General features: G+C 68.8%; 138 protein-coding genes and 3 pseudogenes (1 of these 141 only partly in view). 43 read left to right on the top strand and 98 right to left on the bottom strand.

Translation table 11 applies throughout. The features are described from left to right. The first annotated feature begins 115 nt into the window (after positions 1 to 115). Positions 116 to 676 (top strand): hypothetical protein, encoded by a 561-nt coding sequence (locus ACWF99_RS25775; protein WP_452537599.1) that lies wholly within the window; start codon positions 116 to 118, stop codon positions 674 to 676. Between the two features lie 72 nt (positions 677 to 748). Here ACWF99_RS25775 and ACWF99_RS25770 read toward each other — a convergent pair whose 3' ends face one another. The 8 genes from ACWF99_RS25770 to ACWF99_RS25735 all read right to left on the bottom strand — a co-directional run bounded on the left by ACWF99_RS25770 (position 749) and on the right by ACWF99_RS25735 (position 24,269). Further along, positions 749 to 961, bottom strand: coding sequence for a tautomerase family protein (locus tag ACWF99_RS25770; RefSeq protein ID WP_378626646.1), 213 nt, complete (start codon positions 959 to 961; stop codon positions 749 to 751). A gap of 96 nt (positions 962 to 1,057) precedes the next feature. Then, a complete protein-coding gene (locus ACWF99_RS25765) occupies positions 1,058 to 1,798 on the bottom strand; it encodes an SDR family NAD(P)-dependent oxidoreductase (RefSeq protein WP_378655453.1) in 741 nt (246 codons plus the stop codon). 115 nt (positions 1,799 to 1,913) lie between these two features. After that, positions 1,914 to 2,504, bottom strand: a complete 591-nt coding sequence (locus ACWF99_RS25760; RefSeq protein WP_378626644.1) for a TetR/AcrR family transcriptional regulator — start codon at positions 2,502 to 2,504, stop codon at positions 1,914 to 1,916. A 44-nt stretch (positions 2,505 to 2,548) separates the two neighbouring features. After that, positions 2,549 to 3,151: an energy-coupling factor transporter transmembrane component T family protein gene (locus ACWF99_RS25755; protein WP_378655448.1), complete on the bottom strand. Its 603-nt coding sequence runs from the start codon at positions 3,149 to 3,151 to the stop codon at positions 2,549 to 2,551. Beyond that, the gene (locus tag ACWF99_RS25750) at positions 3,148 to 3,828 is read right to left on the bottom strand and encodes an energy-coupling factor ABC transporter ATP-binding protein (RefSeq protein WP_378626642.1); all 681 of its coding nucleotides are present in this window, start codon (positions 3,826 to 3,828) and stop codon (positions 3,148 to 3,150) included. Before ACWF99_RS25750 ends, ACWF99_RS25755 begins: the two co-directional genes overlap by 4 nt. A gap of 12 nt (positions 3,829 to 3,840) precedes the next feature. Continuing rightward, positions 3,841 to 4,371 (bottom strand): biotin transporter BioY, encoded by a 531-nt coding sequence (locus tag ACWF99_RS25745; RefSeq protein ID WP_378628276.1) that lies wholly within the window; start codon positions 4,369 to 4,371, stop codon positions 3,841 to 3,843. A gap of 219 nt (positions 4,372 to 4,590) precedes the next feature. Next, complete coding sequence (locus ACWF99_RS25740; protein WP_452537611.1) at positions 4,591 to 22,737, bottom strand: amino acid adenylation domain-containing protein; 18,147 nt, start codon at positions 22,735 to 22,737, stop codon at positions 4,591 to 4,593. Positions 22,738 to 23,360: 623 nt separating this feature from the next. Next, positions 23,361 to 24,269, bottom strand: coding sequence for a hydrogen peroxide-inducible genes activator (locus ACWF99_RS25735; RefSeq protein ID WP_378626641.1), 909 nt, complete (start codon positions 24,267 to 24,269; stop codon positions 23,361 to 23,363). Between the two features lie 80 nt (positions 24,270 to 24,349). Between ACWF99_RS25735 and ACWF99_RS25730 the strand changes: the two genes are divergently transcribed. The 3 genes from ACWF99_RS25730 to ACWF99_RS25720 all read left to right on the top strand — a co-directional run bounded on the left by ACWF99_RS25730 (position 24,350) and on the right by ACWF99_RS25720 (position 26,363). Beyond that, positions 24,350 to 24,937: a peroxiredoxin gene (locus tag ACWF99_RS25730; RefSeq protein ID WP_056811330.1), complete on the top strand. Its 588-nt coding sequence runs from the start codon at positions 24,350 to 24,352 to the stop codon at positions 24,935 to 24,937. A gap of 41 nt (positions 24,938 to 24,978) precedes the next feature. Beyond that, positions 24,979 to 25,518 (top strand): carboxymuconolactone decarboxylase family protein, encoded by a 540-nt coding sequence (locus ACWF99_RS25725; protein ID WP_378626640.1) that lies wholly within the window; start codon positions 24,979 to 24,981, stop codon positions 25,516 to 25,518. Positions 25,519 to 25,661: 143 nt separating this feature from the next. Beyond that, the gene (locus ACWF99_RS25720) at positions 25,662 to 26,363 is read left to right on the top strand and encodes a PhzF family phenazine biosynthesis protein (protein WP_452537598.1); all 702 of its coding nucleotides are present in this window, start codon (positions 25,662 to 25,664) and stop codon (positions 26,361 to 26,363) included. On the opposite strand, the gene ACWF99_RS25715 is transcribed toward ACWF99_RS25720, so the two are convergent. After that, a complete protein-coding gene (locus ACWF99_RS25715; RefSeq protein ID WP_378626637.1) occupies positions 26,360 to 27,697 on the bottom strand; it encodes an RskA family anti-sigma factor in 1,338 nt (445 codons plus the stop codon). The two genes, ACWF99_RS25720 and ACWF99_RS25715, sit on opposite strands and share 4 nt — an antisense overlap. Positions 27,698 to 27,755: 58 nt before the next feature. After that, complete coding sequence (locus ACWF99_RS25710; RefSeq protein WP_452537597.1) at positions 27,756 to 28,364, bottom strand: DUF5134 domain-containing protein; 609 nt, start codon at positions 28,362 to 28,364, stop codon at positions 27,756 to 27,758. Positions 28,365 to 28,477: 113 nt separating this feature from the next. Between ACWF99_RS25710 and ACWF99_RS25705 the strand changes: the two genes are divergently transcribed. After that, positions 28,478 to 28,975, top strand: coding sequence for a GNAT family N-acetyltransferase (locus tag ACWF99_RS25705; protein ID WP_378626633.1), 498 nt, complete (start codon positions 28,478 to 28,480; stop codon positions 28,973 to 28,975). Positions 28,976 to 29,010: 35 nt separating this feature from the next. Here ACWF99_RS25705 and ACWF99_RS25700 read toward each other — a convergent pair whose 3' ends face one another. The 6 genes from ACWF99_RS25700 to ACWF99_RS25675 form a co-directional block, all read right to left on the bottom strand. Next, the gene (locus ACWF99_RS25700) at positions 29,011 to 29,634 is read right to left on the bottom strand and encodes a hypothetical protein (RefSeq protein ID WP_452537596.1); all 624 of its coding nucleotides are present in this window, start codon (positions 29,632 to 29,634) and stop codon (positions 29,011 to 29,013) included. A 195-nt stretch (positions 29,635 to 29,829) separates the two neighbouring features. Next, positions 29,830 to 30,396 (bottom strand): DUF2201 family putative metallopeptidase, encoded by a 567-nt coding sequence (locus ACWF99_RS25695; protein WP_452537595.1) that lies wholly within the window; start codon positions 30,394 to 30,396, stop codon positions 29,830 to 29,832. Positions 30,397 to 30,838: 442 nt separating this feature from the next. Next, positions 30,839 to 31,174, bottom strand: coding sequence for a hypothetical protein (locus ACWF99_RS25690; protein ID WP_452537594.1), 336 nt, complete (start codon positions 31,172 to 31,174; stop codon positions 30,839 to 30,841). Next, positions 31,107 to 31,898 carry an AAA family ATPase gene (locus ACWF99_RS25685; protein WP_452537593.1) on the bottom strand — a complete coding sequence of 264 codons (792 nt, stop codon included), beginning with the start codon at positions 31,896 to 31,898 and terminating at the stop codon, positions 31,107 to 31,109. The genes ACWF99_RS25690 and ACWF99_RS25685 overlap by 68 nt, the downstream gene beginning before the upstream one ends. A gap of 103 nt (positions 31,899 to 32,001) precedes the next feature. Beyond that, the gene (locus tag ACWF99_RS25680; RefSeq protein WP_378626629.1) at positions 32,002 to 33,225 is read right to left on the bottom strand and encodes an aminotransferase family protein; all 1,224 of its coding nucleotides are present in this window, start codon (positions 33,223 to 33,225) and stop codon (positions 32,002 to 32,004) included. Positions 33,226 to 33,278: 53 nt separating this feature from the next. Next, positions 33,279 to 33,920: a Pr6Pr family membrane protein gene (locus ACWF99_RS25675; RefSeq protein WP_452537592.1), complete on the bottom strand. Its 642-nt coding sequence runs from the start codon at positions 33,918 to 33,920 to the stop codon at positions 33,279 to 33,281. A 257-nt stretch (positions 33,921 to 34,177) separates the two neighbouring features. On the opposite strand from ACWF99_RS25675, the gene hrpA reads away from it, so the two are divergent. After that, positions 34,178 to 38,404 (top strand): ATP-dependent RNA helicase HrpA, encoded by a 4,227-nt coding sequence (hrpA, locus tag ACWF99_RS25670; RefSeq protein WP_452537591.1) that lies wholly within the window; start codon positions 34,178 to 34,180, stop codon positions 38,402 to 38,404. Positions 38,405 to 38,438: 34 nt separating this feature from the next. Here the strand turns inward: hrpA and nrdR are convergent, their stop codons facing one another. The 3 genes from nrdR to ACWF99_RS25655 all read right to left on the bottom strand — a co-directional run bounded on the left by nrdR (position 38,439) and on the right by ACWF99_RS25655 (position 41,065). Beyond that, positions 38,439 to 38,903: a transcriptional regulator NrdR gene (nrdR, locus tag ACWF99_RS25665; protein ID WP_378626625.1), complete on the bottom strand. Its 465-nt coding sequence runs from the start codon at positions 38,901 to 38,903 to the stop codon at positions 38,439 to 38,441. Positions 38,904 to 38,960: 57 nt separating this feature from the next. Further along, entirely contained in the window at positions 38,961 to 40,187 is a 1,227-nt protein-coding gene (locus ACWF99_RS25660) for a hypothetical protein (protein ID WP_452537590.1), read from the bottom strand. Positions 40,188 to 40,348: 161 nt separating this feature from the next. After that, the gene (locus tag ACWF99_RS25655; RefSeq protein WP_452537589.1) at positions 40,349 to 41,065 is read right to left on the bottom strand and encodes a hypothetical protein; all 717 of its coding nucleotides are present in this window, start codon (positions 41,063 to 41,065) and stop codon (positions 40,349 to 40,351) included. A gap of 306 nt (positions 41,066 to 41,371) precedes the next feature. Here ACWF99_RS25655 and lexA point away from each other — a divergent pair, with 306 nt between their 5' ends. Beyond that, positions 41,372 to 42,010: a transcriptional repressor LexA gene (lexA, locus tag ACWF99_RS25650; RefSeq protein ID WP_266295581.1), complete on the top strand. Its 639-nt coding sequence runs from the start codon at positions 41,372 to 41,374 to the stop codon at positions 42,008 to 42,010. Here lexA and ACWF99_RS25645 read toward each other — a convergent pair. The 7 genes from ACWF99_RS25645 to ACWF99_RS25615 all read right to left on the bottom strand — a co-directional run bounded on the left by ACWF99_RS25645 (position 42,007) and on the right by ACWF99_RS25615 (position 48,946). Continuing rightward, positions 42,007 to 42,753: a pirin family protein gene (locus tag ACWF99_RS25645; protein WP_378655423.1), complete on the bottom strand. Its 747-nt coding sequence runs from the start codon at positions 42,751 to 42,753 to the stop codon at positions 42,007 to 42,009. The genes lexA and ACWF99_RS25645 overlap by 4 nt on opposite strands. 128 nt (positions 42,754 to 42,881) lie before the next feature. Further along, positions 42,882 to 43,724 carry a lysophospholipid acyltransferase family protein gene (locus ACWF99_RS25640; protein ID WP_378626620.1) on the bottom strand — a complete coding sequence of 281 codons (843 nt, stop codon included), beginning with the start codon at positions 43,722 to 43,724 and terminating at the stop codon, positions 42,882 to 42,884. Positions 43,725 to 43,872: 148 nt separating this feature from the next. Next, positions 43,873 to 45,306 (bottom strand): GTPase HflX, encoded by a 1,434-nt coding sequence (hflX, locus tag ACWF99_RS25635; protein WP_378628273.1) that lies wholly within the window; start codon positions 45,304 to 45,306, stop codon positions 43,873 to 43,875. 172 nt (positions 45,307 to 45,478) lie between these two features. Then, a complete protein-coding gene (gene dapF / locus ACWF99_RS25630; protein WP_452537610.1) occupies positions 45,479 to 46,360 on the bottom strand; it encodes a diaminopimelate epimerase in 882 nt (293 codons plus the stop codon). Positions 46,361 to 46,404: 44 nt separating this feature from the next. Further along, complete coding sequence (locus ACWF99_RS25625) at positions 46,405 to 47,241, bottom strand: TrmH family RNA methyltransferase (protein WP_378626618.1); 837 nt, start codon at positions 47,239 to 47,241, stop codon at positions 46,405 to 46,407. Continuing rightward, on the bottom strand, positions 47,238 to 48,176 hold the full coding sequence (miaA, locus tag ACWF99_RS25620; protein ID WP_452537588.1) for a tRNA (adenosine(37)-N6)-dimethylallyltransferase MiaA: 939 nt from the start codon (positions 48,174 to 48,176) through the stop codon (positions 47,238 to 47,240). The genes ACWF99_RS25625 and miaA overlap by 4 nt, the downstream gene beginning before the upstream one ends. Beyond that, positions 48,173 to 48,946, bottom strand: coding sequence for a hypothetical protein (locus tag ACWF99_RS25615; protein ID WP_452537587.1), 774 nt, complete (start codon positions 48,944 to 48,946; stop codon positions 48,173 to 48,175). Before ACWF99_RS25615 ends, miaA begins: the two co-directional genes overlap by 4 nt. A 263-nt stretch (positions 48,947 to 49,209) precedes the next feature. Here ACWF99_RS25615 and ACWF99_RS25610 point away from each other — a divergent pair, with 263 nt between their 5' ends. Next, positions 49,210 to 50,589, top strand: coding sequence for a DUF349 domain-containing protein (locus ACWF99_RS25610; protein ID WP_378626615.1), 1,380 nt, complete (start codon positions 49,210 to 49,212; stop codon positions 50,587 to 50,589). Between the two features lie 57 nt (positions 50,590 to 50,646). Here ACWF99_RS25610 and ACWF99_RS25605 read toward each other — a convergent pair whose 3' ends face one another. Beyond that, a complete protein-coding gene (locus ACWF99_RS25605; protein WP_452537609.1) occupies positions 50,647 to 51,225 on the bottom strand; it encodes an Rv2732c family membrane protein in 579 nt (192 codons plus the stop codon). Between the two features lie 110 nt (positions 51,226 to 51,335). Continuing rightward, positions 51,336 to 52,892, bottom strand: a complete 1,557-nt coding sequence (miaB, locus tag ACWF99_RS25600) for a tRNA (N6-isopentenyl adenosine(37)-C2)-methylthiotransferase MiaB (protein WP_452537586.1) — start codon at positions 52,890 to 52,892, stop codon at positions 51,336 to 51,338. A 241-nt stretch (positions 52,893 to 53,133) separates the two neighbouring features. Between miaB and ACWF99_RS25595 the strand changes: the two genes are divergently transcribed. The 4 genes from ACWF99_RS25595 to ACWF99_RS25580 all read left to right on the top strand — a co-directional run bounded on the left by ACWF99_RS25595 (position 53,134) and on the right by ACWF99_RS25580 (position 56,385). Continuing rightward, positions 53,134 to 53,862: an amino acid ABC transporter ATP-binding protein gene (locus tag ACWF99_RS25595; RefSeq protein ID WP_378628270.1), complete on the top strand. Its 729-nt coding sequence runs from the start codon at positions 53,134 to 53,136 to the stop codon at positions 53,860 to 53,862. Between the two features lie 35 nt (positions 53,863 to 53,897). Further along, positions 53,898 to 54,734: a glutamate ABC transporter substrate-binding protein gene (locus ACWF99_RS25590; protein ID WP_378626610.1), complete on the top strand. Its 837-nt coding sequence runs from the start codon at positions 53,898 to 53,900 to the stop codon at positions 54,732 to 54,734. 92 nt (positions 54,735 to 54,826) lie between these two features. Next, complete coding sequence (locus ACWF99_RS25585; protein ID WP_378626608.1) at positions 54,827 to 55,498, top strand: amino acid ABC transporter permease; 672 nt, start codon at positions 54,827 to 54,829, stop codon at positions 55,496 to 55,498. Continuing rightward, on the top strand, positions 55,495 to 56,385 hold the full coding sequence (locus tag ACWF99_RS25580) for an amino acid ABC transporter permease (protein WP_378626607.1): 891 nt from the start codon (positions 55,495 to 55,497) through the stop codon (positions 56,383 to 56,385). The genes ACWF99_RS25585 and ACWF99_RS25580 overlap by 4 nt, the downstream gene beginning before the upstream one ends. Before the next feature lie 57 nt (positions 56,386 to 56,442). On the opposite strand, the pseudogene ACWF99_RS25575 reads toward ACWF99_RS25580, so the two are convergent. The 12 genes and pseudogenes from ACWF99_RS25575 to ACWF99_RS25520 all read right to left on the bottom strand — a co-directional run. After that, positions 56,443 to 57,333: pseudogene (locus ACWF99_RS25575) on the bottom strand (oleate hydratase); the annotation flags it as partial. Positions 57,334 to 57,369: 36 nt separating this feature from the next. Further along, positions 57,370 to 58,230 (bottom strand): 3-hydroxyacyl-CoA dehydrogenase, encoded by an 861-nt coding sequence (locus tag ACWF99_RS25570; RefSeq protein ID WP_452537585.1) that lies wholly within the window; start codon positions 58,228 to 58,230, stop codon positions 57,370 to 57,372. Positions 58,231 to 58,404: 174 nt separating this feature from the next. Further along, positions 58,405 to 59,385 (bottom strand): glycine betaine ABC transporter substrate-binding protein, encoded by a 981-nt coding sequence (locus ACWF99_RS25565; protein ID WP_452537584.1) that lies wholly within the window; start codon positions 59,383 to 59,385, stop codon positions 58,405 to 58,407. After that, positions 59,382 to 60,155, bottom strand: coding sequence for an ABC transporter permease (locus tag ACWF99_RS25560; RefSeq protein WP_378655483.1), 774 nt, complete (start codon positions 60,153 to 60,155; stop codon positions 59,382 to 59,384). Before ACWF99_RS25560 ends, ACWF99_RS25565 begins: the two co-directional genes overlap by 4 nt. A 247-nt stretch (positions 60,156 to 60,402) precedes the next feature. Further along, the gene (locus ACWF99_RS25555) at positions 60,403 to 61,572 is read right to left on the bottom strand and encodes an ABC transporter ATP-binding protein (protein WP_452537583.1); all 1,170 of its coding nucleotides are present in this window, start codon (positions 61,570 to 61,572) and stop codon (positions 60,403 to 60,405) included. Further along, a complete protein-coding gene (locus ACWF99_RS25550; RefSeq protein WP_378628265.1) occupies positions 61,565 to 62,215 on the bottom strand; it encodes an ABC transporter permease in 651 nt (216 codons plus the stop codon). Before ACWF99_RS25550 ends, ACWF99_RS25555 begins: the two co-directional genes overlap by 8 nt. A 290-nt stretch (positions 62,216 to 62,505) precedes the next feature. After that, positions 62,506 to 62,664: pseudogene (locus tag ACWF99_RS25545) on the bottom strand (recombination regulator RecX); the annotation flags it as partial. Between the two features lie 198 nt (positions 62,665 to 62,862). Then, positions 62,863 to 63,411, bottom strand: a pseudogene (locus ACWF99_RS25540) (regulatory protein RecX); the annotation flags it as partial. Positions 63,412 to 63,835: 424 nt separating this feature from the next. Further along, on the bottom strand, positions 63,836 to 64,873 hold the full coding sequence (gene recA, locus ACWF99_RS25535) for a recombinase RecA (RefSeq protein ID WP_378626599.1): 1,038 nt from the start codon (positions 64,871 to 64,873) through the stop codon (positions 63,836 to 63,838). Between the two features lie 172 nt (positions 64,874 to 65,045). Beyond that, positions 65,046 to 65,495, bottom strand: coding sequence for a nuclear transport factor 2 family protein (locus tag ACWF99_RS25530; protein WP_378626598.1), 450 nt, complete (start codon positions 65,493 to 65,495; stop codon positions 65,046 to 65,048). Positions 65,496 to 65,514: 19 nt separating this feature from the next. Continuing rightward, the gene (locus tag ACWF99_RS25525) at positions 65,515 to 66,396 is read right to left on the bottom strand and encodes a pyridoxamine 5'-phosphate oxidase family protein (protein WP_452537582.1); all 882 of its coding nucleotides are present in this window, start codon (positions 66,394 to 66,396) and stop codon (positions 65,515 to 65,517) included. A 38-nt stretch (positions 66,397 to 66,434) separates the two neighbouring features. Continuing rightward, positions 66,435 to 66,896: a VOC family protein gene (locus tag ACWF99_RS25520; RefSeq protein ID WP_452537581.1), complete on the bottom strand. Its 462-nt coding sequence runs from the start codon at positions 66,894 to 66,896 to the stop codon at positions 66,435 to 66,437. A gap of 128 nt (positions 66,897 to 67,024) precedes the next feature. Between ACWF99_RS25520 and ACWF99_RS25515 the strand changes: the two genes are divergently transcribed. Further along, positions 67,025 to 67,540, top strand: a complete 516-nt coding sequence (locus tag ACWF99_RS25515; RefSeq protein ID WP_378628264.1) for a CGNR zinc finger domain-containing protein — start codon at positions 67,025 to 67,027, stop codon at positions 67,538 to 67,540. A gap of 11 nt (positions 67,541 to 67,551) precedes the next feature. On the opposite strand, the gene ACWF99_RS25510 is transcribed toward ACWF99_RS25515, so the two are convergent. The 3 genes from ACWF99_RS25510 to ACWF99_RS25500 all read right to left on the bottom strand — a co-directional run bounded on the left by ACWF99_RS25510 (position 67,552) and on the right by ACWF99_RS25500 (position 70,217). Continuing rightward, on the bottom strand, positions 67,552 to 68,772 hold the full coding sequence (locus tag ACWF99_RS25510) for a phosphotransferase (protein WP_452537580.1): 1,221 nt from the start codon (positions 68,770 to 68,772) through the stop codon (positions 67,552 to 67,554). A gap of 7 nt (positions 68,773 to 68,779) precedes the next feature. After that, positions 68,780 to 68,971, bottom strand: a complete 192-nt coding sequence (locus tag ACWF99_RS25505; protein WP_062988054.1) for a DUF3046 domain-containing protein — start codon at positions 68,969 to 68,971, stop codon at positions 68,780 to 68,782. 94 nt (positions 68,972 to 69,065) lie between these two features. Beyond that, a complete protein-coding gene (locus tag ACWF99_RS25500; protein WP_452537579.1) occupies positions 69,066 to 70,217 on the bottom strand; it encodes a glycosyltransferase in 1,152 nt (383 codons plus the stop codon). A gap of 119 nt (positions 70,218 to 70,336) precedes the next feature. Between ACWF99_RS25500 and ACWF99_RS25495 the strand changes: the two genes are divergently transcribed. Further along, positions 70,337 to 70,894, top strand: a complete 558-nt coding sequence (locus tag ACWF99_RS25495; protein ID WP_378626592.1) for an HD domain-containing protein — start codon at positions 70,337 to 70,339, stop codon at positions 70,892 to 70,894. A 54-nt stretch (positions 70,895 to 70,948) separates the two neighbouring features. Here the strand turns inward: ACWF99_RS25495 and ACWF99_RS25490 are convergent, their stop codons facing one another. Continuing rightward, positions 70,949 to 71,659: a PIG-L deacetylase family protein gene (locus ACWF99_RS25490; protein WP_378626591.1), complete on the bottom strand. Its 711-nt coding sequence runs from the start codon at positions 71,657 to 71,659 to the stop codon at positions 70,949 to 70,951. Between the two features lie 23 nt (positions 71,660 to 71,682). After that, the gene (locus ACWF99_RS25485) at positions 71,683 to 71,850 is read right to left on the bottom strand and encodes a hypothetical protein (protein ID WP_378626590.1); all 168 of its coding nucleotides are present in this window, start codon (positions 71,848 to 71,850) and stop codon (positions 71,683 to 71,685) included. A gap of 155 nt (positions 71,851 to 72,005) precedes the next feature. On the opposite strand from ACWF99_RS25485, the gene ACWF99_RS25480 reads away from it, so the two are divergent. Both ACWF99_RS25480 and ACWF99_RS25475 read left to right on the top strand, forming a co-directional pair. Beyond that, a complete protein-coding gene (locus ACWF99_RS25480) occupies positions 72,006 to 72,701 on the top strand; it encodes a maleylpyruvate isomerase family mycothiol-dependent enzyme (RefSeq protein ID WP_378626580.1) in 696 nt (231 codons plus the stop codon). A gap of 68 nt (positions 72,702 to 72,769) precedes the next feature. Continuing rightward, a complete protein-coding gene (locus tag ACWF99_RS25475; protein WP_452537578.1) occupies positions 72,770 to 74,263 on the top strand; it encodes a carboxylesterase/lipase family protein in 1,494 nt (497 codons plus the stop codon). A gap of 67 nt (positions 74,264 to 74,330) precedes the next feature. Here the strand turns inward: ACWF99_RS25475 and pspM are convergent, their stop codons facing one another. The 5 genes from pspM to pgsA form a co-directional block, all read right to left on the bottom strand. After that, positions 74,331 to 75,206, bottom strand: coding sequence for a phage shock envelope stress response protein PspM (pspM, locus tag ACWF99_RS25470; RefSeq protein WP_378626576.1), 876 nt, complete (start codon positions 75,204 to 75,206; stop codon positions 74,331 to 74,333). A gap of 97 nt (positions 75,207 to 75,303) precedes the next feature. Next, complete coding sequence (gene pspA, locus ACWF99_RS25465) at positions 75,304 to 76,116, bottom strand: phage shock protein PspA (RefSeq protein WP_378626574.1); 813 nt, start codon at positions 76,114 to 76,116, stop codon at positions 75,304 to 75,306. A 196-nt stretch (positions 76,117 to 76,312) separates the two neighbouring features. Further along, positions 76,313 to 76,765, bottom strand: coding sequence for a helix-turn-helix domain-containing protein (locus ACWF99_RS25460; protein ID WP_378626573.1), 453 nt, complete (start codon positions 76,763 to 76,765; stop codon positions 76,313 to 76,315). 91 nt (positions 76,766 to 76,856) lie between these two features. Beyond that, positions 76,857 to 77,348 (bottom strand): CinA family protein, encoded by a 492-nt coding sequence (locus tag ACWF99_RS25455; RefSeq protein ID WP_378626571.1) that lies wholly within the window; start codon positions 77,346 to 77,348, stop codon positions 76,857 to 76,859. Further along, positions 77,345 to 77,980: a CDP-diacylglycerol--glycerol-3-phosphate 3-phosphatidyltransferase gene (gene pgsA / locus ACWF99_RS25450; RefSeq protein ID WP_378626570.1), complete on the bottom strand. Its 636-nt coding sequence runs from the start codon at positions 77,978 to 77,980 to the stop codon at positions 77,345 to 77,347. Before pgsA ends, ACWF99_RS25455 begins: the two co-directional genes overlap by 4 nt. 255 nt (positions 77,981 to 78,235) lie before the next feature. On the opposite strand from pgsA, the gene ACWF99_RS25445 reads away from it, so the two are divergent. Beyond that, positions 78,236 to 78,802 (top strand): amino-acid N-acetyltransferase, encoded by a 567-nt coding sequence (locus ACWF99_RS25445; RefSeq protein WP_378626568.1) that lies wholly within the window; start codon positions 78,236 to 78,238, stop codon positions 78,800 to 78,802. 28 nt (positions 78,803 to 78,830) lie between these two features. Continuing rightward, a complete protein-coding gene (locus ACWF99_RS25440; protein ID WP_378626567.1) occupies positions 78,831 to 79,115 on the top strand; it encodes a YciI family protein in 285 nt (94 codons plus the stop codon). Between the two features lie 66 nt (positions 79,116 to 79,181). Here ACWF99_RS25440 and ACWF99_RS25435 read toward each other — a convergent pair whose 3' ends face one another. Together ACWF99_RS25435 and ACWF99_RS25430 are read right to left on the bottom strand one after the other, a co-directional pair. Further along, positions 79,182 to 80,159, bottom strand: a complete 978-nt coding sequence (locus ACWF99_RS25435; protein WP_378626566.1) for a TerC family protein — start codon at positions 80,157 to 80,159, stop codon at positions 79,182 to 79,184. A gap of 425 nt (positions 80,160 to 80,584) precedes the next feature. Beyond that, positions 80,585 to 83,131 (bottom strand): DNA translocase FtsK, encoded by a 2,547-nt coding sequence (locus tag ACWF99_RS25430; protein WP_452537577.1) that lies wholly within the window; start codon positions 83,129 to 83,131, stop codon positions 80,585 to 80,587. Between the two features lie 297 nt (positions 83,132 to 83,428). On the opposite strand from ACWF99_RS25430, the gene ACWF99_RS25425 reads away from it, so the two are divergent. Next, on the top strand, positions 83,429 to 83,812 hold the full coding sequence (locus ACWF99_RS25425; protein ID WP_378628262.1) for a DUF4189 domain-containing protein: 384 nt from the start codon (positions 83,429 to 83,431) through the stop codon (positions 83,810 to 83,812). A 34-nt stretch (positions 83,813 to 83,846) separates the two neighbouring features. Further along, on the top strand, positions 83,847 to 84,404 hold the full coding sequence (locus tag ACWF99_RS25420) for a hypothetical protein (RefSeq protein ID WP_452537576.1): 558 nt from the start codon (positions 83,847 to 83,849) through the stop codon (positions 84,402 to 84,404). 88 nt (positions 84,405 to 84,492) lie between these two features. On the opposite strand, the gene ACWF99_RS25415 is transcribed toward ACWF99_RS25420, so the two are convergent. Together ACWF99_RS25415 and dapA are read right to left on the bottom strand one after the other, a co-directional pair. Further along, positions 84,493 to 86,595, bottom strand: coding sequence for a ribonuclease J (locus ACWF99_RS25415; RefSeq protein ID WP_378626560.1), 2,103 nt, complete (start codon positions 86,593 to 86,595; stop codon positions 84,493 to 84,495). Continuing rightward, positions 86,592 to 87,500, bottom strand: coding sequence for a 4-hydroxy-tetrahydrodipicolinate synthase (gene dapA, locus ACWF99_RS25410; protein WP_358062402.1), 909 nt, complete (start codon positions 87,498 to 87,500; stop codon positions 86,592 to 86,594). Before dapA ends, ACWF99_RS25415 begins: the two co-directional genes overlap by 4 nt. 114 nt (positions 87,501 to 87,614) lie before the next feature. Here dapA and ACWF99_RS25405 point away from each other — a divergent pair, with 114 nt between their 5' ends. Then, positions 87,615 to 88,061, top strand: coding sequence for a hypothetical protein (locus ACWF99_RS25405; RefSeq protein WP_378626558.1), 447 nt, complete (start codon positions 87,615 to 87,617; stop codon positions 88,059 to 88,061). 13 nt (positions 88,062 to 88,074) lie between these two features. Here the strand turns inward: ACWF99_RS25405 and ACWF99_RS25400 are convergent, their stop codons facing one another. From ACWF99_RS25400 to ACWF99_RS25365, 8 genes are all read right to left on the bottom strand, one after another. Beyond that, complete coding sequence (locus ACWF99_RS25400) at positions 88,075 to 89,274, bottom strand: winged helix-turn-helix domain-containing protein (RefSeq protein ID WP_452537575.1); 1,200 nt, start codon at positions 89,272 to 89,274, stop codon at positions 88,075 to 88,077. Positions 89,275 to 89,314: 40 nt separating this feature from the next. Then, the gene (locus tag ACWF99_RS25395) at positions 89,315 to 90,340 is read right to left on the bottom strand and encodes a hypothetical protein (RefSeq protein WP_378626555.1); all 1,026 of its coding nucleotides are present in this window, start codon (positions 90,338 to 90,340) and stop codon (positions 89,315 to 89,317) included. After that, positions 90,340 to 91,554: a sensor histidine kinase gene (locus ACWF99_RS25390; protein WP_378626554.1), complete on the bottom strand. Its 1,215-nt coding sequence runs from the start codon at positions 91,552 to 91,554 to the stop codon at positions 90,340 to 90,342. The genes ACWF99_RS25395 and ACWF99_RS25390 overlap by 1 nt, the downstream gene beginning before the upstream one ends. After that, complete coding sequence (locus tag ACWF99_RS25385) at positions 91,551 to 92,240, bottom strand: response regulator (RefSeq protein WP_378626553.1); 690 nt, start codon at positions 92,238 to 92,240, stop codon at positions 91,551 to 91,553. Before ACWF99_RS25385 ends, ACWF99_RS25390 begins: the two co-directional genes overlap by 4 nt. 110 nt (positions 92,241 to 92,350) lie before the next feature. Further along, positions 92,351 to 92,803, bottom strand: a complete 453-nt coding sequence (locus ACWF99_RS25380) for a flavodoxin family protein (RefSeq protein WP_378655351.1) — start codon at positions 92,801 to 92,803, stop codon at positions 92,351 to 92,353. Between the two features lie 7 nt (positions 92,804 to 92,810). Beyond that, positions 92,811 to 93,308, bottom strand: a complete 498-nt coding sequence (locus ACWF99_RS25375; RefSeq protein ID WP_378655348.1) for a hypothetical protein — start codon at positions 93,306 to 93,308, stop codon at positions 92,811 to 92,813. After that, entirely contained in the window at positions 93,305 to 94,051 is a 747-nt protein-coding gene (gene dapB / locus ACWF99_RS25370) for a 4-hydroxy-tetrahydrodipicolinate reductase (protein WP_452537574.1), read from the bottom strand. Before dapB ends, ACWF99_RS25375 begins: the two co-directional genes overlap by 4 nt. Positions 94,052 to 94,149: 98 nt before the next feature. Continuing rightward, the gene (locus tag ACWF99_RS25365) at positions 94,150 to 95,256 is read right to left on the bottom strand and encodes an alcohol dehydrogenase catalytic domain-containing protein (protein WP_452537573.1); all 1,107 of its coding nucleotides are present in this window, start codon (positions 95,254 to 95,256) and stop codon (positions 94,150 to 94,152) included. 134 nt (positions 95,257 to 95,390) lie between these two features. Between ACWF99_RS25365 and ACWF99_RS25360 the strand changes: the two genes are divergently transcribed. After that, a complete protein-coding gene (locus tag ACWF99_RS25360; RefSeq protein WP_364411883.1) occupies positions 95,391 to 95,786 on the top strand; it encodes a VOC family protein in 396 nt (131 codons plus the stop codon). A 42-nt stretch (positions 95,787 to 95,828) separates the two neighbouring features. Here ACWF99_RS25360 and ACWF99_RS25355 read toward each other — a convergent pair whose 3' ends face one another. Further along, positions 95,829 to 97,022 carry an MFS transporter gene (locus ACWF99_RS25355; RefSeq protein WP_378628261.1) on the bottom strand — a complete coding sequence of 398 codons (1,194 nt, stop codon included), beginning with the start codon at positions 97,020 to 97,022 and terminating at the stop codon, positions 95,829 to 95,831. Positions 97,023 to 97,129: 107 nt separating this feature from the next. Between ACWF99_RS25355 and ACWF99_RS25350 the strand changes: the two genes are divergently transcribed. Next, the gene (locus ACWF99_RS25350) at positions 97,130 to 97,492 is read left to right on the top strand and encodes an ArsR/SmtB family transcription factor (protein ID WP_378626545.1); all 363 of its coding nucleotides are present in this window, start codon (positions 97,130 to 97,132) and stop codon (positions 97,490 to 97,492) included. A 27-nt stretch (positions 97,493 to 97,519) separates the two neighbouring features. Here ACWF99_RS25350 and ACWF99_RS25345 read toward each other — a convergent pair whose 3' ends face one another. The 5 genes from ACWF99_RS25345 to ACWF99_RS25325 all read right to left on the bottom strand — a co-directional run bounded on the left by ACWF99_RS25345 (position 97,520) and on the right by ACWF99_RS25325 (position 126,775). Next, positions 97,520 to 98,863 carry a M16 family metallopeptidase gene (locus ACWF99_RS25345; protein WP_452537572.1) on the bottom strand — a complete coding sequence of 448 codons (1,344 nt, stop codon included), beginning with the start codon at positions 98,861 to 98,863 and terminating at the stop codon, positions 97,520 to 97,522. A 117-nt stretch (positions 98,864 to 98,980) separates the two neighbouring features. Next, positions 98,981 to 122,128 carry a non-ribosomal peptide synthase/polyketide synthase gene (locus ACWF99_RS25340; RefSeq protein ID WP_452537571.1) on the bottom strand — a complete coding sequence of 7,716 codons (23,148 nt, stop codon included), beginning with the start codon at positions 122,126 to 122,128 and terminating at the stop codon, positions 98,981 to 98,983. Positions 122,129 to 122,721: 593 nt separating this feature from the next. Beyond that, on the bottom strand, positions 122,722 to 124,995 hold the full coding sequence (locus tag ACWF99_RS25335; protein WP_378626541.1) for a polyribonucleotide nucleotidyltransferase: 2,274 nt from the start codon (positions 124,993 to 124,995) through the stop codon (positions 122,722 to 122,724). A gap of 414 nt (positions 124,996 to 125,409) precedes the next feature. Next, positions 125,410 to 125,679: a 30S ribosomal protein S15 gene (gene rpsO, locus ACWF99_RS25330; protein WP_056811493.1), complete on the bottom strand. Its 270-nt coding sequence runs from the start codon at positions 125,677 to 125,679 to the stop codon at positions 125,410 to 125,412. 127 nt (positions 125,680 to 125,806) lie between these two features. Then, positions 125,807 to 126,775 (bottom strand): bifunctional riboflavin kinase/FAD synthetase, encoded by a 969-nt coding sequence (locus tag ACWF99_RS25325; RefSeq protein WP_378655333.1) that lies wholly within the window; start codon positions 126,773 to 126,775, stop codon positions 125,807 to 125,809. A gap of 102 nt (positions 126,776 to 126,877) precedes the next feature. Between ACWF99_RS25325 and ACWF99_RS25320 the strand changes: the two genes are divergently transcribed. After that, the gene (locus ACWF99_RS25320) at positions 126,878 to 127,639 is read left to right on the top strand and encodes a metal-dependent transcriptional regulator (RefSeq protein WP_378626537.1); all 762 of its coding nucleotides are present in this window, start codon (positions 126,878 to 126,880) and stop codon (positions 127,637 to 127,639) included. 19 nt (positions 127,640 to 127,658) lie between these two features. On the opposite strand, the gene ACWF99_RS25315 is transcribed toward ACWF99_RS25320, so the two are convergent. From ACWF99_RS25315 to ACWF99_RS25305, 3 genes are all read right to left on the bottom strand, one after another. After that, the gene (locus ACWF99_RS25315; RefSeq protein ID WP_452537570.1) at positions 127,659 to 128,501 is read right to left on the bottom strand and encodes a hypothetical protein; all 843 of its coding nucleotides are present in this window, start codon (positions 128,499 to 128,501) and stop codon (positions 127,659 to 127,661) included. 115 nt (positions 128,502 to 128,616) lie between these two features. Next, positions 128,617 to 129,039 (bottom strand): EF-hand domain-containing protein, encoded by a 423-nt coding sequence (locus ACWF99_RS25310; protein WP_378626535.1) that lies wholly within the window; start codon positions 129,037 to 129,039, stop codon positions 128,617 to 128,619. Positions 129,040 to 129,132: 93 nt separating this feature from the next. Beyond that, positions 129,133 to 130,248 (bottom strand): LuxR C-terminal-related transcriptional regulator, encoded by a 1,116-nt coding sequence (locus ACWF99_RS25305; protein WP_452537569.1) that lies wholly within the window; start codon positions 130,246 to 130,248, stop codon positions 129,133 to 129,135. Between the two features lie 159 nt (positions 130,249 to 130,407). Between ACWF99_RS25305 and ACWF99_RS25300 the strand changes: the two genes are divergently transcribed. Next, positions 130,408 to 131,892: an FAD/NAD(P)-binding protein gene (locus tag ACWF99_RS25300; RefSeq protein ID WP_452537568.1), complete on the top strand. Its 1,485-nt coding sequence runs from the start codon at positions 130,408 to 130,410 to the stop codon at positions 131,890 to 131,892. 82 nt (positions 131,893 to 131,974) lie between these two features. Here the strand turns inward: ACWF99_RS25300 and truB are convergent, their stop codons facing one another. The 4 genes from truB to ACWF99_RS25280 all read right to left on the bottom strand — a co-directional run bounded on the left by truB (position 131,975) and on the right by ACWF99_RS25280 (position 135,036). Next, on the bottom strand, positions 131,975 to 132,907 hold the full coding sequence (gene truB / locus ACWF99_RS25295) for a tRNA pseudouridine(55) synthase TruB (RefSeq protein WP_452537567.1): 933 nt from the start codon (positions 132,905 to 132,907) through the stop codon (positions 131,975 to 131,977). Then, the gene (gene npt / locus ACWF99_RS25290) at positions 132,907 to 133,578 is read right to left on the bottom strand and encodes a 4'-phosphopantetheinyl transferase Npt (RefSeq protein WP_378626529.1); all 672 of its coding nucleotides are present in this window, start codon (positions 133,576 to 133,578) and stop codon (positions 132,907 to 132,909) included. Before npt ends, truB begins: the two co-directional genes overlap by 1 nt. A gap of 156 nt (positions 133,579 to 133,734) precedes the next feature. Next, positions 133,735 to 134,691, bottom strand: coding sequence for a metallophosphoesterase family protein (locus ACWF99_RS25285; RefSeq protein WP_358062466.1), 957 nt, complete (start codon positions 134,689 to 134,691; stop codon positions 133,735 to 133,737). Between the two features lie 42 nt (positions 134,692 to 134,733). Then, entirely contained in the window at positions 134,734 to 135,036 is a 303-nt protein-coding gene (locus ACWF99_RS25280) for an ArsR/SmtB family transcription factor (protein ID WP_378626527.1), read from the bottom strand. Positions 135,037 to 135,125: 89 nt separating this feature from the next. On the opposite strand from ACWF99_RS25280, the gene ACWF99_RS25275 reads away from it, so the two are divergent. Further along, positions 135,126 to 135,434 (top strand): putative quinol monooxygenase, encoded by a 309-nt coding sequence (locus ACWF99_RS25275; RefSeq protein WP_452537566.1) that lies wholly within the window; start codon positions 135,126 to 135,128, stop codon positions 135,432 to 135,434. A 17-nt stretch (positions 135,435 to 135,451) separates the two neighbouring features. On the opposite strand, the gene ACWF99_RS25270 is transcribed toward ACWF99_RS25275, so the two are convergent. Both ACWF99_RS25270 and ACWF99_RS25265 read right to left on the bottom strand, forming a co-directional pair. After that, complete coding sequence (locus tag ACWF99_RS25270; protein ID WP_452537565.1) at positions 135,452 to 136,597, bottom strand: lipase family protein; 1,146 nt, start codon at positions 136,595 to 136,597, stop codon at positions 135,452 to 135,454. Between the two features lie 152 nt (positions 136,598 to 136,749). Continuing rightward, positions 136,750 to 138,090: an MATE family efflux transporter gene (locus tag ACWF99_RS25265; protein ID WP_452537564.1), complete on the bottom strand. Its 1,341-nt coding sequence runs from the start codon at positions 138,088 to 138,090 to the stop codon at positions 136,750 to 136,752. 348 nt (positions 138,091 to 138,438) lie between these two features. Between ACWF99_RS25265 and ACWF99_RS25260 the strand changes: the two genes are divergently transcribed. Then, the gene (locus ACWF99_RS25260; RefSeq protein WP_378655310.1) at positions 138,439 to 139,605 is read left to right on the top strand and encodes an MFS transporter; all 1,167 of its coding nucleotides are present in this window, start codon (positions 138,439 to 138,441) and stop codon (positions 139,603 to 139,605) included. 1 nt (position 139,606) lies between these two features. Here ACWF99_RS25260 and ACWF99_RS25255 read toward each other — a convergent pair whose 3' ends face one another. From ACWF99_RS25255 to rimP, 7 genes are all read right to left on the bottom strand, one after another. Further along, positions 139,607 to 140,602, bottom strand: a complete 996-nt coding sequence (locus tag ACWF99_RS25255) for a DHH family phosphoesterase (protein ID WP_452537563.1) — start codon at positions 140,600 to 140,602, stop codon at positions 139,607 to 139,609. A 119-nt stretch (positions 140,603 to 140,721) separates the two neighbouring features. Continuing rightward, positions 140,722 to 141,168: a 30S ribosome-binding factor RbfA gene (gene rbfA, locus ACWF99_RS25250; protein WP_378626520.1), complete on the bottom strand. Its 447-nt coding sequence runs from the start codon at positions 141,166 to 141,168 to the stop codon at positions 140,722 to 140,724. Positions 141,169 to 141,181: 13 nt separating this feature from the next. Continuing rightward, positions 141,182 to 141,475 carry a DUF503 domain-containing protein gene (locus ACWF99_RS25245; protein WP_378628258.1) on the bottom strand — a complete coding sequence of 98 codons (294 nt, stop codon included), beginning with the start codon at positions 141,473 to 141,475 and terminating at the stop codon, positions 141,182 to 141,184. Between the two features lie 92 nt (positions 141,476 to 141,567). Then, positions 141,568 to 144,585 (bottom strand): translation initiation factor IF-2, encoded by a 3,018-nt coding sequence (infB, locus tag ACWF99_RS25240; RefSeq protein ID WP_378626518.1) that lies wholly within the window; start codon positions 144,583 to 144,585, stop codon positions 141,568 to 141,570. Positions 144,586 to 144,693: 108 nt separating this feature from the next. Beyond that, positions 144,694 to 145,005 (bottom strand): YlxR family protein, encoded by a 312-nt coding sequence (locus tag ACWF99_RS25235; RefSeq protein ID WP_101468594.1) that lies wholly within the window; start codon positions 145,003 to 145,005, stop codon positions 144,694 to 144,696. Positions 145,006 to 145,074: 69 nt separating this feature from the next. After that, the gene (gene nusA, locus ACWF99_RS25230) at positions 145,075 to 146,103 is read right to left on the bottom strand and encodes a transcription termination factor NusA (protein ID WP_358187413.1); all 1,029 of its coding nucleotides are present in this window, start codon (positions 146,101 to 146,103) and stop codon (positions 145,075 to 145,077) included. Then, on the bottom strand, positions 146,100 to 146,729 hold the full coding sequence (rimP, locus tag ACWF99_RS25225; protein ID WP_378626515.1) for a ribosome maturation factor RimP: 630 nt from the start codon (positions 146,727 to 146,729) through the stop codon (positions 146,100 to 146,102). Before rimP ends, nusA begins: the two co-directional genes overlap by 4 nt. Positions 146,730 to 146,960: 231 nt before the next feature. Between rimP and ACWF99_RS25220 the strand changes: the two genes are divergently transcribed. Together ACWF99_RS25220 and ACWF99_RS25215 are read left to right on the top strand one after the other, a co-directional pair. Then, positions 146,961 to 147,668: a hypothetical protein gene (locus ACWF99_RS25220; RefSeq protein WP_452537562.1), complete on the top strand. Its 708-nt coding sequence runs from the start codon at positions 146,961 to 146,963 to the stop codon at positions 147,666 to 147,668. Then, on the top strand, positions 147,665 to 148,096 hold the full coding sequence (locus tag ACWF99_RS25215) for a ferritin-like domain-containing protein (RefSeq protein WP_378626513.1): 432 nt from the start codon (positions 147,665 to 147,667) through the stop codon (positions 148,094 to 148,096). The genes ACWF99_RS25220 and ACWF99_RS25215 overlap by 4 nt, the downstream gene beginning before the upstream one ends. 21 nt (positions 148,097 to 148,117) lie before the next feature. On the opposite strand, the gene ACWF99_RS25210 is transcribed toward ACWF99_RS25215, so the two are convergent. From ACWF99_RS25210 to ACWF99_RS25200, 3 genes are all read right to left on the bottom strand, one after another. Further along, positions 148,118 to 149,869 (bottom strand): acyl-CoA dehydrogenase family protein, encoded by a 1,752-nt coding sequence (locus ACWF99_RS25210; protein ID WP_378655301.1) that lies wholly within the window; start codon positions 149,867 to 149,869, stop codon positions 148,118 to 148,120. 121 nt (positions 149,870 to 149,990) lie between these two features. Next, positions 149,991 to 152,036 carry an NACHT domain-containing protein gene (locus ACWF99_RS25205; protein WP_452537561.1) on the bottom strand — a complete coding sequence of 682 codons (2,046 nt, stop codon included), beginning with the start codon at positions 152,034 to 152,036 and terminating at the stop codon, positions 149,991 to 149,993. Positions 152,037 to 152,366: 330 nt separating this feature from the next. Beyond that, positions 152,367 to 154,115: a proline--tRNA ligase gene (locus ACWF99_RS25200; protein ID WP_378626509.1), complete on the bottom strand. Its 1,749-nt coding sequence runs from the start codon at positions 154,113 to 154,115 to the stop codon at positions 152,367 to 152,369. A gap of 276 nt (positions 154,116 to 154,391) precedes the next feature. On the opposite strand from ACWF99_RS25200, the gene ehuB reads away from it, so the two are divergent. The 5 genes from ehuB (at position 154,392) to yaaA (ending at position 158,248) form a co-directional block, all read left to right on the top strand. Beyond that, positions 154,392 to 155,261, top strand: coding sequence for an ectoine/hydroxyectoine ABC transporter substrate-binding protein EhuB (gene ehuB / locus ACWF99_RS25195; RefSeq protein WP_378628257.1), 870 nt, complete (start codon positions 154,392 to 154,394; stop codon positions 155,259 to 155,261). A gap of 7 nt (positions 155,262 to 155,268) precedes the next feature. After that, positions 155,269 to 155,985 carry an ectoine/hydroxyectoine ABC transporter permease subunit EhuC gene (gene ehuC / locus ACWF99_RS25190; protein ID WP_378626508.1) on the top strand — a complete coding sequence of 239 codons (717 nt, stop codon included), beginning with the start codon at positions 155,269 to 155,271 and terminating at the stop codon, positions 155,983 to 155,985. Beyond that, the gene (gene ehuD, locus ACWF99_RS25185) at positions 155,982 to 156,629 is read left to right on the top strand and encodes an ectoine/hydroxyectoine ABC transporter permease subunit EhuD (protein WP_378626507.1); all 648 of its coding nucleotides are present in this window, start codon (positions 155,982 to 155,984) and stop codon (positions 156,627 to 156,629) included. The genes ehuC and ehuD overlap by 4 nt, the downstream gene beginning before the upstream one ends. A 4-nt stretch (positions 156,630 to 156,633) precedes the next feature. After that, positions 156,634 to 157,389 (top strand): ectoine/hydroxyectoine ABC transporter ATP-binding protein EhuA, encoded by a 756-nt coding sequence (gene ehuA / locus ACWF99_RS25180; RefSeq protein ID WP_378626505.1) that lies wholly within the window; start codon positions 156,634 to 156,636, stop codon positions 157,387 to 157,389. A gap of 112 nt (positions 157,390 to 157,501) precedes the next feature. Further along, positions 157,502 to 158,248 carry a peroxide stress protein YaaA gene (gene yaaA / locus ACWF99_RS25175; protein WP_452537608.1) on the top strand — a complete coding sequence of 249 codons (747 nt, stop codon included), beginning with the start codon at positions 157,502 to 157,504 and terminating at the stop codon, positions 158,246 to 158,248. Here yaaA and ACWF99_RS25170 read toward each other — a convergent pair. The 3 genes from ACWF99_RS25170 to ACWF99_RS25160 form a co-directional block, all read right to left on the bottom strand. Then, positions 158,238 to 158,630, bottom strand: a complete 393-nt coding sequence (locus ACWF99_RS25170; RefSeq protein ID WP_452537607.1) for a VOC family protein — start codon at positions 158,628 to 158,630, stop codon at positions 158,238 to 158,240. The two genes, yaaA and ACWF99_RS25170, sit on opposite strands and share 11 nt — an antisense overlap. Then, positions 158,630 to 158,911: an ArsR/SmtB family transcription factor gene (locus ACWF99_RS25165; RefSeq protein ID WP_378626502.1), complete on the bottom strand. Its 282-nt coding sequence runs from the start codon at positions 158,909 to 158,911 to the stop codon at positions 158,630 to 158,632. The genes ACWF99_RS25170 and ACWF99_RS25165 overlap by 1 nt, the downstream gene beginning before the upstream one ends. 76 nt (positions 158,912 to 158,987) lie before the next feature. After that, positions 158,988 to 159,932 carry a LysR family transcriptional regulator gene (locus ACWF99_RS25160; protein WP_378626500.1) on the bottom strand — a complete coding sequence of 315 codons (945 nt, stop codon included), beginning with the start codon at positions 159,930 to 159,932 and terminating at the stop codon, positions 158,988 to 158,990. 50 nt (positions 159,933 to 159,982) lie between these two features. On the opposite strand from ACWF99_RS25160, the gene ACWF99_RS25155 reads away from it, so the two are divergent. Continuing rightward, complete coding sequence (locus ACWF99_RS25155) at positions 159,983 to 160,672, top strand: type 1 glutamine amidotransferase domain-containing protein (RefSeq protein WP_452537560.1); 690 nt, start codon at positions 159,983 to 159,985, stop codon at positions 160,670 to 160,672. A 25-nt stretch (positions 160,673 to 160,697) separates the two neighbouring features. Here ACWF99_RS25155 and ACWF99_RS25150 read toward each other — a convergent pair whose 3' ends face one another. Next, a complete protein-coding gene (locus ACWF99_RS25150) occupies positions 160,698 to 161,330 on the bottom strand; it encodes an HD domain-containing protein (RefSeq protein WP_378626497.1) in 633 nt (210 codons plus the stop codon). A 68-nt stretch (positions 161,331 to 161,398) separates the two neighbouring features. Then, positions 161,399 to 162,082: an NADPH-dependent F420 reductase gene (locus ACWF99_RS25145; protein ID WP_378628252.1), complete on the bottom strand. Its 684-nt coding sequence runs from the start codon at positions 162,080 to 162,082 to the stop codon at positions 161,399 to 161,401. Between the two features lie 76 nt (positions 162,083 to 162,158). On the opposite strand from ACWF99_RS25145, the gene ACWF99_RS25140 reads away from it, so the two are divergent. Together ACWF99_RS25140 and ACWF99_RS25135 are read left to right on the top strand one after the other, a co-directional pair. Further along, positions 162,159 to 162,803 carry a LysE family translocator gene (locus ACWF99_RS25140; RefSeq protein WP_378626496.1) on the top strand — a complete coding sequence of 215 codons (645 nt, stop codon included), beginning with the start codon at positions 162,159 to 162,161 and terminating at the stop codon, positions 162,801 to 162,803. Between the two features lie 22 nt (positions 162,804 to 162,825). Next, complete coding sequence (locus ACWF99_RS25135; protein WP_452537559.1) at positions 162,826 to 163,674, top strand: SGNH/GDSL hydrolase family protein; 849 nt, start codon at positions 162,826 to 162,828, stop codon at positions 163,672 to 163,674. Positions 163,675 to 163,684: 10 nt separating this feature from the next. Here the strand turns inward: ACWF99_RS25135 and ACWF99_RS25130 are convergent, their stop codons facing one another. Beyond that, entirely contained in the window at positions 163,685 to 165,307 is a 1,623-nt protein-coding gene (locus ACWF99_RS25130) for a PucR family transcriptional regulator (protein WP_378626493.1), read from the bottom strand. 108 nt (positions 165,308 to 165,415) lie between these two features. Here ACWF99_RS25130 and ACWF99_RS25125 point away from each other — a divergent pair, with 108 nt between their 5' ends. Both ACWF99_RS25125 and ACWF99_RS25120 read left to right on the top strand, forming a co-directional pair. Next, entirely contained in the window at positions 165,416 to 166,906 is a 1,491-nt protein-coding gene (locus tag ACWF99_RS25125) for a CoA-acylating methylmalonate-semialdehyde dehydrogenase (protein WP_452537558.1), read from the top strand. A 17-nt stretch (positions 166,907 to 166,923) separates the two neighbouring features. Further along, the gene (locus tag ACWF99_RS25120; protein ID WP_452537557.1) at positions 166,924 to 168,270 is read left to right on the top strand and encodes an aminotransferase class III-fold pyridoxal phosphate-dependent enzyme; all 1,347 of its coding nucleotides are present in this window, start codon (positions 166,924 to 166,926) and stop codon (positions 168,268 to 168,270) included. On the opposite strand, the gene ACWF99_RS25115 is transcribed toward ACWF99_RS25120, so the two are convergent. Next, entirely contained in the window at positions 168,260 to 168,844 is a 585-nt protein-coding gene (locus ACWF99_RS25115) for a DUF1345 domain-containing protein (protein ID WP_378626489.1), read from the bottom strand. The two genes, ACWF99_RS25120 and ACWF99_RS25115, sit on opposite strands and share 11 nt — an antisense overlap. Between ACWF99_RS25115 and ACWF99_RS25110 the strand changes: the two genes are divergently transcribed. Then, complete coding sequence (locus ACWF99_RS25110) at positions 168,843 to 169,418, top strand: PPOX class F420-dependent oxidoreductase (RefSeq protein WP_378626487.1); 576 nt, start codon at positions 168,843 to 168,845, stop codon at positions 169,416 to 169,418. The genes ACWF99_RS25115 and ACWF99_RS25110 overlap by 2 nt on opposite strands. A gap of 18 nt (positions 169,419 to 169,436) precedes the next feature. Here ACWF99_RS25110 and ACWF99_RS25105 read toward each other — a convergent pair whose 3' ends face one another. Together ACWF99_RS25105 and cobA are read right to left on the bottom strand one after the other, a co-directional pair. Beyond that, positions 169,437 to 170,897: an MFS transporter gene (locus ACWF99_RS25105; protein ID WP_378628251.1), complete on the bottom strand. Its 1,461-nt coding sequence runs from the start codon at positions 170,895 to 170,897 to the stop codon at positions 169,437 to 169,439. Positions 170,898 to 170,975: 78 nt separating this feature from the next. Beyond that, complete coding sequence (gene cobA / locus ACWF99_RS25100) at positions 170,976 to 172,217, bottom strand: uroporphyrinogen-III C-methyltransferase (protein ID WP_378626486.1); 1,242 nt, start codon at positions 172,215 to 172,217, stop codon at positions 170,976 to 170,978. A 148-nt stretch (positions 172,218 to 172,365) separates the two neighbouring features. Here cobA and ACWF99_RS25095 point away from each other — a divergent pair, with 148 nt between their 5' ends. Beyond that, entirely contained in the window at positions 172,366 to 173,763 is a 1,398-nt protein-coding gene (locus ACWF99_RS25095) for a purine-cytosine permease family protein (protein ID WP_452537556.1), read from the top strand. Here ACWF99_RS25095 and ACWF99_RS25090 read toward each other — a convergent pair. Further along, a complete protein-coding gene (locus ACWF99_RS25090; protein WP_452537555.1) occupies positions 173,738 to 175,270 on the bottom strand; it encodes a PucR family transcriptional regulator in 1,533 nt (510 codons plus the stop codon). The genes ACWF99_RS25095 and ACWF99_RS25090 overlap by 26 nt on opposite strands. Before the next feature lie 85 nt (positions 175,271 to 175,355). Between ACWF99_RS25090 and ACWF99_RS25085 the strand changes: the two genes are divergently transcribed. Next, positions 175,356 to 175,823 carry a nucleoside deaminase gene (locus ACWF99_RS25085; RefSeq protein ID WP_378626483.1) on the top strand — a complete coding sequence of 156 codons (468 nt, stop codon included), beginning with the start codon at positions 175,356 to 175,358 and terminating at the stop codon, positions 175,821 to 175,823. Beyond that, positions 175,820 to 176,779 (top strand): isopenicillin N synthase family dioxygenase, encoded by a 960-nt coding sequence (locus ACWF99_RS25080; protein WP_378626482.1) that lies wholly within the window; start codon positions 175,820 to 175,822, stop codon positions 176,777 to 176,779. The genes ACWF99_RS25085 and ACWF99_RS25080 overlap by 4 nt, the downstream gene beginning before the upstream one ends. A 16-nt stretch (positions 176,780 to 176,795) precedes the next feature. Here the strand turns inward: ACWF99_RS25080 and ACWF99_RS25075 are convergent, their stop codons facing one another. Continuing rightward, positions 176,796 to 176,849, bottom strand: the 3' portion of a protein-coding gene (locus ACWF99_RS25075; protein ID WP_452537606.1) for a DoxX family protein. The gene runs 1,287 nt beyond the window's last position; the window shows 54 of its 1,341 coding nt (coding positions 1,288-1,341); its start codon lies beyond the right edge, outside the window; the stop codon is at positions 176,796 to 176,798.

Below are 176,849 nucleotides of genomic sequence, written 5' to 3'. Positions count from 1 at the left end.
CCGCGACGCAGTATGCGTCGCGGCCCGCTGTCGTCGCCTCCGGCGAAAACGGCACAGGTGGCGCCGCCACTTGGCACGATGCGAGGACCGAGTTCCGACAGAATCGAGTCCGCCCATGAAGCCGACACCGTTGTCCGCGAACGGTCAGATGCCGGTCCACCGACCATCTGACCGACGTCCGCGCCTCGATGCCCTGTCCGCAGCGGGTATCGCCGCGTTCACGCAGCTGTTCACCGCGGCGCCGGAAACGACAGCGTCAGATTTCGGCCGGCTGACCGGCGATCTGGTGATGCGGTCCTTTCCCGCGACCGGCTCCCGGTTGCTCGGACCGCTGATGGACCGTCCCACCTACTTCTGGGTGGGCAAGTCCTTTCGTCACGTGGACGGCGGGATGGCATTCGGGCACAACATCTTCCGCCTGCTCGGCGGTATGCGGGCACTGAACTTCGTGGCAACGGTCGGCGCGTCCTCGGTCGACGGACGTGCGGCCGTGCGATTGGACTACGACGATCTCCGGGCCGGAAGGCCCGGTCCCGCCCACCGGATCTACGACGAGTTGCGCGAGATAGAACCGGGTCTGTGGCTGGGACCCAGCTACTTCAAGCGCGGTGCGAAACTGACGTCCATGGGCTGGTTCGCCCTGGACGCCTCGATCGAGTTCGACGGCCCACTGTGAGTCGGCCCCGCGCTCTCGCCCGGTGACGGTGCCCGAGCCGGGGCACTGAGCCGACGGCCCGGTACCGATAACTCACTCCGTGGCGGCGCGACGGGCGCGATACTCGGCGACGTTCACTCCACCGACACCCCAATCCGTCAGCGGCACTTCGTCGATCACGACATAAGTACTGTCGGGCGCCTTGCCGAGCACGTCGAAGAGCAGGTCGGTGACGCCTTTGATGAGCTGCGATTTCTGTTCCGGGGTGACGTTCTCGTCGGTGACCTTGATGTTCACGTACGGCATGAGCGTATCCTTTCGATGGGTGCAGCTCTCACAGGATGACCGGAGGTCGGGGCGCTGCGCACCCGAATCCGTTGCGTAGTAGCTCTTTTCGCTGATTCAGGCGGCTCGGCCGGAAACGAAGCCGCCGTCGACGGGCAGGATGTGGCCGGTGACGAACTGGGCGTCGGTGAGATACAGCACGGCCGCGGTGGTGTCGGCGACCTCGCCGATCCGGTTCAGCAGTGCCAGCGCGCCCGACGCGCGCTCGTCGCCGTCGCCGAACAGCGGCGTGCGGATGATGCCGGGGGCTACCGCGTTCACCCGGATTCCGGCGGAGGCGAGTTCGGCCGCCAGGCTGGTGGTGAGCGCGTGCACACCGCCTTTGCTGATGAGCGCGGCCGAGGCGGGCAGGCCGGCGAGGGCGTGGTCGATCAGAACCGTGCCGATGTTGACGATGCTGCCACCTTCGCCCTGGGCGAGCAGCTGTCGAACGACGGCCTGGGTGGTGAAGTAGGTGCCCTTGAGATTGCCGCCGAGGTAGCGATCGAGTTCGGCCTCGGTGACGTCGACGAACGGCGTGGCCCCGAAGACGCCCGCGCTGTTGATCAGCGCGTCGACTCGGCCGAACCGATCGAGCGCGGTGCGCACATACGCTGAACCCGTTGCGGGCGAGGCGATGTCACCGACCACGGCAGCCACCTGTTCGGGCGCGGCCAGCTCGGCGGCAACCTCTGCGAGCTTGTCCGCGTCGCGCCCGCCGAGAACGACGTTGTCGCCGCGGGCGACGAGAGCACGCGCGACATCACGCCCGATGCCGCTGGAACCACCGGTCACTATGACCGTCTTCGATGTGGACATGAACTGATCCTTTCAATAGATATACGACCGGTCGTCTTTTAATGGCGACCACAGGGGGCCGCCCCGAAGGCCGACGATGCTGATCAGATCGGCGCCGGATCGGCGCCGACGGGAGTTACGGCCGGAAGTAGTCGTCGAGCAGCCGGCGCAGACACTTGTCGAGCGGCTCGACGGTGCGGTCGATCTTCATCCGGATCACCGCACCCTCCCAGGATTCGAGCAGGAGATCGGCCAGATCCACGGCATCGATGTCGGCGCGCACGGTGCCCTGCGCCTGCGCCTCACCCAAGGCGCCGGCGATGCCGTCGCGCCAGACCGCCCAGGCATCCGACAGCGACTTCCGCAGCAGCTCACTGCCTTCCAGTTCCCCACCGAGGTTGGCGATCAGGCAGCCGCCGGTGTACTCGGAGGCGACGAAATCGTCGGTCAGGGTGGCGAAGAAGGCGCGGACACCGCTGAGCGGGTCCGGCGCCACGGCGAACGCGGCGGCGAGATTGCGCTGCACGCACTGCGAGTGATGCTCGATGACCGCCTGGGCGAAGCTCTCCTTGCTGTCGAAGTAGTTGTAGAACGAACCCTTCGGCACCCCGACCTTGTCGAGCACCTGCTTGATGCCGGTGCCGTGGTAGCCGTTGGACAGCAGGCCGACCGCGCCCTCCTCGATGAGTTGCGCTCTCGTGTCGTCGCTGCGCCGTGGTCGTGCCATGCGAGAACTATACGACCGGTCGTCTAGGAATGGCAAGGCCGACCTCAGTCGTCGTCGACCCCGCGTGCGGCCAGGGCTTCCCCCATCGCGTCGGCGGTCCGCAATGCCCGCACCAGCACGGGTGTGACCAGTGCGGTCGCCGACCACGACACCCCGCGCGCACGCCGTGCCTCGCCGACATCGTGGACGATCTGCGCCAGCAGCGGAACACACCGAATGGCCAGCGCCAGAAGCAGACCCACCCGCTCCGGGTTCACTCCGGCGCGACGCAGCGGGCCGAGCGCGCGAGTCAGCGCATCGAGCATGGCGCTCACCCGCGTGGTCACCGTGACCAGGGCCGCGAGAGCCACCGATACGAGCAACACCCCGCACACCACCACCGCCCGCGTCGGCGAGGTGGTGAGCAGCTGGAACACCCCGATGATCGCGGTCATCCACAGCACCGGGCGTACCTGGGCGAAGGCCACCCGCCAGGAGACGCGGGCGAGCGCGAACAAACCGGCCACCAGCGCCACGGCGACCAGCACACCGAGCGGCCCGCGAACGAACACCGTCATCGCCAGGATCGAACCGAGCAACAGCGCCAGCTTCACCCCCGCGGGCATCCGGTGCAGCGGCGAGTCGCCGGGGCAGTACAGGCCGATCATTCGATCAGGTGCCGATACGCGTCGATCGCCGCCACCGGCGCGCCGTCGAAAACGACGCAACCGTTGTCCAGCACCACGACTCGATCGAACCCGTCGAGCAGTCCGAGCTGGTGGGTCACCACGATCACCTGCTGATCGAGGGAGTTCAGCGCCTGCGAGACCCGCCGCGCGTTGCGCAGATCGAGCAGCGTGGTCGGTTCGTCGGCGACGATCACCTCGGGCTCACGGATCAGCGCCGAACCGATGGCCAGCAGCTGTTTCTGTCCGCCGGAGAGCAGGTGCGCCGGATGGTCGGTGTGCGCGGCGAGGCCGAAGCGGTCGAGCATCCGCTGGACCCGTGCGGCGATATCGGACTTGCTCAGACCGCTGCGGCGCAGCGAGAACGCGAGGTCCTCGGCGACCGTCGGCATCACGATCTGGGTATCGGGGTCGGTGAACACGAAGCCGACCTTGCGCCGCACCTGCGCGCCCTTACGGGCGACGTCGAGCCCGTCGACGGTGACGGTGCCGGTGGTCGGCTTCAGCAGTCCGTTGAGCATGCGGGCCAGCGTCGATTTGCCCGACCCGTTGGCGCCGATGAAGCCGACGCGGCGTTCGGTGATCCGCAGATCGATGTCGCGCAGCACGGTCCGGTCACCGAAACGGTGACCCACCGCCTCGACGACGATCTCGCTCACGACGCGCTGCGATCAGCCACGGATCAGCCCGGGATACGCGCGATGCACGCCCTTGGCGACGACCGTGGCGATCACGACCTTGGCGAGGTCACCCGGTACGAACGCGAAGTTGGTCGACACCGCCGCCCACGGGTCGAGATCGGTGCGTACCAGCAGTCCCGCGGTGCCGAACAGGTAGATGATCACGATGCCGCCGAGTGCGTTGATCAGCAGACCGAACACGATCGGATACTTCGGCAGGATCATCGCGGTCAACAACCCGATGACCAGCGTCGCCGGAATCCAGCCGATCAGGTACCCGGCGGTCGGCGAGGCCAGCGCGGTGAGTCCGGTGCGGCCACCGGACAGCAGCGGCAGCCCGATCATCGTCAACGCGATGAACACCGCCACCGCGGCCGTGCCCTTGCGCGCGCCCAGGATCGCACCGGTGAGGATCACCCCGAGCGTCTGCAGCGTGATCGGCACTCCGCTGAATCCGACGGTGATCGCGCCGGGGAGGCCGAGCGCGGCGATCAGGGCCGCGAACACCGCGATCTGCGCCATGTCCCGTGCGGTGAACGCGGTTGCCCACTTCGGGGACTTCTCGACTTCGGGCACGCAGACATCCTTCGCTACAGAATTGAACAACGTTCAAAATAGCAGGCGACCAGGTCGGCGCCGCAACCGGAACGACGCCGCCGCGGGCCGGCACCAGCTGAAGCCGCGGGGTGGGAGCACCCCCGGCGCGGACGGCTGACCGTGTCCTCGCGCGGGGCTATCCGGTCATCGATCCAGTCGCGCGTTGAGAATCCGGGCGATCTGGGCGATCGCATCCGGTTGGGTCATTTCGAGGTGGGCCGCGTCGATGTCGAAAATCGATATCTGGCCGCGGACCACCCGCGCCCATCCCTCGTGGCCCGCGGCATCGGATCGTCTGTCGCGTGTCGCGGTGAAATAGAGCATGTCGCTGTCCAAGACCGCGGGACGCCAGGCACCGGCTGCCCGGATCGCCAGGTTGTAGGCATCGGTCAGGCGCTGGATCCGGGCGGCGTCGATCCCGAGGCTGCTCCCCAGATGCCGTTCGATCAAGTCGGCGGCCTCCTCGGCAGTCGCATCGGGGTCGACGAAATCAAGGCCCATGACCGGGCCGAGATTGCTGATCAGCTCACCGGCCGTGACGGCGCGCAGCGTCGACGCGTCGACACCGCCCACTTCGGCGTCCAGCAGCGCCAGCAGCGCGACCTGTTCACCGGCGGCGCGCATCTCGACGGCGATGGCATGGGCGATCGCGCCACCCAGTGACCAGCCGAGAAGGTGATAGGGACCGTGTGGCTGGACCGCGCGAATCTCGTCGAAGTAGCGGGCGGCCATTTCCTCGATCGATGTCGGACCGGGGATCTCGCCGGCGATCTGTGGCGCCTGGATGCCGTAGATCGGTCGACCGTCGGAGAGGTAGTGGTCGAGGGTGCGATAACACCACGACAGGCCGACGGCCGGGTGGATGCAGAACAGTGGGGCTCGCTCACCACCGGTGCGGATCGGCAGCAGGGTGTCGAAGCCGGCATCGGCCCCGTCGGCGGCGGGACCGGAGCGGATTCTGGATTCGATCCGCTTCGCCAGGTCGGCCGGGCACGGGTCGGACAGCATCCAGCTGATCGGAACCTCGTAGTCGAGTTCCTTGCGCAACTCGCTCACCACCTGCACCGACTTCAGCGAGTTGCCGCCCAATGCGTAGAAGTCGTCGTCGGCGCCCACCCGATCCACGCCCAGTACCGTTCCGAAGGCCCGTGCGACCTCACCTTCCAGCCACGACGAGGGCTCCCGGAACTCCGCTACCGCGAGCACCGGCTCCGGTAGCCGCAGACGGTCCAGCTTGCCCGACGAGTGGAAGGCCACCGTGTCGAGCACCATCATCGTGGCGGGCACCATGTAGTCGGGCAGTTTGGTCGCCGCGTGCGCCGCCACCGCCGCGGTATCGACCGTGGCGCCCGCGGCAGGCACCAGGTAGCCGACGAGGTGCTCCATCGTGCCGATGGGGCGCACCACAGCGATCGCCCGCGCGACGCTGGGGTGCTCGGCGAGTACTGCCTCGATTTCGCCGAGTTCGATACGGAGGCCGCGCAGCTTCACCTGGAAATCGGTGCGGCCCAGGTAATCCAATTCGCCGTTGCGGCGCCAGCGCACCAGGTCGCCGGTGCGGTACAGGCGCCGGCCGTCACCGTACGGGTCGGGCACGAACCGTTCCGCGGTGAGGCCCGGACGTGACTGGTAGCCGCGCGCGAGCTGGGTGCCCGCCAGGTACAGCTCCCCGGCGACGCCGGGCGGTACCGGATGTAGCCGGTCGTCGAGTACGTACGCCCGCGTGTTCCACACCGGTGAGCCGATCGGCATGTTCGCGCTCTCGGCTTCGGTCAGCCGATGCGCGGTCGCGCACACAGTGCATTCGGTCGGCCCGTACAGATTGTGCAACGCGACCCCGGGCATTGTTCGCCGTGCCGCCGCCACCGTCTCGGGGTCGAATGCCTCACCGCCCACCAGGAGCGTGCGCACCGACTCGAGCGACCGCGCGGGCGCCATGTCCGCCAGTACCGCCAGCATCGACGGCACGAGCGCGGCGACCGTGACCCGCTGAGCGGCAATGGTTTCGGCGAGATAGGCCGGGTCGGTATGCCCGTACGCCCGCGCGATCACCAGCCGCGCGCCCACCGCCAGCGGCGCGAACAACTCCCACACCGACATGTCGAACGTAGCCGGGGACTTCAGCATCGCGACGTCGTTCGGCGTCAGCGCGTAGGTCTCGTTGACCCACCGCACCTGGTTGACCACCGAACAGTGCGATACCGCAACACCTTTCGGTCGACCGGTCGACCCCGAAGTGAAGATCACGTACGCGACATTGTGCGAGCGCAGCGGTGCGAGCCGATCGGCGTCGGTGACCGGCCCGTCATCGAATCCCGACAGCTCCAGCCCGTCGAGGGACGACAACTCCAGCACCGGTGCGGCGATGGACAGCATGTAGTCGATGCGGTCCGCCGGCAGGTCCGGATCAACCGGCACGTATCCGCCCCCGGCGGCGTGCACCGCGTAGACGGCGACGACCTGGTCCAGTGAACGCCGCATCCGCAGCGCCACCAACGACTCCGGCCCCACTCCGCAGGAGATCAACCACCGCGCCAACCGATTGACGCGGGACGCGAATTCCGCATAGGTCAATGTCTGCTCTCCGGCTGTCACCGCGGGCTGGTCCGCTCGCGCCTGCACGGAGTGGGCGAAGACGGAGGGCAGCGTCTCCTCCGGCTGGAGGCGGTGATCGGTCGAATTCCACTGCGTCAGGATGGTTTCCCGCTCATCGGCGCCGAGCAGATCCACCTCGCGCACCGGCTGTGTCGCATCGGTCACCAGTTCGCCGAGCAATCGCAGCAGGCGATCGACGATCGCTGTCGCTGTCGTGGCGTCGAACAGGTCGCTCGCGTAGATCACCCCGCCGCTGATGCCGGCCGGGTCACCGGCGGAGTCATAGGAATCCGACATCGTGATCAGCAGATCGAACAGTGCGAGGTCGGTGTCGGCCGTCGCGGCGGACGCCGAGAGCCCCGGAAGTTCGAACTGGGCCCCGCCGACGTTCTGGAACGCCAGCATCACCTGGAACAGCGGATGGTGGGCGTGCGACCGTACCGGATTCAGCTCCTGCACCAGGCGCTCGAACGGAACATCGGCATGCCCGAACGCGGCCAGATCGGTCCCCCGCTGGTGTTCGAGTAGCTCGGTGAACGTCATCCCCGGCGTCAACCGGGTCCGCAGCACCAGGGTGTTGACGAACATCCCGACCAGATCGTCGAGTTCGGGCTCGCCGCGTCCCGCGAACGGCGTGCCGATCGCTATATCGTCGGTATCGGCCAGCCGGGCCAGCGTGGCCGCCAGCGCAGCATGGAAGACCATGAACAGCGTCGTGTTGTGTGCTCGCGCGACCTGCTGCAATCCCGCATGCAGATCGGCGCCGACGGTGATCGGTACGCTCGCGCCCGCATGGGACTGCACGGGCGGACGCGGGCGGTCGGTCGGCAGCCCCAGCACCACCGGGAGCTCGGCCAACTCGCGCGTCCAGTAGTCGATCTGGGCACGGAGCAGCGACTCCGGATCGTCTTCGCCCCCCAGTACCGTCCGCTGCCAGATCGCGTAGTCGGCGTACTGCACCGGCAACGGCGGCCAACTCGGCGACTGCCCGAGCAGGCGAGCTGTGTACGCGGTCATCATGTCCCGTGCCAGCGGGCCCAGCGACGACCCGTCGCAGGCAATGTGATGCACCACCACGGCCAAGACCCACTCGTCCCGGCCGAGCTCGAACAACCGTGCCCGCACCGGCGCCTCGACCGTCACATCGAACACCGTCGAGACGAACGCCGACAACGATTCGGCCAGTTCCGGTTCCGCGACCGCGGTCACGGTGATCGGCGCAGAGGCGTCAGCGGCGGAAAGGACCACCTGCGACGGCTCGCCCTCGGCGTACGGGTATACGGTCCGCAGTACTTCGTGCCGATTCAGTACATCCTCGATCGCCGCACGCAACGCGTCGACATTCAGCTGACCGGACAGCCGTAGCACCATCGGAATGCTGTAGGCGGCAGAGCCGGGCTCGAGCCGGTTCAGGAACCACATCCGCTGCTGTGCGTACGACAGGGGAATTCGCTGCGGCCGCGGCTGCGCGGTCAGGGCTACCCGACCGGTATCGGCGTGCGATTCGGCGCGCGCGGCCAACCTCTCGACCGTCGGCGCTTCGAAGATCATCGACACCGGGATGGTCACATCGAGCGCGGCACCGATCCGCGCGGCTACCCGGGTGGCCACCAGGCTGTTGCCGCCGAGGTCGAAGAAGTCGTCGTCGGCGCCTACGGGACCATCGTTACCGAGGACGTCGGCGAATACGCCCGCCACTATTTCCTCCGCCGGTGACACCGGTGCCCGGAATCGCTTGACCTGGACGACGGGTGCGGGCAGGGCCGCGCGGTCGAGCTTTCCATTCGGCGACAGCGGGATCGCGTCGAGGATCATCACCGCGGCGGGCACCAGGTACGACGGCAGCGCCTCGACCAACGCCGCGCGCAACTGTTCGCCCGAGACGTTCGCGCCGGTTTCGGGCACCGCATAGGACACCAACTGTGCCGGACCGGTGCCCGCACGCCACGGCACCGTGACCGCGTAGGCCACCTCCGCCCGCGCGCTCAGCACCGCGTCGATCTCACCCAGCTCCACCCGGTAACCGCGGATCTTCACCTGGAAATCGTTGCGCCCCAAGAACTCAAGGTCGCCGCCGGTATTCCAGCGCACCACATCACCGGTCCGGTACATGCGGCTTCCCGGTTCCCCGAACGGATGCGCCACGAACCGCACCGCGTCGAGAGCCGCCCTGTTCAGGTATCCGCGCGCCAGCGCCGGACCCGCGAGATACAACTCTCCGGCCACCCCCACCGGCACCGGGCGCAGCCGGTCGTCCAGGACCAGCGCCTGTATTCCCGGCAGTGGAGCACCGATCGTCGGCCGATCATCCGGTCGCAGCGCGCGCGTCGCCGTGGCGAGCATCGTGGCCTCGGTCGGCCCGTACAGCACCTGGAACTTCCGGGCGCCCGCCACGTCGGTGCCCGCCCATCGGCTCACCAGATCCGCCGGGACCTCCTCACCACCGGACATCACCATCCGCAAGTCGTCGAGTCCGGCCGGATCCACCGACGCGAGCGCGGCCGGGGTGATGAAGGCGTGGGTGACCCGCTGCACGCGCAAGAACTCGGCCAGTTCGTCGCCGCCGTAGATCCCCGTCGGCGCCACGATCAGCGCGCCGGCTCGACTGGCCGCGATCAGGATCTCCATCACCGCGGCGTCGAACGACGGCGACGCGAAATGCAACACCCTGGACGTGTGCTGTAGCTCGCGGTCGGCGCGCCGCCCCGCGACGAAGCCGGCGATGCCGGAATGTGTGATGGCCACGCCCTTGGGCACTCCGGTGGATCCGGAGGTGAAGACGACGTAGGCGACATCCGAGGCCCGCAGCGGCCGCGTACGCTCGTCGTCGCCGATCGGGCCGCTCGCCGCCGCGTCGATCCGCGCGGCGACGGCCGGGTCGTCGAGCACGATCCAGTCCACCGAATCGGGCAGCTGGGCGCGCACCGACGACACCGTAACCCCCAGCGTCGCACCAGAATCCGACACCATCTGCTCGATCCGGCTATCGGGATAGCTCGGGTCGACCGGCACGTAAGGCGCACCCGACCGCACCACCGCCCACCACGCGACGACGGACTCCGTCGACCGCGCCGCTGCCACCAGCACCGGATTCTCCGGTCCGGCGCCACGGCGGATCAGCACCCTCGCCAGCCGGCTCGATCGTTCGTCCAGCTGCGCATACGACAGTGTGGCATCCCCCGCGACGACGGCGATACCGTCGCCGTTGTCCCGCACGGCCGAGGTGAACACCTCCGGCAGCAGTCCGGACGGCTCCAGCGCCGCCACGGTGTGCGCCCCGACCCGCGAGGTGAGCGCTGAGCACTCGCCGGCTTCCAGCCAGTCGATATCGCCGACTACCACGGCCGGATCGTCGGCGACGGCTTCCAGTACCCGCACCAGCCGCCGGACGATCGCCGCCGCGGTCGCCTCGTCGAACAGATCCCGGGCAAAGGTCAGCATCCCCGACATACCCTGCGCCACAGCGGCATTGCCGGATGAATCGGCCAGCACCAGTTGCAGATCGAACTGGATCGCCTCGGTATCCACCTCCGCCCGGGCAACCCGGACCTCGGGCAGCACCACTTCGATCGTCGACACGTTCTGGAACGCCAAGGCCACCTGGAACAACGGATGTCGTGCCGCCGATCGCTCCGGGTTCAACTCCTCCACGACCCGCTCGAACGGCACGTCCGCGTGCTCGAACGCCAGCAGGTCCGTCTGCCGGGTGCGCATCAGCAACTCGGCGAACGGCTCGCCCGTATCCACCCGGGTCCGCAATGCCAGCGTGTTCACGAACATCCCCACCAGGTCGTCCAGACCAGGCTCGCCCCGTCCCGCGACCGGGGTGCCGATCACCACGTCATCGCTGCTGCTGAGCCGCCCCAGCACCGCTGCCAGCGCCGCGTGCATCACCATGAACAGCGACGACCCTCTCGACCGTGCCAGCGCGACCAGCCGCTCGTGCAGCCTCGCATCGATCTCCACCGGTACCCGGCCTCCCGACAGCGATGCGACGGCCGGGCGTGGGCGGTCGGCCGGAAGTTCCAGCCGGTCCGGTGCGCCCGCGAGTGTCGAGCGCCAGAACTCCAGCTGCTCCGACATCAACGACGCCTGATCGTCCGCGGCCCCCAGCATCTGCCGTTGCCACCACGCGAAATCCGCGTACTGCACTGCGAGCGGCTCCCACAGCGGTGCCTGCCCGGCCAGTCGCGCGGCATACGCCACCATCACGTCACGGGCCAGTGGCCCCATCGACTGACCATCGCCCGCGATGTGATGGACCACGAGCACCAGCAGGAATTCTCCTGTGTCACTGTCGCGCTCGGTGCCGAGTTCGAACAATCCCACTCGTATCGGCACCCGGACGGTCACATCGAATCCACGCCGCACGAACTCGCCCACCACCTCCGGGACGGAATCCGCGGGCACTCGTACCGCCCGCACCGGCACCGCGGTCTCGTCGAGAACGACCTGGCGCGGCTCACCGGCGACTTCTGGATATATCGTCCGCAATACTTCGTGGCGCGCGACCACATCGGCGAGCGCGGCAGCCAGCGCTTCGGTGTCCAGCCGTCCCGACAGCCGCAGCATCACCGGAATGTTGTGCACCGCCGAATCCGGCTCCAACCGGTTCAGGAACCACATCCGCTGCTGTGCCAGCGACAGCGGCACGGAGTCGGGGTGCGCTCCCGGCAGCAGAGGCAACCGGCCCCCACCGCTGAGCGCCGCGACGAGACCGGCCAATCCGCCGACGGTCGGCTCCTCGAAAACCGACCGCACCGGTACCCGCGTATCCAGGGCAGCGCCCAGGCGCGCCACCACCATCGAGGCGCTCAGGGAGTCGCCGCCCAGCGCGAAGAAGTCGTCGTCGACTCCCACCCGGTCCACGTCGAGCACCTGCTCGAATGTCCGCGCGACCAGCTCTTCCACCCCTGGCGATGGCGCCCGGAATTCTCGCGTGACGGAAACCGGCTCGGGTAACCGATCGCGATCCAGCTTCCCGTTGACGGTCAGCGGCACCTCGTCCAGCACCATCACCGCGGACGGCACCATGTACCGGGGCAACACCTCGGCCAGTGCCGCACGCAACTGCTCGCCCGATACCTCCGCCTCCGGCGCAGCCACGACATAGGACACCAGCAGCACCGCTCGCCCGCCGTCGCGGCGCGGCACCGTGACCGCATACGCCACATCCGCCCGCGCGTCGAGCACCGCGTCGATCTCCCCCAGCTCGATCCTGGTGCCGTGCACCTTCACCTGAAAATCGTTGCGTCCCACGAACTCCAGGTCGCCATCGACGCCACGGCGCACCACGTCGCCGGTGCGGTACATGCGCTGACCCGGCTCCGCGAACGGGCAGGCGACGAACCGCGACGCGGTCAACCCCGTCCTGGCGGCGTACCCATCGGCCAGGCCGGGACCGAACAGATACAGCTCGCCCTCGACACCGTGTGGCACGGGCCGCAACCAGGTATCGAGAACGACGACCGCGACGGGGCCGACCGGCCTGCCGATCGTGATCGCGGCATCGGGCGCCAGTGCGTCGCTGGCGGTAGCCCAGATCGTGCTTTCGCTGGGCCCATAGAGATTGACCATGGTGCGATGCGGCGCCCACCGGTCGACCAGTTCCGGCCCGACCGCCTCACCGGCTGTTGCCAGCACACGCAGCCCCTCGAGACCGTCGCACGAGAGTGTCGCCAGCGCGGAGGGAGTGATCACCACGTGCGAGATATGTTCGCGCCCGATCAGATCCGCCAGCTCGGGTCCGGCGTAGACATCGGGAGGCGAGACGACCAGTCGGCCGCCTGAGCCGTGGGCCATCAACAACTCGAACACCGAGGCGTCGAAGCTGGGCGAGGCCACCTGCAGCACTACCGAGCTCGGGTCGACGCCCAGAATCCGCCGCTGCGCCGCGACGATGTCGGCCAGGCCGCGATGGCTGACGAGCACGCCCTTGGGCATACCGGTCGACCCGGAGGTGTAGCTCACGTACACGGTCTGATCCCGCCGAATCGGTCCGCCGCGTTCGGCATCGATGATCGGCACAGCGGGAACCGAATCCGCGTCGCCGAGCATCTGCTCCTGGTCGAGGAACAGCCAGTCGACGCCGTCGGGACGGTGAGTCCGGGCGGATGAGTCGGTCAGCCCGAGCACGGCTGCCGAATCCGACAGCAGAAAGTCGATCCGCTCCGATGGCAGGGTCGGATCTATCGGCAGGACCGCGGCACCGGTCTTCGCCACGGCCCACAGGGTCACCGTTGCCGCGAGGGATCGCGGAAGCACCGAGGCGACGACCTGTCCCCGACGGACGCCGTGCCGCAACAGGATCCGGGCCAGACGGGTGGATCGCTCGTCGAGTTGCCGGTACGTCATGGCGGTCGCACCGCATCGCACGGCGATCGCGGCGGGTTCGGCGGCAGCGCGAGCGGCGAGGATCCGGTCCAGCGTGTCCGGGATCGCCGGTCGCGCACCCGAAACCGGCCACGACGGCCCCGGTTCCTCGTCGAGCGGCAGCTCACCCAGCCGTACGTCGGCGTCGACGGCGACCCGGCCGAGCAACGCGACGAAGCGGTCGAGGATCCGGCGCGCCGCCGCGGCGCCGAACGCGTGGTCGTGGAAACGGAGGGTGATCCGCAGTGCCTGTGCTTGGCCGTGCGCGGACTGTTTCGGTGCCACGACCAGGCTCAACGGGTACGGCGTAGCGTCGACACCGCTGAGTTCGTCCACTCGCAGGCCCGCCGACTCGATGAGTTGCTGCAGTGCCGTCCGGTCGACGGGAAACGATTGGAAGGTGACGGCGGTGTCGAAGAGTTCGGGCAGACCGACGCTGCGGTGAATCTCGGGGAGGCCGATGTGGTGATGATCCAGCATGCGAGCGTGCCGCTCTTGTATGCCGGTCAGCAACTCGCGCACCGTCATGGTGGGGTCGAGCGGGACTCGCACGGGAATCGTGGTCAGGAACATGCCGAGCGTCTGATCGACCCGCGGCAACTCCGGTGGCCGTCCCGACACCGCGGATCCGAAGATCACATCGGTCTCACCGGTCAGTACCCGCAGATTCAGAGCCCAGGCCGCGGCGACCGCCGTATTGATGGTGACGGCCGACTCGGCCACCACTCGACGGAGTTCTCCGAAACGATCTGCCGTCAGCTCGGCCTCGATTTCGGCGGCGGACACCGAACCCGTCGCGAGCACGTCGCGGGACACCCGGGTGGGTGCGTCGACATCCGAAAAGGCCTGTGCCCATGCCGCCTTGGATGCGGCAGTGTCCTGCCGCCCCAGCCAGGACAGATAGTCGCGGTAGGAGGGTGCGGGTCCGGCGAAGTCGATATGGGCGGGAGACCCGTAGTAGTCGAGTAGTTCGCGCATCAGCAGCGGCATCGACCAGCCGTCCAGGATCACATGGTGATTCGTGACGAGCAGCCGGAAGGACCCCGCGTCGAGACGGATCAGCGTCAAGCGCAGCAGCGGCGGAGCCGACAGGTCGAATCCCGCCGCCGCGTCCGCTGCGGCGATCGTCGCGGCATCGGCCGGGAGTTCCGCGCCGCCGTCACCGGCGAGATCGATCTCCCGGAAGCCGATCTCGGCATGGTCGAGCACGATCTGGCGCGGCCCGCCCACGGTCTCCACGAAGGCGGCCCGCAGAATATCGTGCCGGTCGACCACGGCCTGCGCGGCACGGCGCAGGCGTTCACCGTCGACCTCGCCGGAAAATCCGATCATCGTCTGGACGGTGTAGTTGTCCCCGGCATCCGGATCGAACGTCGAGTGGAAATGCAGACCGGATTGCATGGGCGACAACGGCCAGACGTCGGACAGGCCGTGGTACTGCTGCTCGAGCCGATCGAGGTCGGATTGGGTGAGAGCGACGAGCGGAGAGTCCGAAACGCGTTCCACCGGCGGAGCCACATCGCCGCCGGCCATCGCGGCGAGGGCGGCAACTGTCTTGCCTTCGAAGACATCTCGCGGCGTGAGCGTGAGCCCGGCCGATCGCGCCAGCGCCACCAGTCGCATCGAGACGATACTGTCACCGCCGAGCGCGAAGAAATTGCTGTCGGCGGACACGGTGTCGAGATGGAGCACGTCGGCGAAGAGTCTCGCCATGACCTGTTCGGCATGCGTGGACGGCATTCTGCCGTCCGTGGCGTGGGAATCGAAAGCCCGCTGCCGCAGTGCTTTCCGATCGAGTTTTCCCGTGGGTGTGCGCGGCATCTCCTCCAGCTGCACGATCGCCGCGGGATTCATATAGCGAGGTAGTGTGCGCGAGAGATCGTCGCCGAGTGCCGCCACGTCTACCGCGGCGCCCGAGGGGGAGACGAAATAGGACACCAGAACCGGTTCGTCGGCAGGCCCCTTCACCACGACGGTCGCGACGCTCGCCACCTCCGGGTGCAGAGCCAGGTGAGCATCGATTTCCCCTGGCTCGATCCGCAGGCCGTGGATCTTGACCTGCTGATCGCCTCGGCCCAGATACTCCAGCGCCAGTCCGGCGCGACCGCGCACCCAGCGCACGGAATCACCGGTGCGGTAGATCCGTTCGCCGCGAACCGATCGCGGATCCGCGACGAAGCGCGACGCGGTCACGTCCGGTCGATCGACGTATCCGCGGGCAAGTCCGGGCCCACCGATATAGAGTTCGCCCACGACACCGACCGGCACCGGTCGCAGCCACCTGTCGAGAACCATCGCGGACGCGCCCCGGATCGGGCCGCCGATCGTCACCGGTTCGCCGGGCACCAGGGCGTCCGACCCCGTCGCCCAGATCGTGCACTCGGTCGGTCCGTAATGATTCATCAGCCGTCGACCGTGCCCCCACCGGTTCACGGTGTCCGGCTCGGTGGCTTCGCCGACGACCGCGAGCGATGTCAACGACGGCGTCCGCGTCGGATCCATGGTCTTCAGCACCGACGGGGTGATGATCGCGTGCGAAACCTGCTGCGATCGAAGCAATTCCTCGAGATCGGCGCCGGCGTACACCTCCGGCGGCGACACCACGAGACCGGCGCCACTACCGTGCGCCAACAGCAACTCCGACAAGCAGGCGTCGAAACCCGGCGACGCGACCTGCAGCACCACCGAACCCGGACCGACACCGAAGGCGTCGACCTGCGCCGAGACGAGGTCGGCCAGGCCGCGATGGCTGAGGTGGACCGCCTTCGGTTTACCGGTCGATCCGGACGTGTAGATCACGTATGCCGCGTTGTCGGCCGACAGCCGATCGCCCCCGGCCGAGATGTCGGACAGACGTGGTAGATCCTCGTCAGCATCCGAAGCCGTAGCGTCCAGTATCAACCAGTCGACAGTATCCGGAAGACTCGGCGCGACATCGCTGGTCGTCACGCCGAGACCGGTCCGGGAGTCGGACAGCAACTCCGCGATCCGCGCGGCGGGATTGCCGGGATCCAAGGGCAGGAAGGCGGCGCCTGCCTTCGCCACCGCCCAGATCGCGACCACCAGTTCAGCCGAACGGGGAACGGCCAACGCGACGATCGACTCGGCGCGAGCACCATGGCGGGCCAGCAGATGAGCGAACCGGTCGGCGCGGCGCTCGAGCTCACGATAGGTCCACGTGGTGTCACCGCTGCGCAGGGCCACAGCATCCGGATACCTGCGCGCGGTCCCCCACAGGATGTCGCGCAGCACGAGTTCCGCGGCGGGCGGCGCCTCGCTGCCGACCGAAAGCAGTTCCGCGCATTCGGAATCCCAGCAGGAGGAGATCGCGGCGACGTTGCGGGCGGGATACCTGACGATCTGCGTGAGAAGGAGTTCGAAGCGTTCGAGCAGCGTGCGGACCTCGTCCGAATCGAATCGATCGGTGGCGAACTTCAGCGTCACTGTGTAGGTGCTCGGCTCGTCGGCGGCATCCGATCGCCGGTCGCGACTCGACCGCGGCGGGGACACCTGCAAACTCAGTGGATACGGCGTGGCATCGTGTGCGTCGATCTCGACGAACCGCAAGCCCGCGTCGGACAGATCGCGCGCCAGCAGGTCCCGGTCGAGCGGATAGGACTCGAGCACCGTCGCGGTGTCGAACATATCGGTGATGCCGGTGGCCCGTTGCAGCTCCGCCAAGCCGACGTACTGGTGGTCCAGCATGGCGGCCTGCTCGGATTGCACGCGGACGAGCAGGTCTCCGACGGTTTCGCCGGGTTCGAGGCGGACTCGGACAGGCAGGGTGTTGACGAGAAGCCCGACCATGCGCTCGACATCCGGAATCTGCGGCGGGCGGTGCGCGATCGTATTGCCGAAGACCACGTCCGACCGTCCGGTCTGCGCCGCGACCAGCAGTGCCCACGCCACCTGCAGGGCCGTGTTGGCAGTGACGCCGTGTGAGCGGCCCAGATCGAGAAGCGCGGCGGTGGTCGCCGCGTCCAGGTTCAGGTCGACCTCACCGACGTGCGCGGCGACGGACCGATCCGGCCTGCCCGTGACCCGTGTCGGGCTGTCGATTCCGGCGAGCGCCTCCCGCCACGCGGCGGTTGCGGCATCACGATCCTGTGCCTGCAGCCACCGCAGATACTCTCGGTACGAACGTGGGGGCGCGAGCTCGGCGGTGTCGCCATCGGAGGTGTACAACGAGAGCAGTTCGTGGATCAGCAGCGGCATCGACCAGCCGTCGAGCACGAGGTGGTGGTTGGTGACCAGCAACTGGAAAGTGTCGACGCCGGTGCGCACGAGGTGGAAACGCACCAGCGGTGGACGGGCCGGGTCGAACGGAGCCACGGCCGCCGTCGCGAGTCGCCGAAGTGCTCGCGCCCGCCTGCCCGCATCGCTGATGCCGGCGAGATTCGACTCGCCCCACTCGACTTCGGTGTCGCGCAGGACGATCTGCCGTGGTCCGTCGACACTCTCGACGAACGCGGTCCGCAGGCTGTCGTGCCGGTCGATGAGCACCTGCGCGGCGCGGCGCATCCGCGCACCGTCCACCTGCCCGGCGAATGTCAGCGCCACCTGCACGATGTAGCCATCGTCGCCGTCGCGGTCGTAGATGGTGTGGAACAGCAGCCCGGTCTGCAAGGCGGTGAGCGGCCATACATCGATCATCGACGGGTATTTCCCCAGCCAGTGGTCGACATCGTCCTGCGAGACGGCGGTGAGCGGGAAGTCGGAGGGAGTGAAGCCGTAGCCGGTGTCGGATCGGACGTGATCGGCGAGTGCCCCCAGCGCGCGAGCCCACAGCCCGGTGAGCTCGTCGACCTCCTCGCCACCCACTACCTGCGAGGCGAACTCCCAGGTCACGTCGAGTTCGAGCCCGTCGCTTCCTTCCTCGGCGATCGCATTGACATCGAGCACGGCCGGCAGCGCCATCCCCGGATCGTTCGTCGCGGTCAGCGCGGTGAACTCGGTGGTGGGCGCCCAGGGCATCGATCGTTCACCGACACTCACCCGCCCGAGGTAGTTGAAGCTGATCTGAGGTTCGGGCAGGTCCGCGAGCTCGGCACTGCCCTGGGGATCGAGATGACGCAGCACCTGGTAGCCGATGCCGTTGCCCGGCACCGCCCGCAACTTCTCCTTCACCTGTTTGATCGCCAGCCCAGCACTCACGCCGCCGGCCAGCGCGTCATCGAGATCGACACCGTCCCAGTCGATCCGGACCGGGAAGCGTGTGGTGAACCAGCCCACGGTGCCGCTGAGATCGGCGCCCGGCACGGCCCGCTCCTCGCGGCCGTGTCCCTCCAGCGAGATCAACTCGCCCGCGGCCGCCGCGGTACCGCGCCTGCGCCGCCACTCACCGAGTGCCAATGCCAGCGCCGCGAGCAGCGGATCGTTGGCGCTGCAGTGGAAGCGATCCGGAATGGTGGTGAGAACCGCCTCGGTGACCGCTGCCGGGATGCGCTGATGGACCCGGCCCGCCGTGGCGCCGACGTCACAATCGGGAACCAGACGGCGCGATCCGAGTAGCTGATCACCCGGCGCGAGGACGTCCTTCCACCTGTCGAGTTCCGCCGACCGTCTGGCCGGTGCCCGCTCGACCAGGCCGTGCGCCCACCGCCGGAACGAGGTGGTGACCGGGCCGAAATCCGGTTCGCCGCCGGCGGAGATCTGCGACCAGGCCCGCGCGAGGTCGGCGAGGATGATGCGCCACGACACCACGTCGACGGCGAGATGGTGAATCACCAGCCACATCAGGTCCGGTCCCGAGCCGTCGCGATCCTGCATCCAGACGGCTTGAACGAGCACCCCCCGGCCCGGGTCCAATCGATCGGCGGCCTCCTGCAGGTGCCGGTCGACCTCGGCGGCGTCACGTCGATCGAGGCGAACATCGACGAGCGCGGCGTCCGGGTCGACCGCGTTCCGCTCGAGCACCTCGACGTAGCGATCAGCCGAATCGCCGCGCAATACCGCGCGCAGCATGTCGTGGCGGTCCAGCAGGGATCCCACTGCGCGCACGAGGCCCGCACGGTCGACCCCTTCGGGCAGTTGCACGAGCGCGGCCTGTGCGAATCGGTCGTAGTGACCCCGATCCAGCATTGCGCACATGATCGGCGACAACGGCATCGGTCCTTCGCCGCCTCCGGGCAACTCCGCCAACTCGGGCGTATCGCTCGCTGTCGTCGCCGTGGCCGCCAAGCCCGCAACGGTCTTGTGCACGAACACATCCTGGGTGGAGAAACTCAGGCCATCGGCTTTGGCCCGCGCCACCAGCTGGATCGACAGAATGCTGTCGCCGCCCAGGGCGAAGAAGCTGTCGTCCGCCCCGACGAGAGGCACGCCGAGCACCTCGGTGAACAGCCGTGCGACCGCCTTCTCCCGGGCGGTGGCCGGCGACCGGCCGACTGGCGCGGTCCCGAATTCCGGCTTCGGCAGAGCGCTGCGATCGAGCTTGCCGAACGCGTTCACCGGGAGGCTGTCCAACGCGATGATCACCGCCGGAACCATCTGCGGCGGCAGCGAATCACGGGCGAAGCGCTGGAGTTCGAGCGGTTCGATCCGACGGCCGCTGACCGGGACCACATACGACGCCAGCACGGTCGTGCCCGCGTTGTTGGGCACCGGCACCGTCACGGACAGATCCACGTCCTCGTGTGTGGTCAGCGCGGCGTCGATCTCACCCGGTTCGATCCGGTAGCCACGGATCTTGACCTGGAAGTCGCTGCGTCCCATCAATTCCAGCGTCATCTCGGCGTTGTCGCCGGTCCAGCGTGCGAGGTCGCCGGTGCGGTACATCCGCTCGCCGGCGCCGCCGTACGGATCCGCGACGAACCGGGCGGCGGTTTCGACGGACAGATGGCTGTATCCGCGGGCCAATCCCGGCCCGGCGAGATACAGCTCGCCCGCGGTGCCGTTCGGCACCGGTTGCAGCATTCGGTCCAGCACCATCGCCGCGACGCCACGAATGGGGCCACCGACCAGGTGGGCGTGGCCGGGTCTCAGCATGGCGCCGGCGGCGGTCACGGTGGCTTCGGTGGGACCGTATTCGTTGTACATGGACAGCGACGGCGCCCACCGCTCGATGACGTGCGGTGGACATACGTCGCCGCCGACCACGAGCACGCGCACGTCGGTCGCCGGATCCGGGTCCACGGTTGCCAGCATCGTGGGCGTGAGCGTCAGGTGGGTCACGTGCTCGTCGGCCAGCAGTCGCGTGAGCGGCTCGCCGCCGGTCACCTCGGGCGGCACGATCACCAGCGTGGATCCGCTCGCGAAGCAGGTCAGAAACTGTTCCATGGAGGCGTCGAAGCTGGGCGAGAGCGCATACGACACCCGAGCGGTCGTGTCGATTCCGTAGGTGGCGGCCCGGTCGGCAATCAGATTCGCGAGGCCGGTGTGCGTGACCTGGACGCCTTTCGGCGTTCCGGTGGATCCCGAGGTATAGGTGATGTAGGCGATATTGGACGGGCGCAGTGGCCGGATCCGGTCGTAGTCGGAGATCGGCCCGCTGCCGGCGCCGTCTTCCCCCAGGGTCGCGGGATCATCGAGAACCACACAACGCGTCGCCGGTGGGAGTTGGTCGCGCAGCTCGTCGATCGTGATCGCCACGGCCGCGCCGCTGTCGGCGACCATGTGTTCTACCCGCTTGCGCGGGTACTCGGGGGCCAGCTGGACGACCGCGGCCCCACATTTCGCGACCGCCCAGGTCGCCACGACGGATTCGACCGAGCGTCGCAGCATGATCGCCACCGCTGTGTCCGGGCCACAACCCAGCGCTGTCAGATGCCGGGCCAGCTGGGAGGATCTGTCGTCCAGCTCGCCGTAGGTCATCGTCTGTCCGGCCGAGGTGATCGCGCACGCACTGCGATTGCGGCGCGCGCTCTCGGTCAGAATCTCGGGAAGCAGCCGTGTTTCGACTCCGCTCGGCCCCCGCACTCGCGGCAGCGTGGACCGTTCGTGCACGTCGAGCAGTGACAATCCGCTGACCGGATATTCCGCTCCCCCGGCGAGGAACTCGTGCAGGAACATGCGGAATCGCCGGTGGTGACCAGCGAGCTCGTCCGGGGTGTAGGCATTCGGATTTCCCTGGAAGTCGATATGCGTACTGTCTTTGCCCGCACCCGGATAGATATTGACGAAAAGGTCGGCGGTAGGGCCCGAGGTGAGGACGTTCAGTCGGCCTGTCGTGTTGCCGAGCACCACCTCGTTCTCGATCAGCATCAGGTTCACAGCAGGCCCGAAGGACGCCGCCTCGTCGCGCGCGATCCCCATATCGTGGAATATGTCCTCCTGGCGGTAGCGCTGCCGCCGAAGTGCACTCGTCAACTCACTTTGCACCGCGGCGATCAGTTCACCGACGTTGCGGCCGGCCACCCGCACCCGCAGCGGGACCACGTTCGCCACCATCCCCCCGGAACGGCGCAGCACGGCGGAGTGCCGACCCGAAACCGGCAGGCTCAGCATTACTTCGTCGCTTCCGGTCATTCGCGCGAGATAGGCGGCGAATGCCGCGACGATGGTCGGAGCCACGCTCTGACCGTGTTCGAGCGCGACACTGTCGAGCAGCCGCGCGGTGGCGTCGGGCAGCTCTGTGCTGACCAGCGCCGGATGAATGGTGGGCTTGCCGACGCGACCGGCCAGGCTGACAGCGGGCGGCGCGCCTGCCAGATGCTCCAGCCAGTATCTGCGGTCGTTGTCGAAACGCGTCGAACCCCGGTACGCCAGATCCTGCTCGACGATGACCCCCAGGTCCTGCGCCGCGCACGATGCCGGTTCCTCGGACTTCACCCAAGCGTTGTACAACTCGGTCATCCGGTGCAGCATCGTTACCGCGGCGAATCCGTCGAGCGCGATGTGGTGCGCGCGCTGGTACCACAGGAAATGGTCCTCGCCGACCCGGAACACGATGCTCGTCACGAGGTCGTCGTTCAGCATGTCCAGCGGCGCGGAATAGTCCTGAGTCATCATCGCGCGGGCGGTCGCCACCGGATCGGTGTGATGGCGCAAGTCCATGACCGATACCGGACCTCCACGGTCCTCGTCGACGAACTGACAGGGCTCTCCGTCGACCTCGATCAGTCGCGTGTGTCCGGATCCGAACTCACGACTGGCGGTTCGGCAGGCCTCGGCAAGCAGCTCGGCGTCCACCTCGCCCGCGATCTCGACGTATTGGGCCACAGAAATCGGTGACGATTCCGTGAGATGCTGGGCAAACCAGATCCCCCGCTGCGCCGCCGTCAGCGGGAAGATTTCGAATGACGGGTGTCCACTGCCGTTGGAATCAGTGCCGGAACCGTTACCGGAATTCTTTTTTCGGGAATAACGGAATGAGCCGATTTCCAACCGCTTCGACCGGTCCTGACTGCCATCGACGCGACTCTTTCGGCCCATATCGACCTCCGTTCATACCGCTCACTTCAAGAGGTCGATTATATAGCCGCAAAGTTGCCGAATCAGATTTCCGGAACCTTTCAACATGGTCACGAACACAGGGAACGACGTTTAGGACACCGCCGTTGTGGCGATCGGCACCCCGACCAGGCCGACCCCTGGTCGACATCCTCTCCGATGGGCGGTCCCGGCCGTCCGCCCATAGTCGGATCGCCCGCGGAACATGCATCGGGTACCGAATTCAGCACGATTCGGAATCGATCCACAAAGGTCGCACAGACCCTTGCCGCACCGCTCCGATCGCTATACCGTGTCGTGGGGGCTGTGGACCGAACTCCCCGGCTACAGCATTCCCGAACACGTGAATGCCAATAGTTAACTGCGATGATTCGCGAGCCGGTCGAAGCAACTGATGCATCGCTGGATCGCCGAATAGTTATTTGATTTGCGCTGTTAAATATCCGCTCGCCCTCCGGTGTCGAGCGGAGAAAAGTCCATTTTGCGAAATTTATTCCACAACGACGACAATTCGCAGGCTCTACACCGAGCTCACTGTCACACCAGCATTGCGCAGATCAGAAAGGGCGCTTGGATCTGATGACCGCCGCGAGGTATTCGTAATCCGCGGCCCGCGCGGAAGACCCTCGATAAGCGAGCCCGATCGTGCGGCCGGGAGCGGGGGCCGCGAAGCGCGCGGTGTCCAGATTCGCGCGCGCGGTCTCGGCGGCCACCGCCATCTCCGGGATGAGCGTCACCCCGAGCCCGCCGGCCACACACTGCACGACCGTGGTCAGCGAGGCGGCACGGGTATCTCCGACCGTCCCGGGTTGCACATCGGCCGAGCGGCACAGGTCCAGAGTCTGATCACGCAGGCAGTGACCCTCGTCGAGCAGCAACAACGGCAGGTCGGCGAGAGCGGGCGCGGCCAGGTCGGTGCGGCCGGCGAGGTCGTGTCCGCGGGGCGTGACCAGCACGAATTCCTCGCTGTAGAGCGGGATCTCGACCAAGCCGTTGGCTTCGGTCGGTAAGGCGAGCACCGCCACGTCGAGCACACCGGTGCGCAACCCGTCCAGCAGCCGCGCGGTCTGGTCTTCCACCACCTGGGGCAGCACCCCGGGCAGTTTGCGGCGCAACTCGGGCAGCAGTCCGGGCAGCACATACGGGGCGACGGTCGGAATGATGCCCACACGCAGTGTGCCGCCGAGGGTGTCGCCGGTCGCCGAAGCCACGAATCGATCGGCGGCTTCCAGGGTCGCCATGGCCTGCGGCAGCAGTCGCATTCCGGCGGCGGTCACCAGCACGCGGCGGGTGCTGCGCTCGATCAGCTGGAGCCCGAGTCCGTTTTCCAGTGATGCCAGTGCCTGCGATAACGTGGGTTGACTCACAGTCAAACGCGCTGCGGCGGTGCCGAAATGCCGGTATTCGGCGACGGCCACGAACGCACGCAGCTGCGACAGGGTTGGCTGATAAGTCTGATCACTCACACCTATCAGTGTACGACCAGCAATCGGCTTTACCTTTCAGTAGGCTGACATCAACCACACCACGAATGAGGAGACGAAGCATGGCTCTGCTGACCATCGGCGACCAGTTCCCGGCATACAACCTCAAGGCCGTCATCGGAGGCGACCTCTCCAAGGTCGACGCGCAGCAGCCCGACGATTACTTCACCCAGATCACCAGCGACGACCACGCCGGCAAGTGGCGCATCGTGTTCTTCTGGCCCAAGGACTTCACCTTCGTGTGCCCGACCGAGATCGCCGCGTTCGGCAAGCTGAACGAGGAGTTCGCCGATCGTGACGCGCAGGTGCTCGGCGCCTCGGTCGACAACGAGTTCGTGCACTTCCAGTGGCGCGCACAGCACGAGGATCTCAAGACCCTCCCCTTCCCGATCCTGTCGGACCTCAAGCGTGAACTGGCCACCGCCGCCGGCGTTCTCAACGCCGACGGTGTCGCCGACCGCGCCACCTTCATCGTCGACCCGAACAACGAGGTGCAGTTCGTCTCGGTGACCGCCGGTTCGGTCGGCCGCAACGTCGACGAGGTGCTGCGCGTGCTCGACGCCCTGCAGTCCGACGAGCTGTGCGCCTGCAACTGGAAGAAGGGCGACCCGACCATCAACGCGGGCGAGTTGCTCACCGCCAGCGTCTGACCCACTTCCCCACCGAAACACCCTGAAGGAGCCCCACTGTCATGAGCATCGAGAACCTGAAGAACTCTCTTCCCGAGTACGCCAAGGACCTCAAGCTCAATCTGTCCTCGCTGGCCCGCACCACGGTGCTCAACGAGCAGCAGCTGTGGGGCACCCTGCTCGCTTCGGCCGCCGCCACGCGCTCGGCCACCACCCTGCGTGAGGTCGCCGAAGAAGCCGCCGACGTGCTCTCGGCCGAGGCGTACGACGCCGCGCTGGGCGCCGCGTCGATCATGGGCATGAACAACGTGTTCTACCGCGGTAAGGCGTTCCTGGACGGTCGCTACGACGATCTGCGCGCGGGTCTGCGGATGAACATCATCGGCAACCCCGGCGTCGACAAGGCCGACTTCGAGCTGTGGTCGTTCGCGGTGTCCTCGATCAACGGCTGCGCGCACTGCCTCGAGGCGCACGAGAAGACGCTGCGCGAGGCCGGTGTGTCGCGTGAGGTGATCTTCGAGTCGCTGCGCGCGGCGGCGATCGTCGCCGGTGTCGGCCAGGCGGTCGCGTCCACCGAAGCGCTGGCTTCGGCGGCCGTCTGATTCGTCGGTTTCGCGCCTGCTTTTCGAGGCCCGGCGGCCCCGATCCGGATTCCGGATCGGGGCCGTTGCCGTGCTGGGAGCGGACGTGTCCGGGGGCTCGCGGGTCGGTGGGCCCCGCGCGGCGGCCCGGTAGGCTCGCGATCATGAACGCACATGATGTGCCCGATGCCCCGGACATCCAGGTCGAGGTCGTCCGAGTGTTCACCGATCCGGCCGGAAATCTCGGCAACGCGCTCGGCATCGCCCGCGCGGGCGATGTCGTCGCCCTCGACAAGCAGGAACTGGCGGCCCGGCTGGGGTTCAGCGAAACCACGGTCGTCTCCGATCCGGTCGACGGCGTCGCCGACGTCCGCATCTACACCCCGGCCGTCGAGTTGCCCTTCGCCGGGCATCCCACCGTCGGCACCGCGTGGTGGCTGGCTGTACAACACACACCTGTGCACACCTTGCGGGTGCCCGCGGGGCCGGTGGCCGTCAACCAGACCGACGGCTTGACCTGGATCACCGCGCGCGCCGAGTGGGCACCGAAGTTCGCCTTCCAGCAACTGGATTCGGTGCAGACGCTGGCGGCCTTGGCACCCGTCGACTTCACCGACGGCCAGCATTTCTTCTGGGCCTGGACCGACGAGTCACGTGGCGCGCTGCGCGCCAGGATGTTCGCGCCCGCCATGGGCATCGCCGAGGACGAGGCGACCGGGGCGGCGGCGGTCGCACTCACCGCCCAGTTGCGCCGCGGGCTGATCATCACCCAGGGGCAGGGCTCGCAGCTCTACACCGAGTGGGACTCCGACGGATGGGTTCGCCTCGGCGGACGGGTCGCCGAAGACCACGTGGTGGTGCTCTAACTCTCCGGTTGACCCCCGAAGCGGCGCAGCCAGGGCGGTCTGGCCGCCCAGTGGCCGCGTCGCTGTGGCGCGGCGCCCAGGTCGGCGAGGATGCGGGTTTCGAGCGCGCGGGGCGGGGTGTGCTGGTCGTCGGCGGCCAGCAGCGCGAGCACGTCGTGCACACCGCGCACGCGGGTGGCGAACTGCGACAGACTGTTCGGGGTGGTGGCGGTGAGCTTGTTCTCGATGTGGTGGTGTTCGAGTTCGGCGACCGCGTCGAGCGCGTAGGCGTCGGCCAGGGACAGGACCGAGCCGGGCGGGCACCACGACTGCCTGGCCGTCCACCGGGGGATCCGCTGTTCGGCGAGCCGTTCGATGCCCTCGGCCAGCAGCCTCGTCACCATCGGGACCCGCAGGCCCAGTTCACGGCCGATGGTGCGGTAGGTGCGGCCCCCGTAGTAGGCGAGGACGAAGACCTCGCAGTGGCTGTCGAGGGGGTCGTCGAAACCGAGTCTGGCCGCGGCCGCCAGCCACGGCATGTCGTCGCCGCCGCGGCGGTCCAGACGCAGGCGCTGGACCGCGAGTCGATGGATCTGGGCCAGCAGCCAGGATTGATCGGGGGTGAATGCCGGGCTGTCGCGGGCGATCCCGGAACGATCCGTCCCGAGACGTTCGGTGTCGATGCCGACCGCGCTCGATCGTTCGACATCGACGTGGCCGAAAGCCCGTTGGTCGGCGTCTACACGCTCGGTACCGATATTTCCCGAGCCGATGACCTCGGCTGGGTGGTCCGCGCGGGAGCCGGGGAGACCGTGGACTGCGTCTTCAGCGCCCGCGTGGCGTCGGTCCGGGTGGTCCGTGCCGAGGTGATCCGGATCCTCGGTGCTCGCGCCGTCGGGCAGGCGGGCACCGTCGTGGGAGTAGACGACGCCGCGACCGAAGGCGACATCCATCCCACCGTAGGTGCGGGGGGTCAGATCGGATCGCTGTTCGGTCGCGACGAACGCCGAACGCCCCCACGGTGTCCCGAGGTCCGGCCCGGGACGCGACAGCGGGGCCGGCTCGGTGTGGTCGTCCCCGGATTCCGCGGAGGGGAAACCGGGTTCCCGGCCGGTGTCGTCCTCGTCGACGATCCACTGTGCCGATCTCGCCCGTCGATAGCCTTCGCGGACCACGTCTTCGGCGGCACCGCGACGGTGCAGCACCCGCAGGGCCAGCCCGAACGCGGCGGCGCCGGTGGCGCGGTAGAGCGCGCGCATCTCCTCGCGATCGTCGGCACCGGCCACGATCGGGGGTATCCGCGGACCGGCGCCGCGCGACCCCGGCGGCGGTTGGGGACCGCGCTGCCCACTCATCGTCGAATTCCTGCCCGCACTAAGGCAATTCGCAGCGCGAGCGGTTGTGGATCGGTATTCACCGGCCGATCGCGGCGATCAGCATGAACGCGGTCCCGATGTCCATCACCACATGGGGCACCAGCGCCGAGGTCAGCGGGTGGGAGCCGGCGGGATGAACGAAGCGGTGCCAGCGTGACCGGTGACCGGCCGTACCGAGGACGAGCAGCGCGTCGAGGCCGAACAGCACCGCCAGCACGACGGCGGGCCAGCCCGCCGCACCGGTGCCGTGCACGGCCCCGTGCCCGGCCATCGCGTACAGCATCGCCGCGGCGGCGACGGTGTGATAGCCCAGCGCCGGCACACCGTCGGGCACCGAACCGGTGCGCCATCCCATGACGCGTTCGGCGAGCAGGATCGCGAACGCCACGGTGAGGGCGGTGAGCAGTCCGCGCATCGCGTGCGGGTCGGTCGCGGCGGGGAACACCAGCATCGCCAGCATCACCAGGCACATGAGCAGGTGCGCGCTGTCGGAGGCGGTATCGATCCGGTGCTCCGACGGGGTTCGCCTGGTCAACCGGGTGGCCACGATCAGCGATGCCAGGACGAACGCGGCGACCACCGGCCACCGCACGAACGCATACTGCTGCACGAAATCGGCCACACCCCACCACTTTCGAGTCGACACCCGCGTCACCATGCTCGCACCCGTACTGGTCGCCCCGGGGCGTTTTCCGCGGTCGGGTGGTCCCTGGGAGACCCGGATCGACGGGCTCCGGTATCGATCTGCAAACTGGACTTATGACCGATAACCCGACTGCTGCGGTCGACCAGCTTCGCGTGGTGGCCGATGACCTCACCGGCGCGGAAATCCGGACTCTGCTGGCCGCCCACCACGCGGAAATGGCGGACACCACCCCTGCCTGCAGCATGCACGCCCTCGACCTCACCGCCCTGCGCGATCCCGCGGTCACGGTGTGGAGCGCGTGGTCCGGCGACGACCTCGTCGGGTGCGGCGCGCTGAAGGAGCTCGACGCCGAGCACGCCGAGATCAAGTCCATGCGCACCGCCGACGGGCATACCGGCCGTGGCGTGGCCGCGGCCGTGCTCGCCCACCTGGTCGCGGTAGCCCGGGAGCGCGGGTACCGGCGGCTGAGCCTGGAAACCGGCGCCGAGGACTTCTTCGCCCCCGCCCGCCGCCTGTACCTGCGCCACGGGTTCGCCGAATGCGGCCCGTTCGGCAGCTACTCCATCGACCCGCTGAGCCGCTTCTTCACCCTGCGGCTCGATCCTCGCTGATCCCGGATCGGCGTCCGCCCCGCCATGCTTTCGGCTCAGCGCAGACGGAAGACCGGGCCCTTGGGGGCGAACGGTAGGCACGCCCCCGCGGGGACGAGAAACGCGTGTTCGCGACGGATCCGTACCGCGTCACACTGCCCGTCGGTGATCACCAGAATCGGGCCGTCGACCGGGAAGTCCTCGGCTCGTTCGAGCAGGCGGATGCCGGGCTGCAGGAACGTGGCGCCGCGCCCGCGGACCCGCACGCCGGCGGCGATTTCCTCCACCGGCAGGTAGCCCGCGTCGTAGGCGGCCGCGTCGCAGTAGACGACTCTGGCTCGTGGCACGTCTCGGGCCAGCGCGTAGGACGCGATCGCGCCGAGCCCTTTGCCGAGCAGGGTTACGTCCATCGAACCCGAGGTATCGAGGACTACCCCGAAGGTCGGTAACCGCACGTTCTGCTCGGGGCGCACCCACGCCGGTCGCGGGATGTCGGGTGTCGAGGCCTGTCGGCGGGAGGCGCGAGCATAACTGCGCCGTGTGTCGATGGTGGGAACGTGTTCGTCGAACCACTGGGCCAGCTGCGCGTCCCACGGCGGCGGTGGCTGGTCGAGCGCGCGGATCGCCTGTTCCAGTGCGGCCGGGACATATCCGCGGCCGCTGTCGGTGTGGTACGCCAACCCTGTCGTCAGCGCGCTGCGGTAGTACTCGTCGAGGTCGACGTAGCGGCCCGCGCTACCGGGGTGGGCCAGCGGTTCACCCAGGACATCGCCGAGGCCGCGTCCGCGCAGGGTGGCGAGTTTGCGGAGCCGGCGCAGGTCGACGGCGATCCGGTCGTAGATCTCCTCGGCGGAACAGCCTTTCAGCGACGGGTCCTAGAGCAGGCCCTCCGGCATCTGACCGACCTTCATCTCGACCAGCCAGCCGTTGACCACATAGTCGCAGGCGATATTGAACAGGTAGTGGTCGCGCCAGTCGGCGCGTTCGCCGTGACGCAGTGCGGCGTGCAGCATTTCGTGGGCGAGCACGAACCGCCACCGCTCCTCACCGAATCCGATCAGCGGGTTGACGTAGATCTCGGCGGCTTCGGCATTCACCGCGGCGATCGAAATATTCCAGCTGCGTGCCAGTTCCGCGTCGGCGACGACGGTCATGCCCGCGGCGAGGGCCCCGAGCAACGGAAACGACGATACGAACCAGCCGAGCGCGCTGTCCCACGGGGTGCGGTGGCGCAGTACACCGTCGGCGGTGCGTTCTCCGCCCGCGGTGGCCAGCGCCGCACGGGCGGCGGCCGCGATACCCCTGGCGAACCGGGCGGGGTTGTCGACACGTTTCGCGGTCTCGGCCGAGGTGAGCAGGAAGTCGGCGAACCCGGTGCGTGCGAAGGCATCCGGCACGGCCGTATCGCGCCAGCGGGCAGCGGCAGCGTGCTCGTCGGCCAATTCGGGTGTCGGCGGATGCCGGTGGGGCGGGTGCCGATCTTCATCGTCGTCAGGTAGGTGTCGACGGCGGCGCAGCAGGCCGCACGATAGGCCGGATGCGGTGCGCGCACGTCTCGCCGCCCCTCGGGGTCGCCTGGATCGAGGCCGGTGATGTTGGCGGGCACCGTGTTTCGCGGATCGAGGTGACCGAATCCGGCGTGGAGCAGGCAATGCGCGAACACCCACGACCATTCCTGTGCGGTGGCACGGCGTTTCGGGTGATAGCCCACGTAACTGCCGCTCAGCCGCGCCCACACCGCACGAGGAGTCCGCTCGTCGAGGCGGTACAGCTGGGTGGCCAGCGGCCGCAACGCCGGGTGAGCGCACGCCGCCTTCCAGCCGTCGTCGACCGCCTGCTGCCACGGATCCGCGACCGTGCGCCGCTTGCGTGCGGTGGCCATGCTCAACGCCGCGCGGCCAGGCGCGGCAGATCCCGCGACACCTCGATAAGGAACCACGACGGCAGTACCGGCATCCCCTCGGCATCGGAGGCGATCACCAGTTGCGCGCACTCCACCGAGATCTCGGCGAGTTCCACCAGCAGCGACTTGGCGCGCATCACGAAGCGCTGCACCGTCGGCGAGGTGTGCGCGCGGTCGCCGGGGAGATCTTTGATCAACCGGACGCGCATCGTCTCGGACAGGAAATAGAGCAGGTCACGGTCGGCCGGGTCACGCGGCCATCCGGCGTCGCCCTTGAGTACCGCGTCCAGGTCGTAGGCGTGGCGGATCGTTGTCACGAAGGCGCGGAAGCCGGAACTGTGGCCGAGGGTGAGCGTGCCCGCGGCGAGGACCTGCAGGGTCGATGTCGTCGATGTCGTCGCCGCAGGAGTGCAGGGCGTCGGAGAGCATGTGCCAGCCGCGCGGCGTGGAGAAAGGTGCCTCGGTTTTGGGCGGCGCCGACCACAGGTGATCGGGGCGCTGGGTGAGGTAGCGGACGATCCAGGGGTGAATGTCGTGGGTAGCGGCCCACTTCAGCCAGTCGTCGACATCGGCGCGCAGGTGCAGGTGCACCATCCGGTTGACCAGTGCCGACGCCATCGGCCGGGCGAGCGCGTTGTCGGTGGCGCGATTGCCCGCGCCGATCACCACCGAACCGGCGGGCAATTCGTAGGTCCCGATCCGGCGGTCCAGGATCAGCGAGTAGAACGACTTCTGCACTTCCGGTGAGGCGGCGTTGAGTTCGTCGAGGAACAGGCAGTAGGGCTCCGGTCGCGCGATCAGCTCCGGCGGTGCGAAGCGGCTGCGATCATCGACGATCTGCGGGACACCGATCAGGTCTTCGGGGGCGAGCTGGGTGCCGAGGAGCGTGACGCACTCCAGGCCGAGCGAATCGGCGAAGGTCCGCACGAGCGAGCTCTTACCGATTCCCGGCGCACCCCACAGGAATACCGGCCGCACCACCGCGACATGCAGCAGCAGTTCCGGTAGTTGGTCCGGTGTCACGGTCACCGATGCTTGCACGCAGGTCCTCCCCTGTTCGATCAGAACAGAGCAGGCTAGCCCGCACGACTCCGGGCCCGCCAGCGAGTTTCGCCGACGGGCCCGGTATCGATCGACTCCCGAATCAGCCCAGGGCGCGGGCGAATCCGGCGGCGAGCTCGGCGACCTGGGCGTCGGTCATGACGAACGACGGCGAGATCTGCATGGCGCCCGCACCGGCGGCCCGGCCCGAGATGCCGTGTTCACGCAGGGTTTTCACCAGGGCGGGGCCCTCGGACGGGTCGGCGAGCTGCACCGCCGCCACTGCGCCGAGTCCGCTGCGAACCTCAGCGACGCGGGGGTGGTCGGCCAACGGCGCCAACGCGGTGTGGAGGGTGGATTCGAGGCGGGCGGCTTCCTCCAAGAGACCCTCGCGTTCGACGATGGCGAGGTTGGCCAGGGCCGCGGCGGCCGCGCCGGCGTGGCCGCCGTAGGTGTAGCCGTGGCGGAACCAGGTGCCGCCGGCGAAGAAGGGCTCGGCCAGGTGGGGGGCGATGAAGACCGCGCCCATCGGGAGGTAGCCGGAGGTGAGGCCCTTGGCGGTGGTCATCAGGTCGGGCTGCAGGTCGAAGCGGGTGGAAGCGAACCAGGAACCGCCGATGCGGCCGAAACCGGTGACGACCTCGTCGGCGACGAACAGGATGTCGTGGTCACGACAGATCTGGCGGACCTCGGCCAGGTAGCCCTCGGGCGGCAGGTACACCCCGCCCGCGCCGATGATCGGTTCGCAGAAGAACGCGGCGATCCGCTCGGCGCCGACCTCTTCGATCAGGGCGAGCAGGGACTTGGCGTCGTTCCATTCGACGGTGCGGGTGTCGTCCACCAGCACGCCGTAGCCCTCCTTGTTCGGCGCCAGACCGCCGAGCGCGGTGCTCGCGTAATGCATGCCGTGATAGGCCAGACGTCGCCCGACCAGGATCTTCTTGTCGGTGCGGCCCTGCTCGTGCCAGTAGCGGCGGGCCAGTTTCGCCGCGGTCTCCACCGAGTCGGAACCGCCGGAGGTGAAGAAGATCTTGCTGCCGGGCACGGGGGCGATCGACGAGAGTTTCTCGGCGAGTTCCTGGGTGGGCGCTTCGGTGATGTCGCCGAAGTTGGAGTAGTGCGCGATGGTGCGCAACTGATCGGCGACGGCGTCGGCGATCTCGCCACGGCCGTGCCCGACATTGGCGAACCACAGCCCGGCGGTGGCGTCGAGGTACCGCTTGCCCGCGGTGTCGAAGACGTAGGCGCCCTCACCGCGAGCGACAACGAACGCACCGTCACGATCGACGGCACCCATATCGGCGAATCCATGCCAGAGCGCATTCATGGCTCCACATCTACCCCACTGTGCCGACCGGCGCGCACCTGGCCCGCCGCCGGTCAGCCTTCTGACTTGCGTTCCCGCCACCGAGCGGGCAGATCTCCCAGGCCCGCCATCGCGACCGCGAGCACGACGAACACCACCAGCAACACGACCAACCCGATCGTCAGCGACACGTATCCCTGGGTCCGTGGGTCGATGAACGGGTAGGGGTACCAGTCGACGATCGGGCCGCGGATCAGGCTGTAGACGCCGTAGGCGACCGGGAAGATCAGCCACAGGCCGATCAGTTCGAGGCTGGGTCGCAGGCGTTGCGCCATCGCGACGAACAGCCAGTCCAGCAGCATGACCAGCGGCACGATGCGATGCAGGACATCGTTGATCCACTTGTCGGTGAGCATCACGTCGACATTGGCCAGCAGGACCGCGTAGACGACCATCGTGATGAGCATGTACAGGGTGACCGCGCCACGAAACGTCTGCCAGCGCGGGCTCTGCGGCGCTGTCAGGCCACCGACGAGCAGCACGATCACGGCCAAGATGTTGGACTCGATGGTGAAGTAGCTCAGATAGTTCGTGAGCGAGAACGTCGCCGAGTCGACGTTTCGCAGCGGGATCCAGACCAGGGCGAGGATCCCGAGCAACCCGAAACCGAGCCGATAGGCCCTGATCCACCACGCCGTTCGCACCGAAGCGCTCATGCTGTGTCCCTTCCGCATGGTCGGGCGGCCTGCCTGGCGACGCGAGGTGCCCGCTGACCGCTCATGCCCGGATCCTCGCACGACGGACCCCGGCTGACCGGGAGTTCGTGTGCGCACGGTCGTCGCGTCGCGCGGTACGGACCGGACGCGCGGACCGTGACGGGCGGGTGTCGTGGTGTGTCGTTGGTCTCCGCGACAGCGCGAGCGGGCGACGCGGGGGAAAACCGGTGGCGGGCTTCGCTAGGCTGGTAGGCGCAATGACCAGGACAGCTAGCACCGGAACCCGCGCGCTGCGCACCCGCCTGGCGGAGGTCTCGCTGCGCGACGAACATCGGCTCCGGCGCAAGCTCGACCGTGCGCGCCCCGACGACCTGCCCGCCGTCGAGGCCGAGATCGCCATCGCCGAGACCCGCGTGGCCAATCGCCGCGCGGCGCTTCCGCAGATCACCTACCCCGAACAACTGCCGGTTTCCGCGCGCCGCGACGACATCGCCGCGGCCATCGCCGCCAACCAGGTCGTGATCGTGGCCGGTGAGACGGGCTCGGGCAAGACCACCCAGATCCCGAAGATCTGCCTCGAACTCGGGCGCGGAATCCGCGGCACCATCGGTCACACCCAGCCGCGCAGGCTCGCCGCCCGCACCGTGGCCGAACGCATCGCCGAGGAACTGGGCACCGAACTCGGCGACGTGGTCGGCTACACCGTCCGCTTCACCGATCAGGCCTCCGATCGCACCCTGGTCAAACTCATGACCGACGGCATCCTGCTCGCCGAGATCCAGCGCGACCGGATGCTGCGCCGCTACGACACGATCATCATCGACGAGGCCCACGAACGCAGCCTCAATATCGACTTCCTGCTCGGGTATCTGAAGCAGTTGCTGCCGCAGCGGCCAGATCTCAAGGTGATCATCACCTCGGCGACGATCGATCCCGAACTGTTCGCCCGCCATTTCGCCGACGCGCACGGCACGCCCGCGCCGATCGTCGAAGTGTCGGGCAGGTCCTATCCGGTGGAATTGCGGTATCGGCCGCTGTCGCTGGAACTGCCCGGATCCGACGACGACGAGGACACCCGGGTCGTCGATCGCGACCCCACCGACGCCATCGCCGACGGGGTCGTCGAACTGTTCGCCGAGGGCGACGGTGATGTGCTGGTGTTCCTGTCGGGCGAACGCGAGATCCGCGACACCGCCGATGCTTTGCGCGACCTGAAACTCCCCCGCACCGAGATCGTGCCGCTGTACGCGCGACTGTCGGCCGCCGAGCAGCACAAGGTGTTCGCCCCGCACACCGGTCGCCGGGTGGTGCTGGCCACCAATGTCGCCGAGACCTCGCTGACCGTGCCCGGTATCCGCTACGTGATCGACCCCGGCACCGCGCGCATCTCGCGCTATTCGATGCGGACGAAGGTGCAGCGCCTGCCGATCGAAGAGGTCTCGCAGGCCTCGGCGCGGCAGCGATCGGGTCGCTGTGGGCGCGTGGCGGACGGTATCTGTATCCGGCTGTATTCCGAGGACGATTTCGAGGCGCGGCCCGCGTTCACCGAGCCGGAGATCCTGCGCACCAACCTCGCCGCGGTCATCCTGCAGATGACGGCGCTGGGTCTGGGCGATATCGAGAGTTTCCCGTTCGTGGAGGCCCCCGACCGCCGGGCCATCCGCGACGGTATCGCCCTGCTCGAAGAGCTGGGCGCGCTGGCGCACGGCAGCACGAAATCTGTTGACGGCGAAGCTGATTCGGGTAAACATCTCACGCTCACGCCGATCGGGCGGGAGATGGCGCAGCTGCCGGTGGATCCTCGGATGGCGCGCATGCTCGTCGAGGCCCAGCGCAACGGGTGCCTCGACGAGGTGCTGATCATCGTCGCGGCGCTGTCGATCCAGGATGTGCGCGAACGGCCCGTCGAGCACCAGCAGGCGGCCGACACCCAGCACGCGCGCTTCGTCGTCGAGGGCTCGGACTTCCTGGCCTACCTGCGGCTGTGGGACTACCTCACCGAACAGCGGAAGTCGCTGTCGTCCAACCAGTTCCGGCGGATGTGCCGCGACGAGTTCCTGCACTACCTGCGCATCAGGGAGTGGCAGGACCTGCACGGTCAGTTGCGCACCATCGCCCGCGGGATGGGCTGGAACGACGCGGGCGCGAGCCGGGGACAGACGGACGCCCTCACCACCGAGGACGGTGCCGTCGGCGCAGGGGGCAATCGCGGACGGCGTGGCCGCGGACGCGGGAACTCCCCACGCGCGGTGGCGGAGCCGACCGCCGGAGCGAACACCACCTCCGGCCGGGCCGAGACCAAGGGCACAGACCCACGCCGGGCAGGTGGACGGTCTCGACGCGGTGGTGAGGCAGCGACAGGTGGGCAGCACCCAGCAGCCGCCACACCCGTTGGCGGGTCCTCGGATTCGGCAGACGACCATGCGATGCCGTGGCCGAGCGCACAGATCCATCAGTCGCTGCTGGCGGGCATGCTCTCGCATATCGGCGTGCGTGAGGCGGAATCGCGCGAGTTCCTCGGGGCCCGCAATGCGAAATTCATGATCTTCCCCGGGTCGTCGCTGGCCAAGAAGGCGCCGCGCTGGGTGATGGCGGCCGAACTGGTGGAGACCTCGCGGCTGTGGGGGCGGATCGCGGCGAAGGTGGAGCCGGAGTGGGCCGAACGGCTCGCCGGTGATCTGGTGAAACGCACCTACTCCGAACCGCATTGGTCGGCCAAGCGTGGATCGGCGCGTGCCTACGAGCGGGCGTCGCTGTACGGGGTGCCGCTGGTGACCGGGCGCCCGGTCGACTTCGGGCGCATCGACCCGGAGCTGTCGCGCGAGCTGTTCCTGCGCCATGCGCTGGTACAGGGCGAATGGCAGACGCGGCACGGGTTCTTCGCCCGCAATCGCGCCCTGATCGACGATGTGGCCGACCTCGAACATCGGGCACGGCGCCGCGACATCCTCGTCGACGACGAAGTGCTGTTCGAGTTCTACGACAAGCGCATCCCCGCCGATATCGTGTCGGTGCGCCATTTCGACAGCTGGTGGCGCAAGACCGAGCGCGATGACCCCGCGCTGCTGGACTTCTCGACCGACACCGTGGTCAATGCCGGTGTCGCCACCCTGGACCCGACCGATTTCCCCGACGCCTGGCGCCAGGGTGAACTCAGCTTCCCGCTGACCTACCAGTTCGAGCCGGGCCAGGACGACGACGGCGTCACCGCGCGGATCCCGGTGGAACAGCTCGCGCACGTGCGGGCGGTCGGCTTCGACTGGCTGGTGCCCGGCATGCGTGAGGAACTGGCCGCCGCGTTCATCAAAACGCTGCCGAAAACGTTGCGCCGCGCGGTCGTTCCCGCGCCGGACTTCGCGTCGGCGGCCCTGCGGGGGCTGACTCCGCGCGCCGAGCCGCTGCGCACCGGGCTCGCACGGGAGCTGTCCCGGCTGGGTGCGGTCACCATCACCACCGACGACCTCTCCCCCACCGCCCTGCCCGATCACCTGCGGATGACGTTCGCCGCAGTCGATCAGAGCGGCAAGGTACTGGCCAAGAACAAGAGCCTGCAACAGCTCAAATCGGCACTGGCCGATCAGGTTTCGGCATCGGTCGCGCGGGCGACCGCCGGCGCCGAACGCGCGCCGGCGACAGTGTGGACCTCCGAGTCGCTCGGTTCGGTCGCGCCGACCGTGAGCCGCGAAGTCGCCGGCCAGACCGTGACCGGGTACCCGGCACTCGTGCCCGAGGGCGAGGGCGTCGCGGTGCGTGTCCTGAGCTCGCCCGGCGAACAGGCGGCCGCGATGCGAGCGGGTGTGCGCACCCTGCTGCTCACCGCGATCCCCACCTCGACGCGGGCCGTCACCGCCGGACTGCCCGCCCGCGATCGGCTGGCACTGAGTCAGAACCCCGACGGTTCCCTGGACAAGCTGGTCGAGGACTGCCGGATCGCCGCCGCCGACGAACTGATCGCCAAGGCAGGCGGCCCGGTGCGCTCGCCGGAGGAGTTCGACAAGCTGGTGGCCGCCGTCCGCCCGCAACTGTCCACGGCGGTCGTCGCGCTGATCCGTACCGTCGTGCCCATACTGGCCGCTGCCCAGCAGGCGCGTGCCGCACTGGCCGACACCCTCGAATCCGATATCGCCGACGACGTGCGTCAGCAGCTCGACGACCTCCTGTTCTCCGGCTTCGTCGCCGAATGGGGCCGGGTGCGGCTACGCGAACTCCCGCGCTACCTCCTCGCGGCGGCCCAGCGCCTGGAATCACTTCCGGGTTCGGCGGTGCGCGACCGGCAGGCGATGGTCGAGGTGGACCGGATGCTCGCCGCCTACGACAAGCTCGTCGGCGCGCTGCCCCCGGCGCGCAAGAACGCCCGCGACGTCACCGAGATCTGGTGGATGATCGAGGAATTGCGAGTCAGCCTGTTCGCCCAGAAGCTGGGTACGCCGTATCCGGTGTCGGCCAAGCGCATCGAGAAGGCGATCAGCTCGATCCGGCGCTGAGACATCCGCCGCCGAAGCGACGCCGGGGCGTGGATCAGTCGGTCGCGGCGACCGCGCGAGCAGCCCGCATCTCGGTGATCTCGCGTTCGAAATCGGCTGCGCTGGTGAAGGATCGGTACACCGAGGCGAAGCGCAGGTAGGCCACCTCGTCGAGGTCGCGCAGGGGGCCGAGGATGGCGAGGCCGACCTCGTGGCTCGGCACTTCGGGAGATCCCTTGGCGCGCACCGCGTCTTCGACCTGCTGGGCGAGCAGGTTCAGGGCGTCGTCATCGACTTCACGACCCTGGCAGGCCCGGCGCACACCGACGATGACCTTCTCGCGACTGAACGGCTCGGTGACGCCACTGCGCTTGACCACCGACAGGATCGCGGTCTCGACGGTGGTGAATCGACGCGCGCAGCTCGGGCAGGAACGACGGCGGCGGATCGCGGTGCCCTCCTCGACTTCCCGCGAGTCGACGACGCGCGAGTCGGGGTGTCGGCAATACGGGCAATGCATCCGAGGGTTCCTTCGTCGATGCGCATTTCTATTCCATGGCTCTTGACAGGATACCGGTCAGGATGGCACAACCTGCCACTGCGTGGCCAGGTCCGCGATGATGTCGGGTAGCCGGGCGAGCATCCGGCCCCGGTCGAGCTTGACGGTGAACGGTTCGCGATACACCGTCACCGCGCGTGCCGCGTCGGTCGCGAGGTCGAGATGGCGCGGCAGCAGATCGGCGGTGATGTAGTCCCAGCGGGTCTCCCGGTCGGCCCAGTTGAACGCGGGCAGTGGCGTCCGCAGACCCATCGGCCGCCCCGCGGCGATCGGCGACCACACCGTGACCGGGGCGTACACGCCGGGAGCGCGGGTGCCGGGGACGGCGGGCTTGCCCGCGACCGTGGTGACGTAGGTGAGCACCCGGCCCATTCCGGCACGACCGCGTGCTGTCACATCCCACTGGTCGGCGATGATCTGGTTCTGTTCCCGATCGGCCATCGCGACCAGCGCGTCGCCGCGACCCGCTTCGGTGCCGCCGTCGATCCCGGTCCAGGCCACCCGCATGCCGTCGTCGAGCAGGCCGGCCGCGGACATCTCCTCGATGCCCGCCATCCCGTCGGCGAGATAGGCCTCGTGCATCGGGACCAGGTCGATGAAGATGTGCTTCTGCATGATCATCAGCCGGGTCTGATACCAGGCGAGGTCGGCGGCGGTCAGCCGGGGGCCGAGGGCGGCCAGGCCGCTGATATCGGCCGGGACGCCGGTGAGCAATTCGGGCGGGGTGGCACGCAACAGGTCGGCGACAGCGTTGCCGAGTTCGTGGATTCCGCCCACGGACACACCGGCGGCGACGTCACCGACGTCGAAGAAGCCGGCGGCGAAGGACGCGCCCGCGATGCCCGCCATGCCCGCCCAGTAGAGATCGGAGCGGGTGGCGGCGAGGCGGAAGTAGTTCACGTACACCTGGCTGAAGGTGGCGGAATTGGCCGCGACGCCACGCTCGGGCGCCCAGGCTTCGAGGTCGATCCCGGCGTTGTCGGTGGCGACGACGAGCCAGTACTGGTGCAGCAGCGTCGCGTACCGCGCCGGGTCGATGCCGTCCTCGCGCGCCTGGGCCAGTGCGTCCCGCAGGGGTTGCTGTGCCGAGGGCAGCGCCGGGTGCAGCCCGCCACCGTATTCGCCCACACCGTTGAGCGCGGGGAGGTCGAGATACTCGGTGTAGACGGGTACCGCGTGCGCGGCGGGTGCCAGTAGGGCACCGAGCACCACACCGAGCAGTAGAGCGATCGAGCAGCGGCGCACCGAGACCTCGCATCCGGGTTCGACCGGGGCCCCCGCCCCGATTCAGGATGCTCGTCACCGTAGCAACGTGTTCTAGTTTCAGGGTGTGATTCGTCGATACAGATGATCTCGGACAGTGTCGGAACCCGCTCCGAAAATGCTTCCGCGCAGCGATTTTCGACTCATCGCCCCGGCTCGGACCGCGCTCCGGACCCGAACCCGGCCTGCTCCGAGATTCCGGGCGTCGTCGAGTCGACGTGGTCGGCGAAACTACCCGCGCGCACGTGGGCGAGCCCGAGAAAGGCGACGACGATCAGCGCGGTCACCAGCGCCGTCACGGCGAGCGCGGCGAACCCGGCCTTGGCCTGCTCGACGCGATGCAGCGGATGGATGCCCCGCGCGTGGCCGGTACGCACGGGACCGCGGGCATAGAGCGAGAGGTCGCTGCGCGGCGCGCGGTGCCGCGGGCCGCGATCCGCCGTCGGCGGGCGAACGACCTCACGGGAACGGCGCACCGGCGCGCTGCGGGGCACGGTGGCGAAGGCGAGATCGAGTTCGGCGTCGGTGAGGTCGATCCGCCGGGGGACGCGGACGATGTCGGCGGGTTCGGCCGCGGGCAGGCCGTTGGCGGGCGGGCTCAACACGCCGGAGCGGACGATACTGCGTGCCACGCTCGCGGGCGCGGGCGCGGTCGCGACCCGGCGAGGCGAGGCGGAGCCTGCGATGGGCGCGGCCGACGATGCTTCGACGGCCTGGCGTTCGATGCCCGCCGGGCGCGACATCGCCGATCGAACCAAGGCGAAAGGTCGTGGGGCGCGGGCGGACCGGCGCCGGCGGAGCACGGGCTCCGGGGCGGCGGTGGGGTCTGTGGAACGCAGGGCGCTGGTTGCTGTGCTCATCGGAAGAACCTCCGGGGTGGTGTGCTCCGCTGCTGCGAGAAAGTACTGGTGAGGCGGCAATGCCTCCCGCTATTCGAACACCTGTGCGACGAACTGATGTTCGATTTCTACCAGATCCCCGCGCCGCTGTCAGCACGAAACGCCCGACATGCTCGAACAGATGTTTGATAGTTCGGCGTGGCACGACTAGCCTCGAGATGGCGAATTCGACAACTGGAAGGGCGGGACACGGTGACCCACACAGACGACACGGGTGACGAAAGCGGCACCGGCACCGTCACATCGGGATCCGGGACGGATCTCACCGTGCGTCAACGCACGGTCCTCGATGTCATCCGCTCCTCGGTGACCGAACGGGGCTACCCGCCCAGCATCCGTGAGATCGGCGACGCGGTCGGCCTCACCTCCACCTCCTCGGTGGCTCATCAACTGCGCGCCCTCGAACGCAAGGGCTACCTACGTCGCGACCCGAACCGACCGCGCGCGGTGAACGTCCGCGGACTCGACGAGGCGGTCCGCTCGGTCACCACGCTGCCCCAGCAGACCGACGAGGTCGACCCGAGCCGCCCGACCCCGACCTTCGTCCCGGTCCTCGGCCGGATCGCCGCCGGTGGCCCGATCCTGGCCGAGCAGGCCGTGGAAGACGTGTTCCCGCTGCCGCGCGAACTCGTCGGCGAGGGATCATTGTTCCTGCTCAAGGTCGTCGGCCAGTCGATGGTCGACGCGGCCATCTGCGACGGCGACTTCGTGGTGGTACGTCAGCAGAATGTCGCCGAGGGTGGCGACATCGTCGCGGCGATGATCGACGGCGAGGCCACCGTGAAGACTTTCAAACGCAGCGGTAAGGACGTGTGGCTGATGCCGCACAACCCGCATTTCGAGCCGATCCCCGGCAACGACGCGCAAATTCTGGGCAAGGTCGTCACCGTCATCCGCAAGGTCTAGCGGCGCGCGGTCGCGGTCATTTCCCAGATCAGCAGCTCGGCCGCGGTCACCGCGGTCACGCGGTGGCCGCCGGTCGCTGTCAGGCGGACGGCGTCGCCCTGCTCCAGGGTGCCGTAGCCCTCATAGTCGGCGGTGCCGCGAGCGAGGAAGACGTGACCGTAGGGCGCATCGGGGACCGTGACGGCCTGGCCGGGGTCCAGCCGCGCGACGTGGAAGGCGGCGTGGCGGTTGCCGATGCCGATCGCCGCCTCGCCGCGATGGCGCGCCATACCGGACGCCACCGGCACCAGGGCGTTGCGGGCGAGGTCACCCTCGATATCGAGTTCCTGGTAGCTCGGGGCGACGCCCGTCGCGTCCGGCGGGATCCACATCTGCACGACGTGCAGGCGCTCCTTCTCCCGGTAGCCTGCCCCGTTGCGCTCCGAATGCAGGATGCCCGCGCCCGCGCTCATCCGCTGCGCGAGGCCGGGGCGGATCAAGCCCGAGTGTCCGGTCGAATCCTGGTGCACCACGGTGCCTTCCAGCACCCAGGTGAGGATCTCGGTGTCGCGGTGCTGATGGGTGTCGAAGCCCTCGCCCGGGTCGACGATGTCCTCGTTGTGCACGAGCAGCAGCCCGTGCGCGTAGTCCTCGAGCACGAAGTTGCCGGTGGCCGGGAACGACTGCCGCGAGTCGAGCCATTCGTTGCGCCAGCGCCTGCGGTCGGCGCCGGGCACGACCTGGACCTGTTCTGTCACGATCATCGCCACCCTCTCATTATCCGGACCTCGGTCCGCATAACTGGGGTAACCAGATCGGCGCCGCGGGCATTCCACACCCCCGTGGGCGCGTCTGCCCCGGGGCGCCGATCCAGCCGCTCAGGCGGTCGCGGTCACCAGGGCAATGCGTTGCGCAGGCGGCCGACCAGCGTGCGACCGCTGTCACGCTCACGCTCGTTGAACAGGAACTGCAGTTCTTCCTCGAGGCCCTTGCGCACCACATCACGCAGATCGGCGGACGCACCGTCGATATCGTCGGCGTCCATCCACGGTGCGGGGTCGATCGGCGCGCCCGCCGAGAAGTAGAACCGTTCCGGGCGGGGCAGCGGCGTCGGGCCGACTCCCTTGACCAGCGGCGGGCTCAGCTCGGGATTGATCCCGAGCAGGCGGCAGGTCCAGCGCAGCGGCGACATCACCGGGTGCTGACCGTCGAAGACGATGTCGTAGGCATCGTCGATGCCGATCATCGCCAGCGGCACGATCGGCACCCCCGCCTGGATCGCCATCCGCGCGAAACCGGTGCGGCCCTCCCACTTCAGCTCGTACTTCTCGCCGCTGCGGCGAATCGCCTCCCGGCCACCACCGGGGAACACCACCACCGCCTCCCCGCGCTCGAGCAGCGCCAGGCAGTTCGAGCGGGTACCGCGCACCGCGCCGAAATGATGCAGGAAATCCCGCACGCCGGGCACCATCAGCACATGCTCGGCCAGACCGCGCACCAGCCTGCCGCGCACGCGCAGAATCTCCGGCATGATCAGCGGTGCGTCGATCCCGCCGAGCAGATTGTGGTTGGCCACGATCAGCACCGGCCCTTCGGCCGGAATATTGTCCAGACCGTAGAACTTCGGGCTGGTCCACGCCCGCAGCGGCGCGAGCACCGCTTCGAACGCGCGGATGTCCCATTCACTCGGCGCCGGGTTCAGCGGCGCTCCATCCGAGAGAACAGGGTCGCCCACCGCAACCCTGTCCTTCGTCACATTTTCCGTACCTTGATGGTCGTTCGACATAACACCCTCCTGCTGTCGATATTCGACCATAGCGTTCGAAAATACCTGTGTCGCATCGACATTTGTCCGCAACCGGCGGGCAAATCAGCGAAAAAGATCAGCTGAGCACCGGTTCCGCGGGACCGGAGTGCGCGTACTCGGACAGGGCGGCGGCCAACGCGTGCGGCACGCGCGCGCGAACCCGGGTACCGCCCTCCTCGTGCTCGGCGGTGACGATCCGGCCGTCCGCGTGGATGCGGGCGAGCAGGTCGCCACGGCTGTAGGGCAGCAGCACACTGACGTCGACGTCGAGTCCGCCGAGCACCTCCGAGAGCCGCTCACGCAACTCTTCCACGCCCGCGCCGGTCTGGGCGGAGACGAACGCCGCCTGCGGCAGCATGCCGCGCAACCGGGTGAGCTCGTTCGGGTCGGCGGCGTCGATCTTGTTGACCACCAGCAGTTCCGGCGGCGCGGGCGTGCCCTGCTCCCTGATCACATCGGTGATCACCTCGCGGACCGCCTTGATCTGTTCGAGCGGCAGCGGGTCGGCGCCGTCGACGACGTGCAGCAGCAGATCGGCGCCGGTGACCTCTTCCAGGGTCGAGCGGAAGGCCTCGACCAGCTGGGTCGGCAGGTGACGGACGAAACCGACGGTGTCGGTGAACACCATCTCGCGGCCGTCGTCGAGCGCGGCCCGGCGGGTGGTCGGGTCCAGGGTGGCGAACAGCGCGTCCTGCACGAGCAGGCCCGCGCCGGTGAGCGCGTTCATCAGACTGGACTTGCCCGCGTTGGTGTAGCCGACGATCGCGATCGAGGGCACCCCGCTCTCGGTGCGGCGCGCGCGCATGGTGTCACGGGCGGTCTTCATCTCCCGGATCTCGCGGCGCAGTTTGGCCATCCGTTCGCGGATGCGGCGACGATCGGTTTCGATCTTCGTCTCACCGGGACCACGGGTGCCTACGCCACCGCCGGCGCCGCCCGCCCGGCCACCGGCCTGACGAGACATCGACTCACCCCAGCCGCGCAGGCGCGGCAGCATGTACTCCATTTGCGCCAGCGCGACCTGGGCCTTGCCCTCGCGAGAGGTGGCGTGCTGGGCGAAGATGTCGAGGATCAGCGCGGTGCGGTCGATGACCTTCACCTTGACGACCTTCTCCAGCGCGGTGAGCTGCGCGGGCGTGAGTTCACCGTCGCAGATCACCGTGTCGGCGCCGGTGTCGAGAACGACCGTGCGCAGCTCTTCGGCCTTGCCGGAGCCGATGTAGGTGGCCGGGTCGGGCTTGTCGCGGCGCTGGATCAGCCCCTCGAGCACCTCCGAGCCCGCCGTCTCGGCGAGCGCGGCCAGTTCCACCATGCTCCCCTCGGCCTGGACCGAACTACCGCTGGTCCAGACACCGACCAGCACCACGCGCTCGAGGCGTAGCTGGCGGTACTCGACCTCGGTGATGTCGGTGAGCTCGGTGGACAGCCCGGCGACGCGTCGCAGCGACGTGCGCTCGTCGAGCTGCATCTCGCCGACGGTCGGATCGGCCGCCCAACCGGGCTGTTTCATGCGGGCCGCGTGGCGGGCCAGCGCATCATCGACGTCACCGCGATCGGCGGCCACGTCGGGATCGGCCGCGGTGGTGTGCTCGGCCGATGTGGATTCTGTGGGTTCTACTGGTTTCGTCATACGCTCTCTATGCTGCCACGTCCGGGTGACAGCGTGCACGCGGTTATCGGTGCTACTGCGCGTCCCACCAGGACTGCGACAGACTTCCCGAGGCCACCAGTACCGAGGGACCGCGCAACCAGGCACGCCCGTCGGCGATCCCGACACGCACCTGCCCGCCCGGCACACGCACGGTGACCTCGCCGGATTCGGTGCCGATCGACACACCGGCGGCGGTCAGCGCGGCAGCCGCGGCGGCCACGGTGCCGGTGCCACAGGAACGGGTTTCGCCGACGCCGCGTTCGTACACGCGCATGTCGACGGTGTTGTCCGCGTCGAGCGCGGTGAGGATCTCGACGTTCACCCCGTGCGGGAACAGGTCGGGGTCGAAGCCCGGGGAAACGCTCAGGTCGAGTTTGGCGAGCGCGTCGACGGTCAGACTGTCGTCGACGCAGGCCAGATGCGGATTGCCGACATCGATGCCGATGCCGGCCAGTGCCCAGCCCGCCAGGGTCGCGGTGGACGGGCCGAGTTCGCGGACGACGCCCATGTCCACCGTCACCTCACCGTCGGTCCGGCCGGCGGCGTGCACCACGACCGGACGGGCGCCCGCACGGCTGCCGACGACGTACTCGGCGCGCTGTTCGAGCCCGGTGGCATTGAGGTAGTGCGCGAAGACCCGCACTCCGTTGCCACACATCTCGGCGATCGACCCGTCACCGTTGCGGTAGTCCATGAACCAGTCGTCGGCGCCGACGCCCTCCGGCAGCGCTTCCAGCACACCGGCGGCGAGCAACGCACCGGCCTTCGCCACGCGCAACACGCCGTCGGCGCCGAGGCCACGCTGCCGGTCGCACAGTGCGGCGACGCGGTCGGCTGTCAGGTCGAGGCGCACCTCGAGGTCGGGCAGCACCACGAAGTCGTTCTGGGTGCCGTGGCCCTTGCTGAATTCGATGTCGGACACGTCCGTCATTCTCCTCTGCGCCGTCGACGGTTTCACTACCGGGCGAAGGTACGCCGCTGCCGGGCGATCTCGTAGAGGCTGATCGCCCCCGCCGACGGCGCGCCGAGTGAACTGGCGGTGCCGCCCATCGGGATGGTGACCAGGTCGTCGCACGCGTCGGCCCAGGCCGAGCTCATGCCGGTGGTCTCGTTGCCGACGACCAGGATCGTCGCCTCGGTGAAGTCGTGGTCGTAGATCGTGCCCGGCGCGTGTTCATCGGTGCCGACGATGCGGGTGGGGATGCCGCGCGCCGCCTGGCGGTCCCGGAATTCGAGCACCTGCCCGGGGCCCGCCGCGCGCAGCACCGGCACGGCGAACAGCGAGCCGGTCGAGGCGCGCACGGCCTGCGGGTCGAACTGGTCGGCGCCGTGGCCGGTCACGATCACCCCGGACGCGCCGAACGCATCGGCCGAGCGGATCAGGGTGCCGAGGTTGCCGGGCGAGTTCGGGCGATCGAACACGACGACCACCGGAGCGTCCTCCCCCGGCTCACCGGGTGCGTAGTCGGCCAGGTCAGGGTGTCGCGACACCGCGACCGCCACGATCTCCGGTGCGCTCGCCGCCTTCTCCCCCAACTCCGCCATGAGCTCGGGCACGAGGCCCACCTGCGGCACGTCGGCGGTGTCGAGGATCTCGCGCGCCCAGCTCGACAGCTCGGGGCCACCGAGCCGGTAGAGCATGGTTTCCAGCGGCCAGTCATTGGCCAGCGCCTGCGTGATCGGGCGCACGCCTTGCACGAGAAACCGGCCGTCACGATGACGTTTTGTCCGGTTGTTGAGGTATGCCTGCCACACCTGCACCGAGGCGTTGCGGGTACTCACTCGTCGCGTCACTGCGCTGTCCGTCCTATCGGGTCGGTGTTCGCTGGGGAGAGCAGGGCCAGCGCGGTCGCGGCGAGCTCGGGATCGGCACCGTCTACCCAGGAGACCCTGGGGTCACGGCGAAACCACGACCGCTGCCGTCGCACGTAGCGGCGGGTGCCGATCAGGGTGCGTTCGCGGGCGTGGTCGAGGTCGTATTCGTCGTCGAGGTAGGCCAGCACCTGGGCGTAGCCGATCGCGCGGCGGGCGGTCTGGCCTTCGCGCAGGCCCCGGTCGATCAGTCCGCGGACCTCGTCGACCAGACCGTGTTCGAACATCAGGGCGGTGCGGGTCTCGATGCGGGCATCGAGGGCGGCGGTCTCCCGGTCGACGCCGAGAATCGCGGCGTTCCAGCGCGGGGCGCCGATTGTCGGGGCCGAGGCGGCGAACGGGCGACCGGTCAGCTCGACCACCTCGAGCGCGCGCACCATGCGCCGGCCGTCGGTGGGCAGAATGGTCGCCGCGGCGACCGGGTCGGCCTCCCGCAACGCCGCGTGCAGCGCCTGCACCCCGCCCTCCGCCAGGAGCGCTTCCCAGCGGGCGCGGACCTCGGGGTCGGTGGCCGGAAAATCCCACTCGTCGAGCAGCGCCTGCACGTACATCATCGAACCGCCGACGATGACCGGGGTCTTTCCGCGCGCCATGATGTCCTCGACGACGGCGCGGGCCGCGCTCTGGTAGGCGGCGACGGTCGCGGTCTCGGTGACGTCGAGCACGTCGAGCAGGTGGTGCGGGACGCCACGCCGCTGGTCGGGCGGCAGTTTCGCGGTGCCGACGTCCATTCCGCGATAGAGCTGCATCGCGTCGATGTTGACGATCTCGCCGCCGAGTTCGGTGGCGAGATCGAGGGCGAGGTCGGATTTCCCGGTGGCGGTGGGGCCGACGACCGCGATCGGTCTGCTCGTCACTCGTCGATCCCTTCCCGTCCACCCGGTTGCCACACGCTCACGTCGTAGCCGACGCCATAGGGTGCGCCCTGGTACAGGGTACGGACCCGCGGATCGGCCGAATCGGCGGCGAACAGACCGCCGAGGACCTGGTAGGCGGCGCGTCCCTCGACGAGCAGCGCCGCACACAGTTCCGGGTCGAGCGCGGCCAAACCGGCCCGCGAACCCGTGCGCAGCGCCGCGTCGAGGTCGTGCTGAACAGCGGTGGCCCGCTCGTCGAGATAGCCGGGCGACTTGACCGTCAACGTCGCGGCACCGTCCGCGACGACGAGCACCGCGCACGGGTCCTGCTCGCTGTCCAGCTCGGCGCGCAACGCGGCGCCCGCCGCGGCGCACTCGGTGGCCGACGTGCCCGCGGCGAACAGCCGGGCCCGCACCGAGATCCGGGGCGCGGCCTGCTCCCGCAACCATCCGGCGACCAGTACCGGAAGGGGAAGCTGAGCGTCTGCTGGACCGGTGCCCTCGCCCGCCGGACCGAGCCCGACGACGACATCGGCGCCGAACCCACGGAAGGTCCCCCGGGTCGCCGAACCGTAGGTCAGGTCATGGCTACCGACCCCGACGACGACCCACCGGCCCGCGGCCTCGGCGAGGGCCGCGGCGGCGTCGAGGGCAGCCGCGCGCAGCACCACGGTCGGATCGTCGGGATCGCTGCCGGACACCGGGACTCGCCCACACAGTTCGGGCACCAGCATCGGCGGCGACGGGACCAGGGCCGCTATCGAGAACACGCGGTAACCGTAGCCGCAGCGCGCACCGGGGCCCACATCCGGCGCGGCGCGGGCGCGCGGCGGTCTGCGAGTGTCCGGCGTAGTGATGCCCGCCGAGATTGCTAGTGTTTTCAGGTGCGACTACCCACGTCGTCCGGGACGAAATCCCAGGAAATCCGCTATTCGATCCTCCGGATCGATGGTTTCCGCGGCTCGAACCGGGTTCAATGGGATGTGCTAGGGCGTAACCAGGCAGCCGTGACGCGCGGCAGGGACGGAGAGCAATGACCGACAGCAACGGAACCGCGAAGCCCACCCCAGGTCCGGCCCCGCGACCGTCCGGTACCCCCAAGCCCGGCGGGAATGCTCCGCGTCCGCCGAAACCCCATGCCGTGAAACCGGCGCCGGGCCCCGATCAACCGCATCCGCACGCCGTGATCGTGCCGAGTGCCACCGACCCGAGCAAGTGGGGCCGGGTCGACGAAGACGGCACCGCGTGGGTGCGGACCGCGGAGGGCGAACGGATCGTCGGCTCCTGGCAGGCGGGCGACGTCGCCGAGGGCTTGGCGCACTTCGGCCGCCGCTTCGACGATCTGGCGACCGAGGTCGCGCTGCTCGAGGCCAGGCTGGCCGCGGGGGCCGACGCCCGCAAGACCAAGGCCGCCGCGCTGGCACTGGCCGAGACGCTGCCGACGGCGGCCGTCATCGGCGATATCGACGGCCTCGCCGCCCGGCTACAGGTCATCACCGAACACTCCGAGGAAGCCGCCGCGCACGCCAAGGAGGAGAAGGACCGCGCCCGCCACGAGCACACCGAGCGCAAGGAAGCCCTCGCCGCCGAGGCCGAGCAGATCGCCGCCGAATCCACCCAGTGGAAGGCCGCGGGCGACCGGCTGCGCGAGATCCTCGACGAGTGGAAGTCGATCCGCGGGGTCGACCGCAAGGTCGACGACGCGCTGTGGAAGCGCTATTCCAAGGCCCGTGAGGCGTTCAACCGCCGGCGCGGCGCCCACTTCGCCGACCTCGACCGCGAACGCGCCACCGCCAAGACGCGCAAGGAAGAGCTGTGCGTGCGCGCCGAGGAGCTGGCCGACTCCACCGACTGGACCGGCACCGCCGCGGTGTTCCGCGACCTGCTCACCGAGTGGAAGGCCGCGGGCCGGGCACCGCGCGAGGCAGACGAGTCGCTGTGGCGACGGTTCAAGAGCGCCCAGGATGTGTTCTTCGCCGCCCGCAACGCGGCGGTCAGCGAGCGCGACGCCGAGTTCGATCACAACGCCGCCGCCAAGCTGGAACTGCTGGCGGCCTACGAGCACATCGACCCGGCCAACGGTGTGGACGCCGCCCGCAACGCGCTGCGCGAGCTGCAGGACAAGTGGGACGCCATCGGCAAGGTCCCCCGCGAGCGCATGCAGGAGCTCGAAGCCAAGCTGCGCGCCATCGAGAAGCGGGTTCGCGACGCGGCCGATCAGCAGTGGCGTCGTTCCGATCCCGAGGCCGTCGCGCGGGCCGCACAGTTCCGTGAGCGGGTGGCCCAGTTCGAGGAGCAGGCCGCCAAGGCCACCGCGGCGGGCAAGAAGCGCGATGCGGAGAAGGCGCTCGAGCAGGCACAGCAGTGGCGCGAATGGGCCGAAGCAGCAGAGGGTGCGGTCAGCAATCTCTGAGTGAGACAGAAAGAAACCCCCGACCGATCCGGTCGGGGGTTTTCTTGTCTCGCAGGACTATTCGCCGCTGAGTCGCTTGCGGTCGCGATCTTCGGCTTCGCGGGCCGCCGTGCGGCGCTGTTCCTCCGCGGCGAGTTGCACGGCGGTGCGACTCCACACCACACGAACCCAGTGGAAGGTGAGCACCATGATCGCGAGGGTGCCCAGGATCAGGCCGATCCCCGGACCCGCGCCCTGATAGTTGCCGAGACCGGGGGTCTGGCGGTGCCAGATCGAGAGCACACCGAACACCGAGCCGACGGCCGACCCCGCGCAGGCGACCCAGGCCAGTATCCAGCGACGGGTGGTCAGCGCCAGCAGCGAGAAGCCGACACCGAAGACGATGACCAGCCACACGAAGATCCGCGACGGCAAGCCGATGTGTTCGACCCCCGCCGCGTCGGTGTCGAGCAGCACGTCGAAGCCGCGCGCCGTACCCGCGGTCGGTAGGACCAGCGAGATCAGCAGCGCGAAGACCGCGCCCGCCACTACCAGCGCTCGCGCGCCGGGGTCGATCTCACCGGCGATGCGGCGCTCGACCGCGTCGAGTTCACCGCGGAATTGTTCGAAATCCTCGTCGTTGCGCGCCGGGTTCACCGCGTGTCCGCTCCTGTCCACAGGCTGGTCGTTGGCGGGTCCCACTGTGCCATCACCGGACGCGCCGTTCGCATCCGACCCACTACGACCGGTAGTAGATTCGTCGTCGCTCACGACGAGCACCCCGTCGAACAGCCGCTCTCGACCGTCTCGATGACCGGTGCGCCGATCCGGGGCAACCCGAGCCCGACACCGATCGGCGCCGTTTTGGGCGTGATTCCACGTTCGTGCGCGTCACCGGCGGCAGTGCGCCGATGCGACTTCACCGCGCTGTCGGCGATGAGATGGTGCGGCGCCGCCTCGGTGATGTCGACGGTGACGACGTCGCCCGGCCGGATGCCGGTCACGTCGCCGGGCCGGAAGTGCACCAGCCTGCCGTCGCGCGCACGACCGCTCATCCGTGCGGTCACCGCGTTCTTCTTGCCCGCGCCCTCGGCGACGAGCAGTTCCACCTCGGTGCCGATGAGCGCCTGGTTGTTCTCCCAGGAGACCTGGTCCTGCAAGGCGATCAGGCGTTCGAAGCGTTCCTGCACGACCTGCTTGGGCAGCTGGTCGGGCAGGTCGGCGGCCGGAGTTCCGGGACGCTTGGAGTACTGGAAGGTGTAGGCGCTGGTGAAGCGGGCCCGGCGGACCACGTCGAGGGTCTCGAGGAAGTCCTCCTCGGTCTCGCCGGGGAAGCCCACGATGATGTCGGTGGTGATCGACGCGTGCGGCATCGCGGCGCGCACCTTGTCGATGATGCCGAGGAAACGCTCCTTGCGGTAGGAACGGCGCATCGCTTTCAGCACCCGATCCGAACCCGATTGCAGCGGCATGTGCAGCTGCGGGCAGACGTTCGGGGTGGCTGCCATCGCCTCGATGACATCGTCGGTGAACTCCGCGGGATGCGGGGAGGTGAACCGCACGCGTTCGAGGCCCTCGATCTGTCCGGTCGCACGCAGCAGCTGCGCGAACGCGCCGCGGTCGCGCGGCTGCTCGGGATCGACGAAGTTCACGCCATAGGAATTGACGTTCTGTCCGAGCAGGGTCACTTCCAGCACGCCCTGGTCGACCAGCGCCCGCACCTCGGCGAGCACGTCTCCCGGACGGCGATCCACTTCCTTGCCGCGCAGCGAGGGCACGATGCAGAACGTGCAGGTGTTGTTGCAGCCCACCGAGATCGACACCCAGCCCGCGTACGCCGACTCCCGCTTGGCGGGCAGCGTCGAGGGGAACGCCTCGAGCGATTCGAGGATCTCCACCTGCGCCTGCTCGTTGTGGCGGGCCCGCTCGAGCAGCACCGGCAGCGAACCGATGTTGTGGGTGCCGAACACCACGTCGACCCACGGCGCCTTGCGCACCACGGTCTCGCGGTCCTTCTGCGCCAGGCAGCCGCCGACGGCGATCTGCATGCCGGGGCGCCCCTGCTTGACCGGGACCAGCTGACCGAGGGTGCCGTAGAGCTTGTTGTCGGCGTTCTCGCGCACCGCACAGGTGTTGAACACCATCAGATCGGGCGTCTCGCCGGTGGCGGCCTTGATATAGCCCGCGTCCTCGAGCAGCCCGGACAGGCGTTCGGAGTCGTGCACGTTCATCTGGCAGCCGAATGTGCGAACCTCATAGCTGCGCTGCGCCACAGAGCTGTGCTGCGTCGCGCCCTCAGTCGCGTCCTGAACCGTCGAATCCACCTGTCCAGGGTACGGGCAGCCCCGAGTGTGATGCGCGTCACGGTTGCGTTCGCACGATAATACGCAAAGGTAACGGGCAGCCGCCGGGTTACCAGCAGGTGTCGTTTCGGCGTGCCGTCACGGCATGTCTTCGAAAGCCGGGCAATTCTCCAGAATGGACATAAGGTTTCTGACCATGACCGACGACGCCGCACCCGCGAACGGGAACGCCGACGCCGCAGCCACCACCGCTGCTCCGCCGATGATCTCGATGCGCAACGTGGACAAACACTTCGGTGAGCTCCATGTCCTGCGCGATATCCACCTCGAAGTGCCCCGTGGGCAGGTCGTGATCGTCCTGGGCCCGTCGGGTTCGGGGAAATCCACCCTGTGCCGCACGATCAATCGCCTCGAACCGATCGACTCCGGTGACATCGCCATCGACGGCGTCGCACTGCCCGACGAGGGCAAAGCTCTCGCCGCGCTGCGCGCCGAGGTGGGCATGGTGTTCCAGTCGTTCAACCTGTTCGCGCACAAGACCATCCTCGAGAACGTGATGCTGGCGCCGACGAAGGTCCGTGGGAAGAAGAAGGAAGAGGCGCGCAAGCACGCCCTCGCCCTGCTCGAGCGGGTCGGCATCGCCAACCAGGCCGACAAGTACCCGGCCCAGCTCTCGGGCGGCCAGCAGCAGCGCGTGGCGATCGCCCGCTCACTGGCCATGGATCCCAAGGTCATGCTGTTCGACGAGCCGACCTCGGCGCTGGACCCCGAGATGGTCAACGAGGTGCTGGACGTGATGGTGGCCCTCGCCAAGGAAGGCATGACCATGCTCGTGGTCACCCACGAGATGGGCTTCGCGCGCCGAGCGGGCGACCGCGTGCTGTTCATGGCCGACGGTGAGATCGTCGAAGACGCCGCGCCCGAAACATTCTTCACCGCACCGAAATCCGAACGCGCCAGGGACTTCCTGGGCAAGATTCTCAGCCACTGACTCGCAGCACCATTGTCACAAGGAGAAGGAAACTCATGAGGATCAATCGTGCGATGCGCGTCGGAATCGGCGCAGCGGCACTGGCATTGGCAGCCACCGTCACCGCGGGTTGTGGTGGCGGTAGCGACAAGTCCGCCCTCGAGAACGCCCAGGACGGCAAGCTGACCATCGGCATCAAGTTCGATCAGCCGGGTCTGGGACTGCGCAACACCGACGGCACCTACAGCGGCTTCGACGTCGACGTCGCCAAGTACGTCGCCGACAAGCTCGGGGTGAAGCCGGAGAACGTCACCTTCAAGGAATCGCCGTCGGCGCAGCGCGAGACGCTGATCGAGAACGGCCAGGTCGACCTCGTCGTGGCCACCTACTCGATCAACGACAAGCGCAAGGAGAAGGTCGATTTCGGCGGCCCGTACTACATCGCGGGCCAGGACCTGCTGGTGCCCGCCGCCAACACCGACATCACCGGCCCCGACTCCCTCGCGGGCAAGAAGGTCTGCTCGGTGAAGGGCTCCACCCCGGCCCAGAACATCGAGAAGAACTACCCGCAGGCGCAGCTGCAGACCTACGACACCTATTCGCTGTGCATCGAGGCGATGCGTAGCGGCGCGATCGACGCGGTCACCACCGACAACGTCATCCTCGCCGGTTACGCGGCGCAGTCGCCGGGCACCTTCAAGCTGGTGAACAAGACCTTCACCACCGAGAAGTACGGCATCGGCCTGAAGAAGGGCGATTCGGAGCTGCGCGGCAAGGTCAACGACGCCATCCAGGCGATGATCGATGACGGTTCGTGGAAGGCCGCGCAGGAGAAGAACTTCGCGGGTACCGGTATCGCGGTGCCCGCACCGCCGACCATCGACCGCTACTGATCAACCACTGACCATCGGTGGCCCGGGGTTTCCCGGGTCACCGATGCGGTGTTGTCCTGCTGGCTTTCACACCGATCGGAGGACGCGCGTCCGTGTTCGACCTGATCTCGAGGTATGACAACCAAATCCTCGATGCGTTCTGGGTAACCATCAAACTCACCTTCTTCTCGGCGATCGGTGCGCTCGTCATCGGTACCGTCGTCGCCGGCATGCGCGTATCCCCGATTCCGGTCGCGCGCTGGGTCGGCGCGGCGTATGTGGCGGTCTTCCGCAACACTCCGCTCACCCTGATCCTGGTATTCACCTCGCTCGGCCTGTACAGCACCCTCGGGTGGAAACTCGGCAGTGACGAGATCAAGGTCATCAACTACCGCTGGGCGATCATCGGGCTGAGCGTCTACACCGCCGCCTTCGTCTGCGAATCGCTGCGTTCGGGCATCAACACCGTCGCGCTCGGCCAGTCCGAAGCGGGCCGGTCACTGGGCTTCGGATTCGCCCAGAACCTGCGGTTGATCGTGCTGCCCCAAGCCTTCCGGGCCGTCATCGCACCCCTGGGCAGTGTGCTGATCGCGCTGACCAAGAATTCGACGGTCGCCTCCGTCATCGGCGTCGCCGAAGCCGCGTACCTGATGGGCGCGATGATCGAGAACGAAGCCGCCATTCTCACCATCGGTGCGATCTTCGCGCTCGGCTTCGTCGTCCTCACCCTGCCGACCGGGCTGTTGTTCGGCTGGCTGGCCAAGCGATACGAGGTGGCACGATGAGCGGCGCTTCGGTTCTGTTCGACGCTCCGGGGCCCCGCGCGCGGCTGCGTCACAACCTGTACTCGGTTCTGGTCGTCGTCGTGCTGGTGGGCGCGGGCTGGTGGCTCTACGACGCGTTCGCCGACAAGGGCCAGTTCACCGCGGCCAAATGGAAGCCGTTCCTCGAGTCCGAGATCTGGGAAACCTATCTCCTGCCCGGTCTGGAAGGCACCCTCACCGCCGCCGTGATCTCGATCATCGGCTCGGTGTTGTTCGGCATGATCTTCGGGATCCTGCGCCTGTCGGACCACGCGTGGGTGCGCTGGGTCGCGGGCACGATCGTCGAGCTCGCCAGGGCGATCCCGGTGCTGATCCTGATGATCTTCCTGTTCGCGGTGTTCGGCGACTACGACCTGTTCCCGTCCGATCAGCTGGCGCTGGCCGCGGTGGTCATCGCGCTGATCATCTACAACTCCGCGGTCATCGCCGAGATCGTGCGCGCGGGCATCAAGTCCCTGCCCAAGGGACAAACCGAAGCCGCCGTGGCGCTGGGTCTGCGCAAGAACCAGCTCATGCGGCTGATCCTGCTGCCGCAGGCCATCACGGCCATGCTGCCCGCACTGGTCTCGCAGATGGTCGTTGTCCTCAAGGACACCGCGCTGGGCTACCAGATCACCTACGTGGAGCTGGTGCGGTCGGGTCAGCAAGAAGGCGCGTCGTTGCAGAACACGATCCCCGCGCTGATCGTCATCGCGCTGATCATGATCTCGCTCAACATGGCGCTGAGCTTCCTGGCCACCACACTGGAAAAGCGGTTGCGGTCGCGGAAGAAGAGCGGTGGCGCGGTGCTGGCCGCCGACTCGATCCTCGCCGACGCCGCACCCGGCGTGGACATCACCAAGAAGTAGTCCCACACACGACAATCGGGGCCCGATCCGTCCGGATCGGGCCCCGATTGTCGTTTCCTAGTCCTCGCCGATGAGGCCGAATTCGCGCAGCAGTGGCCCGATCTCGGTGTCGTCGAGCTTCTTCAGCAGTCGATTGCGGACGAACTCCGGTCCGGGCAGGCTCATCTCCTCGCCGTCGCGCAACTTGCTGGTCGCCGCCAGGAGCGAGCGGATGTCGTAGGTGGAGCCGAAGACCTCCGGCACGCCCCGCTCGACACCGAGCAGCGTGTAGGCCGCCTCCATACCGGTGCGCACCGAGTACTCGGTGGTGAAGATGCAGTCTCGGGTGGTCTCCGCGAACTGCCCGATGAAGGCGAAGTTCACCGCACCCGCCGGCACCACATCGGGGCGGTCACCGGCCTGGCGCGGCATGAAGAACGCGGTGACATACGGCATCATCACCGGGACGCACGTCGCGGCGTCCGCGGCCATCTCCGGGATCTCGGCTTCGGGAACACCCAGGTGGTACAGCCATTCCTGGGTGATCTCCGCGCCCGTGCAGTCCTGCATCGACTTCTTCACGAAATCGCCGGGACGGTCGACGAACAGCGCGTAGACCCACACCACGATCTGGTCGGCGGGCTGCTGCTTGAAGTGCGGCTGCCGGTTCACCGTCCAGCTCATCAGCCAGGACGAGTCCTTCGCCGTCACGATGCCGCCGGTGACCACGTTGCCGCTGAACGGGTCTCGCTTGCAGATCTTCTGGATATAGCGGGGAATGCGTTCGTCGAGGGTGGTGACCGTGGCCGACTCCCACTTGGTCTCCGGGATGTGGCCGCCGAAGACCTCCGGATGGCCGAACGCGGGGTCCTTGGCGGCGATGCGCCGCCACAGATCCCAGGCCGGGGCAGGTCCCTCGTCCAGCTGTGCGGGAGTGTGCTGATCGCCCTCGTTCGAGTTCTCGGTGAGCCGTCTCCTCTGTCCGTTCCGGAAAGTCGAGCGGGACTACTCGCTGTAGCGGTAGAACCCCTCTCCTGTGGCGGCACCGAGCTTGCCCTTGTCGATGTAGTTCTCCTTGAGCCAGGCCGCGAGCTTCTTGTGGGCGTCGCTGCCGTTGATCAGGATGTTGTACGGAGTGGTCAGGCCGACGATGTCGAGGATCTGGAACGGGCCCATGGGCGCGCCGGTGGCGATGCGCCAGGTCTCGTCGACCGCGGCGGGTTCGGCGTATCCGCCCGCAGCGAGCTCGATTCCGGAATTCAGGAACGGCACCAGCAGCGAGTTGAGAACGTAACCCGCCTTCTCCTTGTGCAATTCGATCGGCACCATGCCGATGGCCTTCGCGAACTCGACCACGGCGGCGAACACCGCCGGATCGGTCCGTTCGGTGCCCATCACCTCGGCGGTGTTGAACTTCCAGACGTGGTTGGCGAAGTGCAGCGCCAGGAACCGATCGGGGCGCCCGGTGTAGTCGACGATGTCGCTGGGCAGCAGCGTCGAGGAATTCGTCGCGAACACGGTGCGTTCGGGCGCGAGCGCACCGAGCTTGCCGTACAGGTCGCGCTTGATCTCGAGTACCTCCGGCACCGCCTCGATGATGAGGTCCGCCTCGACCGCCGCGGTGGCCAGGTCGGTGGTCAGGGTGATGCGCGCCGCGGTCGCCGCGGTGTTGCTCGCATCGGCGCCTGCCACGTCCTGCTGATACACCGCGGCGAGTCCATCGAATCGGGTGCGTGCGGCGGTGAGCGCCGCGTCGTCGATGTCGTAGGCGGTGACGTCGAACCCGTGGAAGGCGGTCTGGAACGCGATCTGGGATCCGAGCACCCCCGTCCCGAGGACTGTCACCTTGCGGAATTCGATGGTCATGCGTCAGCCTCCCAGTCTGGACGCGGGCACCCCCACCGCTGCGCGTCCTGGTTTCCGGTGTCTCTACCGCCGTCCATCATGGACCGAGAAGCTGAGGCGTTGGTGTGAGCGACCCACGCGTTCCGGACATGTCGGGCAGATGCTGGTAACAGTTCGGCAAACCGGCACAGCGGGTCAGCCGGCGGTGACGAGGCCCTCGGCGACCATCCAGTCACGGGCGACATCGGCGGGTTCGCGACCGTCGATGTCGACCTGACGGTTGAGTTCGGTGATCACCTCGTTGGTGAGGCGGGCAGAGATCGGTGCCATCACCTGTACGACCTGGGGGTGCGTGTCGGCGAAATCGCGGTGCATGACCAGCGATGCGTTGTACTTCGGGAAGAAGGCCTTGTCGTCTTCGAGGAGCACCAGTTCGAGCGCGGGGATGCGGCCGTCGGTGGCCGCGACCGAGCCGAAGCGGCACTGCTTCGCGTCGGCGGTGGCCTGGTAGACGAGCGCGTCCTGGACGATCTGGCGCTGGGCCTTGCCCTGGTCGATCCCATAGGCGGCGGCCAGACCGGGATAGCCGTCCGGGCGGACGTTGAACTCGGTGCCGACACAGGTGGCCGCCGCGCCTGGATCTTTCGCGAGGAGTTTCGCGTAGTCCGAGAGCGTGCGCACGCCGGTTTCCTCGGCGGTGCCCTTGCTCGTGACGAGGGCGTAGGTGTTGTTCATCGGCGCCATCGCCGCCCAGACCATGTTGTGTTCGGCCAGGTCGGCGTCACGGACCGCGTCGAACTGCGCCGCCTCGGTCGGGATCGGCTTCTCCTTGCCGAGGTAGTTGATCCAGCCGGTGCCGGTGTAGTCGTAGGCGATGTCGATCTGGCCGTTCAGTTGCGCGTCGCGCAGGCTGTTGGAGCCTTGGATATTGGTCAGGTCACGCACATTCGCGCCCGCGGCCGTCAAGGCGAATTCGATCATGAAGCCGAGGATGTTGGCCTCGGTGAAGTCCTTGGAGCCCACCGTCACCGCGACACCGTCGAGTTCTGGCACCGGCTCGATACTGCCCGGTCCCACGGGCAGCGGCACCGAACCGCCCGACTGCAGACCGCAGCTCGCGAGCACCAGCACGCTCAGGACCGGGGCCAGCCCGCGCAACAATCCGGTGAATCTCACCGCAACCCCCTCGGACCGAGGAACTGTTCGGCCAGTGCGCCCAGCCAGTCGACGAACAGCGCCAGCGCGACGGCGAGCACCGCGCCGAGCGTCAGGGTCACGGTGTCGCGCAGTTTGTAGCCGGTGTCGATGAGAATGCCGAGTCCACCCGCGCTCACCATGAACGACAGGGTGGCGGTGCCGACGGCCAGCACCAACGACGTCCGCAGGCCCGCCAGGATGTAGGGCACCGCGAGCGGGAACTCGATGCGGCGCAACACGAGTCCCGCCGACATGCCCTGCCCCCGGCCCGCATCGATCAGGGCGGGGTCGACCTCCTGGTAGCCCAGGATCGTATTGCGCAGCACCGGCAGCAGCGAGCAGAACGCGATCGGCGCGACACCCACCCAGAACCCGGTGGTGCGGGTGACCAGGTAGCACAGCACGATCAGCCCGATCGCCGGAGCCGATGCGCCGATATTGGCGATGCCGACGAAAATTGGTGCCAGACGGCGGAATCGGGACCTGGTGAGCACTGTCCCGAGCGGCACGGCCAGCACCACGACGATGAGCACGACCGCCGCCGTGATCAAGATGTGCTGCCAGGTCACCTGGGCGACATTGCTCACGCTGATGCTGGCCTGCTGGGTGACGGTGAGATCGCGCCGGAACGCCCAGACCAGCACCCCCACGGTGAGGATCAGCACGAGCACGGGCTGAGCCAGCAGGCGGAGGTATTCCGCGCGCCGCTGGGTAGCGGGGGCAGCGGTCGCGGCGGGGACGTCGACGATCGAACGTGAAGAGGTGGCAACAGAATTCGTCACGATATCGATCTCCTCACCCGGTCCGATTCGACCAGTGACCGTAGCGCTGACCGCTGTGCTCCGACACCACGGACACCCGGGATCGGGTTGGTTCGGCTCGCCGACACCGAACCAGCGAGAACCAGGCACACCCTGTGTGGACCACGATCATGCGCGGCACAGCCCGCGGGCACCGCAGGTTCGTAGGAGGCCGGCCATCGATGCGATGCGGTCGTCATGCCGGCGCCGATTCGGTGGCGGCGAGGTGGTTGATAAGGGTGTCGACGGTGACTGTTCCGGCGTAGGTCCCGGTGTTGTCGACGACGACGGCGGAGGCGGTGCGTTCGGTGAGCAGCGCGGCCAGCGCGTCTTGCAGAGTGGCGTCGGCGGGGAGGGTGGTGCCGATCGGGGTGCCGAGGTCGCGCGGCGAATCCGCGTGGGCGAGTTCGCCGGTCGTCACGCGCCGGAGCGGGCGGCGCTGGGCGTCGAGGACGATGCCCCAGGTGCGGTCCGCGTCACGCAGGGCAGCGGTGAAGACCGCGGGGGTGGTGTCGTCGGTGGCGGTGATGCCCTGGTCCAGGTCGAGGTCGGCGAGGACGGTGAGGCCGAGGCGGTCGATGGTGGCGGTCGCGCCGACGAACCCGGCGACCGTCTCGTCGGCGGGGGCCGCCAGGATCGCGGCGGGGGTGTCGTATTGCAGGATGCGGGATCGGTCGCCGAGGACGGCGATGCGATCGCCCAGCTTCACCGCTTCCCCGAAGTCGTGGGTGACGAAGACGATGGACTTGCCGAGTTCGCTTTGCAGACGAAGCAATTCGTCCTGCAGCAGCCCCCGGGTGATCGGATCGACCGCGCCGAAGGGTTCGTCCATGAGCAGCACGGGCGGGTCGGCCGCCAGCGCTCTGGCCACGCCGACGCGCTGCTGCTGTCCACCGGAGAGCTGGCGGGGGTAGCGGTTGCGGTAGGTGTCGGGGTCGAGGCCGACGAGGGTGAGCATCTCGTCGGTGCGCTCGGCGGTGCGGCGGCGGTCCCAGCCGAGCAGGCCGGGCACCGTGGCGATGTTCTTGGCGACGGTCATGTGCGGGAACAGCCCGGCCTGCTGGATCGAATAGCCGATGCCGCGGCGCAATTCGTCGGCGTCGATCGCGCCCGCGTCGCGGCCACCGATGGTGACGGTGCCCGAGGTGGGTTCGATCAGCCGGTTGATCATCCGCATGGTGGTGGTCTTGCCGCAGCCGGACGGGCCGACCAGCACCACGATCTCCCCGGCCGGGATGGTCATGGAGACCTCCTCGACCGCGGGTTCGGGCTGTTCGGGATAGCGTTTGGTGACCCGGTCGAGGACGATCTCGACCCCGGAGACCGCGGAAGCGCTTGTCGCCTTGGTGGTTTCGATGTCAGTCACGAATTCCCCTCGGAATAGTGAGCCGTCCGAGCAGAACCAGGACGCCGTCGAGTGCGAGTGCGAGCACGACGATGAGGACGGTGCCGGTGAGTGCCTGCGGCACCGCGTTCGGGCTGCCGAGGCGGGAGAGTCCGGAGAAGATCACGTTGCCGAGGCCGGGCCCCTTCGCGTAGGCCGCCAGCGCCAGGATGCCCATGATCATCTGGGTGCTGACCCGCATTCCGGTGAGAATGGACGGCCAGGCCAGCGGCAGTTCGATCTTGGTCAGCAGGCGCAACCGGTTCATCCCGACACCGCGCGCGGCATCGGTCACCGCCGGATCCACCGACGACAACCCGAGCACCGTGTTCCGCAGGATCGGCAACAGCGCGTAGAGCACCAGGGCCACGATCGTCGGCCCGACACCGAGCCCGAGAAACGGAATCAGCAACCCGAGCAACGCGAACGAGGGCACCGTCAGAATCGCCCCCGCCATCGCGGTAGCGGCAGCTGACCCGAGCGGACTTCGATACACGAGTATCCCGAGTGCCACGGCGATCACGGTCGCCAGCACCAGCGACTGCACCACCGCCGACACATGCAGATAGGAATCGACCAGCAATTGCTCCCGCCGGTTCACCACGAACGACCACAACGCGTCCAGGGTCCACCTCCCCGTCGTTCGGCGGCCGCCTACGGCCCTGCTCCCCGGATTTCCCACCCCGAACCGGGTGAAACATCCCGTCCCCACATCCGCATCGTCACCGATGCGGCGAATCAGCCTGCGCTGAACCAGGTTTCGCCAAGCGTGATCATCTTACGCGCCGCGTACAGCCCTCGCGGCAGTTCGGCGCTTGTCTCCGCAGTCGAAAACCTTGTCGCACCACGGCCTGCTCCGAGCCCCCGCGATACTTTTGGAACGGGTCGGCGCGTAGTGCCGCGTCCATGCGGACCTCACTGATCCGCCTGCGACAGTTCCGCTTTCACCACCGCGAAGGCCGTCGACGCGCTGTAGCCGCGGCGGGCGAGCATGTCGACCAGGCGTCGCGTCGCCTTGGTGCGGTCCAGATCGGCGGGCATGGAACGGAGTTTGCGCCGAACCAGGTCGATCGCGGCCTGTTCGTCGCCGGGAGTCGGGCGCGAAGGGCGGGCGCTGTCCGCTTCGTCCGTCTCATCGACGGTTTCGTCGGCACCCGAAAGACCAGCACCGCGCGGCAGCGAACGGCGTGTCTGCCACGAGCCACCTGCCGCGTCGGCAGGCGGCGCCTGCTCGCCCGCGCCGGCAGCACGGGTGGGCGGGGGCGCGGTGCGTTCGAACCCTGCTTCGTCCAACTCGGCGGTGACGACGGCGAAGGCGGTGGATTGGTCGTAGCCGCGGCGGGCGAGCACGCCGACGAGGCGGCGGACCGCCTTGTCGCGTTCTATCTCCCGGGGAAGAGTGCGCAGTTTTCGGCGGACCAGGTCGGCGGCGCGAGCGTTTTCGGCGTCGTCGGTGACCATCGACAACGCCTCTTCCGCGTCGCCCGGGGCGACGCCCTTCTCGCGCAGCTCACGTTGGAGAGCCTTCTTACCCCGGCCGGAGTAGGTGTGCCGTTCGTGGACCCACTGTTCAGCGAACGAGGCGTCGTTGATCAGGCCGATTTCGGTGAACCGTTCGAGTGCGGCCTCGGTCACCTCGACGCGGAACCCCTTCTCGCCGAGCCGTTTCTCCAGTTCGGCGCGGCTGCGAGCACGCACCGAGAGCAATCGCAGGCACACGTCCTTGGCCTGTTCCAGGGTCGCATCGGGACGGTCGCCCGGGGCGAGCCGGCGTGCGCCGGCCCGCCTGTCGGGCTCTCCCGGCTGGGATCCGGCCGCCACCGGATCCGCCTGCCGTCCGTCGTCACCACCGACGACGGTCGACAGGGAGACTTCGTCGCGCCGCGCGGACTTGCGTTCGCGTCGTGCGCCGCGGGGTCGTCGCCGACCCGCACTCCCCCACTCTTCATGATCATCACCAACCCGCGCAGCGAAATGCGGTGGTTTGTCACCATCGGTGAATCCGGTCGGGTGCGCGCGCTGCGGATCGCCCGCACCCGACCGAATCCTCTCCGCGTCCAGGTCGGCCCGTGTGTCACGAGCCGACCGGACGAGTCCATCGGCCGTGCCCCTGCCGCGCCCTACCGCGGGCGCTGTGACCGGCTCCGGCTCGACCTCGATTCCGAGGCGAGCCAGCTGCCTGCGCATCTGTTCGACCGGGTCGGCCGAATCGCGGTGGCCGCCGGGGCTCGGCGTGGTCATCGGCTCAGAAGTCGGCGGGCGCGTCGGCCTCGGCGGTCAGGACGGCGCCGATGCCCAGCTTCTCCTTGATCTTCTTCTCGACCTCGTCGCGCACGTCGGTGTTCTCCAGCAGGAACTTGCGGGCGTTCTCCTTGCCCTGACCCAGCTGGTCGCCCTCGTAGGTGTACCAGGAGCCGGACTTGCGGATGAAGCCGTGCTCGACACCCATGTCGATGAGCGAGCCCTCCTTGGAGATGCCGTGGCCGTAGAGGATGTCGAACTCGGCCTGCTTGAACGGCGGGGCGACCTTGTTCTTGACCACCTTCACGCGGGTGCGGTTGCCGACCGCGTCGCTGCCGTCCTTGAGGGTCTCGATGCGGCGCACGTCCAGGCGGACCGAGGCGTAGAACTTCAGCGCCTTACCACCGGTGGTGGTCTCCGGGGAGCCGAACATGACGCCGATCTTCTCGCGCAGCTGGTTGATGAAGATGGCGGTGGTGCCGGAGTTGCTGAGCGCACCGGTCATCTTGCGCAGCGCCTGGCTCATGAGGCGGGCCTGCAGGCCGACGTGGCTGTCGCCCATCTCGCCTTCGATTTCCGCGCGCGGCACCAGGGCGGCGACGGAGTCGATGACGAGGATGTCGATGGCGCCGGAGCGCACCAGCATGTCGGCGATCTCCAGGGCCTGCTCACCGGTATCCGGCTGGGAGACCAGCAGCGCGTCGGTGTCGACGCCCAGCTTGCGGGCGTAGTCGGGGTCGAGGGCGTGCTCGGCGTCGATGAAGGCGGCGACACCGCCCGCGGCCTGGGCGTTGGCGACGGCGTGCAGCGCGACGGTGGTCTTACCCGAGGATTCCGGGCCGTAGATCTCCACGACGCGACCGCGCGGCAACCCGCCGATCCCGAGCGCGACGTCGAGCGCGATGGAGCCGGTCGGGATGACCGCGATCGGCTGGCGGGTCTCCTCGCCCAGGCGCATGACCGCGCCCTTACCGAAGCTCTTCTCCACCTGCGCCAGTGCCAGTTCCAGCGCTTTGTCGCGATCGTAGGCCTGCGGTGCCATGATGTGTGCCCCTTCTCGAGGTGAGTGTCTCTCTGGTTGGCGCCCACAGTAGAGGCCGGCACCGACAAGTTCTGGCGCCCAGGTTAGTCGAACACCCATTCGAGTCAAGCGACGCGCCCACCAACACGCGAAGCAGCCGCTCCGACCAGCAATCCGGGAGCGAAACCGGTCCTCAGTGCTGCGGTAGCACCGAGTCGTCGCCCTCGGCGCGTGGCCCGAAGATCCGCCGCTGCGACTGTTCGATGCGCACGTCGTTGATGCTGGCCTCACGCCGCGCCATCCGCCCGTCCGCCGCGAACTCCCACTGCTCGTTGCCGTAGCTGCGCCACCACTGCCCCGACTCGTCGTGCCACTCGTACTGGAAGCGCACGGCGATGTGGTTGTCGTGGAAAGCCCACAGATCCTTGCGCAGCGCGTAGCCGTTCTCGGCCGACCACTTGCGGGTGAGGAAGTCGACGATCGCGGCACGGCCGGTGAAGAACTCGTCGCGGTTACGCCAGCTCGAATCCTCGGTGTACGCGGCGGCGACGCGTTCGGGATCCCGGGTGTTCCAGGCATTTTCGGCGGCGAGCACCTTCGCGCGCGCGGAGTCGAGGTCGAAGGGTGGCAATGGTGGACGCATGGAAGGCCTTTCGGTGTGATCAGGGGTTGTTCGGGGAGAGCTCGGGCGGCCCCCAGCGCACAGCAAGCGCACCGGGCCGTTCGATCGCCTCCTCGACGGTGAAGTCGACGGCGCACTGCGCACCGATTGTGAATGCCGCGCTGTCCCAGATCAATTCGGCGCGGCCGGTGAGCTGGAGCAGCGCGCCGGTCGACCAATCGGCGACGAGCAGCCCGCAGCGCGGTTGTACGGCGAGGTTGCCCAGCGTCATGAACATCGAGTTGCCGCGATAGTCCGGCCAGCGCAGCCGCGCCGGCGACAGCACCTGCAGGAAACCGGGATTGCCGCCGCGGTGCGAGGCGTCGGCGTGCCCGTCACCATCGGCGGTGGCGACGAAGAAGGTGTCGGCGGCGCCCACCATCTCGACCGCGGCGGGCGTGAGCGCCGTGCCGCGCCACACCGGGCCGGGCTCTCCGGCGGCGGACACCTCCCGGATCTGCCTGCGCGAGATGTACTTCGGGCAGTTCGCGTAGACCTGCTCGGTGGTGATCCGCATTCCGCCGTCGCGTACCGCCGACGTGCCGTTGACGCGCATTCGCCTGCGGCGCTGCGGCTGCAGGGCGATCAGCCCGACCTCGACGTCGCCCGCCAGTGCCGCCGAGAGCGGATCAGCCGTCTCGGGCAGCGTGTCGATGTCGATGGTCACGTCATCGATCGCGTGCACGAACCCGGCGGGACCGGTGAGCGGGCTCGCCCACAGCCGCCCCGCCGGATCGGCGGCGCCGAGCACCACCATCGACTGCTCGGCCAGGAAGGACGCGGCGACCGCCGGAATCCCGGTTCGGATCGAACGGCCGACGCGAGCAGCCGCGTCGGACTGCCCCATGCGTCGCTGCACGGCCAGCTCTCCGGAGTGAAACATCCTCGCCCTTCCTGTCTACGACGTGAATTGCCAGGGGGTCAGAAGAATCCGCACGTCGGGGTAGGCCCGGCCGGCGCGGGAGCGGTGTCGGCACCCAGCGGCGCGTACACCTCGAGCCGAATGCCGTCGGGATCGGCGAAGAAGATGCCACCGGAGGACGCGCCCTCACCGTGAGCGACCACCCCGTCGTGGAAGAACTCGGCATCGACTTCGCGCAGCGCCGACTCCACGACACGCACCGTGTCGACATCGTCGACCTGGAACGACAGGTGATGCAGGCCCGGTGTGCTGGTGGAGAATGCGCCGGTGCTCTGCTGCCACAGCGTGAGCACCAGCGCACCGCCCCGACCGAGGAAGGCCCAGCGCTGCTCGCCGTCGGCGCCGGTGCCGAGCTGTTCGAAGCCGAGGCCACGGCGGTAGAAGTCGACGGAACGGTCGAGATCGGCGACGTTGAGTCCGATATGACCGGTGGTGAGCACAGGTGCGGCGACGGTGGTCATGGTTTCCTCCCGGAATGATTAACTGCCTATCGGTTGTTGAACAGTTAGAACATAGAATGAGCTCACCGCTTCGTCAACCCTTGAAAGACTTTTAGACAGTTAGGAGGGGCGTGTTGATAACCTCGGGCATGCGCGATCCCCGTCCGCACACCGGCGAACCCCCTGCTCTCGACCTGCTCAACACCCGGTGGGCCGGCGCCGAACCCGGCGATCTGCTCGCCGATCTCGACGGGCTGCGCACCTGGCTGGAGCTCATCGGGCTCGCCGATCGCGTACCCGCCGACGACCACTCCCTGACCGCGCTGCACACCGCACGCGCAGCCGTCCACGACGCCGTCACTCGCGCCGACCACACCGCACTGAACAAGGTCCTCGACCACGGGCGGATCCGCCGTGAGCTGACCGACGAGGGGCCACGAGACATCCCCGAGGTCGACGACCCGGCGTGGCTACCCGGCTGGCTCGCCGCCGACAATCTGCTGCACCTGATCGCGCAGGCACCGCAGCGGATCCGCCAATGCGCGCACCCCGACTGTGTGTTGTTCTTCTACGACACGTCCAAGAACGGCACCCGCCGCTGGCATTCGATGGCGACCTGCGGCAACCGCACCAAGGCCGCGCGCCACTACGCCAAGACCAGCTGAGCAGCGCCTCGTCAGAACAGCTCGTCGAGCAGCCGGTAGTAGTCGAGCTTGGCGCGATCGGGTTCGCTCAGGCCGTAGGCGGCGTAGAACGCCGTGACCGCCGCGACGCCGAAGTCCCCGGCCAGGTCGCGCTCGGCCAGCGCCAGATCGCGATAGCGGTCGCCGGCGCCCAGCGTCGCGACATCGATGAGCAGGCCGCCGGTGAGCACATTGCCCGGCGTGAAATCACCGTGCGTGACGACCAGATCGTCGGTGGCCGGGCGCCGCTCCCGCAGACGCTCGAGTATCGCGGCAGGTGGGAGGTCGCGATGATCGTCGTCGAAATCCGTGGGGTCGACGAACCCCTCGACCACATGGCGGTGGGCACGGGCGAGGCTGAGATCCAGACCACCCTCGAAGGGGCAGCTCGGCACCGGGAGGTCGTGCAACGACCGCAGGGCGCGGCCCATCTGGGCACCGACTTCGGCCGGATCGGTCTGTCCGGCGAGCGAACCACCCGCATCCGCGAGAACGAGAACGTCCTCGGCGAACGCGACCACGTCCGGCACCGCGATCCCGTTGTCGCGCAACCAGGTCAGCCGGGCGTGCTCGGCCACCGCCCGCGGACCACGCTTGATCCAGTACCCACCCGACCGCACCAGGTTCCCGTCGCAGCCCTCGTGATCGTCGGACCACTCCGGCACCGGCCCGAGCAGCTCCTCGATCACCGGCGGCAGCGGCACGGCCAGCTCGTCGAGATGGTCGAGGGCCGCGCGGGTGGACTCGATGAGTTCGGAATCACCGTCGGCCACCCGCAGCCGCATGGCCTCGTTGAGCAGCTCGCGCGCCTCCAGCGGACGGTGCTGTTCGGCCAGTGACTTGCCCAGGTGGTGGGCGGCGAAGGAGACGAGTTCGGGGTCGAGCGCGCGGCTGGCGTGCAGCGCCCGGCGGTAGAGGATCTCGGCGTGCCCCGGCTCGCCGTGATACCGGTAGACATCGGCCAGGTTGATCCAGACGGTGATCCGGCGCCGCTCGGTGTCGGCCAGTTCGAGGGCTTGATCGAGCCGGTCGAGGGCTTCGTCGTAGCGCCCCAGCAGCATCAGCGCGATGCCGAGCCTGCGCAGGCCGGGAAAATCGTGCGGGTCGGCGAGGGCGACCCTGGCCGCGAGCGTCTCGGCGTCTACCGGGATCATCCGCAGCCGCTCGTCGAACCGATACGGTCGCGTGTCCGAGTTCTGCGCTGTCACGGCCATGGCCTGGTCACCACCGGTTCGGAGGTACGTCGAAGTCGGCACACAGCGCCCGCCACACGTCGCGTGGGTCGACGCCGTTGTCGATCGCCACCGCGCCCGTGCGCCCCAGCTGGGGTATCACGTGATCGGTCAGCATGGCGTCGGCGCGCGCCACGCCGAACTCGGTGTGCATCAGCTCCTGGAATTCGGTCAATCGCACGTTGCCCAAGATACTCGCGCTCGGCGAACGCCGACAGGGCCCCGCTCGGGCCACGATGGGCCACCGGCCTACCCGGCCGACGCCCGACGGGCCGCTACCGCTTCGCTGCGTCGTGGCAGATCTGGACCGGGTCCTCGACCTCGGCCAGACCGAGGGCGGCGTGACGAGCCGCTTCGGCATAGGCGGGACCGTCGAGCACCTGCCGCACCGCGGCGCCGACCGCCACGGGCGTGAGCGGACGCACCAGCACCGAACTGCCCTGCCGCACCGCGCGATTGGCGAGCTCCCACTGGTCACCGCCGCCGGGGACGGTCACCACCGGCACGCCCGCGGACAGGGATTTGGCGAGCAGGCCGTGGCCACCACCGCCGACGACGACCGCGGCGTGCGTGAGCAGTTCGTCCTGACGGCCGAGGCCGGCGGTGGCCCACTCCGGCAGGTCCACCGGTGGGGTGTCCAGGGTCGAGATCGCAGCGCGCACACCGAGTCCGGCCAGACCGGACAGGACGACGCCGGCCATGTCGGCGACGCCGGTATGCGCGGTCGACGGCGCCACCATCACCAACGGCGCATCGCCGGGAGGCAGTGGAAGTACGGCATCGGTCGGTTCCCACAGCAGCGGCCCGACGACGTGGGTGTCGGCGGGCCAGTCCGGGCGGTCCATCTCCAGCGCGGGCAGGGTGGCGACCAGGCGGGCGGCGGGGCCGGGGTCCTCGGCGGGCAGGCCGATGGTTTCGCGGGCCGCCGAACGCTGACGATGTCCGGTGCGGACCGCGCGCGCGGTCATCGTGCGCAGGACACCGTCGCGCATCCGGCCACGCACACCCTCCCCCGGCGCCAGGCCACTACCGATGGGCGGCAAGGCTTTCGACGGCAGGTAGAGCGGGTGCGGTGACAACTCGACCCACGGCAGACCCAGCCGCTCGGCCGCCATCCCGCCGCCGGCGGTGAGGACGTCGGAGACGATCAGGTCGGGCAGCATCGCGCTGAGTTCGGGCAGGTTCTCGGTGGCGATATGGGCGGCGCGCTCGTGGATCCGGGCGCCCGCGTCGGTGTCGTCGTCGGTGGGGCGCGGCGCGAGACCCTTGAGCTTGCGCACGCTGATCCCCGCCGAGCGTGCCTGATCCAGCCATCTCGGCCCGGTGAACAACACGGGTTCGTCGCCCGCGGCCAGCAATCGCAGACACAACGCGATCGCGGGAAACGCATGCCCTGGATCGGGCCCGGCCACCACAGCTATTCGCATCCGCCCACCCTGCCATACCTCCAGGCCCCGCCCACCTCGGACGACCGATCGACGATTTCTGCGCTATCTTGACCGCCGCGAGACCGATCCGTCCCAGCGACACCACCAGGAGCGAGCACGTGCGACACCCCGGTATCGACACCGTCGACGACCTGTTCGCGCTGCTCGAGCGGTGCGCCGACGCCTGGGACACCGCGGACCGGACCGGCGATCCGGTCGACATCCTCGATCACGATCGCCAGTGCGCGCAGTTGCTCCGCCGCGACTTCCCCGATGACGAAGAGCTCCAGGTCGCGGGTCTGCTGCACGACATCGGCCACGTACTTCTCCCCGGTGACGACGCGGGCCACGGCAGGCACGGAGCCGACGCGGTGCGCGCGCTGCTCGGCCCCCGGGTAGCGCGCCTGATCGAACTACACGTGAGCGCGAAACGCTTTCTGGTGGCAACGGATTCCACCCACGCCGCCGGTTTGTCGGCATCGAGTCGGCGCACGCTCATCGCGCAGGGCGGGCCGATGACACCCGCCGAGACCGAGGCGTTCCGCGCGGACCCCGACTTCACCGCGGCCCTGGCGCTGCGCAGGGCTGATGACGCGGGCAAGGTGGTCGGCCTCCGAGTCGCCCCGCTTCAGGACTGGCGGCCACCGGTCGAGCGCGTCGCGGCCCGACGGCTCTGATGCCGACGCCACCCATCGCTCCTGCACCGCAACATCATCGAGAGTGTTCGCTGATCAGCCGCCGAAGGTGAACAGTTCGAACCCGACGGCGTGTTCGGCGGGGAACCCTTCCTTGGGACCCGTGGCGAAGCTGACGATCTCGCGCACCTGCTCCTCCACCGGCACCGGGCTCAGCACCTGCAGATAGCGCCGATGCGCCGACAACGACGCGCGCGCCTGCTCCAGCTGAGCGCTCACGTCGACAGCATGGGTGGCCACCGGACCGACCACGGCAGCCCACCGCGCCGACCACGGTGGCAGATCAGCGATTTCGGGGAAGATCCACTCGTTGCCCGCGTCGGAGATCGCGTCCATCGCCGATCGGCCGACAGCCCGGTGATCGGCACTGTTGACCACGCCGGGCGCCCAGGTGTCGCCGAAGTTGAACAGCACCACCATCTCCGGGCGATGCCTGCGCAGCGCGGCGGCGAGTTCCCTTCGCAGCGGCAGACCTTCCTCGATGCGGCCGTCGGGATGGTCGAGGAACTCGACGGTGTGCACGCCGACCTCACGGGCGCCCGAGATCTCCTCGATCTCCCGCAACGGCGCGGCCTGCGCGGGTGGCATCCCGGCGATCCCCGCCTCGCCGCGTGTGACGAGCAGGTAGCGAATGTCCTTGCCCTGCCCCGTCCATCGCGCGACCGCCGCCGCGGCGCCGTATTCGATGTCGTCGGGGTGCGCGACGATCACCAGTCCGCGTTGCCAGTCCTCGGGTACCTGTTCCACCCCGCCATGCTAACCACAGACGACTAACTGATCGGGGTCTTGTCGCTCCCCGACATCGCCTTGTACAGCAGGTACACGCCGGTGCCGATCGCCCCGATCACCAGGATGGGCATCAGCGCCTCGATCAGCGCGCCGAGAATCCAGAACGCGATCACCGCGACCACGACGATGCCGATGACTTTCAAGACCATGACGACTCCTTCACCTCTGCGACCGCCGTCCAGCGATCCGACACCTTCGATCCTCCCACCCGGCGAGCAATAGATCACCAGGTCAGCACCGATATCCGGGTGTAGATCAGGGTTCACCCCGAGATCGCGGGCGCAGCCGGGCTACCGTGATCGGCATGGACTACTTGGCGTTGCTCTGTGCGAAGCTCACCGCCTTCGGTGAGCTCATCACTCCCGACACCGATCTGGCCGCGCCGGTGCCGTCCTGCGGCGACTGGGCGTTCTACGACCTCGTCGACCACGTGGGGCGCGGCAACCTCTGGGTGGTCACCGCGGTGGCCGAGCTGCGCGGCGATTTCGAGGGCGAGCCCGCGCCGAGAGATCCCACGGCCCTGCGCGAGTGGTACGAGTCGACCGCCGACGCCATGGTGTCGGCGCTGTCCGCGGACGAGAACCAGGAGGCCTGGACCTTCACCCGGTCCATGCCGCGCACGGTGGGTTTCTGGCGGCGGCGCCGCGCCCACGAGACCCTCATGCACCTGTGGGACGGTCAGAACGCGCTCGGAAAGGCCGACCCGTTCGACCCCGATCTCGCCGTCGACGGCATCGACGAGGTCTTCACACTGTTCGCGCCCCGGATGATCCACCGCGGCCTGGCGGTCGAACCCGAGGTGGCGCTGCGGCTGCGGGCCACCGATACCGGCGGCACCTGGACCTACGGTCCGGGCGAGCCGGTGGCGGAGCTGGCGGGTACCGCGTCGGACCTGCTCCTGGCCCTGTGGGGGCGCAAATCCGGCGACGACACGGAGTTCACCTGGGACGGCGACCGCGCGGCGGGCGAACGAGTACTGGCCGGACCGCTCGTTCCGTAGGCAAACGACTGACGGCGAACCGGACAAGCGCCCATAATCGGGGCTCACCGCGCGTAGGAGGACTTGTCATGGAACCCATCGTCACGACCACGAGCGGCGCGATCCGCGGCCACACCGAGGCCGGGATCACCCGCTTTCTCGGGGTGCCGTACGCGGCGGCGCCGGTCGGGCCGAAACGTTTCCAGCTCCCCGAGGCCGCGCCGGCCTGGGAAGGCGTGCGAGACGCGACCGACATGGGCGCCACCTGCGCACAGACGCCGTATCCCGCACCGATCCACGCCCTCATCGGCAGTGACGGCATCCCTGGCGACGAGTACCTCAACGTGAACGTGTGGACGCCCGACTCCGCCGCATCGGGTCTACCGGTGCTGGTGTGGATTCACGGTGGCGCGTTCGTCCGCGGGTCGAACGCCCGGGCAATCTACGACGGGTCGGCGTTCGCGCGCGACGGCGTGGTGATGGTGGGGATCAACTACCGGCTCGGTGTGTCGGGTTTCGCCGAGATCGAAGGCGCACCGTCGAATCGCGGTCTGCACGACCAGATCTTCGCCTTGCGCTGGGTGCGCGAGAACATCGCCGCCTTCGGTGGCGACCCGGACAATGTGACGATCTTCGGTGAGTCCGCCGGCGGAATGAGTGTCGCGGCGCTGATCGCCGCACCGCACACGGCCGGGCTGTTCCGCCGGGCGATCATGCAGAGCGGCAACGGTGCGGTCGCCGCCGATCCCGAGGACGCGCGCAAGGTGTCCGCCGCGCTGGCCGCCGAGCTCGAAATATCGCCTACCGCGCATGATTTCGGAAAGCTGGGCCCGGACGAGTTGCGCACCGCGCAGAACGCCGTCGCGCTGGCCGTGATGACCGACCCCGACCCGCAGCGTTGGGGCGCCTCGGTGATCCAGCTGGGCGGCGGCATCATGAGCCTGTTCCCGGTGATCGACAACGACATCGTCGAGGGCCCGCCGACGGAGGTGCTGCGCGCCCATCCGGATCGCGCGGTCCCCCTCATCGCGGGCACCACCGCCGACGAGTTCCGCTTCTTCACCGTCCCGGCCGGGCTCGCCGCCGCCATCACCGCCGACACCCTGCCGTTCGTCCTCACCCGCTACGGCATCGATCCCGCTGTCGCCCAGGTCTATTCGACAGAGCGCCCGGATGCCACCCCCGCCGAGATCTTCAACGCCGTCCTCACCGACATGAGCTTCCGCTCCGGCACCTACGACTTCGCCGAGGCCTGCGCCGCCACCGCCCCCGCCCACGTGTACGAATTCGCTTGGCCCACCGGCCTTCCCGGCCTCGGCGCCTGCCACGTCCTGGAAGTTCCGTTCGTCTTCGACACTATCGACGACGCGCATACCCTCACCGGGCCCACCCCGCCCCAGGCACTGGCCGACGAAATCCACGCCGCCTGGGTCGCTTTCGCCATCGACGGCACCACCGGCTGGGCCCCGTTCACGACCGACGAGAAGAACGTCCGGATCTTCGACAACCCCGAGTCCGTCACCGTCACCGATCCCCGCGCCACCGAACTCGCGGCCCTACGCAAGGCCATCGCCCCAGCCTGACCCTCCGGCCGGCACGCCGCGTCCCGGACCGGCGTGCCGATCAAAAGTCGCGGTGGTCCGAGAGGGGCTAGCGGACGGAATCCGTTCCGCCGGCGAACAAGTCGGGGCCCTGGTCGGCCATCTCGGTGAGGGCTTGGGCCCAGCCGTCGAGGCGGTCGGCGGCTTCACGAAGATCGGCGACGATGCCGTTGAACTGGTACGCCAGGACCGAGTCCTCGGGAACCGCGAGGATGCGGGCCGCGGCGGCGACGAGCTGTTCGTACTCGACCACGCCGGTCTCCAGGCGGGTGAGCACGCCGGCGACGGTGGTTTTCAGTGCCGCGACGGTGTCGGGGTTGGCGCGGCCGACGGTGTCGGCGGCCTGTTCCATGGCGACGACGTCGGTGGCGAGCGCGTGCAGGGCGGCCGCGCCGGAGCGGGCCGTCTCGAGCAGGTCGCGCAGTTCGTCTTCGGGGAGACGGCGGGTGCGCGCGATCTGGGCGCCGAGGTCGTAGAGCGCCCGTTCGGCACGGATCAGGCGCTGGATAGGGGCGCGCGCGGCCGATCGCAGGCCGGGCGACTTGCGGGCGACGAAAGCCGCCTGGGGCAAAGGCTTGTTGCGCAACTCCAGGTAGCGGCGCGCGCTGAGAGCGGTACCGGTGACGAAGGCGATGGCGCCACCACCGATCACCACGACCGCCCAGGCGGGCGCGGAGATCACGGCCAAGCCGACCGCGCCGACCGTGGTGATACCGGACGCGGTGCCGAGCTGAAAACTGCGCCTGCGCACCCGGCGCCGACGGCGCAGCTCACGTTCACGCGGATCGGCCCAGCGTCGCACCGCGACCAGTGCCTGTTCACCGACCCCACGCAGGGTCGCGGGCACCGAACCTGCCGTCGCGGCCTGCGCGATCGCCGCCGGATCCACGATCTCGGCACGGTCGCGCCGCATTTTCCCGCTCATCGGTGTCCTTCCCCCGTATGCCGGTCGTCACGCCACACCGTTGATGGCGCGGCCACGGGCGTTGCCGCCGGTTTCCGCGCCGTCGCCGGATCACGTACTACTGCTGAGCCGCCTGGCCCTTGTCGATGTTCGGTGCCGGTGCGGCCGGGTTGATCGCCGAGTTGTTGTTGCCGGTGGGCAACGCGTCACCGCGCATGGAGGCGCGGATCTGCTCGAGCTTGCTGTGCCCGGCCATCTGGACGCTGGCCTGCTGCACCTCCATCATGCGACCCTGCACCGTGTTCTGCGCCAGCTCGGCCGAGCCGAGCGCGTTGGCGTAGCGGCGCTCGATCTTGTCGCGCACGGCGTCCAGGCTGGGCGTGGAGCCCGGCGCGGACAGGGTGGAATCCATCTGCTGCAGCGAGGCCGAGACCTGCTCCTGCATCTTGGCCTGCTCGAGCTGGCTGAGCAGCTTGGTGCGCTCGGCGACCTTCTGCTGCAACATCATCGCGTTCTGCTCGACCGCCTTCTTGGCCTGTGCGGCGGCCTGCAGGGACTGATCGTGCAACACCTTGAGGTCTTCCACCGACTGCTCGGCGGTGACCAGCTGGGCGGCGAACGCCTCGGCGGCGTTGGTGTACTGGATCGCCTTCTCGGTGTCGCCCGCCGCCTGTGCCTGATCGGCCAGGGTGACGGCCTGACGGGCGTTGGCGTTGAGCTTCTCGACCTCGTCGAGCTGGCGGTTCAGCTTCATCTCCAGCTGACGCTGGTTACCGATCACCGACGCCGCCTGCTGCGACAGCGCCTGATGCTGACGCTGCGCCTCCTCGATAGCCTGCTGAATCTGGACCTTCGGATCCGCATGCTCTTCGATCTTGGAGTCGAAGAGGGCCATCATGTACTTCCAGGCCTTCACGAACGGATTAGCCATCGATTGATCCCGCCTCCATCTGTGCGTCGCTCGTGCGACTGGTGGTACGCGACCGTCACGCACCAGATACGTGCTTATCCTTCACCATGCGGCACCCGGACCGGCAGTGGCCGGACCGTTCGACGCCTGATGAGAATCTATCCGTTCTCACCAGCGGTGTGCAGCGTCTCGCGCGCCGGGCGCAGGGTTCGCCGCGTCACATTCCCTTCACCAGTACCAGCATCTCGGCCCTCGGGGCCGGGATGACGATGCGGGTGTCTTCGGCGATGCCGATGCGCGCGCCCTGCTCGGCCGCCGCGCTCGCGGAGGCGGAAGCCTCGCCCGCAGCGGGTTCGGGCAGGGTGGCAGGCTCGGCTTCGGCGGGCTCGCGCTCGGCGGCGGGGCCGGTCAGCGCGGGTTCGCGCGGCGCGGAGCCGTCCGCGCCCGCCATCAGGGTGCTCACGTCCCAGAGCACGCGCGAGAGCGGCACGTCGAGCGCCTCGCAGATGCTGGCGAGCAGTTCACTGGAGGCTTCCTTGCGGCCGCGCTCCACTTCCGACAGATAGCCGAGGCTCACGCGCGCCGAGGTCGACACCTCGCGCAGCGTTCGATGCTGGGCGAGACGCGCACGCCGCAGACTGTCCCCGATTGCCTCCCGCAGCAGCGTCATCTCGTTCTCCTCCACCTCGTGTCACCGCCGTAGCGGTGCTCACCTCTTTCTGGCACAACGTCGAGCATGGACCGGTGGTTCCCGAACCGGGCTACTTCACACTGACACAGCGCAGCAACTCCCGCACCGCACTGTGCACCGCACCGAGTCTGATCGTCCACCGGTCACCGTGCAGTTTCAACCGGACCACTTCGCTGTGATGTGGACCGGCCAACCCGAGGTATACCGTGCCGACGGGATGCCCGTCCTGGGAATCGGGTCCGGCGACCCCGGTCAATCCCAGACCCCAGTCCGCGCCACACTGCTCGCGCGCCCCCACAGCGAGCTGTTCGGCGGTCGAGGCGGCGACCGGTCCATCGGTGCGGAGCAGCTCGTCGTCGACGCGGGCCAGACGGCTCTTGAGGTCGGTGGCGTAGACGATCAAGCCGCCCCGCAGCACCGCGCTCGCACCGGGAACTCCCGCCACCGTCGCAGCGAGCAGACCCGCGGTGAGCGATTCGGCCGTGGCGACGGTCTGACCCGCCGTGTTCAGGGCCTCGACCAGTTCGGCGACCGGCGCACCGTCGACGAGCGGATCACTCACGAGCGCGACCGTCCACCCGCCAGCCACACCCTGGCCGCCTGCCCCACATAGTCCACACCGGTGACCACCGTCAGCGCCACGGCCAGGTACATCAGCCACATGCCCGCGGTGGCGAAGACACCCGACAGCGGCAGCACCAGCAGCGCGATCGCCACCGACTGCACCAGCGTTTTGAGCTTGCCGCCGCGTCCGGCCGGGATCACCCCGCGCCGCACGACCACCAGCCGCAGCAGCGTGATGCCGATTTCGCGGCCGCAGATGACCAGGGTGATCCACCACGGCAAGTCACCGAGCACCGAGAGCCCGATCAGCGCGGCGCCGATCAGCGCCTTGTCCGCGATGGGGTCGGCGAGCTTGCCGAAATCGGTGACCAATCCGTATTTGCGGGCCAGTTGCCCGTCGAAGCGGTCGGTGATCGCGGCCAGGCCGAAGACCGCCGCGGCGATAACCCGCCAGCGGGTGTCGTGCCCGCCCTCGGCGAACAGCGCCAGCACGAACAGCGGCACCAGCACGATGCGCGCGATGGTCAGCACGTTGGCGATATTGAGCAGCGGAACCTGGGTCTCCACCACCCCGTGCATCGGCGTCACCGCACTCGACCCACGATCGATCTCTTCGGGTCGCACGCTCATGCCCTGTCCTCGTGGCATGACCGGACGCCTCGCGTGACCACTCGAGCTACCGCCTCCATGCGCTGACCGTTCATGCGCTGCCCTCTCGGCACTCACCGGCACTGCGCCGAAATCCAACGGTTTCGCGAGCTGTTTGCTCGCACGATCGGTGCCGCGCGATCCGGTCGTCGAGCCCGGCGCGATGCGAGGAGCGGAACGACAGGATGTGCGGCACATGTTCAGACTATCGGTAACCCGGCCGACTACTGTGCACCCATGACCTCACGGGGACCCTTGAGCGGTTCGACCAGCGACGCGCATCCTGCCGCGCCCACTGTGGCGCCTGTTTCCGGCGTGGTCGTCCGACGAGCGCGAACCTCCGATGTCCCCGAGATCAAGCGCCTCGTCGACGAGTACGCGGGCCGCATCCTGCTCGAGAAGAACCTGGTCACCCTGTACGAATCGGTGCAGGAGTTCTGGGTCGCCGAGCTCGACGGGCAGGTCGTCGGCTGTGGCGCGTTGCACGTCCTGTGGGCCGATCTGGGCGAAGTACGCACTGTCGCAGTCGATCCCGTCGTCAAGGGGCGCGGAGTCGGCGGCGCGGTGGTCGAGCATCTGGTCACCGTCGCCCGCGAACTGCAGTTGCAGCGTGTGTTCGTGCTCACTTTCGAGGTGGACTTCTTCGGCAGGCACGGGTTCGTCGAGATCGACGGCACGCCCGTCACCGCCGAGGTGTACGCGGAGATGTGCCGCTCCTACGACACCGGTGTCGCCGAATTCCTCGACCTCAGCTTCGTCAAGCCGAACACCCTCGGCAATACCCGCATGCTGCTGACCCTGTAGAGAATCCCTCGCGAGAAAGCGATCGACTGTGCCGATCTTCGCTGTCCACTACACCTACTCCGATGCGACGGCGGCCGACCGCGCGACCAACCGACCCGAGCATCGCGGCTGGCTGAACGCGCTCGTCGACGCGGGCACGGTGCTCAGCAGCGGGCCCTACCCCGACGGTTCGGGCGCGCTGCTGCTGTTCCGCGCCGAGGACGCGCCCTCGCTGACCGAACTGCTGACCAACGATCCGTTCGCGAAACTGGGACTGATCGACGCCGTCCGTGCGGTCGAGTGGCTGCCCGTGATGGGCGCCTTCGCCGAGTAGCCGACACCCGGATACAGCACTGCCCGGAACCCTGCGGTTCCGGGCAGCGCCGTTCGTCGGCTTGTGTCAGGCGTTGGTGCGGCGGGTACGCAGCAGGCTCGCCACTGTCGCGATGATCAGAATGCCGATGATCACGCTCAGCGAGACCGCCGTGGAGATCTCCGGGACGCTCACGTGCTCACCGCCGTTGATGAACGACAGCGTGTTCTCGTGCAGCGCGTGCAGCACCAGCTTCACGCCGATGAACGCCAGAATCGCGGCCAGGCCGTAGGACAGGTACACCAGGCGGTCGAGCAGCCCGCCGATGAGGAAGTACAGCTGACGCAGACCCATCAACGCGAAGGCGTTGGCGGTGAACACCAGGTACGGCTCCTCGGTGAGACCGTAGATCGCCGGAATCGAGTCCAGCGCGAACAGCAGGTCGGCGAAACCGATCGCCAGCAGTGCGAGCAGCAGCGGCGTCACCACGCGTTTACCGTTGATCCGGGTGACGAGCTTGTCGCCGTCGTACTCGTCGGTGGTGGGCAGGATCCGTTTGGCCAGCGAGACGATGTAGCTGTCGCGCTTCTGCTCCTGTTCGACCTCGTGCCCGCTCTCGCGCAGCAGGTTGATCGCGGTGTAGATCAGGAACGCGCCGAACAGGTAGAACACCCAGCTGTACGCGCTGATCGCGGCCGCGCCGACCGCGATGAACACACCGCGCATCGCCAGCGCCAGCACGATGCCGATCAGCAGCACCTTCTGCTGGTAGATCCGCGGCACGGCGAAGGTACTCATGATGATGAGGAAGATGAACAGGTTGTCGACCGAGAGCGCTTTCTCGGTCACGAAGCCCGCGTAGTACTCCCCCGAGAACGTGCCGCCCCATTTCCAGGCGACGAACAGGCCGAACAGCAGCGCCAAGCTGATGTAGACGGCCGACCAGATGCCGGATTCCTTGAAGGTGGGCTCGTGCGGGGTGCGCACGTGGGCGAAGAAGTCGAAGACGAACAGGCCGAGGATCACCAGTCCGGTGATCACCCACTCGAGCGTGGTCACCTGCATGTGGTGGTCCGATCGATGAAGTTCATGTCGCCCATCATGCCCGAATTGTCCGTTTCAGTCGGCTTTGCGGAACGATTGCCCGTCATGATTTCACACACATCGGCGGCCGACGCACCCGCCGCGCACACGGAAAAGCGCTTTCGCCCGGTTCGCGACCGCTGCTACCGTCACCGCATACCCCGACCACAGCACCGAGAGGAGCCAGCCGTGTACGAATCCACCGCGCAGAACCAGCGCCTCACCGCGATGCACCGGCACAGCCCCGGTGCCGTGAAGCCGGGTACCCGCCTCGCGCGCGCCCGCTTCATCGCCTGACAGGCGATTTTCGCCCGACCCCGGGCCGTTTCCGACCATGAGCCGTGCCAGGTCCCTCCTCGTTCGTCGCCGCCTGCTTCCGGCACGGTCAGAGCAAACCGGGAACGGCGTCACTCGTCCTCGGACGCACCGGGATCGCCGCCACGGATCGACCACAGCAACCCGTCCAATTCGTCGGGCTTGATGAGTACGTCGCGCGCCTTGGAGCCCTCGCTGGGCCCGACCACGCCGCGCGTTTCCATCAGGTCCATCAACCGGCCCGCCTTGGCGAAGCCGACGCGCAGCTTGCGCTGCAGCATGGAGGTCGAACCGAACTGTGAGGTGACCACCAGCTCCACCGCTTGCAGCAGCACGTCCATGTCGTCGCCGATATCGGGGTCGACGTCCTTGACCTCGCCGGCCTTGGCCGCGGTGACGCCCTCCTGGTACTCGGGTTCGGCCTGGGTCTTGCTGAACTCGACGACGGCCTGGATCTCCTCGTCGGAGATGAACGCGCCCTGCAACCGGGTCGGCTTGCCCTGACCCATCGGCAGGAACAGGCCGTCGCCCATGCCGATCAGTTTCTCCGCGCCCGGCTGGTCCAGGATGACGCGCGAGTCGGTGAGCGAGGAGGTGGCGAACGCCAGCCGCGAGGGCACATTGGTCTTGATCAGACCGGTCACCACGTCCACCGAGGGGCGCTGGGTGGCCAGCACCAGGTGGATACCGGCGGCGCGCGCCTTCTGGGTGATCCGTACGATCGCGTCCTCCACGTCGCGCGGGGCGGTCATCATCAGGTCGGCGAGCTCGTCGACGATGGCCAGGATGTACGGGTAGGGCCGGTAGACACGTTCGCTGCCCAGTGGCGCGGTGATCTTGCCCGATCGCACGTTCTTGTTGAAGTCGTCGATGTGGCGGACCTTGTTGGCCTGCATGTCCTGGTAGCGCTGCTCCATCTCCTCGACCAGCCAGGCCAGCGCGGCGGCGGCCTTCTTCGGCTGGGTGATGATGGGCGTGATCAGGTGCGGAATGCCCTCGTACGGCGTGAGCTCCACCATCTTCGGGTCGATCAGGATCATCCTGACCTCCTCGGGGGTGGCCCGGTGCAGCAGCGAGATCAGCATCGAGTTCACGAAACTCGACTTACCGGAACCGGTGGAACCGGCCACCAGCAAGTGCGGCATCTTGGCCAGGTTCGCCGAGACGAACTCGCCCTCGATGTTCTTGCCGAGACCGATCACCAGCGGATGGTGATCGTTGCGGGTGTGCGGCGATTTCAGGACGTCGGCCAGGCGCACCAATTCGCGGTCGGCATTGGGCACTTCGATGCCCACGGCCGACTTACCGGGGATGGGCGCGAGCAGGCGGACGTTCTCGGTGGCGACGGCGTAGGCGAGGTTGCGGGCCAGCGCGGTGATCTTCTCGACCTTGACGCCGGGACCGAGCTCCACCTCGTAGCGAGTGACGGTGGGGCCACGCACGAACCCGGTGACCGCGGCGTCGATCTTGAACTGCACCAGGACTTCGGTGATCGCCTCGATCATCGATTCGTTGGCCGCGGAACGCTTCTTGGGCGGGTCGCCGTCGAGCAGCAGTGTCAGCGGGGGCAGCGTGTAGTCGCCGTCGACGACCCGATCGGTGACGAACTCCGGTTCCGGTGGCGGCGGCGGGGTCTGGTCGACCGGCTTGACCACTGGCCGCTTGCGCGCCGGTTTCGGTGCGGGCGCGGGCGGTTCCTCGATCGGCTTGGCATCGCGCAGCGGCGGTTCGCCCAGTGATTCGGTGACCGCGTCGGAGCCGCCGAACTCGTCGGGCGGGTAGTTGTCGTCGGGGTTGCGGCCACGGCGACGGGTTCGGTTGCGGTGCACCGGGAATCCGTCGGCGTCGTAGTTGGCCGGGTCGTAGGGGTCGCTGTCATCGGCGTATTCGCCGAGGCCGAAGTATTCGCGCAGCTTGGCAGGCACCTCGCGCACCGTGGTTCCGGTGAGCAGCAAGACGCCGAACATCATGGCCAGCAACAGGATCGGCAGCGCGAGCCACGGCGTGAGGCCCTGGCCGAGCGGTCCGCCGATCGTATAGCCGAGCGCGCCTGCCGCGGTGGCGCGGCCGTCCGCGTCGGTGGGGGAACCGGCCGCCAGGTGCCAGATCCCCAGAGCGGGAAGCACGACGAGTAGCCCACCGAGGACCAGCCGTGGCCGGATCTCCGGATGTGGTTCGGTGCGCATCAGCACCACCGCGAGCGCGACCAGCAGAATCGGCGCCAGCGCGGCCGCGGAACCGGCGATCGCCCGGACGATGTCTTCGAGGAAACGGCCGACCGGCCCGCCCGCCGACAGCCACATCGCGGCGGCGATGATCGCGCTCAACGCGATGAGCGCCAGGCCGATGCCGTCGCGCCGGTGCCCGTGGTCCAGGTCGCCCGCCCGGCTCAGCGTGCGGGTGGTGGCGCCGACGCCGCGCGCCAGCATGGTCCAACCGCTCCCGATCCCGCGGCTGATCACCGCCAGCGGTGCGGTGTTGGAGGCGCGTTTGACCGGCCTGCGTACGGGCGTGGTGCGCCCACGCGGAGCCGCCGTCGCTCGCGGGGTCGCCGAACGAGACCGCGCCGCCGGCGTCTGCCCCCTGGTCGATCCCGCCCGCGCACGAGAGGTCGTGGTGCTGCGGGACTTACCTGCCATGACCATCAGGCTAGCCGCTCGAACACCTCCGAGACCATCCGCAACACTGGTCCCACCGTGCTCGCCGCGGTGATCCAGGGTGGATGCGCAGGTCGCAGCGCCCCGGTCAGCGTGGGGAAATCTCGCCGGGGACCGCGTTTCGCGGGCCCGAACTTACGGAATCCTTGTCGATCGCCACTGATTCGGGCGTGCGCGGGCTCGTGAGGCTAGCGCGGGCGCCGTAACCCTCGGTACGTTGACTGCGCTCTATCGGGTCGTCGACCCGTGCAGATGAAGGGGACGCTACAAGTGAAGAGAATGCTCACCAGCGCGGCCGTGCTGGGTGCCACCGCAGCCGCAGTGTTCGCGGGGCACATCGCACCGGCCCAGGCGCAGTCGGGCAACTACGGCGCCATCGCGGTGTCGGTCAAACCGGGGGTTTACGGATACGCCACCGACTACGGCAGCTACGCCGATGCCGAGGCCGGTGCCATGTCGGCCTGCCTGCGTGGCGGTGGCGGTGGCGGGTGCGACGTGAAGGTGTCCTACCGCAACGGGTGTGGAGCCATCGCGATCTCGCGCGGGTGGTGGAGCTACGGCTCCGCGTCGACGATCGGCGGCGCGAAACGCGAAGCGCTGAACAACAATCCGGGCAACGCCTACATCAAGCACTGGAACTGCACCAGCGGCTACCAGCTCTAGCCCGACCGTTTCGACCATGATCATGGGAGTTGTAGTGAACAACCGTCCAGTGAAATACGCTGCCGTTCTCGTCGCGATCGTCGCGGCGCTCGGCCTCAGCGCGTGCAGTTCCGACGCCGACTCGACCAGCACCGGCGCGGCAACCACCACCACCGCCAAGGGCGGCGCCTTCGAAACGGGCGACGCCAAGTCGGGCAAGGAAGAGGGCGGCGAGCCCGCGGCCACCACGGTGCCCAACCTGCCCAAGCCGACCGCCGCCGAGCTGAACGCCCGGTTGAACAAGGCCCTCGCGGGTCAGCTCACCGGTGACGAGAAGAAGACCTATATCGAGGACGCCGACCAGGATCCGATGCTGGTCGACAAGTTCGTCGAGGCGGCCAAGCAGAACAACGTCAAAGTCGCCATCACCACCGTCGGCGACCCCGCCGACGGCAAGCTCAAGGCGAACGCCGATGTCACCATCGACGGCGCCCCGGTCAAGGACGCCTTCGTCGACTTCGTCGCCGAGGACGATTCCTGGAAGGTGTCGCACGTGTTCGCGTGCAACATCGTGAAGTCGGCGCAACTCGACTCCGCGGCCTGCCAGGCCTGAGACCCGGTCCGAATCGGTCCGAATATCAAGAAAACCGCTGGGCGACAATGTCGCCCAGCGGTTTTCAGTTGATCTGTTGATCTCTCGATCAGACGGCGACGACCGTCGGCACGATCATCGGACGACGACGGTAGACGTCGGCGACCCAGCGGCCGACCACCCGGCGCACGCCCTGGGCGATGCGGTGGGTGTCGGTGATGCCCTCACCGGCCAGGCGCAACAGTTCCGCCTCGACCAGTTCGTTCGCGCCGTCGAGCGCGGTCCGGTCGTCGGAGAAGCCGCGCCCGTTGAGCTCGGGCGTGCTCACCGCCTTGCCGGTGGTGGAGTCGATGACGATGGTGATCGAGATGAACCCACCCTCGCCCAGGACCAGGCGGTCCGACAGGGTCGATTCGCCGACATCACCGACCGAGAGGCCGTCGACGTAGACGTGTCCGACCGGCACACGGCCGACGATGGAGGCGATTCCGTCGACCAGGTCGACCACCACGCCGTCCTCTGCCAGCATGACCCGTTCCTCGGGCACACCGGTCGCCACGGCCAGCGCGGCGTTGGCGCGCAGGTGCCGCCATTCGCCGTGCACGGGCATGGCGTTGGTCGGGCGCACCGCGTTGTACAGATACAGCAGCTCACCGGCGGAAGCGTGCCCGGAGACGTGCACCTTCGCGTTCTGCTGGGTGATCACGGTCGCGCCGAGCCTGGCCAGGCCGTTGACCACGGCGAACACCGAGTTCTCGTTGCCGGGGATCAGCGAGGACGCCAGCACGACCAGGTCGTCGGCGCGGATGTTGATCTGCCGGTGCTCGCCTCGTGCCATCCGTGACAGCGCCGAGAGCGGCTCGCCCTGGGAGCCGGTGGAGATCAGCACCAGGCGATTACCGGGCAGGTTCGCGGCCTGATCGAGGGTGACCACGACGTTGTCGGGCACCGTGAGGTAGCCGAGGTCCTGCGCGATCTCCATGTTGCGGACCATCGAGCGGCCGACGAAGCAGACCTTGCGGTTGTACTTCTGCGCGACGTCGACGACCTGCTGGATGCGGTGCACGTGGCTGGCGAACGACGCCACGATGACGCGGTTGGTGGCCTTGCCGATCACATTGTCGAGCACGCCACCGATCTCGCGCTCGGGGGTGACGAAGCCGGGAACCTCGGCGTTGGTGGAGTCGACCAGGAACAGGTCGACACCTTCGTCGCCGAGGCGGGAGAAACCGGCCAGGTCGGTGAGGCGGCCGTCGAGGGGCAGCTGGTCGAGCTTGATGTCGCCGGTGTGCAGGACGACGCCGGCACCGGTGCGGATGGCCACGGCCAGCGCGTCGGGAATCGAGTGGTTGACCGCGAAGTACTCGAGCTCGAACGGGCCGTGCACCGTGGTCTCGCCCTCGGCGACCTCGCGCAGCTTGGGCTGCAACCGGTGCTCGCGAGCCTTGGCCGCGACCAGCGCGAGGGTGAACTTGGCGCCGATCACCGGGATGTCCTGGCGCAGGCGCAGCAGGAACGGCACGGCACCGATGTGGTCCTCGTGGCCGTGGGTGAGCACGATGGCCTCGACGTCGGCCATCCGGTCCTCGATGGGCCCGAAGTCCGGCAGGATCAGGTCGACACCGGGCTGCTGGTCCTCGGGGAACAGCACACCGCAGTCGACGATCAGCAGCTTGCCGCCGTATTCGAACACCGTCATGTTGCGGCCGATTTCGCCGATACCGCCCAGGGCGAACAGGCGAAGGCCGTTCTTCACCAGCTTCGGCGGCGGGCCCAGCTTGTCGTGGGCAGCCTTCTCGCGCGGCTCGGCGACCGGCGCCGAACCTCGACCGCGTCCACCGCCCTGCCTGCCACGGCCACCGCCGCGGGACTGCTCGGCGGCGGGCTTGCTCTTGGCCTCGGCCTGCTTGCCCTTGGCTTCGGTAGCCGGCTTGGTCCTCGCGCGTCGCGGCGCCGTCTTCTTCGCGGTCACCCGCTCTTCGGCGACGCCGAGCAGGTCGGTGCCCACTTCGGCGTTACCGGCCAGGTTCGCCTCCGCGGTGACCTCCGCGATCGGTTCGGCGATCGCCGGTTCCTGCGCCACGGGGGCTTGCTCGGGCGCTACCACTTTCTGCACCGCGGCTTGCGCGGTCTCCACCGGCGTCGGCTCTGGCGCACCGGCGGCACGCGATGCCGACCGGCGTCGGGGCTTACGGGCTACGGGTTCGGTCATGCCGACACCCCCGCGGCCTGCAGGTCCAGCGCCAGCTCCTCTAGCTGTGCCTGCGTCGGCATCAGCTGGGGCAATCGGGGCTCACCTACGTCGATGCCGAGCAATCGGAGTCCTCCCTTACACATCGCCACACCTCCCAGGCGGGTCATGGCCGCGTACAGCGGCAGTAGTGTCGCGTTGATCTCTCGCGCCCTGGCCACGTCACCGGTGGTGTAGGCGTGGTGGATCTCGCGCAGTCGCTCCGGCACGAGGTGTCCGATGACGCTGATGAATCCGACCGCACCGACCGAGAGCCAGGGGAGATTCAGTCCGTCGTCACCGGAGTAGAAATCCAGATCGGTGGTCGCGATGAGATCGGCTCCGGAGACGAGATCGCCCTTGGCATCCTTCACCGCGACGATGTTGGGATGCTCGGCAAGGCGCCGGATCGTGTCGATGGCGATAGGCACCACCGACCTCGGTGGAATGTCGTAGAGCGTGATCGGCAGCGCGGTGGCGTCGGCGACCGCGGTGAAATGCGCGATCAGACCCTCCTGTGTGGGCCGCGAGTAATACGGGGTCACCACGAGCAGACCGTGCGCGCCCGCGTTCTCCGCGGCACGCGCCAGTTCGATCGAGTGCGCGGTGTCGTAGGTGCCCGCGCCCGCGACCACGGTGGCCCGGTCGCCGACGCCGTCGACGACCGCCCGCAGCAGATCGTGCTTCTCGGTTTCGGTCGTGGTCGGCGATTCGCCGGTGGTACCCGAGATGATCAGCAGGTCGACCCCACGGTCGACCAGGTGTGCCGCCAGTGCGACACCGGCATCGACGTCGAGCTTGCCCGCAGCGCTGAAGGGGGTCACCATCGCGACACCTACCGTGCCGGACGCGCGCAGCTCCGTTGGCGTCGATTCACCGTTCGTCATGGTCAGAAAGGCTACCCGGTCGCCGGATGCGCCTCGACACCCTAGCGCCCGAAGCGGCTGCCGGTGGGTGTTTTTCACCTTGCGTGATGTCACATATGACGTCACAATGATGTCATGGATCTGAATGCTCATACCGCGCGTTTGCGCGAGGAACTGATCGCCGCCGCCGCGCTCGGCGACGAGAAAACGCAGGCCACCGCCGCCGCCCTCGCCGCCGCGGTGGAGAGTTCGAGCCGCCTGGTGCTGCTGTCGGCGCTGTCGGAACTGGCCGCCGAGATCAGTACCGAACTCGGTGACCGCACCGTGCACGTCCGCCTGGAAGGTACGGAGGCGAAGGCCGACGTGCGCAAGAACACGCCGTCGGGCGCGGAGGAACCCCAGACTTTCGAGGAAATGACCGGCGACATCAGCCGGGTGACCCTGCGCTTGGTCGAACAGCTCAAGTCCCGCGCGGAGGAAGCGGCCCAGCAGAACGGGCAGTCGCTCAACTCCTGGCTCTCCGGTGCCGTCAGTGGCGCGTTGAAGGATCAGATGCGCGGATACGGCGGCAAGGGCTGGTAGACGGCGTCCGAGATCACAGCAGTGGGGCCAGGTCGCCGCGTTCGCCGATAACGACTTCGTCGAGTTCGAGCCAGTCGGCCATTTCCCGCAGGGCCCCACGCAAGGCCTCGGCGGTCTCGACGGTCGCGTAGCCGGGTTCAGCGAACGCGCCGGGGGCGAGCAGTCGGCCGGTGGCGCGTTCGGCGCGCAGATCCACCCGGCCGACGAGCTTGCCGTCGACGAGCAGGGGGAAGACGTAATAGCCGTGCACCCGTTTGGGTTCGGGGGTGTAGATCTCGATGCGGTAGTGGAAGTCGAAGACCCGCTGGGTGCGTGGGCGGAAGAAGATCAGCGGATCGAACGGGCACAGCAGCGCGGTCCCGGTGATCCGGCGCGGGGTGGCGGCCTCCGGGTGCAGGTAGGCGGGCGCGTCCCAGCCGTCGACATCAACGGGTAGTAGTTCGCCCGCGTCGACCAGGTCGGCGATCGCCGGAGCGCTCTGGCGCCGGGCCAGGCGGTAGTAGTCGCGCAGGTCGGCCTCGGTGCCGATCCCCAGGGCCCGGCTGGACCGGCGGATCAGCTCGCGCACGGCATCGTCCTCGGCGATCTCCCGGTCGCGTACATCGGCCGGGACGACCCGTTCGGTGAGGTCGTAGTGCCGGGTGAACCCGACCCGGCGGGCGGTGGACAGCTCACCGGCGGCGAAGAGCTGCTCGCAGATCATCTTCGTATCGCTCAGGTTCCACCAGGTCCCCTTCGGCCGCGGCTTGTCCAGTTCCAGATGACGTTCGATCTCTCCCGCGCTCGCCGCGCCCACCTCGGTCACGACATCGAGAATGTCCTTGCCCAGCGTGGGATTTCGTTCGACGATCTTGCGCATCCCCGACCAGCGCCCGTGCCGGTACTCCCGCATCCGCCAGCGCATCAGCGGCCAGTCGGCGACCGGGATCAGTGCCGCCTCGTGCGCCCAGTACTCCACCAGCCCCCGTCGCGCCTTGGCGCTGTCGCTCCAGGCGGCGGCGTCGAGCAGGCTGCGATCGTAGGGGCCGATCCGGCTGAACACCGGCGCGTAGTGCGCGCGGACCACAGCGGAGACCGAATCTATTTGCAGCAGACGGGTTCTGGCGACGACATCGAGCACGGCCCGACGCTTCGGGTTGGTCGGCCTTCGCTTGCCGAAGCCCTGCGCGGCCAGCGCCGTTCGACGGGCCTGCGCCGCATTCATCCGCTGCATCTGCTCAGCCTGACACAGGGGTCCGACAGGTTTTCGGCGCTCAGGTGGAGACCCGGACCTCGCCCGCGGTGTCGATCTCGGTCCGCCGATCCCCGCCCGGCGCGGCGGCCAGCACGGTCGCCACCCAGCGTCTGCCGACCGGCAGCACGCGCACGGTCACCGAGCCCGCTCCCGCCATGTCGAGTTCGTCGACCGCGGCCTCGATCACGTGGTGGCGCACCCATTCCGGTACCCCGAGGAAGCCGCCGTCGTCGAGCAGGGTGACCTCGACGCCGCGCGATCGCGCCCCCCGAGCGGCGGCGCTGAGCCGATCGGTGACCAGCTGCGGCGCCCGGAGACCGTCGCGCAGTTCGGCTTCGAGCAGCCTGCACTGTTCGCGTTCGGTATCGGTGAGCTCGATCCCGGCCGCGATGCGGGCGAGCAGGGGCCCGGCCACCCGGTCGAGGGCTCCCAGCTGACGATCACGCTCGGCGTTGGCCGCGGCCAGCGCGGCCTCGGTCGCCGCGCGTCGATTGGCCTCGCTGCGCAGTTCCCGCAGCGAACGCTGGGTGGGCCGCACGATCGACATGAACACCGTCACCGCACCGACGGTGGCGACCGGCGTCAGCGCGCGCACCACGGTTTCGGGGTGCCAACTGGTGAACACTCCCATCGTCACCAGCACCGTCGCGGCGGCCGCTACGCCGAGCCAGGCCGACACGATCCGCCCGCGCAGCACCAGCATCGCCAGCAGATACGACGTCGGATAGGCGGTCCACAGCTGGTGGGCGAATCCCGACGAACTCTCGAGCCACGGCACGGTGAGCGCCATCGCCGCAGGTCCGGCACACGCCACGAAGATCGTGGCGGGCCACGGCAGCGGGTCCACGGGGAACACCAGCACCACCAGCGCGGCCACTGCCATCAGCACCAGCGCGGCGGCCGCGGCCGCCGGCGGGGCGATATCGAAATTCACCCGCAGGTACATCACGATGGTGGCTTCGAAGATCACCACGAACAGCCACGCCGTGCCGTCGCTGAGGCCGAACAGATCGCGCATCGCGAACGGCAGATCCCGATCGACCATCAGCTACCCCACACCAGCGTCACCACGGTTCCCGCGCCCGGCGCCGATTCCACGAACGCCGCGCCACCGGCGAGCGCGCGCATCCGGCCCAGGATGCTGCCTGCGATCCCCATCCGATCAGCCGACACCCGCGCTGGGTCGAACCCGGCGCCGTCATCGGACAGCACCACCCGGATGCCGCCGGTCGCGATGGTGACCGACACACCGCGCCGCACCGTCCGACCGGGGACGTCGGCATGACGCACGCTGTTGCGCACCGCCTCCGAGAGCGCGGCCCCGAGCACCTGCGCGGCCTCGATCGGCAGGCACAGATCGGCCGCGCGCCGCGAGGACACCTGCACCGGGATCTCCGATTCCACCTCGCACACCGCCTCGCGCAGGAATTCGATCGCCGCGGCGGCGTCGAGGTGGTCGATCTCGGGCGCGGTCCGCGACAGCTCGAGCTGTTCGAGGGTGCGCGCGGCCTGGTTGCGCAGCACCGGCGAGGACTGCTGCGCCCGCGAGGCCTCCAGCAGCGTCGACAGCACCGCGTCGTGGATGAGCGCCGCGAAACGCGCGCCCTCGCGTTCCCTGGCCGAGGTCGCCGCGACCGCCGCCGCCCGGCTGCGCTGCCGGACCGCTTCCCGGTCGACACGTTCGGCGGCGGCACGCGCGTACACCACGCACCACAGGAACAGCGCGGCTACGCCGAGCGCCCTGGTGATGTCGCCGAACAACGCCCACATCGAACTGTCCGGCACCACAAGGGCATTCGACACACTGGTCACCACCGCGAGCAGGGCCGCGAACGCGGCCGCACCACGTCGCGGCCACGCCAGACCCGCGGCCAGCACGCCGACAGCGAGCCCTCGATAGGGCCACGAAGCGAACGAACCGATGTGCACCACCGAGTACACCAGCGGCGTCGCCACGGTGGCCGCGAGATAGCACACGGCGGCTGCGGCGGCGGTGCGCCGGATCGCCGCGGCGGGGCCGCGCGCCGACACGATCGCCAGCACACCGAACATCAGATACGCCGACATCAGATGCAGTTCCGGCCACACCGACTGATTGATCGGCTGCACCAGCACCGCGGGCAGTTCCAGCACCATCACCATCGTGGCGCCGGTCCCGATCACCAGCCCGAGCCTGCGCAGGATCTGGTCGGTCGCCGCGCGCGAGAATTCGACGTCGCCGACCGGTGCGGGCGCCGTCGCGACCGCGAGATCGGTCACGTGCGCTGCTGCCTTTCCGGCACGGGCAGCCATCCGTCCTCGACGGCCCGTTTGTACAGATCGGTCTTGGTGGGCGCGGGTCGGCCCGCGTCGGCGTACTTCTGCCGGATGCGGCCGAGGTAGTCGTTGACGGTCTGTTCCGACAGACCGGTCAGCCGGGCCACCCGCGAGGCCTTCTCGCCCGAGGCGTACAGCATCAGCACTTCCTCCTGACGCGGGCTGAGCCCGACGTCGGAGAGCTTCGGATCGCCGTCGATGGCGGCGGCCCAGTCGGTGGTCACCACCTGCTCCCCCGACGCGGCCCGGCGCACCGCCTCGACCACGGTCGCCACACTCTCGGACTTGCGCAGCACCCCGAGCACGCCCGCTTTGGCGGCGGAGCGGACCAGGAAGGCGTTGTCGGCGCCGGTGAACACCAGCACCTCGATGTCGCGTTCACGCAGCGCGGTGACATTGTCCTCGGGCGTCGAGCCGTCGGGCAGGCGCAGATCGAGGACGACGAGATCGAGATCGGTGGTCTCGGCCAGCAGCCCGGCGACGGACTCCGCCACCGCCACCAGTTCCAGGTCGGGTTCGGGGCCGAGCATGGCCGCCAGCCCGATCGCCACGGACTCGTGGTCCTCCACCAGACCGACCCGCCGCACCGTGCGCGTCTGCGCCAACTCGCTCACCCGACCACTCCCCATCCTCGAACACCCACCGCGGCCAGCCCGCAACACGTCGGTCGAGTTCTACCGCATCCCGAGCCCGCGTGTCAGCCCACCAAAATTCGGGGCGGGTCCGCTGTCGCGATCAGCTATTCCATCAGACCAGCGGCGATGGTCGCGCCCAGTTCCCAGCATTTCTCGAGATCGGCCTTGCTCGGCGGTCCCGAGACCACGACCGCCTCGGCGGCGCGCTGCCAGCCCAGCCCGGTGGTGATCCGCTCCACGCTGCTCTCGGCGCCTTCGGTGCCTTCGTTGCCGTGCAGGTAGAGCCCGTAGGGCCGTCCGCCGGTCGAGTCGAGGCACGGGTAGTAGATGGTGTCGAAGGCGTGTTTGAGGGCACCGCTCATGTAGCCGAGGTTGGCCGGGGTGCCGAGCAGGTAGCCGTCGGCGTCGAGCACGTCGACGGCGGTCACCGCCAGCGCGGCCCGGCGCACCACCTCGACCCCCTCGATCTCCGGGTCGCTCGCCCCGGCGAGGACCGCTTCGAACATCGCCTGGGTGTGCGGCGACGGGGTGTGATGGATGATCAGCAACCGGGCCATGGGCTCGCTACTCTCCTGGGTCGCGTTCCAGTTTTTCCAGTGCCACCGCGCGGCGCATGGTGTCGCGGGCGCGGCCCCGGTCGCCTGCGTAGTCGTAGGCGCGGGCCAGCCGGTAGGAGGAGCGCCAGTTGTCCGGGTCGGCTTCCCATTCGGTCTTGATCTGTGCGAACAGGGCGTCGGCCGCGTCGCGTTCGATCCGGCCCGAGGGTCGGCGTGGCAGCTGCGAGGTGTCGACCTCCAGGCCTTCCTCGTGGATACGCCGGGCCAGCCGTTGATGCGCGAACGCCGCGCTCAAGGTCGCCCACAGGATCCAGAGACCGACGACGGGCAGCAGCAGCATGCCGATGCCGATCGCGATACCCGCGAACCCGCCGTCGGCGATGTAGGCGATGGCGAGCCCGCCGAGCCGCACGAAGTAGAACAGCAGCGCGATGACCAGAAACACCACGACCGCAACGGTTTTCAGGACCTGCCGATCGGGTCGCTGCGCGTCGGAGTCGCTCACAGATCCAGGAACGGGTCGAGCCCGACGGTCAGACCCGGCCGTCCGGCGATCTCGCGCACCCCGAGCAGCACGCCCGGTGCGAACGAGGACCGGTCGATGGAGTCGTGGCGGATGGTCAGGGTCTCGCCCTGGGTGCCGAACAGCACCTCCTGGTGGGCGACGAGCCCGGCCAGACGCACCGAATGCACGCGCACACCGTCGACATCGGCGCCGCGGGCACCCTCGAGTTCGGTGGTGGTGGCGTCGGGGCTGATCCCCACCCCGGCCTCGGCGCGCGCCGCGGCGATCACCGCGGCGGTGCGGTAGGCGGTGCCCGAGGGGGCGTCGGCCTTGTTCGGGTGGTGCAGCTCGATGACCTCGACCGAGTCGAAGAACCGCGCCGCCTGCTCGGCGAAACGCATCGACAGCACAGCGCCGATGGCGAAGTTCGGCGCGATCAGCACGCCCACCTCGGGCCGCTGCGCCAGCCGCCCGCGCACGTCGGCGAGGCGCCCCTCGTCGAAGCCGGTGGTGCCGACGACGGCGTGGATGCCGTTCTCGATCAGGAACTTCAGGTTGCCCATCACCACATCGGGGTGGGTGAAATCGACGACCACCTGGGTGTCCGCCTCGGTGAACGTCTCGAGCGCGTCACCCTTGTCGACCTGCGCCACCAGCTCCAGATCGGGCGCCGCCTCCACCGCCGCGCAGATCGCCTGCCCGACCTTGCCGCGTGCTCCGAGCACTCCGACCCGAATGGTCACCGCATCTCCTCGTCCTCGACTCAGCTTGCTCGTCGAAGCCTATCGAGCAGCCCGTGGGACCGCGGCGCCGACCTCACACCATCGGGCAGGCCGAGGCGTCAGTCGAAGACGATCACCTGTCGTAGCGCCGCGCCCGCCGCGAGATCGTCCATCGCCTGGTTCACCTGGTCGAGTCCGATGCGAGCCGAGACGAGCCGTTCCAGCGGCAGCTTGCCCTCGCGCCACCGCCGCACGTATTCGGGGATGTCACGGTCGGGAACAGCCGAGCCGAGGTAGCTGCCGATGATGGTGCGGCCCTGTGCCACCAGCGCCAGTGGCGAGATGGTGGCGGTGGCGGTCGGGGCCGGCAGGCCCACCGTCACGGTGACACCACCGGGTGCTGTTGCGGCGACGGCGGTTTCGAACGCGCGGACGTTGCCCGCCGCTTCGATCACCACGTCGGCCTGCACGCCCTGCTCGGCGACCTCGCCCGGCGTGCAGGCCACGGTCGCACCGAATTCGCGGGCCAGCGAGAGCTTTTCGGGAACCGTGTCGACGGCGATCACCTCACCGAGACCGAGCGATACCGCGACGAGCACCGCCGCCATCCCGACGCCACCGAGCCCGACCACCATGATCCGGTCGCCCGCACCGGGTTTCGCGGCGTTGAGCAAAGCGCCGCCGCCGGTGAGCACCGCGCAGCCGAGCACCGCCGCCACTTCGGGCGGCACGTCGTCGTCGACCGGGACGACCGAGCGCCGGTCCACCACCGCGTGCGTGGCGAAGCCGGAGACGCCGAGATGGTGCTGCACCACCTCGCCGTCGCGGGTCAGCCGTCGCCCACCGCCGAGCAGTTCGCCTGCGTTGTTGGCCACACTGCCCGGCCCGCACGGCGTGCGTCCGTTGCTCGCACAGCCCGCGCAGTCGCCGCAGCGCGGCAGGAACGTCATCACGACCCGCTGCCCAGGGGCCACATCGGTGACGCCGGCGCCCACCGATTCGACGATGCCGGCGGCTTCGTGGCCGAGCAGCATGGGCACCGGACGCACCCGATTGCCGTCCACCACAGACAGATCCGAATGGCACAGGCCGGCCGCTTCGATGCGCACCAGCAGTTCGCCCCGACCCGGTTCGGCCAATTCCAGGTCACACACCGTGATGGGCTGCGAATCGGCGAACGGCGCCGGATCGGCGATCCGTTCCAGAACGGCTCCACGAATCTTCATGCTCGCGACGCTACCGCGAGTGCCCTTTACAGGTTCCGGGATCTGTCGCTAACCTCGATCTCGGTGATGGTGCTCCTGTCGGCCGCCTCGTACCGTGCCCAGGGTCGGCGCCATCACGAACAAGGAGAAATCCCCTGTCAGTGCAGTTCAATCACACCATTGTCGGATGCCGCGATAATCGGGAGACCGCCGAGTTCTGGGCGGACATCCTCGGGTTGGACGTAGGAAAAGAGTGGGGGCCGTTCATTCCGATCGCCCTCGATCACGGTGCGGCCTTCGATTTCGCCAAGGTCCCGCCCTTCGTTTCCGAGATCCAGCCGCAGCACTACGCGTTCCTGGTCTCCGAGGCCGAGTTCGACGCGGCCTACGCCAAGATCCAGCGCTACAAGCTGGACCATTGGGCCGACCCGCAGCAACACGGGGTCAACGAGATCAATCACAACGACGGTGGTCGCGGTGTCTATTTCCTCGACCCCAACGGCCACTTCCTGGAACTGATCACCGTTCCGTACGGCGGTTGGCCCGAGTGAGTGCCCAGGCCGGTCCCGATTCCCTCGGGACCGGCCTGCGTTCTACGCCGTTCGCGTGGCGGCCCTGGTCCCGCGCAGTCCGAGCAGCGCGGCGCAGACACACGCCACCGAGACGATCACGATGAACCACGGGAACACCGTCGCGATCCCCCAGGTCGTCGCCGCCCAGCCCGCCGCGAGGGTCGGCAGCGCCATCGCCGAATAGGCCAGCAGGTAGTAGGCCGACATGGTTTCGCCGCGGCGATCGTGCGGAACCACTTCGGCGAGGTGCCGCAGCGAGCCGCCGAATCCGAGCCCGAACGTGGCGCCGAGCACCAGGCCCGCCACGATCACGACGGCGGGCTGTTTCGTGGCCAGCGCCGGGATGGTGGCCAGCAGCGACGCGGCCATGCCGAGGTCGCCGATCACCGCGGCGCGCCGGGCCGGGATGCGGGTGGCGAACAGTTGCGCCAGGGCCGCGGACAGCGCGGTGCTCGCGACGACGACGCCGCCGAACACCAGGTTGTGCATGCCGGTCTCCGCCGCGGCCAGCGACGGGTACAGCGACAGCAGCACGCCCAGCACCGACCAGGCGGCCATCACGCCGATCGCGGAGAACCAGAAGTCGGCCCTGATCTCGTGCGGGACAGACGGTTTCGCGATGGTGATGCGCGCCTTCACGCGAGCGGTGTGTGGTTCACGCAGCGCGAGGATGCCCGCCCCCGCGGCGAGGCACACCGCGGCGATCACGACGTACGGCGTGCGCAGCGGCGAGGGCGCGTACTGCGCCAGGACCGCGGTGCCGAGGACCGCCACCGCGATGCCGACGTTGAACGCCACGCCACTGAGCTGCCCGGATCGCGCACCACGCTCGGGCCGCAGATCCAGCAGCGCCGCCGCGCCCGCGACGACGGTGGCGCCGACGGCTGCCCCGTGCAATGCCCTGGCCAGCAACAACATCGGCACCGAATCGGCGAGCAGGAAGACGACCAGCCCGAGGATCATGGTGGCGAAGGCGCCGATCATCACCGGCTTGCGGCCGACCACATCGGAGATCCGGCCGGAGACCAGCACCGCGCCGAGCGCCGCGAAGGCATAGACGGCGAAGACCATGGTCGTGGTCAGCGGGGACAGATGCCACTCGGTCTCATAGATCCCGTAGAGCGGAGCGGGCGCCCCGGAAACCCCGAGCGCCACCGCGCTCGCGGCCAGGACTAGCCCGTACGCCCAGCGCTGCCCGGCCTCGACCGGCGCCATCGTTGTCGCTGCCACAGCAGCCCCCATCAGCAGAGTTTGATAACCATCGAACGATGATCAGGCTACGCCGAGTATGATGACTATCAAACCCCCAAGTGAGGTAACTCATGACACAGGCTAAAGATCTGACCCCGGCGCCGACCATACCCGTGGCCGCGCTCCCGACCGTCCTCGGCGCCCTCCACGACCCCGTCCGCCTGGAGATGGTCCGTCGGCTGAGCAACGCGGCCGCCCCCGTCCGCTGTGCGGCGCTCTACGACGCGATCAACAAATCCACCGCGACCCACCACTTCAAGATCCTGCGCGAAGCGGGCCTGATCGAACGGCTCACCATCGACGGTCAGACCTTCCAGACACTGCGCACCGACGCCGTGGAGCACGCCCTGCCCGGCCTGCTCCCCTCGATCGTCGACGCCGCCAACCGCGTGGACGCGGATGCCACCCACCGCGACGAGCGGTCCTTGCGCTGATCGCCCGGACAGCGGGAGCCGAATCGCTCAGCGTTCGACGAGCTTTCGCACCGAGGCGGGCAGATCGCGGGTGCGCTGGTACGGGCCCGACACCGCGGCACCGTAAGGACGGGCGAGCAGGGTTCGGGCGATCTCGCTGACCTCGTCAGTGGTGACGGCGTCGATGCGCGCCAGCGTCGCCGAGACGCTGCGGTGGTTGCCGTAGCTGAGTTCGCTGCGGCCGATGCGGTTCATCCGGGAGGCCGAGTCCTCGAGGCCCAAGACCAGTCCGCCGCGCAAAGAGCCCTTGGCCCTGGCGCATTCGGCATCGGTGACACCGTTGGCAGCGACTTCGTCGAGCACGCCGCGTGCCAATATCGCGACCTGGCCGAGGTTTTCGGGCTGGCAGCCGAGCGAGACCGAGAACGCGCCGGTGTCGGCGAAGGTGTCGACGCTCGAGTACACCGAGTAGGCCAGGCCGCGTTCTTCCCGGATGCGCTGGAACAGGCGCGAACTCAGGCCGCCGCCGACGATGGTGTTGAGGATCGACAGCGGCCAGCGCTGTTGACCTTCGTGCCTGCCGAACGCCCGCACGCCGAAGGCGAGGTGGGTCTGTTCGCTGTCGCGGTTGATCCTGATCAGGCCGGGTGCGCCCTGCGCGCGGAACTTCCCTTCGCGGCGCGGCGCGGGCTCGGCGGCGGTGTCCAGGTGTGGCCCGAACGCGCGGTGCACCAGTTCCACGACGCGTTCGTGCTCCACGTTGCCCGCCACCGCGACGACCATGCGCTCGGGCCGGTAGCGGCGCTGATGGAAGCCGCGCAGCTGGGTTGCCTGCATGTTCTCGATGGATTCGACGCTGCCGATCACCGGGCGCCCGATCGGGTGGTCGCCGAACATGGCGGTGAGGAAGGAGTCGGCGACCAGGTCTTCGGGGTCGTCGTCGCGCATCGCGATCTCTTCCAGGACCACCTGGCGCTCCACGTCGACGTCGATCGCGCGGCACAGACCGTTGAGCACCACATCGGAGACGAGGTCCACCGCGAGCGGCAGGTCCTCGTCGATGACGTGGGCGTAGTAGCAGGTCTGTTCCTTGGCGGTGAACGCGTTGAGCTCACCGCCGACCGCGTCCATGGACTGCGCGATGTCGAGGGCGGTGCGCGTGGGCGTCGCCTTGAACAGCAGGTGTTCGAGGAAGTGCGCGGCGCCGGCCACGGTGGGGCCCTCGTCGCGCGAACCGACGCCTACCCACACCCCGATGGAGGCGGAGCGCACGCCGGGCACGTGTTCGGTGACCACGCGAAGGCCACCGGGAAGCACGGTGCGGCGCACTCCCCCGGTGGAGACATCGTCAGCGGATTCGGTATTCGACTCGGTCAACTTCGGCTTCGTCACCCGATCCCACCGGACGGCTGTGCTGGCATGGTTCCTCAACCTCTCGAACGGGAGCTGGCGACGTGCGCGTAATGCCTCATTGTGCAGGCAGCAGGCACGACGGCCGGCTCCGCGATTCTATGCGCCCATCGCCCCCGCCCGCGCATCGGCCCTCGTCGCCGGGTCCTCGCCGGCGAACCCGCGCGTATCGGATCCGCTCCCGTCGAGAACGTCCGCGATCCGGGCCAGCGCCGCCTCACCCGCCATCGCCCAGTGCGTGGCGGGAATGCCGTGCCGGTGGACCGTGCCGTCGACGGCGGTGGCCCAACTCGCCGCGCCGCGCGAACCGCTCGGATCGTCGACGGTGGCGGCGAAGTAGACGAGGTCGCCGCCGAAGCGACGTGGCCGGTATTCGTCGACCATCCGCATCGAGGCCGTGGCAGCGTCGATGATGCGGGCGATGCGGTCGCGATCGAGTGCCGCCAGTGGTCCGCCGATACCCGCGGCCGCGGCGGCGAGGCCGTCGGTGTCGAACGCGAGATCGTCACCGGCGAGCCCGCCGAGCAGGTCGCCGACGGTGGGCATCGGAGTCTGTTCCGGTCCGTCGCCGAGCCAGCTGTCCATCATGGCCAGCTGTGCCACCTGTTCGCCGTCGGCTTGCAGGCCGGTGGCGACGGCGTGGGCCAGCAGCCCGCCCAGCGACCAGCCGAGCAGGTGGTACGGCCCTTCCGGCTGCACCTCGCGGATGGCGGCGATGTAGCGGCGCGCCCAGTCCTCGATCGTGGCGGGCAGCGGTTCGTCGGCGGTGAGGGCAGGCGACTGCAACCCGTAGATCGGGCGCTGCGGGTCGAGGTGGCGGGTCAGGCCGGCGAACGACCAGGACACACCGCCGACGGGGTGGATGCAGAACAGCGGCGCGCCGCTGCCGCCCGCGCGCAGCGGGAGCAGGACCGCGAACGCGTCATCGCCCGAATCATCGTCGGCGCGTAGCCGTTCCACGACGACCGCGGGCGTGGGGTCGGTGAAGAACCACGCCACCGGCACCGGGCTGCCCAGTGCTTCGCTCAGTCGAGACGACAGCTGGACCGCGGTGAGGGAATTGCCGCCGAGGTCGAAGAAGTTGTCGTCCATGCCGATGCGGTCGAGTCCGAGTACCCGGGCGAACGCGCCCGCGACGAGCTGCTCGGTCCCGGTGATCGGCGCCCGATAGGTCGCTTGGCGCAGTTCCGGGCGCGGCAGTGCGCCGCGGTCGAGTTTGCCGGAGGTGTTGACCGGCAACGCGTCCAGCTCGAGTACCACGGAGGGCACCAGGTAGCCGGGTAGTTCCGTGGCCAGCGCCGTCCGTAGCACCGCGGTGTCGAATACCGAGCTACCCTGTGCCATCGCGGAATCGGCCGCCGCGCCCACTCGGGCACCGGGGCCGGCGCCGACGGCAGTGGCACCGTCGGACTCCTGGTTTCGCGACGCCACCACGTAGGCGACAAGCCGATCTGCGCCGACCCCGGACACCACGGCGGCCGCGGCCTGCGCCACCCCCGGCTGCCGCTGCAGCGCGGCTTCTACCTCACCGAGTTCGATGCGCTGGCCGTTGAGCTTCACCTGCAGGTCGGCACGCCCGACGTATTCCAGTGCCGGAGTGCCGTTTCCCCGCAGGCGAACGAGATCGCCGGTGCGATACATCCGAGCACCGGACACACCGAACGGGTCCGGGACGAACCGCTCAGCGGTGAGTTCGGCGGCCCCGATGTACCCGTGTGCGAGTTGCGCGCCACCGACATACAGCTCGCCGGTCACCCCCGGCGGCACCGGGCGCATCCTGGCGTCGAGCACGTAGAGCCCCGAATTCCACACCGGCGCACCGATCGGCACCGTGACGACATCGTCATCGGTCACCCGGTGCGCACTCACCTGCACCGTGGTCTCGGTCGGCCCGTAGAGGTTCACCACCTGCGCGCCGGTCAGCGCACGCACCTGCTGTGCCAGCGCGGCGGGCAAGGCCTCGCCACCCGCGAACACCCGCCGCAGCGTCGCACCCGCGAGATTGTTGCCCGCGGCGGCCGCCTCCTGCACATGCGCCACATAGGCCGCGAGCAGTGTCGGGGCGAATTGCACTGTGTCGATGTGCTGTTCGGCGATCAGTGCGGCCAGGTAGGCCGGGTCCCCGTGCCCACCGGGCCGGGCGATGACAGTGCGGGCGCCCACCCGCTGCGGCAGCAACAGCTCCCAGATCGAGGCGTCGAAGGTGATCGGCGTCTTGTGCAGCACGGTGTCACCGGCGGCGAACCCGAACTGCTGTGCCAGCCAATCGAGCTGGTGGACGATCGCGCGATGCGGAACACCGACGCCCTTGGGCAGACCGGTCGAGCCGGACGTGAAGATCACGTACGCGGTGTGCTCGGGGAGCAACGGCGACACCCGCTCGGCATCGGCGATCGGCTCCGCCGGGAAATCCGCGAGATCGACGGTGTCCAGCGTGATCACCTCGTGCCCGCGCAGCGGGAGGTCCGTGGCATCGCCGCTGGTGGTGAGCACGCAGACCGGCTGGGCGATCCGCAGGACGCGGGTGATCCGCTCCGCCGGATGATCCGGATCGATCGGCACGTAGGTGCCACCCGCCGCCAGCACCGCGTACACGCCGACCAGCAGCTCGGCCGAGCGCCGAACTCCTACCGCCACCGCGTGATCCGGCCCGACACCGTGTTCGATCAGATGGCGCGCGAGCCGGTTCACCCGAGCCGCGAATTCGGCGTAGGTGAGAACGATGTCACCGTCGATGAGCGCGACAGCGTCCGGTGTCGCCGCGGCTCGGCGATCGAACGCTGTCGGCAGAACGCCGATCGCGCCGGCGTGAGCGACATCGCCCGACAGCGACCGCGCATCCGAGGTCGCCGCGACCCGCCACGCATCGACGGCCGGATGCGCGGTGTCGCACCAGTTCTCGAGCATCCGGCGGTCGCCGTCGGTGAGCAGGTCGATATCGCCGACCGCCCCATCCGGGTTCGCCGTGACCGCGTCGAGGATTCGCACATAGCCGTCGGCGATGCGTGCGGCCGTCTCGGCGTCGAACAGGTCGGTGGCGTAGGTCAGGCTCACCGCGCAACCACCGTCGGCGGTGTCGGCGAGGACCAGGTCCAGGTCGAACTTGGCGATGGCGGCGTCGGCGTCCAGTCCGGTCACGGTGAGGCCGGGCAGGGCCACCTCGACCGGGCTCGCGGCCAGGTTCTGGAAGGCCAGCATCACCTGGAACAGCGGGCTGTGCGCGGTCGAGCGGGTCGGGTCGAGGACGTCGACGAGCCGTTCGAACGGCACCTGGGCGTTCTCGAAGGCATCCAGATCCACCCGCCGGGTCTCGCGCAGCAGCGAGCTGAACGAGGCGGCGGGGTCGACACCGGTACGCAGCACCAGCGTGTTGACGAACATGCCGACGAGATCGTCGAGGGCCTGCTCACCGCGACCCGCCACCGGGGTGCCGATCGCGATGTCGCCGGCGCCACCGAGTCGCGCGAGCAACGCGGCCAGCGCGGCGTGGGCAACCATGAACTCGCTCACGTCGGCGCGACGCGCCAACCGCGCCACCCGCTGCCACACCGGCTGCGGCACCACAGTGTCGACGCTCGCGCCACGGTGCGACGCGACAGCGGGCCGCGGCCGGTCGGTGGGCAGTTCGAGCGGCCCGGGCAGTCCGGCCAGCTCGGTGCGCCAGAATCGCAGCTGCCGTGCGGCGACCGACTCGGCATCGTCCTCGCTGCCCAGCACCGCACGCTGCCACAGCGTGTAATCGGCGTACTGCACCGGCAGCGGCGCCCATCCGGGATCGCTGCCCGCGCGACGGGCGAGGTAGGCGGCGGTGGTGTCACGCAGGAGCGGCCCGGCGGAGAACCCGTCGGCGCTGATGTGATGGATCACCACGACCAACACGACTTCGTCCGCCGCACAGCGCAATACCCGCACCCGCACCGGCGGCGCGACGGTGACATCGAATCCGCGCCCGATCTCGGCCGCGACGATCGCCGGTACCGCGATGGGGTCCACGGTCTCCACCACCGGCGTCGGCACGAACTCCCACACCGCCTGGTGCCCGATCCCGTCGACGGCGGGGTAGGCCGTGCGCAGCACCTCGTGCCGGTCGAGCACATCGGTGACCGCGGCGGCCAGCGCGCCCGCATCGACATCGCCGGTGAGCCGCACCGCGATCGGGATGTTGTACGCGGCAGACTCGGGGTCGAGGCGGTTGAGCAGCCACATGCGCTGCTGGGCGGCAGACAGCGGTATCCGGGCCGGTCGTTCGCCGGATGTCAACGCGATCCCCGCACCGCTGCCGGCTGTGGTCGCGAGCGCGGCGGCCAGGTCGGCCACGGTGGTCGCTTCGAACAGGGTCCGCACGGGCACCCGCGTCGACAATGCCGCGCCGAGGCGGGCGGCGACCCTGGTCGCGATGAGAGAGTTGCCACCGAGTTCGAAGAAGTCGTCGTCGAGCCCGACCCGCTCGCGCCCGAGCACGTCACCGAACACCTCGGCCACCGCCCGCTGCGCCGTGCTGACCGGTGCCCGGAACGGCCTGGCCACGAATTCCGGTGCGGGCAGCGCCTTGCGGTCGAGCTTGCCGGAGGTGTTGAGCGGGAACGCGTCGAGCACCACGATCACCGACGGCACCATGTAGGACGGCAGCACCGCGCCGACGCCCGACCGCAGGGCGGCCGGATCCAGTGCGACGCCCGGCGTCGGCACGACATAGCCGACGAGCTGGTCACCGGTGGCACTCGCCGAGACCACCGCCGCGGCCTGACCGACCCCGGCCAGACCACCGAGCGCGGTTTCGATCTCCCCGAGCTCGATGCGCTGACCACGGAACTTCACCTGGAAGTCGATGCGCGCCAGATAGACCAGCACACCGTCGCGAGTCCACTTCACCAGGTCTCCGGTGCGATACATGCGCGCGCCCCGGGGACCGTGGTCGCGGCCGTCACCGACGGCATGCGCGGCGAGACCCGAGTCCGCGCCGACGCGAGTGTCCGCACCGACGAACGGGTCGGCGACGAATCTGTCCGCCGTGAGGTCGGCGCGGCCGAGGTACCCGCGAGCGAGCTGTTCCCCCGCCAGATACAGCTCACCGGCGACCCCCGGGGCGACCGGGCGCAGCCGTTCGTCGAGCACGTACACGCGCGAATTCCATGCGGGCACACCGATGGGCACCGTCTGCCCGGTCGCACCGTCGGCGGGCCACGCCGTCACCGACACGGCAGCCTCGGTCGGCCCGTACAGGTTGTGCACCACCGCGGGCGATTTCGCACGCAGCGTGCCGACCGTCTCCGGGGTGAGCGCTTCACCGATCGCGAGGACGAGCCGCAGACTCGTCAGCTGCTGGGCGTCGGCGTGCGCGGCGAACATCGCCAGCATCGACGGCACGAAGTCGACGACGGTGATCCGCCACGCGGCCACCAGTTCGGCGAGGTACTGCGGGTCGCGGTGACCGTCCGGGGTAGCGAGCACCAGGGTCGCGCCCGCCGCGAGCGGTGCGAAGAAGCCCCAGACCGACAAGTCGAACCCGGCCACGGACTTCTGCAGGTACACATCGTCGCTGTCGATCTGGTACTGCTCGATCAGCCAGGCGATCTGATTGCGAACTCCGGCACGACTCATCGCCACGCCCTTGGGCTTGCCCGTCGAGCCGGAGGTGAACAGCACGTAGGCGAGGTTCGAATCCCGCACAGGGGCGAGAAGCTCGGACTCGGCGACCGGATGACCAGGGTAGCGGGCGGTGTCGACGTCATCGAGCGCTACAACCCTGGTCGGCCGGTCAGCCGGTGCCTGCCTGCCGAATTCGGCTGCGGCGGTGGTGAGGACGAGGTGTGGCCGCGCGGTGTCGAGGATCTGGGTGATCCGGTCGGCCGGGTGGTCCGGGTCGATCGGCACATAGGCGCCGCCCGCGGACAGGACCGCGTACAGGGCGACGACGAGTTCGGTGGAGCGCCGGATGGCGAGCCCCACCAGTGTGTCGGGGCCGACACCTTCCTCGATCAGGTACCGGGCCAGGCGGTTGATCTGAATATCGAGTTCGGCGTAGGTCAGGGCCGTGTCCTCGAACACGAGAGCTGTCGCGTCGGGGGTCGCCCGAACCCGCGCACGGAACGGGGTGAGTAGCGTGGCGGCGCTGTCGATCTCGTGGGTGGTGGCATTCCACTCGGTGAGGATGCGGGTGCGCTCGACCGGTTCGAGCACCTCGACGGAATCCAGCGGTGTGCGCGGCGAGGCGGCGACAGCGGTGAGCAGGCGTTCGAGCCGTCCGGCGATCGTCACCGCGGTCTCGGTGTCGAACACGTCGTGGGCGTAGGTGAGGACGCCGGTGACGCCCGCGGCCGCGCCGTCGCCCGCGTACTCGTCGCTGACGATGAGGTGCAGATCGAACTGCGACAGCTCGTTCTCGGTGTCCAGCCCCGACACGGTGATCCCGGGCAGGGCCAGCTCGGCACGCTCGAAGTTCTGGAACGAGAAGCCGACCTGGAACAGCGGATGCCGGGCGGTGGAGCGGGTCGGATCGAGCACCTCGACGAGACGTTCGAACGGCACCTCGGCATGGGCGTAGACGGCGAGGTCGGTCGCGCGCTGGCGAATCAGCAACTGCTGGAACGACTCTCCCGCCCGCAGGCGGGTCCGGAAGACCAGCGTGTTCACGAACATGCCGATCAGGTCCTCGAGTGCGGCCTCGCCGCGCCCGGCGACCGGGGTGCCGACGGTGATGTCCGCACTGCCCGAGAGGCGACCGAGCAGCGCCGCGAACGCGGTGTGCACGACCATGAACAGCGTTGCTCCGGACTCCCTGGCCAGCGCACTGAGCCGGGCGTGGGTGCCCGCGTCCAGGGTCACCGGCACGGTCCCACCGGCGAGGGTACGCACCGCCGGGCGCGGGCGGTCCAGCGGCAACGCGAGCTCATCGGGGAGGTCGGCGAGTTCGCCGCGCCAGAAGTCGAGCTGGCGGGCGGCCACCGAGTCGGGATCGGCTTCGTCGCCGAGCAGCGCGCGCTGCCACAGCGCGTAGTCGGCGTACTGCACCGGCAGCGGCGTCCACCGCGGTGCCGCACCGTCGCGTCGCGCGAGGTAGGCGGTCATCAGGTCGCGCACCAGCGGCGGCATCGACGAACCGTCGGCGCTGATGTGGTGCACGACCATGGCGAGCACAGCCTCGTCGGCGCTGATCCGATACAGCACCACCCGCCACGGCACACCCGCCGTGACATCGAAGGCGGTGGCGGCCAGCGCCGTCACGGCAGCCACGACCTCCTCGGGCGCGAGGTACTGAACCCGCAGAGCCACACCGGCTTCGGCGGCGGACAAGATCTGCTGTACCGGACCTTCGGCGGTCTCGGGGTAATAGGTGCGCAGTATTTCGTGCCGGCCGATGAGGTCGTCCACCGCGGCGGCGAGCGCGTCGAGATCGAGCGCGCCACCGAGTCGCACCGCGATCGGCACGTTGTAGCCGGCCGAATCCGGATCGAACCGGTTGAGGAACCACATGCGCTGCTGGGCGGGCGAGAGCGGGATCGAAGCGGGCCGCTCCCCCGCCACCAGCGCCAGTCGCGCCGCGCCGCGCTCGGCGTCGAGCGCGGTCGCCAACGCCGCCACCACCGGCGTCTCGAAGATCCGCGCCACGGGCACCTGCCGGTTCAACGCCGCTCCGAGCCGCGCCGCGACCCGGGTCGCGATCAGCGAGTTGCCGCCCAGATCGAAGAAATCGTCCTCGGCACCGACCAGTTCGACACCGAGCACCTCGGCGACGACCCCGGCCACCAACTGCTCCGACGGCGTGGCCGGAGCACGGAATTCACGAGCGACCAGCTCGGGCGCGGGCAGCGCCCGCCGATCGAGCTTGCCCGAGGAATTGACCGGGAACTCAGGGAGAACGACGAACGCGCTCGGCACCATGTAGGCCGGAAGTGCCTGTTGAAGAGCGGTTTTCACCACGTCGAGATCCAGCCCCGGGACTCCGAGCAGGTAGGCGGTGAGGTAGTCGCCGGTGCCGTCGTCACGGACGGTGACCACCGCCCGTTCGATGGTGTCGAGCCCGGTGAGAACTGCCTCGATTTCACCGAGTTCGATGCGCAGGCCGCGCAGTTTCACCTGGAAGTCGGTGCGGCCCAGGTATTCCAGTTCACCCGAGCGAGTGCGGACCACGAGGTCGCCGGTGCGGTACATGCGGTCGCCGGGGGCGCCGAGGGGGTTGGCGACGAAGCGGTCGGCGGACAGGTCCGGTCGGGCGAGGTAGCCGCGGGCCAGTTGGACGCCGGCTAGATACAGCTCACCCGGTGTGCCGACGGGAACGGGCCGCAAACGGGTATCGAGCACGTGCAGGGCGGTGTTGGCGACCGGGGCGCCGATCGGCACCGTAACCGTGTCGGTGTCGGTGACCTCGTGGAAGCTCACGTCGACCGCGGCCTCGGTGGGTCCGTACAGATTGTGCACGGCGACACCGGGAACCAGCGCGCGCAGGCGCTGGGCGTCGGCCGCGGGCAGCGCCTCACCGGAGGCGAACACCTGCCGCAGCGAAACACAGTCGGCGGCACGCGGTTCGGCGAGGAACGCCGCCAGCATCGACGGCACGAAGTGCGCGACGCCGACACCGGTGCGGGTGATGACCTCGGCCAGGTAGGCGGGGTCACGGTGCCCGTCGGGCCGCGCGATCACCAGGGTGGCACCGATCTGCAAGGGCCAGAACAGTTCCCACACCGAGACATCGAAGGTGATCGGCGTCTTCTGCAGCACGGTGTCGGCCGCGTCGAGCCGGTAGGCATCCTGCATCCACACCAGGCGATTCACGATCGCGGTATGGGTAACCGCGACACCCTTGGGCTTCCCGGTCGAGCCGGACGTGAACAGCACATACGCCAGGTCCGCTGCACGCAACGGCCGGATCCGGTCGGCATCGGTCACCGGGTCGACAGCGAACCCGGACAGATCGAGCGTGCCGGGCACGACAAGACGAATGCCGGTCTCGGTGCCGGATTCGGACGCCTGCGTACCGGATTCGACCGACCGGCTGTCGGGCTCGACGTGCGCGGCGCTGCGAACGCCGGTTTCGGGGAAATCGGCGGCGGCCAGCACACACACCGGGGCCGCGGTCGCCAGGACGTCGGCGATCCGGTCGGCCGGGTGGTCCGGATCCAGCGGCAGATAGGCGGCGCCTGCGGCCTGGACCGAGTAGAGGGCGACCAGGAGATCGATGCCGCGCCGCAGCCCGACACCGACGACCGCGCCGGGACCGACCTGCTCGGCGATCAGCCAACGCGCCAGGCGGGCGACACGAATCGCGAACTCGCCATAGGTGATCCGCTGCCCCTCGAACTCCAGGGCGATCGCGTCGGGGGTCCGCGCGGCCTGCGCGGCGAACATCGAGACCAGCGTCGCGTCGGCGTCGAGCGGGGCGGCGGTGTCGTTCCACGCCGCGAGCTGAGCGGACTCGGCGGCATCCAGCAGATCTATCTCGCCGACCGCGATGCTGTCGTCGGCGACGACCGCGCTCAGCACCCGCACGAACCGCGCACCGAACGACGCCACCGTGTCGGCGTCGAACAGATCGGTGGCGTAGCGCAACCACCCGCGCATGCCGGGTTCCCCTGTGGCGCCGATGATCTCGTTGATCGCCAGCGACAGATCGAACTGGGTGGTCGCCGCGTCCAGAGCGAACTCGTCGATCCGCAGCCCGGGCAGCTCGATGATGGTGTCCTCGCGATGCTCGAACGCGAGCATCACCTGCACGATCGGCGAATACGCCGTGGAGCGAACCGGATTCAGCTCGTCGACGAGTTGCTCGAACGGCAGGTCGGCGTGCGCGAAGGCGCGCAGATCAGCGGCCCGCACCTCGGCCAGTAGTTCACCGAACCCGGCACCGGAATCGACCGCGGTCCGCAACACGAGGGTGTTGACGAACATGCCGACCAGGTCGTCGAGCGCGGCATCGGCCCGCCCGGCGACCGGCGTGCCGACGAGCACATCCGCGCCGGCGCCCTGACGAGACAGCAGCACCGCGAACGCCGCGTGCACCACCATGAAGGTGGACACCCCGTGGCGGCGGGCCAGCGCCTCGATCCCCGCCACGACATCGGTGGGCACCTCGAACCCGACGGCTCCACCCGCACCCGTGCGGACGGTGGGCCGAGGCCGATCCGTCGCCAGTTCGAGAACCGGTGCGATCCCGGCCAATTCGTCACGCCAGTGCGCCGACTGTCGCGCCAGCCGCGACTGCGGGTCGGCCGCGTCGCCGAGCACGGCACGCTGCCACAGGGTGAAGTCCGGATACTGCACCGGCAACGGCTCCCATACCGGAGCGATCCCCGCGGCGCGCGCGGCATAGGCGGCGATGAGGTCCCGCGCCAGCGGCGTCGTCGACACACCATCGGCGGCGATGTGATGCACGGCGAGCACCAGCACGTGCTCTGGCTCCCGCGAACCCACGGAATTCACGGCCGCGAGACGCGGCGTGGCATCGCCGGCCACGGGTCGGCGGTCCACAGTTTCGACCCGCGTTTCGCGGCGCAGCAGCGCGGCGCGCAGAGGTGACTGAGTGGTCAGGTCGTAACCCTGGCCGATGATCGCGCGCACCGCAGCGGCCAGCTCGCCCTCGGCCACCTCGCGCACGACGGCAGCGGGCAGCACCGCGTCGGTGGGAAGGACCACCTGGGTCGGGCCGTCGGCGTCCTCGGGGAAAATGGTGCGCAGTGATTCGTGTCGGTCGAGGACATCGGCCAGCGCCGCCCACAGGGCGCCGGTGTCGAGGTCGCCGGTCAGGCGCAACGCGATCGGCAGCGTGTAGACGGCCGATGCGGGATCGATCCGGTTCAGCAACCACAGGCGAGTCTGAGCCAGCGACAACGGGATTCGGTCCGGGCGCGGTCGCACCACGGTCAGCGGCGGCGACTGCTCGTGGCCGACGCCCGCACGCTCGGCGAGTCCGGCGACGGTCGGGGCGTCGAACACATCGCGCACGTCCAGCGCACTGCCGAGGGCCGCATTGGCCCGGGCGACCAGACGCATGGCGAGCAGCGAGTTACCGCCGACAGCGAAGAAGTCGTCGTTGGCGCCGATGCGCGCCAGCCCGAGCAATTCGCCGATCACACCGGCGAGCGCGGTCTGCGCACCCGGTCGCGGCGCCACGTATTCGGTGGTGACGGACAGGTCGGCGGCGGGCAACGCGGCCCGATCCAGTTTGCCCGCCGAGTTGAGCGGCACGGTGTCGAGCACGACCAGGTGCGAGGGCACCATGTACGCGGGCACCCGGCCCGCGACGTGGGCACGCACCGCCACGCTGTCCACCTCCCCCGCCACATACCCGACCAGACACTGCCGACCGGCATCGTCGGTGGCGGGCAGCACGGTCGCGTGGGTGACGCCGGGTGCGTCGCCGAGCGCGGCCTCGATCTCGCCCAGCTCGATCCGCAGTCCACGGATCTTCACCTGGAAATCGTTGCGGCCCAAGTAGACCAGCGCACCGTCGCGATCGCGGCGGACGAGGTCACCCGTGCGGTACATGCGGGTTCCGTCGGCCCCGAACGGGTCGGCGACGAAGCGGTCGGCGGTCAGGTCCGGCCTGCCGAGGTAGCCGCGGGCCAGCTGGTCACCCGCGAGATACAGCTCGCCCGCGACACCGCCGGGCACCGGGTGCAGGCGCTCGTCGAGGACGTAGGCGCGCACGTTCCAGGTCGGCCTGCCGATGGGCAGCTCGGTCTGCTCGACCGGCGCGGTGATCCGTTGGAACGTGCTGGTGATCGCCACTTCGGTGGGGCCGTAGGTGTTGTGCAGTTCGCCGGGGATCGTGGCGAGGACGGTGGCCGCCAGTGGCGCGGGCAGTTCCTCGCCACCCACGTGCAGCATGCGCAGCCCGCTCAGCGCGTCGCCGAGCCCTTCGGCGAGCATCGCGGCCAGCACCGACGGCACGATCTCCATGATGGTGACGCCCTGCTCGCGCACCACTGTCGCCTGATATTGCAGGTCGAGGTGACCGCCCGGGCGCAGCAGCACCAGCGGGGCGCCGAGCAGCGCGGGGGCCAGCAGTTCCCAGAGCGAGACGTCGAAGGTGAGGGGCGCACGCTGCAGGAAGCGATCAGCTGATGTCATGTCGTATTCGCCACGCAGCCAGCAGATCTCGTTGACCACGGCGCGGTGCGAGATCAGCACACCCTTCGGCGTACCGGTGGAGCCGGACGTGAACAGCACGTACGCCGGGTGCTCGGGATGCAGCGGCGCCAGGCGTTCGAGGTCGGTGACCGGGCCGGCTGCCACAGTGTCCTGCGCTACGTCCTCGAGCTGGCCGACGGTGAGGACCGGGACCCCGGATCGCGACGCGGCGGCGAAATGCACCGAGGCCGTGGCGGATCGGATGCCGCTGTCCACATGGTCGAGGTCACCGGCCGCCGCGACGACGACGAGTCGCGGGGTCGCGGTCGCCAGCACCTGCCCGATGCGTTCGGCGGGCTGGCCCGCATCGATCGGCACGTACACGCCACCGGCGGCGAGTACACCGTGCAGCACCACCAGCAGTTCGATGCTGCGCGGAACAGCGACGGCCACCGGTGTTTCCGGCCCGACACCGCAGTCGATCAACCTGCGCGCCACCCGGTTCGCCCTGGCAGCGAGCGCGCCGTAGGTGATCTCGGCACCTTCGAAGATCGCCGCCACGGCGTGTGGCGTTCGCGCGGCCGCGGCATCGAGCAGGTGGGCGGCGAGCGGGGCGCGCAGGCCCAGGTCCGCGAGTGCGCGGTCGAGCGGCACCACGTCTCCGTGGTGCCGCGCCGGCAGTGTGGCCGCGGCGGGGTCGGTGAGCAAGGCGAGGTCGCCGACCGCGGTGCCGGGGGCGCTGACCGCGTCCCGCAGCACCCGATCGAGCATCCCGACCATGGTCGCGACGGTGTCGGCGTCGAACAGATCGGTGGCGTAGCGCAGTTCGAGGTCGAGACCGTCGGGCGCACCGTCGGGCGCGAAACGGTCGACGAAGGTGAAGTCCAGATCCACTTCGATCGGCGCATCCGGCAGGGTCAGCCCCGACAGCGTCAGGCCCGGCAATTCGAAGGCGGTCCTGCGCTGGTTCTGCAAGGCCAGGGAGACCTGGTACAGCGGTGAATACCCCTGTGAGCGTGCCGGATTCAATGCGTCGACGAGGCTCTCGAACGGCACGTCGGCATTGTCGAAGGCATCGAGATCGCCGGCACGGACCTCGTCGAGGAAGTCGCTGAAACGCGCGCCCGCGCGCACCTGCGCACGGAGCACGAGCGTGTTGACGAACATGCCGACGATGTCGTCGAGTTCGCGATGTCCGCGCCCGGCCACGGGTGTGCCGACGACGACGTCGGCACCGGCCGAGAGCCGCGCGAGCAGCACCGAGAGGCCCGCGTGCAGCACCATGAACGGAGTGGCGCGGTGCGCGCGAGCCAGCTCCTCGATCCCGCGATGCAGGTCGGCGCCGAGGGTGGTGGTGAAGGTGGCGCCCCGGTTGGAGGCGATCAGCGGCCTGCGCCGGTCGGCGGGCAGCGTCAGGACATCGGGCAATCCCGCGAGCCGGCGCGTCCAGTAGTCGAGCTGGCGGGCCAGCGGCGCGTCCGGGTCGTCGGCACTGCCGAGCCCCTCGGTCTGCCACAGCGCGTAGTCGGCGTAGTGCACAGCCAGCGCGGGCAGCCGGGGCTGCGCACCCGCCGCACGGGCGGCGTAGGCGGCCACCAGATCCCGGGTCAGCGGCCCCATCGACCAGCCGTCGGCCGCGATGTGATGCACAACGAGCACCAGCACGTGTTCGGTCGCCGCTACCCGCAGCAGTGCGGCGCGCACCGGCACCTCGCGGGTGATGTCGAAACCGCCGGCGAGGACCGATACCACCGTCGCGGGCACGTCATCGGCAGCCACGTCGACGACGGCGAGCTCGGGCACGAACGCCGGACCGACGAGTTGTGTCGCCTGCCCGTCGAATTCGGGATAGGTGGTGCGCAATGTCTCGTGCCGGGCGATCAGATCGCCCAGGGCGCCGCGCAGCGCGGTCGTATCCAGCTCGCCGCTGAGCCGGATCGCGACCGGGATGTGGTACGCGGCGGAGTCCGGATCGAAGCGGTGCAGGAACCACATCCGCTGCTGGGCGGGCGAGAGCGGGATCCGCTGCGGCCGTTGGCCCGCCACCGGTCCACGCCTGCTGCCGGTGCCGCGCAGCGCGTCCAGCCGCACGGCGAGTCCGTCGACGGTGCTCGCCTCGAACAGCTCGCGCACCGGTACCCGCGCATCCAGCGCGGCACCGAGCCGGGCCGCCACCTGGGTTGCCAGCAGCGAGTTGCCCCCGAGGGCGAAGAAGTCGTCGCCCGCACCGACCCGGTCGAGGTCGAGCACCCCGGCGAACGTCGCGGCGACGGTCCGCTCGGTGGCGGTGGCGGGCTCGCGGTAGTCGAGCTGCCGCGACTCCGGCGCGGGGAGTGCCCGGCGGTCGAGCTTGCCGGAAGCATTCACGGGCAACTCGTCGAGGAAGACGTAGGCACCCGGGACCATGTAGGAGGGCAGGGTCGCCGCGATCGCTGCGTCGAAGTCGGCGGTGGTGGGCGCCGCCGACGAGTCGGGTCGCGGAACAGCCGGCGCGACGTCGACAGCACGGACCGCGTCGCCTCCCGTGGAATCGGCGCCGCCGGCGATGGGGCCGAAGTCGCCGACGACGACCTCGGGTGTCTCGGCAGCACGGACGACGTAGGCGACGAGCTGATCGGTCCGGCCTTCGTCCGAGCGAACCAGGACGGCGACGCGGCTGACGCCGGGAACCGAGGCGATCGCGGCTTCGATTTCGGCCGGTTCGATGCGCAGACCGCGCAGTTTCACCTGCAAGTCGGTGCGGCCGAGGTAATGCAGCGCCGGACCGTCGGCGCCGGTGCGCCAGGTGACCAGATCGCCGGTGCGGTACAGGCGCTCGCCCGCGCCGAAGGGGTCGGCGACGAAACGTTCGGCGGTGAGCTCGGTACGGCCGTGATAGCCGTCGGCGAGCTGCGCGCCCGCCACGTACAGCTCGCCCGGAACACCCGCGGGGACGGGACGCAGGCGCGAATCCAGCACGTACACACGGGTATCGGCGACTGGTGCGCCGATCGGCACCGTGGCGCCGAGTTCGTCACCGGCCTCGTGCGTGGTGACCTGGATGGCGGTTTCGGTCGGGCCGTACAGGTTGACCACCGTCGCGCCGGTCATCGCGCGCACCCGCCGCGCCAGGTCGGTCGTCAGCGCTTCACCGCCCGCGAAGACCAGTCGCAGCGAATCAGGCTGCGCGGCAGCCGGTTCCGCCACGACCGCGGCGAGCACCGACGGTACGTACTGGACGACGCTCACCCGATGCCGCACGGTGGCTGCCGCCAGGTAGGCCGGATCGCGATGCCCGTCAGCGGTGGCGAGCACCAAGCGCGCCCCGGCGTGCAACGGCCACAGCAGTTCCCACACCGATGCGTCGAAGGTGAACGGCGTCTTCTGCAGCACCACGTCGTCGGCACCGAGCGGGTACTCCCGCTGCAACCACAGCAGCTGGTTCACCGCGGCCTTGTGCGGCACGGCCACACCTTTCGGCTTGCCGGTGGAACCCGACGTGAACAGCACATACGCGAGGTGCTCGGGACGCAGCGGCGCCACCCGCTCCGTATCGGTGATCGGCTCGCCGGACAGCTCCGACAGGTCGAGCACGTCGACCTCCACCACCGACTCGCCTACAGCCACACCGATTCCGGCAAGCGTCAGCACACAGACCGGTGCCGTCTGCGCCAGCACATACGCGGTCCGCTCGGCTGGATGATCCGGGTCCACCGGCACATAGGCCGCCCCGGCCACGAGCACGGCGTGCACCGCGACCAACTGCTCCACACCACGGCGCATCGCGACCGCGACCAGCGAGCCAGGGCCCGCTCCCAGCCCGATCAGATGACGTGCCAGTCGCGCGACTCGCACGCCGAACTCCACGTACGAAAGCTCCACTGCGGTCGTGGAATCAGCAGCACGCAGCGACACCTCGGGCACCACACCCCCGGCGCGGTGTGCGGCGATGGCATCGGCTGCCGCGTGTTCGAGCCGGGAAATCGCGCTCGAGGACGCCCCGATTCCGAGGGGCGCGCCATCGGTAACTACCCGAGCGCCGTTCTCGGCCGGCGTGCCCGCCTCGACTGTGCGCGCCGACAGACGACCCGGCTTCGCCGTCGACTCCAGGCTCTCCTGCACCGATTCGTCTCTCGCGGTGGGCGATACATCGAGCGCCCGTGCCATCGTTGTGGCGGCTGCCGGCGCGTCATCGGCCGCGGTGGGGTCGGTGTCGACGACGACGGCGATCGCGTGGGGCGTCGCGGCGGCACGGTCGGCGAGCAGCGAGGCGAGAGTCGCGGCGTGGTCGCTCTCGGTGGCGGTGTCGTTCCACGTGGTCAGGATTCGGGTCCGCTCGGCGGCGTCGAGGAAGTCGAGGTCGCCGACAGGGCGGGCCGGGTCGGCGAGGACGGCCGTGAGGATGCGATCCAACCGGGTAGCGAACGCGGCGATGGTGGTGGCGTCGAACAGGTCGGTGGCGTAGAGGAAGGCACCGGAGATGCCGGTGGGAGTGCCGCTGTCGTCGCGGTGCTCGGTGAGAGTGAGCTCGAGGTCGAACTTGGCGATGCCGGTGGGCAGGTCGATACCGGCGACGGTGAGGCCGGGGAGGGCGAGTTCGCTCGGGGTGTCCTCGTTGACGGACAGCATCACCTGGAACAGGGGGTTGCGGGCAGTGGAGCGGACCGGGTCGAGGAGCTCGACCAAGCGCTCGAACGGCACGTCGGCGTGGCTGAAGGCGGCGAGGTCCTTGTCGCGGACCTGGGCGACCAGTTCGGTGAACGGGGTCGCGGGTGCCACCTCCGTGCGCAGGACGAGGGTGTTGACGAACATGCCGACGAGATCATCGAGCGCACGCGCACCGCGTCCCGACACCGGCGTGCCGATCGCGATGTCGGTGGTCGCCGACAACCGCGCCAGCAGCACCGCGAACACCGCGTGTACGGCCATGAACACCGTGATGCCCTGCGCACGGGCGAATTCCGCCAGTGCCCGATGGGTCGCGGCATCGATCTCGATGCCGTGCATCGCACCGCGCCGGGAGGCGAGCGCCGGACGGGTCCGGTCGGTGGGCAGTTCCAGCTGCTCGGGCACTCCCGCCAGCGCGTCACGCCAGAACGAGAGCTGCTTCGCCGCCACCGATTCCGGATCGGCCGCATCACCGAGCACCGCGTGCTGCCACAGGGCGTAGTCGGCGTACTGCACCGGCAACGGCACCCAACCCGGGGCCGCACCGAGGGCGCGCGCGCTGTAGGCGGTGAGCACGTCCCGGATCAACGGCCCGAACGAGAAACCATCGGCGGCGATGTGATGCAACACGATGACCAGCACGTACTCAGCACCGGCGGACCCCGTCGAGTCCGCCGCTCCGGCATGCCCGTAGGCCCCGTCACGCTCACCCGATGCGCGATGCTCCAGCGTGGTGTCCGCGGCGACACGCAGCAGTGTCGCGCGGATCGGAGCATCGACGGTGAGGTCGAAGCCGGTGGAGGCGAAGGTCCGCACGGCGTCGGACAGGTCGGCCGCATCCACGATCCGCGGGTGGACCTCGGGCACGAGACCGGTCGCCGGAAGGATCTCGGCGATGGCGTTGCCGTCCAGTTCCGGGTATCGGGTGCGCAGGACCTCGTGCCGGTCCAGCACGTCGACGATCGCGGCCTGGAGTGCGGCGATGTCGAGCGCACCGGTGAGCCGGACGGCCAGCGGGATGTTGTCGGTGGCCGAGCCGGGATCGAAGCGGTTGAGGAACCACATGCGCTGCTGGGCAGGCGAGAGCGGGACGGTTTCGGGCCGGGGTCCCGCCACCAGCGCGGAACCGGAGCCGGTGCCACGCAGACGGTCGGCGGCCGCGGCCAGCGTCAGCACCGTCGTGGTGTCGAAGAGCTGGCGGATGGGAATACGTATGTCGAGGTCGGTGCCGATGCGCGCCATCAACCGGGTCGCCAGGAGCGAGTTGCCGCCCAGATCGAAGAAGTCGTCGTCGCGGCCGACCCGGTCCAGTCCGAGGACCTCGGCGAACGCGGCGGCCACCACCTGCTCGGCCACCGTCTCCGGTGCCCGGTAAGCGGCGGTGTCGAAAACCGGTGCGGGCAGCGCGGCCCGATCGAGCTTGCCGACGGGGGTCAGCGGCACGGCATCGAGAGTGACGACCGCGGCCGGCACCATGTGCGAGGGCAGGTGTGCGGCGGTGTGCGCGATGAGGGTCGCGGCGTCGACCGTGGCACCGGCGACGGGCACGACATAGGAGACCAGCAGGGTGGCGCCCGCGTCGGTCCGGTGACCGACGGTGGCGGCGAAGTCGACCGTCCGATGGCGGGCCAGGACCGCGTCGATCTCGCCGAGTTCGATCCGGAAGCCACGCACCTTCACCTGGAAGTCGTTGCGGCCCAAGTACTCCAGATCGAACGATCCTTCGCGCCGCACCCAGCGCACGGTGTCACCGGTGCGGTACATCCGCTCGCCGGGCGCGCCGAAGGGATTGGTGACGAACCGTCCCGCGGTCAGCGCGGGCCTGCGATGGTAGCCGCGCGCCAGCTGCGCACCAGCGATGTACAGCTCGCCGACTACCCCGGCGGGCACCGGCCGTAGCCGCTCGTCGAGCACCAGTTCGGTCGTGCCCTCCACCGGCGCGCCGAGCGTGATCGCCGTTGTCGCACTGAGTGGTTCGCTGATATTGGTGACGATGGTCGTCTCGGTCGGGCCGTAACCGTTGCGGAAGATCAGGCCCGGAATCGCGGCGGTCCACCGCGCCACCAGTTCCGGCGGGCACGCCTCGCCACCGACCACCACCATCCGCAGCTCGTCGAGCCCCTCCGGGTGCACCGTCGCCAGCGCCGACGGCGTGATGACCACATGGGTCACCCGCTCGGCCCGCAGCAACTCGCCCAGCTCCGCCCCACCGAACACCCCGGCGGGCGCGATGACCATCGTCGCCCCCTCGGTCACGGTCAGCAGCAGCTCGGCCACGGAGATGTCGAACGAGGGCGACGCCACGTGCAGCACGCGCGCATCGGCGCTGGCCAGGTACCGCCCGGCCTGCACGGGCAGATACGCCGCGACCGCACCGTGCGCAATCACCACGCCCTTGGGCAGCCCGGTGGTACCCGAGGTGTAGATCACGTACGCGGGATCCAACGGATCCACCGCTCGACCACCCGCGCCGCCATTCACCACACGGCCACCAGCTGCGCCGCCTGGCCGGGAATCGGCCACGGGGGCATCTGGAGAGGTCACGACGCCGCCGCAACCGGTCTCGGCTTCGACCGTACTGATCGTCCTGTCACCGGGACGTGCGTATGCGCCCAGGTCTGCCCGCGCCGCATCGTCTGCCGTGGGTTCTGGCCCGTCGAGCACGAGCCAGTTCACGGTAGCCGGCAGATCCGACCGCACCGCCTCGATCGTGATACCCGCCGCCGCGCCGGAATCGGAGAGCATGTGGGCGATGCGGTCGGCAGGGTAGTTCGGGTCGACCGGGAGGAAGCCCGCGCCGGACTTCACGACGGCCCAGATCGCGGTGATCGACTCGGCCGAACGCGGAATACTCACGGCGACAAGGTCACCCGTGCCGACGCCGAGATCGGCCAGACGGGCGGCCAGGTAGGTGGAGGCGGCGTCGAGCTCGCCATAGGTGAGGGTGCGGGCGCCGTCTCGGATGGCGATCGCGGTGGGGTCGGCGGCGGCGCGGGCGAGCACCTGCGGCAACAGCGGAGCGGGAGTCGACGGGCCGCCGGTGCGGGCGGTCAGCTCGGCGAGTTCGGTGTCGATCAGCAGTGGCAGGTCGGCGACGGGAGTCTGCGGGGCGGCGGCGATCGCGGCGAGCAGGCCGGTGAAGCGGGCCACCGTGCGCGTGACGGTCTGCTCGTCGAACAGATCTGTGGCGTAGGAGAATTCGCCGGACAGACCCATGGCCGCGGAATCACGCAGGGTCAGGGAGAGATCGAACTTCTCGATGTCATAGGGCAAGTCGACGGCGGCCGCGCGTAAACCGGGCAGCTCGAACGAGGTCGGCGGCAGGTTCTGCAACGACAGTGCCACCTGGAACAGCGGGTGACGACCGGCGGAACGGGTCGGCGCGAGCACCTCGACGAGCCGCTCGAACGGCAGGGTGGTGTGGTCGAAGGCGGCCAGATCCCCGGTGCGGACGCGACCGAGCAGGTCGGCGAACGGCTCGCCGCCACGCACCTGGGTGCGCAGCACGGCGGTATTGACGAACATGCCGATGACGTCGTCGAGTTCGGCCGCACCGCGCCCGGCGACCGGCGTGCCGATCGCCACATCGGCATTGCCCGACAGGCGTGCGATCAGCACCGACAATGCCGCGTGCAGCACCATGAACAGGGTCGCACCCTGTTCCCCGGCAACCGCGTTCAGCGCCGCGACCACGTCGGCATCGAGCTCGAACGAGACCCGGCGCCCCCGCATCGACGCGGTGGCGGGGCGAGGGCGATCGGTCGGCAGGCCCGACTCGTCCGGCAGTCCGGCCAGCGAGTCACGCCAGAACGCGATCTCGCGCCCGGCCTGCGAGTCGGCGTCGTCCTCCGCGCCGAGAACAGCACGCTGCCACAGGGTGTAGTCGGCGTACTGCACCGGCAGCGGATTCCACTGCGGCGCCACACCTTCGGCACGCGCGTAGTAGGCGGTCATCGTGTCACGCACCAGCGGACCGGCCGACCAGCCGTCGGAGGCGATGTGATGCACCACCAGCACCAACACGTGATCACCGTCGACCTCGAACAGGCTCGCGCGCACCGGTGGCGCGGCCGTGACATCGAATCCGCGCAGAACAACGGCCGCCAACACCTCCGGAAGGTCCTCGGCGCCGATGCTGAGGGTATCGAGCAGCGTCGAAGACCCCGGCGCGACGCCGTCGGCGTGGTTACTCGAAGACACTTCGGCCGCAAGCACTTCGAGCGCCTCGGCGACAGGAAGAACCCGCTGCGTCCCCACCCCGTCGACCTCGGGGTATACCGTGCGCAGCACCTCGTGCCGCGCGATCAGATCACCCACTGCCGCCCGCAACGCATCCCGGTCCAGCGCCCCCGTCAACCGCACCGCGATCGGGATGTTGTACGCCCCGGTCTCCGGATCGAACCGGTTGAGGAACCACATCCGCTGCTGCGCGGGCGAGAGCGGCAACACATCGGGACGCGGACCCGCGACGAGCGCGGGCCGATCATCGACCACCCCACCCTCGACCAGCTTCGCCAGTACGGCCACCGTCGGGCTGTCGAAGAAGTCGCGAACATCCACCCGCACACCGAAGTTCGCCTGCAACCGGCCGATGGCGCGGGTGGCGATCAGTGAGTTGCCCCCGAGGCGGAAGAAGTCGTCGTCCAAGCCGACCACGTCCACATCGAGCAGCTCGGCGAACAACGCGGCGACGGTGCGCTCGGTCGCCGTGCGCGGCTCCCGGAATTCGGCGGCCGACACCCGGAAGTCCGGCTCCGGCAACGCTTTCCGATCCAGCTTGCCGCTGGCATTGATCGGCATCGCGGCCAGCTGCACCAGCAGCGACGGCACCATGTACTCGGGCATCGACGACTTGGCGTGCTCGACGAGTTCGGCCTCGTCGAGCACCGCACCGTCGACGCTCACCACATAACCGACCAGCGCCTCACCGGCGGCATGGCGATGCAGCACCACCGCGGCGTTGCCGACGCGAGGGTGCGCGGCCAGCACGGCTTCGATCTCCCCCAGCTCGATCCGCAGACCACGCAGCTTCACCTGGAAGTCGGTGCGCCCCAGGTATTCCAGCTCACCGCGCGACTCCCGCACCAGGTCACCGGTGCGATACATGCGCTCACCGGGCACGCCGTACGGATTGGCGACGAACCGATCGGCGGTGAGCCCCGGCCGCGCCACGTACCCACGCGCCAGCTGGACACCCGCCAGATACAGCTCGCCGACCACCCCGACGGGTACTTGGTCGAGGTTCTCGTCGAGCACGAGCAGCCCGGTGTCGTCGGCGGGACCGCCGATCGGCACCGACACCTCATCGAGAGCGGTCACCTCGTGCGCGGTGACGTCGACGGCCGCCTCGGTGGGCCCGTACAGGTTGTGCAGCGCCGTCGCCGACAACGCGCGCAGCCTGGCGGCCGTGGCAGCGGGCAGCGCCTCACCGGAGGCGAACACCATCCGCAACGACGACAGATCCACCTCGGGGCCCACGTCACCGACGAACGCGGCCAGCATCGACGGCACGAAGTGCGTCACGGTGACCCGATGCTGCGCGATCAGCGCCGCCAGGTACGCCGGATCACCGTGGCGCCCCGGTTCGGCGACCACCAGCCGGGCGCCGATCTGCAAGGGCCAGAACAACTCCCACACCGACACATCGAAGGTGTAAGGCGTCTTCTGCACCACCACATCGGCCTCGGTCATGGGGTAGCGGCGCTGCCGCCAATCCAGGTTCGCCACGATCGCCCCGTGGGTGACCGCCACACCCTTCGGCCTGCCCGTGGAGCCGGACGTGAAGATGACGTAGGCCGTGTTGGCTGCCCGCACCCCGGACACCACCTCGCCGGGCGCCGCGTCCCAGTCGATGTCATCGGTGCGCAGCACCGCCGCGCCGTTCAGATCCGGTTCGTCGCCTGCCCGTGTCACGACCACCACCGGCCGCGCCACCTCGAGCACATAGTGCAACCGGTCCACCGGATGATCGGGGTCCAGCGGCACGTACGCGCCGCCGGCCCGCACGATCGCGTGCACCGCGACGATCAGCTCGACACTGCGCCGCAGCGCCAACCCGACCAGCGTCTCCGGCCCGACGCCCGCCTCGACCAACCGCGCCGCCAGCACCCGCACTCTGGCATCGAATGCCGCATAGGTCAGCGTGACGTCACCGCACTGCACCGCGACAGCATCCGGCGTCCGCGCCACCTGCGCGGCGAACCGATCGACCAGCGTCGCCGCGGCCACCACCTCCATCCCCAGCGCCGCCATCGCATCGCTCGCCAGCGAATCCAGCAGCACACCGAACGTCCCCTCGGCGGCATCGACCACGCCGGGGAACAGCTCGGCGAGCACCACCTGCACGAGCGTGTCCGCGTCCAGCGCCCCACCGGTGAGCTCGGCCATCAGCGTGAGCTGGGCGTCGAGATCGGCATAGGACACCGCGGTGCCGTCGAACTCGACCGCGATCCGTGCCGGATCCATCGCCGCGACCGTCGCCACCAGCGCTGCCAGCTGTTCTGTTTCCGCGCGCGCCGGAGTGGGGTTGGTCATCGCACACTGCCTTCCATTACCGGCCGCGGGTAACGCCACGCGGCCGCACAAACTCTCGGAACTCCCCGGCTCGAACCGGGGTGGGGTGGATCGGCGCGGGGGCGGCCAACCTCGGGCACCCTGCCCGAAATCCGCCCGCGCACACCGGATTCAGTGCGATCGGCTATGACACGATCGCGGCAATCCGGCTCGCCGCCACGCAACCAGCAATGACTCGGTTATCTCCCGACCTCCATCGTCAACCCCGACACCTGAAACACGCGTCCGAACACGAGGAGAAGCGTATTCGTTTCAGTAATAAACCGGACCAGATTCAGTCAAAATCACGGCGGGGCGACACACTTTCCGGCGCTGAGAAACGGTCCAGCGATCCGACCGCGTACGCCGAGCCGACAGCGGTCGGCACTGCGCTCCGAGTGGGCGGCAGCACGGCTGTCGGCACAGATTCTTACTGTGTCCAGCCACACTAGGCGACGCAACGTTGCATCACCGTTGCATCTTCGTGATCCAGGTCACGAACTTGTCCGAGGCCGGAAACGACAAAACCCCCGCCGTACAACGGCGGGGGTTTCGGCAGTCAGCAGCAGCGACGACTACTCGGCGTCGGTGTTCTCCTCGACGGCGGCCGGCTCAGCGGCAGCGGCCTCGTCCTCGACCGGGACGAGCGAGATCTTGCCGCGGTTGTCGATATCGGCGATCTCCACGCGCAGCTTGTCGCCGACGTTGACCACGTCTTCGACCTTGGCGACGCGCTTGCCGTTGCCCAGCTTGGAGATGTGCACCAGGCCGTCGCGGCCCGGCAGGAGCGACACGAACGCGCCGAAGGCGGTGGTCTTGACGACCGTGCCCAGGAAGCGTTCGCCGACCTTGGGCAGCTGCGGGTTGGCGATGGCGTTGATCATGTCGATCGCGGCCTGGGCCGACGGCCCATCCGTCGCACCGACGAACACGGTGCCGTCATCTTCGATGGAGATGTTGGCGCCGGTTTCCTCGGTGATCTGGTTGATCATCTTGCCCTTGGGCCCGATGACCTCGCCGATCTTGTCGACCGGGATCTTGATGGCCGTCACGCGCGGGGCGTAGGGGCTCATCTCGTCGGGGTCGGTGATGGCCTCGGCCATCACGTCCAGGATCGTGGTGCGGGCGTCGTGCGCCTGGTTCAGCGCACCGGCCAGCACCTGCGAGGGGATACCGTCGAGCTTGGTGTCGAGCTGCAGGGCGGTGACGAAGTCACGGGTGCCCGCGACCTTGAAATCCATGTCGCCGAAGGCATCCTCGGCGCCGAGGATGTCGGTGAGCGCGACGTAGCGGACCTCGTCCTCACCCTTGTCGTTGGTGATGGTGTCGGAGACCAGGCCCATGGCGATACCCGCGACCGGCGCCTTCAACGGCACACCGGCGTTGAGCAGCGACAGCGTCGAGGCACAGACCGAACCCATCGAGGTCGAGCCGTTCGAGGACAGAGCCTCGGACACCTGACGGATGGCGTAGGGGAACTCCTCCTGCGAGGGCAGCACCGGCATCAGCGCACGCTCGGCGAGCGCGCCGTGGCCGATCTCGCGACGCTTCGGCGAACCGACGCGACCGGTCTCGCCGGTGGAGAACGGCGGGAAGTTGTAGTGGTGCATGTAGCGCTTGGAGGTCTCCGGGCCGAGCGAGTCGACCTGCTGCGCCATCTTCACCATGTCCAGTGTGGTGACACCCATGATCTGGGTCTCGCCACGCTCGAAGATCGCCGAACCGTGGGCGCGCGGGATCACGTCGACCTCGGCCGACAGCTGACGGATGTCCGCCAGGCCACGGCCGTCGATGCGGAAACCGTCGGTGAGGATGCGCTGACGCACCAGCTTCTTGGTGACCGAGCGGAACGCGGCACCCAGTTCCTTCTCGCGACCGGTGAAGTCCTCACCCAGACGGGAGAGCACCTCGGCCTTGATCTCGTCGATCTTGGCTTCGCGGGCCTGCTTGTCGGCGATGCTCAGCGCCTGGTTCAGCTCGACCTTCGAGGTGCCTTCGACAGCCTCGAACACGTCGGGACCGTACGGCGGGAAGAGCGGGAACTCCTGGGTCGGCTTGGCAGCCAGCGCGGCCAGGTCGGCCTGGGCGCGGACCAGGCGCGCGATGAACGGCTTGGCGGCTTCCAGACCCTCGGCCACCACAGCCTCGGTCGGGGCCTGCGCACCGTCTTCGATCAGCGCGATGACCTTGTCGGTGGCCTCGGCCTCGACCATCATGATGGCGACGTCGCCGGTGTCGGTGACGCGGCCCGCGACGACCATGTCGAACACGGCGCCTTCGAGCTGCTCGACCGTCGGGAACGCGACCCACTGGCCACCGATGAGGGCGACGCGGACGCCACCGATCGGGCCGGAGAACGGAATGCCCGAGAGCTGAGTCGACGCCGAGGCGGCGTTGATGGCCACCACGTCGTAGAGGTCGGCCGGGTTCAGGCTCAGGACCGTGACGACGACCTGGATCTCGTTGCGCAGACCGTCGATGAAGGTCGGGCGCAGCGGCCGGTCGATCAGGCGGCAGGTCAGGATCGCGTCGGTGGAGGGGCGGCCCTCGCGACGGAAGAACGAGCCGGGGATGCGACCCGCGGCGTACATGCGCTCTTCGACATCGACCGTCAGCGGGAAGAAGTCGAACTGGTCCTTGGGGTACTTGCCGGCGGTGGTCGCCGACAGCAGCATGGTCTCGTCGTCCAGGTAGGCGGCGACGGAACCCGCGGCCTGCTTGGCCAGACGGCCGGTCTCGAAGCGGATGGTGCGGGTGCCGAAGCTGCCGTTGTCGATCAGCGCGACCGATTCGAAAACTCCGGGCTCGACCTCGACCGCAGTCGAAGGGCGTTCAGTTGTCTGCGTCATATTTTCTTCTCTCGACCTCTCGTCTCGCTGGTCGCGCTGCCGTTTCCAGGCGTACATTTCCCCTGGTGGGCGCGAACCCAGCTGTCGTCAGCCGTACCGGACACGGACACGTGGAAACCCTCCTGGCTGCCACGCGCAGCACCCGGCCGTATCCCCTTGGCTGGAACATTCCACAAAAGGGGCAACGCGGAGGCGATCATCGATCGAAGCCCGACGGCGGCGAGAACAACGCCTGCCGAAAGGCCACTACCGAAGACCGACGCCACGCGGACGGATGCACACGGCTGTCACATGTTGTAATGCAGCCGGGAACCCGATGGTCCCCGAATACACGAATAGCCAACGAGAAGAAGTGTACTTCTTCTCGTTGGCCAGGTGTCGACCGCCTCGACGAGGAGGCGTGTCTGATTCAGATCAGCGACGCAGACCCAGACGCTCGATGAGCGAACGGTAGCGGTTGATGTCGTTGGCCTGCAGGTACTTCGACAGGCGGCGACGACGACCGATCAGGGCCAGCAGGCCGTGACGGGTGTGGTGATCGTGCTTGTGCTGCTTCAGGTGCTCGGTCAGGTCCGAGATCCGCTTCGACAGCAGCGCGATCTGCGCCTCCGGCGAGCCGGTGTCGGTGGGGTGCAGGCCGTATTCGGCGAGAATTGCCGACTTCTGCTCAGTGGTCAGCGCCATGTGGCTCGACTCCTATTTTTCAGTTCCGCGCTCGAAGGTCCGGTTACCCGGGATGGGCGCCACCGCGGACCGCAGCAAACCCGAGGAGCCACTCTACTTGACACGTAACGGCCGGGGTAATTCGGGCTCAGGCGTCGGCGGCGGTGAGAATCTTGCGCGCGGTCTCGACGTCGCGCCCCATGGCCTCGACCAGATCGTCGATGGAGTCGAACTTGCGCATTCCGCGTAGTTGTTCGACGAAATCGACACCGACGTGCTGGCCGTAGAGATCGGCCTCGCCGTCGAGGACGAACGCTTCGACGGTCCGTGAGCGGCCCGAGAACGTGGGGTTGGTGCCGACCGAGATCGCGGCCATCGCGCGCTCGCCGGGTGCGGCGTTACCGATGGCCGGGCCTGCCCCGAGCACGGTGAACCACCCCGCGTACACCCCGTCGGCCGGGATCGCGGCGTGCATCGGCGGGGCGACATTGGCGGTCGGGAAACCCAGCCCGCGCCCGCGCCCGTCGCCGTGCACGACGACGCCCTCGACGCGATGTGGGCGCCCCAGCGCCTCGGCGGCCGCGGCCATGTCGCCCGCGTCGACACAGGCCCGGATGTAGGTGGAGGAGAAAGTGACAGCGTGTTCGCCGAGCAGGGTCACCCCGTCGACCTCGAAGCCGAACCGCTCGCCGAGTTCGCGCATCGTGTCGACGGTGCCCGCGGCCTTCTTACCGAAGGTGAAATTGTCGCCGACCACGACCTCGGTGACGTGCAGACGTTCGACCAGCAGGTCGTGCACGTATTCGGACGGGGTGAGCTTCATGAATTCCTGGGTGAACGGCATCACGCAGAACACGTCGATCCCGAGCTCCTCGGCGAGTTCCGCGCGGCGGGTCAGCGTGGTCAGCTGTGCGGGATGCGAACCGGGTCGCACCACTTCCATCGGATGCGGATCGAAGGTCATCAGAACCGAGCGCACGCCACGCTTACCCGCCGCGGCGACCGCGCGGCTGATCAGCTGCGCGTGCCCCCGATGTACCCCGTCGAACACGCCGATCGTGAGAACGCAACGCCCCCAGTCCGCGGGCACGTCGTCGAGACTTCGCCATCTCTGCACAGAGCGAAGCCTACGCAAAGCGGTGCCCGAACAGAATTCCGGTGTGCGGCGGATCGCCGGTGCGCGGCGTGCCGGTTCGCCGATGTGTCATTCGGGCCAGGGATGCCTAACATTGGTGATGTGCCAGCTAAACGAGATGTCGCGACCCGCAGCGCGCTGACGCAACCCGCCGAGCAGGCCGAACTCAGCCCCACGATCGCCCCCGAACTGTCGGCGGTGGCACAGGATTATCTGAAGGTCATCTGGACCGCCCAGGAGTGGTCACAGGAGAAGGTGTCGACCAAGTTACTGGCCGAGCGGATCGGCGTGTCGGCCTCGACGGTGTCGGAGGCGGTACGCAAGCTCACCGATCAGGGCCTGGTCGAACACGCCCGCTACGGCGCGATCACCCTGACCGAACACGGCCGTCGCGCCGCGGTCGCGATGGTGCGCCGTCATCGGCTGATCGAGACCTTCCTGGTGAACGAACTCGGCTACGGCTGGGACGAAGTGCACGACGAGGCCGAGGTACTCGAACACGCCGTCTCCGACCTGCTGATGTCGCGCATCGACGCGAAACTCGGCCACCCCGACCGCGACCCGCACGGCGACCCCATCCCCTCCACCGACGGTGCCGTCCCCACTCCCCCCGCCCGTCAGCTCAGCGACTTCGCCGCGGGCGAATCCGGCCGGGTGGCCCGCATCTCCGACTCCGACCCCGCGATGCTGCGCTATTTCGACTCCGTCGGCATCGCTCTCGACACCACCATCGAAGTCGCCGAACGCCGCGATTTCGCCGGCACCATCGCCGTCCGCATCGCCTCGTCCGAGAATCCCACCGAGCTGGGAACCCTTGCCGCCGAAGCGATCTGGCTCACCGCCTGAGCTGTCGGGGCGCGCCGGATCAGCAGTTGAAATAGGTGCGGAGGCGGGCCGGTACGCCGTCGGCCGTGGCGGCGGTCCAGCACGTGTCGTGCGGGAACCGGACATAGGTGGTCCAGGTTCCCGACGCGCGGGTGATGAGGCGCTGGTTGTCGCCGGGGGTATCCCAGCGGATGACACCCCACTGTCCGTCGCAGTCGGGGATGGTCGCGGCGGGTCCCGGATCGACGCCGAGTTCGGCTTCGATGGTGGATTCGGCGCAGGCGGAGGCGGGTTCGGGCGCGGTGTCCTGGAAGCGCAGTTCGCCGGTGGCCGTGCCGCCCGGGGCGACCAGGAACAGCGTGTGCATGCCTTCGGGGACCGGGTTCGTTCCCGACGGCGCGGTCATCCCGAAGTAATAGCAACCGATCTCGGTGGTGAACGCCGCCCGGCCCTGTTCGTCGGTGACACCGTCGCGGCGCACTGTTTCGGCCGTCTCACCGAGGGGGATGTCGTTGTTCGCCGGATCACACGGCTGCTGCAGCGAAAGATGCACCGGCACACCGGGAACAGGGACGCCGGACAGAGTCACGGTGCGCAGGACGACAGTGCCGGTCGCGGCTGCGGGCGGCGTGGCGGTCATCGCCGGAGCGGTGGGCGCGCCCACAGACTTCGATGGGCCGCCCTCTCTGTCCGTAGGCGCGGGCCCGCCGGGGATCACGGCGGGAGCAGCACTGGGAGTGGCGATCGGTATCGACGCGGTGACCGTGGTCGTCGAGCGCGCCGAGGTCGATCCCGGCACCTGCGGATCACCACTCCCACACGCCGTGAGCAACACCGTCACGCCGGCGAGAACGCCGATCCAGGTCTTCCCGATCGCAGTCATGGTCTGCCCCTCCGCCGCGAAAGCTATTCCTCCTCGCTATCGCCGGTATCGGACAGGACGTTAGCGACACGTCCAGTGTCACTGACAGCCGAAGCCGCCGAATGATCCGGCACTGTCAGCGCGACAGGAAATCCAGGAGCACGCGGAATTCGGCGAGCGAGAGGTATCCGTCGCCGTCCTGGTCGGCGGCCGCGAGCAGGTCGGCGGCCGGTTCGTCGATGTGGCCCGCGCCGACGTGGCGAATCAGCGATTCGAGCTCGGTGACCGAGATCCGGCCGTCGCCGTTGATGTCGAAGACCCGGAACGCCGCGTCGGCGTCGGTGACCTCGATGCGCCCCGCGACGACGGCGGCATCGAATTCGGCACGGGAGACGAGGAAATCGCCGTTGGTATCCGCGGCGGCGACCATCCGCTCGATGGCTGCCCGGTCGACGTCGATTCCCGCCGAACGGATTCCGTCGGCGATGTCATCCACCGACACCAGCCCGTCACCGTCGCGATCCCACAGCGTGAACGTGTCGACCGACTCTGCACTCATCTCACGAATCCCTCTTCCGCGGCCACTACCGGCCGGTCACGCCACTCTACGGATTCCTGGGAGTGGGTGCGGCGCACAACGAGTGAGCGACTCTCAGCTCGCCTGGCCGTCGAGCACGCGCAGTGTGATCAATTCGGCGGCCGGTTGCCGGTATTCGGTGAACAGGGCCGCGACGAGTTCACCGCGACTGGTGACGCCGGTCTTGTCGAAGACGGACTTCACGTGGTCGCGCACCGTGTGGGCCGATACCAGCAGGTGCCGGGCGATGGCGGCGGTGGACAGTCCCGCCGCGACGAGTTCGGTGACTTCGAGTTCGCGGCGGGTCAGTTCATAGGCCGCGGCCACGAGCGCGGCCACCTCCGACGGCGTCGCGTGTTCGATCACCAGTGCTGTCGTAGTCGGGTCGCCGTTCACATCACGCAGACACGAGGCGTGGCAGACGAGCCACCGGCCGGTCAGCGTGCGAATACGGATGCGGGCGCTGTCGCCGGTGAGACGCGCACGCCCCGCCGTGCTGAGAATCCAGACGGGCAGCGGTAATTCGAGGCCGGAGTCGGTGGTCGTGGACGGGCCGGGCGGCATCTGCGCGAGCAGCTCACGGGCTTCGTCGTTCACCGAGAGCAGGGCACCGTCGGCGCCGAACAGCAGCAGGCCGGGCGCGTGGACGCCGTCCGAGCCCGTGGTCGCCGGTCGCGCGAAGCCGCGCAAGCGCCGTGCCATCGGGGCCGACAACGCTTGCAGCACCGCGACATCGGCGGCGTCGAAAGCCTGCCTGCCACGGTCCCGGAACAAGCTCACCTGTCCCCAGCCCTGGCCGTCGACGCGCAGCACAGCCCGCAATTCGTCGCTGAATCCGCGGGGTCGCAGAAAACTTCGATACAGCGGGCTCAGCGTCGGCCGGTCGCCCGTGACCGCGCGCAAACCGGCCACCGGCACCTGTGCCACCGCCAGATCGCGGAACAGATTGACGTGCTCAGCGAAAATCTCTGACTCCCAGTAGGTTCCGCAGCCGCCCTCGTGCAGGTTCTCCACCCGCACCGGCGCGGTGGTCAGCCCGTTGACCGGATCGGTGGCTACCCACACCGCGGCATCGAACCCTACGGATCGGCGCAATCGGGTGGACGTCCGCTCGAACAACTCGTGCGCATCCGGCGCCGCGGCGATCCCGCTGAGCAGAGCGGACAGGGAAGGCGAAGCCGGGGTGGTCATGTGCCCATTGTCGTCGCGTTCAGTGCTCGCCGACCATCCCGCAAACGCGGGATTTCGCAGCGACTCCGGCGCGACCACGCTGATCACCGAGCGGGCACGACGTCGTGCCCGCCATCGAATGAGAGTGCGCGGCAACGCCCTCCGACGACAGGAGTCGATATGCGAATCGGGATCATCGGTGCGGGAGTGGCCGCGGTCGGGTTGCTCGACGCGCTCGCGGGAACCGACGGGGCACCGGGCACGATCACCGTGTTCGAGGGGTCCGCGGCGCTGTGGCGTGGGCGGGCCTATCAGCGCGATGTGCCCGCGGTGCGAGTGAACGCCCCGCCCGCGTTGATGTCCGCGCGGGCGAGCGATCATGGGCATTTCCAGGACTGGCTCGCCCAGCGACCGGACGCGGTGCGCTTCCTCGACCCCGGGTTGGGACAGCCGATCGTGCCGCGCGCGATGTACGGCGAGTACCTGGAACAGTCGGCGCGGGCGTCGATCGACCGGTTGCGCCACGACGGATGGCGGGTCGACGTGGTGAACGACCGGGTCACCGGCGTCGCACAGCAACAGCCGGTGGTACTGCGCACCGAGGTCGGTGTCACGTATCCGGTGGATCGCGTGGTGCTCTGCGTCGGCAGCGGCCGTCCCCGCGACCAGTACGGACTGACCGGTGCCCCCGGCTATTTCGACGAGCCGTATCCGCTGGCGCGCACGCTCACCGAGGTGGATCCCGAGGCTCGGGTAGCCGTGATCGGTAGCGGCCTGACCGCCGTCGACCTCACGGCCGCGTTGACCGAGAACGGTCATCGAGGCCCGATCACCCTGCTGTCGCGCAGCGGGATCCTGCCGTTCGTCCAGCAACGTCCACGACCGCTGTCGCCGCGCCACCTCACCCCGGCCGCCGCGCTGGACCTCGCGGCGGGCGGGGCGGTCGAGTTCACCGCGGTGGTCGCGCTCCTGCGTGCCGAATTGGCCGACCTGGGTGAGGATTTCGACGCGTTCGCCGCCGAGATCCGGGCGACCGGCTCCGAGGACCCGGTGCTTCGCCTGCGCCGTCAGCTCGCCGATGTCGACTCCAGCCTGCTGGGTCGACGCCTGCTCACGATGGCGATCCGCACGATCGGCCCGATCCTGTGGCCTGCCCTGACCGACGCCGACCGGATGATGTTGCGGACCGATCACTACCGCACGATCAGCAGCCTCAGCTCGCCGATGGTCCCGCACAACGCGGAAATCCTGCTGCGCCTGCTGGATTCGGGTCAGGTGCGGTTGCGCACCGGACTCACCGCGATCGCGGCGGACGACACCGGGTTCACGCTGACCGGCGAATCCACCTGGACGGCCGACATCGTGATCAACGCCGTCAACCCACCCGCCCATGTCACCCCGCAGGACACCGAGACGCTGATGACACACCTGCTCGACAGCGGCACAGCGCAAGTCGCGCCCACCGGTGGTCTCCGCGCCGAACCACGCACCCGTGCGCTGCGTGGCGGCACCTGGCACGTCCTCGGCAACCTGGCGGCGGATTCGATGTTCATCGCCACCAACCCACCCGGCCTCGCCGCGGAAGCGGCACTGCTGGCCGAGCACCTGACGAAGGAATCCGGCCTACCGGAATTCCGGCGCGAGGCATTGCCCGTGAGCAGCTGACCTCTGCCCCGCAGGCGGTTTCGGCGGCGCGGGCGCCGGCCTCACCCGGCCACGAGGCGGGCATCGAACGACAACGAGCTCGTCAGTCGCCGATTCCCCTCGGGCGCACCACCATCACCGAGCCGGCGCGTTTGCCGCTCTCCTCCAGGAGTGCGATGGCCCGGCCCCGTGGGTCGATCGCGGCGTAGACGCCCTTGATGCCGACAGGCTCGAGCCAGCGGCCGGTCCGCAGGTCGGTGGCCTGCGATTCGTCGATGTCACGGAGCGGGAAGGCGGTGCGGACCGCGGCGTCGATATCGAGGCTGAGCAGGGGCTGTTCGGCTTCGGCCGCGGTCGCGAGTTGTTCGAGCGTGCGGGCGTGTTCGAGCGTGAAGGGACCGACCCTGGTGCGGCGCAAGGCTGTCAGGTGTCCGCCCACACCGAGGGCCGTGCCGAGGTCGCGGGCCAGGGCGCGAATATAGGTACCGGAGGTGCATTCGACCGCGACGTCGAGATCCACGAATTCACCGTCGGCGACATCGCGTCGGGCCAGGATGTCGAAGCGCGACACCGTGACCGGGCGGGCGGCCAGCCGCACCTCCTCGCCGGCGCGCACGCGCGCGTACGCCCGTTCGCCGTCGACCTTGATGGCGCTCACCGTGGCGGGGACCTGCTCGATGTCACCGGTCAGGGCCGCGACGCCGGCCGCGATCTCGTCGTCGGTGACGTGCAGCGCGGGTGTGGTCGCGGTGACCTCCCCTTCGGCGTCGTCGGTGTTCGTGGCCTGACCGAGGCGGATCGTCGCGGTGTAGGCCTTGGTGGTGAGCAGCAGCTGGCCGAGTAGTTTCGTGGCCCGCTCCACCCCGAGCACCAGCACCCCGGTGGCCATCGGGTCGAGGGTGCCCGCGTGGCCGACCTTCTTGGTCTGCAACAGCTTTCGGCTGCGCGCCACCACGTCGTGGCTGGTGAGGCCGCTGTCCTTGTCGACGATCACGAGACCGCCCAGCTCGCCCACCCGCGACACTCGCGCGGCCATCAGCCGTGTGCGATCGCGGTCAGGATCAGCCCGTCGGCGATCAGCCAGTTGCCGTCGAACTCGGTGAGCGCGGCGCCGCCGTCGTTCGTCCGGCCGGGCACGAGCAGCTTCGTGTGAAAAGTGCCCGATCCCGCATCGTCTGTGCGGGAGTCGATCTCGAAGGTGATGTGCGCGTCCTCGAAACCGAGCCAGCGCAGCGTGAGCGGGAACCAGGCTTTGTAGGTGGCCTCTTTGGCACAGAACAGCAGCCGATCCAGGTGCAGGCCCTCACCGGGCGTATCCGACAGCCACTCGCGTTCGGCGGGCAGGCTGACCGAATCGAGCACTCCCTCGGGCAGGGTGTCGTGCGGTTCGGCGTCGATACCGACCGAGCGGAAACGCAGCGAGTGCGCCATCGCGGCGGCACGGTAACCGTCGCAATGGGTGAGGCTGCCGACGATGCCGCGCGGGAACAGCGGCATGCCGCGTTCGCCCTTGCCGATCGCGACAGGCTGCTCACCGAGCTGTTCGAGGGCGAGGCGAGCACAGTGCCGGGCGCCGATGAAATCCCGGCGACGCTTCTCCACGGACTTGGCGATCAGGTGCTCCTCGGCGGGATGCGCCGTGAGATCTTCCGGGAACACCAGCAACTCCGCCGAAGCCACACTCCTCGGCAAAATCCTCTCCAGCACTGACTTGTCCGCCTCTCCGCGTCTTGTGGCCAGACCTCGGCGCTGGTTGGGTCAGCGCCGGCGTCTGGCGGTACCGGGTGGGCGGGTTTGCTCGTGCCCGGTGAGTTGCCGATGTTCTTACGAAATCAGGCGTGGGGTTCTCGTGCAAATTCGCTGTCAGATGCCTCGCCTGCGCTCGGCCTTCTCGCGCATCTCGGCGGCCGCGGCTTCCATCTCCGGGGTGACCTTGAAGTGGCCGCCCCAGGAGTTCAGGTCGCCTTCGGCGTAGACCGGGTCGGGAAGGATCTGGCGCAGCAGCGGTTCCGGCATGCCTCGACGTTTCCATTCACGGGGATAGCCGAGGGAGACCTCTTCGAAGCGGACGCCGTCGTAGTAGGTGGTGCGCGGGATGTGGAGGTGGCCGTAGACCGAGCAGACCACGTTGTAGCTGGTGTGCCAGTCGGCGGTCAGGTCGGTGCCGCACCACAGCGAGAACTCCGGGTAGAACAGGATGTCGGTGGGCTGACGGACCAGGGGGAAGTGGTTGATCATCACCAGCGGGGTGTCGGTGGGCAGCGCGTCGAGGCGGCGCTGGGTGTACTGGACACGGGCGTGGCACCAGGCGTCGCGGGTGAGGTACGGGTCGGGGGTCAGCAGGAACTCGTCGGTCGCCACGACATTGCGTTCGCGCGCCAGCGCCAGACCCTCCGCCTTGGTCTTCGTGCCCGCCGGTCGCCACGAGTAGTCGTAGAGCAGGAACATCGGCGCCAGGGTGACCCGGCCGCCGTACTTCTCGGCGCCCGGACCCGTCCACACCGGGAACGGGTCCTCGGGGGTGACGACATCGAGGTCACGACACATCGCGACGAGATAGTCGTAGCGGGCGGCGCCGTGCATCTGCACCGGATCCTTCGGCGTGGTCCACAGCTCGTGGTTGCCCGGTACCCAGATCACCTTGGCGAAGCGGCCGCGCAGCAACTCCAGCGCCCACCGCACCTCCTCGGCCTTCTCCCCCACGTCCCCGGCGACGATCAGCCAGTCCTCGGGCGAATCGGGAACGATCTGCTCCACCACAGGCTTGTTGCCCTGATGCCCCACGTGCACATCGCTGACCGCCATCAACTTCGGAATCACCTGTCCACAGTGGCACACCCCGGGCACGCGGCGCCTGCGGGTTCACCCCTGCGCGTCGGCTGCCTCGGCCACCAGCAGATCGAGCAAGCCGGGAAAACGCGCGTCGAGGTCGGCCCGCCGCAGGACGACGGTGCTGCGATTGCCGTAATTCACCTGCCGGACCAGCCCCGCCTCGCGCAGCACCCGGAAGTGGTGGGTGCGGGTCGCCTTCGTCACCGGCAGGTCGAACGACGAGCAGCTGCGGTCGCCATCGGCGGGATCCAGCGCGAGCAGGGTGATCACGCGACGCCGCAGCGGATCGGCCAGCGCGCCGAGTACCGCTCCCAGCTCGAGTTCCTGGTCCACCCACCACCTCCACATAGGTACGGCTTGCATCATACCTAGCTGCCGCCTAGCGTCCTTAGGTACGTAGAACATCGTACCTAAGGAGCATCATGTCGAGCACCTACGCGATGGTGGGGTTCGCCCACCCGAAACCCGAACGCCGCGACGACCTGCGCGAGCTGCTGCTCTCGTTCGTCGAACCGACCCGCGCCGAAGAAGGCTGCCTCGAATACCACTTCCACGTCGACAGCGACGACCCCTCGGTCTTCGTCTTCTACGAGGTATGGCGCAGCAAAGCCGACCTCGACCGCCACCTCGCCCTGCCGCACATGCGGGACTTCTGGAATTCCCGCCTGGACTACCTGACCCGCGACCTGGACATCCGCTGGATCGACATGCTCAGCCCCTACCCCCGCTGAGCCGTCCCGCTCCCGGGTCAGGCGGTGGCGAGTAAGCCGTCGACGAAAGCCAGGACCCGGTCCTGCGATTCGACGCCGACCTGTTCGTGTCCGCCCGGGTACTGCGCGAACTCGACCTGGGTGCCCGCCGATCGCATCTGCGCGAGCAGCGCGAAGGTCAGCGGCAGCGGAACCACCGTGTCGGCCGCGCCGTGGGCGATCAGCACCGGTTGGCGATAACCGACCGTGGGGACCACCATGTAGTCACGCAGCGCCGCGCCGATGCCGTCGGCGGCCACGGGCTTCGCCAGCAGCGCGCCGATCGACGCACCGCCGACGGCCCGGTCGAAATCGTCGACACAACTGGTGGCGATCGCGTCGACCACTTCGCGTCCACGAGCGCTGAGCAGACCGTTGACATCCAGGTCGGGACGGGTGGCGCGCAGCCCGGCGAGCATGCCCGCGAACGGGCCGACTAGCCGGTCCACCACGGGGAGGTTCGGGACCTCGGGACCGAGCCGGGTCAGAATCTGCTCGTAGTTGGATGCCGGCGCCAGCGCCACGGTGCCGCGGAAGTCCAGTTCGGGCGCGTAGTCGTCGGCGAGGTTGCCGGTCCCCAGTGCGGCATGTCCCCCCTGCGAACCGCCGACCACGGCCCACGTCCGCGCCAGACTCGGCTCCGCGGCCCGCGCGGCACGAACCAGGTCGATCGTGGCCGTGGCCTCGGTGCGAGTGTGCAGGTATGGGTGCACGGTGTCGGAGCCGGGCGACAGGCCGAGGTAATCCGGGGCGACCACCGCCCAGCCACGATCGAGGAATGCTCGCAGCAGCGGGCGTTCGTGCCGCGCCTTGTCGGTGGTGAGGCCGCACCGGGGCCCGAGCCCACTGGTCCCGTGATCCCACGCCACCACCGGATAACCACCTGCCGGGGCGGGCGTATCCGGGAGCAGCAACAGCCCGGCCGCGTTCGCGATGCCGCGCGTCGCGCCCTCCGTGCGGTATTCGACGATGGCTGCCCGCGACCAGTCACCCCAGCCGGCAGGCTGGGCGGTATGGGCAATCAGCTGCCCCGGCGCGACGGGCGCCGCCTGCGCCGCGGGCCCCACGCCCACCGCGCCGATCAGCACCAGCGCCGCGGCCACCGCCACCCGGCCGCCCTGGGCAATCACGTCGTGCACGGCCATTGTGCCTCCATCGTCGATCCCACTGTCCGCACCAGCGACGGTAGGCGATCGACCGCCGAGAAGCACCTCCGTACCCGTCACCGGAGCCGAATCTGCTGTGTCACACAGGTTTCCACGACACTGTGTTTCCACGGCACTGTGTTTCCACGGCACTATGCGGCGCCGTGCGGGATCTCGGCGCCCACCTTGGCCCAGCGACCGGATCGTGCGCGGGCGATGACGGCCAGCAGCCGAGCCAACATGAAGACGACCAAACCGGTCCAGATTCCCGCCACACCCCAGTCGAAGATCAGCGACAGCCAGATCAGCGGCAGGAAGCCGGTCAGCGCGGCGACGAGGGTCGCGGTGCGCAGGAAGGCGGCGTCGCCCGCGCCGAGCAGGACACCGTCGAGGGCGAACACCGCACCGGCCACCGGGATCATGGCGACGAAGAACCACCAGATGACATGGGTGCGTTCGAGGACCTGGGGGTCGTCGGTGAACAACAGCGGAATCGCGGTCACACCCGCGGCGAAGACGGCGGCGAGGAGCAGCGCGAAGATCTCGGACCAGACCGTCACCCGGCGCGCGATCGCCTTGGCGCCGTGGGCATTACCGGCACCGAGGGCCGCGCCGACCAGGGTCTGGGCGGCGATGGCGAGCGAGTCCAAGGTCAGGGCGAGGAAATTCCAGAGTTGCAGGACCACCTGGTGGGCGGCCACGGACGCGGCGCCGAAACGGGCGGCCACCGCGGCGGCGGAGACGAAGCAGATCTGGAACGACAGACTGCGGATGATGAGGTCGCGCCCGAGGACGAGTTGAGCGCGCATCACCGCGACGCGCGGTCGCAGCGAAACACGTTCGCGCAGCAAGGCATAGGCGAACAGGACACCGGAGACCGATTGGCCGACGAGATTCGCCACCGCCGAACCGGCCAGCTCCATGCGCGGCGCGCCGAGCAGTCCGTACACCAGAACCGGACACAGCACCGCCGACAACGCCAGGCCCACCACCACGTAGGTCAGTGGTCGTCGCACATCCTGCACGCCGCGCATCCACCCGTTGCCCGCCATCGACAGCAGGATCAGCGGCACGCCGAACAGCGCGATCCGCACCCAGATCAACGCCTCGTCGGCGATCTCCCCACCGCCGGAGAGCACCGAACACAGTGGCACCGCGAACAACTGGATCACCGCGACGATCACCAGACCGATCGCCACACCCACCCAGCTGGCCTGCACGCCCTCCTCGACAGCACCTGTCCGATCCCCCGCACCGTGTCTGCGGGCCGCACGCGCGGTCGTGCCATAGGACAGGAACGTCAGCTGGGTGCTCACCGACCCGAGGATCACCGCGCCGACGGCCAGCCCGGCCAGTGCCAGCGCCCCCAGCCTGCCGACCACCGCGATGTCGAAGAGCAGATACAGCGGCTCGGCGACCAGCACACCCAGGGTGGGCACGGCGATGCCGAGAATTCGCCGCGGCCCGACCTGGTCGACCTCATCGCCGGTCATGGCTTCGTCCCTCGGTTCAGCGGACCCCACACCGACCTCCCACAGTCACCACGAACTCATCGGACGCGCCGCCGACCCGCCGATGGTGGCACACGCCACCGACACATCGCCCATCACGTGCGTCGGCGATCTCGCCGTTCGCCGGGCATGATCATGGTCGCGGTCGTCGTGCACCGACGCCGCCACCCACACCGCTGATCGCGGACACACTTACCCATCGGCACGAAATCGCGGTACGAAGTGTGGACGACAGGCAGGATGAGTGACGATACTGGTCGTCTGCCCAGCTCGGGTGGAACGATGACATACCGCGGACGCCTGGTTCGCCCGGACAACTCAGGATCGACCATGGTGTTTGTGCAGCGATGGCGGGTGATCACGGCGTTCGCCCTGGTCGGCGCGGCCACCCAGCTGGTGTGGCTCACCTACGCGCCGGTGACGACCGTGGCGGCGGAGCACTTCGGTGTGTCCGAGTCCGCAATCGGGTGGCTGGCGAACATGTTCCCGCTGCTCTATGTCGTGCTCGCCGTGCCCGCCGGAATCGCCCTCGATCGCTGGTTCCGCCCCAGCCTGATCGCCGGCGCGGTCCTCACCGCGATCGGTGCTGCCCTGCGCCTGCTCGACGGCGGTTTCGCGATCGTGCTCATCGGTCAGACCGTCGTCGCCATCGCGCAACCGCTGGTGCTCAACGCGATCACCGGCATCGCGGGGCACTATCTCGACGAGAAGGACCGGCCGACCGGTATCGCGGTGGGCACCGCGAGCACCTTCGCCGGGATGGCCGCCGCGTTCGTACTCGGCGCGGCGCTGCCCGCGCAAAGCCAGCTCACCACCCTCACCGCGATCGGCACGATCTTCGCCGCCCTGGCCGCGGTCGCACTGACCGTCGAACTGATGCGCGCGGGCACCGGACCTGCCGCGAGCACTTCGACCTCGCTCGTCGCGCTCCGAGCGACCCTCGGCGACCGGTATGTGCGCCGGCTCTGCGTCACCGTGTTCTTCCCCTTCGGCACGTTCGTCGCGCTGGCGACCTATGGCCAAGCACTGCTGGAACCGTCCGGCGTGAGCGCTGACGCGGCCAGCATCGTGCTGCTGGTGAACGTCCTCGCCGGTGTCGTCGGCTGCGCGGTGATCCCGGTCGCGGTCCTGCGCCGCGGTATCGAACTCCCCGCCGTGATGGTCGGTCTCACCGCCAGCGCCGCCGCCTGCCTGCTCGTCGCCCTCGCCCCAGGCCTTGCCACCGGCTTCCTGGCCTTCGTCCTCATCGGCCTGACCCTGCTCCCCGCCCTCCCGATCGTGCTGGCCATGGCCGAACGCCACACCGGCGCCGCGGAAGGCACCGCCGCGGGCCTGATCTGGATGACCGGCAATCTCGGCGGTCTCGTCGTAGCGGGCCTGACCGGCCTCCTCGTAGACCAGCCCGCCCTGGCCTTCACCCTCTGCGCCACCACCACCGTCCTCGGCGTCCCCCTGGCCCTGCGCTTGCGCCGCGAGAAGACCGTCGCCGCGACCTAGGTCAGCCCAGGGCGGCGATCAGGGCGCGGACGACATCCTCGGCGTTGCCGTAGGTGGTGTAGCCGGCGGCGAAGCGGTGGCCGCCGCCGCCGAAAACCCCGGCGACCGCGGCGACATCGATGCCGTCGGTGCGGCCGGGGGCGGAGTCACGCGATCGTAGGGAGACCGTCCAGCGGTCGTTCTGGCCGCGGGCTTCCTTGAAGACGGCGGCGATGCCCGCTTCGGCGGTGGTGCGGATGACGTCGATGACGCTCTCGACCTCTTCGGGGCCCACGTCGTGGGTATCGGCGGCGCGCACGAGCGCGTAGACCAGGCCGACACCGGCGGCGGGCACGACCACAGCGGTGGACAGCACCTTCGACAACATCGGGAGCCAGGCGTAGGGGTGGGTGTCGAGCAGGACACGGGTGATCTCGGTGCCGTCGATGCCGGTGGCGAGCAGGCGCTCGGCCATCGCGTGGCTGCCGGACCGGGCCCAGCGGAACGAGCCGGTATCGGTGACCAGGCCCGCGAACAGGCAGTGCGCGATGGGGGCGTCGATCTCCACGCCCCACGCATCGAGGAGCCGGGTCACCAATTCGGTGGTCGAGGCCGCGGATTCGTCGATCAGGTCGACGGTGCCGAAGCCGTCGTTGGCCCGGTGATGATCGATCACCAATGTCATTGTCGCACCGGGTAATCGGTCGGCGAGAGCGCCGAGACGGCTGCGCGCGCCGCAGTCGACGACGATCAGCAGGTCCACCTCGGCCGGCACCTGCGCGGGCGGCACCACCAGCTGCACACCGGGCAGCGTGCGCAACGAAGCGGGCAGCTCAGCAGGCTCGGCGAAGGACACACACACCGGTACCTCGCGCCGGTGCAGCGCCAACGCCAGCGCCAGTCCGCTCCCCACGGTGTCGGCATCGGGCTGCACGTGGCACAGGATCGTCACCGAGCGCGCCGCCGCCAAGGCGGCGACGGCCGTGCCCAGTTCGGTCCCGTCGCGGACGCTGGTCATCCGGCGTCCACGACGGGCACCGGTCGTCGGCCCGACAAGGCGGTGCCCACCGGGCAGGATGACGCACCCTGCGTGGTCACTCGGGCTACCGCCTGCGGGCGCTGACCGGACATGCCTGCCTACTCGTCTTCGTCGTCGCGATCGGCCTTGTACGGGTCGGCCTCGCCCGCGTGCTTGGCGTTGGCGGCGACCTTGGCCACCTCGTCGTCGATGGCGCGAGCTCTCGCGAGCAACTCTTCCATCTCGCGGGCCACCTCGGGCACCTTATCGAGAGTGAAAGACAGGATCGGGGTGAACTTCACTCCGGTACCCGCACCCACCTTGGACCGCAACACACCCTTGGCCGCGTCGAGCCCGGCGGCGGCCTCGGCGTAGTCGGGTTCGGCGTCGATGGTCTCGCCCATCACCGTGTAATAGACGTTCGCCTCGCGCAGATCCCCGGACACCTTGGCATCGGTGACGGTGACGAACCGCAGCCGCGGATCCTTGATCTCGTATTCGATCGCGGTGGCCACGATCGCGGAAATCCGCTTGGCGAGCCGGCGTGCCCTGGCTTGATCAACCATGGCGGTACCTCCCTTAGTCTTCGGGTCCGAAGATCCGGCGGCGTACTGCCAGCAACTCTATCTCCGGACGCGCGGCAACGTGCCGCTCACACTTGTCGAGCACCTCGTTCAGGTGTCCCGTTTCCGCACTGACCATGGCCACGCCGAGCAGTGCCCGGCGGTGCAGGTCCTGATCTCCGGCTTCGGCGGCATTCACGCCGAAGCGCTTTCCCAGCTCGGCGAGGATCGGCCGGATCACCGACCGCTTCTCCTTGAGCGAATGCACGTCACCGAGCAGTAGATCGAATTCGAGCGCACCGATGAACAGCGGTGCTCACCTCCTGGTAGATGGGTTCCCGCAAGACTCCACGCCGCACCCGAAGAATCGGATGCGGCGTGGATCGAGCGGTATTGCGTTGATCAGTCGCGCGGCTTTTCACGAAGCTCGTAAGCCTCGATGATGTCGCCGTCCTTGATGTCGCTGTAGGTGACGGTCATACCGCACTCGAAACCTTCGCGAACCTCAGGAGCGTCGTCCTTCTCCCGCTTGAGCGAGGAGATGGTCATCGTCTCCGCGATCACTCGACCGTCACGGATCAGGCGCGCCTTGGCGTTGCGCTTGACCGAGCCCGAGGTGACCATGCAACCGGCGATGTTGCCGATCTTGGACGAACGGAAGATCGCGCGGATCTCGGCGCGGCCCAGCTCGACCTCTTCGTAGATCGGCTTGAGCATGCCCTTGAGGGCCTTCTCGATCTCGTCGATCGCCTGGTAGATCACCGAGTAGTACCGGATGTCGACGCCTTCGCGGTTGGCCAGCTCAGTGGCCTTGCCCTCCGCGCGGACGTTGAAGCCGATGATGATCGCGTTCGAGGCCGACGCCAGGTTGACGTTGGTCTCGGTGACGCCACCGACACCGCGGTCGATGACGCGCAGACGCACCTCGTCGTCGATCTCGATCCCGAGCAGGGCCTCTTCGAGGGCCTCGACGGTACCGGAGTTGTCGCCCTTGAGGATCAAGTTGAGCTCCGAAGTCTCCTTCAGTGCGGCATCCAGATCTTCCAGGCTGATCCGCTTGCGGCTGCGAGCGGCCAGTGCGTTGCGCTTGCGCGCATTGCGGCGATCGGCGATCTGACGGGCGATGCGGTCTTCCTCGACCACGATCAGGTTGTCACCAGCGCCGGGGACGGAGGTGAAACCGATGACCTGGACCGGGCGCGACGGAGTCGCCGCGTGGACGTCCGCGCCGTGCTCGTCGACCATGCGACGGACGCGACCGTAGGCGTCGCCCGCCACGATCGAGTCACCGACGTGCAGGGTGCCGCGCTGGATGAGCACGGTGGCCACGGGGCCACGGCCGCGGTCGAGGTGCGCCTCGATGGCGACACCCTGGGCGTCCATGTCCGGGTTGGCCCGCAGGTCGAGCGAGGCATCCGCGGTCAGCAGCACTGCTTCGAGCAGCGCGTCGATGTTGGTGCCCTGCTTGGCCGAGATGTTGACGAACATGGTGTCGCCGCCGTACTCCTCGGTGACCAGGCCGTACTCGGTGAGCTGCTGCTTGATCTTGTCCGGGTTCGCACCCTCTTTGTCGATCTTGTTGATCGCGACAACGATCGGCACGTCAGCGGCCTGCGCGTGGTTGATCGCTTCCACCGTCTGCGGCATGACGCCGTCGTCGGCCGCGACCACGAGGATCGCGATATCGGTGGCCTTCGCACCACGCGCACGCATGGCGGTGAACGCCTCGTGACCCGGGGTGTCGATGAAGGTGATCAGGCGCTCTTCGTCGTTGAGGTTGGTGAGCACCTGGTAGGCACCGATGTGCTGGGTGATGCCACCGGCCTCGCCCTCGGCGACGTTGGCCTTACGGATCGTGTCGAGCAGTCGGGTCTTACCGTGGTCGACGTGACCCATGACGGTCACGACCGGCGGACGGTGCTCGAGGTCGTCCTCGCCGCCGGCGTCTTCGCCGTAGGTGAGGTCGAACGACGACAGCAGTTCGCGATCTTCGTCCTCGGGGCTGACCACGTGGACGACGTAGTTCATCTCGCCGCCGAGCAGCTCGAGGGTCTCGTCGTTCACCGACTGAGTGGCGGTGACCATCTCGCCGAGGTTGAACAGGGCCTGCACGAGAGCTGCGGGGTTCGCGTCGATCTTCTCGGCGAAGTCCGACAGCGACGCGCCACGGGCGAGACGGATGATCTCGCCGTTGCCGCGGGGCAGACGCACGCCACCGACGGCGGGAGCCTGCATGTTCTCGTACTCGGCGCGCTTCGCCCGCTTCGACTTACGGCCACGGCGAACCGCGCCACCGGGACGACCGAAGGCGCCTGCGGCACCACCACGGCCACCGGGACCACCGGGACGACCGCCGCCGCCACCGGGGCGACCGCGGAAACCACCGGCCGCGGGGGCACCGGCGCCGGGAGCGCCGGGGGCACCGCCACCGCCACCGCGGTAACCGCCACCGCCGCCGCCACCACCGGGACGGCCTGCGCCGCCACCGCCGGGAGCGCCGCCGGGACGACCCGGACGGCCACCGGCCGCGGGGCCGGGACGTGCGGAGCGTGCGGGCATGGCACCGGGGTTCGGACGCGGAGGCATCGAACCCGGGTTGGGACGGGGACCACCGGGACGCGGGGCGCCGCCCTGCGCGGCGGCCGGACGCTGACCCTGACCACCCTGGCCGGGGCGGGGACCGCCCTGACCGGGAGCCGGACGCGGGCCACCCTGACCGGGAGCCGGACGGGGACCGCCCTGACCCGGAGTGGGACGCGGGCCACCCTGCGGGGCGGGACGCGGTGCCGGACGCTCACGATCGGGCGCCGAGCTGAACGGGTTGTTGCCGACGCGCGGAGCCTTGGGCCCCGGCTTCGGGCCGGGACCGGCCGGACGCGGGCCGGGTGCGGCAGCACCCGGAGTCGCCTGACCCGGACGGGCCTGACCTGCGGCGGGAGCCTGTGCCGGACGCGGCGCGGCGGGAGCCGGACGCGGGCCGGGCGCGGGAGCGCCTGCGGGCTTGGTGGCCGGAGCCGACTGCGCGGCGGCCGGAGCGGGGCTCGCGGGTGCCGGCGTAGCGGGCTTGGCCTCGACCGGAGCGGCCTGTTCGGGCTTCGGCGCGGCCGGCGCGGCAGCGGCTGCCGGGGCGGGAGCGGCCGGAGCCGGACGCGGACCGGGGCGAGGGCCACCGGGGGTGGGCTTGGCAGCCGGACGGGCTGCTGCTGCCGACGACGGGCCGGGACGGGCCGCCGACTTGGCATCGGCCGCCGGAGCGGACTTCGACGCCAGAGATTCGCGCAGACGACGTGCGACGGGTGCTTCCACCGTCGAAGACGCCGACTTCACGAACTCGCCTTGCTCCTTGAGCTTCGCGAGTAGTTCCTTGCTTGTGACACCGAGCTCTTTAGCCAACTCGTGCACGCGGGCCTTGCCTGCCACTGCTCTCCTCACTGAGAGGCCGAGCAGTGACGCCGCCTAGGTAAGGCGGGCCCGCACGACCTCGGGTTATCTCCGACGGACGTTCATCGTTGGTGCTTCACGGTGTGCTCATGAGTGCTCGTGCCTGTTCTCGAGGTACTGCTCCAGGGCTGAGATATCCAGATTTCCGGACACTCGTAGGGCTCTGCCGAATGCTCGGCGCCGCTCTGCGGAACGCAAACAAACTGAAACGGGGTGCAGCCATGCACCCCGTCCGGGCTGTCTGCGCCGCGGATCGGGAACAATCGCGACATCGGTGTTCCGATGCTGCGCCACGATCCGCAACAGGTCGGCAGACGGCTCGCGCTGACGGCATCCGATACAGGTGCGAACGGATTGCGCGGGCCGGTCCTGTACCCACTCTACCGGTGACCCGGTCATAACGACGAACCCCTCCCCTCCGGAAGTTACGAACATGTCATCCGCCGGTCGGGATTCGACGTGTTCGGATCAGCTACGGTGCGCTTCCGGCCGGGCGGAGTCGTCCGGTTGCGGAGCCGCGTCGCTGCGGATATCGATGCGCCAGCCCGTCAGACGGGCAGCCAGGCGGGCATTCTGGCCCTCCTTGCCGATGGCGAGGGAGAGCTGGAAGTCGGGCACGATCACGCGTGCCGCCCTGGCGTCGGGATCGACGACGGTGACCGAAACCACCTTCGACGGCGAGAGCGCATTGCCGACGAACGTCGCCGGATCCTCGGCGTAGTCGATGATATCGATCTTCTCGCCCGCCAGTTCACTCATCACGTTGCGCACGCGCTGACCCATCGGGCCGATGCACGCGCCCTTGGCGTTCACGCCCGGCACGGTGGACTGGACAGCGATCTTGGAGCGGTGTCCCGACTCGCGCGCCACCGCGACGATCTCGACGGAGCCGTCGGCGATCTCGGGCACCTCGAGCGAGAACAGCCGCCGCACCAGGTTCGGGTGGGTGCGCGAGAGCTGGATCTGCGGACCACGCGGGCCACGCGAGACACCGTAGACGTAGCACTTGATCCGGTCGCCGTGCTCGTAGGTCTCCCCCGGTACCTGCTCGGCGGGCGGGATCAGCCCCTCGGCGCCGTTGGCCTCGCTGCCGATGCGTACCACCACGATGCCGCGGGCATTGGCCCTGGCGTCGCGCTGGACCACACCGCCGACGATCTCACCCTCGTGCGCGGCGAAGTCGCCGAAGGACTTCTCGTTCTCGGCGTCGCGCAGCCGCTGCAGCACCACCTGGCGGGCGGTGGTCGCGGCGATGCGGCCGAAACCCTCCGGGGTGTCGTCCCATTCGGAGACGAGGTTGCCGTCGGCGTCGAGCTCACGCGCCATCACCCGCACCACACCGGTCTTCTGGTTGATGTCGATGCGCGCGTTGGCCTCGTGGCCGTCGGTGTGCCGGTAGGCGGTGAGCAGTGCCGACTCGATCGCCGAGATCACGGTCTCGATCGAGATACCTTTGTCGGCGACGATCGCCCGCAAGGCTTCGATTTCAATATTCATTCCGCAACCCCTTCGGTGGGAGTGTCACTGTGTTGTCCTGGTGCGGCGAGGTCGGCGGGTTCTTCGCCCGGTACCGGGCGGCCCGGTGCGATACCGCCCGCGAGCTCGAGTTCGGCGGCGCCCGGTGCGTTGAACTCGACCTGGACGACAGCCTCGGCGATATCGGCGACCGGAACGTGAACGCGGTGTGGCTTCACCTTGCCGCCGATGACGAGCGCGATGGTGGCGTCGTCGGCGAGCCGGCCAACGCGCGCGTCGAAACGGGCCTTGCCCTCGATCCGCTCGGCGCCGTCGGCCAGCTTCACGCGGACCTTGCGGCCCTGTGCGCGCCGCCAATGCCGTTCGGTGGTGAGCGGGCGCTCCACGCCGGGAGTCGTCACTTCGAGCAGATAGGCGGCTTCGCCGAAATCGCCTGCGGCATCGAGAAGTTCGGACATCTCGCGGCTGAGCGAGGCGATGGCGTCCAGGTCGGCGGGGCCGTCGCTGTCGACGGTGACCTTCACTCGAACCGGAGCCAGCTCGCCGTTGCCCGCGGCTGCGATCGCGACGCCCTCGAGGTCGAATCCCCGGCGTGCGACGAGCTCAGCGACTAGCTGGCTCACCCTTTCCTCGGTGGGCATCGGCATATGGGCGGCTCCTGGTTCAGTTGTGACGCGATCGGAAATATCTACGCCGAAGGTCTAGCGTAACGCGCTCAGAGAGTGTAAAGGACCAGGCGCTGAGCGCCACGCACCGGTCCGACTCGGCGTGCCCGAGACCTGTCAGCACGCGTGCGAGCTACCCGCGTGAGATCTGGCACCATGGTCAACGTGCCCCACCGCCATTCCGTCCCGCCGAGAGCCGGGCGACCTTCCGGCATGCGTTTCGACCGGCACGAACCCTCTCGGTTACGGGTCGAGCCTGCCGCCGCGCACCTCGCCGGGCCGACGCCGGCTCCCACCGGCGCGACCGCGTCGCCGCCCCCCGCCGTAGTGCCGCATCCCACACCGGTACAGCAGCTTTCGCCGTCGGCGACCGTACGGGTCGACACCCGGCCTGCCTGGCGCCGCCGCACCGTGCTCCGACTCGTCGGCGCGAGCGCGATCGGCCTTCCCGTGGTGGCCACGCTGGCCGCCTGCGCCGAGGACGATACCGTGCACGCGCCGGATCCTCTTGCCACGCAAGAAGTTCTGGCTCGCGCCGATGCCGCGGCCGCGACCGCGGCGATCGCGCTGGCGCCCCAGTCGAATGCCACGCTGAGCACGATCGCCACCGAGCGCACCGCGCACGCCGACGCGCTCCGCACCGAAATCGACCGGGTGATCGGCGTGTACGGCGACGGCACCACGCCCGTTCATCGCACGGGCGCCGTGACCGTGCCCGGCCCCGGTGGATCGCCGGTCCCGGCCTCGGAGGTCGAGACCGCGTCCGCGCAGCCGGCCACCGTCGCGCAAGTGCGTGATCAGCTGGTCCGCTCCCAACAGTCCGCCGCCGCCCTGGCCCGCACCGAATCCGGCTATCGCGCAGGCCTTCTCGCGTCGATCAGCGCGGCCTGCGCCACCCAGGCAGGAGTCCTGCTGACATGACCGAACAGCGAACGGCCTTGCAGAGCGCACTCGATGCCGAGTACGCGGCCGTCTACTCCTACGGCCTGATCGCCGCGTACGCCAATGCCGACCGGTCCCGTCTGGTCGCCGAGTTCAGCGCCGCGCATCGAGCACGTCGGGACAGCACGGTCGAACTGCTCGAAGCGGAGGGCACCGCACCCGACGCTCCCCGTGCCGCCTACACCCCGCCCGCCCCGGTCGACGATCCGATCCCCGCGGCGCATCTCGCGGTGAGCGTCGAAACCGATTGCGCGGCAGCGTGGTACACGGTCGTGGAGAACGCGACCGACGAAGTGGTGCGCGCCACCGCGACGGAAGCTCTCACCGAGGCCGCCGTTCGCCGCGCTCGCTGGCAGACGATTCTGGGTTCGGTCCCGGTCACCGTCACCTTCCCGGGACGGGCGTAGCGAACCGAGTCGGCGGCCCGACTACGGGCGCATCGCGTACGCGCCGTCGTAGGCCTCGACCTGCTGCCACACCCGGCCGAAGCGCTCGGCGTCGGCCACCGGGCTGCGCAGGGCCCCGATCGCCCAGGCACGCTGGGCTTCGGTGACCGACGGCTTGCCGAGCAGCGCCGCCGCCTGGGCGTTGAAGTCGCGGATCTGGAAGTCGAAGATCTGATCGAGCACATCGCGGTCGAGCCCGGTGAGCTCGGCCTGCTCGAGAATCAGCTGCCCGTAGACCACCGTGGAGAACAGGTGGCCGATGGTCAGCATGAAATCCAGGTCCTTCTGCTGGTCCGCATCGGGAGCCGCGGTGAGCAGCAGGCTGCGCAGCGCCTGGGCCTGCTCGTAGAACCGGCCGACGTTCGGGACCTCGGATGCCTGCTCGTAGGCGGGAGTCCAGTCGGCGAATTGCACCTTGCCCGCGCCGCGCGCCGGACCCTGCTGCCAGAAGAACGGCTGGTCGCCGGGGGCGAGATCGGTGCCGATCGCCGGGTATTCCTTCGGGTTGAGCAGGTAGTTCGGCATGAACTTCAGGATCTGGCCCACGTTCACGTGCACGGTGCCCTCGAGGCGCGGCAGGTGGTTGATGTAGCGCGAGGCCTGCGCGAAGTAGGTGGCCTTCTCGAATCCCTTGGCCGCCAGCACATCCAGCAGCAGGGTCATCGCGACCTCGGCCTCGGAGGTGACCTTGGACTTGGTCATCGGGTTGAACAGCAGGTACCGGCGGTCCTCGAGCGAGGCGCTGCGAAAGTAGTCGACGGCACGGTCGCTGAACAGCTTCATCGCGATCAACCGCGCGTAGGCGTCGACGAAATTGCCACGCACATGGGCGAAGTCGGTGACGGGGTTGCCGTAGAGGATGCGGTTGTTGGCGTGGGTGATGGCCTCGAAGAACGAGTGCTCGACCATGCCGATGCCGCCGTGGCAGAGATTGAACTTGCCGACGTTGACGGTGTTGAGCGCGGCCGAGAAGGCCTCCGGCCCCTCGTGCAGCAGGTCGGCGGCGGTCACCGGGTAGTTCTCCAGCCGGAAGTGGCTGACATACATCTGACCGTGGATGACGCTCTCGATCAGGTGGTAGTCGTCGTGGCGGCTGTCGGCGGCGAACCAGATGTAGCCCGCCGGACCCTCGACGTCGGCGCGGCGCGAGAACACCGACACCATCGAGGCGACGTTGCCGTTGCCGATGTAGTACTTCTCGCCGCTCGCCCGGAACAGGATGCCCGCCTCGGCGTCGGCGCTGCCCGGCTCGCTCGGGGTGAGGATCAGGTCGGTGTTGTAGATGTCGGCGCCGTGGTCACGCTCGGACAGCGCGAACGCCATCACCTGACCGTCGTCGAGGTCGGCGGCGGCCTTGCGCTTGGCGATCTCGTTGTCGCTCTGCCAGATCGGGCCCAGCCCCAGGATGGTGACCTGCTCGGCGTACCAGTACGCCAGCCCGTAGAACCCGAAGATCTCCGCCAGTGCCGCGTTGCGGGCCGCGTCCCAGCGCTTGTTCGGGTCGCCGTCGGCGTAGGCGGCCGGGGTCAGGAAGGTCGCGAACAGTTTTTCCTTGCCGACGAACTCGAGGAACTCCGACGTCCATACCGCGTCGCGGTCCTCGACCAGCAGCTGCGCCTTGCCCTTGGACTCGAACCACTCGATGGTGGCCTTCAACAGCCGCCGCGTCTCCGCGTCGAAATGCTGGGGGTCGTAGGTGGCCGGGTTGAACAGCAGGCTGGGCGAACTCGTCATGCCGTTAACTTATCAGCGCCGGGCGCGGGCTCGGGCCGCCTACCAGCATGTTTCCCCTACGTAAGCGTAGGTTCCTACAGTCCTGAATGGATACTGCTGTCGCGGTGTCTTCGCCTGACCTTCACGCGACGTTCGGGTTGCCCCGACTGGCGAGAAAATCTTGAATCTCGCGGTGCCGAAACTGGTACGCGACTCCAGCAGACCGCAGCAGCCCGCGGTCGCAGCTCCATTCGAGGAAGTCCCCGAGCTCCCAAGGAAGCGGATGACGTGACCAGCGCCGGGTGCCCAGCAACATAGCCAAGTAGTAGATCGATGCCGGGGCGATAGTCCAGGCTATGACCACCCCGATCGCGGCACCAATGAACAGCCCGAAGTCGTCAACCGACACAGGTGGCGCGGGGGCAACTTGGGTCAGGACAGCCATGAGCACACCCGTCACCATGGCGAGCAGCACCATGAAACGAGCGTCCGCGCCGAGGAGCTCTCGCGGGTTCCGCGCGTTGATGGACGCGTCATCCCGGGCGAACGTGATTGTCACGAACGCAACGCTGCACAGGGGAATTGCCCAGAGTAGCCACCCAGCTGTGCTGCGATCCGCGAGAACCACCAACATGTATCCCAACGTGGACACTCCCGCAAAGAGGGTCAGCGACGCTACCTTCAGCCTTCGGAGCTTCGTCCTGCCCACTACCTTTGTCGCAAACGTCCATACAAATCTGTTGGGCTCTGCCTTGGTCAGTGCTGCCAACAACGTCAGCAGTGCCAACAAGAAGCCCGCACCTCCAGCAACCGTGACGATGTAAGTCGGTGACTGTCTCGGCGTTTCGCGCAGCAATTCGACACACAGAGCGCCGGACAGGAGAAGCCACGCGAGCGCAACCGTGACGCCCCGGACGAAACGCACTCCGGCGAGGGGCCATAGCTGGTGGGGGACGAGATCGGTCCCCGAGATTGCTACACCACCTACCTGAGTCCCGCCATGACGACCCAGATAGTCGCGAGCGAGAGTGGTAAGCCAACGGTGCACCTGATCAGGATGATACCGGGCGGTCTCCGCATCGCCGGTCGCGATGGGGATCAGTAGAGAAAGTAGATGATCACGCAGGTGGTCGGGTCCAGACCATGTGGTATTGACGAGTTCAAGTGGATCATGCTGATACCCGCCCTGGGTGTCACGCTCATAGACCTGGCGCACCAAAGAGAGGCGCCACGGGGTGCCCAGCGCAGTCGACAGGAGCCCGGTTGGCTCGAAAAGCAGCTTTGCCAACACTGGCTGCCAGCGTGCCGGGTCGTCGACACTTGTTTGGAGATACAACTGCGCTTCGGCAGCCGAGAGTCCGACGATCTCAATCGTCGCCGAATCACGCAGCCGCACACCAATGTCGGCAAGCGAGCCTAGTTGCTCAGTACGGCAGGTGAGGACAAGCGGCGCGAGTCCCTCGGAATCATGAAATTCATCGAGGGCCCGGAGGAGCGCGGCTGGACGCGAGTCCAGTTCAGGTGCGTCGTCGGCCATCTCGTCCAGCCCATCCACCACCGGAAGCACGAGCCCGGCATTGAGCAGCGATCGCGCTGCAGCGTGCCGCAGTGCATAGGTATCGACGAGGTGTCGAACCAGCCATTCCTCGACGCTGAACCCAGTCGGCCAGGTCGCGGCTGTGACTCGCACCGGGACTGGTTCGCCGTCGCTACGTGACTTCAACAGGTCGAGCATCAGTTCTAGTGCAAGCACGGTTTTCCCGGCACCGCCGACCCCACTGATGATCAGCCGGCCAGGCCGGACGCCACGGTAGTAGTCCCCCACAGTTGCGAGCGCTCCCACTGACCCAGGCAAGGCAGCGCTATGCGCGAGCTGCACCCGAAACGTGACGTTGATTCGCTTGCCCAAGCCCACCAGCGCCGCGCGGGCCGCGATTTCCACCGCACGCACCTCAGGAGCAAGTCGGTCGGCAACTCCCGCAGCATCGGCGTCATTCCACGCCTGGGCCAACTCGGTGACCACCAGAGCTCGCCGACCGAACCACGCCGAGATGACCGCGACCGCCAACGAGACCAGCGCGCCGACCAGCGAGGCGGGATCGACATCACCGAGCTGCGCGCCAGGGAGCAACTTCTTACCCAGATATCCGGCGGAGAGCAACGCGGCAGCGGATACGACAGCGAACACGACAAATTCGGAATTGTCACGCGTTGGCAAGGCAGCCCCCCGATGTAACCCACCGACAGCCTACCTTCGCTCGGTGAGAGCATGAGTCCTGCCCGGACCCGAACCAGGCAGGACGCCTAAGCGACGCGGCGACGGAAGTCGGGTGGTCACAAACCTTTCGGATCCATCCCGAGGAGCTCGACCGGATTCCGCCACCGGCCACAACGCATTTCCGCATCCCCGACCGATATCGGATTCAGGCGATCGTCACTCCGCAACGGTCAGCGATTTGGGGGTCCACCCAATCCAGCTAGCCGCCGTAGCAGCAGAGGCGCCTAGCTGGATCGGAAGTCAGCCGCGGATTTTAGCGGTGACCGCGCTGACGGCGTCTTCGGCCGGGATCTCCTCGGCTTCGCCGGTGAAGCGGTTGCGCAGTTCGACCTTGCCTTCGGCCCAGCCGCGGCCGATGACCAGGATCCAGGGCATGCCGAGCAGTTCGGCGTCCTTGAACTTCACGCCGGGCGAGGCGGTGCGGTCGTCGAAGAGGACCTCGAGGCCTTCGGCGTCCAGGCCCGCGACGACGTGTTCGGCGCCGTCACGGGCGGCGGCGTCCTTGTTGGCGATGACGACGTGCACGTCGAACGGGGCGACTTCGGCGGGCCAGCGCAGGCCCTTCTCGTCGTGCTGCTGTTCGGCGATCACCGCGACCATGCGGGAGATGCCGATGCCGTAGGAACCCATGGTGAGGCGGACCGGCTTGCCGTTCTCGCCGAGCACGTCGACGTCGAAGGCGTCGGTGTACTTGCGGCCGAGCTGGAAGATGTGGCCGATCTCGATGCCACGGGCGGACACCAGCGGGCCCGCGCCGTCGGGCGAGGGATCGCCGTCGCGGACCTCGGCGGCCTCGATGGTGCCGTCGGGGGTGAAGTCGCGGCCGGCGACCAGGCCGACAACGTGCTTGCCCGCCGCGTCGGCGCCGGTGATCCAGGCGGTGCCGTCGACGACGCGGGGATCGACGAGGTAGCGAACACCGTTGGCGGCCAGGCCCTTCGGGCCGATGTAGCCCTTCACCAGGAACGGGTTGGCGGCGAAGTCGGCCTCGGTGAGCAGTTCCACCTCGGCGGGTTCGACGGCGGCGCCCAGACGCTTGTCGTCGACCTCGCGGTCACCGGGGACGCCGATGCCGAGGATCTCGGTCTTGCCGTCGGGGTGGCGCAGCTTCACCATCACGTTCTTCAACGTGTCGGCGGCGGTCACCGTGCGGTCGAGGACCTTCGCCTCGTTGGCCCAGTCGACCAGCGTCGCGATGGTGGGGGTGTTCGGGGTGTCGTATTCGACCGCGGCGGCCTGACCCTCGATGGGCAGCGGCGCGGGCGCGGGCGTGACCACGGCTTCCACGTTCGCCGCGTAGCCGGACTCGACGCAGCGCACGTAGGTGTCCTCACCGACGGGGCTGGCGGCGAGGAACTCCTCGGACGCGCTGCCGCCCATGGCGCCGGAGGTGGCGGCCACGATCACGTACTCGACATCGAGCCGTTCGAAGATGGCCTGATAGGCCTTGCGGTGGGTGGCGTAGCTGTTGGTGAGACCGTCGTCGTCGATGTCGAAGGAGTAGGAGTCCTTCATCACGAACTCGCGGCCGCGCAGGATGCCCGCGCGGGGACGTTCCTCGTCGCGGTACTTGGTCTGGATCTGGTAGAGCGTGACCGGCAGATCCTTGTAGGAGTTGTACTCACCCTTGACCGTGAGCGCGAACAGCTCCTCGTGGGTGGGCCCGAGCAGGTAGTCACCGCCCTTGCGGTCCTTGAGCCGGAACAGGCCCGGCCCGTACTCGGTCCACCGGTTGGTGGTCTCGTAGGGCTCGCGCGGCAGCAGCGCCGGCAGCGAGATCTCCTGGGCGCCGGTGGCGTCCATCTCCTGGCGCACCACGTCCTCGATCTTGCGCAGCGTGCGCAGACCGAGCGGAAGCCACGAGTACACACCGGGGGCGACCCGGCGGACGTAGCCGGCGCGAACGAGCAGTTTGTGGCTGGGCACCTCGGCGTCGGCGGGATCGTCTCGCAGGGTGCGCAGGAACAGGCGGGAGAGGCGGGTGATCACGGATGCACAGGGTAGTCCCTGGTCCGGGCAGGACGACAGCCGAATACCACCTGGGCGCCCGCCAGCCGCCGAAAACCGGTTCCGACAAAAGACCGCATATCAGGTTACCCATTACAAATCTATTTCAATCATCAGATAACAACCTGATAACGTAACCGCATCTGGCAATTCTTACGTGACTAGATTTTCTCTATACGTCAATTACGCACTTACAACAGAAAATTGGTGGCGGCGACGCCACCCTTGCGAGAGGTCACAATGGCTGAGACGAAATCCATGTCGAAGCGCTGTACAGCGGTGTTCACCGGAGCCGCGTTGGTGGCCGCGGCCCTCGCCGGATGCACCAAGACCGAGACCACCGAGAGCGGTCAGCTCCTGCAGTCACTGAAGGACAAGGGCACGATCACCGTGGGTTTCGCCGGTGAGGCGCCCTATTCGTTCGAAGAGGGAGGCCAGCTCACCGGTGCCACGGTGGCCCTGCACAAGGAGATCTTCGCCAACCTCGGCATCAAGACCGTCGACGGTGTGCAAACCGAGTTCGGCGCACTGATCCCCGGTCTGCAGGCCAATCGATTCGACGCGGTCAGCGCCGGTATGTCGATCTTGCCGAAACGCTGTGAACAGGCATCTTTCAGCGAACCGGAATTCATGTACACCACCGCACTGATGGTGAAACCCGGTAATCCGATGAATTTGACGGATATGCAGTCGATCAAGGCCAGTGGCGCGAAGATGGCCGCGATGACCGGCGCCATCGAATCCGATTACGCCAGCTCGCTGGGCATCGACGCCACCCAGGTCGGCACCCCGCAGGACGGCATGGACGCGGTCACCTCCGGGCGCGCCGACGTATTCGCGCTCACCGCGATCTCGCTGAACTGGCTCAAGAGTCACACCCCCAACGCCGCGGTCGACGTGACACCGTCGTTCGTGGCCGTCATCGACGGCAAGCCGCAGGTCGGCGCCGGTGGCACCGTGTTCCGCACCACCGATCCCGATCTGCTCGCCGCCTACAACGCCGAGCTGGCCAAGATCACCGGCGACAAGGACAAGTACTTGTCGATCGTCGGGAAATTCGGGTTCACCGAGCGCGAGCTGCCCGATCCGAAGTACACGACGGCCAAGCTGTGCAAGGGCGAAATCTGATCCAGGCATGAGCAATTTCGATGCGGTCCGCGATGCCCTGCCCTCGTTGTGGCAGGGCATCGCGGTCACGCTGGAGCTGACCATCGGCGGCGCGCTGCTCGCGTTCGTCCTCGCCCTCGCCCTCGGCACCACCGCCCGCGTGCGCAATCTCGCGGCACGCGGCAGTGCCAGGGTCATGATCGAATTCTTCCGCGGTACCTCCCTGCTGGTGCAGATCTTCTGGCTGTTCTATGTACTGCCGTTGCTCGGCTACAAACTCGACCCGCTGTTCTGCGGCATCCTGGCGCTCGGCCTCAACTACGGTGCCTACGGCGCCGAGGTGGTGCGCGGCGCGCTCAACGCGGTGCCGCGCGCGCAGTTCGAAGCGGCGGTCGCGCTGAACTTCAGTCCGTGGCAGCGGATGCGCAGGGTGCTGTTCCCGCAAGCGTGGGCGCTGATGCTGCCCTCGCTGACCAATCTGCTGGTCCACCTGCTCAAAGGCACCGCCGTAGCGTCTTACATCACCCTGCACGACCTGACCTACGAGATCGGTGACCTGCGCAAGACCACCAGCGACACGCTGTTCTCCTTCGGTGTCGGCCTGGTCATCTACTTCGTCCTCGGCTACCTGCTCACCCTGGGCATGAACCTGCTCGAAACCCGCGCCAAGACCAAGCTGGGTCGTGGGGCATCGCTCAAAGAGGTCCTCAGCCTGGCGCCCGACGAGACGAAGGTGGCGCCATGAGTGCGGAATGGAGTTGGGAGCGCGCCCGCGAGGCACTGCCGGTGCTGTGGGAGGGATTCCAGATCACGCTGCTGGCCACGGTGCTCGGCTTCGCGCTGGCCGCGGCGCTCGGGCTGGCGATCGCGATCATCCGTCGCACGATGCCGCGCCCGATCGCCGCGCCGGTGCACGCGGTGAGCGAGTTCGTCCGGCTCACCCCGCTGGTCGTGCAACTGCTGTTCGCCTACACCCTGTTCACGCAGTTCTCGGCGTTGCAGATCGGCATCGTGGTGCTGGGCATCCACTATTCGAGTTACCTGGCCGAGGTGTATCGAGCCGGGATCGAGGCGGTGCCGAAGGGACAGTGGGAGGCAGCGCGCGCACTGTCGTTGCCGCCTGCCCGCACCTGGGGTGCGGTGGTCCTGCCGCAGGCGATCCGGGCGAGCCTGCCCGCGCTCGGCACCAACGCCGTCTCGATGTTCAAGGACACACCGTTCCTGTTCGCCATCTCGGTCGTCGAATTGGTGACCGCCGCACAGCAATTCGGGGCCCGCAATTTCGCGTACCTGGAGTCGATCACGATGGCCGGGGTGTTCTTCCTCGTCGCCAGCTACCCGACGTCTGTGCTGATCAGAAGACTGGAGAAGCGACTTGCCTACTACTGACGAGATGATCCGATTCGATCAGGTGGTCAAGCGCTTCGGCGACCTCACCGTGCTCGATCACCTCGATTTCAGCGTGCGCCGCGGGGAGAAGGTCACCCTGATCGGGCCGTCGGGGTCGGGCAAGACCACCATTCTGCGGCTGCTGATGACCCTGGAGACGATCAGCGACGGCGTGATCTGGGTCGACGGTGCACCACTCACCCACACCGAGCGCGGCGGAAAGCTGGTGCCCGCCAAGGAGAAACACCTGCGCGCGGTGCGGACCAAGATCGGCATGGTGTTCCAGCAGTTCAACCTGTTCCCGAACATGACGGTGCTGGAGAACATCACCGAGGCGCCGATCCACGTGCTCGGCAAGTCGAAAGATGAAGCGCGCGAACGTGCTCGCCATCTGCTCGACGTCGTCGGCCTGTCGGACAAGGCCGACGCGCATCCCTCGCAGCTGTCGGGTGGGCAGCAACAGCGGGTCGCGATCGCGCGGTGCTGTGCGATGGATCCGAAGGTCATGCTGCTCGACGAGGTGACGTCGGCCTTGGATCCGGAGCTGGTCGGCGACGTCCTCGACGTGCTGCGCACCATCGCCGAAACCACCGACATCACCATGCTGATCGTCACCCACGAGATGCGTTTCGCGCGCGAGGTGTCGGATCGGGTACTGATGTTCGACTCCGGTCGCATCGTCGAGCAGGGCCCGCCGGAGCAGATCTTCGAAGCACCGGCCAACGAGCGGACGCGCAAGTTCCTCGAGGCCGTGCGCTGAACCACGCGGACAGCGGATCGGGGCGGTCCGGCCCCGCCGCTGACCACGGACGACCGGTCCGCGGCGGGGCGGGGCGCGGTGCCGGTTTCGGCGACGATTACCGTTGTCGATCGTGCTGGTGCTGCTGCCTCCCTCCGAAACCAAGTCCGACGGCGGATCGGGCGCGCCGCTGGACCTCGCCGATCTCGCGATGCCGCAGCTCAGCGCGGTTCGCGACAAGTTGATCACCGAGGTCGTCCAGCTGGCGGCCGACCCCGCGGCCTCGGCCGCGGTGCTCGGGCTGGGTAAAGGCGCCGACGCGGAGATCGCCCGCAACGCGAGCCTGCGCACGTCGGCGACCCGCCCCGCCCTGGAGCGCTACACCGGGGTCCTCTACGACGCCCTGGACGCGAAGTCGTTCACCACGGTGCAGCGGGCCAAGGCATATGCCCGCCTGGGGATCGGATCGGCCCTGTTCGGCGCGGTTCGCGCGGCCGACCCCATCCCCGCCTACCGCCTCTCCGGCGGCACCAAACTGCCAGGGCTGCCGACACTTTCGGCCCTCTGGCGCGACGTGCTGCCCGACGCTCTCTACGCGGAGGCCGCGGGCGAGCTCGTCATCGACCTGCGGTCGGGTACCTACCAGCAACTCGGCCGAGTCCCCGACGCCGTCACCGCCAATGTGCTCACCGAGCACCCGGACGGCTCACGCACGGTGGTCAGCCACTTCAACAAACATCACAAGGGTCTGCTTGCCCGCGCGCTGGTGCTCACCCGCGCCGACCCCACCGACATCCGCGCCGTTGCCCGGGTAGCCACCAAGGCAGGCCTGCGTGCCGAAATCGCCTCCCCCACCGAACTTCTGATCATCACTCGGTGACGGGCGCCATCAGCTGGATGAGGTTGCCGCAGGTGTCGTCGAACACCGCGGTGCTGAACGCGCCCATCGGGGCGGGGGCCTGCGTGAAGAAGACATCGCGGTCGAGCAGGCGGCGGTATTCGGCGTCGAGATCGTCGACGGTGAAGACGATGACGGGGATACCTTCGGCGCTCAGTGCCGTTTTGTAGGCCTTGGCGGCCGGATGCTGGTCGGGCTCGAGCAGCAACTGGATACCGTCGACATCGGCGGGCGAGACGAGGGTGAGCCAGTCGAATTCGCCGAGCGAGACCTTGTCCTTGATCTGGAAGCCGAGCACGTCGGTGTAGAAGGCCTCGGCCTTGGCCTGGTCGTCGACGAAAACGCTGGTCACTCCGATGCGGATCATGTGTCCTCCTGGGGGATGGGCCAACGCACCGAAATCGCCTGTAGCGGCGTGAAATCGGCGTGATGGAACTTGTATCGGCCTTGCCGACGGGTATGGACGAGACCGGCTTCCTCGAGTACGCCCAGGTGCTGGGTGATCGCCTGACGTGACGAGCTGATGCCGTGCTTGTTCACGATCCGGGCGCACAATTCGAACAGGGTTTGCCCGTCGCGATCAGCCAGTTCGTCGAGAAGCGCGCGGCGTGTCGAATCCGCCAAGGCGGTGAAGATATCGGTCACTGCACGCTCCGTTCACTCCCCTCGAACCATAGGCAAGTGCGCACTTGCCTGTCAAGTGCAAGCGTTCGCTTGCCTGTCATGTGCCGCACCCCGCCCGCCAACCTCGGGCCGCCTCCACCAACCGGGCGCGAACCAAGTCGACGTGTGGTCGCGACGGTGCGCCGATCCGGCGGGCCAGGAAGCCGGTGTTGATCGGCGGGTCGGCGGGATCGAGCAGCGTGACCAGCGTTCCGTCGGCCCGTTCCCGACCGCACAGGTAGTGCGGAAGCACGCTGATCCCCGCCCCCGAGGTGACAGCGGCCAGTACCGCGCGCAGATCGCCGACGATCAGGGCGGGCTCGGCTTCCAGACGGGTCTCGAAGACGTGGCGCCAGTAACGACGCAGGATCGGCAGATCGGCGGCGTAGCTGACGAGCGGGATGCCGTCGAGCGCGATCGGCCCCTCGGCCCGCAGACGGTCGGCGTCGATCCGGTCGGCGATCGACGGGGCTGCGACGAGAAGGAATTCCTCGTCGACGAGCGGTTCCGCCAGCACGGTCCGGCCGCGCGGGCGGGTGGTGGCGAAGACCAGGTCCAGTGCCCCCGAATGCAATCGAGCGAGCAACTCGTCGGTCATACCGGTGCTGACCGTGAGCCGCACACCGTCGGCGACCAACGGCGACAACGCGGGCACGATCTTGGCGGCGAGCATCTCCGCCGGTCCGCCGAGCAGCACCGGCGGCTCGGGCGGGGCAGCCCGAGCGGTCGCCGCACCGCTGACGACCGCCTCCAGCTCCTCGAGTGGACCGCCGACCCGCGCCGCGAGCTCGTGACCGGCGGCGGTCGGCGTCACCCCGCGCGGCAGGCGTTCGAACAGCGGCCTGCCGAGGTGCCGTTCGAGCGCCTGGATCTGCGTGGTCACGGTCGGCTGGGACAGCCCGACCTGGGCAGCGCCCGCGGTGAGCGAGCCGGTGCGGAACACGGCGAGGAAGGTCCGCAGCTGCACCAGATCCATCGACCCATCGGCTGACCTATGTCTCATATAGACGATCCTATTGGTCAGGAGATGCCGTCAACCCTAGCGTTGTTCCCATGGCACACATCCTGTTCGTTCTCACCGGCACTGATCATTGGACACTGGCCGACGGCACCGAACATCCCACCGGCTACTGGGCCGAGGAATTCACGGCGCCCTATACGGCCTTCACCGCGGCGGGCCACAGCGTCACGGTGGCGACCCCGGACGGCGTTGTCGCGACGGTCGACCAGGCCAGCCTGGCCCCCGAGGTCAACGGTGGCGCCGACGGTGCGGCGGCGGTCGCCGACATCCTGTCCGGCGCCGACGCATTGCGGAATCCGCTCGCTCTCGACAAGGTCGACCTCGCCGACTACGACGCCGTCTTCTACCCCGGCGGTCACGGCCCGATGCAGGATCTCGCCGTCGACCCGGTCTCGGGCGCTCTCCTCGACCACGCCCTTGCCTCCGGCAAACCGCTCGGCATCGTCTGCCACGCCCCCGCCGCGCTCCTCGCCACCGCCGAGTCGGGCAGCTCCCCCTTCGCGGGCTACCGCCTCACCGCGTTCAGCAATGCCGAGGAAACGCAGGCGGGCTTCGCCGACAAGGCGAAGTGGCTGCTCCAGGATCGCCTGGTCGCACTCGGTGCCGACTACCGCGAAGGCGACCCGTGGGCCCCGCACATCGAGGTGGACCGCAATCTCTACACCGGCCAGAACCCCGCCTCCGCGGGCTCGCTGGCCGCCGAAATGCTCACCGCTCTCTGACGACGAGAACGGGGCAGCTGGTCCGTCAGCCGATCTCCGCGGTGAGTTCGGCCAGTTCCGCGGCGAGGTTGGCGCGGGCGATCGCCTCGTACCGGTCGTGGGCGAGGTCGGTGCGGAAAAGGCGGGGCTGGTCGGCCAGATTGCGGAGCACCGAGGCGCGCCCGGCCCGGAACAGATCATCGGGCACGTGGGCGTATTCGGCGCGGATCGCGGTGGTGTAGGCGGCGTATTCCTCCGGAGTACCGCCGAGGACAACGAGGTCGGCATCACAGAGCACCGCACCGTTCGCATCGCCCGGCTGCGGACGGTGCCCGCGGGTCAGCACCACGAGCCGCACCACCTCCTCGACCAATTCCGGTGCGGCACCGAGCGATTCGAGGATGTCACGACCCAGGTCGGCGCTGCGCTCCTCGTTGTCGGCCCGGGCGACGGCGTAGATCGCGTCGTGGAAGAACGCCGCGTAGCGCACGGCGTCGATATCGGCTGCGGCATCGGCCAATTCGTCGATGGCCGCGAGCATCACCGCCAGGTGCGTGCCGGTGTGGTAGCGGCGGTGCGGTTCGCTGTAGCGCCCCACCACTCCGGCACCGATCTGTTCGGCCTCGATCCCGGCCAATGCGATCCACCGGTCCATCAGGTTCTGTGACAACGCACTCATACAACAAGTTTCGTCGTCGGTACCGACACCCACAACCCCCCCGATACCACCCGGACGACGCTCAGCGCTCAGACCTCGGCGGCGGCCAGGGCCGCACGCACCTCCTCGGCGCCGGCGGGCTTCGAGGCGGGAGGCCAGTTGTCGTCGGCGGCGTAGGGGCGCACGTAAACGGGGGTATCCCGTTGGGAGCGGCGGCTTTCGGCCAGGGAACCACCGTCGACCACGTCATAGCCGATGGCGTCGATGAGGTCGGTGGCGAGCTTCTTGGCGGCGGGGTCGTCGCCGAACACGGGCAGGGCAGACCGGTCCGTGGCACCGGCCGGGCGGGCGAGTTCGGCGAGGTTGGCGTAGGCGATGTTGTTGAACGCCTTGACCACCTTCGATTCCGGCAGGTGGCGTTGCAGCAGTTCGCTGGTGGTGGTCTGGTCGGCGTCGAGTTCGGGGAAGGCGCCATCGCGGTCGGGATAGTAGTTGTTGGTGTCGAACACGACCTTGCCCGCGAGCGGTGCGACCGGTACGTCCCGATACGCCTTCAACGGCACCGTGACCACCACATAGTCGCCTGCTTCGGCCGCCTCTGCCGGGGTAGCCGCCCGTGCCCGCGGACCCAGCTCGGCGACCAGCTCCGCCAGGGTCTGCGGTCCGCGTGAGTTGCTCAGCACCACGTCATAGCCCGCGTCCACCGCCAGCCGCGCGACGGTGGATCCGATATGTCCGCTACCGATCAATCCGAGTGTCGTCATGCGCAGCACAACCTCCGCCACCGCATCGTTGTTCCCTCGCACTGCGGCCGTTGTCACCGCTCCCACCGCCGGATAGCGTGAGGCGATGGTGTCCTCGGCTCATCTGGTCTCGTTCGCGGGTTTGGCGTTTCTGCTGGTGATCGTGCCCGGACCCAGCGTCCTGTTCACGATCGGCCGGGCACTCACCGTCGGGCGGCGATCGGCGCTGATGACCGTGGTGGGCAATGCGGTCGGGGTGTACGGCCAAGTCGTGGCGGTCGCGTTCGGGTTGGGCGCGGTGGTGGCGGCGTCGGCGGCGGTGTTCACCGCGATCAAACTGGTCGGCGCCGCCTATCTGGTCTATCTCGGCGTGCAGGCGATCCGCCATCGTGACGCGCTACGGACCGCCTTTCACGCCGAGCAGGACGTGGCCGCGCACAGTCCGATGGCGGCGCTACGCGACGGCGTGATCGTCGGAGCCGCCAACCCTAAGACCATCGTCTTCCTGGCGGCGCTGCTGCCACAGTTCGTGGATACCTCGCGCGGTGCGGTCCCTCAGCAGATGTTGATCCTCGGGCTCTGCATCCCCGTGTTCGGCCTGATCTTCGACTCGCTCTGGGCGTTCGCGGCCGGGTCGGCACGGTCCTGGTTCGCGCGGTCGCCCCGTCGGCTCGCCGCCATCGGCGGTACCGGTGGCCTGGTGATGATCGGGCTCGGCACCTCACTTGCTCTCACCGGCCGCAAAGACTGAACTACAACCATCAGGATGTTCGATGAAGAGCTTGCTGCTCACCGGCGCTGTGGCGCTGATGGTCTCGGTGTCGACGCACGCGGTGGCCCAGGCCGAGGTGCGCCCGGGCGCCACCTACGTCGCGCTCGGTGATTCCGGGGCAGCCACCACGGGTGCGGTCGATCTCGACCTGACGGCTCCGCTGCGCTGCGTGCGATCCACCTCCAACGCGCCGAAGCTGGTCGCCGGAAGACTCGGGCTGGCGCTGGACGACCGGACCTGCAGCTCGGCGAAGATCCCGGATCTGTACGGGTCGCAAGGCGCCGGGATCGACCCCCAGTTCGACGCACTCGGTCCCGCCACCAAGATCGTCACCCTGCACTTGGGCGCCAACGACGCGGGCATGACCGAGTTCATCCTCGGCCACTGTCACGCCGGAGCACTCAGCGGTGGTTGTGCCGCCGAGGCAGATCCGGAGTGGGACAACAAGATAGACGCGATCGCGCCCGCCTACGCCGCTGCGCTGGCCGATATCACCCGGCGCGCTCCCGAGGCGACCGTCTTCGTCGACGGCTGGCCCACCTATCTCACGAACACCAGCTGCCCGGCCATGCTCGGCCTGCTCCCCGCCGACGCCGCCTACATCCAGTCCAAGTTCGAACGCCTCAACACCGTCGTCGCGCGGGCGGCCGCCGACCACGGCGCCGTGTACATCGATACCGTCACCGCCTCCCGCGAATTCGGGATGTGCGCCGACCCTGGCGTCCGCTGGTTCGATCCGATTCTCGCCGATCGGACCCTGCTCCCCTATCACCCCACCCTCGCGGGCCAGCGGGGCGTCGCGGACCTGATCGTCGCCGCCGTCGAGTCGAGCGGAGTCCTCCCCCGCTGACCCCTACGGCCTAGAGCTTCTGGCCACCCGCGGTGAGGTCGCGCACGAGCAGCGCGGCGTGCAGGGAGGTGCGCGATTCACCGTCGTCGAGGTCGACGGCGAGGACGCGTTCGATGCGGGCGAGGCGGTCGTAGAGGGTGGGCCGGCTGATCGCGAGCGCCTTGGCGAGCTCGGTCTTGTTGCCCGCCAGGTCGAGGAAGCGGCGCAGCGTGCCGGTGAGGTCGGCGGTGTGGCGGATGTCGTAGCGCAGCAGTGCCCCGAGTTCGGCCTCGGCGAAACTCTGCACGCCGGGCTCGTCGCGGATCAGCGACAGCAGACCTCGCAGGCGAATATCCGCGCTGCGGAAGAACATTCGATTCGTCGCCGCGGTCATCGACAGGGCCACCTCGGCGACGCCCGCGGCATGCGCGAGCCTGCCCGCGGTGTCGAGGAGGGAATCGGAGTCGGCGCCGACGCCGACGACCGCACGACGCACGCCGTCGACCCGGCGGACCTCGGCCAGCACCGCCGAACACACCGTCGCCAGCCTGCCGTCGACGTCGCCGCCCCGCGTCACCGCGAGGATCACGGTGACCTGCTCCCCATCGGCGCCACCGCGCGTTCGCCGGTGTTCCGCCGCACTGAGCGCCGACGCGTCGACCAGCCCGAGCGCATGCGTCACCGCTTCGACGATGGCCTCGCTCCGTCGTTGCGCCGCCACCGGATCCGGCGCCGGCTCGGTGTCGATCTCGATCGCCAGCGGCACATAACGGGCCCGGCGGTGCAGACCGAGGGCGGCCGCGCGCGCCTGCGCGTCGCGCTCGTCGGTCACCCGGCCCTCCACCAAATCGGCGATCAGGCCGGTCTGGGCCTGCCGGTGCAGGCCGAAACGGTCCTTGTCGATCATCCGGTGCAGGGTGATGGTCTGCGCGGCGCGTTCGAGGACCATGCCCACCCGCGCGGTGTGGGCCCGCTCGGTGCGCAGGATCAGCCTGCCCCAGCGCTGCGTGTGCGGTCCGACGCCGACCACACCGGACCCGTCGGGCAGCATCCGCGACACCGATTCCCAATCATCGAGCAGCGCGGCCGAACTGGTGTGGCGGGCGGTGGCCGCCAGCACCCGATGCGACAGGTCTTCCAGCACCACCGACGCGTCGAGCATGCTCGCGGCAGTTTGCACGATCTCGGCCAGCGCGGCGCGGCGCACGCTCAGCTCGGTGAAGGTCTCGTGCACGGTGCGCGCGAATTCGAGTTCGGCGTACTGGTCGGCGACGATCGCCCGATGGACGGCTTCGGTGATCTCCACGAAGCGGGTCACCCGGTGCAGCACGATCACCGGCAACCCGAGTTCGGCGGCCGTGGCGGCGACCACGGGCCCGAGCTCGCTCACATAGCTGCCCAGTTCCACGACCAGTCCCGCGACGCCGGCGGCCGACAGCGATCTCAGGTAGACGATTCGCGCCTGCTCGGGCGCGGCGAGCGCCTGCCCGGTGGTCAGGATCAGCTCCGAGCCGACCAGGAGGTCGGCCACCTCGGCCTGGTCGCTGACATGCACCCAGCGCACCGGCCGGTCCAGGTTCGCGGCACAGATGACCTCGGGTTGCCCGGCCTGCATCACCGGCGTCGCGAGGACATCAGCCACCGTCAACAGCACTGACAAATCGTAATACGAATGCCATGATTGTGTACATATCGTCGGCCCACCGGAGGCTCCGGATGGACCAGGGTGGAAGCACCACACCACCGGCGAAACGAGGCATTCATGCAGTCCATCGGGCATTGGATCGACGGCAAATCGGTCAGCGGCAGCAGCGAGACCACCGCGCCGGTGACCAATCCCGCCACCGGCGCCGTCACCGGGGAGCTCGCGCTGGCCAATGTGGCCGACACCCGCGCCGCGATCGACGCCGCGACGGTGGCCTTCGCCTCCTGGCGTGATGCCTCACTCACCCGCCGCACCCAGGTGCTGTTCCGCTTCCGCGAGCTCCTGTCCGAGCGGAAGACCGAACTGGCCGCGGTGATCACCGCCGAACACGGCAAGGTGGCCGCCGATGCGCTCGGCGAGGTGACCCGTGGGCTCGAAGTCGTCGAATTCGCCTGTGGTGTCCCGCATCTGCTCAAGGGCGGCTTCACCGAGAACGCCTCGACCGACGTCGACATCTACTCGATCCGGCAGCCGCTGGGTCCGGTCGCGATCATCGCGCCGTTCAACTTCCCCGCCATGGTGCCGATGTGGTTCTTCCCGCTGGCGATCGGCGCGGGCAACACGGTGGTGCTCAAGCCGAGCGAGAAGGACCCGTCGGCGGCGCTGTGGCTGGCGCGGCTGTGGCAGGAGGCAGGCCTGCCCGACGGTGTGTTCAATGTCGTGCAGGGCGACAAGGTCGCGGTCGACGAGCTCCTGGACAACCCGGCCGTCAAGGCCGTCTCGTTCGTCGGCTCGACCCCGATCGCCAAGTACGTGTACCAGCGCGGCACCGCGGCGGGCAAGCGGGTGCAGGCGCTCGGCGGTGCGAAGAACCACATGGTGGTGCTGCCCGACGCCGATCTGGACCTGGCCGCCGATGCCGCCGTGAACGCCGGTTTCGGGTCGGCGGGTGAGCGGTGCATGGCGATCAGCGTGGTCGTCGCCGTCGGCGGGGTGGCCGACGAACTGGTCACCAAGATCAGTGCACGAGCCGCGAACATCGTCACCGGTGACGGCACCGGCGGCGCCGAGATGGGCCCGCTGATCACCCGGGCGCACCGCGACCGGGTGGCCGAGTACATCGACGCGGGCGAGACGTCCGGTGCCCGGGTGGTGCTCGACGGGCGCAACCTCACCGTCGACGGCGCACCGGACGGATTCTGGCTGGGCCCCACGATTCTCGACGAGGTCACCCCGACCATGAGCGTCTACACCGACGAGATCTTCGGCCCGGTGCTGTCGGTCGTGCGGGTCGGCACCTATGAGGAGGCGGTGGCGCTGATCAACGCGAACCGCTACGGCAACGGCACCGCCATCTTCACCAACGACGGCGGCGCGGGACGACGGTTCCAGCACGAGGTGGAGGTGGGTATGGTCGGCATCAACGTCCCGATCCCGGTGCCGATGGCCTATTTCAGCTTCGGCGGCTGGAAGAATTCCCTGTTCGGTGACTCGCACGCGCACGGCACCGACGGCGTGCACTTCTTCACCCGCACCAAAGCGGTCACCACCCGCTGGCTCGACCCGAGCCACGGTGGGCTGGAACTCGGTTTCCCACAGAACAAGTGACTTCAGGAGACTTCGCCATGACGCTTTCCGAAGAGGCCGCTCGCGCCTACGAGCTCGACCGCCGCCACGTCTTCCATTCCTGGTCCGCGCAAGCGACTCTCACGCCGATGGTGCTCACCGCCGCCGAGGGGTGCTACGTGTGGGACGGCGAGGGCAACCGCCTGCTCGACTTCTCCTCGATGATGGTGAACACCAATATCGGCCACCAGCATCCGAAGGTCGTCGCCGCGATCCAGGAGCAGGCGGCGAAACTCTGCACTGTCGCGCCGTCGTTCGCCAACGACGCCCGCTCGGAAGCGGCCCGCCTGATCAGCGAACGCACGCCCGGTGACCTCGACACGATCTTCTTCACCAACGGCGGCGCCGACGCCGTCGAGCACGCCGTCCGGATGGCACGACTGCACACCGGCCGCTACAAGGTGCTCTCGCGCTACCGCTCCTACCACGGCGGCACCGAGACCGCGGTGAACCTCACCGGCGACCCGCGCCGCTGGCCCAACGACCACGGCAACACCGGCACCGTGCACTTCTTCGGCCCGTTCCTGTATCGCTCGGAGTTCCACGCCACCGACGAGGCACAGGAAACCGAACGCGCGCTGGCCCATCTCGAACGCACCATCGAGATGGAGGGTCCGGCCACCATCGCCGCGATCGTCCTGGAGTCGGTCCCGGGCACCGCGGGCATCATGGTGCCGACCACGGAGTACATGCGTGGAGTGCGCGCACTGTGCGACAAGCACGGCATCGTCTTCATCGCCGACGAGGTGATGGCCGGCTTCGGCCGGACCGGAAAGTGGTTCGCCATCGACAATTTCGATGTCGTACCCGATCTGATCACCTTCGCCAAGGGCGTGAACTCCGGGTATGTCCCGCTCGGTGGCGTGGCGATCAACGCGGCCGTCGCGGCGACCTTCGCCCACCGCCCGTATCCCGGCGGGCTCACCTATTCCGGTCATCCGCTGGCGACCGCCGCTGCCGTCGCGACGATCACCGCGATGGCCGAGGAAGGCATTGTCGAGAATGCCGCCGACATCGGCGCGAAGGTCATCGGGCCCGGCCTTCGTGAACTGGCGCAACGGCATCCGAGCATCGGCGAAGTCCGCGGGCTCGGTGTCTTCTGGGCCGTCGAGCTGGTCCGGAACCGGGCCACCCGCGAGCCGTTGGCCCCCTACGGCGGCACCAGCCCCGCGATGACCGAACTGGTGGCCGCCTGCCGCACCGGCGGGATGCTGCCGTTCGTCAATTTCAACCGCTTGCACGTGGTCCCGCCGTGTGTGATCACCGAGGCCGAGGCCAAGGAGGGGCTCGCCATCCTCGACCAAGCCCTCACCGTCGCCGACGCGCACACCGTCGCTACCCCTTGATCCAGTCGATCGCGATGGCGACGACGGCGGCGTTGAAGAAGAAGCTCAGCACGCTGTGGGCGGTGACGCGCCGGCGCATCGACCGCTGCACCACCTTCACATCCGAAACCGCGAACGAGGTGCCGATGGTGAACGAGAAGTACACGAACTCCGACAGCTGCGGAACCGGGCACTCCGGGAAACGCAGTCCCCCGTCGGCGAACTGGGCCCGCGCGTAGATCTGCGCGAACGCGGTGTGCAGGAGCAACCACGACATCAGCACCGTCGCCGCCGCGACGGCGTTGTCGGCCTCGCTGTCGCGGGCACCGATCATGATCATCCCGGCCGCCAGCCCGGCGCCACTGGCCACCACCGCGAAAGTGGTGGTGTACCAGCGTGGACCGATCCAGTCGATGGAGTCGTCGGGCAGGTCGCGGCGCAACAGCAGCCAGCCCGTCGCGACGTAGGCGACGGCCAGGAGATTCCAGACCAGCAACAGGCCGATCCCGCCGGTTGTCCACGAGAAGAGCGACAACCAGACCACACCGAGGACGGTCAGCCCGAGCTCCAGTACCCACACCAGCGTGCGACTCATGGCCGCAACGTCTACCACGCCGCCGTGTGGACACACCGACACCGCGCCCGGTGGCTGCGTTTTCCGCGCTGCGCGACTGATCGACGCGCTCGGGCAACGCCTGTCCACCCCTCGAATCCTGGCCGGAATGACCCGGCCGGGCAGCGCGTTGTCCAAGAGCGTGACCGATACCGCAGTGCTTTCCGATGAACTGAAGTCGTACCTCGACGAGGAGAAGGTCTACGCGACCGTCGCCACCGTCGGGCCCAACGGGCATCCGCATCTGACCGTGGTCTGGATCAAACGCGAGGGTGACGAACTGCTGTTCTCCACCACCGTCTCACGACAGCAGGCCAAGAACCTGGTGCGTGACCCGCGGATCACCGTGATGGTGAACCCGCCGGAGCGGCCGTTCCTGTACGCCGAGGTACGCGGAACCGCCACCACCACACCGGATCCCGAGCGGGCGCTGCCGGACGAGATGTCGCTCAAATACACCGGCAAGCCGTATCGCGAGTTCAACCCGGCCTCGGTGAACGACGCCGAACGCGTCGTCATCCGCGTCACCCCCACCAAGGTCGCCGGACGCTTCTGACCAGCGGGCCCGGCGGAGTCAGCTCCGCTGGGCCTCTTCCTGCGCGTGCTGTGCCTGCACGAGCTGTTGCGGGGTGTAGCGCACGGTCAGCGCGACGAGCGCGGCGACGGCGGCGATGATCGCGCAGATGAACAGCACCAGGGTGTAGCCGCTGTTGAGCGCGTCGATCTCGGCGGGCGTCGTGTTCGCGCCGGGGGTATCGCTGCCGCCGAGCGACAGCGTGCGCGACGCCGCGATCGGGCTGAGCAGACCGATGGCGATCGGTGTCGCCAAGCTCATGAACATCTGGCCGACCGCCGAGAGCGGGCCGATGTTCGACGGCGGAACCCCGACCAGCACGCACAGCGGAGCGAGCACGATCGCCATCCCGACGCCGAAGCCGATCACCAGCAGCAGGGCCAGCAGCGTCGGCAGGTACTGCACGTGCCGGTCCAGTGTCGACCCGAAGAACAGGCCGACGGCGAGCACCACACCCGCGGTGGCGAGCAACCAGCGCGGCGCGATCACCAGCGCGGCCTTGGAGGCCACGGCACCGCCGACACCGATGCCGATGGTGAACGGGATCGAGGCGACACCGGCCAGCAGCGGGCTGTAGCCGAGCACGTTCTGCAGCAGCTGGGCGACGAAGAACGTCATCGCGCCGAGCACCGCACCGGCCAGGAAGATCAGAACGAAGGTGGCGACCCGGTCGCGGCTGTCGAACAGCGACCAGGGCAGCAGCGGATCGGATTCGCGTCGCTCGGCGAAGACGAAGATCACCAGCAGGACGAAACCGCCGATCAGCGAACCGAGGATCAGTGGGCTCGTCCAGCCCATGGCCGGGCCCTCGGTGGCGCCGAACACGATCGTCGCGCAGGCCAGGGTGCCCAGGATCGCGCCCTTGATGTCGAGCGGCGTGCGGTGGTGTTCGGTGTCGGTGAGCTTGTAGACCGCGCCGAGCACGATGAGCGCGCCGATCGGGACATTGATCAGGAAGATCCAGCGCCACCCGACCTCGGTCAGCGCACCGCCGACGATGAGACCACCGACCGATCCGATGCCCGCCATCGAGCCGACGATCGCGATCGCCTGGTTCCTGGCCGGCCCGGGTGCGAAAGTCGTCGCGACCAGTGCGAACGCCGTCGGTGCCGCGATGGCGGCGCCCGCGCCCTGGAAGGCGCGCGAGATCAGCAGCATCGCCTCACCGGTGGCCAGACCACACGCCAGCGAGGCGGCGGTGAACAGGCCGACACCGTAGATCAGCATGCGTTTGCGGCCGAACGCGTCGCCGAGCCTGCCACCGAGCAGCATCAGTCCCGCGAAGGTGAGGCCGTAGGCGGTCACCGTCCACGCGCTACCGGAACTGGACAGCCCCATGTCCTGCTGCAGGCGCGGCAGGGCGAAGATCACGACGGTGCCGTCGAGCACCACCATGAACTGCAGACCGCTCAGCACGAGGATGGCCAGGCCGAACGCCCGCTGCTTCACCGGATACTGCATCGTCGCAGCGGGTTTATCGAGCACAGTGAGGCAGTGTAATTGGCGCACCGGCAACGAGTGGGCGCGCCGTCGGTGAAGCTAGTCGAGGCCGAAGCCCGCCGTGGGGCCGATGACGATGATCGCGGGCGGGCGGATGCCCTCTTCCTTGACCCGGTCGGCGACTGTGGCGAGGTCGGCGCGCACCACCCGCTGCGTGCGCAGGGTGCCTTCCTGGATGACCGCGGCCGGGGTATCGCTCGGGCGGCCACCGGCGAGCAGGGCCGCGGCGAACTTGTCGATCCGCTCGACCGCCATCATCAGCACGATGGTGCCGCGCAGCTTGGCCAGTGCCGACCAGTCGACGAGCGAATCGGGATGATCGGGGGCCACGTGTCCGCTCACGACCACGAACTCGTGGGTGACCCCGCGATGGGTCACCGGGATGCCCGCAGCGCCCGGCACCGAGATCGGGCTCGTGACACCGGGCACCACCGTCACCGGGATGCCTGCCTCGGTGCACGCCTCGAGCTCCTCGTAGCCGCGACCGAACACGTACGGATCGCCGCCCTTGAGCCGGACCACGAACTTGCCCGCTTTGAAGCCTTCGACGAGCGCGAGGTTGATCGCCTCCTGGGCCATCGACCGGCCGTACGGGATCTTCGCGGCGTCGATCACCTCGACGTGCGGGCCCAGTTCGGCGAGCAGTTCCGGCGGGGCGAGCCGGTCGGCGACGACCAGATCGGCGCGCGCGAGGAGCCGGCGACCACGCACGGTGATCAGGTCTGGATCGCCGGGACCGCCGCCGACGAGCGCGACGCCGGGGGTCACCGGTTCCGAATCATCGGTCACCACACCCGATTGCAGCGCTTCGAGGAGACCGTTGCGCACAGCCGCCGAGCGGCGGTGCGCACCACCGGCGAGCACGCCGAGGGAGAGTCCGTCGTAGCGGGCGGTCGCGGGCGTGACCGCGGTGCCGTCGCGCGCGATGTCGGCGCGGACGCAGAAGATGCGCTTGGCGGTGGCCTCGGCGACCACCGCGGCGTTGGTCTCCGGTTCGTCGGTGCAGGCCATCGCGTACCAGGCGCCGTCGAGATCGCCGTCGGCGTAAGCGCGCAGTTCGACGGTGAGTTGCCCCGCCGTAGCCATGCCCTCCACCGCCGGGGTGACGGCCCGGCTGATCACGTGCACATCCGCACCCGAGGCCACGAGCAGGCCCAGTCGGCGCTGGGCAACGGTTCCGCCGCCGACCACCACTACTCTGCGTCCACGCAGATCGAGCCCGACCAGGTAGTTCGGGTCGCCTGCGGGCGGGGTCGATGCGGTATCAGCGGTGTTCGGCACAGTGTCCCAGCCTAGTTCCTGGCTCGGTGCGGCCCGAACGCACCCGCCGACAGACTCGACGCCGATCGACGATCTGTCCGTCGGCGGACCCGTCTTGACGGACGATCCGTCGGTTGTCCACGACACAGGACCCGACGAATGTTCAAGAATGGCTACGACCGAAGACAACGCGCCCGCCGCGGACTACACCGATCGCGTGATCGCGGTGGAGCCCGGCGGCAACGAAACCATCCCCGAGTCCGCCCGGCACGGCAGTCCGCGCGGGCTGCTGTGGACGTGGACCTCGCCCAACCTCGAGTTCGCCACGATCTTCATCGGGGTGCTGTCGGTGACCGTCTTCGGCATGAGTTTCTGGCAGGCGACGCTCGGGCTGGCGGTCGGTATCGGTCTCGGTGCCGCGGCGCACTACGTGTTGTCCGCGCGTGGTCCGGTGTACGGCGTGCCGCAGATGGTGCTGGGCCGCACGGCTTTCGGGTATCGCGGAAATGCGCTGCCCGCCACGTTCATGGCGATCATGTGCGGTGTCGGCTGGTTCGCCACCAACAGCGTGTCGGGTGCGTTCGCGTTGAACACGCTGACCGGTCTGCCGAAGGTTCCGTCGCTGGTGCTGATCGTGGTGTTGCAAACCGGTTTCGCGGTCTTCGGGCACAACCTGGTGCACGCCTTCGAGCGGTTCGTCTTCCCGTTGCTGGCGGTGGTTTTCGTGCTGGTGACCGTCGTGATCGTCAGCAAGGCCGAGCTGACCGGCGCCGCGCCCGAGGGCGGTGTGGGTGGGATCGCCGGATTCCTGCTCACCGTCGGCACCGCCTTCGGCTACGCGGGCGGCTGGAACCCGTACGCGGCGGACTATTCCCGCTACCTGCCGACCGCGGTGTCGAAGGTCGCGACCGGCGGATATGCGGCGACCGGGCTGTTCGTCTCCTGCCTGTGGCTGTCGGCGCTCGGTGCCGCGTCGGCGACCATTGTGAGCGCGGCGACCGGGAGCCCCACGGACGTGTTCACCGCGAATCTGCCCGGCGCACTGGCGAATCTGACGCTGCTGGCCATCACCCTCGGCGCGATCGCGGCGAACGCGCTCAATGTGTACTCGGGTGCGATGGCGTTCGTGACGATCGGGGTGAAGCTGCCGGTGCGCACCCAGCGGGCGCTCGTTTCGGCGGTGTTCGGCGTGGTCGGCTTCCTGGTGGCGTGGTGGGCGCTGCCCGACGCGGCGGCCGGCTATGAGGCGTTCTTGCTGATCGTGGCCTACTGGATCGGGCCGTGGCTCGGTGTCGTGTTCGCCGACCAGTACCTGCGGCGCGGCACCGACATCCGCCCACTGCTCTACGACCGCGCCTACACCAACTGGGGTGGAGTCGTGGCCTTCGCGACCGGTCTGGTGGTGTCGGTGCTGCTGTTCTCCAACCAGGCGAAGTTCACCGGATACCTGGTGCGCGAGTTCCCGAGCCTGGGCGACATCACCGTTTTCGTCGGATTCGCGCTGGCGGGTGGGTTGTACCTGTTCCTCACCCGGGGACGCGTCAGTTCGAGACCCGGTGCGCGCTGAGCGCCAGCAGCACGGTGGGGGTGAGTTCCGGTGCGGCGGGGTCGAAGCCGAGGAGCGCCTTGATCCGGTCCAGACGTTGGTAGAGCGATTGCCTGCCGATGTGGAGGGCGGCCGCGCATCGGGTGGCGCTGCCACCGTGACGCAGGAACGCTTCGAGCGTGTGAGTGAGAGCGCTGTGATGGGCTGTGTCCCACGCGATCAGCGGGGCCAGGGTCGTCTCGACGAGGCGAGCGCGGTCGGCGGCGGGCAGCGTGTCGACGAGTAGATCACCGGCCAGTGCGCGCCGGGTGGTGACGGGGCCGTTCTGCCCGGCGCGGTCGCGGCGCTGACGGACGGCCAGTCGCAGTGCCGGTCCCGTCGCGACGAGTGCGGCGGACAGACTCGCCGCCGTCGACTCGGCCGGGTCCCCGACCACCAGGGTGACGCCGTCGATGCTGTTGGTGGCACACGCTTTTCGCATCAGGTCCGCGATCTCGGCGACGGGATCGGTCGCCCCGGGGTCGGGCGCGAGCACCCCGTACACCGTCGCGTGCACCTCACCGATCACCCCGGGGCGCCCGAGTTCCTTGACCGCACTGTCGAGCAGCCTGGCGGCGATCCGCGTGTCCGGCGCGTCGACCGCCACCGGGACCAGACGTAGCCCGGCCGTCGCACCGGCACCGGCCGCGGCCAGCCGCGCACGGAGATCGGCGGGGCGGATCTGCTTGTCCGCCAGCAGATCCGCAAGCAACCGGGTGGCCACCCGGCGCGGTCGGCCGGTGGGGTCGGCGGACCGCGCGAGCGCCGGTCCCAGCACGGCGGCGGCACGGTCGAGGACTTCGCCCAGCGTCGTCGGATCCAGCGGTGAACCGGGACCGGCGGTGAGGGTGCCCCAGAAACTTTCGCGCACCGTGATCTTCGCGGTAGCTCCGGCGGATTCCACGGCGGCCCAGGCCGATCGATCATCGTCCACACCGTGCGCCGCGACCAACGCCCCACTACCCGCGGTGAGCACCACCGGGCACCCGGTCACCGCGCCGACCTTCGACAGCAACCGCGCCGGGCCGTGGCCTGCACCGAGCTCGACCAGCAGCTCGCGGGTCAACCCGTCGACCACCCGCAGCATCCCCACCTCACGCGAGACGATCACCGTATTGGCCGCCCGGCACAGATCGATGAACGGCACCACGCGGCGCAGGGCGATCAGCGGCAGCCCGGCCCGCGAGGCCTCCGCCACCATGTCCGGCGGGACGGTGTCGAACGTGCGGCCCAGCTCGATCGTCACCCCGGCCACCTCGCGATCGGCGATCTCACGCAGGTAGTGACGCCGGGTTCCGGCATCGACGCCGGCCAACCCCAGCCCCGTCGTCAGCAGCAGCTCACCGCCTGAGAGCAGGGGGCTGATCTCGAAGATCTCGCTCGAGTGCACCCACCGCACGGCCCGGTCCAGCGACGAGCGCCCCGACAGCACCAGCGGGTCGGCCGCCAGGAACTGGTCGGCGAGCAGTTGTCGGACGGTAGGCAACATGCGGTCATCCTGTCATCGATCGACCGCACGGGTATGGACGAAATGTACGTTGCCGACCGGGTCGGCAGGCAGGACAGTGGAGTCCATGACCCAGCCGGACGCACTCCTGGACGTGGCCTACGACGAAGCCCTGCGCGGGCTGGCCGAAGGGGGTGTCCCCATCGGTGCGGCCCTGTTCGACGCGGACGGCACCCTGCTAGGGCGCGGTCACAACCGCCGCGTACAGAACGACGATCCGAGCGTGCACGCCGAAACCGACGCCTTCCGCGCCGCGGGCCGCCGCCGCGACTACGGGCCGACGATCATGGTCACCACACTGTCCCCGTGCTGGTACTGCAGCGGCCTGGTCCGCCAGTTCGGGATCGGCACCGTGATCATCGGCGAGGCGCGGACCTTCCACGGCGGCCACGACTGGCTGGCCGAACACGGGGTGAAGGTGATCGTGCTCGACGACCCGCGCTGTGTGTCGCTGATGACCGACTTCATCGCCGAGCGCCCCGACCTGTGGTTCGAGGACATCGGCGTCGCGCCGACGAAGGAGACACCCGCATGAGCAGCATCGCCTCGGTCGATCTGGCCCGCTGGCGCACCGGCGGCGAGGCGGCCCGCACCGTGGAACGCGAGGTCGACGAAGGGTTGCGCCGGGCCGGCTTCCTCCTGGTGCACGGTCACGGCATCGACCCCGCGTTGCCCGCCGCGGTCCGGGCGGCCGCACGCCGGTTCTTCGCCCTGCCGGAAGACGTGAAGCAGCGGTACGCGGTGGCCGTCGGCGGTCGTGGCTGGATCGGTCCCGGCCGCGAGGCCAACGGCTATGCCGAGGGCACCGAAACCCCGCCGGACCTGAAGGAGACCTTCGCCGTCGGCGCCGACACGGCGACGGGTGATCCGGCGATCGACCAGATGTGGTTCCTGCCGAATGTGTGGCCCGCCGAGGTCGTGGAGCTGCGCGCGCTGCTGACCGAGTACACCGCCGCCGTGCGCACGCTGTCCGACGAACTGCTCGCCCTGTTCGCCGCGGCCCTCGCGCTGCCGGTCAACCCGTTCGCCGACCTGGCCGCACGGCCGACCTGGACCTGCAATATCAACCACTATCCGCCGATGACCGACGTCGGCGAGCCGGAGCCCGGCCAGTTCCGCATCGGCCCGCATACCGACTTCGGCACGGTGACGGTGCTCGACCGAGAACCCGGCGCGGGCGGGTTGCAGGTGTACACCGAGGCCGACGGTTGGGCCGACGCTCCCTACGATCCGGCCGCGCTGACGGTGAACATCGGTGACCTGCTGGCCTATTGGAGCGGCGAGCGCTGGCCGTCGGGTCGGCATCGGGTACTGCCACCCCAGCCCGATGCACCCGAGGAGGACCTGGTCTCGCTCATCTACTTCTACGAACTCGACCACGACGCGGTGGTGACTCCGCTGGCACCGCCGATCGGCAGGGTGGCGCAGGGACCGCCGGTGGTGTCAGCCGATTTCCTCCGTATTCGGTTGGATGCCATCACTATCGGATAACGCACCGGGCGTCAGGTCATTCGAAGTACGGCTGGTTCTGCACCCAGCGGAAGTCTGTGCCGCGCAACGG

Source organism: Nocardia sp. NPDC055002 (genome assembly GCF_053608825.1).
This window is presented reverse-complemented; position numbering and strand designations above follow the sequence as displayed.

Bases quoted from the DNA above. Each gene is read 5' to 3' on its own strand.
- rbfA (WP_378626520.1), bottom strand. From the start codon at position 141,168: ATGGTTGATCAAGCCAGGGCACGCCGGCTCGCCAAGCGGATTTCCGCG.
- ACWF99_RS25705 (WP_378626633.1), top strand. From the start codon at position 28,478: ATGACCGATAACCCGACTGCTGCGGTCGACCAGCTTCGCGTGGTGGCC.
- ACWF99_RS25265 (WP_452537564.1), bottom strand. From the start codon at position 138,090: ATGACCGGCGATGAGGTCGACCAGGTCGGGCCGCGGCGAATTCTCGGC.
- ACWF99_RS25255 (WP_452537563.1), bottom strand. From the start codon at position 140,602: ATGACCAGCGTCCGCGACGGGACCGAACTGGGCACGGCCGTCGCCGCC.
- ACWF99_RS25260 (WP_378655310.1), top strand. From the start codon at position 138,439: ATGGTGTTTGTGCAGCGATGGCGGGTGATCACGGCGTTCGCCCTGGTC.
- ACWF99_RS25340 (WP_452537571.1), bottom strand. From the start codon at position 122,128: ATGACCAACCCCACTCCGGCGCGCGCGGAAACAGAACAGCTGGCAGCG.
- ACWF99_RS25395 (WP_378626555.1), bottom strand. From the start codon at position 90,340: ATGGTCGATCGGGATCTGCCGTTCGCGATGCGCGATCTGTTCGGCCTC.
- ehuA (WP_378626505.1), top strand. From the start codon at position 156,634: ATGATCCGATTCGATCAGGTGGTCAAGCGCTTCGGCGACCTCACCGTG.
- ACWF99_RS25680 (WP_378626629.1), bottom strand. From the start codon at position 33,225: ATGAATGCGCTCTGGCATGGATTCGCCGATATGGGTGCCGTCGATCGT.
- ACWF99_RS25275 (WP_452537566.1), top strand. From the start codon at position 135,126: ATGTCGAGCACCTACGCGATGGTGGGGTTCGCCCACCCGAAACCCGAA.
- ACWF99_RS25675 (WP_452537592.1), bottom strand. From the start codon at position 33,920: ATGAGCGCTTCGGTGCGAACGGCGTGGTGGATCAGGGCCTATCGGCTC.
- ACWF99_RS25770 (WP_378626646.1), bottom strand. From the start codon at position 961: ATGCCGTACGTGAACATCAAGGTCACCGACGAGAACGTCACCCCGGAA.
- ACWF99_RS25590 (WP_378626610.1), top strand. From the start codon at position 53,898: ATGAGGATCAATCGTGCGATGCGCGTCGGAATCGGCGCAGCGGCACTG.
- ACWF99_RS25430 (WP_452537577.1), bottom strand. From the start codon at position 83,131: ATGGCAGGTAAGTCCCGCAGCACCACGACCTCTCGTGCGCGGGCGGGA.
- truB (WP_452537567.1), bottom strand. From the start codon at position 132,907: ATGGCCGCGCGAGTGTCGCGGGTGGGCGAGCTGGGCGGTCTCGTGATC.
- ehuC (WP_378626508.1), top strand. From the start codon at position 155,269: ATGAGCAATTTCGATGCGGTCCGCGATGCCCTGCCCTCGTTGTGGCAG.
- ACWF99_RS25595 (WP_378628270.1), top strand. From the start codon at position 53,134: ATGATCTCGATGCGCAACGTGGACAAACACTTCGGTGAGCTCCATGTC.
- ACWF99_RS25425 (WP_378628262.1), top strand. From the start codon at position 83,429: ATGCTCACCAGCGCGGCCGTGCTGGGTGCCACCGCAGCCGCAGTGTTC.
- ACWF99_RS25405 (WP_378626558.1), top strand. From the start codon at position 87,615: ATGGATCTGAATGCTCATACCGCGCGTTTGCGCGAGGAACTGATCGCC.
- ACWF99_RS25150 (WP_378626497.1), bottom strand. From the start codon at position 161,330: ATGAGTGCGTTGTCACAGAACCTGATGGACCGGTGGATCGCATTGGCC.
- ACWF99_RS25315 (WP_452537570.1), bottom strand. From the start codon at position 128,501: ATGACTGCGATCGGGAAGACCTGGATCGGCGTTCTCGCCGGCGTGACG.
- ACWF99_RS25310 (WP_378626535.1), bottom strand. From the start codon at position 129,039: ATGAGTGCAGAGTCGGTCGACACGTTCACGCTGTGGGATCGCGACGGT.
- ACWF99_RS25480 (WP_378626580.1), top strand. From the start codon at position 72,006: ATGGACTACTTGGCGTTGCTCTGTGCGAAGCTCACCGCCTTCGGTGAG.
- ACWF99_RS25115 (WP_378626489.1), bottom strand. From the start codon at position 168,844: ATGAGTCGCACGCTGGTGTGGGTACTGGAGCTCGGGCTGACCGTCCTC.
- pgsA (WP_378626570.1), bottom strand. From the start codon at position 77,980: ATGAGCGTGCGACCCGAAGAGATCGATCGTGGGTCGAGTGCGGTGACG.
- rimP (WP_378626515.1), bottom strand. From the start codon at position 146,729: ATGCCGATGCCCACCGAGGAAAGGGTGAGCCAGCTAGTCGCTGAGCTC.
- ehuD (WP_378626507.1), top strand. From the start codon at position 155,982: ATGAGTGCGGAATGGAGTTGGGAGCGCGCCCGCGAGGCACTGCCGGTG.
- hflX (WP_378628273.1), bottom strand. From the start codon at position 45,306: ATGAAACAGCCCGGTTGGGCGGCCGATCCGACCGTCGGCGAGATGCAG.
- nusA (WP_358187413.1), bottom strand. From the start codon at position 146,103: ATGAATATTGAAATCGAAGCCTTGCGGGCGATCGTCGCCGACAAAGGT.
- ACWF99_RS25725 (WP_378626640.1), top strand. From the start codon at position 24,979: ATGAGCATCGAGAACCTGAAGAACTCTCTTCCCGAGTACGCCAAGGAC.
- ACWF99_RS25460 (WP_378626573.1), bottom strand. From the start codon at position 76,765: ATGACGCTGCTGCGGGAGGCAATCGGGGACAGTCTGCGGCGTGCGCGT.
- ACWF99_RS25500 (WP_452537579.1), bottom strand. From the start codon at position 70,217: ATGCGAATAGCTGTGGTGGCCGGGCCCGATCCAGGGCATGCGTTTCCC.
- ACWF99_RS25760 (WP_378626644.1), bottom strand. From the start codon at position 2,504: ATGGCACGACCACGGCGCAGCGACGACACGAGAGCGCAACTCATCGAG.
- ACWF99_RS25135 (WP_452537559.1), top strand. From the start codon at position 162,826: ATGAAGAGCTTGCTGCTCACCGGCGCTGTGGCGCTGATGGTCTCGGTG.
- ACWF99_RS25220 (WP_452537562.1), top strand. From the start codon at position 146,961: ATGCGTTTCGACCGGCACGAACCCTCTCGGTTACGGGTCGAGCCTGCC.
- ACWF99_RS25435 (WP_378626566.1), bottom strand. From the start codon at position 80,159: ATGCAGGTGACCACGCTCGAGTGGGTGATCACCGGACTGGTGATCCTC.
- ACWF99_RS25270 (WP_452537565.1), bottom strand. From the start codon at position 136,597: ATGGCCGTGCACGACGTGATTGCCCAGGGCGGCCGGGTGGCGGTGGCC.
- ACWF99_RS25160 (WP_378626500.1), bottom strand. From the start codon at position 159,932: ATGAGACATAGGTCAGCCGATGGGTCGATGGATCTGGTGCAGCTGCGG.
- ACWF99_RS25525 (WP_452537582.1), bottom strand. From the start codon at position 66,396: ATGTTTCACTCCGGAGAGCTGGCCGTGCAGCGACGCATGGGGCAGTCC.
- ACWF99_RS25235 (WP_101468594.1), bottom strand. From the start codon at position 145,005: ATGACCGGGTCACCGGTAGAGTGGGTACAGGACCGGCCCGCGCAATCC.
- ACWF99_RS25520 (WP_452537581.1), bottom strand. From the start codon at position 66,896: ATGACCACCGTCGCCGCACCTGTGCTCACCACCGGTCATATCGGACTC.
- ACWF99_RS25745 (WP_378628276.1), bottom strand. From the start codon at position 4,371: ATGGCGCAGATCGCGGTGTTCGCGGCCCTGATCGCCGCGCTCGGCCTC.
- ACWF99_RS25720 (WP_452537598.1), top strand. From the start codon at position 25,662: ATGAACGCACATGATGTGCCCGATGCCCCGGACATCCAGGTCGAGGTC.
- ehuB (WP_378628257.1), top strand. From the start codon at position 154,392: ATGTCGAAGCGCTGTACAGCGGTGTTCACCGGAGCCGCGTTGGTGGCC.
- ACWF99_RS25365 (WP_452537573.1), bottom strand. From the start codon at position 95,256: ATGAAGATTCGTGGAGCCGTTCTGGAACGGATCGCCGATCCGGCGCCG.
- ACWF99_RS25125 (WP_452537558.1), top strand. From the start codon at position 165,416: ATGCAGTCCATCGGGCATTGGATCGACGGCAAATCGGTCAGCGGCAGC.
- ACWF99_RS25475 (WP_452537578.1), top strand. From the start codon at position 72,770: ATGGAACCCATCGTCACGACCACGAGCGGCGCGATCCGCGGCCACACC.
- ACWF99_RS25655 (WP_452537589.1), bottom strand. From the start codon at position 41,065: ATGAGCACAGCAACCAGCGCCCTGCGTTCCACAGACCCCACCGCCGCC.
- pspM (WP_378626576.1), bottom strand. From the start codon at position 75,206: ATGAGCGGGAAAATGCGGCGCGACCGTGCCGAGATCGTGGATCCGGCG.
- ACWF99_RS25110 (WP_378626487.1), top strand. From the start codon at position 168,843: ATGGCCGCAACGTCTACCACGCCGCCGTGTGGACACACCGACACCGCG.
- ACWF99_RS25570 (WP_452537585.1), bottom strand. From the start codon at position 58,230: ATGACCATCGAATTCCGCAAGGTGACAGTCCTCGGGACGGGGGTGCTC.
- ACWF99_RS25730 (WP_056811330.1), top strand. From the start codon at position 24,350: ATGGCTCTGCTGACCATCGGCGACCAGTTCCCGGCATACAACCTCAAG.
- ACWF99_RS25090 (WP_452537555.1), bottom strand. From the start codon at position 175,270: ATGTTGCCTACCGTCCGACAACTGCTCGCCGACCAGTTCCTGGCGGCC.
- ACWF99_RS25715 (WP_378626637.1), bottom strand. From the start codon at position 27,697: ATGAGTGGGCAGCGCGGTCCCCAACCGCCGCCGGGGTCGCGCGGCGCC.
- ACWF99_RS25755 (WP_378655448.1), bottom strand. From the start codon at position 3,151: ATGATCGGCCTGTACTGCCCCGGCGACTCGCCGCTGCACCGGATGCCC.
- ACWF99_RS25215 (WP_378626513.1), top strand. From the start codon at position 147,665: ATGACCGAACAGCGAACGGCCTTGCAGAGCGCACTCGATGCCGAGTAC.
- ACWF99_RS25210 (WP_378655301.1), bottom strand. From the start codon at position 149,869: ATGACGAGTTCGCCCAGCCTGCTGTTCAACCCGGCCACCTACGACCCC.
- recA (WP_378626599.1), bottom strand. From the start codon at position 64,873: ATGGCACCGCAGGCCTACGATCGCGACAAAGCGCTGGAACTGGCACTG.
- ACWF99_RS25485 (WP_378626590.1), bottom strand. From the start codon at position 71,850: ATGGTCTTGAAAGTCATCGGCATCGTCGTGGTCGCGGTGATCGCGTTC.
- dapA (WP_358062402.1), bottom strand. From the start codon at position 87,500: ATGACGAACGGTGAATCGACGCCAACGGAGCTGCGCGCGTCCGGCACG.
- ACWF99_RS25080 (WP_378626482.1), top strand. From the start codon at position 175,820: ATGAGCAGCATCGCCTCGGTCGATCTGGCCCGCTGGCGCACCGGCGGC.
- ACWF99_RS25645 (WP_378655423.1), bottom strand. From the start codon at position 42,753: ATGATCGTGACAGAACAGGTCCAGGTCGTGCCCGGCGCCGACCGCAGG.
- ACWF99_RS25385 (WP_378626553.1), bottom strand. From the start codon at position 92,240: ATGGGGAGTGGTCGGGTGAGCGAGTTGGCGCAGACGCGCACGGTGCGG.
- ACWF99_RS25580 (WP_378626607.1), top strand. From the start codon at position 55,495: ATGAGCGGCGCTTCGGTTCTGTTCGACGCTCCGGGGCCCCGCGCGCGG.
- rpsO (WP_056811493.1), bottom strand. From the start codon at position 125,679: ATGGCGCTGACCACTGAGCAGAAGTCGGCAATTCTCGCCGAATACGGC.
- ACWF99_RS25355 (WP_378628261.1), bottom strand. From the start codon at position 97,022: ATGGCGCCGGTCGAGGCCGGGCAGCGCTGGGCGTACGGGCTAGTCCTG.
- hrpA (WP_452537591.1), top strand. From the start codon at position 34,178: ATGACCAGGACAGCTAGCACCGGAACCCGCGCGCTGCGCACCCGCCTG.
- ACWF99_RS25530 (WP_378626598.1), bottom strand. From the start codon at position 65,495: ATGCGTCCACCATTGCCACCCTTCGACCTCGACTCCGCGCGCGCGAAG.
- ACWF99_RS25610 (WP_378626615.1), top strand. From the start codon at position 49,210: ATGACCGACAGCAACGGAACCGCGAAGCCCACCCCAGGTCCGGCCCCG.
- ACWF99_RS25085 (WP_378626483.1), top strand. From the start codon at position 175,356: ATGACCCAGCCGGACGCACTCCTGGACGTGGCCTACGACGAAGCCCTG.
- ACWF99_RS25510 (WP_452537580.1), bottom strand. From the start codon at position 68,772: ATGGCCGTGACAGCGCAGAACTCGGACACGCGACCGTATCGGTTCGAC.
- ACWF99_RS25335 (WP_378626541.1), bottom strand. From the start codon at position 124,995: ATGACGCAGACAACTGAACGCCCTTCGACTGCGGTCGAGGTCGAGCCC.
- ACWF99_RS25095 (WP_452537556.1), top strand. From the start codon at position 172,366: ATGGCTACGACCGAAGACAACGCGCCCGCCGCGGACTACACCGATCGC.
- ACWF99_RS25120 (WP_452537557.1), top strand. From the start codon at position 166,924: ATGACGCTTTCCGAAGAGGCCGCTCGCGCCTACGAGCTCGACCGCCGC.
- ACWF99_RS25140 (WP_378626496.1), top strand. From the start codon at position 162,159: ATGGTGTCCTCGGCTCATCTGGTCTCGTTCGCGGGTTTGGCGTTTCTG.
- ACWF99_RS25305 (WP_452537569.1), bottom strand. From the start codon at position 130,248: ATGACCACCCCGGCTTCGCCTTCCCTGTCCGCTCTGCTCAGCGGGATC.
- nrdR (WP_378626625.1), bottom strand. From the start codon at position 38,903: ATGCATTGCCCGTATTGCCGACACCCCGACTCGCGCGTCGTCGACTCG.
- ACWF99_RS25415 (WP_378626560.1), bottom strand. From the start codon at position 86,595: ATGACCGAACCCGTAGCCCGTAAGCCCCGACGCCGGTCGGCATCGCGT.
- ACWF99_RS25445 (WP_378626568.1), top strand. From the start codon at position 78,236: ATGACCTCACGGGGACCCTTGAGCGGTTCGACCAGCGACGCGCATCCT.
- ACWF99_RS25765 (WP_378655453.1), bottom strand. From the start codon at position 1,798: ATGTCCACATCGAAGACGGTCATAGTGACCGGTGGTTCCAGCGGCATC.
- pspA (WP_378626574.1), bottom strand. From the start codon at position 76,116: ATGGCTAATCCGTTCGTGAAGGCCTGGAAGTACATGATGGCCCTCTTC.
- ACWF99_RS25775 (WP_452537599.1), top strand. From the start codon at position 116: ATGAAGCCGACACCGTTGTCCGCGAACGGTCAGATGCCGGTCCACCGA.
- ACWF99_RS25320 (WP_378626537.1), top strand. From the start codon at position 126,878: ATGCCTAACATTGGTGATGTGCCAGCTAAACGAGATGTCGCGACCCGC.
- ACWF99_RS25350 (WP_378626545.1), top strand. From the start codon at position 97,130: ATGACACAGGCTAAAGATCTGACCCCGGCGCCGACCATACCCGTGGCC.
- ACWF99_RS25380 (WP_378655351.1), bottom strand. From the start codon at position 92,803: ATGGCCCGGTTGCTGATCATCCATCACACCCCGTCGCCGCACACCCAG.
- ACWF99_RS25105 (WP_378628251.1), bottom strand. From the start codon at position 170,897: ATGCAGTATCCGGTGAAGCAGCGGGCGTTCGGCCTGGCCATCCTCGTG.
- ACWF99_RS25515 (WP_378628264.1), top strand. From the start codon at position 67,025: ATGCGCGATCCCCGTCCGCACACCGGCGAACCCCCTGCTCTCGACCTG.
- ACWF99_RS25400 (WP_452537575.1), bottom strand. From the start codon at position 89,274: ATGCAGCGGATGAATGCGGCGCAGGCCCGTCGAACGGCGCTGGCCGCG.
- ACWF99_RS25155 (WP_452537560.1), top strand. From the start codon at position 159,983: ATGGCACACATCCTGTTCGTTCTCACCGGCACTGATCATTGGACACTG.
- ACWF99_RS25300 (WP_452537568.1), top strand. From the start codon at position 130,408: ATGCGAATCGGGATCATCGGTGCGGGAGTGGCCGCGGTCGGGTTGCTC.